Origin of the sequence: Fibrobacter sp. UWB2, from assembly GCF_002210425.1 — a bacterium.
Taxonomy (GTDB): domain Bacteria; phylum Fibrobacterota; class Fibrobacteria; order Fibrobacterales; family Fibrobacteraceae; genus Fibrobacter; species Fibrobacter elongatus.
This window is the reverse complement of record NZ_MWQK01000006.1, coordinates 1-230,686: the sequence shown is the minus strand read 5'-3', so window position 1 is coordinate 230,686 and position 230,686 is coordinate 1. Positions and strand designations below refer to the sequence as shown.

The following is a 230,686-nucleotide window of genomic DNA, read 5'->3' as shown; positions in this document are numbered from 1 at the left end:
TCCAAGCTGGGAGCTTTTTCAAAAGCGGACCGCCGCCCACAATTTTCAACTGGACTTCGGGATGCGACTTCGAAAAAATTTCAAACGCTTCAAGCGCCGTCCAAATTCCCTTATAACGATGCACGCGAGAAAGCCAGATGAAATACGGAGTCGCCGTATTCTCACAAGATTCCGCAATACCAGTCGCAAGGTCCGCGCTTCCCGGGAAATTCGGTTTTTCGGACCCATTATAAATCACGGAAATTCGACTTTCGTCCACGCCGATTTCGGCGAGTTCTTTCTTGGTGCTCGGGCTCACCACTACAAAATTCTGCGTGCGGTAAAAGAACGGAATAATCCGCTCAAAGAACCAGACCATAAACGCAATCGGGAAAATCGCTTCAGCAAAAATCGACTTCCGCCACAAGTGATGCATCTGCACCAGGAGCGGCTTGCGGACGAACCAGTGGGCAAAGACCGGTAACTTGTTCAAATCTTCAACAACAACATCAAAGTTGAATTCGCGGTCAAGCTTCTTCAGATTCAGCGCAACCGTGAGCTGGAACATCAAATCGCCACCCTTGCGGATGACCTGAATTCCATCGACAACTTCGCGTTCTTTGGCTCCCGGAAATGTCGTCGTAAACAGGACCACCGTGTGGCCCATTTCTACAATCTTTCCGAAAATGCGATGCAAATGCTTTTCGGCGCCGCCGGCAGCCGGATGCATGCGATCCCGGTAATTTACGACGAGAATTTTCAAGCAATCACCTAAGGCTTACGACCGATCACGCCAATGCAAAGCTGCGTGTAGTGCATTACCGGCACAGACTGGAGGCTATCCAAAATCTTGTCCTTAATCTTCTGGTAGGCCGTTCCGTCAAGCGGATACTTCGGGAGTTCAATACCGAACTTGAAGCAGAGCTCGCGCAGAATGCGGTAGAAAAGATTCGGGCGCATCCAGTCGCCATAGGCATAGACACATTCAAAACCAGCGTCACGCATAAGCTTCTTGAGCTGACCCATCGTGAACTGCTTTTCCCAACCGGCAAACCACTTGTCCATCGCAATCAAGATATGCTTGATAACCGTATATGGGTGGACGGTCTGCGGCACATCGCAAAGGCAGCAACCGCCGTGCTTGACGATGCGGAAGTTCTCTTGCAAGAGCGGGAGCGAATCCTTGAAATGTTCGGCCAAACCCTGATGAAACACCAAGTCAAAAGTGTTGTCCGGGAACGGGGACTTGAAAGCATCGCCACGAACTAAGTGCAAATTCTTGAGGCCTTCACTCTCGCGGAGCGAATTGACAATTTTCAAGCTATTTTCGGCATAATCGAGAACATACACATCGGCGCCCAAACGAGCGAGTTCGGCACTGTCGCGGCCGGTACCTGCACCGACCTCAAGCACCTTTAGGCCCTCGAGCTTAAAATTCTTCTTAATAGCTTCTATAATAGACGGCGAAGACGGATAGACTTTGTCCATGTCGTTCTTGCGCTGCCAAAAACGGTTCCATACGGATTGATCGGGCTCTTTTATTGACATAACGGGGATAATATATGAAAATTTGATTGTAGAGTTACCAGTTATTAGTTACTAGTTACTAGAAAACCACTCGTCATCCTCGAAGCGAAGCGTAGGGGATCCAGTAAAGTTTCAGATATGAGATATGCGGAAAGCGTATTCCAAAATGAAACACCGGGCTTTACATTTTTTGTTTGCCAAGAGGATGTCGTCACGTCCAACTTGTCACGTTTTGAAAAATTTGTTATATTTTTACGACAATTTTGTAAAATTACGACAAAAATAATGGACTTTTTTGGCTCCGAAAACCGCAAAACCGACATTTAAAGGACTTTTTGTAAAAAATTTGGAAAATTTTACACAATTGGCACGCAACTTGCTTTAAAAAAGCGATATTATAGGAGCAAGGTTTTTAAAATGCATATTGATTCTACCGATACCACTCTCAAAAGATACCTAGAAGATATTCGTCGCACTGCACCTCTCTCCCGCGAAGAAGAACAGATTCTATTCCAGAAAGCTAAAGAAGGCGACAAAATCGCCCGTAAAAAGCTGATTTCCGCAAACATGCGCTTTGTTTTGAAGGTCGCCATTCAGTACCGCGGCTGCCCGATTCCGCTTCCGGACTTGGTCAGCGAAGGCGCTATGGGCCTCGTACGCGCTATTGAATCGTTCGAACATACCCGTGGTCTTAAATTCATCAGTTACGGCGTTTGGTGGATCAAGGCATACATTACTCGCGCTATTAACGAACAGGGCAACCTTATCCGCTTGCCGGCAAACCAGCACCTCCGTGTGCGTAAGGCTTTGCACGAACAGTCCCGCGGTAAGGAAATCAACGAAGAAATCCGTGAATTGATCCAGATCGGTCAGCGCGGTGTTTCGTTTGACAGCCCGCTCAAGGCAGACTCCAAGGCTACTTACGCCGAAGTCCTCCCGGACAGCGGCGCATCGAACCCGGAAGCCGATTCCGAAATCCAGAGCGTCGAAGCTTTGGCCCGCGACCTCATGGAGCAGCTCCCGGAACGCGAAGCCCGAGTCATTACCGGCATTTTCGGCATCAACCAGGAAGCTCCGCAGACACTTCGAGAAGTGGGCGAATCCATGAACATCTCCCACGAACGTGTGCGTCAGTTGCGTGACCAGGCCCTCCGCCGCATCCGCAAGTACAACAGCAAGGACTTCTTGCAAGAAAAGAAGGACGCGTTCTTGGCTGCGATTAATAAGTAGTTAAAAGCCAAAATTAAACTTGTCATGCCCCGCTCCGACGGGGCATCTCCTTTTTATGAAGAAAGCGCTATCGGCAGGCGTTCAGCACGTCAGTCACAACGCTGTCCATGAAAATCCAGCCACGGCCGACAAGCTTCAGGATTCCGCCATCGAGCGTCGCAAAACCTTTCTTGACCCATTGCTCATAGCCTTCCGGCGAAACAGAAATTCCGTCAGCAGCAAGCGCATTCAGGTCGAGACCAGAGCGCTGGCGCAGCGAGAGCCATACGCGCTCCGTCAAGATGTCATCTTTATCAAGATCGTCGTAAGTCAGCGACGCATCAGAGCAACCTGCATTCACGTAATCGCGCCAACGCGGATACATTTCCGGAGCGCAGAAACGGCGACCGCCAAAATAGCTGTGCGCCCCCGGCCCGAAGCCAATGTACTCGCCGCGATTCCAGTAGTTCATGTTGTGCAAGCTTTCGTCGCCAGGCTTTGCGAAATTCGAGACTTCGTAACGTGCGAAGCCTTTTTTCTCAAGAATCTCGACACCTCCGAGATACATCGGTTCGTACAAACTCTCGTCAATTTTTTCTTCACCACGCGATACGCGACCGCCCAAAAGCGTCCTCTCGCCCACATTCAATCCGTAAAAGCTTAAGTGCCCCAGCGGAAAATCCGACAAGCGGTCCACATCGCTCAAGAAAGAATCTATCGATTGCCCAGGCAAATCAAACATCAAGTCTGCCGAGACTTTCGCCCGCGGAAGCGAGGTCAACAAGCGCAAAGCATCAAAGCCGCGTTCCACCGTGTGCATGCGGCCAATGCGGTCCAGCAACGACTGTGAAAACGTCTGGAGACCAAGACTAAAGCGCCGCACACCACACGAAAGCGCCGTCTGCACAGATTCTTCGGTACACGATTCCGGATTGAACTCCATCGAAACTTCGTCAAGCGAATCCACGCGAACGCCACAATCCTCAAGTACCGCGAAAATCCGCTCCAAGCACTTACCCGGCAAAATCGAAGGCGTCCCGCCACCGAGATAAAGCGTTCGCGCCTGCGAAAGAACATTTTGGGATGACGCTGAATGCGATACAGGATGCGCCGCCGCAAAAGCACGGATTTCACGTTCCAGCAAACCCGCATATTCTTCGAACAGGCGAGCATTCGCAGGCATCACGCGGAAGTCGCAGTAATCGCAAATCTTCGCGCAAAATGGAACGTGAATATAAATACCGAACATGAACAACCTTGTTAAACGCAAAAAATATAACTTTTTTCACCCTACCCCCTTTACAATTGGATTTTTTATTTCTATAATTGGGTCACCTCGCGGGAATAGCTCAGTTGGTAGAGCACGACCTTGCCAAGGTCGGGGTCGAGGGTCCGAGTCCCTTTTCCCGCTCTAAAACAAAAAGCCTAGCGTCAAGCTAGGCTCTTTTGTTTTATGTACTGAACTGGACGAGGCCCCGAGAAGAGGGGCCGACTAAACAACGAGATGCACGAAGTGCGTACGAGTTGTTTAGGAATTATCGCGTAGCGATAAGCCCGTAAGGGTGAGGAGTCAGCCCGTGCCTTAGCACGGGTGACTGACGACGAATCACAAAATTCGGCTCATGCACGAAGTGCGAAGAGACGAATTTTGCGCTTGACGCGAACGTAGTGAGCGCAAGCCCGAAGGGGCAAAGGCCAGCCGCGAAGCGGGGACTGGACTTTGACAATCCCTTTTCCCGCTCTAAAACAAAAAGCCTAGCGTCAAGCTAGGCTCTTTTGTTTTATGTACTGAACTGGACGAGGCCCCGAGAAGAGGGGCCGACTAAACAACGAGATGCACGAAGTGCGTACGAGTTGTTTAGGAATTATCGCGTAGCGATAAGCCCGTAAGGGTGAGGAGTCAGCCCGTGCCTTAGCACGGGTGACTGACGACGAATCACAAAATTCGGCTCATGCACGAAGTGCGAAGAGACGAATTTTGCGCTTGACGCGAACGTAGTGAGCGCAAGCCCGAAGGGGCAAAGGCCAGCCGCGAAGCGGGGACTGGACTTTGACAATCCCTTTTCCCCGCTCTACAAAAAAAATTCACTTTTTTCGCCCCATACCCCTTTATAACTACAAATTTTATTTCTATATATGGGTCACCCTCGCGGGAATAGCTCAGTTGGTAGAGCACGACCTTGCCAAGGTCGGGGTCGAGGGTCCGAGTCCCTTTTCCCGCTCTAAAATAAAAGAACCACTTTCAGAGTGGTTCTTTTATTTTTTATGTTGGTATGGGTCGGATTCTCGACCCCTTGGGGTCGAGGGTGCGACTAAATTCTTTCGTGGGCGTAGCCCGTGGAAAGAATTTAGGATTTATCGCACAGCGATAAACCCGTAGGGCGGCAAGCCATCCGCGTAGCGGAATATGGCGAAGCCGTCATTCCCGCCGCCCGCTCTAAAACAAAAAAAAGACGCTGTTAAGCGTCTTTTTTGTTTTGTTATCAGGAGCCAGGCGTTACGGGCTGGCCATCCCCATCCAATTTTACAGTTTCATATCGCTCAAGCGAGTGCTTTCCACGCGGTCAAATTCCAGCTGGATTTCGGCAGAGGGTTCCTTGGTCAAGAGGCTCACGACGACGATCGTCACGAAGGAGAGGATAAAGCCCGGCACGAGTTCGTAAATCTGGAAGATTTCGGCGGAGAAGCCGGAGAGGTAGAACTTCCAAATAAATGTCGTAAGGCCACCCACGAGCATACCCGCAACAGCAGCCGGGAGTGTCGTACGCTTCCAGAAGAGAGCAAGCAACATAATCGGGCCAAAGGTCGCGCCGAAGCCGCCCCAAGCAAAGCTCACAAGGCTCATCACCACGTCGAGGAAGCTCTTGCCGTGCTTCACGCCGTCGGCACTCGGAGCGCCCTGCATTGCGACAATCACAGCGATAAGCGTAATCACCACGACCACGCCACGGCTCACCCACATCACTTCCTTGTTGCTTGCGTTCTTGCGGAACAAGTGCTTGTAAAGGTCGTTACTGAAAGCGGAAGCAGAAACTAGAAGCTGGGAGTCAGCAGTACTCATAATCGCAGCGAGAATGGCGGCCATAAGGATGGCAGCAATCGCCGGATGGCAAAGTGCCTGGCAGAGAATCATGAAAATGCGTTCCGGGTCATCAACGGTGATGCCGTTAGCCGTCACGTAATAGCGGCCGAGGAGAGCAATCATCACGACAGCTGCAAGGCAGATAATCACCCAAGTCATAGCGATACGGCGAGAATCCTTGATTTCTTCGGCGTTCTTGATGGACATAAAGCGCACGAGGATGTGCGGCATACCAAAGTAGCCAAGGCCCCAAGAGAGGCTAGAAATCAGCGCGATAAGGCCAATGGACTTGCCCGTCGTTGCGTTCGTGAAAAGGCTCATCAAGTACGGGTTCTGGGCGTTCACCGCATCCATCGTCGAGGCAAAACCGCCCGAACCGCTCATGATCATCAGCGGAATCACGAGGACCGCGATAAGCATCATCGAAGCCTGGATAAAGTCAGTCCAGCAAACGGCAAAGAAGCCGCCCATGAACGTGTAGCTCACGACAACGATAGCACCGAGGACAAGGCCCGTGGTGTAATCCATACCGAAGATGGTGCCAAAGAGTTTTGCACTAGCAACAAAGCCAGAGACCGTGTAGAACAAGAAGAACGCGAGAATGAAAATCGAGGCAATCACGCGGATGATGCCCTTATTGTCGCGGAAACGGTTCGAGAAAAAGTCCGGGAGAGTAATCGAGTCGCCGCAGAAATGGCTGTACTTGCGGAGCCTGCGACCGACGATTTTCCAGTTGAAGTACGTACCGATTACAAGGCCGATACCGATCCAAGCTTCGGAAAAACCGCTCACGAACACGGCACCCGGAAGGCCCATCAGCATCCAGCCGCTCATGTCAGATGCCTGGGCGGACATGGCGACCACCCACTTGTTCATGCCGCGGTTACCGAGGTAATAGGCGTTCAGGCTGTTCGCCTTGCGAGAGAAATACGCTCCGATGCCAAGCATCATCAGCAAATAAAGGATAAAGACGACAATCGTCATAAGACCTCCGAAATGTTTTTACCAAATTTAAAAAATTGTCGGTTATAGATAATGCGCTTGCCTTTTACACCATCGGTTGCGCAAACGTGGTCCACGGGAGGCTTGAGCATGTTCGCCACGAGATGCGCGGCTACCGTCTCTGCAGGCACCGGACGGAAATGCGCCGGAATCCATTCCGGGTGCGACCCGAAAAGCTTTTGCATCAGCTCTTCGCCAAAGCGCTTGTCCTTGTGCTTCCCGAGGAGGAGCGACGGACGCACGAGCGTGAGCGATTCAAAACCCATCATCGTGAGGCCCTCTTCGAGTTGCCCCTTCAGGCGGTTATAGAAGAACGGCGAATGAGAATTTGCACCCATGGCACTCACGCACAGGAAATGCTTGACGCCCTGACGCTTCGCAAGGGCAGCAAGCGTGAGCGGCAAACGCAAATCGACCTTTTCTTGAGCAGCCTTACCCCCCGCCTGCTTGAGCGTCGTCCCAAGGCAGCAAATCACCGCATCGCAGCCGGTAAAGTTCTTGCAAACGCTAGATGCCCATTGCTCTTCGGGCCTTGCACTCAAAAGAGCGTCAAAATCCACCGCCTCAAAATTGAACTTCGATACGCCATTAAAAATGCCCAGCGCATTCAAGTCTGGGACCGAACGCACCGGGCAAAAAACAGATTCCACGTCATCTAAACGGGAAAGCAACTGAGCGACGCTCTTCCCGATAAGTCCTGTGGAACCAAGAAGAGCGACTTTCATTAGACACCTTCGTCGACTTCGTCTCTAGGAATCATCCAGCCGACTTCATCGCCACGAACCGGGAGGGCTGTTACGGCGCCGGTTTCGTCAACAATCACGGCAATACCCGAGAGGTAATTGACCCAGCGGAACGGAGATTCATAGACCTTCAAGTTGATCGTTCTGTTCGAGACAAAAGCAACAAGCGGTTCAACAAGCATGTCATGGCTCACAAGGATGCTCACGCGCTTCCAGCTCGGCATGTTTGCCACAATGACTTCGTTCACGAACTGGTTTCCACGTTCATACAAGTCATAGAAATAAGTCGAAATCACGACGCCAACGGTATTGGCATACGAATAAGGAGCGCCGTAGGAATATTGAGCGATGTACTTCGGGTTACCGCCCTTGTTCGAGACGAGAGCGTCCAAAGTGTCGCTCGGCACCGTCAAGAAGTAGCTGCCGTTAATATCATTCCACGTCACGACTTCAGCGGTTTCGCCACGGCCTGCGGCAATGTTTTCGCAAGTCGCCCTTGTGCGCAAAAAGTTTGTCGAAGCGTAGTAGAACGATTCATCGCTCACAAGCTTTGCACCGAGAGTCTGAGCCATCTGGACGCCAATCGGGGTCAGCGTCGATTCCGTCCCCAAATTATTCTTTTGGCGCTTGGAGTGGCGGATTACAAAAGCAATCTTGCTGGTCTTAGGCACTGCCTTATAGACATCGCCCATATCATAGAAGCCATCGGCATCCGGAGCCAAGGCTAGTGCACCCGGAGTCGTCGCAAAAGTAAACGGACCATTCACAAGGGCCGTACCTGCGCTGGAACTGGACAAACCGATTACGTCAGACGAACTTGCCGGAATGCCAGAATCAACAACCGAGGAACTCGAAGCCGGATTAGAAGCGACATTTTCGCTAGAAGAAGATTCAGCAGGCCCACTTTGCGGCTGAGCAGCACTAGACGAAGAGACTACGTTCGTCGGAGCCACCGGAAACACATTGGCAGCGTCCTCGCCACAACCGGCAAAAACACAAAGCCCAGCAAAAAGGGCACCTACAAGATACTTGGCGGAAAGATTTTTCATATTCCAAAATTCCTCATATACTAACACTGAAATTTAGATTTTTCCAAAAAATTTCCTCGTAAAAATTTCCTAAACACGGCAAAACTATGTATATTTAGGGCATCACTTTTATCAGAGGCTGGATGTTATCTAGTAAATATTGGTTCATTGTTTAGTGCCTTGGAAGACGAATGTTTTCAAGGCGGTCTTCCAAGGTGATTGTGCCTATTCACACAAAAATTTTGGAGATAAACAATGAAAAAATACAATATCCGCACGGAACAACCGCGCGACTTTAAAATCGTCGAAAATCTCACCCGAGAAGCATTCTGGAACGTTTACCGTCCCGGCTGCGTGGAGCATTTTGTCCTCCACCATTACAGGAACGACCCAAGCTTTATCCCGGAACTCTCGCTCGTCATGGAAGTTGACGGACAAATTATCGGACACGTAATGTACGCGTGGTCGAAAATCGATGATGACGACGGACGCAAAATCCGCATGATGACCTTCGGGCCCATCAGCATCCATCCGAACTACAAGCGACAGGGATACGGCAAGGCGCTCCTCGACTATTCCATGGAACTCGCCCGCAAAATGGGCGCAGGTTGCCTGCTCATCGTCGGAAACATCGGATTCTATGGCAAGAGCGGATTCGTCCCTGCTTACACCAAGGGCATCCGCTACGCCGACGACCCAAACAGCGACGCGCCATACTTCTTGTGCAAGGAACTCGACGAGGGATTCTTGAACGGAGTGATGGGCTCGTACAAAGACCCCGAGGGCTACTTCGTGACCGAGCGAATGCCCGAAGAATTCGAGAAGTACGAAGCCAACTTCCCGCCTAAGGAAAAGCTAGTACTCCCCGGACAATTGTAATCAAGAGTCGGCAAGTCATAATAAGACGCGCGACGACGCAATCGGAACGCGCGGAAAATAGCAACGGCAGCTCGCGCAAGATGCGGGCTGCACTTTTATTTAAAACTTACATATCCTGAAAAGGCTTACAACCTAGGTTTACAGAATTAACGTATTGCAAATCTCGTAAAAATTTCTAAACTTTTCCTTGGATTGAATAAACAATACCAGGCAGGTTAGATTTATGGCTAAAACTACCAAGAATGCAAGTGACATTACAGTGCTCGGTACCGATGCGGAAGCCTTCCGCAAGGCATTTACCGACCACATCCACCACACGCTCGCCCGCAGCAAATACACGGTGACGGACCACGAAAAGTTCCTCGCTGTGGCTTACGCCGTGCGTGACCGTCTTGTTGACCGTTGGATCAAGACGCAGAACACCTATTACGAAAAAGACGTCAAGCGCGTCTATTACCTCTCTCTCGAATTTTTGATTGGCCGTACGCTCGGCAACTCCGTGTTGAACCTCGACGTCGAAAGCGCCGTGACGGAAGCTCTTGACGAAATCGGCATGACGCTCGAAGAACTCCGCGAACAGGAAGTGGACGCAGGGCTTGGCAACGGCGGTCTCGGCCGCTTGGCAGCTTGCTTCCTCGACTCCATGGCAACGCTCGAGCTCCCGGCAACGGGTATGGGCATCCGTTACGAATACGGTATGTTCAGCCAGAAGATTGTGAACGGCGAACAGGAAGAACAGCCGGATAACTGGCTGCGCCTCCCGAACCCGTGGGAAATCGCCCGCCCGGCTAACGCTATCAAGGTGCCGTTCTACGGCTACGTGGTCAGCTGGATGGACGAAAACGGTCGCCTCCGCAACCGTTGGGAAACGAAGGACTACGTGATGGCCCTCCCGTACGATACGCCGATCCCGGGTTACAAGAACAACACGGTGAACAACCTCCGCCTCTGGAGCGCCAAGTCCGCTGACGACTTCGGTCTTAGCTACTTCAACAACGGTGACTACATCGCCGCCGTGCAGGACATGGAACTTTCCGAAACGATTTCCAAGGTCTTGTACCCGAACGACGCTTCCATGAACGGTAAGGAACTCCGCCTCAAGCAGCAGTACTTCCTCTGCTCTGCTTCTTTGCAGGACATCATCAAGCGCTTCAAGAAGCTCCACAACAACGACTGGAAGCTCTTCCCGGAAAAGGTCGCCATCCAGTTGAACGATACGCACCCGGCAATCTCTATCGCCGAAATGATGCGCATCCTCCTCGACATCGAAAACCTCGAATGGGACGAAGCTTGGGACATCGTGACGCACACGTTCGCTTATACGAACCACACGCTCATGCCGGAAGCTCTTGAAAAGTGGCCGGTCAGCTTGTTCGAAAAGCTCTTGCCGCGTCACCTCCAGATCATTTACGAAATCAACGCTCGTTTCCTCCGCATGGTCTCCATGAAGTGGCCTGGCGACAACAACCGTCTCGCCCGCATGAGCCTTATCGAAGAAGGCGGCTGCAAGATGGTCCGCATGGCATACCTCTCCATCGTGGGTTCGTTTGCTGTGAACGGCGTGGCAGCTCTCCACTCCGACCTCCTCAAGACCACGCTCTTCAAGGACTTCTACGAACTGTGGCCTGAAAAGTTCAACAACAAGACAAACGGCGTGACGCCGCGTCGCTGGGTCCGCAAGGCTAACCCGGCTATGTCCGAACTCATCACTTCTAAGATTGGCGAATCCTGGGTCAAGGATTTGGACGATTTGAAGAAGCTCGAAAAGTTCGCCAAGGACGCCGATTTCCAGAAGAAATTCATGGAAGTCAAGAAGCAGAACAAGGAACGCCTCGCCAAGTACCTCAAGGCAACGCAGAATGTCGACGTCGACACGAACACGTTCTTCGACGTGCAAGTCAAGCGTATTCACGAATACAAGCGCCAGCTCTTGAACATTCTCCATGCCATCCACCTTTACATCCAGGTGAAGGACGGCAAGGAAATTATGCCGCGCACCATCATGATCGGTGGTAAGTCCGCTCCGGGTTACTGGATGGCTAAGCAGATTATCCGTCTTGCTAACGCTGTGGCTTCTATCATCGACGCTGATCCGGATTGCAAGGGCAAGCTCAAGATGGTGTTCCTCGAGAACTACCGCGTGTCCTTCGCCGAAAAGATCATCCCGGCTGCAGACCTTTCCGAACAGATTTCTACCGCCGGTACCGAAGCTTCGGGTACGGGTAACATGAAGTTTGCTTTGAACGGCGCACTCACGATTGGTACGCTCGACGGCGCTAACGTGGAAATGAAGGAAGAAGTCGGTGACGACAACATCTTCATCTTCGGTCTCACCGTTGAAGAAGTGACGGACCTCCTCGCTAAGGGTTACCGTCCGCGCGACTTCTACGAAAAAGATGATGATCTCCGCCGCGTGATTGACCTCATCGCTTCTGGCTTCTTCAGCCCGGATCATCCGGAAACCTTCAAGCACATTGCAGAAAAGCTCTTGTCGCATGACCCGTACATGCTCTGCGCAGACTTCCGCAGCTATGTGGATATGCAGAAGAAGGTTGCCGATGCTTACCAGGACAAGAAGCACTGGGCAGAAATGGCAATCCTCAACGTCGCTCGCATGGGCAAGTTCAGCTCCGACCGTACCATCAAGCAGTACGCCGAAGAAATCTGGAACGCCAAGCCGTGCAGCATTAAGCTGTAATCTGGATCCAGTTAATGATATAAGGGAGTCCGCGATGAAAGTCGCGGACTTTTTTAGTGACGAATAATTGTTTCGTTTAGGATGACGCTGTAGAAATTGTCGCAAGCTTGACGGCGTTCGCGGCGCTTTGCGCGGCTCGCCTACCCCATTCAGAACAGGCTCCCGCCATTAGTTTCAAAAAGAACTTGTGTTCATTTTCGAGCGAATCCGAGACATGGATGACTTCGCCATTTTCGTCATGCGGTGCAAGGCTCACCGAGTAATCGCAAGCCGGGCCACCATCGCCCCCGAACTCCACAGAAATTGTCCGCACATCGATATCGCTATTGCGGTCTACAATAAAGTCAAGTTCAGCACCAGCATGAGAGCCCTTCGCAATGCTTATTTGCATTTGCGCACGGTCTTCATTTTTTGAAATCGTGAACTTTTCCACTTTCAAATTTTCATAGCGGAACATCGAAAGGCAAAGGCTCAAGTCATGCACCAACAAATCGAGTGCCACGTTCACATCGCGGCAACGCGCAGAATACTTGTGCTCGCGGCGGAATTCCAAACGGAACGACGAACCCGCGGCATTCCCGGCGGCACCGAGTTCAGCCATAAAATGTTTGCGGAAATTCAAGAACACCGAATTAAAACATTCCGACTGAGCCACAAATAAAATCACATTATTGCGGATAGCCAAATCCACCAATTCTTGCGCTTGCGCACCAAGCGTTGCAAGCGGTTTTTCTACAAATACGGAGATTCCACGTTCCAAACAAAGCTTTGCATACTCGTAATGCGTTGTCGCAGGAGATGCAATCACGGCAAAATCAACCTTATCTTTAGAAACAAATTCATCAACGAGCGAAGCGCGCACATTCCCTGCGCAATCTAAATCTTCTAAATCAAAAATTTTTAAAAACTGTACATCGGAATACTCAAAAAACTTGCGATGACGTTCGCCCATAGTGCCATTGCCAAACAGCACAGCCTTGTAATCTCTTCTCATGGAATTTCTACTCTTTCGGTTCAGAGTACTTTGTACTCTTTTCCATGTACATTCGCTTATCCGCAATTTCCATAGCCTGCATAAAGTTGAGCGATGGCGACGGAATTTCGCAAGAACCCAAAGAAACGCAAATCGGCTTGCCCTTCAAAAGCAACGCACGAGAAACTTCATTCATGTTATCGATATATTTTTTGCATTCATCTTGCGTCGTATTCGGGAGCACAAGGAAGAACTCGTCACCACCCACGCGAAACATCATTGTTTTTTCCGGGAGCACCACGCGGAACAGCGATGCCGTCAGGCGAATCAGTTCATCACCGATGGCATGTCCGTACGTATCGTTCGTTTTCTTTAAACCGTCGCAGTCCGCAGAAATCACGCACATCGGGCACATCTCTGGCTTTACAGGACTCGAAACCCACTCTTCGAAATAATTACGGTTGTACAAGCCCGTGAGCATGTCGGTGTGGGCATACTTTTCGAGTTTCTTTTCAAGCAAAATTTTTTCTGTAACGTTATTGATAAGCCCTACAATACCAATAATATTGCCATCATCGTCACGAACTGGATTTTTTATCAGTTCCAAGAACTCAGTCACGCCATCCTGATTGATTTCAATGACGTACTGCGTCCCCTTACCTGTACGGAGAATTTCGCGATCCTGTTCCATCGCGAGTTTCGCATTTTCCTTATCCTTGCGGATTTCCAGGTCGGTCTTGCCAGCAATATCCCACGAAGGATCCTCGGCACCTTGAAGGTGGCGCCAGTAATGCGTCGAAAAAACGTAGCGGCATTCGGTGTCCTTGAAGAAAATATTCGATGGAATCTCTTTCAAGATTTTCTTGAACAAGTCATAGTCAATCTTCATTACGTCCATAGAAAACTCCTTCTCCACCAAAACACCATACAACTACACTTTTTTAATTTAGCTTTCACTTACAACTATTGCAACCGGTACCCTCAAAGATTTATATTTGAAATTGGAATATTCAAGGGGTTTAAACCCGCTTTTGAGGAATTTATGGACATCAAAAAGACTAATGCCGCCCGCATTTTGGACAGGCAGAAGATTCAATACGAACTAATCCCATACAAGGTTGATGAAAACGACCTTGGCGCACAACACGTGGCCGACAGCCTGGGCGAAGATATCAACCAGGTTTTCAAGACGATTCTCGTGCATGGAGACAAGATTGGTTACCTTATTTGCGTTGTTCCAGGCAATCTCGAAGTGGACTTGAAGGGCGCCGCCAAAGTAAGTGGCAACAAGAAAATCGACACCGTCCCGCTCAAGGATTTGACTCCGCTGACGGGTTACATTCGTGGCGGTTGCAGCCCGCTCGGACTCAAAAAGAACTACCCCATTTTCATTCACGAGACAGCGATGCAGTTCCCGTACATTTACGTGAGCGCAGGCGAACGTGGTTTGCAGTTGAAAGTGGCGCCAGCGGACTTGGTTAAGGCAACGCGAGCCACAGTTGGCGTGATTGCACGTGTCCACCCGGAAGATCCAGACGCAAAGTAAAAAAGTAAGGGGTTGGTTTTATGGTATATAAGCTCATCGCCGCAGTGGGAATCGTCGCTTTGGCCGCTTGTTCCGATGATGCGTCACCCAGTTTCGCGGGACCCGCCGAATGTTCCGCGGATTCCTCCTCTTCTGTCATTCCCGCTGAAACGAGTTCGTCCTTTGTCATTCCCGCCTCGAGCGGGAATCTCCTTTCGAGCTCTAGCGAAAGCGTAATTGAAAGCTCCGCGGCATCCTCGAGCAGCATGACAATTGAATCTTCCAGCAGTGCCGAAACAGCATCTTCTAGCAGCGCCGAAACAACTTCTTCAAGCAGCGAAGAACCCGCCGCAGAATACTTCTGGAACGACGAATTCGACAGTGAATCCATAGACTTAAACAAATGGACTTTCGAAATCGGAACGGGCGCAGGCGGCTGGGGCAATAACGAATGGGAATACTACACAGACCGCAAGGAAAACGCCTACGTCAAGGACGGAGTCTTGCACATTCGTGCCCAGAAAGAAGACTACGAAGGTCAAAAGTACACCTCCGCCCGCATGCTCACCAAAGGCAAATTTTCGTTCAAGTACGGCACCGTAGAAGCGCGCATTGCACTCCCAACCGGCAAGGGAATCTGGCCTGCATTCTGGATGCTCGGCGAAAACTTCGACACAGTCGGATGGCCCGCCTGCGGCGAAATAGACATCATCGAAGCGGTCAATACAGAAAACAAAATCTACGGCACAAACCACTGGGCAAACGGCGCCAAATACGCGACCTATGGCAACAACACCGGCAATTACCGCAACCAGAAATTCGACCTCGACATCACGCAGTTCCACACGTACAAATTCACGTGGGACGAGAAATACATTCGCATGTTCGTCGATGACTTCATGTACCACGAAATTCTAATCGAAGGCAACGAAGGCGATACCGAGGAATTCCACAAGCCGTTTTTCTTCTTGCTGAATGTCGCCGTGGCAGGCAACTGGCCCGGCTTTGAAGTAGACGATTCACAGTTCCCGAACGAAATGCTCGTCGATTATATTAGAGTTATCAAGTAAACTGCACTTGCTTTATTTCGGACGGTGCAATAAAGCCGTCGTTTTTGATGCAATACGCATAGCGGTAGCCATCGTGCAAGTCGATTTCCCGGAATGAATATTCCGGGCGCTTGCCTTCGTGAAACAGAGTCACATTCTCGAGTTCGTCCATGTGTAGCGCAAACATATCCGGCATGAGCGAGAGGCCGCGCCCCGTCACTTTCATATAACATTCCTTGAGCGTCCACAATCTGTAAAATGCCTCGGACTGCGCTTCGAGCGTTTCGAAATGCTTGATCCATGCGGATTCCTCGGGCTTGAAAAAACGCTCAGCAAGCCTGCCGCGGTCGCCCTTGATAATTTCCACATCGCAGCCGACTTCAAATGGCGAAATCACGCACATCACGCGTTCGCCCGAATGTGACAAGTTAAAATGCACTTCCGGGAAATCCGCCAGATACGGCTTGCCATTTTCGCCATACGCAATATGATTGTCCGCGCCTTCAAACCCAGCATCGCGACATGCCATCTGGAGCAAAAGTCCAACGCCAAGCGATTGCATTTTCCCTTTAGGGAACTTAAACGACATTGCCTTTTTTTGGCGATATTCGGGAACCTGCCCCAAAAAACGCTCAAAAACAGGCGTTTCTTTCAACGCAGAAATATCGGCAATATATACTCGGGTCGTCACAAACACAAAAAAAATATAAAAATCTGACTTTCTACCATTTATTTATATAGTTTAAAAAGAGCACAATTAAGCAAGGAGAATTTTATGGCAAAATACAAGTGCGATGCATGCGGCTACATTTACGACCCCGCTGTAGGCGATCCGGATAACGGCATTGCGCCGGGCACAGCCTTTGAAGATTTACCGGACGATTGGACCTGCCCCATTTGCGGTGTCGGCAAGGACATGTTCGTCAAGGAAGAATAAAATCCGCTAAGTTTCTTTTTTACGCCGGGTACAAGCACTACCCGGCATTTTTTTTGGCTGACCAAATTTTATATTTTGTCCCATAGCCTTAAAAGGATTTTGATTGACTATGAAATGGCCAGCACTAATCGTTTGCGCAGGGGTTTTAATCGGTTGTTCCGACAGCGGAACATCGTCTGCCGAGTCTATACACATTTCCATTGAAAACGACAAAGAACACAATGGGATGATACTGATAAGCACCCAAAACTCAACGGTTAGATTAGGCGCAAAACTGAAGGCCAATTTCGCTTACGACTTTTCGATTGACAAGCACGAAGTCACATGCGGTGATTTTGCAAAGCTCGTCAAGAATCACAAATGCGAAAACGCAGAACTCCCTGTAACAAACATCACCTTTTTTGACGCCGTCCTTTTCGCCAACGCAAAAAGCAAAAGCGAAAAACTCGACACCGCTTACAGCTACACCTCGGCAACATTTGATTCCGACGGTCATTGCACAGAGCTCGCCGGTTACGAATTCCATGCCGACCGCGATGCTTACAGGATCCCCACCGAAGCAGAATGGACGCTAGTCGCTTCAAACAATTGGGAACCGCACAAAAGCTGGAACGCGGACAATTCCGACTACAAGTTGCACAAGCCCTGCACCGCCGATTCTACAGCCGACATTTGCGACCTTGCCGGAAACGCCATGGAATGGGTCAACGACTGGATGGGCGCATTTCGCGATACGACAATTACCAACTACGTGGGCGCTCCCGATGGAGGCAACATCGGTGAACGAGTCGTAAAGGGTGGCAGCTACCGCAACGAGCCCGCCGCCATGACGCTTGACAACCGCGGAGACGTTTATACCGTCACCTCATCGACCAAGGCAAACTACGTCGGATTCAGACTCGCCTTCGGCAAAATTCCAGATGCCGTATGGATGAACGCCAAGGGCATCGCCATTGCATCGCCAATCAATGTTCTTACGACATCGGCAGAATTAAGAAAATCGACAAAGACCTATCATAACAAACTCGTTTTCCGCAATGACGAAACCGGCAACATTGCAATAATCAACTTCACGAACGGCACGCCGACCGTCTCTGAAATCGTAGACACCATCGACTCTTACCACCCCACCCTTTCGCCTGATGGAAGATTTGTTGCATTTTCAACAAAGTACGAGGGCATTTCGGGAACATCCGAGCTTTACGTTCGTCGCCTTGATTCCACAGAACTCAAATACAAACTAGATGTTGAGAGTGCGGCAATCCCGCGCTGGCGTGTACACGAAGGCGACACCGAAATCGTTTACGTCACAAGCGCCGACAACAATTCCGACAAGGCAAAATGGGAAAACGCATCTACATGGAGCGTCAAATTTGCAGATGGTAAATTCGAAACGCCCAAGAAGCTCTTTGACGGAACATTCAACGGCGGCATCAGCGCGGATGGCAAGCTCGCCGTTTCGGGCGCAAGGCTCCTCCGCACAAACGTAAACGGCAAAAATCAAACGTGGTACAACGAAGAACAGGCCTGCAACGCATCACTTTCTGAATTGACAAAGCAGACACTATTCCTGGACTTTGGCGGAAAAACCGGAAAAGAATTTTCGGGCGCAAAATACAACACGCACGAACAAATGCTAATCGCCGACAGCACGGGCAAACTCGTCAAGATGATTCCGGCGCCCAAAGGCTACACGTTTGACCACACGGAATGGGTCCACAACAGCGAGAACCTCGCCGTAGCAACACTTACAGACATTGATGGCGCCCACCCCAAAATCGTCCTCGTCAATACAAACGATTCAAGCGTCACAGAAATCGCAAGCGGAGCGGAACTATGGCACCCCGATTTTTGGATTGGCAAGCTCCAGAATTTTGAAACAAAACTAAACGTCGATAGCGCCGGCATGTACGAGCTCAACTGCCCCTACACAGGCGACATGAGCACAACCATGAGCCGCTACGACATGGAATTACTTTACAAACACCGCGACTCTATCAACGTTCTCGTTTCGGGTTCTTCAAGACCCTGGGCCGGATTCAATCCCATCATTTTAAACAAGAACAAGGAGATATTCTCCATCAACATGTCTAACGCGGCCGTAGACTTGTCTGTCGCCAAGAAATTACTGTTCCAGTACGGAGTCAATCTCTTGCCAAAACTGAAAGTCGTTGCCGTTTCCATCGATATTGACATCCTGTTCTGGCGCCACTTCGAAATGCCAAGCTTCTGGAAATTGATTTTCGAACACTCCACGGGATTCATCTACGACGCCAATCACAATTTCTGGGCAGACGGCTATCCGGAAGGCTTGTACGAACTGACTCGTGATTCCTACGGCGAAAACAGCGATATCAGAGAAACGGAACAGACAATGCTTGGCCATGTCGAAGACTCTGGCGATGGTTGGCAAGGCAGCCCCATTTACGTTGACTCCACGTACATGGACGGAATCACCAAAGACCCCTCCGACATGCTCCTCGAAGAAGTCGAAGACTTTATCCAGGAAGCCGAAAGCAAGAATCTATACCTCATCGGCATCATCTTCCCGCAATCCCCCGATTATAGAAGTACAGGAGCATTCGGGCGCTATGGTCTCCGTCGCTCGATTGCCAAGAAGATGATTGAAAAAATCCAGAAGTTCCAGGATAAATACAAACACTTCATACTGATGGACGAGAACAAGATGGGCGACCACGACTACACAGACGAAATGGCATTGAACTGCGACCATCTTGCAGATAAAGGTGCAGAACAATTAACAAATCGTCTAGATTCGCTCATCAAGACTCTAAAAATTGACTGGAAATAAATTTAAAGCCGGCGCTAGAAATCCTAGAGCCGGCATTTTTTATCGACCGCGGCGGCGATCGTGATGCGTCAAGGCATAGTATGCGCGTTTATCGTCGTACATAAGCTTGTCTATTTTTTTCAATATTTTATCGACATTGCTCTTTTCTAAATCAAAGACCCCCACGCCAATCGAAGCGGATAGTTTGTACTTCTTTTTATGGGTTTCGTTGAATTCTTCCAGATTTTTCTTGATTTGCAACTTGCATTTTTCAGCAGCATCCTCGTCGCCGTTATTCAAGATTATCACAAATTCATCGCCCGCATAACGGACCACAGTTCCTTTAGCTCCAACCGTTTTTTCCAAGACTTCCGCCAGCGAAACCAATGCGTCATCGCCCTGCGAATGGCCAAAGTTATCGTTGATGCTCTTGAAATCATTCATGTCGAGCATCATCATCGTGATTTTCCTTTTGCGTTTCAGCTCTCCAGAAACTTTATCCAGGTAATAACGATTATAAAGCCCCGTCAGCTTATCAATAAAAATATTCTCGTTCTGCAAGGCAAGCATCAAACTCGTATAGCCGACGGCGATGCCCACCCAAATCGTAGAGATGCCGTAATAGAACATCTGCAAGCAGACGCAAATAAATATAGGACACACAAAATGTAAAACTGGGAAAAACTTGACACCACCGCTCTTGTAGCGGCTGATTAAATAAATGACAACGCCATCCGCCATAAGAATCACCTCTAACAGGTTCTTCAGCATGAACAGCGGACCGCGGGTATACACATTCCTTTCGTTGATGTCAAAGATAATCGGATTGAAAAAATTCACGACCATCAAAACTGTAATCGCACCGCAAACACACAGCATAAAAATTCGCTGGAATTTGGACACAGCTCCATTGATGTGCAAAGATATCAGCATCACCCAAAGGGGACCAATCGCCATGTTGGACAAAAAGAGGATATTGTTCGAAACATAAGCCAGCGCCTTCACGCCAGGCCCCGTAAGACCGTCAACGGAAAAAGTAATTGCATCGGCAATGCAAGCCGTAATCACAAGAATGATGATGCCGAGCAAAACCTTGTCTTCGTTATTCTTTTTTTGCAGCTTCCAAGCGCCACTGAAAATAGCACCGAGAATCAAGAAGATTCCCAGCATATCAGCGACATAAACTTCACGCAAATAGATTTCGTGCATAAGCTCCCCTAAAGGCTTGTGTTAGTAATTTACAATATTTTTCGAGAAAACGCAAAAAACGCAGGCTCACGAGGAACCTGCGCTTAAATATTTGCGAGAATCGCGCGATTAGCGGACGACCTTGCGGTCTTCTGCAGTCATATCGAGGAAGGCCTGGACAGTCATGCTGCCCTTGTCGCCGTCCTTACGCTTACGCACAGACACGACACCATCAGCAACTTCCTTCTCACCGACGATCAGGAGGTAAGGCACCTTCTGCAATTCGCACTGGCGGATCTTGTAGCCGAGCTTTTCGTTGGATTCGTCGACTTCCACGCGGACGCCGGCATTCACGAGTTCCTTCTCGACTTTCTTTGCGTAGTCAACGAACTTTTCAGAAATCGGGAGCACGCGGGCCTGAACCGGAGCGAGCCACAGCGGGAAATCGCCCATGAATTCTTCGATAAGAATACCGAGGAAGCGTTCGATGGAACCGACTGCTGCGCGGTGCAACATCACCGGAATGTGCTTCTGGTTGTCCTTACCGACATATTCAGCACCAAGGCGCTGCGGGAGGTTGAAGTCCACCTGGATGGTACCGCACTGCCAGTCACGTCCGAGGGAGTCCTTCAGCGTGAATTCGAGCTTCGGGCCGTAGAAGGCACCTTCACCCGGGTTCAAAATGTAGTCGAGGCCAGCGAGCTTCGTTGCTTCGGCGAGGGCGGCTTCAGCCTTGTCCCAAATTTCGTCGGAACCCACGCGCTTTTCCGGACGGGTGGAGAACTTCACGACGATTTCGTCGAATCCGAAGTCGTGGTAGATTTCCTTCACGAGGGCGCAGAAGTCGGCCACTTCGCTTGCAATCTGGTCTTCGGTACAGAAGATGTGGGCGTCGTCCTGCACAAAGCCGCGCACGCGCATCAGGCCGTGCATGGTACCGGCAGGTTCGTAACGGTGGCACTTACCGAATTCGGCAAGACGCATCGGAAGGTCACGCCAGCTGCGGAGACCCGTATTGAAAATCTGGATGTGGCAGGGGCAGTTCATCGGCTTCACGGCCATTTCCACGTCGCCAGCGAGCGTCTTGAACATGTTCTCGTTGTACTTGTCGGCGTGGCCGGACTTGATCCACAAAGTCTTGTTCACGATTTCCGGCGTGATCACTTCGAGGTAGCCACGACGGTCAATCTTACCACGGATGTAGTCCTTAAGGGCGTTCACCATCTTGGTGCCCTTCGGGTGCCAGAACACCATGCCCGGAGAATGGTCTTCAATGTGGTAGAGGTCCATTTCCTTACCAATCTTGCGGTGGTCGCGCTTTTCGGCTTCTTCGAGGAACTTCAAATAAGTTTCAAGACCATCCTTGTCAGCAAAGCAGGTACCGTACACACGGGTCAGCTGGTCGCTGTTCTGGTCGCCATGCCAGTATGCACCGGACATGGAAAGCACCTTGAAATTCTTGAGCTTGCCAGTAGAAGGCACATGAGGACCGGCACAGAGGTCTTCAAAGTTCTTGCCCGGTTCGCCAGTCACGTAGAAGCTGAGCGTGCCGTCGCTGCCTTCGCGGGCGAGTGCGCGCTGAGCGTTATCGGTCTTGTACTTGTCGCCTTCAGTGCGCTTCAGGCCATCTTCGGCGCTGACTTCGCAACGCACGAACGGACGGTCTTCCTTGATGATTTCCTTCATGCGCTTTTCGATGCGCTCGAAATCCGACTGCTGGATCGGGGTCGGTGTCATCAAATCGTAGTAGAAACCCTTGTCGATAGCCGGACCGTAAGCGAGCTTAGTGCCCGGGAACAAGTCGCAGATAGCTTCGGCGAGCACGTGGCTGCAGCTGTGGCGGAGGAGCATCAAAGCATCCGGATCGTCGTTGCTCGGGGTGATGATCTTGATCGCGCCGCTTTCTGTGAGCGGGCGCTTGAGGTCGAGGACCTTGTCACCGAGCTTAACGCCGAGAGCCTTGCGTGCGAGACCTTCAGAAATGCTCTTTGCGATTTCGAGGCCGGTTGTGCCCGATGCTACGGAACGTACGGAGCCATCGGGGAAAGTGAGTTCGATTTGAGACATAATAATTTCCTTTTTCATGGGCGGTTCTCGCCCGGTTCCCCAGAAATACGACATCTGGCGGTGCGCGGTAAGATAGAAAAAGACTATAAGTGTGGCTAGTGGTTGGTGATTAGTGGTTAGGAAATGTAATCGGAAATTGACCCGAAAAACGTCATTGCGAGGAATGAAATGACGAAGCAATCCATACAAAAAGGGTGGGGAAAGCCTTCCCCTCGCTCGCACTACGTTGCTCGCTACCCTTTCTAGCGGGGACACCCCGCAACGCCCGATTAAATCGCATAAATATCAATTTTCAATCAACTCAAAGGCAATGTCATTCATTCAGATTATATGATTGTCTAATTAAACTCACCACATATTCAATATCGGCGTCCGAATTTAGAGCGATTTCATAATCGCCATTTCCCCAATGTCCAATGTCAGCAACATTCCTAGCAATTTTTTTGCTGTCTTCTAATTTCCCTTTTTTCACATTCAACCAAATTTTTATTTGATTTTTTTGAATGTTTATGTCGCAAAAATTAGTTTTTCTGATAAATGCTATATAGAACTTTGTGGCTTTGATTGAAATGTCATCTCCAATATTTAAAATCATACGCTTAACTTTGTCGTATAGCTCCTGCATTTCCAAAGAACCGGCCTCTTTTCGATTGCTTTCTGTGTAAATTTTTATTTCTTTGTTAACAGCTTTAACTTTTTCATTTGTTTTTGAAATAGTCGTTATTGACTCTGAAGACTGTTTAGCAAGTATTTGCGTGAATGTAATCGTATTATTGGCGTATTTCTTTATTTCATACAACTCTATTGGAAGATCATTAAAACCAATAGCTTCTCGCTGATAAGAGGTAAAAGATGGTGCTACGAAAATAACCTTAGATTGAGACCAATCAACATCGTTTCTCTTTAAATTTTCACCAGTAGTTTCATTGTACTCTAATATAAGGTCAGATTTGTGGTTTAACATAACGGAAAGATACGCGTAACCCTGATCTATTACGCTAAAATTTTTATCGCGCTTGTATTCAACAATTACGAAGGACTGGTTGTTTTTGTCAAAACCTAGAGAATCAAATCTGAACTTTTCAATAGAAAATTCCGTTTTGATGAATTTACAACCTAATAATTCCTCCATGTTTTTTTCGCATAATGATTGAATGTCTTTTTCTAATCTAAAAGAGGATTCTTTGATACGCTTTAAGTTATTATTTTCAAGATGAAATAACGGCATACAGTACTCCTACAGTTTGCATAAATATACTTCTTTTTTATAGTCTAGCGAATGCAATATGCATAAATACCATTTTTTGACTCAATGTTTTATTATTTCGAATCAAAAGATGAATAAACGAATATATTAAAGGAAATGAGCTTTTATCTCCTTGACGCTGACAACCTATTTGTGTATATTGTAGCCGATATTCGATAATCCTCGTGACAGTCGACATAGACCTTCGGGTCCGTACGTGCATTCGCGGCGGGGCCCATCAACCTTCTTGATGGTTCTGTTGGATAGCTGGTAGGAACACGACCTACTCGAGTTCACTCGAAAGAGTGGCAAGTAACGCCGGGGAAAGCCCCCGCCAACAGGATTGCAAGATTATCCCATTCCGCGCAAGGCGTGGAAAATCTCAATACATAACAAATAAGCAAGGGCATGTTGTGCGCTGTTTTTTAGCATAATCGCAACGGCCTGTCAAAATGTCGCCCAATGGCGACGTTCAACTAAAATTTATAAGGAATAATCATGTTCGATGAAATTTTCGGAAAATTCAACGGAGGCCCGAATCGCGGTGCTAACAATGCAATCGGGGATTTTGCCAAGGTACTAGAAGAAAAAGATGCCGAAATCAAACGGCTTAAGGAACTGATTCTGCGTTGCCCTAAATGCGGCGCTAAACTACGCTATCCGAGAGGATGAAAGGGGGTGCCGATATGGATGAAAAAGAATTGAGAAAAATCATTCGTCAGGGCGAAAGCTTGACGGTCGAATTCAAGAGGGCAAAGACTGCATTGCCCGACAATCTTTTTGAATCTGTTGCGGCATTCTTAAACCGCAATGGGGGGCATATTGTCCTTGGTGTTACAGACGACAAAAAAATTGAGGGCGTTGCCCCCAATTGCGTCGAAAAACTTTGCAAGCAAATAGCGAATTTAAGCAACAATCCTGAAAAATTGGATCCTCAGAACTTGATAGACCCGCAAGTTGTTGATTACAAAGACAAAAAATTGATCTACTTCTTTGTTCCCGCCAGTTCGCAGGTCCACAAGACCGGCAAGAAGGTTTTTGACCGTAGCGTCGATGGCGATTTTGTGGTAAAGACGCAGAGCGCAATTAGTGCAATGTATTTGCGCAAAAGCAACAGCTATACGGAAAATACCGTTTATCCGGGGCTTCGCGAAATTGATATTAAACGCGGAATGCTTAAGAAGGCCAAGGATTTGATTCGTTCCATCAGGTCCAATCACCCGTGGCTCAAGTTGAACAAGGAAGATTTTTTCAAAGCGGCTGGTTTGATTCGCTATGATTCTACCATTGGAAAGTCGGGTTATACACTTGCTGCACTTATGCTGTTCGGCACGGACGAAGCGATTTCGAGTTATTTGCCATATTATAAAATTGAAGCAATAGTCCGCAAACAAGACCTGATGCGTTACGATGATCGCTTGACTGTTACATGCAACTTGATTGATGGTTACGAATTATTGAACGGGTTTATCGAAAAGCATCTCCCAGACAAATTCTATTTGGATGGGAAAACAAGACTCTCTTTGCGTGACAAGATTTTTAGAGAAGTGATTGCGAATATGCTGATTCATCGTGAATACATGAATCCGATTCCAACAACGCTCGTTATTTATAAAGATAAGCTTGTGACGAATAACGCGAATAAGCCCTTTGCGTACGAGAAAATAGCATCTCAACTTTGTTCTTATCCTAAGAATCCGCATATTGCCACAATGTTTGCACAGATGGGGTTTGCGGAATACCTTGGTACGGGTATCCGTAAAATTAGTGACTTGTGCGAAATTTATTCTGGGTTAAAACCCAAATTTGTGGATAATGATATTTTTATAGCGGAGATTCCGTTGACAGATCATGTGCCAGAAGGAGAAAAGAGTGGCGGATTAAATGTCCCTGTAAATGACACATTAAACGGCACATTAAACGGCACATTAAATGGCACATTAATCAAGAATATAAAAGAATCGCTTAACGCATCTCAATCAAAGGTCTTTGATTTTATTATGAGAAATCCTGGCTGTATGGGAAAGGAAATCACAGGAGCCCTTGACATGCCAAGAGATACCTTCAATAAAATCATTCGCTCTTTGTTTGAAAAGAAGATTATTGAACGTCGTGGTTCTAAAAAGACTGGCGGCTATTGGGTGAAAAAGACCCCTATGTCCACAAACTCGTAATAAACATTGCACTTGCATCATCCGCCTTCTTGAAACCGCAATGCTCATAGAAGGCGAGTTCTTCGTTGTAGGCGACCACGACTACGCGCAGGTAGTTCTTGTAGATTTCCTTGACACGTTCCACGAGTTCCTTGCCGATGCTTTGGCCCTGGTATTCGGGGCGCACGAGCAGGTAATGCACGTAGGCGTTCATGATGCCGTCGTCCATAGCGCAAATCATGCCGACGAGCGTTTCGCCATCCCAAGCCGAAATGACGGTCTTGAAATTCTTCATCGCGACCACGAGCTTATCGGGGAAATGTCCCGAGGACCATTCGACGGAGAGGAAAAGGTCTTTTAAGTCTTGTTCTGAGAAGTCGTGAGTGTTTTTATAAGTAATGCTCATATTTTTTCTCTTAATGATAATTCCACATACTAATTCCGCGCACGTTCAATTCAGAATCCAGCAGAACGTAGCCGTCTTTGTTATAACCTTGTGCAAACAAGACAAAAACGGAATCCGTCATATTCTTTGTTGAAATTTCATAACGATTGAACAAAGCTAACGACGAATGGCACATATAGCTTGGAATGTCGGCTTCTTCCGATAAATTTTTGACGAGCCCATTCTTTACAACAAACAATTCATTATACGTACTCGTCAGGTCGCAATATGCAGAATCAAAGAAAAGGGTGGTAGAAACTTCGCAAAATGTCACACCATCCTGAAAGCTATATACCGGTTTCACGACAACATCTTTAGGCGAGGCTGCTCTACGTACTCCATCTTCTGATGTATCCATCATTCTCGTTTTCTTAAGATACAGCTTTATAATCTTGTCCTTAATCTCTTTCGAGAGGGAATCCGTAGTTTTTTCCGGCGAAATTTTCTCGACACGCGTCCCTTTTGGAACAGCCAACAGCGGAGGGTAGGTAGTGCCGTCCCAAGTATATCGAGACTGACGCGTGGAATCAAATTTAAGTTTGTTTTTTAAGGGTTTTGCTATCGAAACAAAACCGACTTCGCCACCGTGTGTCGCTTTTGATGGTTTTAAAGTTCCTGCATTGATATAATTCCCATCGGCATCAATAATCTGCCACGAGCTTTTCATTATCTGGTGGGTGCAGGCGCTTGAAGCGGAAAGTACTTCGCTTGCACTGTGACCCTCAATTAATGAATGGAATTTTTCAAAGAAGCAAGAGCTTGTCCAACCAGAATCTGTCCGTACAAAAGTCAAGCGGACTTTATCTTTAACTAATTTTTGATAAGAATCTACTTCCACAAACCCAATTGCGGTAAGTTCTTTTGCAGCCGCATAGAACGGCAAAAGTAAAACGAATAGACAAATAAAAAACTTGAACTTCATATCGCACAACATACAAAAGTCAAACAGTACGCGCAAGAGACTTCGCAAATACGCTCGCCGTTTTACCCAAAATTTGCGGAACTTGTTTTTCTCAAATTTTAATTGTATATTACCTTTAGCACCAGAAAGGGTGATGTTATTAGATCGCAGTCCGCGCAAGCGGGGCGGTCTTTATTTTTTAAGGGAGCAAAAATATGAACAGAATCAAACTTATCGGCATCAACACAGCAGGGGCAAAACGCTTGTGGTATGGGCCTGAAACGAAAATCGGTGTTTTCGCATCGAGAGACTTTGACGCAGATGATTATCGACTGGAGCAATGGGCCGCAGAAGCAGGGCGGTTCCACCAGTGCCTTGTGGGCACGTTCCATTCGGATGCGGAACGTCGTATTTTAGACATTGCGCTTGCGAACGGTGCATTTGCAGTCTGGATTCGCGGTTGCAACCTCCCCCACATTTACCGTAGCGCTGTTGAAAAAGCTATGGAAAACGACCACTTGCTGATGCTTTCGTGCTTCCACAGAAAGCACCACACAGAAGCGACGGCACGTTATTGCGTGCAATTGGTGTCCATGTGCACGAAAAAGCACACGTTCTTTTTGAACGAAAACGATTCGCTGCTAGAGCCGATTTATCGCAAAGTGGCTTGGCACCGCAACACGCAACTTTTCTACGGAGACCGATAGTCAAGCGTTCCCAGCGGCAAAAAAATCCGCACGCGTTTTAAAAATATATCTTTAAAATATGATCACACTTTTCAAAAAATCCATTTTCGTTTTAGCCATTTGCGGAGCTACCCTTTGCAGTTTCGCAGCCGATGTCAAACCGTACGTCAATGCAGACGCGCTCCCGAACGCGCTCAACTTCTACCCTGCACCGCCCGAAACAACATCTGTGCAATTCATGTATGACATTTCGCAATATATGTGGGGTAAGTCCATGCGCGCAGACTCCGCACGCGCCGCGCTCGCTATTGCCCAATCGACGCACAATCTAGAAGATATGGTCAAGATGTTCAGCGAACCATTCGGCATGGAAGTTTCAGCAACGAAAACACCCGCCATCATGAACGCCATTGAACGCGGAATCGCAACACTGCGCCAGGTGGGCAGAGTTCCCAAAAAACATTACAAGAGGCGTCGTCCATTTGACCGTTTCAACGAACCAACGCTCGTCCCCAAAGACGAAGAGACTTTGAGAAAGAACGGCTCATATCCGTCAGGGCATACAATTCTTGCATGGTCCATGGCTATGATACTTGTGGAAATCAACCCGGCTGCGCAAGACGCCTTGCTGAAGTACGCCTACGAATGGGGGCAGAGCCGAGTCATCGCAGGGTTCCATTGGCAAAGCGATGTGGACGCTTCGAAGATTCTTGTGTCGGCCGCATTTGCGAGTCTGCACAATAACGAGGCATTCCTCGCCGACATGAAAAAGGCCCGCGCCGAATTCAAGAAGTTATCTGCAAAGAAGAAATAATTTTACTCTTCTTTTCTGAAAAATCAAGTATATTAATAATGTGAACAGCATACTCCAGACATTGTCAAAACACAGAAGTGCCATAATGGGCTTTGCCATATTGTGGATTATGCTGTTTCATTTACGCGTTCCAACAGATATCGACATCATAGATTTTTTCAGGTCCGTCGGTTATGGAGGCGTAGACATTTTCTTATTCTTGTCCGGTTTCGGACTTTACTATTCCCTTTCAAGAAAAAACTTCGATTTAAAGAAATATTATAAGAGCCGTTTTTTCCGTATTCTTCCAGAATTTTGGATTGTGATTGGCGTTGTCTTTTTGGCGCAAATGGATTTTAGCACTAGGGCCATTTACCAATTGATATGCAAGGCAACGACACTGGGCTATTGGATTGGGTATCGTGACGAATCGTGGTTTATTTCTTGCATAGTGTTCCTATACGCAATATTCCCTGTTTACTTCAAGCTATTCAAAAAATACGGGTATAAAGCATCGTTCTATTTTATCGGAGCGGGGCTTTCTTTAATGCTAATCTACGCATTAACTTGTATTCTTTGCTATAACAACAAGAACTACGGGGGATTCATTATATTGACTTATGCAAGGCTCCCGATATTTTTCATAGGCGCAATTTTTGGGCATTGGGCAAAAGACGGATGCAATATCAGACTCACCAAAAAGCTAAAAACAATTGGATTGACGGCCGCGTTTATCGCCACCATTATTTTATTTCTATTCCAGACCTATTTTTTCTACGCCTTGCAAACTTGTTCCCTCGCCTATCTCCCCTACATTATCATAACTCCTGTTCTGTGTTTACTTCTTGCAAAATTTTTTGACAAATATAAAACCATTGATAAGATTTTTACCATCTTCGGGCTCATGTCATTAGAATTGTATTTGTGCCACATATTTATATACAAATTATTCTTTGATTTCATAGACTTTCTTGATAAAGATTCTTCGAACATTTTGACCATGCTAATTTCATTTTTTGCGGCATACCTCTTGTACATCGTCAATAAAAAAGTCCTGTCAAGAAGAACAAACATTAGAATCAGGCCTTAACGCAAAATCGCTTTTATTACATTTTAAAATATGAAAACGATAAAAGCACTTTTTCTTGCAACTGCAGCCTGTTTTTTGGCAACCGCCTGCACTACGTCTGCACCTGCGGACGCAAACACAAGCAATCCTACTCCAGGAAAGAACAATTCTTCGAGCGCAGACATAAAGAGCATCTACGATGCTGTTGAAGAATCCGGCAAATACACCACTAAAGATTCCGTAGCCGCCTACTTGTGCAAGTTCGACAAGTTGCCCTCTAATTACGTCAGTAAAGCCGAAGGCCAAAAGCTTTACGAATCCAAGACCGGCAAGATCTTCGAAAAGTGGAATTTCAACCCGTGGACAACAATCGGTGTGATGATTGGTGGTGACAAATTCAACAATTACGCATCCAACGCAAGCAACTATCATGCAACATTGCCCGAAGGTGCATATCACGAAGCCGATGTTGAATATTCGGCGAAGAATCGCGGCACCAAACGTCTCGTCTATCAAAGCGATTGCGTTATTTACTACACCGCAGATCATTACGAAACCTTTAGCAAGCTAGAAATCCAATAAATTTTCACAGAGAACCCTACCCCATTTCTTGAGGAGGACAAATGAAATTCAAACAGCTTTTGTGCGGGACGGCATTCGCGATTTCTGCAACCTCCGCGCTTGCAGCACAGAACATCATCGAGATTGACGATGCGCATCCGGGCGTTGTCATCAACAAGCAAAACATGATGGGCGCGGATCTCGCCATCTGGAACCCGCCCACGCGTTATTACGACATGACACCCGCTCTCGTCGATGGCGGCTACACGATTTTCCGTTTCCCGAACGGGAGCTTGAGCAATGACTACCACTGGAACGGCGCCGGCAAATACGATAGCACCGGACTCTGGACGCCAAGCGACACAGACTGGGCTCCAGGATTCCTCGGAGAAACGATTTACCGTGGCACGACCAAAGACAACTACGGATTCATCCGTCGCAGCCACCTTGCCGATGGCGACAAGAGCACCATGTGGTGGGGCGAAATTCTCGATCCGAAAGACCCGCCCTGGATTGTCATTGAATTCCCTGAAAAGAAAGACCTCGATTCCATCATCGTCGAATGGGGTAATCTCCGTCCGAAGTCTTTTGAACTTTCGTACTGGACGGACGAATATGCCGAATACCCGGGCGTTCACCAGAATCTCGAAAACAAGTTAAAGAGATGGGGTACGGTCAAGGTCACTAGCGGCGAAACAAAATACAAGTTTCCGACAACGCGCGCACGCTATGTGGCACTCCGATTTAAGACGACCGACTTGCCGTCTAAAGGCGTGCAAATCCGAGAAATGAAGCTTTATAGCGGCTCTGACGATTTGCTCGCGGGGAACGATTACAAGTTCTTCGCGATGTCCACGCGCAACGGCGACAAGCCGCGCACCGACTGGACCAACATCAAATGGCATTTCGAAGAATTCATGACCTACATTAACAAGCTCCCAAAACTTGTCAATGGTCAAAAAGCTCAAGCCGTCATTTGCGTCAACGCAGGCACCGGAACATCTAAGGAAGCAGCCGCCTGGGTGCGCTACGCCAACAAAGTCAAAAAGTACAACATCAAGCAATGGCAAATCGGCAACGAACTTGATGGCGAATGGGAAGAATCCGGTCCACTTTCGGCAAGGCAATATGCCGCACGCTTTATCGAATACGCCCGCGCCATGAAAGCTGTTGACCCTAGCATCATCATGCACGGCCCACTTCTCAGCACGCACAAGATGCAGCAAAAAGGCGCAGGTCTCATGGATGGCAAATACTGGATGGCAGAATTTTTGCGCATCGTCGGTGAAGCCGAAAAGGCCGATGGCAAGCGCTATCTCGATGTTGTCGACTTGCACACTTATCCGTACTGGGCACCGAACAACTTGAATGCCGCAGACATGCTCAAGGCAAGCCTCGATGTCGCTCACAACGCCGACACGCTCAACGCCTGGATGAACAAGTATCTCGAAGGCAAGCGCCGCGTATTCCTCTCGGAATTCAGCACCTCCGTACAAGGCTCTCAAATCTGGATGGACTACCCGCAAGCCGCTGGTATGGCAAATATTTTCGCACAATACGCCGTCCGCTTCGGCGACCGTTTCCAAGCACTCCCGTGGGATGCATTCGGCAACGTGTTTGAAGGTCCAGACCACACTTGGGGTACTATCAGCATGACCGCGCTTTTGAAAGAAGGTTCCTGGAACCGTTGGGCAAGCCTTGAACCTACTGCAGAATACTTCGGCGTCTACATGGCATTCAAGCGATTCCTCGAAAGCGGTTACGCCGTCGTTCCCGTCAAGAGCACTACAGAATCAGTCGTGCCTTACGCTATTTGCAAAGGCAACAGCTGCAACGTACTTCTCGTGAACCTCACCGACACCAAGCAAATTGTGCAGGTTGACCGCAAGAGCGAAAAGAAAAAGCCGAACAACGCACGCGTAGAAGTTGACGTGTTTGGTGCAGAACAATTCAAGTGGATTGGCGACCAGCGCGACGCTTACCCGTACCCGAAAATGGGGCCGAGCGGCCGCCGCATCGAAGGCAAGAATCGCGATATCGAAGTGCCGCCGTTTGGAACTGTCGTTGTCCGCATGAACCCGGCTCAGCAAGCTAACGCTCCCGAAGTTCTCGCCGCAGCACTCGAAAAGAAAGTCCTTGTCGTAGGCGATACGCTTGATCTCTTTGTGACCGCCGTGCAAGAAGGCGGCGAACTCGCCGGTGCAGAAGTTCAAATTAAGAAATGGGACAAGAATGGTCCGCTCACAGTTCAGGCAAAACCGGATGACAGCAAATGGAATTCTTCTATCGAAAGTTTCCACTTGCAAATTCCGCTCACCGAAAAAGTCTCGATCGGTAATAAGGAAATTAAAGTCACCATCACAGGCAAGAACAAAAAGCAGGCGTCGTTCAACATTCCGTTCCGCGTCCGTGGCGCATACCGCACCACAAGCGTGATGCAGAACTTCGACAACGGTTTAGACAACGTATCGTGGTTCCCGGTCGTGAATGGCGACAACGCGACATCAATGGATGCCAAGGTCTTTAACGGCAACCCGCCTCTCGGTGGCTACATCCGCCACGACTTCATCGTCGAGCAACCGCCTAATCTCGGTTGGCCGAACTACTCCGGAGCCTACTACAACGTGCCGGAAGAAATCAAAAATTCCGTCGGTATCGTTTTCGATTACGCCACATCGCACAACAATCCGCAGGGCTACATCGAACTGCAAATCATGTCGAGCCAGGTCGAAGACTATGACGAATTCATGGTACGCCTCAAGAACACTCGCGGCAACTGGGTTCGCGACACGCTCATCTGGGAAAACATGAAGCAGGAAGGTTGGGGCAAGACGATTCCGCAGCTCGACCCGACCAAGATCAAGAACTTCGCATTCCGCGCTCGCTACAGCGGCAAGGGATTCATCAACCTCGACAACATCTACTTGCTTGGAGAAAACGGTAAGGAAGTCCCGATGCCAAGAGGCCTGCGCAGATTGCGATAAGAATCCGCAATTCGAGACGTGTATGGTGATGCCGGCACAAAGGCCGACATGACATGAAAAAAAGACGCCGTCCTTGCGAAAAGCAGGGGCGGCGATTTTCATATTATGGATCCTATCGCCTTCGGCTCCAGGAGGACTAATTACGCGAGTTCATTCACGTGCTGAAGCACGAGCTTTTGTGCCGTACCATTGTACAAGACAGCGTCATAGTTTTCGCCATTCTTGCCCACGCGCGTTTCCGTCACAATGCCGTTCTGAGCGCCCGCTTCTGTCGGTTCAAAGAAAATCTTGCCAAGCACAGTCTTCTTTTCTTCCAAATAATTCTGGGCAACAAACCAATCGCGAATCGTCTTGAAATAAATTTTTTCGACATTTGAATTCTGCGGGAGCAAATCATTCAAACGTCTTGCAATTTCGCTGACCGGCACCGGAGATTCATCAGTCGGATAATTCTTGAGTTGGTCTTCGGTCACATGGAACTTTTCTTTTCCGCTACGAACCGATTCACCGGATTCTGCATAAGCCTTACGCTTCGCCAAGCGTTCATTAGCCTGAGCAACACATTTATCAATATTTTCTAGAATAAACTTTTGTGCATCGGCATTGCACTTTGTATAAACCGAATGGTGTCCACGGATATCCGCTTCGACCTTTGCAAAGCCAAGTTCTTCGCCACGTGGCGTCGGCAAGTTCAGTTCTTTACCTTTATCCCCTTCTTGCTTTAAAAGAATTCCTTCTCTCGAAAGAACTTCAGCAACGTCAGCGTACACAAGCGGCATCATTCCGCTTTCACGGGGAATCAAAAAATTCAGACGGCGAACAACACCCGAAACAGAAACTGGTTCATCAGAAATTTCAAACTTGGACAGCATTTCAGGAGTAAGAACAAGTTCCTCGGTAGCCAGTTCGCGCACTTGGCGGGGTTTCAAGACTTTTTGGGGTTTGGGAGCCAAAACTGTTCTTTCACGGCGTTCCATTACCGGCATCACTTTTTGCTTTAAATAATCAGCCACATAGGTAAGGCATTTGCTAATACGTTCCTGCTTACAAACATCCGTTTCCGGCAAAGTTTCCTCTGTCAGAGGATTCACCCCACAAGAAAGCTTTCGGAGATACATTTCGGCACGTTCAAGAATCTTAATTTCAGCTGGCATTTTAAATAATCCCTCATGAATCTTTTCAGACATACCCCAATATACATTTTATACACAAAAAAAGCCGATGCAGCTATTAACCGCACCGGCTTTACGCCTATACACCAAGTTTTTGTTTAAAATTTAGCCGTAAACAAAGCCAAGAACAATAGCTATTAGCGAAAAGATTACGACCTGCCTTAAAACAACGATGTCTTCTTTCTGCATAGTAAGTATCCTTTTTTGTTTTTCTGACTCTAAAATAGATTCTTAATAGGGGTACCGGACAGATGTAAGAAAAACATCATTTTTATAGAATTACAACGTGACAATAATCATATTGTCAATTCGTCAATAAAACTTAAAAAAAGACTATCCTTGTTCTTTGTAAAAAATCTATTTCATAATAGAGGGTTCACCATGCTAAACATAGACGAAATTGGCGATTACAGAGATCTACTGAAAAATTTCTTCGTGCAGAAGAAATTGGAATTTCCGCTATTTTCTTACAAAATGATGGGGCAAAAGCTCGGGCTCGAAACAAGCCAGGTTTTCCGTGTATTGAATAAGGAATCCCACCTCCCCGCGCAGAGTATCCCGCTCTCCAAAAAATTGCTCGGGCTCAAAGGCCGCGATGGAGAACTTTTTGAGATTTTGGTAGCGGCATCGCGCACAAAATCCAAAGCAAAAAAAGATAAGCTTTACAAGATGGCACTCGCATTGCAAGACGTGAGCCTCCGCAAACTGAATTCCAACGAAATTTTATTCCTCAGCCGCTGGTGGATACCCGTTGTCCGTTCGATTATCGAAATCAATGGCGGCAAGGCCGATGTCCACACCTTGATTAAGCAAATTACGCCCGCCGTTTCCGAGGACCAGGTGAAAGAAGCCATCCGAGTCTTGAAAGAACTAAAGATGATTACGCCGCTCGCCTCCGAGCGTTACGCCGTTTCGACCGTCAATTTTACATCGGCAGGAGCAACCAAGGTCACCGCCATTCGCAGTTATCAAAATCAGCTGCTGACGCTTGCGCAAAATGCGCTCGTCAACATTCCGCCGAGCGAGCGCAACATTTCATCAGTTCTCGCCTGCGTTGATGATGAATGTCTTGAAGATCTCGTCGAGATGACTTGCGAATTTCGCAGACAAGTTCAAAAACGCGTTGCCGAAGTTGCAGAGCCAAAGAAGGTCATGCAGTTCATTTTCTCGCTGTACCCGGTTGCCGATATTTCGGACAAAGAAACAACAAAAGAAAAAGCGAGGATAGCATGAAAAGATTATTAGCATCTCTATCCTGTGTATTACTATTCGCCTGCTCCTCGGAAAAGAATCTCGCAGGCGCTAGCACCGTTGAAACCGAAAACGCTTGCATCATCAACGTTGTAAACATCGATTCTAAACCGGCTGCCAACGTCGTCGCAAGGATCCGTCCGCTTTGGTACGTGGAAGGAGTTTCATCGGATTCCGCCGTCACGCAAAATAATATACAAGACGCAACATTAGAAGTCGCCGCAGATTCACTCGGCAACATCGTCATGGATTCCATCAACTTCGATAAAGGCTACATCGAAATCATTGATGGCAATTCCGGCGTTTTCCAAGCTATTGCCTCTAGCGACTTAAAGAAGAATAAATTAACAACCATGCAAATGGAAGAACTCGGTTCCGTCACCGGCAAGGCAGAGCTCCCTGAAGGAACCGACTACGCCTGGGTCCAGATTTACGGCACCGATAAAATCGTAAAGACCAACAAAGACGGCGAATTCACACTCGATTCACTCCCGCCCGCAAGCTACCAGATTCGAGCCATTTTGCCTGACGAACAAGAAACCATCGGCGAAGCCTCCATTACAATTTCTGCTGGCGAAAAGAACGATGTCCAAACGCTTGCAAAACCGACTCTCGAAAACGAACAATTAGAGCAATGGGCGCATGTCCGCACCATTCCGCTTGATTCTACAATCTCGGATTGGATGAAACCCATCGCAGAAACTACCGTTGTCTTTGTGCGATTAAACGAAACGAACTTCGATTTTAGCGAAGCCATGGACAACGGAAACGACATCCGATTCACCGACCAAAGCGGGAACCGACTCGCATTCAAGCGTGCTTTCTGGAACAGCACCACTCCAGACACTCCGCAGTCTGCAGAATTCCAAATCCGCATCGATGGCTCATCAAGCGTTGAAAACCTCGAAATGTACTGGGGCAAGACCGCCGCACTCGACGCAAGCGCAAGCAACGATATCTGGGCAAGCCTCCCCGACTCGCTCGTAAAAGCCATCCATTCCATCACGCTGATTGACTTCGAAAATCAAAAACTCGAATCCGCATTTGACTACGGCGACGGTCCGCGCGAATGGTACTTCCATCCACAAGACACAAACGTCACGACAACGCCCTCAAGCGAAAACATCCAGGACGCCTTTGAATCCAGCAAGGAACGTGGCGGCTACGTTTTCCATTGGAAGAGTTCATCCAAATCGCGAGGCAAGTGGTCGATGATCGGCTCACGCGTAAGCCGCGTCCCGTCTAGCCTAGAAGGCATCGATTCCATCGCATTCTACGCCAAAGGCAAGGGCGAGCTCGGTTTTGCGGTAGAAGTTCTCAACGAGCCGACCGGAAAAACAAAGTATGTGGACTATCTCGATTCCACTTGGAAACGCTTCAGCTTTACACCAAGCGATTTTGTCGAAGGCGATGGCGAGTTCGGGAATATGGGATGGGATTTCGTCAAGCCGCGCGTCACGACATTCACCATCTGGATTGTCGATGAAAGCGAAATGTGGATTGACGATGTTATTTTATACGGAGTAAACCGCGACAATTTTAATTAAAAGTGATTAGTGGTTAGACATCAAATATCCTTACCACTTTTTGCAAGGAAGGCAAGCAAAATAAAACAGCCTGCGACCACCCCAATCAAAGTCAAGTCCGAAAGTTCGCGCAATACCATGCGCAAAAGGCGCACCATCTGCGAACTTGCAAACGCATACCCCACGCTGCACAGCACCACGAACAGCACAAAGCGCCCAATGAACGGGATGCTTTTCGTGATGCGCTTGAAATAGTTATTGATGCAGGCGCCATAGAGCATCAAAAGCGTTGCAATCAGCCCGACCGAAATTGAATTCAAATGGGCTCTCAAAAAATTCGCGAACTGGTGAATATAAGGTTGCATAATTCCAATAAATTAGTGTAAGTCTCTTAGCAGTTCATCAAGCTGCTGTTCCACGTGCAATTTATCGCCATCGTTCATAACCATGCGAATCCGCTTGCCCGGGAAAAGCTCCGGAGCACAGGCGCCACGCTGATTTTCAATACGGCGTTTAGCATCGCTTTCGCTGAGGCCACGCAGCACCAGGCGTTCCAAGCGAACGCATTCAGGCGCATCGACAATCCAGATTTCGTCAAGCATTTTCACGAGCTCTGGCGCACGCGAGAAAAGCGCAGCCTCCACGAACCGGCACTTGTCCGCGACTCTCGTCAACTGCGTGGCACTTTCTTTAGGACAGTCCGCATCATTTCCGTTTGAAGAGTCCGCGGCCTCCCCTGCAAAAAATTCCGCCACGGCACGGTTCAAGTACGGGTAAACAATCTGCTCCAACTTCACGCGTGCATTAGCATCCGCAAAAACGCGGTCCGCAATCAGCGCACTATTCACGCCATCCGGCGTCAAGCATTCTTCGCCAAAATACGCAGCCATTTCAGCACGCAGTCCCGCCGAATCGCGGTAAAGTTCATGCACTTTGCAATCGGCATCAAGCACCTGGAAATTACGTGCACGCAGCAAGGCCCCGACAAAGGACTTGCCCGCACCTATCGACCCCGTAATTCCAATCTTCAGCATAACGCCACTACTCCGCGACCATTAAAAATCAACGTCCGAGCGAAATCAGGCACAAGCCAATGACCACGCCCAACATCGCAAAAAACTTCGTCTTGCTCTTGCGTTCCTTGAATATAAGAATTCCCGCCAAGAAGCTGATGAACACACTCGAACGACGCAGCACCGTAATGATAGAAATCAACGCATCCGAATCGCTCACCGCCAAAAAATAGCAACGGTCTGCGATGAGCAAGAGCGCCGCCACCGCCAAGAACGACCAACGGAACTGAAACGGAGTCGTCTTTTTACGCGTCGGGTACCACGTGAACATAGTCGTCAAGAACTGCACCACGCACATGTAAATGCTAAACCAGACCTGCACTGTCAACGGTTCAAAATTCATGCGCTGCAAAATCAGCTTATCGTAAATGCCGCTGCAAGCCGCCAAAATCGTCCCGAGGAGCATCGCCACGACCCAGCCGTTGCTAAAGAAATGCCCCATTTCCTTGCGACCCGCAAGCGAGAGTCCGATGTAAGAACAAACGCAAACCGCAATACCGATCCACTGCATCACCTGCGGGCGCTCGCCCAGGAATCCGACTGCGATCATGATTGTAAACAAAGGCGCAAGCGCACGAATCGTCGTCGAAATGCTGAGCGGCATGTGCGCAATCGCGCTGTACGTGAAAAGCCAGCTTCCGCCGACAATCACCGACTTGACCATCAAAAACAGGTGGTCATGCAAAGTCAGCGGCTCGCAATGCCCGGTCAAAAGCACCGGCAACATCAAAAGCGCGTAAAAAACGCTGCAGAGCAAAAGTACCGGACGGACAGCGTTATCCTGAACCGATTTCTTCTTAGCCAAGTCGTAAAAGCCAAGAAAAACTGCCGAAGCAAAAGCCAATATTAACCATGACATAACGCGCCAAATTTAAAAAATACCGCCCAATCTTTAAAGACTTTGCTATTATTTAATAAGAAACCAATCATAAAGGGGACTCAAAAATGAGCATTAAAAATAAAGCAGCTTCACTCATTGAAGAATTCAAGGCATTTGCCTTCAAGGGTAACATCGTCGACATGGCCATCGGTATCATCATCGGTGCCGCCTTCGGTAAAATCGTCAACTCCTTCGTGAACGACATCGTCATGCCGCTCGTCACTGCAGTCATTGCCAAGTGCGGCGGCCAGAACGCAGGCGAAGGCATCAAGACGCTCGTCTACACGACCTCCGAAGGCATCGCCATTCCGTACGGCACGTTCATCGGTGAAGTCCTGAACTTCCTCATCGTCGCATTCGCCGTTTTCCTCATGATGAAGAAATTCCTCGGTTTCATGCAGAACATGCGCAAGAAGAAAGAAGCTGAAGCAGCCGCAGCTCCGGCAGCACCTCCGGCACCGAGCGCCGAAGAAAAGCTCCTCACCGAAATTCGCGACCTCTTGAAGAACAAATAATTAAAAAGGGGGAAGTCTCCCCCTACCTCGCACGACGTTGCTCGCTACCCCTTCTAGCGGGGGCACCCCGCAACGCCCCGGTGCAAAAAACGCGCAACCCTTGCGCGTTTTTTTGTATTGTCATGCCCGCCTCCGAGCGGGCATCACCTTCTTGAAAGGAAATTCCCGCTTTCGCGGGAATGACATAAAGATTTAAATTTTCAACTCAAACATTGCATCCGCTTTAAACGGCAAATCTTCCGCCTGCGGCGTAGCAATCACAACCTGGCACTGCTTTTCGCGAATGAGCGAAGCGACTGCATCACGGCGGTTCACATCGAGCTCGGCGAAAATATCGTCCAAAAGCAGAATCGGCTTTGTCAGGTAGCGAGACGCCACATCAACCGCCGCAAATCGCATCGCGACCGCCGCTGAGCGGCATTGCCCCTGCGACCCGACAGAACGCATCTCGTAACCAGACGCACACAGAGCCAAATCATCACGGTGCGGCCCCGCCATTGTCATTCCCTGCAAGCGTTCTACGAATTCCAAATCCGCTAGTTTTCGCGCAAACGCATTCCGCAGCATTTCCTCGCTTACCGCATCCAAGCCATCCGCCGCGCTCCCGGCGACATTCCCGGAACCGTCCGCAGAACATTCCGCGCACTCCCCGCGAGCAATTTCAACAACACCTTCAGCAGCACCCGTCGCGCCCGATGGAATTTCATCCATCATCTTATCCGACAGCGGGTCCGCCGCATCTAGCGCATCAAGCGATTTCAGAATCGAGCTCTTGTAAGCGCAAGTGATTTCATCCACCCCGCCCGAAAGCTTGCGATAGTACCGCGTGATAATTTCCGAGACTTCTTTCGAAAGTGCAATTCGCGCCGCCCAAAGCTTTGCGCCAAGTTCAATCAGCTGTTGCGTCAGCACACGGAACAAGTCTTCGCCGCCAACCGCAGCGCCGTTCTGTTTGAACTCCTTAAGCCACTTGTTGCGCTGTTGCAACACGCGCTTGTAGCGGCGCAGCACAGAAGCATTTGCCGACGAGCGGTAACAGAGAATTTCATCGAGCCAATGCCTGCGCACGTCCGGCCCGCCACGCAAAAGTTCAATGTCCGAAGGTTGCATAATCACCGCCGGACACGTCCCGAAAAATGCAGTCGGAGACTTTAGCGTTTCACCGTTTTCACGAACCTCGCTCCCGCGAGAAAACACGCGAAGCGCTCGCATCCGCTCGCGCCCTTCGTCTTCAAATTCTCCACGCAGAATCAGCTCGTTCTGCTTCCATGTAATCAGTTCGCGCAAGTCACGCGACCGAAACGAGAATCCCTGCGCAAGCAAGTGAATCGATTCCAGAATCGTCGTCTTGCCGCAGCCATTCGGCCCGCAAATCACATTGATGTGAGCATCGAAGTTGCAGTCCATCGATTCTAGACTGCGCACCTTCGAAATGAACACTTTGGAAATCAAGGAATGTATCCTCTAAGTCCGATGGTAAACGGCGTCCAGATGCCCGCACGCGATTCATAGAGGAATGCATAATCCACTTCAATCGGGAACTTCTTGCGGCCTACGCGAATTTCAAACTTGTAGCCCGCACCGAACATCCAGTCCAAATCGTCCATACCCACGCGGAGCGTGCCGTTCGGGATGACTTCGCATTCAAAGCCCACGCGGCCCGTCCAAACATGGAGTTGCGGGTCAAACGCTAAAAGCGTATCGGCCACCTGATAGTCAAGCGCTTCCATCCAGGCGTGCACCGTCTTTCCCATAATCTGCGAACGGTAGCCAAGCCCAATCTGCAAGACCTTCGGGCGTACGCCTTCAGTAGAGGTGAGCGCATTGTTCTTGCTCGGGTTCTTCGTCCATTTTGCAGACAAATTACGGCTAAAGCTCAAGTTGCGGATAACAACAGAAGAAGACCACTTGTCGTTCCACTGGCGGAACCAGCTCAAGTTAATCGTCACGGGGCTACGGAATGAATCTTCCATATCATAGCCTTCGAAATACTGAGACACGTCAAGATTGTCATAGCTCATCGAAAGCGAGAGACCAAAGGCATCCTGACGGGTAGCACGGAACGCAAAGCCCAGGTAAAACATCGAGAAGAACGGGGCCGCCGTACCAAGCGTTTCGTCATCATCGTCAATCACATCAAATTCCGTATCGCCACGGTAGAGCATCGCAAAGCCAACGCCCATGCGCTTACCGACCTTGCCTTCAACGCCTAAGGCGCCACCAATACGGTTCAGGTCGCGCTTTTCGAAGTTCATCGTGATTCCAATGTTTTCACGGAATCCAAGCAAAGCCGGATTCCAATAAGCGGCCGGCATCGAGGCCGTATCCGCAGAACCCGTATTACCACGACCAAGTTCACGGACACCCGCGCCCATACGTTCTACAAAGCCGTCAAAGCCTCCAAGCTCGGACTTCTTTGTAAATCCAAGGGCCAACGCAGACGAAGCCAAAGTTCCAACAGCCAAGGCCGTAACGAGAAGATTTTTAAACATAATCATCTGAAGCTACCTCCAAGCGTCATCGCCTTGCCCCAGCCAATATGACCGTGATTATCCTTTACCCTGATATAGTAGACACCCATCGTGCAATCCTTGCCATGGTCATCACGACCATCCCAGAAATCTTCTTTCGGATTCGAGCTACGTACGGCATCGGCATTACGTACAGCATCTTTCACAATCGTACGCACCTTGCGCATGTCATAGCTGAAGACTTCAATCGTCACCTTCGATTCCTTGCCAACTTTATACGAAACAAGCGATTCTTCGCCCGGCGCAAGGATCACCGAAGGCACCATGCGGATTGAACCCAGGTTATTGCTAAGCCTAGCACGGTTCAAAAAAACATTCCAAGTTGCACCGGAGTCCGCCGACACGGAGATGCCGTTTCCTTCCGTCGCAATGGCAAGGCCCATCCTATTTTTGGAGAGCGGGAAAGCACACATCGACGTGATAATCATCTTACGGTCGGTGGCTCCTGTTTCATAGCCATACAGCCAATGGTTCTTGCCGTCATCATCCTGTTCCCACGCATGGGCGCCAAGGGAATCCAGCTTAAGGTAACCACTGCTGTTTCGGCTACCCACGGCACGGACCAGAACATACGCAGTCTTACCGATAAAGGCGACATCGCCCACCGTGTAATCAGATTCGTCGTAAATGTCCTTCTTTTGCACCTTGCCTGCAGTGTCCAAAAAATCCACCTTGGCAAAATCGCTAGTCTTGTTGCCGTAAATGCGCCAAAGGGCGCCCACCACGTTGTCGTCCTTTTTATAGCCCGTTTCAGCGATAATCTGGAGCGGAGAGCCGCCCATCCAAAGTCCTGTCACGCGAGAATCCTTGAGATTCTTGGAGATGTTTTTAAGACCGCTCGAAGTATTCACCCAAATGCCCTTGGCCGTCGCGAGCCAAAGTTCGCCCGTTTCCGGATGCAGGCGGACATCGAAAACTTCAGGATTGTTTTCCAAATCCAGCTGAGCATTGTCCTTAAGCTTTTCTAGCTTGTTCGTCTTCGTATTCAGGACAAACGTTGTATCCGTATTCTTTTTTCCGGATATATCATGGACCATCACGCCCAAGGCACCGCGAGCAATCCACAGTCGCTTTGCGGTAGAGTCATAGGCAAAGCCAGTCATGGCGTACTGCATCGGCTTTTCCAAGTCATCAGCCGCAGCAGGGGCTTCCACCGGATTTTCAATAACGCTATTCAGGTCGCGGATATTAAAATACCCTGCAGGCTGCATAAAGCGGTCGTTATTGTCCATCGCATACATCGGAAGCACAAATCCAAGCTTCGAATCCGTATAAATTGCAGGGACACGTCTACGTTCCGCAAGGTCATCGTCAAATAGGCCCGTCTGAACCGCAGTGAGCGTATCCGAGACCTGAGCCTGCCCGGTCGATTCCACCGACACAAAGCCCTTATCCGAAACATTAAAGTTCAGGCGCGTCACGCCGCTATACGTATTGTCATGGGAAAACGCCCAAAGCGTTCCATTTGAACCGCCCGGGGCAATAGCATACACGCAGTTGCCGAACAGCGTTTCGCCTGCAAAAGCGGTTCCGCACAGAGCCATCCCCGCTATAATCTTTTTCATCGAGCCCAATTTCACAAGCTACCTCATATCGATTTCGTCAACACCCGCAACAGGCTTGTACTTGAAATCATCGTTAGAAACTTTCTTCACCACTTTCATATCGATAATGCCGTACCACGTCGCATTCCCCGCCGGATCTTCCGTAAAAAGGCGCACCGGGGAATAATCCTTCTTGGATAGCCATACTTCCATCTTGGTAAACTGGCCCGCATATTTCGACGGATCGAGTTTTAAGACCCAGAGCTTTTGCCCTGCAAACTCACCCTCGCCCATTTCGAGCACCTTGCAGTTCAGGTACTTAAACAAAAGTTCGGACGGATGAAGCGAACTTGACAAGTCCTCCACCGCCTTGATAAGCACCTGCTTCTGTTCCACATTCCATTGCCAAAGGCTCTCGCCATCGCTATAGAACTTGATTCCAAGCAGGTCCAGCTTGAACTTGTCCCCTTCGGCAACCACGAGGCTACCCGACTGCGTCTGGACATCCGGAGAATCCACCTGAAAAACCTGCGCCCTGAAATTAAGGCTCCACGCCTTGCCCGACTTGAACCAAGCCTTGGACTTGTCCAAAACCTGGTCCGCCGTCAACGCAAAAACACCCTGCACCAAGGCAAGCGATAAAAAAACAAAAAAACGGGGGGAAAATTTCATATCCACCTCTGTTAAAGACGTTATTAAATTTACAAAACTAGAGCCCGTAAAACTTTGCGTATCCGTATTTTTGGGGTTCATGTCACAAAACATTGGTCTTACAGCCGAGATATTTCTATCTTTTGCTCGTAAAATTCAAACAAATCTTTTTGGAAGGATTGTATGCGTAAACTCATTTTGCCGATCGCCCTTGCCGCAACCGGTTTTGCCATGGCCGCCGACGTCGAAATCCACGGAAACGTCGATTTTGACTTTGCCAGCTATTTCGACAAGGATTTTGACCCCACCAACGCCGCAAACCAGGACATCGACTTGTCTGTGACGGCAAATCTCGACGAAAATGTTTCTGTGACCGTTTTCACGAACACCAAGAGCAACATCACGAACTCCGACCAGGCTTCCGAAATCCGTCACGGCCTTCCGCGTTCAACAGCAATCACAAGCGATAAGGACCGCTACACCGCATTCAACTTTGACGGTGTCGAACTCCGCTGGAAGCCGTTCCAGGACGTAAGCTTCATCTTCGGTGACTTGACTTACAACGCAGGTACTTTCAACTATTACTTCTGGCGCGACCCGAGCCGTTATGCGGCAATTTCCCGCGACCAGAGCATCCGCGGTTTCGGTGTCGAAGTCGGCAACCAGAAGTTTGGCGATGGCAAGTTCTACATCGGCGCAACGGACGACAGCAAGGCATCCATCGCCGTATTCGGTACTTATGCCCTCAAGCTTTTGAACCGTCCGGACGAACACTTGACCATCACCCCGAGCGTAGACTGGGTTTTCGGTTCTGAAGTTGGCCGTGGTTACACCTACTTCTTCGGCACAGAACTTGACTACTCCAAGAGCCTCGACATCCTCAACTACAGCGTTTACGCCGTCTACGGTCTCCACCCGTACAAGGGCGACGCCGTCCACTCCTTCCTCGTGGAACCGAGCCTCAACTACGACATCTTCAACTTGGGCTTCAGCTACTACTACGCTATCGTGAACAAGGGCGAAGACTACAAGGCAGCAGACCAGATCTTCACGGATGACCAGATGCTCTTCGCTATCGAACCGAGCTTCAACATCACAAAGAAGTTCGCACTTGGCGTAAGCTTTGAATACCACGATCCGGATGCCGAAGTCAGCAAGGACGAATTCAAGTTCCTCGGCATGAACTTCTACCTCTACCCGACACTCAATACGAATGTGACGTTCTGGTTCGGCTACAACTTCAGCAAGGACAAGAACCCGGTCGTCGGCGAAGCTACCAAGTTCTCCCTTGGTATGAGCGCCCACGCAGATTTCTAGTATTTGTCATGCCCGCCTCCGAGCGGGCATCGCCCTCTTGAAAACGTTTTAGCTCCCCGGTAAACGCCGGGGATTTTTTTTGTATGGCGAGACTTTACTGGACCTTTCGCCCCTAACGGGTCTCAAGGTGACGGAGGCAGCGCAAACAATCTTACCGCACGCACAAAAAAAGACCCGCCGCGCATCCGCGCGGCGAGCCCTTAGCAATTCTTTAAATTCCGTTATGAATTAGTGACCGAGGTACTTTCTGCCTTCGCTATATTCATCCTTGTACTGGATGTAGTCCGGAACGAAGCCCTTCGGGTAAGAGAAGCTGACATTCACAGAGCACTGGAATTCGTTCATCAACTTGCCCTTGCCCTTGAACTTCTTCTGCTTCTTTTCAATCTTTTCGTCGCCCTTCTTGCCAACGAGAACTTCGGCTTCGCACCAACCCGTATTACCCTTGGCATAGACTTCCTTGCCATCGGTAGAGACGAGCTTGATCTTGGACGGATCGAGATCAGTGTTGTTACCCGTCGTTGCCCAGAACTGGAGTTCGCAAGAGAAACCATTCTTGGACGGCTTGATGCTCGGGAGAGCCATCACGTAGCCCCACTTGTCCACGAGATGCTTACCGCTCAAATCCGGAATGTTTTCACCGAAGATGAGGAAGTAGCCACGAGTAGTCTTACGGCTCTTGTTCAAGGCCGTCTGGACGTCCTGATTCGTCGGAGCCATAGCTTCCATGCGGAGGAGCATGTATTCCTTCACGACCGGATCGTCTTCGGAATTAGCTTCCGGAAGGTTACGAGCAACATAAAGCTTTTCGGTTTCTTCGCGGATGCTCTTGATGGCTGCTTCACCAACGTGGCGGGTCTTTGCAACCTTTTCAGCAGAGTCAATCTTTGCGAAAGCGTTGATAATCGTAGCGAAGTCAACACCTTCCTGTGCGGCCTGGCGCTTACCGATTTCGCCGAGCGTCTTCACGTATTCTTCAATAGTAGCGTCTTCCTTGACATTCGGGATATTGGTTGTAGCCTTGTCAAAGTAGTTGTTGATAAGGTCGCTGCTCAAGTCCTTCTTGGATTCCATATCACCCGCACGCACAAGAGCGAGGGTGAAGTTGTCAAAGAATTCATCGGACATCTTGCCCTTCTTCTTTGCTTCAATATAGGAGTTGATGGCATTGCGGAAACGGCCTTCCTTAAGGTGTTCGTCGCCGCGCTTTTCGTTCGTACCCTTACAGCCAGTCACCGTCAGGGCGACGGCAGTAGCCAAAGCAGCAATGAAAATCTTCTTCATTTTGTATCCTTCAGATGAAGTTATTTTAGAAAACGTTGAAAAGGACGCTTTATTACGAAAAAAAATAAGATACACCCTTTCGATTGAAATTTAAATAAATAAATTTATACATACCTATTTTTGTAGGTAAATTTTTATTTGGAGTGTATAAAAACCAATGAATATACTCGTCGTAACTCCAGAAGCGGGGAACTGGAAGGTACCGAGCCCCCTCGCAACCGCAGTCAACTGCATGACACAGGCATTCGCCAATGCCGGGTCCCAGGTTGTAACCTGCTCGCCATTCTATAAGGACCACATTATAGATTCCGACAAGTATCATTGTGTTTTCAAAGGCGTCGAAGCATTACAGAACAAGCCGTTCGAAGTCTGGCGTTCCGATGACGACCCGCTCCACACCTATATATATAACGAGGAATATTTCGGCAGGCCCTACGTTTACGGACCGCCGCACTCGCTCCCCTACAGTGACAACCACCTGAGATTCGCCATGTTCGCCTCGGCCGTGCTCACGTACTGCACCCAGAGCAACTTCGAGTTTCAAGCCATTCTCGGCCACGAATGGGGCGGCGCCCTCGTCGGAGCCCTCTGCCATACGGTCTACCAAGAGGCGTTCCACAATATTCCGTTCTTCTTCAACGTCCATAACATCACTTACGACTTCCATGTGCAGCCGAGCGAAATCGAAAAAATCGGCCTCCCGCGCAAGGACTTCAATATGGACGGCTACGAGTTCTGGGGCAAGGTCAGCCTCCTCAAGGCGGGCATTTTGTACGCCAACAAGGTGCTGTTCCCGTCGTCGGGCTACCGCGACGCCATGCTCAACACGAACCTCCCCGGTGGACTCAGCGGATTCTTGAACCGCAATAGCGAAAAGCTCCTCGGCATCCAGTTCGGCGTGAACTACAAGTTCTGGGACTTCAACGACGAAGCGAAGCGCCCCATCAAGGAAGCAAAGCGTAACGCGAAGGCGAGCCTCGGGCGCCAGTTCGGCATGGACCTTACGAACAAGCTGATTATCTACAGCCACATGGACATGGATTCGGGCAACGCTTCCGAAACGCTTGCGACAATCCTTTCGGACATCGCCAAGGAGAACGCCCTCATCATCGTGGGCATTCCGCCGGAGCACCCCGAATGGAATTACTACCAGGAAGTCGCTAACCAGTACGGCAACTTCATCCGCATCCTCCAGTTCGATTCCGAAGAAGCGAACAACAGAGAAAAATTGCGCGACACGCTCGCCGCATCGGACCTTCTGTTTGCAGCTAACCTGCAAGAGCCGTCCGCCTCGATCATCCTCAAGGCCATGGCCGCAGGCACGCTCCCGCTCACGGGCCGTAACGTCGGCATTGCAAGCATGCTCACCGACTACACGCTCGAAACCGCAGGCGAAGCAAACGCATTCCTCGTCGATGACGCGAACGCTCCGCACCAGATGTTGCGCCGCATCAAAGACGCCATCACTGTGTACAACACGGAAGTCGCCGATTGGGACAAATGCGTTGTAAATGCCTATAGCGGATTCCACTATGAGTGGGCAAAGACAATTTCAAAATATTTACTAATTTTGGGTGAGCTGGGGCTTTAGCTCAATCGGTTAGAGCAGCGGACTCATAACCCGTTGGTTCCCGGTTCAAGTCCGGGAGGCCCCACTAATAGCGCTATCTCACAAGATGGCGCTATTTTTTTATTCTGAAAAACACAGACAATTTTATTCGTTTCCTAAAGTACACAAGAATCTTTACTCTTTTTTCGCCCCATGGAAAATTTGAGTATAGTTTTATATTCAAGGGATGAATATGAAATTATCAGCTATTGGGTTTTTCGCAGTCGCATCTTTCGCGCTCACACACGCAGGAATCAAGGGGACCGTCATCGACGAATCTGGCGCACCGATCAAGGACGCCACCGTTACCGTTAGGGCTCTCCCGAACCTGCTATCAAGCGCGCGTACTCTCTCGGACGAAAAAGGCGCTTTCGACTTCGACAAAGCCAAGCTGAGCACCGCCGGCAAAAAAGCATTGAAAAAAAGAGGCCAAAGCCTCATCGTGCGCAAGACGGGATTCCTCCCCGAAACGCTCAGCGTCGTCCCCAACAAGAATTACGGCAACATCACCCTCAAGCGCGACCCGATTGAAAACCGCATCGATAGCATCATGGCTAAAATGACGCTCGACGACATGATTGCCCAAATGACACAAGCCAAAGCACCGGCCGTAAAATGCGGCAACAGCATCTGCGGTTCTGCTCTTGAAGGCGGCGGCGCTTACACGGCAGACTTTTACGCGAACGCCTGGAAACAAAAAATTCCGGTCACCTACGGCAAGGACAACGTCCACGGCGTCGCTGACGTGAATAACGCAACAATCTTCCCGCATAACATCGGGCTCGGCGCCACGCGAGATTCCGCACTCGTTCGTAAAATCGGACAGGCCGTCGCCGAAGAAATGTGGGCCGCGCACATCGACTTGAACTTCGCCCCCGCCATCACTGTTCCGCAAGACGAACGCTGGGGCCGCGTGTACGAAGGTTTTGGCGAAACTACAGAACTCGCCGTAGACCTCGGTGCGGCATTTGTACGAGGCCAGCAAGGCGACAACAATGATGCCGAATGGCGCGTCATCACCACGCTCAAGCACTTCATTGGCGACGGTGCCACAGATAACGGTTACGACCGCGGGAACGCCATCATGACAGACAAAATCCTTCGTCAAAAGTATTTACCGCCTTACGAAGCGGGCGTTGAACAAGGCGCACTCAGCGTCATGGCAAGTTTCAACCAGGTAAACGGCATCCACCAGCACGTAGACTCCGCAAAAATTACGGGCATTCTCAAAACCGAACTTGCATTTGACGGCTACGTCATCGCCGACTGGGAAGGCATCGAAAGCTCGACAACGCCAGGCGCCGCAGGCGACTACTCGCCCGGACTCGTCACCGGGATTTCTTCGAAGGACGCCATCAAGAACGCCATCAACGCAGGCCTCGACATGGCAATGGTTCCGCAATCAGCAGAAGCATTTGTCCGCAGCATGAAGGAGCTCGTTGCATCGGGTGCGATTAGCGAAGAACGCGTCAAGGACGCTTGCCGCAGAATCTTACGTGCAAAAATCCGCGCGGGCAGGATTGACAATCCAAGCGGCCCAGCCGCTTACGTTGGCGTCACAAAGAACATCGGCAGTACCGCTCACCGCCAACTCGCCCGCGAAGCCGTGCAGAAGAGTCTCGTCATTCTCAAGAATAAGAAGGTTCTCCCGCTCAAGACTACAGACAAGATTTTTGTGACCGGAACACATGCCAACAATTCCGGCTTACAGTGCGGAGCTTGGACACAAGGCTGGCAAGGCACCATGGAAAACGTCCCCGGCGCAACATCAATCCAAGCAGGCTTCGACGAAGTTGCCAATGGCGCACGCGTCGCCACCGCCGAAGAAGCAAAGACCATCATTTATGTTATCGGCGAAGTTCCGTACGCCGAGTGGTTCGGCGACTACCGCGGTGACGATTTCAACAACAAAATCATCACCAAGAAAGCCAGAACCGACATGTCGTTCAACAGCACCGACAGCGACATCGCACAAATTAAAGAATGGCAAAAAGCAGGCCACAAAGTCGCCGTCGTACTCATCACCGGTCGCCCGCTCCCCATCACCTCGCTCATCAACGCCGCCGACGCATTCGTCGTCGCATGGCTCCCCGGCAGCGAAGGCGCAGGTGTTGCAGACGTGCTCTTTGGCAAAGTCAAGCCCACGGGCAAACTCCCCCACACTTGGCCCAAAGACGCCAAGCAAATCCCGATCAACGTTGGCGATGGGAAAAAGGGACTCTACCCATACGGATTTGGGTTGAGGTACTAAAAAGAAAAAGAGAACTCCAATTGGGGTTCTCCTTTTTTTGAAAAAGAACAAAACCGCTAATTTCATCACTCAGCTCCATTCTCAAACAATTGCAATTTCAAGCCTAGCATTTTCAACACTTGAAGCGTTTTTCCCAAGTGTATGGACTCTTTGCCGTTTTCCAATTCAGAAAGAAAACGGACTCCGACCCCACAAAATGCAGCGCACTCAGCCTGAGTAAACCCAAGACTTTTCCGGCGAGCCCTAATCTGCGATGATATATCTTTGAGCGATTGAATTTCCATACTCTAAACATAATATTCCCGAACGGGAAAATCAACGTTCCACTATACAGAAATTTCTAAAATATTCCCGAACGGGAATATTCCCTTTGCGATAGAAAGCCTTTAATCAATGCACTATCTGGGTAAATGTCGGAGTTAGAACTTCACCATCCGTCGGAACTGTCGCCGTGTACCGGAACACGCCTGCGTTGTCAACCGCGATAGAAACCGTCCAGGATGAGTTCTTGGGAACATCGTTCAGTGCAACCCGGCTTGTCGCAACCCAGCCAACAGTAACGGAATTCGCCTCAATAGCGACAGAAGCGTCGGCACCATTCCCCCTTATATCACCACTTCCATAACAAAAGTTAGTGGTTACAGAGGAGTCCGCCGATACCCTTGTGCCAGGGCTGATGTACCCAATGACAGCCCAGGAGCCTAGCATATGCCTCTCGCCTATGTAGGAGTTTTGCAGTTTAATGTAGGTCTTGGCCGCAGGGCTAAGCTCGGAAGCCTTCGACTTGGCAATCATGCCGAACAGCTTTGGAACGGCAACAGTACTGAGGATGCTTATGATTACAATCACAACCATCAACTCGACAAGAGTGAATCCTTGCTTTTTCATCGCGCTCCCCAGCAACGATTTGCTATGCATAAAATGTCCTTGAAATCTGACTCAATAAAAATAATTAATTGACGGCAAAAAAGGGCGGACACAAAAACATTTTACCTAATAACGTGAGATGCCGCAACATTATTTTCGGACGGGATTGTTAAAAATCCATCTGAATTATTTTTCCGTTTTTTAACTCAGAATCTAACAAATCGTAATTGTAAGCAGAACTTTCCGTGCAAAGGCCTGTTGCTGGATTTTGCAATAGTTCAAAAGTTTTTGAATTGTAGATGAGACTTAGCGCAGCCTATAGCGATAGATTGCGATCTTCCATCAACCATTTGGCCATGTCGCTGACAATTCCCTCAACGAGAAATTCCTGTTGTGGGGTCATGCATGAAATCCGCGATCAAAAATCATTGAATGAGTCCACCGTTTCTTTGACAGATTGCGGTCAAATCATCAACGGTATCGTCAAAAGAGAGCAAATGTTCTGCCTCATAATGCTTTTCTAGAAAATCCATTCCTTTAAAAAGTCTCAGATAATTAAAAGCTTGTTTGGGTGAAAGCTCTTTCGCCTTAGCAAATTCACTAATAGCAGCGACCGTCCACGCTATTTGTTTTTCCATATTGAGAAATATATAAAATGGGAAAAAATGGTCAATAATAGCCGGAACCTACGTGAAGTTGGCGGATGCGTATGCTGCGGAAAAGGAAGAAATCGGCAACTTCGCCGCAATTGGTTATGTTCCTCCTGGAAAGAAGGGTGATGCCGGTTGGGTGACAAATACATTCACTTATACAGAAGTGCTCACAGCAAGTACTAGCGAAGTTTGGACTGCAACATCCAATGGTAAGATGAATGATTGCGCATCAGGTCAAAGCTGGACTGTCACAACCACTAAAACAGGTGCAGAAAACACAGCTACATCGGGAACCCTTACACATGTTGCAGCAACCCCTGACGGAGCTACTGGTGCTTGCGGCACTCTGACTCCTAGCTTTACTGCAATTGGCAATAATTCCGGCACGTAATTCCATAACGAACGAACTTAAAAAGAGAGCTCCAACCGGGGTTCTCTTTTTTTGTATAGTTAATCATTCATTAAGCTTCAGTCACTTCGTATTCTGGGTGCGCATCAAAAAATTGATTTACTGTAACGATTGGAATCTTCTTGAATTCCCTTAATACTAGTAAATCTGAATCACCACTTACCAAATAGTAAGCGCTTGCCGCAATAGCACATTCCAAAAACATATTGTCCTTGGGATCCCTGCATATGTCGACCGTTTCACTTTTTTCGATAATGGTCATCACCTTTGCAATTTGGCTTTTCCATTTTGCGGCGATGTCAGGGCGCTTTTTTGCAATTTTGTCTATGATACGGCAATATTCCGCCATCATGTCTATTGTTGCATACGGCTTTATATCCTGTCGAAAAACGAGCGATAAAAACTTTCGCGGTGATCCATTCCAAAAAATACCTGAAATGAGAACATTCGTGTCGATAACAACATTCATCGATTATCCTTGATGAATGTGCTCAACATTTCAGGCGTCGTTGCAAGATCCTTTGCTATTTTGTCAGTTTCTTCAATAAGAGACTTGAATTCGGACATACTAGGCTTGAGAACCGGCTTGAGCAAGATGTTCGAGCCATCGCAAACGACAATCAACTTATCCCCGATATCTAGATTCAATTGATTTCGAATGTTTCTAGGAATGACAACTTGTCCCTTTGTTGAGAGACTTGTGATTTCCAAGGTTTCCATAGAGCCTCCGTAAGACTTTCTTACTTTTAATATAAAAAAAAGATTCGTTTAAGTCAATAATCGTCTGTTAAAAAGGCCCTTTTTTCGCGAAAAAACAGGGAAAAATCATTAGATACTACGTGAAGTTGCAGGATGCATATGTGTCTGAAGCTAATAAGGTCGGTTCTTGGAAGCTTATCGGCTATGTTGCTCCGGGTTCCACGAGCGCATCTACAGCCGGTCAAACCACTAACTTTGACTATACCGCAGGTGAAACTTTGGCACTCACTGCAGCTGCAGTAGATATTGCCGAATTCAATGCGATTACATGGCAAGCTAAGAATAGAGTCGCTTTAAACGATTGCGCTGTCGCAAATGACAACGTGTGGACGGTTACAACCGCAGCAGCAACAAACGGCAATAGCGTGACTTATACCGCTGCAGTTGCTGCTAATTGTTCTCAACTTACCCCGTCTTTCGATAAGATCGGTAAGTAATTAGCAAACCGCTAAAAGCTTTTAGGCCTTCCCCCACGGGAAGGTCTTTTTTTTAGTCGCTTTATTCGACAGAACGCTCATTTTCCTAGTCGCTATCCCGACAAAATTCAATAAAAGGGCTCAAAATTGGACTGTTCCCCCCCCTCCTAGAAAATAATTTCAGAAATGCTACGTAAAAGAATAAAAACAACCTTGCAAAGTGGATTTGTTTTTGCTATTATTGCTAGTAAAGGTTGTTGAAACTATACTTTGCATTTTCTAATCGCTCCCTATTATTTGAGCAAAACTATGCAAGTAGACGTGCTTAATAGCCGACAATGAACAAAGCAATAGGAGGTTCTTATGTTTTATGGATTTGGCGCTTTTTATGATAATGGAACCGTAAACAACACGGAATCCTTTATTCATCAAGGGCTAGCTTATATTGGCTGGAATAAGCAGCAATCACCTAGTTATCATCAAATGCTATCGACAATTTCTGTTGGTAGTATAGTCTTTATCAAGAGCTTTTCTCCCAGAGCTGGTCTTTACATCAAGGCTATTGGCATTGTGAAATCTGATAAGCTTGTTGAAAACGATCTTGGTACAGCTCGCGAAGTAAAATGGCTTTTCGCCGCCAAAAATGCTTCAGAATGGTTGTGGTTCGGACGTTTAGATGATAAAATGGACTGCGTACGAGGATGCGCTCTTTACATAGAGTTCCATGAACAAGTTCAAAAAGCTATTTTGGATAAAATAGCGCGTTTCGACCGTAAATAACCCATCAGTACTTTCCCAAATGAGCAAGAGCCGATAATATAGCCATCGACTCTTGTTTAAAGCGTTCCGTTTCTAGTTTCCCCCCAATTTTTTTTTGGGGGGGGGGAGAACAATATGTTCAGGCGGAATTTTCTTCGCGCTCAATTGTTCAGAAAAAGAGCATTCAACTTAAAAAAAGAGGTTTTATGACACATTATTATGGTTATAGAATAAATACTTCACAAAGAGAATTCTTCAAAAAAGAATTGTTGGAACATAAACATCTTCGTCAAGGTTGGGGGTATGACCCAGGGCAAGATTTAAGAAATATGACTGTAAATGAAGGAGCATCTCGTAATAGGAGTATGTTTAAGGTTAAACAGGGGGACATTCTTCTTGTCCCCAGCCTTTGTTCTCCAGATACTGTTGCGGTTGTCCGTGCTACGCAAGATTTTGCAACTGGCTATCGGTTTGAAATAGATCCGACCTTGAAAGATTTTGGTCACATATTTCCTGCTGAATATGTTACGGAGTTTCGCCGCCACAATTCACTTGTCGGCAAGCTTAAGGCATCACTTCGTACACCCATGCGATTTTGGGGCCTTGATGATTTTGCGGAAATCATTGAACAGTTGATTGCTGCACCAAGGGCGTCCTTGCTAGAGGTCAAGGACTATATCAATCGGTATGAGGAAGTAGAAGAGTCTGTTTTTGACGCTTTTGCAGAGACTTTCAAAAGAATCCTTTATGATAAAATGTATTCTCAGTTTTCAGAATCGGAATGGGAATTTGTTTTAGTCCATGGCTTACGGAGATTGTACCCCCATTATAAGGTTGAACGAGTGGGAGGCAAAATAGAAAAGGAACATGGAGCGGACATCATTATTAAAATTCCGTCGCCGCTCACTTACGATGAATCCTATTATATCATAGCGATACAGGTTAAAGATTATAACAATGTTGTTGGTTATGGACCGATTGATCAGGTTTCAAAGGCTGATTCCTTTGATGAATGGAATAATGGTCAGAATATGTTGCTTGAAAAGTGGGTCGTTCTTACAGGCTGCAAAAAGCAGCTGAATTCCAACTTTGAGCGATATGCGGCAAGTAAAAATGTCAAAATAATTTGGGGTGATGATTTAAAGGAACTGCTTTATGTCATAGCCATGAAATCTACGGTTTGAGAGCATACTGCTTTAATCAGATGATTTACTTGTAAGGTTGATGTCTGAGTCTTTTTCATAAGAAAGTATGTCGTAACACTAATTCGACTAACGCCATTAAATATCTGAATTCAAGTTATTCTCTTCGTTGTCTACAAAAAAAGAGAACCCCGGTTGGAGTTCTCTTTTTAAGCTTTAATTGTAATGGAATTACGAATTAGCCATTGCCACCGGTTGTGGTGGAGGTAGAAGCCTTGGTACCGATGTTCTTGAAGTTCGGAGTCAAAGCTTCGCAGTTGGGCTGATCAGAATAAGTGTTTTCATAAGTCACGCCAGTTGTTGCACCGGTAACAGCAATTCTCCATTCCGAGTCTTTTTTACAATCGTTCAAGGCGACTTGAGCAACGGCTAACCATGCTTTTGCCTGTGCGGTTGCACCCGTTTCTTTAAGAGCGACTGCACCAGTCATTGCTCCAGAATACTTATACACGGTGGATTCGAATGTTCCATCCGAGTTCTTTGTACCCGGAGCTGTATAGCCGATAAGAGCCCATGTACCAAGCTGGTTGGATTCTGCGGCATAAGCATCCTGCAACTTCACGTAGGTTCCGGCTGCCGGACCGACTTCAGAGGCCTTGGACTTAGCAATCATACCGAACAGTTTCGGAACTGCGACGGCGGCGAGGATGCCCATGATAACGATCACGACCATCAATTCAATAAGGGTAAAACCTTGCTTCTTCATAGTGTATCTCCTTGTTTTTAGTTACACATTCTTTTTGAGCGTTATTGCTCGTTTACATTCAGTAATATATCCACTTTTTTTCCGAAAAGCAATACTTTTGTCAAACTTTTGTCACGTTTTTGTCATGGCTTAGTTTGTTTGATTCAAAAAGTGCCGTTTTTCGCAAAAATTCGCAAATATTAACCAAACTTTCCGATGAACTATATATAGATAATTTTTTACGAAAAAGAGATTTTCATCTGTTTTTTATATTCCAATTTGGAATATAAGTCCAAGAAATGTGATGGTTGTCACATGGTTTTTAGGCCCATTTGTTTAAGAATCTTTACTTTTAAAGACTTTTTCATGCAAAACAGGAAGTCCACTTCCATTTTAGCACGGCTATACATATAAAAAAGGCCTCCCGAAGGAGGCTTTCAAGACTTTACTAGATCCTTCGCTGCGCTCAGGATGACGTAATAGTCGGTGTCAGAATGACGATTACGCCATGAAGTAATAAACGTTATTACTTCACGATGGAGTTTGCGACGACGACGCGGTTGCCACCGGCCTGCATAGCCATCTGGAGGGAGGCTTCTGCGGTGTAGATGAGCGAACCGGCATCGTTTGCGTGGGTCGGCATCACGGCAACGCCCATGCTGAGCGTGGTTGCGAGGATTCCTTCGCCGTAGGCAATCTGGAGCTGCGAGATTTCGTTGCGGATGCGTTCGGCACGGTTCCTGGTAATCTGGAGGTCAGCGCCCGGCATAATCACGCAGAACACGTCATCGGAATAGCGGCACGGGATATCTTCGCCACGGATGTAGCTCGGCAAGCGCTGTCCAAGTTCCCAGAAGAGCTGTTCCACAGCGTGGCGGCCTTGAGCGTTCTGCACTGCAGGGATGGCGTCTGGGTAAAGCATCACGATGCCAATGGGCGACTTGTGGCGCACGGCAGCAGTGATTTCGCGGCTGAGCGATTCTTCCATATAACGTTTGTTAAAAAGACCGGTCAGCACGTCACGGATGCTGTGCTGTTCAAAGCGCATGCTGAGGTCCTGGTTCGCCACGTAAAGTCCAAACGCGGTAGCGACAATGCTCACCTTGGCCTGCCAGTATTCCTTGGTTTCGGTTTCCGGGAGCTTATCGACCTGGAGTGTCAGAATGCCGAAGTGTTCTTCGAGGCCTTCGATCGGGGCGCAAATGGCAATGCCCTTCGGGCGGTGGTGCAAGTGCGTACAACCGCTAGAGACTTCAGGAGAGCTATAGTCAGTCACGACGATGTCGCCGGTATTGAAGCTTGCGCATTCGGCTGGGAGCACGGTTTCGTCACTGATGACGTTCGGACCAAAGCGGAAAATCTGAGAGAGTTCGGTCTGCACGCCACCGTACATATAAAGTACGCCAGAAGCTTCGGGGAAAAGTTCCGGCAAGAGCTTTTGCATGGCGTCGATGACTTCGGTGAACGGACGGTTGCGCAGAATTCCGAGCTTAAAGCCGTTCCAGGCTTCGAGCGGGAACCCGACCTTGAGGGCGGCGGCATCGAGCTTCTTGATGGAGGCGGGCACGGGCTGCTGTTTGAGGGCTTCGGCGGCGGGGATTGCACCCGGCGGGAGCGGGTTCTTCTTTTCTTCTTGGAGGCGGACCGACACGAACTGTGTGTCCTTGGGCTGCGGCTTGTTCAGCACCTCGTTAAAATCGTTTTCGATGGCTTCAATCTGCCTGCTGCAGACGGTATAAAAAACGAAGCCGAGCACTGCGCCCCAAGCTCCGACAAATATGAACTTGGCCCCGACGGACATAGTCTCTTCGGGGACGACATATGCAGCAATAACGCCCATCAAAAAGGCGACCAACCAAAAGATATATTTAACGATATTCATACCATAAATAATATTAAAATATTACAGGGCATGGCTGTAAAGAATTTTTAAAACAGCCCCTTAAAAGCGAAGTTCCTCTACGATACTCATTGATACAAAAAGGATGGAACTATTAATGTGCGATATAAAACTTAGCCCTTTTGCAAAAACTCTTCGCGAACGAATTCATAGATGTAATCAGCACTTCGAGCCCGCAATCCCGTACTAGGATCATTTAAAGAATCAAAAATCTTTGACTTATAAACAAAATTGAAAGCAGTTTCCATATCCAAAGAAAACTCATTCATCAAAGATTGAACATTTTTTTCAACAATCCTCGAAACCAATGATTCGCTTTGAGCCGCAGTCATTACTTAACCCTCCGCAAAAGAGAAACAGCCTTTTCTGTTAAAAAGCAATATTGACTATTCAAGTCTTTATACTCAAGTTCCTTAGCCAACTCTTCTAACGTACGTAGGCCGTCTTCATACATATTCAGCAAATAAGCGACTCCATCATCAGCAATCGGACCTACAACAATATCATAGTTATGAGTAAACTTAGCAGAACTACTTCTATTTTTATAAATAAATTCAGCCCATTCAACACACACTTTTTCAAATCGTAATAATCTCAATTGATTTGATTGAAATCATCCAATTGTGCCCCCATTATTTTTGCAAACAACAACCAAGTCATTCAATGCATCTTCTACAGGAAGAAGGTGTTCCGAAGAATAGCATTCATCGAGAAAACGAACGCCTTTGAAATCACATAAATAACTTGCTGCAGTCTGAAGCGACAATCGAAAACGCTTCGCAAAAAGCCGGATGCACATATTCACATATGGGATTTTGTATTTGTCAGCCATATCCTGAATATAGATTATCACTCGTAAAAAGACAACCCTTCCCCATTCTATTCTATATTTACCAACATGACAATCCTTGAGAAAATCGCACTTGCACTCCCCGCAGTAGAATCCCCCGCTCGTTACATGGGCGGCGAAGCGAACAGCGTCATCAAAGACCACAGCAAAATGCTTGCACGCATGGCGTTTGTGTTCCCGGACACTTACGAAATCGGCATGAGCAACAACGGGCTCAGAATTTTGTACCATGTGCTGAACCGCGAACCGGATTTGCTTTGCGAAGTGGCTTTTGCGCCGTGGGACGACATGGCCGCCGAGATGAAGAAGTACGATATTCCGCTTTATACGCACGCAAGCTATACGGCGGTCAAGGATTACGAAGTCGTGGGGCTTACGCTCCAGACTGAACTCAACTTTACAAACGTGCCGTACGTGCTTGAACTTGCAGGGATTCCGGCATGGCAAAAAGACCGTGCCGAAAGCGACCCGATTGTCGTTTCGGGTGGACCCTCGATGGGGAACCCCGAGCCAGTCGCGGATTTCTTTGACGCGTTCATGATTGGCGATGGCGAAAAACTTGTTGTTGATTTTGTACGTTGTGTGGGAGAAGGCCGCAAGGCAGGTCTCAAGCGCGCCCAGATTCTAGAAAATTTGTCTAAACTCGATGGCGTTTACGTTCCGAGCTTGATGAAAGTTGTCAAGAACGAATACGGCGTGATTGTGCCAGCGGAACCTGCAAAAGGCTCTTACGAAAAGACAAACGGTGTACGCCGTCAGTTTATCCCAAAACTCGACCCGAAAGACTACCCCATCAAGAACTTGATTGCAAACATGCAACTTGTTCACAACCGCTTTAGCGTGGAAGTGATGCGTGGTTGCGCGCAGGGTTGTAGGTTCTGCCAGGCAGGCATTTGGTACAGACCGTGCCGCGAGCTCAATCCGGACGATGTTTTGGACATTGCAAAAGCGGGCATTCAAGCAACTGGCGAACGCGAACTTGGTCTTTTGTCGCTTTCTACCGCTGACTACAAACCGGTCGAAGCGCTCACGGACTCCATTATTGACGACCCGTTTTACGATAACGTAGACGTAAGCCTCCCGAGTATCCGCGTCAACAGTTTTGGACAAAGTCTCGCTGAAAAAGTAGCAGCGCTCAAAGGCGGTCGCAGTGCCACGTTCGCACCGGAAACAGGTTCCGAGCGCATCCGCAAGATGATCAACAAGACCATCAGCGACCAGGACATGTACGACGCCGCTGAACACGCATTTTCTAGCGGGTTCAACAAGATTAAGCTTTACACGATGATTGGCTTCCCGACCGAGAACCTCGATGACATGCAGGCGTTCTGCGAACTCATCTTCAATCTCGTGAAAATCGGACGCAAGTACAACCGCGGCATTCAAATTGCAGTGAGCATCGGCATTCTCATCCCGAAGTCGTTTACGGGCCTGCAATGGGCTCCGTTTATGGACAAAGAAACAGCTCTCGGACACATCCGCTACGTGCGCGAAAAATTTTTCAAGCACCCGAACGTGAAAATCAACTGGGCGGCCTGGGAAACAAGTTTCTTGGAAGCAGTCTACAGCCGTGGCGACCGCAGCCTCGGTCCAGTCATTTACGCCGCCTACAAGAAGGGCATTATCTTCGAAAGCGACAGCTACCGTTTTGACTTTGACAAGTGGCTCCAAGTTTGGGAAGAATGCGGCTACGACACAAACTGGGTCTACCGCGAACGCGATAAGGACGAAGTCTTCCCGTGGGACTTTATTCACGCGGGCACGACAAAGCAATACTTGCGCCGCGAATGGGAAAAGGCTTTCGATCCAAATTCCGCACCTGTGCCAAACTGCAAATGGGGTGATTGCCAAGCTTGCGGCATCCCGGGATTCGGCAAAGAAATTGTCCTCGCCGACGACCCTGTGCGCCACAAGGCGCCGAGCCGTACCCCTGAAGAAATCAAGAAGCTCGTGGCAGAACGCCGTCCGAGCCAGAAGGTGAGCTACAGCTACAAGATTACGTTCAAGAAGTCCGGCATCAGCCGATTCCTGCCGCACCACAACATGCTCAGTTTCTTCGAACGCACGTTCATTTGCGCAGGCATCCCGATCAAGTTCAGCGAGGGATTCAGCCCGAAGCCCCGCATTGTGAACATGGGGGCCTTGCCGCTTGGACTTGAAACTTACTGCGAAGTCATCAGCGTTGATTTATTGCAAAAGCTCGACCTCTCCGCCGAAGGCAAACCCGCCATTATCGCAAAGCTCAGCGCTCCGTTTCCGCGCGGTATGGAAATCGTGGACATCGAGCCTTTGAAGGAAAAGCTCTCGAAGCATTTCCCGAAAGCGATGGTCTACCGCCACACGCCCGAAAGCATCCCCGCCGACCTTATGCAAAAGTTCGAACAAAAGCAATTGCCTATTGTCACGAACCACCGCGGTCAGCAGATGGACTTGAACGAGCAGATTTTGGGTATTGATATTCAGAACGGCACGATGGTCGTGCGCGTCAAGTGCAACAACCAGGGGACAACCCCTAGTCCGTTTGTCATTTTTGCAGGGCTGCTTGGCATTGAGATTGACCCGGCCAAGCTCGATGAAGTCTCCCGCCGCTTCCTCGTCGCGAAGATTGCAATTGAGTGGTAATCAACACTGTCATTCCCGACTTGATCGGGAATCCCCCTCTTGTCTATGAAAAGGAGGTGCCCGCTCGGAGGCGGGCATGACAAGTCCTACTCAGCAGGCAGGATTATTTCAATGTGATTGGTACTGACGTTGAGGAAGTGCGTACGGAACAGGTCCTTCTCATTCCTGTCGCAAACGCGCACCTGCGTCACCGCAATAAAGTCCTTGTTTTCACGGATATAGTCCGTGAGGCGTTCGTCACGCAACGTGTCGATTTCGCCCGTAATGACAAAATTATCTGTCCACATTTTTACTAGCATACCACTAATATATAAATGTTAGTCCAAGTAAGAAGATAAAAACGTTATTTTTTCGCCCACAAAGCCTTTTTAACGTATATTATTCCATATATAACGAAAAAGAGGTTTATTATGGCACCGAAAAAAGTACGCACGATTCCAGGGCAGATGGCATACCACAACGCCGAATTCATGGAAAGCGATGCCGCACGCCCCATTCGATTCCTTTCTGAATTTTTCCAGCCTGCACAAGTTTTTGCACAAGAAGAGATCAAGAATTCTATCGTGTTCTTTGGTTCAGCACGTACACTCCCGCCCGACGAAATCAAAAAACGCCGCAAGGGATGCAAGGATAAAAAGGAACTAGCAAGGCTTGACCGACTCTCCAAAGTCGCTGATTCTTACAATGCCGCTCGTGAACTCGCTGCCAAGCTCGGCAAGTGGATCAACAAACGCCACCACGGCTACGCCATCATGACGGGCGGTGGTCCGGGCATTATGGAAGCCGGCAACCGCGGTGCATCTGACGTGGGTACGCCTTCTGTCGGCTTGAACATCAAGCTGCCTTTCGAACAACACTGCAACCCGTACATCGATGACGAACTGAACTTGCAGTTCCGTTATTTCTTTGTCCGTAAGTACTGGTTCTTGCGCATGGCTCGTGCGCTCGTGATTTTCCCAGGCGGATTCGGCACGCTCGACGAAGCCTTCGAAATGCTCACGCTTATCCAGACCGATAAGTACGCGCAGCAGATGCCGGTCGTGATTTTCGATTCGAACTTCTGGAAGAAGGCCCTGAACTGGGAATTCTTTGCCGAAACAGGTATGATCAACCCGGAAGACCTCAAGCTCTTCAAGTTCTGCGACACGGTCGACGAGGCTTACGACTTCATCACCTCCAGGCTCGAAGAACAGAGCGAAGAATCGGTCACGTTCGCACGATCCCACGCCGAAGACCAAGAGAAAAAGAAATAGAATACCAACCCCGATACAAAGGCCGGGGTGACATTGCGACACTGTCATGCCCGCCGCTGAGCGGGCATCTTTTTTGCACATTCCTTTGCATTTTGTTAAATTTTTGCCATGTTCTGGAACAATCTGGCAGAAATGATGGACAGGGTTGCGCGCAATTTGGCGCTCCGTCCGAACTACACCATGGAAGAATACCAGCGGTGGTTCGACCACAATCCTGACTTTAAGCACAACGGCAATGCAGAACGCATCGAGCTTATCGAGCCGCTTTCGCTCGTAGGCACAAACCAGCTATACCGCGCAAAGCTCTGGATTAAACACCCGCGCGACGAAAAGCACTACGACGAAAAAGAAATCGTCGTGAAGATATGCAAGTACTGGGCACCCCCAGGCAAGAACCGCCTGCACCGTTTGAACATGCTCCTGAGCGCATTCCAAGACGAAATCCGCATCAACAACCTCGTCCGTGCCACAAACATCGAAGGCGTGGTACAGTCTTTTGGCGGAGGCATCGCTGGCCGCCACCCCTACCTCAAGCTGGAGTTCATCAAGGGTTGTGCACTCGACAGAGTCATCAAGCCCAAGCTCACTGACGAAGAACTTTTGCAGCGCGTGGCACAAATAGCCTACCTTGCAAACACTATCAGCCAGCTCCATTACTACCAAATTGTGCATAAGGACATCAAGCCCAAGAACTTGCTCCTTTGCCAGAATCCGGCGCATAAGAACAACCACAAGATTTTGATTTGCGACTTTGGTTACGCACAGGCCAAGATGCGCGAATCCGTTACCGAAGGCGGCGGAGTCTTTTCGCCTAGCTACAGCGCACCGGAACTCGCCCAGTCTAGCGAAAACATCACATACGCAGTGGACTACTTTAGTTTCGGCGCCGTGATGCACGAATACCTGACCGGCGTAAAGCTCTACCCCAAGGCGAAGGAAATCTACACCGAAGAGGGTCGCCTGATTACCAAGCGTTACATGGAATACATCGAGAGCGGCCGCGAAAACGTGTTCAACGACGACCGGTTCCCGGAAATTCACGAATGGATTGACGCCCTCACCACATTCGATGTGAACGAGCGCATGCAAAAGAGCCCGAACCTTTTTGCCCTCGCCCACAAGCTCCGCGAAGAGGTAAACGCCCAGGGATTCCGGGACGTAAATACCGATTTTCTGTGGAACCAGCTGAACGAATACGGAAAGCGCTCCTTTTAGCACGTCTTTAGCCTACATTTAACCCCCTAGCCCAATTACATATTACTAATGATTTGTTTATATTCATTAGTATGAAGAAAATATTGAGCATAATTCTAAAACCGTTCCGGTTTTTCAAATTCCACCATTACGTGACGCTTTTAGCGCTTGCGCTCCTCGGGGTTTTCAACTTCCAGACGACCTTCAATCCGACGATACAAAAAATCCGTCAAGAGAAGGACATTCACGAATCCTTCGACAAGTGGTGGGAAGAGGAACGCGCCCAGGAATTCCGAAACGTGGGCCTCACGCCTAACGACACCATCAAAAAACAGGAATTCGAACTTTACAGGGAGCGCTACCAGGTCGAAAATCCGACACCAGTCATTGAAGACCGCATCGAGGAAATGAAGGGAGAATTCCTCGAATGGTGGGAAAACCAGGGCGGAAAGGAACAGTATGCCGCGGAGCACGGCAGCTACCCCACCGACAAGCAGTACGAGGCGGAGCTCAAAAAATGGATTTACAAATATACGGATAAGTTCATCCGTTACCGTTGGGCATACCAGCCCAGCCGTGGCAACACCGAGAGTTGGCTCACTTGCAGCCTGCTCTTGCCGAGCCTCTGGTCCTATATTTTCTTCGTTGTATTTTTCATGTTCGCACTTATGCAACTCGAAAAGCGCTGGCACGCATTCTTCGTTTATGTGTACGCCGTTGTCATTGCAATTATCAGCGGGTTCTTTGTGGACTTGCTCGTGGACACATCGTTCTTTTGGCAATTTGCGACGGAGCAGTACATGGGCGTAAGCCTGATGCTCTGCTTCTTGTTTGGTGCCAATACGTTTGACAAGGAGAAAGACGCCATCCCGTCTTACGTGAGCAAGATTTCGCAATTCGCGCTTGCCGGGAGCATGGCGATTGACTGGTTTTTGAATCCGGGAATTTTCAATGCGGTTGCGGTAGAATCGCCGATTTTCTTTGCTCTAGGCGGGCTCGCCGGTTATTACATGCCACACCGCGCCGATGGAAGCGCTAAGCAAAAGGTTGTTGTCGAACAAAGGTTCGAAGAAACAGTCACCCCTGGCGAACGCACTCGCAAAATGATTGAAGACGGGCTGCAGGCAGCAAAGAATGGAGAAAACGAGAACGCGGCTAGATTACTGCGTTACGGGCTGACATCGCTGTTGCAAGAAGAACCGGTCAAGTTCATGGAAGTCAAGGACACCGTGAACAAAGTCGTAACAAGCTATGTTGAAATTCCGAGCACGCAATGGATTGAATGGGGTGCAGCGGCAAAGCAAAAGAAAATTCCGGAAGCGGCAATTACGCTACTCGAAAAGGGTCTTGCCAAGGAAACCGATGCAACAATCATACGCCGTGCCCACTTTGACATTGGCGAGCTCCGCATCCAGACAAAGTCCGATGTGAATGCGGCTATGGAGCACTTGAGCAAGGTCATCAAGGAAAACGACAGCGATACGCTTGCCGAGCAAGCCAAAAAACTCATGGAAACCGGCAAGGACATTCTTGTGCAAATGGCTTACGCCGCACCGAAACAATTCAAGGTTTCTAATTAGGATATAAACGACAAAAGGCGGGCTAAAGCCCGCCTGTCTCATATTTAAGAACGCTTGTAGTCGTCCTGCACGCGGATGATGTCGTCTTCGCCGGTGTATTCGCCGACCTGGACCTCAACAATCACGAGCGGGAGCTTGCCTTCGTTCTGCAAGCGGTGAATCGTTCCGGACGGAATGTAGGTCGATTCATTCGGACGCACGTAGAACACCTTGTCGCCCACGGTCACCGTAGCAGTACCGCTTACAACGACCCAGTGTTCCGAACGGTGCAAATGCTTCTGCAATGAGAGGCGTTCGCCCGGGCGAACCACGATGCGCTTCATCTTGTAGCGGTCGCTAGATTCGAGCACGGAGTACGTCCCCCACGGGCGGTTGACCGTCTGCGGGACCTTCGGCAAATCGGAGCCACGAGCCTTGAGCTCGTCGACAACCTTCTTGACCTTCTGGCTGCTAGCAAGAGGAGCAACCAAGAGAGCATCCGGCGTATCGACAATGAGCATATTGTCCAAATCAATCGTGCAAATCTGGCGCTGGCCACCGAGCACGAGAGAGTTCTTGGAACCAATAGCCAAGTGCTTTGCGTTTATGTTATTGCCATTTTCGTCGTGGTCGAATTCACCATAGAGGGAATCGAAAGCACCGAGGTCAGACCAACCGATATCGCTCGGCACGACCTTTACCTTGGCAGACTTTTCCATCACGGCGTAGTCAATCGAATTCGAAGGAATGTTCATCATGTCTTCGTAATCGACACGGACGAGAGCATCCTTGTTTTCTTTCTTGGCGTTTGCAAAAGCAATCTTTGCGGCGTTCAAGATATCCGGAGAGTACGTCGAAAGTTCATCGAGGAACGTCGAAGCCTTGAAGCAGAAAATACCGCTGTTCCAGAAGAATCTTCCGGAAGCGACATACTTCTTGGCGGTTTCCAGGTCCGGCTTTTCGACAAAGCGCTTGACATCTTCGCCATTAGCTTCGATGTAACCGTAACCGGTTTCCGGACCGGTCGGCGTGATGCCGAACGTGACCATGAAACCTTTCTTTGCAAATTCTTCAGCCTTGCGCAAGCATTCTTCGTAAGCTTCAGCCTTACGGATCACGTGGTCCGACGGAGATACGAGAACGACATCTTCCGGATCAAGGCCAAGGCAAGCGAGAGCGATTGCCGGAGCCGTGTTGCGACCCACCGGTTCCAAAAGGAAGCGGACATCATTGGCGCCCACTTCTTCGAGCTGGTCCTTGGCCAAGAAGTACTGATCAGCATTGCTTACAATGTATTGGGCACTGCAAATGCGAGAATTTGTCTTTACCGTACGCTGGAACAGGGACGCACCGTCAAAAAGACGAGCGAACTGCTTCGGCATGAGAGAGCGGCTAATCGGCCAAAGGCGCGTTCCGCTACCACCGCACAAAATCAAGTTAATCATTAGTTACCCGTTGCATTTGTGGCGTTATTAGCAGCGCTGTTCGCCGTATTCGTAGAAGTTGAAGTGGTAGAAGATGTCGAAGAAGCACGCTTCTGGGACGGAGTCTTCCAACCCGTATTATTAATTTCCTGGACGTTCTGAACGATATTCGTACCAAGATAAATAGCGCTCATGGTCGGGGTAATCAAGCTAAGAAGGCGGTTCCACGTTGCAATGCCAGAAGCATCGACGTAGACGATATCGCGCGGATTCAGTTCAAAGCGGTCGGCCATTGCAAGCGCCATGGCGTTCTTGGCATCGAGCTGATAGATATCGATCTTTTCCTTAGACGTATTTCTAATAACATAGATGTCGCTCGGAGCAGCGTTCATAGCGTTGACGCCACCGGCTGCAGCGAGAGCTTCGGCCAAGGAGATGTAGTTATCCATACGGACAATGCCCGTTCTGTTCACTTCACCAAGGACGTAGACCTTTCTATCCCTTTCCATTTCTTCTTTCAGCGGGACAAAGAGCTGGTCTCCCGGCTTAACGAGGATGCGGTCTATAGGAATGTTTTCCTTGAACGCACGGACGTAATCAATGTTATAGACCTTATCGCCACGGCGGAGCTGGACGAAAGAAGGATCAGCCTTTTCATCGAAGCCACCCACGTAGGCAATCACGTCGGGGATGGTCATCGGGTTTTCATCAAAATGCACATAGCCCGGACGATTCACGGCACCCGAAACAAAAGCCTTACGGCTGTGGTAACCCGTCACACGGACATCCACCTGCGGGTCGTTAAGAATCTTGTCCGAAAGACGCTTGGTAATTTCTTTACGGAGTTCCTGGGCGGTAAGACCTGCAACCTGAAGTTCACCCGCATACGGGTAGAAAAGCTTGCCATCGGTCGTCACCTTCTGGCCTGCCGGCTGATACTGGCCCATCGGGGAAGTGAGTTCCGGGTGTTCCCAGACAACCACCTGCACCATATCCAGAGGTCCAATCCTGTATTCCAAGTCCGGAAGGGAATCGACCATCAAATCAGTCAGGTTGCCTTCGGACGGATTCGGAGCGACTTCCACAGGTTCACCCATGTCGCCCTTTTCAATGGAATGCAACTTGAAAGTAATTCCATTGTAGGTCGTGGAATCTGTGGGGATATCCATTCGCATCTGCGGAGCTGCAAAGCAACCGCTCAAGATAGCGCCGGCAACTCCACAAAGAGCAATACCAATTTTATTCATACGTTTCCTTTTTAGATTTATTTTGCGGCTTCACTTTGCCTAATCTTTTCTACCCAATACGGAGTCAGCTTGGAAATAAAATTCCAGGCCAACACATAAGCATTTTCGGGCCTCTTGTACGGGTCAGGGATATCGACCTGGTGGGATTCACCATAGCGGAACACCTTACCATCGAGCCACGGATACTTATGCAAAAGTTCCCTTTTATGGCCGTTTTCCATCACTAAAATCAAGTCAGCCCATTTAAGAATGTCCAAATTGATCTGGCGAGCCCTATGAGCACTCATGTCAATGTCATGTTGCAAGGCAATTTTCTGGGCAATTTTATCGGCAGGGTTATCCACCAATGCACCGAGACCGGCGCTCATCACATGGAAGTCCGGTCCGAGTTCCTTTTTCAAAAGATACTCCCCTGTAGGGCTACGGCAAATGTTCCCAGTACAAACGACAAGAATATTCTTCATGATATGTAAATAATAGAAAAATAAGTTTACATTCTAAAGGTCAAAAGCGAAACCAAGGTCCTTGAGGCACGGGTTCTTGGTATCCTTTTCGGAGAGGAGCGGTTCAAAACCGTCGCCCACCGGCCACTTGATGCCAATTTCCGGATCGTTCCACATGAGGCCACCTTCGTCGCCCGGTGCGTAGAAACGAGTGCACTTGTAAACAAAAGATGCCGTTTCAGAAAGGACCACGAAGCCGTGAGCAAAACCTTCGGGAATGTAGAACTGTTTCTTGTTTTCGGCGGAGAGCGTGACGCCCACCCACTTGCCAAAAGTCTTGCTGTTCTTGCGGAGGTCCACTGCCACGTCAAAAACTTCGCCTTCAATCACGCGGACGAGCTTGCCCTGCGGATTCTGCTTCTGGAAATGGAGACCGCGAAGAACGCCTTTTTTGCTGCGGGACTCGTTGTCTTGAACAAAGTCTACATCGATGCCGCCTTCGGCAAAGTCGCGACGGCTGTAGGTTTCCATAAAATAACCGCGGGCATCACCGAACACCGTCGGTTCAATAATCTTAACGCCTTCGATTTCTGTATCTATAAAGTTAAACTTTCCCATTATAAATCTCCTATAGATCCTTCGCTTCGCTCAGGATGACGTAGGCTATCTGTTTCCGTACATTTTTTCGTAATACTTTTCGTAGTCGCCGCTCGTGATATTGTCGAGCCATTCCTGGTTGTCCAAGTACCAGCGCACGGTCTTTTCAATGCCTTCTTCGAACTGCAACGACGGTTCCCAGCCGAGTTCCTTCTGGAGCTTGGTGGAGTCAATTGCGTAGCGAGCATCGTGACCGAGGCGGTCCGTCACATACGTGATGAGGTTCAGGTCTTCGCCTTCGGCGCGGCCGAGAAGCTTATCGACGGTCTTGATGACGACCTTGATGATGTCGATGTTCTTCCATTCGTTGAAGCCGCCGATATTGTAAGTTTCGGCAATCTTTCCGTTGTGGAAAATCACGTCAATCGCACGGGCGTGGTCTTCGACAAAGAGCCAGTCGCGGACGTTTTCACCCTTGCCATAAACCGGGAGCGGTTTCTTGTGGCGGATGTTGTTGATGAAAAGCGGGATAAGCTTTTCGGGGAACTGGTACGGGCCGTAGTTGTTGGAGCAGTTCGTGACAATCGTCGGCATGCCGTAGGTGTCGTGGAACGCACGCACAAAGTGGTCGGAGCCAGCCTTCGATGCGGAATACGGGCTGTGCGGAGTGTACTTCGTCGTTTCGTAAAAGAAGTCGTCACCGTAGGCCAAATGGTGTTCCGAACTGGACGCCGTAGTCGTGAACGGAGGCGTGATGCCTTCCGGGTGGTTCATCTTGAGGGCGCCGTAAACTTCGTCGGTCGAAATGTGGTAGAAACGCTTGCCTTCGTACTTTTCCGGGAGGCTTTCCCAATAGAGCTTTGCCGCCTGGAGGAGGCTCAAAGTACCCATGACGTTCGTGCGGGCGAATGTGAACGGGTCCTTGATGGAACGGTCCACATGGCTTTCCGCCGCGAGATGGATGATGCCGTCGACATGCTCATCTTGCATGAGCTTGTAGAAAGCATCAAAGTCGCAAATGTCCATCTTCACGAACTTGTAGTTCGGCTTACCCTCGACATCCTTCAAGTTTGCGAGGTTGCCCGCATACGTGAGCTTGTCGAGGTTGATGATATTGTATTCAGGATACTTGTTGACAAACAGGCGAACAACATGGCTACCAATAAAGCCAGCGCCGCCCGTGATTACGATTGTTCTTTTTGCGTTATTCATAATTTCTTTAGTAATGGATCTTGCCTTCGGCGACCTTCTTGAGGTGCTGGCCGTAAGGAGACTTGCCGTACTTGGCGGCAGATTCCAAGAGTTTTTCCTTGCTAATCCAGCCGTTCTTGTATGCAATTTCTTCGATGGCAGAAATCTGGATGCCCTGGCGGTTTTCGACCATTTTCACGAACTCACCGGCTTCGATAAGGCTATCCATCGTGCCGGTGTCGAGCCAAGCAAAACCGCGGCCGAGGAGTTTCACGTCAAGTTCGCCCTTGTCGAGGTACGTCTTGTTGAGGTCGGTAATTTCAAGTTCACCACGAGCGCTCGGCTTTTGCACCTTGGCAAATCCGGCCACGCGATTGTCATAGAAGTAAAGCCCCGTAATGGCGTAATTGCTCTTCGGTTCCTTCGGTTTTTCTTCAACAGAAATCACCTTGCCGTTATCGTCGAATTCCACAACGCCAAAACGTTCCGGGTCTTCGACGTAATAACCGAACACACTTGCACGGCCATTTTCTTCGGCGTTCTTGACAGCAGCCTTCAAAAGTTGACTGAAACCGTTTCCGTAGAAGATGTTATCGCCGAGAACCATCGCGCAGCAATCGTTACCGATAAATTCTTCGCCCAAAATGAAAGCCTGGGCAAGTCCATCCGGACTCGGCTGCACTTTGTAGCTCAAGTTGAGGCCCATGGCAGAGCCGTCACCGAGCAAGCGTTCAAAGTTCGGCAAATCCGTCGGCGTCGAGATGATGAGAATGTCACGAATGCCCGCCAACATCAAGGTCGAAAGCGGGTAATAAATCATGGGCTTGTCATAGACCGGCAAAAGTTGCTTCGATGTGACCATCGTGAGCGGATACAGACGAGTGCCGGAGCCTCCAGCAAGTACGATTCCTTTCATAACAAATCTCCTTACATTCGAAAATAGAAAACTTCTTACGATTAATATTATCTTTGAGCCATTATGGCAGAGCAAAACAAGCGGATTCTCAAAGATTTTTTGAACGAACTGGTCGAAAAGTTCAATGGACACCGTTCCGATATTTCGTCTGAAGACGTTTTGGAACAATTTATGGCATGGGCAGAAGCCCGTGGGACTACGTTGTACCCAGCGCAAGAAGAAGCTATTTTGGAACTTTTGGACGGCAAGAACGTCATTCTAAATACGCCCACCGGAAGCGGAAAGTCCATGGTCGCATTGGCGCTCCATTTTGATAGTCTTGTGCACAACCGCCGTAGCGTTTACACCTGCCCCATCAAGGCGCTCGTGAACGAGAAGTGGATGGCGCTCTGCAAGGAATTCGGCGCAGAAAACGTCGGGCTTTCGACCGGCGACGCCACCGTCAACCGCGACGCCCCCATTATCTGCTGCACAGCAGAAATTCTTTCGAACATGGCGCTCTGCGAAGGCGAAACACTCACCATTACAGACATCGTGATGGACGAGTTCCATTACTATAGCGACAAGGAACGCGGTGTCGCCTGGCAAGTTCCACTTTTGACGCTCCCGCAATCGAGATTCCTCTTGATGAGTGCCACCGTTGGCGCTACGGAATTTTTCGAACGCGACATGACTAAGCACACGGGCCGCGAGTCCGTAACCGTCCGCTCCACGCAACGCCCGGTACCGCTCGACTTTAGCTACAGCACCACCGAAATTTCGACCGAAGTGCAAAAGCTTGTGAACGAGGGCAAGGCTCCTGTTTACGTCGTCCATTTTACGCAAGCGGCTGCGGCAAGCAATGCGCAAAACTTTATGAGTCTTGACCTCTGCACCAAAGAAGAAAAAGTCAAGATCAACGAAGCGATTAAGGAAGTCCGTTTTGCAAGCCCGTATGGTCCGGATGTCAAGCGCTGGCTCAAGCAGGGCATCGGACTCCACCACGCGGGGCTTTTGCCGAAGTACCGCATTCTCTGCGAAAAGCTCGCCCAACAAGGTTTGCTCAAGGTCATTTGCGGAACAGACACGCTTGGCGTGGGCGTGAACGTTCCAATCCGCACAGTCCTTTTCACACAGCTCTGCAAGTACAGCGGCGACAAGACCGCCATTTTGACAGCACGAGATTTCCACCAGATTGCAGGTCGCGCAGGCCGTAAAGGTTTTGACAATGTCGGCTACGTTGTCGCACAAGCGCCAGAACATGTCATCGAAAATCTGAAACTCGAAGCGAAGTCGCGTACGACAGGAAAAAAATTCCAAAAGAGAAAGCCGCCTGAACACGGTTACATTCCGTTTGACGAGAACACGTTCAAGCGATTGATTGACGCATCTCCGGAACCGCTGACATCAAGCTTCCAGGTGAATCACGGGATGCTTTTGAACATCTTGAGCCGCCCGACGGACGGTTGTCGCGCCATGCGTGCGCTCCTCAAGGATTGCCACGAAAGTGCAGCGAGCAAGAAGCAGTTGCAGCACCGCGCCTTTTTGCTGTTCAGGAGTCTCGTCGAAAAAAAGATTATCGAGTTCGTGCCCGCTGTTGCCGAAGGCTACAGCCACTTGCGCGTGAACATGAACTTGCAAGACGACTTCTCGATGAACCAACCGCTTTCGCTTTACCTGCTCGACACGCTACCAAAGCTCGACAAAGATTCGCCGGAATACGCACTGGACGTGATTACCTTGTGCGAAAGTATTCTCGAGAATCCCGAAGCGATTTTGCGCATCCAGCAGAGCAAGGCTCGCGATGCCCGCATGAACGAGCTCAAGGCGCAAGGCATGGAATACAACCAGCGCCTCGAAGAACTTGAAAAAGTCGAATACCCGAAGCCGTTGCGAGACTTCATTTACGACACCTTCAACGCATTCGCCGATATCCACCCGTGGGTGGATGAAAACATTGAGCCCAAGTCCATTGTGCGCGAGATGTTCGAGAATTTCACGACGTTTAGCGGTTACGTGAAGCAGTACAACCTGCAGCGCATGGAAGCGATTTTGCTCCGCCACTTGAACGGAGTTTACAAAGTACTTTCGCAGACTGTGCCTGACGGCTACAAGAACGAAGAACTCCTGGAAATGCAGGACTACCTCGGCGAAATGATCCGTCGCGTGGACTCCAGTTTGCTCGAAGAATGGGAAAAGATGGCACACCCGGAAGATTACCAGAAACGCTTGGACGAAGGCGCTTCCGAAGACGAAGTCGAAAAGGCATTCGGTGCAGACAAGGCTGCCGCCGACATTACCTACGACAAGAAGCGATTCCTCAACATGGTACGCCAGCGCATTTTCCAGATTATGATGAGCTTGCAAAAGCAAGATTTCTCGGATGTACTGGACAGCCTCGCCGACGACCTTGCCGAAGGCGAACTTTTGGCGGATGATGAAGGAACCCCGTGGACAGAAAAACGGCTCATCGAAACGATGGCCGCCTACACTGCCGAGCATCACAAGTTCCGCATGGATGTGGAAGGACGCTCCCTCACCCATACCATCGTCACGTACGAAGGGAACATTATGCAGATACAGCAAATGCTCCAGGACGAAGAAGGATTCAACGACTGGAGCATTGATTTCACGGTCAATCTCGACGAAAGCCGAGAAGCCGGAATGCCATTGTTAAAGCTTGCAAGAATCGGCGAAGTTTAATACATTGTCATGCCCGCGAAAGCGGGCATCTCCGTTTTAAGCGAAGTTTAAATTTAAGCCTCGCCGACAAATTCAAAGCCAGCTTCTTCAACAGCAGTCTTTAAAGAGGCCATGTCGATATCATCATCGTCGTGCCATTCCACGTGCAACGACTTGCTAGCAACATCGGCTTCGGCAAATACGACTCCATCGAGCGGGCGAACCGCCTTTTCAACGCACGCCTTGCAGTGGCTGCAATTCATGCCGTTCACGCGATACGTTTTAGAGACAGGCTCGGAATGCGCCAAGGTCGCTGAGCCTGCCGAAGCGCCGTGATGATGGTCATGTTCGCCGTGTTCATGGCATTCACAAGATTCGCCGCATTCGCAGTGGTCATGATCGTGATCATCTTCGCAAGAGTCCGCGCACTTGCAAGAATCTCCGCAACCGCAGCCACAACCGCAATGACCGTCACACCCCTTGTGCGCAAACTTTGCATACAGCATAAATGCGGCCAAGAGTCCAGCGCAAACGTAATCGAACACGCCTAAAGCCCCGTGCCCATGGCAATCTGCAGCACCTTGCGGGAGCATCGCCGAGAGGAACGTATCCATAAAGAACGTATCGACGATAAAGCCAAAGAACATCGCGCCAAAAGCAATCGAGAACAAGTATGCCACGAGCGTACGCTTGCCAAAAGCCTTACCGACCACAAGCATCGAAGCGATACTCGTTGCAGGCCCAGCCATCAAAAGCACAAGAGCTGCACCCGGAGTAATCCCCTTCGCCACAAGCGCAAGTGCAAGCGGGATAGAACCCGTGGCGCACGTGTACATCGGCATTGCCAAAAGCAGCACGCAGACCATGCAGAGAATTGGGTATTCACGCAATGCAAGGAACAGTTCATTTGGGACAAAAGCAGAGATTAATGCACCAAGCACAAGACCAATCATGAGCCATTTGCTCACATCGCCCACCATATTCACAAGGCCATAGCGGAACGTCTCTTTAATCTTTCTCGAGAACGTTGTTGCAGGCGCGTCATAATCATCTTCACAGCAACAACCGCAATGTTCGTGTTCATGATGATGTTCGTGATCGTGATGATGTTCATGATGATGTTCGTGTTTTGCCGAATCGCCATGCGCACCCACAGCCGCATTCCCAGCAGATTCGTTACGATCCGTTTCTCCGCGAGTTGCAAAGTTCGTCAGCACACCGCCAAACAACGCCGTCACAAACGCAGCCACAGGGCGCAAAATAGCGAACGGGAGTCCCAACAGCGAATACGTTGCCAAGATGGAATCCACTCCCGTCGCAGGAGTCGAAATCAAGAAACTCACGCTAGCGCCCTTGCTAGCGCCTTCCTTGCGAATTGCAATCGAAGTCGGAATCACGCCGCAACTACAAATCGGGAGCGGGACGCCAAAGATTGCCGCCCAGAGCACCGACGCAAAATTTGACTTTGCAATTTTAGGCACGTACAAATGATTCGGCACCCAGACATGCAAAATTCCCGCAAGCAAAAAACCTAGCAGCAAAAACGGAGCCATCTCCGAAAAAAGTGTGATAAACTCCCAGACAAAATCAGTAACCAAGTTCATTTTTAGACCCTCTTCTTATGCAAAATGTGAGCAAGACCCGTATTGAAAATCTCACCAATGTGCTCATCATCTAGCGAGTAATAAATCTTGCGGCCGTCACGAGTCGGCTTCACAAGATTCGCCGTGCGCAAGATGCGCAGCTGGTGGCTCACCACGGACTGTTCAAGATTCAGCTTTTCGGCAATGGCACTTACAGACATCTCGCCCGAAAGCAGCAAATGAATCACGCGAATGCGCGTCGTATCGCCAAAGAACTTGAAAAATTCAGACAGTTCAAAAAGCGTATCGAGCGAAATATTTTGCGTATTCGGTTCTTTATGCATATTTATACCTGTTTTAATAGTTTAAATATATGAACAACAATTCATATATACATATTTTCATTCAATACGGCAAGGGATTATCCACTCCAAAATGGCGCAATAACGTCTATTACGACACAAACCAAAGTTTTTCTTTATTATATTTTCATTACAAGTTAGGGTCCACCACTAGGGACGCCATAAAAAGGAGTTTTTATGAAGAAATTCGCAGCAGGTATTTTGACCGCGCTTTGCGCAACGGCAATCGCAACGGCACAACCGATTGATCAGCCCACCGAGTACACACAGCAAGCCGCCCCGGCTCAAGTAACCAACCAGCAAGCAGTTGCTCCTGAAGCACAAAACAACGAAGCCATGCCCATCGACGATCAGCAAGCAACCGTCGCTCCGAAGAAAAAAACTATCGGTTTCGGTGCACGAGCCTCGTTCATCTACGGCAACTTCTGGGGATTCAAGAACCTCGACGACCTTGACGAGCCCACTGGTTTCGGCGGTGATTTCGGCGTTGCAGCCAAATTCCCCATCATTAGCGGACTCACATTCACTCCAGAAATCGCCTTCCGTCTTTTCTACCTCGATCACGGCGATGACGATTACACAAGAAACTTCGACATGACTTTCCTCGACTTCGCATTCTACGTGCGTGGCGAAATCACGAAAGCATTCTATCTTGAAGTCGGCCCGCAGATTTCCATCAACACTAGCGGAAACTACAAAATCGAAAACGAAAGTGGTGCTTACGACAATTTCGAAAACATCGAAGCATCTCCTGTTGAACTTGGTATCAACATCGGTGGCGGATACTACATCCTCGACAATTTAAGCGTCGGCTTCCGTTGGTACATGGGATTCAACGAAGTATTCCCCGATGTAAAATATTTTGACGAACTCAACGCAGATGATTTTGAAGGTTCTAAGCCCAAGCGTAGCGTCAAGTGTTCCTTCTCCAACTTGAAGGGCGCCCACACGATGATGTTCAAGCTTGGCATTACCTACTGGTTCATTTAAGCTAAAATAAAAATGCGTTCGCTCCTGTCTTTAAATTTGCAACCGATTCTTTCTACCGAAGGCATGCGCAAGCTCGATGCCGCATCAAAAGAATTTTTAGCAAAAGAGACCACGAGCGAACCTTCTGAAAAAGACGTCATCCAAAGCGGATACACGTTAATGCAAGAGGCCGGGCTTGCGCTATTTAAGTTCGTTCAAGCAAAAGCGCTCGCCCCCATCGCAATTTTTATTGGCGGTGGGAATAATGGCGGAGACGGACTTGTACTCGCGAAGCACCTTTTGCAGGCCGGTATTCAAAGCACCGTCTTTAGTCTTGCTCCAGAAAGCAAATTCAAGAACGAAGCCAAATTAGCTCTTGACGATTTTTCGCAAGCAGGTGGTTCTCTTTTTGATTTCAAGAAAATCACCGAAGAACCCAAGCAAGCCTCACTCCTTTTGCACGAAGGATTCAAGCTCATCGTCGATTGCATGCTCGGAAACGGAGCCAAAGGCGAGCTCCGCACGGAATTTGCAACTGCGGCACAAATCATCAATGAAAGCGGGCTACCCGTCATCGCCGCAGACGCCCCTACCGGTTACGATTCTGCAACGCATGTTCGAAACAACATTTGCATTCAAGCGAATGAAACAATGTTGTTCGGATTTCCGCGTTTGGACGCTTACACAAAAGAAGGCGGCCCTGCATTCGGGAAAGCTGTCGTCGCTCCACTGAACTACCCCGACGAAGTCATCAAGCAATTTGATGAAAAGAATTACCTCATCACAGAAAATTCTATTTCGCAACTTTTACCCCAACGTAACGAATGGGGAGACAAGCGAAATCAAGGAACGGCGTTTATCATCGCAGGCTCCAAGGACATGCCGGGCGCCGCAACGCTTTGCACTGAGGCAGCCCTCCGCAGTGGTGCAGGACTTGTGACGCTCGCAACGACCGAAGCTATTGCGCCGATTATCCAAGCAAAACTTTCTGAACCCGTTTTTTGCAGTCTAGACGATTTCGGCAAAGACTCAGTGCACCGCGGAACGCTACGGCACGAAAACATTACAACGTTATTGGATCGAGCAAAACACGCAAGCGCAATCGCCATTGGCCCAGGCCTTTCAACAAACTTCGGCACGGTTGAAGCAGTCCTCGCATTACTCCCGCAGTTCAAGGTTCCAACAGTCATTGACGCCGATGCTTTAAATGCAATCGCAATGTTAGACGACGCAGAACCCAGATGCGGCATGGTATTTCATGACGAGAAGTCAACAATTCAGGCAGTCAACGAATACCTGCGCAATTTACAGCAGCCCGCCATTCTGACGCCGCACGTGCGAGAATTCGCAAGACTCTTCGGAGAGCTTCCAAACAGCACCGCCATTCCGAACCGTTTAAGAGAAATCGCCACCAGCACAAACAAAGTCATTTTGCTAAAAGGCGCCCCAACGTATATCGCCTCCCCCGATGGCAACATTTATATCATTCCCGTTGCGAATTCCGGTATGGCAAAGGGCGGTAGTGGCGACGTTCTTTCCGGCATCATCGTAGCACTCCTTGCACAAGGCTTGGCAGCAACCGAAGCGGCCGTACTCGGCGCTCTTTTGCACCAGAAAGCAGGTCGCATCACGCGCGAAGAACTCGGCGCATTCAGCATGCTCCCGAGCGACATCATCAAGAATTTGCACAAAGCGTTTTAATTTCTTTTTCCTCGCCTCGGCTCTTTTTTGCAAATTGCTACATTCCCTAGCATGGCAGAAAAGACTTTACTACTTCTCGATTCTTTCGCACTTGCGTTCCGCATGTTCTACGCTTACAGCCAGAACCCGCTCGTCAACAGCAAGGGCGAAGACGTTTCCATGATGCACGGCTACTGGGGTGCAGTTCTCCGCATTTTAGCAAAGCACAAGCCCACGCATTTTGCGATTGCCCGCGATGTCGCGCACACAAAGACTTTCCGCCACGAACTTTACCCGGACTACAAGGCCAATCGCGGCCCCATGCCCGAAGAAATGGCGGCACAGATGCCGCTTCTCTGCGAATCGATGGAAGCCAGCGGCATCCCACTTTTGTCGGAACCCGGCTACGAAGCCGACGACGTGATGGCAAGTGCCGCCGAAGCCGCCGTCAACGCCGGTTTCGACCACGTTGTCATCATCAGCAAAGACAAGGACATGTCGCAAATCGTGACCGACAAGATCCACCTTTTCCATTTGGAAAAAGGCGCCGACGGCATCGATTTTGGACCGCAGCAAGTCCTCGAAAAATACGGCATTCCTCCTGAAAAAATCCGTGACTACCTCGCCCTCATGGGCGACTCGAGTGACAACGTCCCAGGCGTCCCGAAAGTCGGCCCAAAGACCGCCATCCAGCTGTTGACCGAATACGGCGATATGGACAACATTTATGCAAACCTCGACAACATCAAGAAGAAAGGTTTGCACGACAATCTCGCGAACAACAAAGAACAAGCGTTCCTCAGCCGCGAACTCGTGACGCTACAAACAAAGCGCGCCTACCACGGTAACCTCGACGCTCTCGAATTCTGCGGTATCCACAGCGATACTCTCGAGAACATTTTCAGGGAACACGAAATCAACAGCCTGATTCGCTTGCTCGAAAACGTTCCGAGCAAAACCGGTTTTGTGCGCAAAGACGATAGCGGCGAATCTAGCGACTCTTCCGACGACGCGGCCGGCGATTCTAGCGAATCCGGCAAAGTCGTAAAAGCAAGTTTCCCGGCCGACCTCCCGCCCACCTACATCTGCGTTGATAACGAAGAAACTTTCGAACAGATGAAAAAGGAATTCGACGAAGCGACCGAAATCGGCATTGACACCGAAACAGACGGACTCGACCCGATGCAATGCAACATTGTCGGGCTTTGCCTTGCGGCCGCCGCAAAAGACGGTAGCGTTCCCAAGGGCTACTACATTCCGCTCGGGCATACCGACGATATCGGATTCCCGTACCCCGCCGGCAAAGGTGGCAACTTCGACTTTAACGTAACAAAGAAGTGGTTCGTTGAATTCTGGAACGATTCTTGCGCACACTCCGACAAAAAATCGAAGCGTTCCCTTGTATTCCACAACGCCAAATTCGACTTACACGTTCTCGCCCGCACCTTTGGACTCACGCAAAAGCAAATCGATTCCGCCAACATCATCGATACGCTCATCGCCGCCTGGATGCTCTCGCCAGGCCAAACCGGGCTCGGTCTCGACAATCAGGTCATGCAGCTTTTGCAGCACGAGATGATCCCGATCGAGAATCTCATCGGACGCGGCAAGAACCAAATCACGTTCAACCGCACGCCCATCAAGGACGCGACCGAATACGGCGCCGAAGACGCCGTGTATACGCTCCGCCTCTGGGCACCGCTCCGCGCCAAGCTCCAGAAGTACGACTACGAAAAGTACTTCTTCAGCCAGGAAATGCCGCTCCTCAAGGTACTTTACCAGATGGAAGGCGTTGGCGCATTCGTCGACACGAAGATTCTCAAGAAATTGCAGACCGATTTGGAACACCGCATCGAAAAGCTCGAAAAAGAAATCTGCGACATGGCAGGCTGCGAATTTAACATCGGCTCTCCCAAGCAGCTCGGCGAAGTTCTCTTTGACACGCTCGGCCTCCCCGAAATCAAAAAGCGCAGCACCGATGCCGCCGTCCTCGAAGAACTCAGCTTCCGCAGCGCACACCCGATTGTTTTCGCCGTCATCGAGTACCGCGAACTCAAGAAGATGCAGAGCACCTACGTTTCCGTGCTCCCGACACTTGTGAATCCGGATACCAAGCGCATCCACACGAGCTTTATCCAGTGGGGTACAGCAACAGGCCGCCTCTCGAGCCGCGACCCGAACTTGCAAAACATCCCCGTCCGTAGCGACCTCGGCAAGCAAATCCGCGCCGCATTCGTTCCGCAGAATCCGAACAACGTGATTCTCGCGGTAGACTACTCGCAAATTGAACTCCGCATGCTTGCCCACCTGAGCGGAGATGAAGCGCTCATCGAAAGCTACAAGGAAGGCATCGACATCCACGCCCGCACGGCAGCAGCCATCAACCGCGTAAGCCTCGAAGACGTAACCGCCGATATGCGCCGCGACGCGAAGGTCGTGAACTTCGGCGTGCTCTACGGCATGACCGCCTTCCGTCTCTCCCGCGACCTGAAAATCCCGATGGCACAGGCCAAGAGCTTCATCGATGGCTACTTCGAAATGTACCAGGGCGTGCAAAAGTTCATCGACGACACCAAGGCCGCCGCCCACCGAAACGGCTATGTCGAAACGCTTTCCGGCCGCCGCCGCTACATTGCAGGCATCGACAGTTCCGACCGCATGGAATCGCAAATGGCCGAACGCATGGCCGTGAACACCCCCGTGCAAGGGAGCGCCGCCGACCTCATCAAGATTGCCATGATCCGTATCCAAAAGCGCATCAACGATGAGAACCTCCCGCTCCGCATGATGCTCCAGGTGCACGATGAACTCGTGTTCGAATGCCCGAAGGACCAGGTCGAAGAACTTTCTGCCATGGTCAAGTCCGAAATGGAAGGTGCAATGGAACTTAAAGTTCCACTCGTCGCTAGCGTCGGATTCGGCAAAAACTGGTTAGAGGCGCATTAAGGCGGCGAATCTCACCCGCGCTGCTCCAAATGTTCTCAAAAAAAGTTCTCAAACGAATGTGATTTTAACCACGTTTGTTCTTACAAACTTGTTATTTATTTCTATGTAAATAATTTTTCAGTTGCGTTTCAAGCCTTTTTCATATATATTACTAGGCGTACAACGGGTGTATTCTTGAGTGTATGAGAAAAGGGATGTTTGAAATTGGGCAAAAACGCTCGAAAATGTTCTCAAAAAATTTCTAAAATCACTTAAATTTCACAAAATAAGGCACCCAATCACAAGTCTCAACAAGGAGTCTTAGACATGAGATTGAATACCTTTGGCATCGCATGCAGCTCGCTTCTCATGGCAGCATCAGCATTCGCCGCCCTCCCCAAGGCAACCGCATTGGTCGAACCGATGGGCATGGGTTATAATATCGGCAACACCATGGAAGTGCCGGAAAATCCGACTGCATGGGGCAACCCGCTCCCGACCGCCGGCTACATCAAGGCCATCAAGGCAGCCGGTTTCAATACCGTGCGTATTCCTTGTGCCTGGTATTCTCATTCTGACGCTCTTACCAAAGACATCGCCGCAAACGGCGGTACCGCAGACAACGGCAGCTACACTCACGTAGGCAAGGCCGCCGACTTTACCACCCCGACCATTGACGCCGCATGGCTCAAGCAGGTGAAGGACGTGGTGGACATGGTCATCGCCGAAGGCATGTACGTCGTCTTGAACTCCCACTGGGACGAAGGCTGGCTCGAAGACCGCGTTTATGAAGGCACGGCCAATCCGCGTAGCGGTTCCGGCGACATCGCCAACTCTTCCGCAACGACCAAGGCTCGCCAAGCCGCTTTCTGGTCTCAGATTGCATCTTACTTCAAAGACTATGATGAACACCTCCTCTTCGCAGGCGCCAACGAACCGGGCGTGAACGACCCGTGGGGTTCCAGCGGCCAGTGGGCATTCGATAACTCCCGTATGCAGATTTTGAAGGGCTACTACGACGCATTCATCACTTCCGTGCGTAGCGCAGGTGGCAACAACGACACCCGTACCTTGATTGTGCAGGCTCCGCGTACCGAAATGGATAACGCTCCGATGCTCAGCACTAGCTGGCCGACCGACCCGGCTGGCGAAGGCTACATGATGGCCGAAGTCCACTACTATCCGTATCAGTACTCCCTCATGACCGCCGATGAAGATTGGGGCAAGCAGTATTATTACTACACCGGACTTTCCAGCACGAATGACAAGGAACACAACATGGGCTGGAACGTTTACAGCAAGAGCATCGACAACTCCGCTCTCGGCACCCCGAACCAGATTGCAAAGGCTTTCGGCGAACTCAAGACGATGTTCTGCGACAAGGGCATTCCTGTAATTATCGGTGAACTCGGCGCCATCAAGCGCACCGGTCAGATTACCGACGCCGCAAACCTCAAGCTCCATTTGCAGGGCCGCGCCCTCTTCTACGGTGAAGTCGCTAAGAACGCCAAGGCTAACGGCATCGTTCCTTACGTTTGGGACACCGGTGCTGAAGACGACGGCAACATGACCATCATCACCCGCCAGAAGGGCACCTATGAAATTCTCGACCCGGATGTCCTGAACGCTTTGCAGAAGGCATACGGCATGGAAGGCAACAACAAGAGCAACCTCGACAGCCTCGTCAAAGAAAACGAAGTTCCTGAAACCGCAGACGGCAAGGGCGTCCTCATCACCTACACGAGCAAGACCGCTGACTCTAGCGAAACCGGCACACTCCGCATCAACCTCTCCGGCACCGCTAAGGATCTTTCCAAGTACGTCGGCCTCGAAATCCGCATGAAGGGCGAAGTCGCTTCTGCAGGTCCTTGCACTGGCGCAAGCGACGGCTGCGGCGAATACGGCTGGACCTCCATGGACCTCTTCATGATGACTGGCAGCGCATGGGCATGGTTCGACGCTAGCGTTTTGGAACAGGCCGACCAGCAACTTGACGCCACCACGTTCCAGACATTCCAGATCAAGTGGACAGACTTCCGCACCGAACCCACAGGCCTCAACTCTGCTAACGCTATCGGCCTCAACCTTTACGGCACGCAGGTTTCCGGCACCATTACGATTGACTACATCAAGGGCATCAAGGCTGACGGCACGACCGAAATGATTGACGACTTTGACAAGAAGCCCTCTACTGAAGGTACCGCATCTGGCAAGATTGTCGCCGTCTCCGGTTCCGGCTCCTCCGCCATCAAGGCCGTCGCCGCCAAGGCAACGGGTCTCCGCCTGAACGTCGCTCAAGGCTCCGTCACGGCAATGTTCAATGCCAACAGAGCTACTCGCGGTACGGCTATGCTCATGAACTCCATGGGCCAGGTCATCGCTCAGAAGAACTTCAATGCCCACGTCGGTGCAAACGAAGTCCAGTTGAGCACAAGTGCACGCGGCGCTGCAGTCCTCATCGTCAAGATGGGCAGCCAGAAGAGCGTACAGCAAGTCCGCCTCCGCTAACTTAAAACCCCTTGCATGTTGGAGTGTTTACTGCAAGGGAATAACAGAGAGACAAATCTCCTGTTGTTTAGGGGAAAGGGCTCGGCAATCGCCGAGCCCTTTTTCTTTTCCTCCTAACAATTTTCCGCTTTCTATTTGCGATTCGTTCCAAGCGCTTTCAGGAAGAAGTTTCCTTTATCGCCCGCTTTACCCGTTATAATGAACCTTATGGTAACGACTCGCTTGAGCACATTTTCAACTGTTGTTTTATACTTTTCGCCATTCGGAACTTTGTCCAGGTAAGCTTGTTTAAAATCATCCCACGCATAGCACATGGTCGATTCTCCAGAAGTCACCGGTAACGTTACAGATGGCCACTTGTAAATTTCATAGTCATCTTCTTCAACTACAAATCCTGCCGATGCCGTATCGAAATCCACCTCCAGCGAAACAGGATCCAAATCGAGCACTATGGGAATATCCGTTTTATAAGTAACGCAGACGCCGTTCCAGTTTGTGATATCGACAGCCTTGACCACGCCCGATTCATTATTCACCAGTTGGAAACCGAAGAGCGCCACCGGATCCACCTCAGCCGTCCCAACAAGCTTGACGCTACTGCACAGGCCGCCACATTCATCAATCACCTGTTCAAAGTAAAAGCCGTTATGGTCATCATACGCCTTGTACTTCCACCAGCCAAAAGACGAATTTTGGTCCGTATAGTCATACCACTTGCCCTTTGCTAGAGATTTCCAGGAATCATCCGCATAGAGCCCCGTCTTGACAGTCTTATCACCCGCAGCTCCGTCCCACAGGTCCGCAGGATTTACCACAGCCGGTTCCGCACTTGACGAGCTTTCGCCTTGATTCGCCTGAAAATCCGCAAGCGTTCCCAAGCTCTTGATATTGAACTTGTACTCTCCAGGAGAGGCTGAGATCACGAATCTGAATGCGACCAGTTGCTTAGCGGCCTTTTCTCCAGAATTTTCAAGCCAGTATTCCGGGACACCCGCAACGGCGGCAATCCAAGCAGGATACTTAAAATCGCTCCACTTAAAGCACTTTGTCACAGGCCCCGTAGTTACCGTCTTGGACAAGGCAACCGCAGGCAACGCTTCTCCAAGCAACGCATTCACGGAATCGCCCAAATCCAATTCCAAAGCAGGTGCCGCCTCCGATTCGTACGTAATGCAAACGCCTTCCCAATCCGTAACATCGACAGGAACAGGCTTGCCATTGTCGTCCTTTGCAAGCGTAAAGCCAACACCCGCAAACGGATTATAAGTCAAGGAATGCTTCGCCAAGGATACCGTTCCGCAAATGCCATCGCACGATTCGACAACGGTCCGTTCATCCTGTACACCGACCAAATCAGTCGGCCAGACCACAGAAGACGTTCCGCCCTTTTCAGCATCCGATTCCAAAGTCCAATGGCCATCCGCTTTTGCATTCGCGGGAAGCTTTGCGGCGTAGCGAGCGACATTGAGCGAGAAGCCGCCTGCGCTCGGATTCCACAAGTCGCCTTCGCGAGCATCAAAAGAACTGGACGAAGGAGTATCCACCGAACTTGATGAAAGCTCCCCGATTGTATTCGGTTCGACCGAAGTTCCGACAAGGCGGCCGTTATCATCGGAACATGCCACAAGCGCAATTGCCGCCGCACCGCATGCCGTATAAAGTTTCTTATTCATATTCCCTCCCTATTTGCGATTCGTTCCAATCGACATAATATTGAACTCATACATCCCAGGTGCTGACTGCATCTTGAAATTCACCTTCGCCAAATGCTTGGACGCCAACACACCAGCGCTATCCAGCCATCCAGAAGTTTTTAGCCAATCCTGGTCTACATTAGGTGAAGATTTCGCCCACGAAGGCAATTTAAAATCACTCCATTCAAAGCATTTTTTGTTAAAGCTTGCAGACTTCGAAAGAGGCGCCGTCGGCAAAGCAAAGCCAAGCAAAAAGCTTAACGAATCACCCACATCCAGTTCAACATTAAGCGAAATAGTCGACGTATAGCTAACGCAAATTCCACCCCAATTCGAAACATCAATAGGGATAGATTTGCCCGCTCCATATTCATCAATCGCCAACGAAAATCCAATAACCACATACGGCTGGTAAGACAACGTTCCCTCATCCAAGACAGCCGTTCCGCAGACACCTCCGCAATGATCAATCAACGGTTCAATCGCACCTTCATTAAAGTCATCGCCAAAATTCACCGGCCAATACACATCGGACTTGCCCCCATCAATGGTATCAGTAGCCAAGAACCAGACCCCATATTTCACGTCATCCCTGCGCGATTCAACAAAGTTCCCGACATCAACATCTACAGTATACCCGTTCCACAAATCTCCATCGCCCGAAGGAAGCGTGCAACACGGGAAGAACGAAGAACTGCTCGAGTTGCTAACCGATGATGAGGACAAATTCATGCAGCTATCAACACGATCCAAAAGAACCTGCTTTCTGGCAAGTGCATTTTCTTCAACAATATCATCATATCGCGATTTCACAGACGCAAATTCTGGAGAATAACGGAACGAGCCGTCGGCGCATTGCATAATCTTGGGTTGCGCATTGTCGCAAGGCCGATTCTCCGTCGTGATGAGAGGCATTTCCAATGTAGAACGCATCCACATTGCATTGACGCATGTATTTTCTGCTAACAAGCTCTGCCCCCAAATTCCCCTAGCCTCATCAACCGCATTCAAATGCCCTAAACGGGTACCTTCATAGGCAGCATTGGAATCCGCATAATTGCACTCGCAGAAATGTTCAACAACAGTCGGAGTAAGGCAGGATTCATCAACTACCGGGAGGCTTTCACCATCCAGCGCTTTTCGACCATTCGCAGTAGCAAAGCGCCCGAATCGAACAATCTTAAAAGACAAAGTCGACTTATCGTAATAGCCGTTTATCTTAAAGTGGACTCCAACTAAATGCTTTACCGCATTTTCAACGCTAACGGCAGGCTCACCATCACGTACAACGTTTTTGGCATAATTCGCAAAATCGGCCCACGCAAAGCATTCTTCACGATAGTCCGAGTCGTTCAATTTTTCATTGACCGTAGTTCTATTCAGTATTACTCTATAAATTTCATCACCCAACAAAGCATCGACAGAATCGCTAAAATCAAGAGACATCGTGATTAAGCCGTTTGACGCATAGCCCACACAAAAACCGCCTAACCCACTAGCGTCAACTTGATCAAATCGCCCAGATGCGTTTTTACCTGCCATGCTAAAAGCGATATCAACGGACGCAGGCTTTTCCACACTCATAAATTCATAGTCAAAACCATTTACGCCATCAACCGCATTAAAACGCGCCTTGCCGCAAATAGAACCACCGCAAAGTTCAATCACATCGCTCATGGCCAAAGAATCGTAATCTTGTCGAGCAGTTCCCGTCCATAAAACACTTGGAATCAGAACTTCGTTTGTATCCAACGTCCAATACCAAATACCAGACGTATTCGTTCCGTTATCAAAACCAGTATGGACGCGGTTTCCAGATTCCGGATTCCACATTTCTGCAAACCAGTCGCAACCGGCAGGCGCATTTTCCATTTCAGACAAGCGACATAGTCTTGGTTGACCATCCCTTGGGAAAGTCCCGCTGCTCGACGAATAACTTGACGAGCTAAGCGCAATCGTATTCGGTTCCACCGATGTCCCAGAGACACTATCGTCCGAACAGGCTGCAGCCCACAACGCTAGCGCCACAGCACCGCACGCCGCATAAAGTTTATTCTCCATTTTACGCCTCCTCTTTTTTCACAATTTCCTTTGACAGCGGAAACAGCTGTAAATTCAATCTGTAAACTTGCGTGATATCGCTACACTCATTTGCAATTTCAGTAATCTTTTTGCGGCACTCGTCAAGCACTGCGACAATTTTTTCGTACGCCTCACGATTCACACCCATCGTAATTCCCGTAACGTTTCGCACGTCCGGCGTAAAGCGGTTCAGAGAATCTACCGCCAAATTTCCCATGGCACGATGCATGGAGCGGATGGCAAGCGGCAATCCTTCCTTGGAGCCTTCCACAGACTTTTCAGTTTGTTCGTAAACATTCTCGCGAACTTGTTTCAGGAATCCTGCACGTTCCAGGAAAGAGAGCGACTTGCGGACATCTAGCGCCGAAACATCTTGCGCACAGGCCTTTGCAATATCGCCCGGCATCGCTCCCGGCATCAAAGGCGCCAACTCTCGCACCACCGGATTTTTCCAGGTATCGTAATACTCAAACGCATCTTTATCTACAATGCGGACCTTATGGGCCAAAGATATCGAATGCATTTGTTCCAAGAACGTTTTCTTTTGTTCGTCATTCTTGGCATTACCAAACAGCACCATCGTTTCAAAATATTCGACCTCGTAACCCACAAGCCCAATTGCCTGGGCCACACGCCCCATGGTCACCTTGCTCAATTTCGTCCTGCCCTCGCAAACCATCTTGAGGTACGACGGCGAGACAAAACCCGCAATTTTGGCAAACTCGCGCCACGAGAACGCAGAAGTTCTCTTACGTTCTTCATAGTAGTCGCTCAAAAAAGCGTGGTAGTCCTGATATTCAACAATCGGCTTCATACTTATAAATATACCTTTCCGACTATTTCCACGTCAATATTTCATAGTACAATTTCTTTAAAATTCTTCAATTTTAAGCAATTTTATTTAATATAAAAACGCAATTTTATACCATATAGTACACACTGTACTGTATACAAAAATCGCCGCAGTTTTACCCGCGGCGACTTTTAAAAAGCGACTAGAATCGCGAGCGCGAAATGCGCCGATTACCAGATCTTGTCGAACTTCTTCTTGCTCTTTTCTTCGTCCTTCTTTTCCTGAACGATGGCGTCGATGACAGCGGCAACGGTCAAGTTGAAGATATCGTGGACAGAAGCGTCGGAGTCGGTGAAGTGAACCGGCTTGTTCAAGCCCATCTGCACAGGACCGATGGATTCGCCAACGCCCATTTCCAAGAGCATCTTGCAAGTGGTATTTGCAGAAGATAGGCACGGGAAGATAAGCGTGTTCACGGTCTGGCCCTTGATCTTGTTGAACGGATACTTCGTATCGCGAAGATCCTTGTCAAGAGCCACGTTCACCTGCATTTCGCCATCGAGAACGTAATCCGGATACTGTTCGTGAATCGTCTTCACGGCTTCGCGGACCTTGTTCACAGTGCCGCGAGCAGCTTCCTTGTCGCTACCGAAGTTTGCGTAGCTAAGCATTGCCATCACCGGTTCGTGAGCGAAGAAGCGGACAGCATCGTGCGTGAGTTTCACGATATCGACGAGCGTTTCGGCATCCGGATCGCGGTTCACGAGCGTATCGGCCAAGAAGAACGTACCCTTCTTAGTGCTGAGGATATGCATAGCGCCAAAGTGCTTGTATTCCGGACGAATACCGATAATTTCCTTAGCAAGTTCAATCGTTTCGGAATACTTGGAATAGCCACCGGAAATGAGCGCATCGGCATCGCCGACCTTCACCATCATCATACCGAAGTGGTTCGGTTCAAACATATCGTCACGAGCTTCTTCGAAGGTCACGCCATTGCGGCCGTTTTCTTCAGCGTAGATAGCGGCGTAGTTGCGGCGACGTTCGAATTCTTCCGGAGAACGCGGGTTCACAATCTTGATGCCCGTGAGGTCGAGCTGTTCGCGCTGGGCAATCATCTGGATGCGTTCCGGGTTGCCAAGCATAATCGGGTGTGCAATGCCTTCGGCCTGAGCCTGGACAGCAGCCTTGAGCATATTGAGGTTGCTTTCGGCAAACACGACGCGCTTCGGGTTGCTGCGAGCGGTATCGCTGAACTGACGGATGAGCTTGTTGTCATAACCCATCATGTCGCGGAGGCGATCGTAGTAAGCATCCCAATCGGTAATCGGCTTGCGAGCCACACCACTTTCGATAGCAGCCTTAGCCACAGCGATAGAAACTTCCGTGAGGAGGCGCGGGTCAAGCGGCTTCGGAATCAAGTATTCCTTACCGAACGTGAAGCGCTGTGCATTGTATGCAATGTTCACCACATCCGGAACCGGCTTGTGAGCGAGAGCGGCAATCGCGCGGACAGCGGCGTGCTTCATGTGTTCGTTAATCGTCGTTGCACGCACGTCGAGAGCGCCACGGAAAATGTACGGGAAACCGATAACGTTGTTCACCTGGTTCGGATAGTCGCTACGGCCCGTTGCAAAGATGAGGTCGCCACGGCTTGCCATAGCTTCTTCGTAGCTGATTTCCGGAGTCGGGTTTGCAAGAGCAAAGACAATCGGCTGGTCGGCCATGCTGCGGACCATTTCGCGAGTGAGGATGTTACCCTTGGAGAGGCCAACGAACACGTCTGCGCCCTTCATGGCATCTTCGAGAGTTTCGATGTCGGTGCGTTCCGTAGCAAAGAAAGCCTTTGCTTCGGTGAGGCCCTTGCGGTCCTTGCGGATAACGCCCTTGCTATCGCACATCACAAGATTTTCTTTCTTGAGACCGAGAGACAGATAAAGTCTCGTGCAAGCGCAAGCGGCAGCGCCTGCGCCGTTCACAACCATCTTTACGTTGCGAATGCTCTTGCCAGCAACTTCGATAGCGTTCAAGAGGCCTGCAGAAGAAATGATAGCCGTACCATGCTGGTCATCGTGCATCACCGGAATATCAAGCTCAGCCTTGAGCGTGTCTTCGATTTCAAAGCATTCCGGAGCCTTAATGTCTTCGAGGTTGATGCCACCAAACGTCGGGGCAATGCCCTTCACGATTTCGATAAACTTTTTCGGATCCTTTTCGTTGATTTCGATGTCGAACACGTCAATGCCCGCATAAATCTTGAAAAGCAAGGCCTTGCCTTCCATCACCGGCTTACCAGCGAGTGCGCCAATATCGCCGAGACCAAGCACAGCCGTACCGTTACTAATCACAGCGACGAGGTTGCCCTTGCCCGTGTATTCGTAAGCGAGGTTCTGGTCTTTTTCGATTTCAAGACACGGTGAAGCCACGCCCGGCGTGTATGCAAGGCCCAAGTCCGTCTGTGTGCTGTGCGGCTTGGTAGGCACGATTTCGATCTTGCCCGGCTTGCCCATGGAATGGTATTGGAGAGCCATTTCCTTTAAGTCTTTTCCCATTTCGTTCTCCTGTGAGTCATAACATTATTTTCGCGCAAAATTTAGAAAAATTTACACAACAATAAAAGGGTGCCAAAAATGTGTTTTTTGTTACATTTTTACCCAAAATTGCTATAGTTAAGCCGCAAATAATACTTTTAGCTCCCATACGACGCGCGTATTACAAAAAATGAAACAAAACATCAAACAGACAGTCCTCGAAAACGGAATTACCATCTTAACAGATTACATGCCGCACGCCTATTCGGCAGCCGTCGGTGTTTGGGTCCCGCGCGGGAGCCGTCACGAAGCAAGCGATGAATTCGGACTCAGCCATTTTTACGAGCACCTCGTTTTCAAGGGAACAGAGAACCGCACTGCGCTTGAAATTGCGCACGCCATCGAAGACCGCGGCGGGAATCTCGAAGCGTACACGACCCGCCAGGAGACAGGCTTTTATGCGCAAGTCGAAAGCAGCGACATGCCGCTTGCCATTGACGTGATTTCGGACATGCTCATGCACCCGCGCTTCGACAAGAAAGAAATGGAAAAGGAGCGCCACGTCATCATCGAGGAAGTCCACAGCTACGATGACATTCCCGAAGAACTCGTAGGTGACATCTTTAACGCCATTCATTTCAGGGGCTGCGGCATCGCGCATTCCATCACCGGGAACGTCAAGCAAGTCCAGTCCCTCACGCGCAAGCAAATGCTCAAGTACGGGCATCAAGTCACCGACGAAATTCCGCTCTACGTTTGCGCTTCGGGTAAAGTCAAGCACGAAGAACTCGTAGAACTTTGTGCTAAAAAATTTGAACAAAAAAAGATCAACGGAACAACCCCCGAAGATATCTATACGCCGAATCAAGGTATCAAGATTGTACAGAAAAGCGACATCACACAATCGAACCTTTTCTGGGGTTTGAGTTTCGACCGTTCGCTGATGAGCGACCGCGACCGTTGTGCATTCTCGCTTTTCAACGTTGCGATGGGTGCCGGCATGGCATCGCGCCTGTTCCAAAAAATTCGCGAAGACAAAGGCCTCGCCTACTCCGTGTATTCCACCGCAGACCTTTACAAGGACTGCGTGGACTGGGGCATTTCGCTTGCAACCGAGCCGCACCAGCTCAAGACCGCCCTTGCGCTTTCTATCGCCGAAGTCAAGAAGTTCCTGCGTCACGGGTTCATCAAGGATGAACTCGAACGCACCAAGACGAACATTCTCGGCGGGCTCCACCTCGGTGCAGACAGTCCCGAAAAGCGCGTAATCCGCATGGCGGAACAGACGCTCCACCTCGGCGAGTTCCACACCATGGAATACGCCGAAAAGCAAATACGTTCCATCACCGAAGACGAAGTCCTCGCAACCGTCAACCGCTTGCTCAGTACGGCAAAATATTCCATCGCTATAGTCGAACCCAAGAGCAAAAAGAAGACCGTCCTCGACATAGATTTGTTCTAGCACGTGTCACCCCGGACTCCGTTCCGGGGACGGTATTTTCAACGCAAATACAAAAAGTACCCCGCGTTTTCGCTAAGTCAGGACTTAAGCAGCCTTCACGATTTCGACGACCTTAGCAAATGCTGCCGGATCGGCGACGGCGGGACACGACCGCATGCTCATTGATCAAAAAACGAGACTCCGACCATTCGCATGCTCTCGCCTACATCGCCAGCTTACGCCTGGCGACTCCGGCTCACACTTGGCCATCGCCTTAAATGTAAAAAACGCCCCACTCGCAAGGAGCAGGGCGAATTTCTCGCGTTTTCGCTAAGTCAGAACTTAAGCAGCCTTCACGATTTCGACGACCTTAGCAAATGCTGCCGGATCGGCGACGGCCAAGTCAGCGAGAACCTTGCGGTTCATGTTGATGTTAGCCTTGGAAAGCTTGTAAATGAACTGGCTATAGCTGATGCCGAATTCACGAACAGCAGCGTTCAAGCGAGTGATCCACAGAGAGCGGAAATCACCCTTCTTGTCGCGGCGGTGTGCATAGGCATACTGACCAGCGTGGGCAACGGCGTCAATAGCAAGGCGAAGGTTCGACTTGCGGCGGCCATAGTAACCCTTGGCGGCCTTGAGGATTTTTTTGCGGCGTTCGCGGGAAGGAACTCTAGTTTTTGCGCGTGGCATTCTTACTCTCCTTATGCTACGACAAGCAGACGCTTGACATGATAGGTATCGACTTTCTTAACGAGAGCGCCCTTACGAAGGTTACGCTTACGCTTAGTGTTCATCTTAGCTTGAATGTGGCGCATACCAGCGCGCTTGAACTTGACATGGCCGGAACCAGTCACGCGGAAGCGCTTCTTAGCACCGCTGTGAGTTTTCATCTTAGGCATTTTTACCTCGTAGGTTAATAGTTAAGCCTCACCTGCTGCCTTTGGCTCGGTTACGGGCTTCGGTGCCTGGTCTTGTTTCTTACCGGCACCACGTTTTGGACCGTAGATAGAAAGCATTGTGTTGCCTTCCACCCGCGAATCCATTTCCAAATCGCCAAACGGGGCCAAGTCTTCCTTGGCGCGTTCCATAAGGCGCTTGCCGTAGTCCATGTGCGCCATTTCGCGTCCACGGAACTGCATGATAAGCTTCACCTTCATACCGTCCTGCAAGAACTCGCCAGCCTGCTTGATGCGGTACTGGTAGTCGTTCTCGGCAGTCTTCGGGTGCATCTTGATTTCCTTGAGCTTCACCACGTGCTGCTTGGCCTTTGCGGCCTTAGCCTTCTTCAGTTGTTCGAACTTGTACTTGCCGTAGTTGATGATGCGGCAGACAGGCGGCTTAGCATTCGGGGAGACTTCCACAAGGTCCAGTCCGGCGTCTTTCGCCATCTGCAATGCCTTGCTCGTCTCGATGATGATAGCTTCGCCATCTTCTTTCACGAGACGAATCGGAGAGATATGGATATCTTCGTTGATACGGGTCCCATCGCTGGGACGGTTGGGCATGCGACGATCGCGCGGATTAGGGAACAAGTATGCTACCTCTGATATGATTGTTTTGTTAATGCGAGCGTAAATTTAGAATTTTTTTCATATTTTTCCAACAACTTTTTTTAAGAACCCCTTTAAAAAGCGCAATATTTTTGTATAATTGTCCATGCTCGCGGCGGTAGCTCAATGGTAGAGCCTTAGCCTTCCAAGCTAATGGTTGCCGGTTCGATCCCGGTCCGCCGCTCTTAGACCTCCCTTTGGGAGGTCTTTTTTTTGCACCAACCTCTCTCACGAGAGGTCTTTTTTTTTGTTTTTCAACAGCATTTTTAGCAAGTCACTTGTTTTGAGGGTTTCCTACACCTTTCAAAATCTCAAGCACCCCTCTTGAATATGGTGTTGCAGGAACCGCCTCCAGTGCATCCCCTAGAGTGCAGGAACACCTCTTATGCTTTTTTAGTTCGTCTTGAGACGGCATTCTCACACCCACGGCATCGTACATATCCTTGGACAGAGTCGCCCAATCGCCATAGCTAGAATCAGTGTCATTCAACAATCCAAACGTCAAAAACGAGAATCCAATATTTTTAGCCGCTTGCACCAACGGCTTATAAGAACGAAGCCACTGGAGGAATTCTTCACGATTACCATTTGGTTCCAACACAAAAAGAATATCATTCGTATCAGGACGGTCTTCGGCGTTCTTGCGATATTCAACCAAATTCCAGGCAACTTCATCAAGAGCAGACAACGGAGCCACAACAACATTGTCGCTACGGAGTTTCAACTTTTTCTTCAATGGAGGCGGCATTATTCCACCTTCTCCAAGCCCAACAGCATTATACATCTTATGGTTCTTATCAACGATTACGCTATCAAGCACACCATTCTTTTCAGAGTACAACGCCCACATAATGCGTCCAGGATCATCAGCGCTTTCGCGATGGAGCGTCACATAGCGCTTTCCATATCGGTCAGACAATGTTGTATAAAAAATATTAGGCGAAAAACCGCCCTTAGCGCCAACGACCATAAAATCCTTTGCAATCATTACAGAAAGATCAAGGGTATGGCAGTCCGCCCAACAAAGTGTCGAACAAGCCATAACCAACGCCATTAGGACTTTTGAAATTTTTCGCAACACCATCAAGAGCACACTTTCGTCTTCCTGTCGTTGCCGCCACCGTCCCTGCAGGTGGCTTTCGCCGCACTATAAGCCATCTCCACTCCGACTTCAGATTCCATATTGTACATGGAATAAGTCTTGGTATCGGTTGAACCATGAGCGTCCTTGATGGTCACAATCAGGTCTCGGCCATCAGCCTTGTAGGTGTATTCGGCATCGTCACCGAACGCGTCCTTACGCACAAAGTGCCAAGTGTTCACGTCGGACTTGACCATAGCATCGCAAGCCGGCAGTTCAATGCAAGTTTTAGCAACACCCTCTGTTTCTAGCGACGGCGAAGGTTCATCTGCCTGAGTGGCAGAATTACCATCATCGCAAGCTACAAAGACCAACGCCAAAGAAACAACAGACAAACTAAAATAATTCATACTACTCCTTTTGATTAATACCAGCCCTGGCTAGCGCCATACCACGCATCTTCGGCCGGTCCCTGATTGACCGGGGCTTTTTTAGCAGGCTTACCATCATCGGCAAACGTAAACGGAATCGTAACGGTACAATTCTTATAATCCCCCGCATCAAATTTCCACTGCAAAATATCATTCAGCACGGCCTTTTCAAATTCAGGAAAATTCGTGGTTGCACTGACAATTTCTCCCGTTTCTATATTGCCATCCGGGAGTATTTTAAACTTCACCGTAATCTTGCCTTCAAAACCTGGATTTGTCCGCAAGAAATTATTGTACAAAGGTTTCAGACGATTCGGGGTATTAGCCCTGACAACCTCCATGATCTTTTCGGAGGAACGTCCTTGAGCACTCGATGTATCCTTTGGAGCTTCAGCCACCTTACTTTCAGAAGCAGACTCATCATGCGGCGTTGCAGTTGTTGGTACAGGTTCACTTACTGGTTGCTGCGAATTACCGGCACAAGCCGCAAGGATACCAGCGACAATAATTACGGCAAATTTCAAGAAAAAAGGCGTTTTCATAAGATTCTCCAACTCATTTTATGCCAAAATTTTTGGGCTACCAGTAGATAATATAAATATCCACTTTAAACTTTCCGGGAACTTTTTAAATTTGAGGTTAGAAAAAGAGGATTTCATGTTTTTTGAACAAGCAATAGCCCATAACCTCCCGAATTATACGAAGGAATCGGATTCCGCCTACGGCGAGACCCTCGCTCCGCTCGATTACAAGGACGAACTTAAGGTCAAGAACGAAGCCATCCGCGAATTTTGGGAAGTCAACCGCCTTGCACGCGGTCCGCAGCCGATTGTGGCTAGTCCCATGCCGCGCAATTATCGCACGACGTCCAAGCGCCAAGTTGAAATGAAGCCGGGCGACCTCCGCTTTAACGAATACGATAGCATCTTGGAGCCCGAAGAACACAACGCTATTTACCGTCTGCTGTTCGACAAGCTCATCACGCCGGCATACAAGCCGCTCGCTTACGCGCTCAACTGGCTCATCATCCGCGGCACGTACAAGTACCGCATCGTGATTTTCAACGTGAAAAAGCTGGACGCAAGCATCGTGCGCAAGCTCAAGCAGATTTCCGAAGTCTTGCAGCAGAGCCCGTACCACGTGACCGCAGCACATGCCTACGTGGACCCGACTGGTTCCAACTACTATCTCGAAGCAAAGCGCCCGACAGACACGCTCAACTTCAAGCAACTTTACGGCCCGCGCGAACTCTCGCTTGACCTCGGCCATTTCAGGCTCAAGTACCCGGTAACGGGATTCAGCCAGATCAATGAAAGCCAGATCCACAACCTCATCAAGTCCGCAAGCCGCTTGCTTGGTCTTGAAAAGGGCGACCATTTCTTAGATCTTTACTGCGGTTACGGTCTCTTCAGCTTTGCTCTCGGTGAAGCCGCCAAGTCCGTTCTCGGTGTGGAATGGGAAGGTCCGTCCATCGACTGTGCGAAGGCTTCTGCAAGATTCTTGAAGAAGAACTACAAGTTCATCGCCGGCAAGATTGACGAGACGTTTGTGCAAATGAGACTTCCGCGGCCGATCCCTGGCGAACCGGAACGCATTTTGTTGGACCCGCCGCGCAAGGGAACTGAACCGGGCGTCATCCGCGCTCTCGCGATGCGTAAGCCTGTGCGCGTGCTCCACATTTTCTGCGGCACCGACGAAATCCCAGCAGCTCTCGCCGAATGGGAACGTTACGGCTACCGCGTCAAGGAAGTGCTGCCGATGGACCTGTTCCCCGGCACGCCGCACCTCGAAACGCTCGTCGCACTTGAGAAAAAGTAATAGGTACCGCGTCCTATTTCAATTTCTTCAGGAAGGCATCAAGCCTTACACTGAACTGAGCCGCCCCTAGATAGCTCACATGATTCGGATTATTGGCCATCTCGTCTGAATAGTCGTGATGGCCATCTTTATATTCATCGAAAATCTCGATGCCCATATTTTTCACCGCATCAATAATCTTATGCGCATCATCCCAACTCGGGCCATACGGGTCGAACGCCTCTGTATCCTTGTAACCCGGGTTGCGTGGCGGAATCGCGGCAATCAGCTTGACGCCCTTCGAATCTGTAAACTTTTTCAGCGCCTTAATCTTTTCCAAGTTCTCTTGCAAGGACGGCGAATCGAACGGCAACAGAGAAAGATCCACATTCACAATCGGCACGCCCCACTCGCCCACCGGCAACAGGAATGTTCCTTCTAAATACTGCTGTCCAAGCAACACCTGCGGGAATTGCTGTTCCTGACTGAGCGCCGCAATTTCATTTTTCGTAGCGTTTGACAAGTGATTTTCGTCATAGCGGATGCCCGGAGAATTTTCAAGAACCGGCCCCGTCATTTCATTGTAGGTCCTGTAAAGGAATCCCGGCGAAAGTTCAATCACAACGTACTTGAGTTTCGGTGCATACGGGATTGCATAATTACGAATCAGGTAATCAAACAGGTGGATATCAGACAAAGTCACACCCATGTTAATCACCTTGTAAGATTTGATGGAATCTTCAATCACGGCGTTCAAAAGCATCGAGCTACCGAAAGTCGCAACTTCAATTTTGTCGCTCTGATTCCAGAACGATTGCAACCTCATGCCCAGCTCAACCACCGCAAACGGGTACGGGCTCGGTGCATTGTTGTCGTAATACGCACCGGCACTATCCACATCCACGGTCGGCTTCGGGTGGTCTTCACCATCTTGCCAAACCCACAAGCACGGGTGCCAAAGTTCCTCGCCTTCCACAAGCGGAGTCACGTCACCATTGTCCAAGTTCACAAGCGCCAGCTGGCGATGCGCCCCATTGTAATCCGTAAGGCTTGCGACAATCAAATTGCTCGGTTCACCGTTCAACATACCTACAGCCCATTCGGTATGGTCAAACGTGTATTTCGCAGGAGACGCCACCGTGCGCACCAAATGCCCCGTGCTATCCGCTACGAGAATTCGTTCGTGAACGCCATAATTCACGCCCACAAAATCGCGTCCACGCGTACCACCAAAATCAAGGAACAGCGTACGCTTCGTTCCGTCCTTCGTCAGAGACGCATTGCACGCCTGTTCGCCATTGTACCAAATCACATCTGTACCCGTAAGCACATCAGTCAAATGCGCACGCAACAACGTCGAAGAAGAAATTCCAAAGCTATTATCCTTTTCGACACCGCCATGGTAAGCGCCGTCAAAAAGCTTTTGCGGCGTTCCAAATTTGCCCTTCGAGAACTTGACTTGCCACGTGCTCTCCTTCATAAATTCTTCGCCTTTATTGTTCCTTGCCGAAGTCACGTACACAATCACGGTATCGCCATTCGGGTTCACACGCCAGCGCGGGACCGCCGCATTTTCCACCGGCAACTTCACTAGGTTGCTTCCCGATTCATTCAAGTCGCGGACATAGACTTCAGATTCCTTCAGCACGCCTTCCATCGACGTGCAGAAAGCCACATGCTTACCATCCGGAGAAATATCCGGGTGATAGACATCTATTTTATCTTCAATTTCAACAACCTTCGCCGTTTTAGCAAAGTCCACATAAGCCAAGTTCCCGCTGATGTCATTTCGGAACGCAAGCTTTACATTATAAGAACTTGTAAGCTGTCGCAGTTCAGACGGCTGGATTAGCGGCGTAATCGGAGCAGACACGGTGCTTCCGTTATCCGTAAACCACGTTGCATCCGGGATTTCACCACTCACCAAGCGGAACCCGATGTAATCACCCTTTGTCGAACTCAAGATAGGATAAGTATCTCCCCTGCTATACAAATACATCGCCGTCGGGGAGCTCAAGTAGCTACCGCCCTTCACCACGCAAGAACCAATGGCATCGCCATCAATCGAGCCCACAAAATTGGATACAGTCGTATCCCTAAAAGTGGCATAGCGGTCATTTACAAGTTCGAGCATGTTCCCCGCCATGTCGCAGATATTCCCTGCATTCTTGGAAGTACATACCTGATGCGCTGTCGAACCCGAGTTAGCCCCATTCCAGCTTTGTTCCGTTTTCCAGTTTTTCGACGCAACAAAAATCCATTCCGCTTCGGTCGGCAATCTAAAGCCTTTCTTCTGCGGATTGAACTTGTAACCTTTCATCTTGACACAATGCTTTTCGGAATCAAATTCGGCACTCGTATAATCATATGCCGTATCAAGCCCATGTTTTTTGCTCAAAGCATTTGCATACAAGACGGCATCGTAAAACGTCACGTTTGCAGCAGGCAAAGAATCCTGTTTGCAAGAGAGCTTCACACCCGTTTCTTTGCGCATCAAGTCATTGAAGTCTCTACAGATAACTTCGTGGCGACCGATATAAAAATCATAGGTAAACTCAGCAGTCATTTTCGGACGTTCCAACGTTTTGGCAGAAACGTCATCCGTCCCAAGCGTCGTCTTTTTGCCCTTAGCCTGCACATAGACAAAGCCGTCGACGTTCAGTTCGTCTTGCTCCGGCGCCACAGAATTATTGTCCCCTGAATGGCTATCGTCCGAACAGGATGTAGCAACCGCAATTGTCAAAAAAGACAACATTAAAATTCGAATAATTTTCTCCATACCCTCAATATACTATTTTTTGCTTACATGCTAACAAAATCCAACACGCCCGATAATACACTTTGGACCCGCACGTTCATTACAGTCGCTGCGGCGAACTTTTTGCTGTTCTTTAGCTTTTACCAGCTATTGCCGATTTTGCCGTTGTACATCATCGACAAGTTCCAGACAGACAACGCAACCGCAGGGTTCATCATTTCGCTCTACACGATTGGCGCGCTCGTCTGCAGGCCGTTTGCCGGATTTCTCGTCGATACGTTCAGCCGAAAGCCGCTATACTTTTGGACGTTTTTCGCATTTACGCTCTGCTTTTTAGGCTATAAGACGGTCGGACTATTGCCGATTCTAGCGGTCGTGCGTTTTGCACACGGGCTGTTCTTTGGCATTTCGAGTACCGCAAGTAATACGGTGGCTATTGATGCTCTGCCCGCAAGTCGCCGAGGCGAAGGCATCGGGTATTTCGGGATCAGCGTGAACTTGGCCTTCGCCACCGGTCCCATGACCGGAATGTTTCTTTACGAAGCATTCGGCGACGGGATCGTTTTTGCCATTTCTACAATCCTTTGCGTGATTGGACTTGTGCTTGTGCAGACGCTCAAGGTGAAGCCCCGTGAAAAGAAGGTCTGCGCCCCGCTTTCGCTCGACCGATTTTTCCTCACGCGCGCGGTTCCGCAATTTGCAAATTTCATCTTCGTCGGATTTGCGTACGGCCCGGTCACAAACTACATCGCCATTTACGCCAATGAACTTGGCATTGGCGGCACGGGCTGGTTCTACGCGCTCATCGCCACAGGCCTCATCTTGAACCGCATCATGACAGGCCGCTTGATTGACCGCGGTTATCTGATTCATCTTGTGGGTTCCGGAATGACGCTGATCGTCATCGCCTACTTTATCCTCGCCTTTAGCCACGGGCCCATTACGTTCTTCTTGTCTGCATTCCTTATCGGAACAAGCCTCGGACTTATCTTCCCCGGCTACCAGACTATGTGCGTGAACCTCGCCCGCCACGACCAGCGCGGCACGGCAAACAGCACCTACCTTTCGGGATGGGACATCGGCATTGGAACAGGAATTCTCGTAGGCGGCGCCATGGCGAACCACTTCGGGATGCACCAGCAAGTGTTCTTCGTCTGCGGCATCGCACTCGCTATCGCCGACGTCATGTTCCTCGCCTACACCTCAAGGCATTATTTGAAAAACAAGCTTGAGGGATAAGACTACGCCAAGCGCTTGTCTTCGTACATTCTCTTGTCGGCGTTGATCATGCTTTCCTTGAAGCTTTCAGGATTTCCATCCCAGCGGGCAAAGCCCATGCTCGCCTCAATCTTATAGGAGCGTGACACGCCCTGCTTTGCGACTTCTTCTTGCAAGCAACCGCGGACTTCCTTAACCACATCGTCCGGGACTTCCGTCTGCGCAATCATCAAGAACTCGTCGCCACCATAACGGCAGAGGAACATCGAAGATCCCAAGCGTTCACAAGCCTTCTTGAGCGCCTGCGAAACAATAATGAGCGCACGGTCTCCTTCGGCATGGCCGTAAGTATCGTTAATTTGCTTAAAGTGGTCCACGTCCACCATAATCACAAAAGAGTTCTTCTCTTCACGTGGCTGGTGCAAATAATCATGCAGACGATTGCGGTTATTGAGCATCGTCAATGAATCCGTCGAAATCAGCTGGTTTTGCATATGCAAATACGCAAACAAAATAATTGCGGTACACCAGAAGCAGAAAATCGGAGTCGTCAATGCAAAGAGAACCTGAGCACCGCCCGCCACCAACACACCCGGCGTATAACTCGCCACAATCAGATACGTTCCAAGATTAGCCCTGTTCAGCATAGTTCGCGTACGGAGCAATCCTCGAATAGTTCCCGCCATCCAATAAATTAACGGCAAGAATGCTAAGATGAAATAATAAAAGCCAATGGGTTCTAGCCGGTCATCAAGCCAAAAGTCGGGAGCAATCCAAAAAGAAATGAGCAACGCCACAAACTGCACGATAATCGGGATACGCAATTTGCACCGGAACCGTTCAATCTGCATGCGAGTCATTTCCGGGCGCGTGCTGATTTCAGCAAACATAAAACAGTTATACGCGACAACCGGCATAATAATGGCATTGAAATAATTCACCGCCAAGACAGTAAACGTATTTTTCGGGATAGTAGCATCGTTCACAAGCGCCCAAACAGAGTCACTTATGAAATAGACAATATGCCAAAGCACAAGCGTCTGGAAAAGTTCATACTTGACCTGCGGAGTCGGGAGTCTCTTGATACTGTACAAAAGCAGCAGCAGTATCACGACGCATCCCGCATTGACTTCGACATAAAATCCAAAAACGCTCATAGTTACAAAAATACTCTATTTCTATTACATTAGGACAAAAATCCCTGTTTATTCTCAAAAACATAATTTCCATCACAAAGCGAGTCCGAAAGCCGCAAACGTTGCATATACAACACAAGTACACAAATTTTTAATCAAAAACGCCATTTTAGCTCATTTTTGCAAATTTCCGTTTTATAAAAACATTGCTTTTCCGTAAAATTCAATTTATATTTAGGAGTGATGAAAGCAATTATCGAATACTCCGACTTCCGACAGTACATGCGCGACTTTTATGAAGAGCGCAAGCTCCGCCATGTTTTCTCGTGGCGTGAATTTTCCAAAGCCGCAGGCTTTACCTCATCTTCATACATGAAGGTCGTCTGCGACGGGAAAAGCAATTTAAGCCGTATCGGAGTCGAGCGCACCGGGCAAGCCATGGGGCTTGTCGGATTCGAGATGGACTACTTCAGGGCGATGGTGAACTTCGGCCAAGAAACGGACGAAGTGAAAAAGAAAGCCGCCTACGAAGAAATGCTCGAAATCGCAAGAGTCCACAAAGTCAGAGTCGTCGAAGGCGACCTGTTTGAATTTTACGAAAGCTGGCGAAACCCAGTCTTACGAGAACTCGCCCCGCTTATGCCAGGCGCCACTCCGGGTGAACTTGCCAAGATGTGCTACACGGACGTTTCCGCCGCAGACATCAAGCAGTCCCTTGATTTTTTGGTCAAGGCAGGGTTCCTCAAAAAAGAGGGAGAAAACACATACTCCCAGACAGAAACGTCCATCAAGGGTTCCCCCGAAGCAACTAAGCTTGCCATCCGCGATATGCACCGCGAAATGGCCAAAATCGCCGCCAATTCGCTCGACCTCGCCCGCACTGAGCGCAACTTCTCCGGTGTCACTATGGGCATATCCAAGGACTCTTACGAACAAATCGTCAAGGAGCTCGACGAATGCCGCCGCAAAATCGTGAGCATTGCCGCAGGCGACAAAAACATCGATCAAGTTTATAGACTAAATTTACAGTTATTCCCTCTCACAAGAAAGGCGAAGGAGAATGGCAATGACTAAGTTGTTCAATAAATTCTTGACTATATGCGTCGCGGCATTCTCCGCATTTAGCCTCTCGGCCTGTTCTGACAAAATAGCCGGAACTGCCGAAGAGCCAAACCAGTTCGCCTATGGGACGCAGTCAAGCAGTTCCACAGACCGCTCCATCGAATCGGATTCCGGCAAATCTCTAGAAACACCAAACGATTTTCCTATTATCACAAGTAGCGCCTCATCAGTCCCGTCACCAACCACAAATAATTCATCGTCGTCCCAATCGGAATACGACGGTTTTGTGCCAATCACGATAGACCCGACTCCCTCCTTATCCGATTCCGTTCCCGGAAATAGCGGAGCCGGCAGCAGTGGCGGCGCACCTAGTTTCGGCAACCCCGATTGTCATTGCCAAGGCGACGCAAAATGCTATTGCGGTTCAGACGGGGCGTCTGCATACACGCTTGACGACTATCTCAAAAATTACAATATCACCGATGTCTCTTACGACGACAACGTCCTCGGCTACAACGTGACTTTTAAAAGTTGCGACGCATCACAAGAAACATGTTTTGAAAGTCCAAGCATCGCAAAGCTGAGAGAACTCGGGCTGCACAAGCTTACCGCTGAAAACGCCAGTGGATTAGGCGTACTGTTTTTAAGAACAGCCATGAACATGGGCAACAAGCTCTATGAAAACAACGGAGCTGTTTCAAGAACTCAGGACGGGTGCCCGCTCTATGTACTAAACGTTATCGACACATCGCCCGCTGTACACGTGCTTACCAAGATTTCAAAGGACACCATCGCCATCACAGAAGTCCATGACAACTGTGCCTACGAAGCACGCCCGTTTGACATGCACGTCGGATTCCTGTTCGAATACTGCGGAGAGCTTTCAGAAAGTCCAAAAATCGACATAACATTCAAGCTCAACGAATCCATGAAGTGCGGTACAGTCGACTACGACGAGTACATCAGTAAAAAACTCAAATAGAAAAAAACATTTGTAGCGGTTTTGCGACCGTTTTTGCATAGCATTGGGATACGACGATATTTGTCGCATCCCAAATCTATATTGTAGCCATAAAAAATTACGGCAAAAAAAAAGCAACCGTTTCGTTTTACAGATTCGATAGGCAAAACGATATATAATTGCGGTTTTAGGTGTTTGCTATGAGAAAATTTGCCGTTTAAAGGAGGTTTTATGAGAGAAAATTACTTCGGTCGCGTTTTAAATTCCCTGAATACTGAGTGCACCCGCAAAAACTTTGAGCTCGATTTCGTAACGCTCAAGAGCTATGAATACTGGATTCGCATGATGCGGATTTGCAAGAGCTACCCCGATGCCGACGACTGCATCGCCATCATCTCCAAAGAACGTGCCTCCCGCGTGCTAAAAGACCTCTCTGAACATTTCGAAAAGCTCAACGCCGAAGAAGACAGCCTCCCGATTAACGCCAAGAAGCGCTTCATCAAGGAATCGAACGGCAATTATGCCGGCAAGAGACTCCGCTGCAACGAAGAGAGCGAAGAAATGAGCGTCGCCTACCAGCGCCGCCAAATGGCTGTCGTACGATTCAACGACGTCATTGACCGTTCCTGCTCCGTCCGCGAAATCACGGATTTCGTGCGCAATTACCTGTGCGGCGAAGGCATTTTTGACCAGCAATCGCAAAAGGTTTTCTACGATAGCATCGTCCGTGAACTGCTCGGCTTTCTGGAAGAGAACAAAGACGTGCACGACGCGTATTACAAGCGCCTTGAAATCGTGCAGAAGTCGTTCAACCTGACCGACGACGAAATGGAAATCATGATGTTCTCGTGGATTTTCTTCAACAAGGAACAATGCAGTTCGCTTTTGGAGATAATCGGTTCCCGCAGGTTCAGGGGAGCTGTGCTTCCGGACATTTTCCCTCAGCTTTATCCAGACGTTGATTTCGAAAACGCAGTCTCGAACAAGGGGACGCTCAAGCAGATGGGCATCCTTGACGAAGACCTCGACATTTCCAAGCGCATCGGCACGTTCCTCGATGGTCATTCCGGCAACGATCTGGACAGCCTCTATTTTAGAGTCTATGAAGGCGATTCCGTCCCGTTCAAGAAACTCTGCAACAATAACCCGAAAGTGGAATTGGCTTTCAACATGATCAAGCACGCCAAAGTCGGCGAAGGCTTGAACCTTTTCTTCTACGGTGTCGAAGGTACCGGCAAAACAGAACTCGCCAAAGCGATTGCAAAAAAGCTCAACCGCCCGCTCGTGCTCACAAACATCAGCATTGTCGGTGAACACCGCGAAAGCAAGGAAAACTCTGTCGTCCGCAGCCGCATGGGGAGCATCCTTTATGCAGCCACAAAATTCCAGAAAAAGAAGGCGATTCTCCTCGTGGATGAATCCGATGTCATTCTCAACTGTTGCGAAAAAGGCTCTCTGAATTTCTTCCTCGAACAGATCAAGGTTCCCGTCATCTGGATTTCGAATACCACGCGCTGGATTGAAAACAGCACGCTCCGCCGTTTCAATTACTCCATCCATTTCGACCGCCCCGATGCCGAAAAGCGTTTGCAAGTCTGGGAATCCGTTGTCAGCGAACACAGCGCATCATCCATTATCCCGCAAGAAGTCGTGAAGCGATTCTCCGAAGAATTGCAAATTACCGCAGGCGGCATCACGCAAGCTATCGTCGGCGCCAAAAAGCTCATGGAGTCCGGTTGCAAAATCGACCCCATCAAGGCCATCCGCACTATCGCCGAAGCGCAATCGGAACTTTTGGACTTGGACATGGTTTATGCCAACCGCGACAAGGAAAGCCGTTCGCCCACATACCTGCTCGACGCGTTGAACATCGATGTTGACATGAAAAACGTGCTAAAAGTCATGAGCGCGTTTGACGAAAAGTGGAAACAGATGCAAGACGGAGACCGCCCGGATAGCCTCAACATGCTCCTCTACGGCGCCCCCGGCACCGGCAAGACGGAATTCGCCAAGCACATCGCACGCACGCTCGGCCGCAAGCTCATCATCAAACGCACAAGCGACTTGCTGAACAGCTACGTCGGTGAAACAGAAAAGGCCATCCGCAAGATGTTCAAGGAAGCCGAAGAGTCTAAGGCCATTCTCTTCCTCGATGAAGCCGACAGTCTGATCCGTGACCGTAGCGGAGCATCGCACAACTGGGAAGTGACCCAGGTGAACGAAATGCTCACGCAGATGGAAAACTTCAAGGGCATCTTCATTGCAGCCACCAACTTCGAAGGCGAACTCGACACAGCATCGCGCAGACGCTTTGCGCTCAAAGTCAAATTCGGTTATCTCAAGTCCGAAGGCATCGAATCGCTGTGGCACGGATTCTTCCCGAACGTGCAAATGCCCGAAGCCGTGAAGAACCTCCGCATGCTCACCCCGGGCGACTTCAACGCTGTCTACAGCACGCTCCGATTCTACGACGCAAGCGAACTCACCGCCGACCGCATCATGAACGCACTCAAGTCCGAAATCGCCTACAAGGATAGCCGCGAAGGAAGAACGATGGGACTGTAGGGAGGGACTCATTTACGTCAATCGCTGTAATAACCGCGAAGGTCGTAAACCAAGTTGACCGAAACTCGGCCAGAATTCGAAAAAGACTTTCCCAAGGTCCAATCGTAGCGCAACATCAACGAAAGCCAATGAGACTTGGAACTAGACGCTAAAAGGTTATACCCGATATCGCCACCCAAGAACCAACCTTTATACGATCTATCATAAGCGCCTCCCCAAACGATATCGACAAAGAGCCCCTTACGCTGCGAGAATCTATGGACCGATTCAAACGCCCATCTAGATTGGGTCTGTCCCATAGTGCCCGCATAATCCAGTTCCCATAGCCAGGAATGATAATCCGAAAAACCCCACACCAAGGCAAAGCGCAAATTCGGATACCATTTACCATAAAGGTCCTTGCCGCCTGCACCCACTTCTATTCCACCATAATCAGAAAGATAGCACAACAGATCGAAAACAAGTCCTGCAACAACTTCTCCGACGGGAGCCCCTGATTCCGCCATAGATTGCGTGGCACGGCAGCTTGCCTCATGGGTATTGGAGTAATCCACCACTTCGGTATTGGGGCTATCGGGCTCCACATCCTGATTCATGACCAAACACGTCAACGAATAAACAACGGATTGCAGATTTTCGTCTTGCGAGAACTTTTTATGAACGCCCTTGACAACCTTGGAACCGTGCAAGCGCACCATCCCCGCCCAATAATAATCTTTCAATTTTATCAGAAATAGCTGGACATTGACCTTGTTGCTGTTTTCAGAAAGCTTATACCCAAGCACCCCAAGAGCCGATTCCGCCCTTTGAGTTGCAAGATTAGCCTTATTGTCTTCAACATCTACAAATACGGGATCCATAAAATATACTTCGTCCGGTTTTTCGCCTTTGTAAATCTTGGGAGCCTTTCCAAAAGACATCTTGAGCATGGTTTCCACGGCGTTGTCAACGTCATCCACTTCCGCGACCACAGAAGAATCCGTTTCGATTTGACCATCCGCCAAGAACTTTTTCATCCGTATAAGATGCATCATAGGATTCGATGACGAAAAAGAAACCCCAACCTTTTTAACATACGGGCTAGGAACATAGCCCAATTCCGCCAAATAGACCGTAGTCATAGCCTTTAGCTTTTTGGTCGAAAGGTCTCGAGGGCCATGTCTATCGCCTTCAATGACCTGCACTTCAACCGCTTCTGCAAATGCAGCCAGGAACACTAACAAAGAAAAAATACGAGAAAACAAGGACATTGGATAAATGTACAAAACACCACTCGTTAAACCACGCAAAATATAGATAAAAGAGATGGGGGGTAAATTAGCATGGATGATATGCAAAAAAGGACTGCATCGCTGCAGTCCTTTGAATGTTTTGGCCCCTATCGCTTCGCTCCAGGGTGACATTAGGCGTTACACCTCTTCGATGCTTGCGTGATATTCCTGAAGAGATTTAACAGCACCATGACCATTACGAGCTGCCGCAATGCCCTTCACGGTGTTGTAGGCACCGGCGAGCGTCGTGATGTACGGAACCTTGTACTTGATGGCGGCCTTGCGGATAGCGCTTTCGTCCTTGATGGCGTCGCGCTTTGCCCACGGCGTGTTGATGATGAGGTTCACCTGCTTGTTCAGGATGATATCGAGAACGTTCGGGCGGCCTTCAGCAATCTTGTTCACCACTTCGCACTTGACACCGGCGGCTTCGTAGAACTTAGCGGTACCTTCGGTAGCGTAAATCTTGAAGCCGAGCTTCTGGAATTCCTTACCGATTTCAATTGCCTGTTCGGAGAGGTTCACCTTGTCGGAGAGGCTAATCAGCACGGCACCTTCGTTCGGGAGGAAGGAACCTGCGGCTTCCTGGCTCTTGTAGTAAGCGAGGGAGTAGTCGTCGGAGAGGCCGAGGACTTCGCCGGTGGAGCGCATTTCGGGGCCGAGAACCGGGTCCACCTTCGGGAACTTATCGAAGGGGAACACAGCTTCCTTGGCGCCGTGGTGGTTGAACTTCTTGTCCTTGAGCTTCAGGTCTTCGAGCTTGGCACCAAGCATCAGGCGGGTTGCGAGGCGGGCCATCTGGGTGTTGCAAACCTTGGAGACCAGAGGCACCGTGCGGGAGGCACGCGGGTTCGCTTCGAGGACGAACACCTTGCCGTCTTCGATGGCGTACTGCATGTTCATGAGGCCGCAAACGTGGAGGGCTTCAGCAATCTTCCTGGTGTAATCCTTGATGGTTGCCAAGTTTTCCTTAGAGATGGTCACCGGCGGGATGATGCAGGCGGAGTCACCGGAGTGGACACCGGCAAGTTCCACGTGTTCCATCACGGACGGGATGTAAACGTGTTCGCCGTCAGAGAGGGCATCGGCTTCGCATTCGAGAGCGTTGTGGAGGAAGCGGTCGATGAGGAGCGGACGATCCGGAGTCACGCCCACGGCCTTCGCCACGTATTCGCGGAGCATGTTCTCGTCGTAGATGACTTCCATGCCGCGGCCGCCGAGCACGAAGCTCGGGCGGATCATCACCGGGTAGCCACCGATCTGCTTGACGCAGGCAAGGGCTTCGTCGATGTTCGTGGCCATGCCGCTTTCCGGCATCGGGATGCCGAGCTGATCCATCATCTTGCGGAACAGGTCGCGGTCTTCAGCGATGTCGATGGAGTCGATGCTCGTACCGAGAATCTTGACGCCTTCGTCGCTCAATGCGCGGGCGATGTTCAGCGGGGTCTGGCCACCGAACTGCACGATCACGCCAGCCGGCTTTTCCTTGTGGTAAATCTGGAGAACGTCTTCGAGGCTGACCGGTTCGAAATAGAGCTTGTCGGAAGTATCGTAGTCGGTAGAAACCGTTTCGGGGTTGCAGTTCACCATGATGGTTTCGTAACCCATCTCGCGAAGAGCCATTGCAGCGTGGCAGCAGCAGTAGTCGAATTCGATACCCTGGCCGATTCTGTTCGGGCCACCGCCGAGAATCATGATCTTCTTCGGGTTGTTGGAAGCGGTAGATTCGTCCTTGCAGTTGTAGGTGCTGTAGTAGTAGTACTGGTCCTTCACGCCGCTCACCGGCACGGCACACCAGCCTTCGACCACGCCGAGTTCCGTACGCTTCTTGCGCACGTCCTTTTCGCGGATGCCGAGGATCTTGGCGATATACTTATCGCTGAAGCCGTCCTTCTTGGCCTTGATGAGGAGTTCATCAGCCGGGAGGCGGCCCGGAGTCTTGAGCATTTCTTCTTCGAGTTCCACGAGTTCGCGCATCTGCTGCACGAAGTAAGCCTTTTCGTAAGTGGCGGCGAAGATTTCTTCGTCGGTAGCGCCCTTACGGATGGCTTCGTACATCTGGAAGTGGCGTTCGGAAGAAGCGGTCTTCATCATTTCAAGGAGTTCTTCCTTGCTCTTCTTGTTGAAGTCCTTCGCAAAGCCGAGGCCGGAACGACCGTTTTCGAGACCGCGGATAGCCTTCTGGAGGGTTTCCTTGTAGGTCTTGCCGATAGCCATGACTTCGCCCACGGCCTTCATCTGGGTGCCGAGGCAGTCATCGACGCCGCGGAACTTTTCGAATGCCCAGCGGGCGAACTTGAGCACAACGTAGTCACCGCTCGGGGTGTACTTTTCGAGGCTTCCGTCGCGCCAGTACGGAATCTGGTCGAGGGTGAGGCCTGCGGCGAGCTTTGCAGAAATGAGGGCAATCGGGAAGCCGGTAGCCTTGGAAGCAAGAGCGGAGGAGCGAGAGGTACGCGGGTTGATTTCGATAATCACCACGCGGCCCGTCTTCGGGTCGTGAGCGAACTGCACGTTGGTACCGCCAATCACGCCGATAGATTCCACAATCTTGAAGGCCTTTTCCTTCAGTTCTTCTTCGAGCTTCTTGTCGATGGTGAGGAACGGGGCTGCGCAGAAGGAGTCGCCGGTATGCACGCCCACCGGGTCGATGTTTTCGATGAAGCAGATGGCGATCATCTGGTTCTTGGAATCGCGGACCACTTCGACTTCCAATTCTTCCCAACCGAGGATGGATTCTTCGATAAGGCACTGGTGCGTCATCGAGAGTTCAAGACCGTTAGAGCAAATGGTGCGGAGTTCTTCCACGTTGTAGCAGAAACCGCCGCCTGCACCACCCATGGTGTATGCCGGGCGAACGACAACCGGGTAACCGATTTCGGACACGATCTTTTCGGCTTCTTCCACAGAGTGGCAAATGCCAGAGCGCGGAGTATCGATGCCGAGCTTCTGCATGGTTTCCTTGAAGATTTCACGGTCTTCGCCGCGTTCGATAGCGTCGAGGTTCACACCGATGACCTTCACGCCGTACTTGTCCAGCACGCCAGCCTTGCTCAAAGCAGAGGCAAGGTTCAAGCCGGTCTGACCGCCCAAGTTCGGGAGGAGAGCCTGCGGGCGTTCCTTTTCGATAATCTGGGTGAGGCGGGCGACGTTCAGCGGTTCGATGTAGGTGGCATCGGCCATGACCGGGTCGGTCATGATGGTAGCCGGGTTAGAGTTCACGAGCACAATCTTGTAACCCTGTTCGCGCAGGGCCTTGCAAGCCTGAGTGCCGGAATAGTCGAATTCGCAAGCCTGACCGATCACAATCGGGCCAGAACCGATGATAAGGACTTTGTCGATGCCTTCAATCTTCATTTTGTTTATCTCCGTTGACTAATTATTTATTAAAAACTTGGATTGCTTCGCTACGCTCGCAATGACGTAGGAATAAAAAAATTGCTGAACTAAAAAGTCCAGCAATAAAACTAAAAATGGAAATAGAAATAGTAGCGAACGGCGCGACATGCATAATGTCGCAATTGCGCTTAGCGTTTTTGAGCATTCCGTTCATCACTTTCCTATTTCACAAAGACTTAAACTTGCGCAAATATAGAATAAGTGATAGATCCTTTCAATAGCGGGTACTAAAAATCGTCGCCCGACGAAGAGCCATCATCACTTCCGCCCCAGTCATCTTCATCCTGGCATTCCGGAAGCGACGGATTGTTCTTGCATTTTTCACGAAGCGTTTCATAATCAGCATCATCCGGTGCTGCACAAGCAACAATTCCAAGGACCGATGTCACAATAAGCAAGCTCAACAATTTACGCATTGTACAAAACCTCTAAGTTATTATCTCTCAATATAATAAACTCTTCTCAATAAATTTTTCAGCAACAATTTTTCAGCAACAAAAAAGGGCCGCCCGAAAGCGACCCAACCTTTGCAAAAAGCAAATCTAGCTCAGAGAGATTACTTCTTAGCCGGCTTGTTCTTAGCAGCGGTTTCCTTGAGAGCTGCACCAGCCTTGAAGCCGACAGTCTTGGAAGCCTTGATCTTGATGGTAGCACCAGTCTGCGGGTTGCGGCCAGTACGTGCAGCACGGGACTTCACAGAGAAAGTACCGAAACCGATGAGCTGGACGTTGCCGTCCTTCTTGATGCCAGCAGCGATACCGTCGAGGACAGCGTCGATTGCGCGAGCAGCAGCAGCCTTGGATTCAATGCCAGCTTCCTTGTTAGCGAGCACGGCTTCAATGAGATCTTGTTTGTTCATTTTTTAACTCCTTGAGTCAGATTTGTGAATTGTTTGGTAATATTATACTTTTTTTTTCTTAGATAAGAATATTTTTATTTGAAAAAAGTTTTTAAAACCCCATAAAATCAAGCCTTGGGAGCCAGTCTGCCCACATCTTCCACGTATTGGTCGGCTTTAGTCCTTAATTTCTCTACATAGACAAGGCAAATGCATGTAAAGGGAATCGCCACCAATAGTCCCAAGAAGCCGAGCAACTTGCCCCAAATCGAGAGCGAGAGAAGGATCCCTACAGGCGGCAAATTCATGGACTTACCGACGATGTGCGGCACCAAGAAGAAGTCCTGGATAATCTGCACAACAAGGTAAATCGCAAGGATGATAACAGCCACTTCCCAGAACGGCATTCCCTTGTCTAGAGCGTAAACCACCGCTAGCAGTAGGGCCAACGGAATCGTCGTCAACTGCATATAGGGGATCATGTTCAAGGCGCCCGAAAACAGTCCAAACGCCATGCCCATCGGGAGTCCCATCACGCTAAAGCCGATTGCATACAAAACGCCAACCGTAAAGGCGACCATGGATTGAGCACGGAAGTACGTGCCCATAAATTTGTCCGTAGAACTAGCGAATTCACCCGCTTCGCGGCGGTAGCGTCTCGGGATTAAACGGCGGATGCCCTTTCTGATTTTATGCATGTCAAGCATAATGAAGACAAGGTACATGAATACAACAGCCGCACTGGACACGCCCATCAACACTGTCGACGTTTTCGAGAGAATGTCCCAAGCGCCAGGAAGAATGCGGTCCGAAACAGTCTGGACAACGCTCCACACATCAAGCGATTCCATCGCTTCTGCAATGCTGTTCCAAGAAATCATCGTCTTCACGGACGCCCACGTATCTGCAGGCAAGAACGTCATGATTCTATCACTCCAAGTCGAGTCCGTAAAGATTCGCGAAATAAGCGTTCCCAAGTACTGGACTTCGTGCACGACCTTTGGAATAAAGAAATACATACAACCGCCAATAATCACAGCGGCACCTAATAGCACGACCACAACCGCAATGACGCGGTAGCGGAATTTTATTTGCAATCTACAGACAAGCGGGTCCATAATATAGGCAATCAAGAACGCCGCAAAAAACGGGAACAAGACACCGCTCAAATAATTCAAAACTACAAGAGATACAGCAACTGCTACAGCAATCAGCACATAGCGCATTACCCTATCAAGCGTCCAATTTCTTTGCATTTTCCCTCCTGCATGACTTCGCAGAACACACTAAAAATAGCACAAGTGCAAAGAGAATGGCCCCGAGCACTATATGCATCGTTTTCTTTTGGTCTTCATTTGCACCCCAGAGGCGCACATAGCGGATTTCCATTTCATCCGGAATGCCGCGAAGCGTCGATCCGCCGCTCACAATTTCAAAAAACGAGCCGCGATTCAGATAGGTCTTGCCGTCATCTTCTTCAAGCCCCTGCTGCGAAAGCCACCATTCCGGCACTCGAAATTCGCTCAGCGAGAACTTGCTCACCGCAAAGCGTTCCTTCGAGCCGCCCATCAGCAAGTAAGGCGCCGACGGGATTTCCTTTTCCAAGACGCGAAGCGTTGCATAATCGCCATTACGCGTATAGACAGGGTCATCCGTCAAAATGCGAAGTTTCATAGAATTCATGCGCTTCGATGCGACATGGATTTCCAAGGAATCAAACTTCGTCAGGTCAAAAACGCTACCGGGGCGTTTATCCTTAGACTTTAGGTTAAAGCCAACACCCGCATAAGTAAAAGCCTTCCCCGAATGAATCACGACCGATGAAATCAGGAGCGTATCCGTCAGCTGGACTTCACTTGTCGAAAATCCACCGACAGCGCTATCGTTTAGCGGGAAAACATCGAACGTCCGCTCAGGGAAAAACTCCACCGTCACTCCCCCACAGCGTGAATAGAAAAAGCCCCAAGCAATAAGCAGGACTAGGAAAATCGAGATTCCAATCCACCTACTTTTTTTCATCGTACTCCTTCACTGGGTGGCTGCGTCCAATCGCCACGATCATAAGTCCAAGAATAATAAACAGGAATATACCATAAGCCCTGTTGCTCGTCCCGCTCACCGTAATTTCACGGACATTGACAACAAAATTCTTCCCGCGCGGTTGGTTCCAGCCGGCCGAGATTTCTACGCGTGCAACACTTTCGTGATGCGGACGGTTACGGGAACGCTTCACGCCCAAATTGTCGTACCAGAAATCAGGAATGTAAAGTTGTTCGAACGGGATGGCAATCTGGTTGCGTCCCGATTTAACAGGGACTTCCTTCAAGAGCATTCTGAACGAACTCGGATTCGACAAATCAGTCACATCCGGGTCATAAGTCCACGTCTTTACGTTGACTTCACTCGTCCCCGCAATATCGATATCCAGATAAAGCGTATCGACATTTTTCCAGTTGTGGTACTTCTTTTCGCCATTCGGGTCAAAGTCAAAAACAAGCCCGCACCAGGCCGATTTCTTTTCGTCCATGCCCAACGCGCACTGGAACGACGCTAGAGAATCCGAAGATTTAAACTGGACCACAGACGTACCCCCGTCTGCATTATCGTCGTAAGCAGATACTTTTGCACCATCCCCTAGTGGAAACACAGTTTCAGCAAATCGCTCTTTCGGAAGCATTACATAGATGGCAACAACAATAATCGCAATGATTGCTAAAATCGTATATGATTTTTTCATTTACTCAAAAAATTTCCTTAAAGTTCTATTGTACTGAATGTAATCCAGCGGATCTTCTTCCACAGGCTTTTCTCCAAAAAGCTTGTTCACAAGCGAATCAATCCAATGGATAAAGAAAAAGTGGTGTTTGCCTTCTTTTGCCTGCGGAGCCGCCTTGATATCCAGGGACCACTGCAAAAGCTGTTTCACCGTCGAAGGAGGCATATGGAACGTTTCGCAGCAAGTCGTCACGTAGCCATCGAAACCGTAATGCGGAAGTTTGCCTTTCACAAGCGGTTTACCGTGATCGATGCACACCGGATTTTCGCAGGGCGGGTCCTGCACGTTTTTCTTGTTCAAGTCATTGAGCCACAATTCACGCGTCTTGTCCGAGAGTCCTCCGTAAAAGGCGAACGTCTGGTTGCACGGGAAATAAATGGAATAACACTTCGGGCAAATCCTCAGATCAAGATTGACAATTCTGAGGGACTCGACTTCTGAACCGCAAAAAGAACATTTACACATACTTTGAATATAGTTAATTCTATATTTAAACGCATGGCTAAAGTAGTTCAAATTACAGCAGAAAATTTTGAAGAAGAGGTCATCAAGGCCTCCGAAACGCGCGCTGTCGCGATTCTTTTCTCTTCCGCAGAATATCCGGATTGCGCTCCGTACTCCCAGTTGGCAGGCCAGCTTTCCACAAGCATGGACTTTACGCTCGGCGTCGTGAGCTGCGATGACCGCGAAAACATGCGCCTCATCCAGATGTTCCGCGTACAATCTGTCCCCGAGATTCACGTGGTCGATAAAGGCCAGATTGCAGACGTCATCCAGGGCGTGCTCCCCGAAGCAGAACTCAAAAAGCGTCTCGAAAAGTTCTACGTCTCCGAAGAAGCCCGTTTCCAGACCGCTCTCGAAGACGCCATCGCACAAAAGAACTTCGACCAGGCGCTCCCGATGCTCGACGAAGCTCTCGCCAAGAACCCAAACGACAAGAAGCTCCAGCTCCTGTGGGCAAAGGCTAATCTCGGTCTCGGCGATACCGCAAAGGCAAAAGATATCCTCTCCAAGTTTGTCGAAAGCGACGACCAGTACCGCGAAGCCAAATCGCTTTTGGAACTTCTCGACTTCCATGCCGAAGTCGCCAAAAAGGACGTTCAAGGCAAAGAGGCCATCGTTTATCACGAAGCTTGCAAGCTCGCCTGCGAAGAAGATTTCGAAAGCGCACTCCAGGCATTCCTGAACTTGTATGTCGAAGCTCCGGAATGGAACAACGGCGCTGCCAAGAAGGCAATGCTCACGCTCTTCGGCGTTCTCGGCCCCAAGCACGAGCTCACCTGGAAGTACCGAGCAAAGCTCAACACGATGATGTTCATCTAAAGATAGACGAAAGAACGCTCACGTCGCTCGCTACAGACGAACGACGAGAGACAAGAAGCGCAGCTCAGTGAGCTGCGCTTCTTGCATAAACCATATATTACCGCCAGCAGGCGGACATCAATACTTTATTTGCACTTAGAATTGGCGAGGTTCAGCAGGTTCTTGTACGCTGCCATGCACCTTCTGTGATCCTTCGTGCCTTCCGTGTAGGAGTAGCATTCGCCAAGTTTGTTATTAGCCATGTCGCGTTCCTTGCACGGCTTTTTCGCAGCCGGTTCGGCAGCCTGGGCATTGTTCTGCTGAGGCTTAGCGGCCTGGGCCGGAGCGTCATAGGAATACACAAACACTTCGATGCGGTTGTTCTTCATGCGGTTATCCGGAGTCGTGTTCGGGACGAGAGGTTCGTCACCGCCCTTACCCGTTGCAATGATATCCTGACCAGAAAGGCCCGCCATCACCAAGTAGCTCTTCACTTCTTCAGCACGCTTCAAGGCAAGCACACGGCTTCTTTCCGGACGGTCGAGGTTATCCGTATGGGAGACAATTTCAATCGTCTTACCGTTATAGTTTCTCAAATGGCTTGCAAGTCTGTTCAAGCCGTCAGAAGATTCACGCGTAAACTTGGACTGACCCACGCCAAATGTCACACCCTGCAAAATGAACTTTTCGAGGATGGTCTTGTTTGCGGCAGACTTCGTCTGAGTTGCAGGCTTTGCAGTTGTAGCCTGGGAAGTCGTAACCGTCGGCTTCGGCGAACCATAATAAGAGGACGAATTTTTCACGCAGCGGAGCTTGTTCGTATAAGCGTCACCATGCTTGAAATACGGCGTACCCTTTTCGCGGATGGCATTGTACTTCCAGTCCACATAAGTCATTTCGTTGCCGTTCTTCGAAGAAGTCCAGTAGCCGCGCTTGAAGTCGAAATTCAAGCTGCACGGATTTTCCTTCGTATCGCGACCGCTTCTCTTGCGCTTGTCATTGGCATGGATTTCAAATTCAGAAGCCTTCGAGAAAAGCTGTTCATATTCAGCCTGTTCCGGCACATGCCAACCACGCGGGCAAGCACGTCCAAGGTTTCGAGCTTCCATTTCGTCTAGGCGGTCGAGAATCACATCTTCAGCCATCCAATTCTGGTCGCCCACCTTGAGCGTTCTGTAAGTCCTACCGGCATCGTCCATCACGCCACCAAGACGTTCCTTACAAGCAGCTTCCCAATCCTGGATGCAGCGCACAGAGTAACCATTTGCCTTGCGACCCTGAAACGCAAACGTTTCGAGGTTCTGGCCTCTAAAGCTCATAGCGTCGGCTCGGTCACCGCCCTTATCATCACCAAGCCAGAAGAATGCACGGTTGCCGAGGTCGATATAGCGTTCACCATCGACATAGTAACCGCCGTCAAGCACTCTAAAGCTGTTCAGGTTAAAGTCCTGGTAGTTGAGATCATCGCCCATCGGCAGGCTCCAGCCATCCGGGCAAGCCTTCTTGGCGGCATTCCATGTATAAAGTCTACCGTAGCTTTCGCAGTTCTGGGTATTGTTCTCGTAGCAGTAGCTTTCCGGCAAACGGAACTTCAGGTTTTCTGCCATCCATACGCGGCCACCGATCTTCACCGTCGTATAGCGTTCGCCATCGCGGTTATCGATCAAAAGGTTCTTCGATTCATCGTAAGTCGAAGTGTTCTGGTACTTGTTTGCGGCATACGGATTCGGCGGAGGCGGCTGTGTCGGGCGAGAAGCCTGGGCCACGCGTTCTTCTTCAGAAATACTGCAGTCATATTCCTGCGGAAGCTTGCCAAAATAGTAGTTGTACTTGTCCGGTGTAACCCAAATTTCGCTGCTACCTACAGACGAACGCATAAAAGAACGCGGATAATTGGCGCACCTGAAAAGCACATTGGCGCAACGATCGTCCTTCTTTTCCGTTCTAAACGTATCTTCCATATCCGGGCAGCGCCAGTAGCAAGAATTGCCGAACATGTCGTCAAAGCTACACGCGACCACAGTTTTGTCACCAGACGGAGCGGCAAAAACCGATTCCGCAGCCAAAAGAGAAGTCGCCATAGCAAGAGCGTACTTTTTATTCATAAAGACTCCGTATTCCAACACAAATAAGCGTGTTTGTATTATAATGATTAGACCAAAAATACATTTTTCGCAGTACGTATTTTTAGATGATACAATTAGTTTCGATAGTTTCGCTTTCGAACGAAAACTTTTGTTTACATGCAAGTTGTCGTTTCCAAGCTCCAAGTCCTGAATTTTCGAACATTTCTGAGTTTTAAGTTTTAAGTTCTTTTTGCTAATTGCTAAATTTTCGCCCGTATTTTATTGTACAGTAAAACACAGGGATTCTATCCCACAGGAAAACATTATGAAAAAGATTCTGTTCCAAGACACCTCGTTCCGTGATGGCTTCCAGTCCATCTTCGGCGCACGCGTGTTCATGAAAGACTTCATGCCTGCAGTTGAAGCAGCCGTCAAGGCTGGCATCACCCACTTCGAAGCAGGTGGCGGCGCCCGTTTCCAGGCTCTCTATCAGAACTGCGGTGAAGACGCATTCGACATGATGGATGAATTCCGTCGCGTTGTCGGTCCGAAGATCCGCCTCCAGACTCTCGCTCGTGGTATCAACGTGGTTGCCCTCGCTCCGCAGCCGCGCGATATGATCAAGCTCCATGCCGACATGTTCAAGAAGCACGGCATGACCCGCATCCGTAACTTCGATGCTTTGAACGACGTCAACAACCTCATCTACTCCGGTAAGTGCATCACGGACGCCGGTCTCGAACACGAAGTCGTCGTTACCATGATGGAACTTCCTCCGGGATGCGACCTCAACGCCGCACACAATCCGGAATTCTACGAACGCATCCTCCGCAACATCTTGGACGCCGGTGTTCCGTTCGCTTCCGTCTGCTTCAAGGACGCTTCCGGTACGACGAACCCGACCAAGGTCTACGAAACGTTCAAGCGCGCTCGTAAGCTCCTCGGTGACAAGGTCGAACTCCGCATCCACAGCCATGACACCTGCGGTACCGGTGTGGCCCAGTACAAGGCTGCTATCGAAGGTGGCGCTGATGGCGTCGACCTCGGCCGCAAGCCGCTTTCTGGCGGTACGGCTCAGCCGGACCTCTTCTCCATGTTCCATGCCCTCAAGGGTACGGAATACAAGCTCGCCCTCGGTGAAGACAGCATCGTCGACGATCACATTCCGGAACTCATGGAAGCAAACAACGTCGCTGTTGAATGCCTCAAGGACTACAACTTCCCGCCTGAAGCACGTCAGATCACGACCGACGTTATCTTCAGCCCGATGCCGGGTGGCGCTCTCACGGCTAACACGCTCATGATGCGCGAAACCAAGACCTTCCACCTCTTCCCGAAGGTTATCGAAAACATGAGTGAATGCGTACGCCGCGGTGGCTTCGCTTCCTCTGTGACGCCGGTTTCTCAGTTCTACTTCCAGCAGGCTTACATGAACACCTTGAACCAGGCTGCAGGCCGCGGCACGTGGTTCAAGATGACCGAAGGCTACGGCAAGATGCTCCTCGGTTACCAGGGTAAGACTCCGTGCGAACCGGATCCGGAACTCGTGAAGATTGCTGCCGACCAGTTCGGCATGAAGCCGTTCAAGGAAGCCTATCCGGGCATCCAGTGCGCAGAAGAAATTCTCGAACCGGGTATTCCGAAGGCAAAGAAGCTCCTCGAAGAAAATGGTCTCCCGGTCAACGACGAAACCATCTTCATCACGGGCTGCCTCCAGACGAAGGCTGGCAACAAGGGTATCGAATTCCTCAAGGGCAACCGCCACATTGGCGTGCCGAAGAAGGACCCGAATGCCGCTCCTGCTGTCGACACCAAGAACATGAAGGCTGGCGCTGCAAGCACCTACCGTATCGCCCTCGGCAACCAGAGCTGGGACGTTCAGGTTCAGACCCTCAGCAAGTAAGAGGCTTTCGCGAAAGTCTAAAGACTTCGCCTCAAGCATTGAAAAGGACTTCGAGCTTTGCTCGAAGTCCTTTGTTTTATAAGGACAGCAAAATAAACTTACACTTGCTACATCTAGAAGCTAAACGTCTTGCCGAAATTCACGCCGTAGCCAACCTTCTGGGCCGCAAAGAGACCGCCGTGAAATCCAGACGGATGATAATAATTCAGCATAAAGCCTACATTTAACGTCTTGAGCCACATGAAGTCGGCATCGAACGCCACAACGCCATACGATCCAAGACGCGCACCAACACGAGCCGACGAATAAAGCTTTATGCCATATCCTTCGTCGTCATTGTCAGCAAGGCTCTTTCCGAGATAGTCGCGAATGTCATCAAAATCGCCACCACCTTCAAAAAGCTGAATGCCAGCGCCAAGCCCCAAAATCACAGGACCAACATCAAAGTCCGCACCGAGAGCAATGCGCTCCTGCAAGTTCCAGAACGAATACTTTTTCTTCCCTTCTTTAGTCTCAAGCCAAGCATTGTAGCCGTCATTGCACTTGCCGCCTTCCGTACAATCAAGCGAGGCTTGCCCGCCCTTGCCACCAAAAGCAGCTTCTACATACAACGGAGACGAGAAGCCAAACGGCCTGTAACCCAACGCCGCCGTGGCACCACCAGTAAAACCGTCCTTGATGCTACGGCCCTGCATTTTCGCACCGCCATAAGCATCAACAGACAAGGTCATCGAAGATGTGTCTCCATTAACAGCAAGTCGCGGCTGGTGAGCAACAATCATCTGGGATGCGCCCATCGAACTGATATGCGGATTCAAGCAACCGCACAGGGACAACGACACCGCAGACAAGAAACAGAAAAGAACTGACGCTTTCATTTTATCTCCTACTTATTTTTGCGTAGCTAATATATTTTAATTCATCAAAAACAACAAGGTGTCGCTATTTCAGCATAATCGACTTTATGACACAACGTTCATTAGCATATACAGACTGCAAATTCAGGCGATGAGCGGACTTTGAGCCATTGGGGGTAACATCCGTATCGATAATTTCGCTCAATGGTAAAATTTTCCGTACAAATCCATTTTGCAAACTACCGTTATCAAGGTTCGCTTCCGTCAGCTTTTTCGAGTCAAAATATGCAATCGTATTTTGGCATGTTCCTGGCCAGTAATCTACGACAAGATTGCTATAGTCATCCATTGAAACCATTTTGCCAAATTCAAAATGCATACCACTACGAGCCTTACCATAACTAATTTCAAGGCCAGAACCAAGCACATCCACAAAAGATTGTACATGGACATCATCAGTCCACGGGAAATATTCATAGTTGTTCGGATAAACAACCGCAGAACCGATCTTGGAAGGAACAGCCTGTTCGCTACGAGTATCAAGCAACAAAGAGGCATCCGATATGGTTACATCGCCGCCATCGGAATTGAGCACAAGACGGAACCATCGCATGCCATCGAGCGCACCGTCATTTGCAGGCAACTGCCAGCGCAACGTATGCGATTTACCATCGACAGGAACATCAAATTCGTTCAACTGCAAATGTCCCGAACAGAACTTCGTACGGCACACAAGGAGTTCCGCCTTCATCCAGTTACCCTTTGGATTTTCCACCTTCACATTGACTTCAAAAGATGTATTTGCCTGGACATTTTCACCGTAGTTCCATGAACCCACCTTTTTCCAGCCCGCCGGCAAATTGAACTTCACCGAGGAATTAGCCTCTGTCGCATCCTTATTGTAATCATAGCGGGCATACGCAAACGAAACCTTCTTGGACAATCCCATATGACCGAGAACATCAGGCATCTTACTTGCATCCATGCACTTCGTATCCGGCGAGAAATACCCAATCAACTTCGGATTTCTGAATTGTCCTACACTAGCGTCATAATCGTACTTAGCTACTTCGCACAAAATACGCCACATATCCACCCGCATACCATATATAACAGGCATAAGGTTTAATGTTTCAAAAGGTAATTCAATGTGACGCCCACTAAAAGCTTCGCTATAACGCGGATGAGTCGGGTCCACAGCAAAAGTTGCCGTAGCCGTACTTCTCGCGCCCGGATTTTCAAACGGGAATCCCGCAGAGGACTGAGTAAAACCGCAATCCGAACGGATTGCCAATTCCCCATTACACTTCATATCCATGGCACTAACAGTCGGAATAAACGTACTCCAGCCTTGAGTCAACACATCAACATCCCAAGACGTATTCATGTCAAGATCAAAAAGGAGAAAATCTTCTTCCATTTTGTCCGGCATTGCATCCAAGAATCCACCACGGAGCGATTTATAGATAGTCTCTGCAAACGGATACGTAGAACCTTGAATAAAGTCGTATTTAGAAAACCCCTTGTAATCTTCCAAAACGGCATCGTCCGTTGTCTCCTTTTTGCGGTTACGGGCAAGCGTCCCATTATTTTCTGAATAATGCATACGGCTTACCGCCGAACCTAAAACCATCGAAAACTTTTCAACATGGCGACTCAAATGATAGTAGTCATTACTATGAGCTGGGCTTACGCCCTTCAACTGTCCCTGAGAAACAAGTACCGTCGGGAAGCCCTTATATTCTGCAGCCTTGCGGTAATCTTCAAAGAGAAACCTCCCCTTCGTATTCACTTCTGAGCTACACGAATTTCCATCGCACTTGTTTTCATAAACCAGGAGGTCAGCCGCGCCCTTCGAAAGCAGAATATCCTTGAACATCGAAGCCGATGCAGAACCGCCCTTATCACCCCAGAAGGCAACCGTATTGAAAAGACCCATAGGCATGACAGCTCCCTGGTGCGGAGAATCTAGCGAAGAGAAAATCCGAATCGGAGCATCAGACGGACTACGATGCGTATCATACAGGTAAGACCCATAGCGTCCAATGACGCCACCCTGACTTATCCCCATGATGACAAAGCCATCTTCCTTCGCTCCAGGAAAGGGAATGTACTTGTTGTTATTCAAGAATGCAAACAACTGGCTCAACACCTTTGAGTTTTCTTGCAATGACGTTCGAACTGTTTCCGTAAACTGCACAAGAACAGGTGTATATCCCAAAGTTTTCAACAAATTTGGTAACCAGACCTGATTAATTTGGTCTTCCAAATCTGTCAAGGTTTTCTTTTCTTCTGGATCTAAATTGATACCGTCGACAATTATGAACGGACGTTCCAAATAGATATCAGTCGGTGTATGTTTATCTTCAGGAGCGTCGATAACTCGGATTCGCACAGATTGCGTTTTCCCGCTACAAAGTTTTCCTTCATTATCATAACCTCTCAGATTAACAAGGAACTTACCCTTTTGTATGCAAAGACGATCATTTTCATCGACAAAGAACGAGAAATCCTTATGCGCCGCCATAGCGTTAGACGCAAAGAACATCATAAGAAAAAGCCATAAATAGCGCATCATTACTTCACCTCCACAAAGAGCTTCTGTTCAACATTTTGGTCCCCGCTTTTCAATTTGACAACAATCGTCTGTAAGCCTGACGACGGAAATTCCAGTTCTAGCTGATTTCCAGGAGAAACCGACTTGCACGAGCCTGCAACGCAAACAGAAACAGAAGGCAACTCACGTTGTTTTGTCACGATAAAGTACGGGTCCAACACGAGGCTTACTTTAGATCCGCGAACAAATGATGTCGGAAGCCCCGCCGTAAGCAAATGAGCATTCACATTACGCGTCGATGCACACGTTGCATCCGAACACGCGCTATACACGTAATCCAAATCCGCCACAAGCAGGGGAATCACCGTATAGTCCGAATTGGCAGCAATCGCCTCGGCTTCGAAATAAAGCTGTTTCGGATTTGCCACCACATTTTCGCGAAGTCTATTGCGGACAACCGTATACAAATTATCGTACCATGACAATCGCGACTTCTGGGCAGTCATTTCCTTAGCACGTATGCTATTCACGATTTTCAGATGGTCTAGCATACTCACGACAAAATCAGCATCTGTCGTCGAGAGAAGCGCATTTCGCTCTTGCGGGGAATACGCAGCGCCAAATTCCGATTCCACAGCAGGCAACAGACGCGCTTCACGATTCACCGACCATGATTCGACATTGGAAAATTCATATTCCCAACGTTCATCATTGGCAAATGCAACCGAAGATGAAGACGATACTACACTCGAACCGCTTTTCGTACAGCTGAGTTCGACTTCGTCAATGAAGAGTGTCGTGTACTGGTATTGCGGAACACCAAATAGCCCAACGCCCACATTTGCAACATCCATCGAACCTGTCACGCCAAGACTTTCAAGCGGTATTTCGAGAGACTGCGTCTTATCCGCCGTCAAGTTCACGTAGTAGACGCGACTCTCCGATGAAGTCCCCTTCAACCAAACGCCGAACTTTGCATTTTGCGTAGCACGCACCTTCAAACGGAGCATACCGCCATCAACATGCAGTGGTAGCGACGGGAACGAGAGCAATCCTTTCCAGTCGCCTTGCACATTTTTCATGCCAGACAACCGGATATACGGAGCATTCATTCCATCGAAGTTTCCCCAGTTCGCCTTCCATTCCGGCGACTCCGGGAAAGTTCTCCCCGTTTCAATCATTTGACCATTGTCGCTACCGTCAGAATACAGCGCGACGCCCTTACATTCCTCGGCAAAGCCATCAAGAGCCAACAAGGCTCCCGCTAAGGCAACGCCCTTAAACATCCTACGCATCATAGGATTTTTCCTTCTTTTATTGAATTTGAGAATAAACAGGCTTATTCAGCCGTAAAGGATCTATTAAATGATGTAAGGAAGAATATAAACAAGGATATAACAAACCGCCTCGACAGAATCGAAGCGGTCATTAAACTACAATAATTTTTTAATTGTGTAAAGGGGTTAATAAAAAATTTTATGATTTTTATTTTTTCAAATGAATAATCAAGTCACTGATATAGACATCATCGACAATATTCACAGAATACTCATAAGCTCCCATATAAATTAAATCTAGACGTTTTTCGAAAGTCGAAAGTCCAAGTCCGCTACTCTTGCGAGTCGACTTTCTCGGGAAATTGGAATTTTCCGAATGGAAGTGGAATGTCTCACCCGTCTGCGTAATCGTGATATGCGCAAAACTCTTGCCGTTCGGATTCACACAATGTTTCATCGCGTTTTCCATCAGCGGCATCACCAGCAAAGGTTCAATCATCAAATTCGGATTTTCAAGATTCACATTAAAGACAAAGTCAAAACTTTCATCAAGGCGAAGTTTTTCCAAGTCTGCATACTTTTGCAAAATATCCACATCCTCTTTCAGAGTGATATACTTGTCCTTGACCTGGTAAAGCATCATCCTCAAAAGTTGCGAAAGTTTGTTCATCGAACTTTCAGCCCGCTTCGGATCAATCTGGATTAAAGCAGAAATGTTATTCAAAGTATTAAAGAGAAAATGCGGGCTTAACTGATTTTTTAAAAAATCCAGCTCGTACTGCAATTCCGAGCGTTTCTGTTCGCGCAAAATAAACGCACGCACAATCTGTCGGAACATCACGTGGTACAGCACGCAAAGAATGCAAACAAACACAACAAGGATAGTAAACGATATAACGGGCCAAACGCCAAAGTGTCCTTTAACAAACGAGAAACAATAGGAACTAAAGAAGTCACCAACCCCTTCGTTCGGAGAACGTTCCATCACAAAGAACGCCACTTCTCTAAAGAACAACGTTGCCACCACTAAAACGGAATTACAGACAAAATACGTCGCATAGCGTTTTTTAAACACAAGCTGCGGCACCATAAACTTTTGGTTCAAGATAAAAACGAAAACCGTACTCAGCATGGGCAAATAAAAGCCCACAAGCCCATTAATGTTTACGCTCATATTCAACGCATTTGTCGGGTCTAGAATAAGCACCAGCGGGAACAAAAGCATGAACAGCCAAACTAAAAATGCAGGCAAAAAAAGCGGAATAGGGAACTGAACCAAGTCGCGTTCGTCTTTCAAGAGCTCACGAAGCCTGTTTTCATTGCGTTCAAAGCCGATTTCTTGCAAAACGGCGAATTTGTTACGAGTTCTTTGGAAAAGACCTTCACACTTTTCAGTGTTATTTGTAGAAACATTGTCATTCATACTAAAAAATTTAGTCAAAAACCAACCTATTTGGCGCTTTATGACAATTTCGTGACAAAAATCACGAACTTTTTTAACAAAAACTCAATTTAACTTTTGCACGCACCATTCTAAGTAATGACACAAGGAACTCAAACTGGAGGTAAATTTGATAATGTAAAAATGAGGAGGTCACCATGAAAACCCTTAACAATCACGATCAAAAAGACATTTACATGCAATATCTGAACGACATTTCCCGTTACCCGTTACTCACAAGAGAACAGGAAACGATATTGCTCAAGAAGTCCGCCGAAGGCAACAAGGCTGCCTTGGATATGTTGGTCAACGCCAACCTCCGCTTTGTCGTGAACATTGCCAATCTCTACAAGGGCCGTGGCCTCGATATCATGGAACTCATTAACGAAGGGAACATGGGACTCATTGAAGCCGCCCGCCGTTTTGACCGCTCCCAGAATATCAAGTTTATCAGCTATGCCGTGTGGTGGATCCGTCAGAACATCACCCGCGCCATTTCCGAAAAAGGTCGCATGATCCGCATTAGCGCCGAAAAGGAATTGATGCTTCGCCGCTTCAACCGTCACGCTAAGGATGTTCAGCAGGTCATTGGCGGAACATACACCGTCAACGCCCAGTCGCTCGAAGGCCTTTCCAAGTACAAGGCTAACGAAATCGAAAAGATTCTCATGATGGGTAGCAGCGCAGCATCGCTTGACACCCCGGTCAACGAAGATGGCGACGCAACGCTTGGCGATACCATTTCCGATTCCCAGAGCCGCACCGACGAACTTGCCGATAACAACAACCGTGCAGAAGTGTTCGACAAGGTGATGGACAAGAACCTTTCGAGCCAGGAAAAGGAAATCCTCAAGCTCTATTACGGTTTCAAGATGGATTCCGACCTGAACCTCAAGGAAATCGCTCCGATGGTGGGTCTCTCCAAGGAACGCGTCCGCCAGCTCAAGGAAAACGCCTTGAACAAGCTCCGCGATGCCGACGTCGAACGCCTCCTCTGCGAAGCCGCATAACACTCTTATTGCTCCTAACAAGTTTCATACTCTCTCCTTTCATAAAAAAACCGGCTATTCATAGCCGGTTTTTCCTTATAAGGTGGTGATTTTTTATAGGAAATTGTATCTTTAAAGCATGATGTTTAAATCTTTTTGTTTCCGCTCTGTATTCATGGCAACGCTGTCCGCGCTTTGCATCGCGAACGCCGCTACCGATAAGAAAACTCCTCCTGGAGATTTTTACGACGAAGTTTCGCGTTTGAACAAGGTCCTTTCCGAAGTCAACCGCAAGTACGTTGAAAACGTCAATCCGACCGAACTCACGGACGCCGCCATCAATGGCATCAGAAACATTCTGGACCCGCACACGACCGTTTTCGCCCCCAAGGACTACGAAAGCCTTCGCGTTTCGATGGAAGGCAAGTTCGGTGGCGTGGGTATTACCATCAGTCTCCGCGACAACATCCTCACCGTCATTTCGCCGCTCTCCGGCACGCCAGCATTCAAGCTCGGCATCCGCGCAGGTGACCGCATCCGCAAAATCGACGGCAAAGAAACAAAAGGTATGTCGCTTGACGACGCCGTCAACAAGCTCCGTGGTAAAATTGGAACAGACGTGACCGTCGCGATTGAACGCGAAGGCGTTCCCGACCTCATGGACTACACCATCACCAGAGCAGAAATCATCGTGCACGCCGTTCCGTATTACGGCATGGTCACTCCGGAAATTGGCTACATCAAGCTCGCCACCTTTAGCGACAAGACCACAAGCGATGTCGAAAACGCCATCCGTGGCCTCCAGAAGCAGGGCATGAAGAAGCTCATCCTCGACATGCGCTACAATCCGGGCGGACTTTTGAACCAGGCTATCGAAATCAGCGAACTCTTCCTCAAGCCGGGTAACGTGATTGTCAGCACCCGTGGCCGCACCCAGAAGACCGAAAGCGCCTCGCGCAGAAATCCGATGCTCAAGTCCGATGTTCCGATGGTCGTCCTCGTGAACCAGGGTTCCGCTAGTGCCGCCGAAATTGTCTCGGGCGCATTGCAGGACTGGGACCGCGCCTTGATCGTCGGTAAGACCTCGTTCGGCAAGGGTTCCGTGCAGACCATCTTCCCGCTCGACAATGCCGGTAACGCTCTCAAGCTCACGACAGCATTCTACTACCTCCCCTTCGGTCGTTGCATCAACAAGCCGGAAAACGGCATCAAGGGTCTCACCCTGCAAGATGATGAATATGACGACGAAAAGGAAGCCGCAAAGACCGATTCTGTAAAGGCCGATACCGCTAAGCGCGACACGTTCTACACGAACAACGGCCGCATGATGTTTGGCGGCGGCGGCATTACGCCGGACGTCGATGTGGAACTCGATCCGATGCCGTGGGTTGTCCAGGTGCAGGAACGCATGGCCATGTACTTCAAGTTTGCCGTCAAGATTCGCCCGAGCCTCGAAAAGGCAGGCGTCAAGGTGAACTCCGAATGGACCGTGCCGGATTCCCTCTTCACGCAGTTCAAGGCGTTCTGCAAAAAGGACACGAATTTCATGAAGGTCAAGAGCAACGCCCTCGTCGGCGTAGACCAGCTTGAAAAGAGCATCATCCGCGAACAGAACTACATGGGCGACAGCGCAAAGACCATTTCGGATTCTACGCTCGTGAAGCGCATCACCGAAATGCGCAAGGCTCTTGAAGATAACCGCGATGCCCAGTTCGAAGCCAACAAGGACTACATCAAGGACGGCATCAAGCGCGAACTCCTCACGGCATTTGTGAATGACTCCGTCAGCACGGCATTCTCGCTCAAGCGCGACAAGCAGCTGAACGAAGCCATCAAGTACCTGAGCGACATGAATCTTTTCAAGAAGTCCATCAGCGCACCTGCTAAAAAGAAAGGCGCTGCAAAGCCTAAGAAGTAACGGTCCAATTTGATTTTCATAATGAACAAAATGGCCGAAGGCCTCGGACAAGCCGTAAGACGCTTCCTGAACAAGGTCGTGGGTTACGTGCTGTTTATCTGGGAACTGTTCAAGAACATTCCCGGGGCCTTCACCAATCTTCACACGACTGTTGAACAGATGCACCACGTGGGTATCACGAGTATTCCCGTGGTGTTTGCCGCATCGCTTGCTACAGGCGCCATCATGTCATGGCAGCTCGCCTACCAGTTTGGCGACATGATTCCCATGATGTTTGTCGGCATGGCCGTTGGCAAGTCCGTGATGGTGGAACTTTGCCCAATTCTTACGGCGATGGTGCTTGCAGGCCGTATCGGCGCTTCGATGTGTTCGGAGCTTGGCACTATGGCGGTCACGGAGCAGCTTGATGCATACAAAGTATTAGGACTTAATCCCTATAAGTACTTGCTTGCGCCAAGACTCATTGCAACCGTCATCATGCTTCCGGTTTTGACAATTTTGAGCATTTTCATCGGCATTGTCGGCGGTTACGAAGTGGCGCACCTCTACAAGGAAGTCTCGTGGTCGGTGTTCTTTTACGGAGTGCGCATGTTCTACCAGAACTGGGACTTGGTCGTGGGCCTTATCAAGGCAACACTTTACGGATTCTTCATTTCGAGTTACGCTTGCTTCTTCGGCTTCTTTACCCACAGCGGTGCAGAAGGCGTGGGCAAGAGCACCAAGGCGACCGTGGTTGCCGGCATGACAAGCATCCTGATTGGCGGTTTTACGCTTTCCAAATTGCTGCTTGTTTAACGCGATAAATTTGTACAAATGTTCGAAACAAAACGCACGAGCAACAAGAGCTACACGGGGAACAAAGTTCAGGACATCCAAGTCCTCCTAGAACGCGTTCTCCAGAAGAACCATATCACTGAAGATATCAACTTTAAGACCATTTCGGAGCGGTTTTCGGAGGTGGTTGGCCCCCTCCTGGTAAGCCATGTAAAACCTGAAAAAATCGACAAAAAAATATTGGTGCTTAAGGTCGCTAATTCGGCGTTAAAGTTCGAAATGAACCTCCAAAAAAAAGCTATTATTGAGAAGTGTAATACCCTTTTAGGGAAGCCTTTTATTCAAGGAATACGATTCATCTAAGAGGGGCTTAATAGAGGAATTATGGCAGAAGAAACAGAAGAAGTAAAGAAGGCGGAAGCAGATTATAGCGGTTCAAGCATTACCGTTCTCGAAGGTCTAGAAGCAGTTCGTGTCCGCCCTGCAATGTACATTGGTTCCACCGACATCCGCGGGCTACACCACCTCGTTTGGGAAGTGGTCGACAACTCCGTGGACGAAGCCCTCGCTGGTTTCTGCAACCATATCGAAATTTCCATTTTGCCGGGTAACGGCATCCGCGTCACCGACAACGGCCGTGGCATTCCGACCGACATCCACCCGAAAGAAAAGGTGGGCACCATCCAGGTCGTGATGACCAAGCTCCACGCCGGTGGTAAGTTCAACAACAGCTCTTATAAAGTCTCGGCCGGTTTGCATGGCGTGGGCGTGAGCTGCGTGAATGCACTTTCTAACAAGCTTATCGTGACCGTGCGCCGCAATGGCCGTGTTGTCCGTCAGGAATTTGCACGCGGTGTTCCGTGCGGCCCGCAGGTCGACATCGGAGAATCCGACGGAACGACCGGTACGTCCGTTGAATTCTATCCGGATGATACCATTTTCTCCGAAACCGTTTACGTGTACGACACGCTCGCCACGCGTTTCCGCGAACTTGCATTCCTCATGAGCGGCCTTCGCTTGACGCTTACGGACGAACGCGATCCGGAACACAAGCAGACCGACACGTTCTGCTTCCCCGGTGGTGTTTCTGAATTTGTACGCTATGTGGACGAACACCGCACACCGCTTTTTGCAGAACCCATCCACTTGGTTCTCCCCGACGGCCAGTACCCCTTGGAAGTTGCCATGTGGTACAACGATGGATATCAGGAAAACTTCTTCAGCTTCGTCAACAACGTAAATACTTACGATGGCGGTACGCACGTGACGGGTTTCAAGACAGCCCTCACCCGCGTTATCAGCAAGTTTGCTCAAGACATGCCGAAGGGCAAAAAAGAAGCGCAGATTACCTCGGACGATATTCGTGAAGGTCTTACCGCAGTCATCGCTATTAAAGTATCACAACCGCAATTTGAAGGCCAGACCAAGCGCAAGCTCGGCAACTCCGAAATTGCAGGCTATGTCGCTTCTGCATTCGGCGCCAAGCTCGAAGAATACTTCCAGGAAAATCCGGCAGCCGTCAAGATTATCTTGGACAAAGTTTACAACGCCGCTGTGGCTCGTGAAGCGGCCCACCGCGCACGAACACTCGCCCGCCGCAAGAACGTTCTCGAAAGCGGCGGCCTTCCGGGCAAGCTCGCCGACTGCTCCAGCCGCGACCCGAAGGAATGCGAAATGTTCATCGTGGAAGGGGACTCTGCAGGTGGTTCCGCAAAGATGGGCCGTAGCCGTGAATTCCAGGCAATCCTCCCGATCCGCGGTAAGATTTTGAACGTCGAAAAGGCAAGCCTCCATCGCGTGCTCGACACCGAAGAAATCCAGAACCTGGTGAACGCAATCGGTACTGGCATCGGCACGGAATTCAAGATAGAAAAACTCCGCTACGACAAAATCATCATCATGACCGATGCTGATGTGGACGGCTCTCACATCCAGACACTTCTCTTGACGTTCTTCTTCCGCTACATGCGTCCGTTGATAGATGCAGGACATATCTTCCTCGCTATGCCTCCTCTGTACAAACTCAAGATTGGGCAGAAGGAACGCTACTTGTTCGACGAAAACGAAAAAGACAAGGTCATGGCCGAAATCGAAGACAAGAAGAATGTCGCGATTACCCGATTCAAAGGTTTGGGCGAAATGTCGCCGGAACAGCTGAACGACACGACCATGAACCCGAAGACTCGTTTCCTCAAGCAGTGCCATGTGGAAGACAGTGTGCTTGCCGACCAGATTTTCAGCATGCTCATGGGCGAAGACGTGGAACCGCGCCGCAAGTTCATCGAAACGAATGCATATAAAGTCTTGAACGATTTGGATATTTAAATGAGTCCGACGAAAGCCGACTTCAAAGCCGTTTTATCTCAAGCACGAGACTTGGTAAAACAAGAACTAGACCTGACGGAACAAGTCATTATGCAGGTGGCAAAGAATGCCCCCGCTGGGATTAGCGACCGCCTTGTAACGCTATTCAGCCGTAAAGGCAAGCGCATCCGTTCGACGCTCCTTTGCCTGCTCGCAAACTGCGGAACGCAAAAACCGGATATTGACCGCGTTGCACACGCCTGTGCGGCCGTAGAACTTTTGCACCTCGCTAGCCTCGTCCACGATGACATCATTGATGGTACGGACGTCCGCCGTGGTCAAAAGACAGCCCACCGCGAATGGGGCACACAAGTAGCCGTTTTGATTGGCGACTATGTGCTTTCGCAGTCCATGCGCTGTGTCATCAACGAAGAAGCCCGTAACGTTCCTCTGATCATTTCTGATGCGGCAGACAAGCTCATCATCGGAGAAATCCTGGAGCTCGACCATTGCGGTGACATGGGACTTTCTCGCAAGGCCTACAACGAAATCATCGACGGAAAGACCGCCGCTCTCATTGACGCAGCCGCTCGCCTCGGTGGTATCATGGCTGGCTTTGACCAGCCTATGGTTGACGAATGCGCCAAGATGGGAACGCACTTTGGCATCGCTTTCCAGATTATCGACGACCTGCTGGACTATGGCTACGGTTCTGTGAATATGGACAAGGCGAAGTTCACAGACCTTTCGAACGGACTTATCACGTTGCCGCTCCTCTATTACTTCGAGGACTGCACCGCCGAAGAACGTCGCGAAATGGAAGGCTTTATCGCTAAGGCTTCTGAAGAAGGCATCCCAGAAAAGATTCAGGACCGACTGATGGCAAGGAAGAGCTTTGCAAAGGCGAAAGCCGAAGCCCAGGAACACTTGGAACAAGCGCTTGCCATTGCCGACAAGTTCCCGAAGAGCAACTTCACCGAAGAAATCACCGCTATGTTCGCAAGCATGAGCGATCGCGGAAACTAAAACGGCGATACATTCTTAGAATAAGTTTATAATTAGTCAAGCCTGCGAGATAATCGCAGGCTTTTTCTTTTTTTATTTTATGCTATATTTTGAGCACAAATAAATCCAAAAAGGAGAAAATGGAATGAAACTCAAACTGATTTTACTCGCCGCAATTGCATTGATTTTTGCAGGTTGCGCCAAGAAAGCCCCAACCTTCTCTGTTGCACAGACATGGACCGAGAAGCCTTCCAAGCTGACAATCGTGTTCACGGAACCTCTCGTTGAAAACGAAGACGACCTCAAGGACGACATCGAAGAATACGCAAACAACTTTGGTGAATGGTTCAAGCTCGAACTCAAGAAGGACTACGAGACCTACATCAAGGGAGCTATCGCATTGGACTATAAAAAGGTCGATGCCGAAGGCATGATTATCGAAACGGATCACGTTGACTCCACAGAATTCAAGACCCCGAAGCCCACATCCATGGAACAGGGCAACGGGTACTACTTGGCAATCTCTAATGTTATCTTTAGCCGCAGAGAAGATGCTCACGCCAATCAAGCCTATTATTCTTCAGGTGCTGCATTTGGCGCAAACGTAAATCCGGGACAAAACAGCATGGCATTCGCAGGCGAAACGATTGTTGAAAAAGGTCTCTGGATTTATGCAGACTACGCCATCTACAATCAGTCCGGCGAACGCGTCGCCTTCGGTCACGAAGAAATCCGCAGCAAATTCGCATACGCCATGACACGCTCCGACTGGGAAAAGTGCGTCTTGGCATTCGTCAAGAGAAGCATCGCCAGAACGCCGATTTTGAAGTAAGCGTCAAACATCCCGTTTAAACGAAAAGCGCGGCCACAACGGTCGCGTTTTCTTGTAACTAGTAATTCGAGTGACTTGCGTAAAGCGCAAAACTACTTCTTGCGCATCCAGACGGCCAAGAAGACAAACACGGAGAGGAAGCAAATGGCGATGATAATCCAGAACGCCACCGGGGATCCGACAGTCGCATCGCCGTTCATGCCAAACGGGAGTTTCACGTTCATGCCAAACAAGCTTGCGAAGAACGTCGGGAGCGAGATAGAAATCGTCACGATAGTGAGGTTCTTCATCAACTGGTTCACGTTGTTGTTGATCACGCTTGCGCGCGCATCCATCATGGACGTCAAAATGTTCGCGTAGATGTTTGCCTGTTGCAAGCTCTGCCCGTTTTCAATCTGGATATCTTCCAAGAGTTCGCGTTCGGCTTCGGTCCAGTTGAGGCTGCGGCCAAGCTGGAGCTTGCGGAGCAGCGTATCGTTACTGTTCAAGGCGCTCACGTAGTAAATCAAGCCCTTGTTCAAGCTGAACATCGAGAGCAAATACTTGTTTTCCATCGAAGTATTGAGACGAAGTTCCAAGTCGTCATTGATGCGGTTGATGATCTTCAAGTGTTCATTGAAGTGTGCAATAGCAAAGCTCAGCACGCGGAGCACAAACGTATTCAGGCTATCGATTTTCGAGAACTTGCGTTCATCCATCACCGGGATGTCGCTGTCCGTAAGGAGCAAGACCCAGTCCTTGAAAATGAAGATGCCAAAAGATTCCACGCGGAACTGGAAATTATCCTCGGCAGAATAATTCTTGGGCTTTTTGAACACGATGGTCGTAAAATCATCGTCGTATTCGATACGGGAAAGTTCGTCCGAGTCAAATGCGGAGGCAATCGTATGTTCCGTTATCTCATATTCCTTAACAAGGATGCTGCGCTGTTCCTGGCTTAAAGAACCCATCATAACGATGTCAGCAGCTTCTTCGTTCGGAGCTACTGAGAGACGACCGGATTCGATTTTGTAATACTTGAGCATACCGCCCCCTTTATCGAACATGGGCAATATAGAAAATTAGACGAAAGTCGAAAGACCAAGGATGAAAAAATTCCATTAAAAACAGCAGATAATAGCAACAGAAAAGCCCCGGCGCTAAGCCGGGGCAAATCTCTAGTCTTTCGTCTGTAGCCGCGTGGTTCGGCAGGCTCACCAACCTAAGCGGCATACTCTCGTCTAATTACACACCCTTCTTGAACTTCTTGCTCCACCAGAGAACGATCGGAGAGCAGACGCACACAGAAGAGTAAGTACCGATGAGGATACCGAAGCACTGGACAAGACCGAAGTCGCGGATGGAAGAACCACCCATAACAGCGAGAACCACGCAAACGAAGAGAGTCGTGAGAGAGGTAATCACCGTACGGCTGAAGCACTGGTTCAAAGAGCTATTGATTGTCTGTTCGTACTTTGCAGCACCGAAGAGAGCGGTATTTTCACGGATACGGTCGAAGTTCACGATGGTATCGTTGACGGAGTAACCAATCATCGTGAGGAGCGAAGCGATCAAGGCGCCATCGAAAGAAAGACCGAAGGCAGAGATGAAGCCGAGCGTGATGATGGTATCGTGAATAAGGCCAAGCACAGCAGCAACGCCGAAGCCAAGGCCAAGCTTACCGAATCGGAACCAAACGTAGAGGGCAATGCAGAGCCATGCGATAATCACAGACAAAATAGCATTGAAGCGGAGTTCCTTACCGATGGTCGGACCCACAGAGTCCTTAGCCACAATTTCGCACTTCTGGTTGGCGGCTTCGAAAGCCTTGGTCATAGCGAGTTCGAAGCTCGTGTCATCGCCGCGAACGCTGACCTGGTAAGAGTTAGCAGACGTACCGCCGAGAGAGCGGACGCGAGCACCTTCAATGCCAGCCTTGCTCAAAGCCTTGTTCAAGTCGGTTTCGTGCTTTTCAGTATCCTGATACTGGATCGTGTAGACCTGGCCACCCGTGAAGTCGATGCTGAAGTCAAAGCCCTTCACTGCAATGCAAGCGACACTTGCAATAATGAGAATCCAGGAGAGAACCTTGAACTTGCCACGGTTCTTCATAATCTGGAGGTTAGCATTGTTCAAAGTCTTGAAGCCAGAACCGATAGAGAGCGTCGTTCTATCGCGCTTTGCAAGTCTCCAATCCAAGACGGCACGAGAAACCGTAATAGCGCAGAAGAGAGAAGTGAGGATACCGATCATAAGCGTAAGACCGAAACCCTTGACAGAACCCGTACCAATCTTGTACAAAATAAGACCCGTCAAGACCGTCGTCAAGTTGGAGTCCAAGATGGCGCTGAATGCACGTTCATAACCCTTGGCGACAGCGGCGCGAGCCGTAAGGCCGTTCTTGAGTTCTTCACGAATACGTTCGAAAATAATCACGTTCGCGTCGAGAGACATACCGACGACGAGGATGAAGCCGGCAATACCCGGGAGAGTAAGCGTGGCGTTAAACACAGACATCACAGCGGCAGTCACAGCGGCGTTGATCATCACACCGATACTTGCGATAAAGCCACCAAGACGGTAGTAAGCAACCATGAACACCAAGCAGAGCAAGAGGCCGATTGCACCGGAACCAAAGCCCTGAGCAATGTTTTCTTCACCGAGGGTTGCACCAACGCTACGGCTTTCGATGATCTGCATCGGAGCCTTGAGGGCGCCAGCCTTCAAAACGACAGCGAGGCGGTTAGCTTCGGCAATGTCGTCGAGACCCGTGATCTGAGCTTCGCCGTTCGGGATACGGTCACGGATGACCGGAGCGCTAATGACCTGGTTATCAAGAACGATGGCCATCTGCTTGCCGACGTTAGCAGCAGTAACAGCAGAGAACTTCTTAGGACCGATGCCGCCGAACTTGAGGTTCACGGCAACTTCACCGGCGCTCATACCATCGCTGACGCGGTACGGACGAGCATCCGTGATATCGTCACCGCCCATTTCTGCGCGGCGCTTGAGGAGGTAAAGACGCTTGGCCTTGATGTTGGCATCGCGGCGGAGCTTTTCGAGACCGCTACCGAAAGCGAAAGCGACATCGCGCGGGATGAGCTTCTGAACACCTTCTGTAGCGAGGAGCTTCTTCACCTTTTCGACGCTTTCTTCAGCAATGAAACCGCCATTGCCGTAAGAGATGAAGAAGGAGGAAAGGGACTGTCCGACCACGTCTGCCGGAGCGGCTTCAGCAACAGCGGAATCCTTCTTTTCAGCGGTTTCTGCCTTTGCAACGCCACCAGCAAGAAGTTCTTCATCAGACAAAGCCTGATCCTTAGCTTCCGGAGCCTTCTTGGCAGAATCAACCTTAGCAGAATCGCTCACCGTGGAATCAGCAATGATATCCGTCGTCTGACGGGTCAAGTACTGGTCGATGAGGCCAACAACCTGCGTAAACTTTTCAGATTCAGCGAGAATCTTGAATTCGAGCTTTGCCGTGGAACCCACGAGAGCCTTAGCCGTGGAATCATCCACACCAGCCAGTTCAACGACAATGCGGTCATCGCCAGCCAGAGAAATCTGCGGTTCAGAAAGACCGTACTGGTCAACACGGTTACGAATGATTTCGAGGGACTGGGCCTGGATATCCTTGATATCTTCACCTTCCTTGAGGCCAGACTGATCAATCTGGAGCGTGATGCTAGTACCACCAGCAAGATCCAAACCGAAGTTAACAGAACGAGAGCTCAGTTTCGGATTTTCCTTAAGGAAAGCCTGCTTGGCTTCACCCTTCTTGGAGTGAACCTGGATAGACGGCCATACAGAGATGGCTGAAAGAATGATGACTAGGAGAATGATAATTTCTCGGAAGCCGAATTTATGTTTATTCATTTGTAATCCCTTAAAAGGCATTAAACATACTAGTTGCGGGACAAAGATAGCAATTTAGTCATTTATTTCAAACGCAGGATCCGGCTTTGCAGCCGAAATCGCAAGCGTCATCTTCTTCTTGCCGAGGGTACGGACAATTTCTAGGCGGCCCGCACTATAAGCAATCTCAAGCGAGCCATCGCGCAGCACGCGTTCCTTATTGCGGAGCGCAATCAAGCTTTTTATATAGTCATAGATAGGCGCCTTCTGCATTTCCGGGAATTTATCCCACGGGAACGCCCTGCGGTTATCGGGGTCCTTGCCACCCAACATGCCGATTTCTTCGCCATAATATATACAGGGAGCGCCCGGCAAAAAGAACAACAGCGCAAGCGCAAGCTTCACTCGCTGCAAATTTGAGCATGGAAGTGACGCCAAGCGAATCGTATCATGGCTCCCGAGCAAGTTCATCGGCACACCAAAACGACCTTCTGGGAACGCGCCCTGCAAGCGCTTCGCAAATTCAGCCACGTCTATCGGCTTCTCGTCAAAGAGGTACGCAAGCACAGCCTTACGGAACTGGTAATTCATCACGCCATCAAACTGGTCGCCTTGCAGCCAGCGCGAAGGCTCGTCCCAAATTTCACCGACAATATAGGCGTCCGGGTTAATCGCCTTGATGCGGCGACGGAATTCCTGCCAGAAGCTATCGTCGTCAATCTCGTTCGGAACATCGAGGCGCCAGCCATCAATGCCACGCTTCATCCAGTACTCACCCACCGAGAAAAGGTAATCGCGAACGTCGGGATTATCGGTATTGAACTTCGGAAGTGCAGGATACCCCCACCAGCAATCGTAATTGGGCTTACCCGAATACGCATGGAGCGGCCAGCCGTGCACATGGAACCAGTCCACGTACGGGGAATTCTTGCCGAGCTCCATCAAGCTGTTGAACTGGAAAAAACCGCGCGAGCAGTGGTTGAACACGCCATCCAGAATCACACGAAGCCCAAGCTTGTGCGCCTTCTTGACAAGCGTGTCAAAATCCTTGAGAGTCCCCAAAACAGGGTCAATTTCAAAATAATCAACCGTATGGTAACGGTGATTCGAATTGCTCTTGAAAATCGGGCAAAGGTAAATCGCATTCACGCCAAGCGACGCAATGTATTCCAGTTTTTCGCAAATGCCCGCGAGGTTTCCGCCGAACATGTTTTCACGGGTCGGGAGCGTATCCCAATCCACAAACTTTCCGACCGCCTTGTACTTTGCACTACGGCAAAAGCGGTCCGGAAAAATCTGATAGAAAACAGCGTCCTTGACCCAAGCGGGAGCGCTAAATCTTCCAGAGGGCACGGGACTTACGTTCTTCGACAAGTTTGCTAATCTCCGAAATCAAGCCCGCATTGGCAAGCAAGTCCTCGACACTGCACGGCGTGCGATAAGTCCAGTTCTTGCCACCGACCGTTCCCGGAATGTTGACGCGCTCTTCCTTCGGGTCGCACTCAGAAAGCGAAGCCGAAAGCGCAAAGTAGTCCTGGATCGGCGGAATGCAGAACAAACTATTTGCAGTAAACACATGCGACAAGATGTCGTGCACCACAGGCGGCGTAAGCTTTTCGGGAGCAACGCCCGGCAGGCCCGCATGAGACCAGTAGAAGCCCTTGTCAAAATCAGGTTCTTCCCACAAGCCGCGGAGCGTCGAAGTATCATGGCAACTCGTTGTGCAAACGGAGAGGCGCGGATAATCTTCCATGCTGTAATACGGAGAATACGGAACGTTCCAGTTGCGGGCCCAGCGTTCAATGCGTAGCGACATGATGTCGAGCTTTTTGAGCACAGTCGGCACGCACGGCGGCACTGCACCAAGGTCTTCGGCGCAAACGAGCATATCCGTTTCGTTGGCGAGTACAGACAAAAGCTTCATGGCATTCTGTTCCCAGAGTGCGTTCTGAGCCTGTTCATTCTGGCCAATCAAATCGTGCAATTTATCTTGTTCGTTCTGCGGGAGTGTAAAGAGCACCGGCTGGTTGTACCAGTACCAGTACGGGTAGAACGTATTTTCGTCACCCGTCGGGATAAACACGCGGTTCCAGTAAACGCGGAGCATGGAATCCTTGACTTCTTGCGGTTCGTCAAGAGCAAGGATGGCGCGTTCGGACAAAAGTTCCGGCTTGATGATAAAGCGGTCGAACGTTCCCGGCAAGTTCGTGAAGCACTTCGGCACGAGCCTTTCCGTTTCGGCACCGAGGAATTCACGCAGCTGGTCTATAGAGAAGTTTGGACGGCGCAGGTATTCCAGCGATTCGCGGCAGAAGCCCGCATTGCGGAGTACGTCCCAAGTGAGCGGGATGGACGGTTGGAAGCGTCCCAAGATACCTGTCGATTCAGATTCAGGAATCGCCCAGATGCGGAAGAATCCAAGCACGTGGTCAATGCGGTAAGCATGATAGAACTTGCTGGCCTGAGCCAAACGGCGACGCCACCAGCCAAAGTCATCGGCTTCAAGCACATCCCAGCGGTAAGTCGGGAAGCCCCAGTTCTGGCCACCGTAGCTGAACATGTCAGGAGGTGCACCCGCGCGGTCTGCAAGCGAGAAGTACTTGCGGTCAAACCAGACGTCGGCACTGTCTTCGTTGATGAGGATAGGCACGTCGCCCTTCAGGCGGAGCCCGAGTTTGGAGACTTCGTTCACAGCGGCGGTAAACTGACCTTCGGCAGTGTACTGCATCCAAGCCTGGAACAGCACGTCCCTGTAGTTCTTCATCCAAAGCTTGTCGACATCGGCAGCAGAGGGGTTCTGGAACTTTTTCCAGTCCTTCCAGCTAGCTTCGTTGTTCTGGGCCTTGAGCGTGCAATAGACGCAATAGGACTTGACCCAGGAATTCTTGTCAATCCAGGCAAGGAGCTTCTTCGAAGCTTTCAGGACATCGTACTGATTATCAAAAATCTTGCGGAGGATGGCGCGCTTCCATGTGGTAATGTGGTAGTAGTCCACACGTTCAAGTTCAGCAAACTGTTCACGGGCCTTTTCGATTTCATGTTCGAGGACAGAGGCTCCTTCAACAGACTGCACATTAATGAACACCGGGTTCAAGGCAAAAGCGCTGCGGGCACTGTAAGGACTCGGCTCGGAGCCGGTATCGTTTACAGGCAAAAGCTGAATGATATTGAATCCGCAGAACTTGGCCCACTGGGCGAACGGAATCAAGTCCAGGAATTCGCCAATGCCAATGCTGTGCTTGCTGTGAAGACTGAAAAGGGGAACGGCTACGCCGGTTTGAAAGGAAGTTAAATCACCATATCGCATGCTTCAAATATAACTCTAATTTTGTAAAAGAAACTTTTAAATTGCTAGCAAATAAAAAAAGGCTCGGAAACCCGAGACCAATTCTTATTCTTAATCGTTCTTTATAGAATTAGGCACGCTTTGCGTACTTCTTAAAGCTCTTGATCAAGAGGGCGGCGAGAATGCAGTACATTGTTTTTGACTCCTTGTTTTGACGGCGCCAATATTAACAAAGTTTTACTAACACGTCAAGGTATTTTAGTATATATTTCGGCAACTTTTTTGGACATTTCGTCCATAGCAAAATGCGGCGCCGACCTTGAACGATTTTGCCCCTAAAAAAGCAAAGCCACGGAAAAACCGTGGCATCGCGTTCGTTAGTTGGAGAGAGAAAAATCTTTTTGGATTAAGCGCGCTTTGCGTATTTCTTAAAGCTCTTAATCAAGAGGGCGGCGAGAATGCAGTACATTGTTTTTGACTCCTTGTTTTGACGGCGCCAATGATAACATTTTTTTACTAACGTTTCAAGGGGGAAAAGTATATATTTCGCGAAAATTTTTCGAAACCGTTTTTAGGACTGTTACGCCCGCGGAAGTGGGACAAGTCAACCAATAGTCATTTTTCACCGACAAAAATAAAATATCTTGACATCATCTAGACATTATCATATATTAAGGATATGAACATAAGAATAAGCGACCACGCAAAACAGCACATGGCTTCTTGCTCGATAACGGAACAGGAAGTAAGAGACCTGTTTGACGAGAAAATCCCGGTAGTGAAGGCCTACCAGTCAAAAGAATATGAAGACTGCATCGAAATACTGGCTGAAATTTCCGGGAAATATTGTAAGATCGTTTACTCTTACATAACAAACACAGTAACAACCGCTTTCAAGCTGAGGAAAAACCAATGGCTAAAATTGACAAAATAGAACGGGATGCAATAAAAAAGGCGGCTTACTTCGAAAACCGCACAGAAGCGCAAGAACTTGAAGACCACAAGTGGGCCGTAAAGAACGGGCTATCTTTCAGTGGCCCGGGTGCACTATCTAAGGCCATTGCGGCATCCAAAGAAAGGACTGCAGCAAAGTCCAGGAAGTCAAAAGTCGGAACCAGCTTTGACCCCGGCGTTCTCGAAGCGTTCAAGGCAAAAGCTGAACGAGTGGGGATTCCCTACCAGACGCTTTTGAACTCGATCGTGAAACGCTACACAGAAGGTAAGCTAGACATAGAACCGGCTTAATTTTTACTTGCCCCTGCATTTTTGCGGGGGCTTTTTCACCAATTTGATTTGTCTATATGTTCCAAAATTGGTAAATTATGGGCTATGAAACGATTTTTGCTTTTATGTCTCGGTTTAACAGCATTTGTAAACGCAAAGCCATCTCTTCAAGTCGATAGCGACCGCATCGAAGCGGGTCAGACATTCAATTTGCAGTTCATCGTTCCGATTCAGGAACTGCCGCAGAACAGAGGCGCGCTCCGCCTCGAAACACGCAATAACTTTAAGCTCCTCGGGCTCGACAGTGCCGATCAGGTGATGCGCCCGGACATGGACGATATTTTCAACTCGTTTTTCGGTGGGGGCGGAAGAGCCTACAAGGCTCGCGTCTATTCCTTCAAGATTAAAGCCCCAAAAAAGACGGGTACACAAGACCTCGGAACGCTCACATGGATGATTAACGGCGAAGCCAACACCATCAGCAGCAAAATCCCGGTCAGCGTGCAGCGTTCCTATAACGACGACGCTCTCGCCGTAAGCCTTACCCCGAGCAAAAAATCCATTTACGAAGGTGAACAGTTCAGCGTCACCCTCAGCCTCCACACTTTTGAGCACTTCCAGGGCGGCCTCCAGGCTACCGACATGAGCACCGGCAACGATTTCATCGTCCACCGCAACGACCTCTCGAATCTGGATTTCAAGCCGGTCGAAGGCGCCCGTCGCGAAATGAAGGCATCCGCCAAATACGCATGGCTCAGCCCGACCAAGAGCGGAACACTCCAAATTCCGTCTTTCAAGTTCAAGTACACCAAGCTCGGTGAACCCAAAATCGTCGAAGAAAAGAAGCAAATGGGCGGCATGTCATTCTCCAGCCGTAGCGTAAAGCAGGAATCCATCGAAACGGAAACCTCCACCGCTCCGCTTTCCATTACCGTTCTCCCGCTCCCGACCGAAGGCAAGCCTGCCGATTTCTCGGGAATGGTCGGTAACTACAGCTTTAGCGCCAACTTCGACCGCACAAACCTCAAGGTCGGCGAAGCGTTGACACTCGCCATCAGCATCAAGGGCGACGGCACTCCGGGAACCATCACGGACCCGAAACTCCCCGACTTTAGCGAATTCCGCTCCGTCCCGCCCGAAAACAGCATCAACAAGAAGGTCAAGGGCAACAAGGTCATTACCTCAAAGGATATCAAGGTTTTCCTCTACCCGAAGAAAAAGGGGACTTTCGAAATCCCCGCCATTACATATTCCTGGTTCAACCCGGCTAAAAAGAAGTACGAAGCAGCTTCGGCAGGCCCGTGGACTATCGAAGTTGAAAAGAGCGATGCCCCCGCAGAACCCGTTTACCAAGCTCCGATTTCCGCAGGCACAGGCACCTCGGCTCCTGTCGTTCAAAAGCAGGAAATTGAATTCCTCGGCAGCGACATCCGCTTTATCCACCCGATTACAGACAAGTCCGAATCTAGCGCCCCGCACAGGAGCGTGCTCTTCTGGGTTCTGTTTGCAGCAGCGATTCCGTTCTACCTGATTGCAAACTTTGCCATCACGAGAAACCGCAAACGCAACAGCAACACGGCACTCGTCCGCAAGGGCAAGGCCAACAAGCTTCTCAAGGAAAAGTTCGCGAACGCCCGCACCGCCCTCAAGAACGGCGACGGCAAGGCATTCTTCGCAGCACTTGAAAACGGCCTCATCGATTACCTCAGCAATTTGACGAACGTCGAATTCAAGGGCATGACCCGCCCGCAAATGAAGCAAGAACTTTCAAAGCGCGGCGTCAAGGAAGAAACGATTGAAGCCATCAACAGCTGGCTTGAAAAATGCTCGTTTGTGCGTTTTGCTCCGGTCACTGCATCGACCGAAGAACAGTCCCAAATGCTCGCAGATGTCGAAAAGCTCTGCGAAAGCCTCGAAAAACTCAAGTAGCGTCGGTAAAAACATGAAGAACTTTAAGCAGATTATTTTGACGATCGCCGCAGCGCTTCTCCTCACCTCCGCAGCAAGCGCCGCCGACAAATGCAACGGCCTCGAAGCCGGAACCAAGGCATATAACGAAAACGATTTTGAGCGCGCGATTGACGAATGGCGCACCTGCGTTGACGAAGGCATCGTCAATGCGGACCTCTATTACAATCTGGGCAACGCCTACTACCGCAGCGGGAAACTCGGCTTTGCGATTTTCTACTACAAGTCAGCACTCCGTTTGCACCCAAGCGATGACGACATCCAGCACAACCTGAATTTCGCACAGACAAAAACTCGCGACAAGGAAGGCGACGAAGAAGAGAACCCGATTCTCGAAGGACTCATGGATTTGCACCACGCGCTTTCGCTCAAGAGCCAGATGAACATTTCGCTCGTTCTCTTTTGGGCAATCGCACTCGTGATTCTCGCCCGCCGTTTCGTGAACGGCAGCCGCGGCAAGAACATCTGCACAGGCGTTGTATTCGGTATGAGTGTTATTCTCTGCACGATTGGCGCAAGCGCTCTCTACAAGATGTACACGCTCGAAACAGACATCACGGGCGTCGTGACCGCCTCAAGCGCCGACGTGACAAGCGCCCCAAGCGACAAGTCACAAACACTTAACACGCTCTCCGAAGGCACAAGCTTCGAAGTCATCGGCGAACAAGGCAACTTTGCAGAAATCCGCCTCGGCGAAAAAATCCGCGGATTCGTAAAGCTCAGCGAAGTCGGGATTGTGAAGTAATTACTTGAAGGGTTTGTCCCAGGGGCTAACCCATGCAGAATCCACTCGCGTAATAGGAATGGTGACTTCTGTAGGGAATTTTCCAGATTCCCTCGTTGGAACAACAGCTGTAACGACAGCTACAGGAAGCGCAATCATATCCAAAAACAACATAGTCACTGCAACGCTACCGTGACCTCTACCATCTGAAAAGAACGGCCAATAGCGCAACAAGCCTGCGCTAAAATGATACGAGGATTCGCCGCGATTTACCCACAAGTTGCCGTAAACAATTTCATCTTTGCGGGCTTCCAGATAAATCGCATCTTCACTTGTTGAAGATTTAAATCGGCAATAATCGCTTGTCGGACAAACCTGTTTTCCATCGCAATAAATGGAATAATCTCCTTTGCCATCGGATACGGAGACCCACATTTCGTAACTGGATGCACACCCGACAAAAAGTAAAGCCGTTGCCAATATTAAAATAACATATCGAAACATATCGCGTCTAAAAAAGATTAAACAATTTGGCCGCCGCCGAGAACCATATCGCCATCATAAAAGACGGCACATTGCCCCGGAGTCACGGCAAAGAGCGGTTCGTCAAAAACGGCGACCGCCTTGTTCGTATCGACGATGGTAATTTCGCAGCCCACCGCCCGCTGGCGGTAACGCACCATGCCTTCGGCGCGGAACGTCGTCCCGACCTCCCGCGCACCGCCGTGCCATTCGCAGTTCACCATTTCCACGCGATCAAAGCAGACCGATGACTTGTCGCCCGTCACCAAGATATCGCCCGTTTCCGGGTCCACATGCTTCACGAACGCAGGCACGCCAATGGCCACGCCCAGGCCTTTGCGCTGACCGACCGTGTACTTATGAAACCCATCGTGCGTATTCCAAACCTTGCCCTTCTCATCCACGAAGCGGCCCGGGCGCGTCATCTCGCCAAAGCGTTCCTTCAAAAACTCCGTGTATTGCGAACCGTAAATGTCAAAGCAAATGTCCTGGCTGTCTCCCGTCTTGGCGTTCACAAAGCCGTTCTGCTCGGCGATTTCGCGCACTTCACTTTTCACGTACGTTCCAAGCGGCGTGAGCACATGATTGCGGCGTTCATCGGGAACCCAGAACAAAAAGTAACTCTGGTCCTTGCCGGGGTCTCGCCCACGCAAAAGCCTACGCACGCCATTCACTTCTTCGATGCGCACGTAATGTCCTGTCGCCAAAAATTCGGCGCCGAGCGATTTGGCATAATCCATCATCCAGCCGAACTTGATAAAGCGATTGCAGTAGCAGCAAGGATTCGGCGTACGAGCATGCGAAAAGTCCGCATGGCAGCGCTTTAAAACTTCACCTGTAAAAGCGTCGGAGCAATTCGCCACATGATGTTCGATGCCTAGCTTTTCGGCAATCATTTTCGCACGGACTACGCTCGGGTCGTTTTCAGCATCAAAGGCGCTATCGACATCAGGCAAAACGCGGAGCGTCACGCCCACGACTTCGTAACCCTGCTGTTGCAAAAGAAGAGCGGCCACGGACGAATCCACGCCACCGCTCATGCCGACTGCGACTCTAGTTTTAGACATGCCGCAAGCGCTCCTAGTCAAAACGCAACATCAAAGCAAGTTCGAACTGGAGAATCTGGCGCATGTGAGCCGTTTCGTCATCCAGCTTTTCGTAGATCTGCCTGTATTCGATGTACGAACTCAGAGAGGCCATCTTGTTGAACGTGTAAGATGCACTCGGGCGGATGAACCATTCATGCGTTCTCGACGGAACCGTGCGGTAGTTCAGTTCGAGCTTCGGCTTGTAAGCCACAAAAGGCTTCACACCGGAATCGTACTCATACCTCACAAAAACGCCATCCGTACCGGAGTCCTCATTCATCATGTCATAGCCTTCCACCGGCTTATATTCCTTACGGATTGTCTTCCTGTAATCGTAACCGGCAGTAAGCTTCAAGTCAATATTGTTTTTGAGCTTAAAGAACCACTTCCAAAGCTGGAATCCCTTGTCGAGCTTGAGCGGGTACGAAATCGAGAAGTCATCGCCAACATTAATGGCAAAGTCATTATAAAGCCAAGTCGGGATCCACGGTGTTTCAAGGAAGTAACTTGTGGTATCCGTACAAATTTCTTCGGTCTCGTCCGGCCAGCAGGGATTCGAAATTACTTCTTCCTTCGGGCGGCGGTTCGTCGATTCAATCTTCATACGCACGCTATTTTCGATGCGCATGTTGTTCTGCAAGAGGAACGTCACACGAATGAGCGGATTAAAGTTCCAGACTCGAGCCCAGGAATCTTCGGCACTCTGGAACGGACGGCTCGTCATTGTGCGGTTATAGTCAAAGCGGCTGTTCAAGCTTACACTGCGGAAGCTGTTCAGGAACGAAACCTTCTGCGCGATATTCGGGATAGCAATGCCAATGCCAAACTTCGGGAATGTCGTAGTCGTATCAATGAACAGCGGGTACTCACGAGACTGCGAGAAATCTTCCTTCCACTGGAAATCCGTCGACAAGGAAATATCCCAGAACGGCAAGGTAAATCCTGTAGAAATCTGCAACGAACGGGAAACGGAGTTGCGGAAGCTGCCCTGATAGACAAGCGTATCCACATTCTTGTTCCTGTACTGGGCAAATCCCGTAAAGTCGTCGCGGCTAGTCATGCCCATGTTACCCGTCATGATATTCCAGAGGCCACGGCCGCCATGGCCATCGCCAAGACCTAGGCCATAGAGGTAATACTGGAACGGTGTCACACCCTGTTCTTCGTACAGCTGGGCAAGCGTAAAGTTTTCACCAATGGTGTTCGTACTTGCATTCCAGTTGAACTTGACTTCACGCCACTTGATCTTGTTAAAGAATCCAGACACGGCGTTGTCCTTCCCGAACAAGTTCGCCAATTCAATAACCTTGAGGGTCGGAGTAAATTCAAAACGGTTCGTCTGCGAAATCGTCCAGTAGTTCTTTTCGACACTAGACGGATCATCGAAACTGAAATCATCCGGAATGCTCTTCTGCTGATTAAAGTCAGAGGAGAACTGCATATTGAACGGGATGAACGGAATCAGCTTGGGATTGAAGTTTATCCTGAACTGCTGGTTTCTGGAACGTTCGTTACGGAGAATACCATAGGCACGGCCATACTGGCGATGTCCAACGCTATCGACCTTGTAGAACGCCGTCGTATCGTAGCGGATTTCGTAGGAATCCGGATTTTGCATGTCAATCGGCAACTGCTTGCCGCTCGCATCCGTCTTTGCAATCGTATCCACCGGGATAATCACAAGACTGTCGCGAGACACATAAATCTTTCTGTCGGAATGGTCATGGTCAAAGATATAGCCACTAGCAAAGAGGCCACCTTCATCAAAGCTAAAGAAGTTTTCCTTCGTAAATGCTTCACGGTCGCCACCACCAAACATATCACGTCTGATGTTGATGGAGTAGTTCGTCGAAAGGAACGAGAAGATGTTCCAGCGCATATTCAACTTATGGTTGAGTTCTGCGGTATAGGTCACGACCTTATCGACTTGCGGTTCCACAAAGTCCGGATCGCGAGTCTGGTTCACATAGCGCACGTAGCTAAAGTCAAACAAAGTCAAGTCAAATGTCTGCGGCCAAGGTTCAAATTCCGTCTTCGAAAGTTCCTTGAGCCAAGAATACTTGGCAAGGCCTTCGAACGGCTTAAACTTGAACATGCTAAACGTACCCAACTTGTATTCAAACAAGGTGTGGTAAGAATATGTAGAGTCTGCCGATGTCGTTGCACGGCCTTCGGACTGGTGGTAAGAATAGCTGAGTGCCGGACGTTCGAGGAATGTCTGCGACAGGAATTCACCGAGCTTGGTTTCGCTAGCCTTGTAGTCCTTGTGGTAGCTGACGCTGAAGCCCAAGTCCTGCACGTAGGATTCATAGCCCTTAGATTCGGCATTGTCCCTCAAGCGGTTTTCTTCGTCATCCGATTCAACGGCAAGGTCGCCCTGGAACATATCGCCCGTCAAATCCACAAAGCTACTCTTCTTAAGCCTCATGTCATCCGTCGGCTTCATGTACGGGCGCTTTGTCGTGCTGTGATAGCTAAACGCCATCGGAATGTGGTATCCAAGCGAATCGTTCAAGAACTTGTTGAGCGCCACAGAAATGTCCGCCGACACATCGAGCTGGGAGGCTGCCGTTGCAAGGTCCGGTTTCGGAGAGCGGCCCGAATTGGAGAGCGTTGCAAAATCGCCGTCCTGGTAACGCACGGCACCAGAAAGCGAGATGAAGTCTGCGAAGTTTACCTGGCCATTCACACGTGCCGCATAGCCCCATTCCGTTTCCATGTCAGAAAGGCGAAGGTCGTTTACCCAGAATGTACCCTTGAGGTCATTACGCGAAGCCGAGGAATCTGCAATAATCACAAAGCGGATCCAGTCCACCTTCGTAATCGAAGGATTACCGACCAAGCGAATCCTTTCTTCACGTTCACCACCAAGGTTCTTTACGACAGGTTCCAAATACGGCGGATGGCGACCGCGCTTGAGGTCCGAGAAATCAGAGAGGTCCATCGCGAAGGCGTTGTCAATCCAGTTCTGTTCATGGCAATCCTGCACGCGGTCAGGAGTGCAGACCGACATGTCCAAGTCCTTCGGGCGGAAGCTCCATTCGTAATAATCGCGGGAACCGTCAATAGAACCTTCACCGAACTGCAAGGCAAAACGGACAGGCGGCTTATCGGTCTTCGATTCTCCACCATTTTCGTAATGAATTTCCATCTTCAGCGACTTGTACGCCGAGAAGTTCTTGGTATCCGTTTCAAACAGTCGAGTCACGCCCACTTCCTGCCCTGGGCTCATGTCATGGTATTCCAAAACGAGGGCCGTTTCCTTGAGCGGAGCATTCGAATCGGCATCGCGTTCCGTGACCGTATTGGGCGACTTGTAATACTGTTTTGCATTTTCGCGGTTATTGATGGTAGAGACCTTGATGTAGGTCGTATCCATCATCGAGACCGATTCCGTGACGCGGCTTTCAACACCGTTCACTTCGACAATCTGCGAATTTTCATTAGTCGATGTGCGATAAAGGCTTGCAACCGTCGTTTCTTCCCAGGCATTTCCCAAAACGCCAAGACTTACCACTTGGACCTTCGCTTCGGAAACACCCGGACCAAGGCGGCCAAGCCACATACGGGTATATTGGGATTCCGCAAGGATTTCCTTATAGCTGCTACCCGTCGAAGAAACAATCGTATCGTACTGGTTCAGCGGGATTCGCCATCTGCGCCAGCCATTCTTCAATTCTTCAAATTCTGCCTTATCCGTGCTCGAAAGGTCGATGCGGTAACGGACAAAGCTGATATCCGTATCAAAGGCGCCGTTCTTATTGATATCTTCGGTATCGTAGGCACGTTCACCCAAGTTGTTTTCAGTACCGTTGATGGCCCTGGGCGGGTCGCTTTCTTCATCGAGATCCTTGAAGTCATCGCCTGCAATATCCCTAGTCGACGGATCCACCGTTCCAAATCTCAACGTATCTGCCCTGCACTCCGCATAACGGCAGTTCCACACCACACGGGTTTCTTCTGTGCCGGTCACTTCGTCAAGGCCGCGGTCATGCCGAGCCGTCGTCATGCCAAGTTGGTTTTCACCATTGTATATACCATTCGGCTTATGGCCATTAATCGAAATATCTTCACTGACAAGACCCAAGTCGATAAAGATTGAACCAGAATTACCGCGAGCGACAATCTCAAGGTACTTCATTTCGCTCAAGTCCTGATAGTAGGAGCTGTTCGCACGCATGATACCACCCCAAGAATTACCGGAGAGGTTATCGTTCGGACGGAGCGTCATCTTGAGCACAGTCAAGTGCTGGTTATCGACATCGGAATTGCCTACGTTATCGTAAATGTACTTGTAGAGTTCCGTGTTGTTGCTATGCCAAATAAATTCACCCTGATGGCGATAGTCCAAATTCTCATTATAGGTCGATCTGAACGGGAGCGAATCGATACCGCCCGGAGGAGAAGCCTGATACCAAGAAAGCCTGGACAGCGGATAGACAAGGCCTGTCGAGGTCGATTCAAAGTCTTCGACAAGAGCGGTCTGAGTGCTGCTCGTGTTGGCGTTATGACGGCTACCGGCAAATTCAGCTTCGACTCGCCAATTCGAGGATGCCGTAGTCTGGATACCCGGGATGGCATTCACCAAGTCCGTGAGGGCCTGTACAGAATCCTGCAAGCGGAGGTTAAAGCCCCACAGGAAGCTAGAATACGGTTCGTTTCCAAGAGTCGGGACTTCGGCCGTCGTGCTCTGGCTCTTGTAAAGGGCGGTCACACCGAAGACAGAACCTGCACCAAAGCCGTACAAGTCAAGAGGCAGTTCAGCGCGAGCGCCCAAAAGCAATTTGTTATCAATTTCGAACATGGGTTCGCATTCAAACTTGACCTTGATTTCCTTGTTCGGGTCAAGAGCGCGTTCACTCAAAAGTTCGATCTGTCCAAGTTCATAGTTGACTTCGTAGTCCGTACCACGGATAAGCGTTGTAGAACCGGCAGTCACCTTTTCGGACCCCGGAGAAATATCCATACAGCTACCGCTATTGACGGAGTAGCTCGAATTCGGGTCACGCACGCTAATCATGGAATTACGGCGCTTACCGACAGATTCAAAATAGAACTGGCTTGTGTAACGGCTCAGGTTGTAAACCGGCAAGTTATAGAGCTGTTGCATCGTGGCGCTAGAATCCAAGTTGCGCAACGGTTCCAAGCAGTTCTGCTTCGCCAATTCCAGTGCGTTTGAACGCCCGCTATAAATAGAATCGGTAAACGGCTTACAGGGCAACCACATTTCGCCCGTGTAGCTACCCAAGGAATCCTTCTTGAATATCGTAGCGTCATTGACCAGCGGAGTTCCGTTCGATTCATCCGCAAGGCCAAGCATTTTCAGATAATTCCCGGCAACACCGGCCTTGTTTTTCATGCGAAGCACAAAGTTGTTCGCACTCGCATCCGAAATACCGATAGAATAGACATTACGCAACATCAACTTGTCGATGTCGGTAAGTTCACTCAATGTAGCGTCCCACTGGATAAGGACGGCTTCGCCACCATTGCGCAAGTCCGTCCCTTTTCGCTTGTCATTACTGTAGTTTGCCGCAATAAGCGTATTACGGTTGACGCCATTAATCTTTAAGATACCCGTCTTGGAATCATACTTATAATCGGAACGCGGGATTTCCACCATGCGGTTCACGACCTTCCTGATTTCCTTTCCCTGCTGAGTCGTATAGACTACAGTGACATCCTTGATAACGTCATCAGACGTATTCAAGGCGCTGCGCTTATAGAGCTTAAGATCAGCAACCTTGTAGTTCGAAGTCGAACGGCCCTTGATAGCCTCTTCGACATAAGCGTTCCTAGCATCGTGGTTCAAGAAGTAATAGCGGTAAGCAACAAACTGCTTGTCTGTCACCTGGAATTCCGTTGTCGATTCGCTTGCCTTAAGGGAATATTCCTCTTGCTGGCCGCCATCCTGAGAGGCAATCGTCGTAAGTCTCCAGTCGCCAAGCTTCCATTCCGCCTTGATACCGAAAAGTCCCTGGTGATTTTCTGAATAACCCGTAAATTCAGTACCGGCCAAAGACAAATTTGTCGTACCTGCTTCGACGCGTTGCAAGATGTAGTCTTCGAATTCGCCCTTGAACGATTCCTCGTAAACGACGCGAACTTCGTTCTGCGAACCGAGACCTTCATCCACATTCTTAATTTCGACAGTAATGTACGGACCAATCTTACCTTCGACCATGAAGCTCGGGTTGTAGTCCAAGGACGGAGACGGCCAGAGGCTCGTCTTGGTGCTACCCTCGGCATCGTCCTTTTCGCCATAGCCCTTGAAGCGCACGTCCATCGAACCTTTGAGCATGAGCTTCGGCTTGTTGAAACCAAAGTCCTTCATCCACGCAGGCATGTTCACCGGAATCGTAATATCGAATACGGAGCCGGTCTCAGGCGCTTCGTAACCACCATCGCTCTGGCCCACAAGCCCGTTAAGCCACAAGCGCTTACGGCCCACATCGTACATGTCCGAAACGTAATCTGCCAGTTCAGGATAATGCGATGTCCAAAGTACCGTTGTATCCGTGCGGGAAACAGAGTTCACACGCTTCTCGGTCACGTCAATTTCACGGGTCGCAACATCGATATCATGTGAAAAAATCTGGCCCTTCGAAGTATTCATGAGTCCCGGGCGAGCCCCCACACCACCAAACGGCAGCAAGCCGTCGAGCGGAGATGTCGACTTAGGTACCGGGATATACTTGATTGCCGGGTTCCATTCGTCCGAAACGTTTTCCGCTGTAGGTTCAGCAGCGGCAACAACGCGCGATGACGAAGAACGAGCAGAGCTCGACGACGAGATTACTGCACTCGATGCAGGCCTTACGGCAGACGAAGCCGGGGCCGTAGCGCTAGAAACAGCACTCGAAGCGGTTGCAGAAGAAACCGGGACAGCAGAGGAGGATGCCGGAGCAACCGCACTCGACGCAGGCTTTGATGCACTTGAGGCAACGGCCGACGATTTCGGCGCCATAGCGCTAGATGATGGGACCGCAGCAGACGAAACCGCCACAGACGGTTGAGACTCCTGCTTGGACGGCGCGGCACTTGAAGCTGGTGTTGCACTCGAAGACGACGCTACAGAGGCAGTCGACTTTGGAGCGGGCACATCCTGGAAAAGTTCATCGTCAAAAAGAGATTCATACGAGCTAAGCGTTCCATCTTGAGACCAGACGGAACCCACAGCCACAATGCTGCTTGCAGCAAAACCCCAGAGGGCAGATTTTAAAAACTTTCTAAAACGCAACGGTGTACAAAATACAAAAACGGGACGTTCAAAATTACCACCGATAACATAGAAAAAAAGAAACGTCCCCATTTTATGAGGACGCTTCAAAATCGGATTCTAGGCCCTAATTAAAGGATAAACTAGAGGAATACTTCAATGCCACCGCGGCACTTTTCCCAAGCCGGATTCTTCTTGCACAAGAGTTCAATCATCTTGTCGTAAGTAGCCGTGTTGGAGAAGCCCTTCCACAAGCGACGTTCCACAGATTCACCAGAATCCTTGTCGATCGTCGTGATGGTATCGTAGTAGTTCGTGTTGTCCTTGAATTCAGAAATCAAGATGTTCTTCAAGTCATCCGTGTAGATGCGGGAGGCGTACTTGAGGATGGAATCATTGAAATTGAGTTCGTTTTCGACGAGCCATTCGAAGTCCTGGATCGGATTGCCGTAGATGAGCCAGTGACGGAGAGCGAGAGCGACCACGAGGTCCTTCACGGCACTGCGGAAGATGAACTTATCTTCGAGGCGGCCATTCCACGTGATGCGGGTCAGCGGGTTATCGTCGTTAGCTTCGATAGACACGCCCTTACCCGGAGTAACCTTGCGGATCTTGATCGGGAGACGGCTAAGGAGCTGCCATGCCTTCGTGAAGGCGATGGTTTTACGGACAAAATCCTTTTCCTTTTCAGGGGCAACGCGCACAAACGCACCGAAGCAGCGCTGGTAGAGCGTTTCCTTATCGAAAATGCAGTCGCTGGAGCGGCATTCGCTGAGCTTGCCATCCATCATGAAGAGGGTCTTTGCAAGTTCCGGGCGCATGCGGACTTCGAGCTTACGGGTACGGGCCTTGAGGCGGACACCGTCCTTATAGACGTAGGTAAAGCCTTCTTCCTGGTAACGCTGCCAAATGAAGAACTGCAAGTCGTCAGCGGCACGCAGATGGTAGCTGAACACCGGGTTCTGGCGGTTGTTAGCCATGGTCACCTGGTTCAAGAAGTTGTCGGCGCCCTGGTACGGCACAACGACCTTCACGAGCACCTGCGGGTTCACCGGGTGCTTGCTCTTCTTGGCATACTGTTCGTACGTGAAAAGGGACTGAGCACCGTTGATGATCTTCGGGCGTTCAATGAAGAGGACCTTCTTGCCATCGCGTTCCTTGAGGCGCAGGTCATCACCCGTGAGGGTCATACCGTTGTGGAGGAACGGGAAGTCATCGACGTTCACGTTCTTGTCGTCATTCCTTTCCATGGTCTGGAAGGCATCGATAAGAGCGGCGTTCGTATGAGTGAGGTTACCGAGGTAAGTACGAATGTTGGAACTGACGATAGCCATGTTGTGCTTGGTCTTGAGGCGCTTACCAAGGGCAACGTGGTAGTCAAAAATCGTGCGGATCGGGCAGAAGCCGAGGAAGAGCTCGCCGTGATCAGATGTGAGGTGGAGCGGTTCGGAGTCCATCTCGATTTCAAGCTTGTCGTCTGCGCTGCGGAAGTCGCGGGTGAGGTCGTCATGTTCGGCAATGATTTCGAGCTTTGCCTTGACGTCAGCCTTCCAGAGCGTGAGCTTTCTGCGCATGTCCTTGAGGGTACGTTCGAGTTCGGAGTCCGTGATGTCGCGGCTTGCGCGAGTGCGGAGCACGGTGATTTCGAGCGTTTCCATGTACGGACGGCTTGCCGGGGCATCGACATCTTCTTCGGTTTCATCGTCAGAAATCTTGTTGACTGCCCACGGGTCAGCTTCTTCGCGAAGCGAGAGGAAGAACGGATTTGTCGGATCGCTAGTACGGAACACGGCAATCTGGAGTTGCTTCAGATCGGCGTTCAGGTGAGCCACGACCTTTTCAAGCGGAGTATCTTCGTCCAGGAAGATGAAGAATTCCATAAAGCCCTGTGAATACTGGAAGCCGTGGAAGCATCCATTTTCATCTAGGTTCAGATGCCGGAGTGCCTTAATTCTATCGTTCGGGTCGTTAGGGTTCAAGCTCAAGAGGCTAGCGACAAATGCTAAGCGGCGTTCCTGCGATTTTGTTAGTTCCATTTTTTCCTCAATAATTACACAGAAAACCAATATACAATATTATTATATATTGGAATATTCGTAATTTGCACCATAAAAATAGTTTCAAATCATAATATTTGCGTGCAAAAAAGATAAAACATTTAATTTTTTTTAATAATCTAGTAAAAATTCGGTGCACAAATGTGTAAAAATCTCATTTTTTACATTTTTTTTTATCGACTTTACGTTTTTTCGGACAAAAAAGCTATGATTTAAACATTAGGAGCTTTATATGAATTTACTAGACGTTATCGCCAAAGCAAAACAGGAAAAAGCAAAGACTCTCGACCTTTCCCAGAAAGGCCTGCGTCTTCTGCCCCCGGAACTTTTTGAAATTGAATCCCTTGAGGAACTCAACCTCGACCGCAACCTGCTCGTCGAAATTCCTGACGACATCGGCCTTTTGAAGAACCTGAAGAGCCTCTCCGTGAGCGAAAACGACCTCATGGAACTGCCGGAATCCATCGGCGAACTCACCAAGCTCGAAAACCTTTACCTCGGTTATAACAGCCTTTCGGACCTTCCGGAATCCGTGGGCAAGCTCGTGAACCTCCAGACGGTGAACATCGCGAAAAACCAGCTTCTGGACCTGCCGCTCGAAGTCGGCAACTGGCAGAAGGTGGTCAAGCTCTCGCTCCACGACAACATGCTCTCCGAAATTCCGCCGACCATCGGCAAGATGAAGAGCCTCGTGAAGCTCTACCTCGACAACAACGAACTTACGACCATCCCGGCAACGCTCTCGCACCTCGAGAACCTCGAAATCCTCATGATTTCCGGTAACCGCCTGGGCGCCATCCCGTCGGAATTCAGCAACCTGAAGAGCCTCCGCGAACTCGTGCTTGACGCAAACCAGCTTGCGACCCTCCCAGAAAGCCTTGCCGAATGCGAAAGCCTCCAGACCATCTCCGTTATCGAAAACCCGCTCGAAGGTGGAATCCCGCGCGTGCTCCTCGACAAGAAGGGACTGAGCATCGACCAGTAGCAGCTACGCTGCAGTTACTAGTCACTAGTCCTTAGTTACTAGAAGATTGTCATTCCCGGCATAGACCGGGAATCTCCTTTTTAGGAGCTATCACAATTCCAACATTCAAAGGATAAAGTCATGTCTCTCCGAATAATTCTAGCTGCGACGCTTTTGTGCCTGCTCGGATGCTCAGACTTTATCCATCCGGTCAAGAGTACACCTGAACCGGAATCTGAGTACGCATTCAACTACTGGCTCCTGCAGAAAGTATTCTTGTACGAAGAGAGACTCTCCGACTTGCCCAAAGACGGAGATTCCGATTCCATACAACAACAGCTTTATTCCTTCCTCAAGGACCCCTACACTTCATATACACCTCCCGCCAAGAGCGAAGAGCGATCGACGATCATCAATACAAGCAAAATCATCGGTGGCGACGTCGGAATGCGCTACACCGTCGATCTTACTCTTGAGCACCCCATCAAGATTGCCCGAGTTTACCCCATCAGCCCCGCAGGGCAAGCAGGAGTTCCAAGAGACGGAAACATCCTCAAGGTAAACGACATTGACCTCACGGGCGAAAAAGCCAAAGCCACCTACGATTCCGTCTTAAGTTACACCAAGAACATAGACCTAGTCGTCGCCTACAAGGGCGATACGACCCTGTTCAAGCTCGAAAAGGAAACCGTCTACGCACCGACCGTCTTTGTCGATACGCTATATGAAGATTCAGCAAAAGGCTACCCGGGCATCATATTTGTCTCTATCGAGGGTTTTAAAGACTCTACCGCCAACAGAAAGCTCGGGACATTCGGTGAACTTAAAAGCTACCTCGATTCAACAACCTCAGACAAGCGTGTACGCGTTCTCGACCTGAGAAACAATCCCGGCGGGCTCGTGATGCAAAGCCTCAAGATGGCCGATTTGTTTGTAAGCAAGGGAACAATGTCCACCATGCGCCAACGCGCCATAAACGACAACGGAGAATCAATCTACGTACAATCGCATACCGATGCAAAAGCGGGCGATATCGGGGAATCGGGCAAATTTATCATCCTGACAAACGGAGGCACCGCAAGCGCCGCCGAAATCTTTACCGCAGCGGTCACAGAGACAACCGATATTCCGCATGCAGGCGTCAAGACATACGGCAAAGGCGTTGGGCAGACAACCTATTTTACCTACGCCGGCGGGATGGCCACCATCACCAATTTCGAATTTTTGACACCCAAGGGCAACTCATACCACAAGAAAGGCATCCAGCCTAAGTTCGACTGTTCTGGAACCATTACCGAAAACTGCGTTGCCCAAGTGGCATACGAGCTCTATGGCGTCAAGAGTCCTGCGCAGGACGCATCTCTAGCCAAACGCGCACTAGGGGTTAAAGAGTATTCGGGTTCAAAATCTGAAGAAGGAGCTGTCATATGGGCCGATGCAGACTTTTATCTAAAGGCTTTCGAAAAGTCTATTCATTAATTTACACCATCTCGGCTTTTTCACTTGCATGTTTTGCCATGGGTGCGACCGCCTGTTCTTCGGACAGCGGGACTTCAGCCAATGAACTGAAAGCGTCTAGCTATACCAAGGAATTTTTATACAACTACTCACAGTTGTATTATCTCTACATCAATAAAGACCTGTACCTAGGCAAGCCCGAGGACTACATAGACAAATTAGATAAAGAGCAAGTCAAGTTACTGGTTCAAAGCGGGTACCCCTGGGATTATCACGACATCTACTATATGTACGCCATGATGAATGACGCATTTACATATTACATAGATCCGGCACGTTCTGTAGGCCTGATGAGCACATGGAGTACATCTGACCCCAAAACCGATGCTGGATTCACGCTGGATTCTACGGTCATTAAACAAAAGTACGTCATCAAGCAAGTCATAAAGAAATCCCCTGCAGACAAAGCAGGGCTTAAGGCGGGCGACGAAATTACGGAAATCGAGGGAACTCCGATAACAAATGACATCGTTTTCCAAAGGCTCTCTATCGCAAGCGAAGGCGACACCATCACCTTCACAATCAAACGAGACTCCACCACCCAAACCATTCCAGTCGAAATCGAATCCTACCTCACGCCAACAGTAGAAACGACCTTCGAGGATTCCATCCCCATCATTAAAATAAAGGAATTTACGGCGTATACATCCAACGACTCCGGCACATACGCGGAATTTGTCGAAGCCCTCCATGAAACCGAAAAATACAGAACTACCATTATTGACTTGCGCAATAATGGCGGCGGAGACATGGACCATTGCATCCCCATGGCGCAAGAGTTTCTTTCTAAGAACGACACAGCGATAGGAGTCATTAGGGCGCTCCCCGATACAATCCATAAAAAACAGGTTATCGATACATTATATTTCTTCAACAAGACCGACGGAATCGCAAAGGACCGTTATTTTGTATTCCTCGCAAACGAAAAGACCGCAAGTTGCTCAGAACTGATGCTTGCAAGCGTCACGACAAACAAGAAATATCCGGTCATCGGGACAACCACTTACGGAAAAGGAATTGGACAATCACGATTCTTCACCCCGTCAATGTCGTTGGTCTCAATCACATCCATGAAAATTATAGACAAACAAAAAACAACTTATCACAAATACGGCATTGCACCTGATTTTGCGATAAGCGATAACGACCTGGCACTCGAAAAAGCGCTTGCACTCGCCAAAGATCAAAATTACATTCGAGTCGCCGGCTACGGAACCGTAAACACCGGACATTTTGCCAAAGCAGCTGTAGAACCCGACACCATGCCAGGATTCTACCTTTTACCTGAAGAGTATAGAAGATTTATTTGGTAAGCAACTGCGGCTAAACCGCGCTTACTTCAGCACGCGCATACGGACCATGACGTCCGTATCGTTGACCTTGACGGCCGGCGATGCAAGCGTAAGTTCAATTTCCTTGCGGATATCGGCCACTTGCTTTTTGAGGCGGGCCATACGATTGCCTTCGAGCTTCGGCGTAGCAATCATAGTCTTCTTGGCCGGGTTCATCCAGTTGCCACGATTATCCTTGAAGCCTAAATGCAAATGCGGGCCCGTGCTGCGGCCAGTAGAACCCACCTTACCGATAACTTGACGCGGAGCAACCTTCGCACCGACGTTCACGCCACGCACGGAGAGGTGCATGTACCAGCTTTCGGTATTGTCCCTGTGGCGAATCGCAATCTTGTTACCGCTCAAGTCATCGTAACCCGAAACCGTCACGACACCAGCAGCAACCGCATAGACCGGAGAACCCTTGGGGCTACCGTAGTCGATACCGTGATGCACCGTGCGACGGCCCGTAATCGGGTGGATGCGCGCACCATAGGGGCTTGTGATATGCAAACGGTCGAGCGGGTAGCGGAGACCTTCGAAAATGAGAGCCTCGCCCTTTTCAGTGTAGTGGGCATTAAACGTACTCTTCGGATCCGGGTCTTCGTAGCGGAAAGCTTCATGATGACCAACCGTGTAACCGTTAAATTCAGCGTAAAGCACCTTGCCGCTAATCCAGATGGAATCCTGATAGAACTTTTCTTCGAGCAAAATGCGGAACTTGTCACCCGGGCGTGCAAGCTGGAAAGAGACCTTGCACTGCAAAACGGCGCTCACGACTCCCACCATGCGGCCAGGAATGCCGACCTTGTGCAAGATGCCGCTCAGCGTGCTCCCGTTTTCCAGGGCGCCTTCGAAAACGGACTGACGGATCGTTACAGGTTTGTCGATACGGCTATAGGCAAAACCGGAATCGACCTTGCTCAACATGTGGACCGTTGCCGGGTTCGGCGCAAAGCGGAAACGCTGGACTTCGCCTGCGGTATCGAGAGCGGCATAGAACACTTGCCCCACGCGAAGCGCTGCAAGTTCAACGGAGTCCTGCAAGGCAAGCACAATCTTGCCGCGTTCCTTTTCGTTGATGTTCATGCGGTAAAGCACCTGGAAAAGGCCGTCTCCCGCACGAACGGTATCGTTTTTCACGAGCCACTTCGAGGTTTCGCCCTGAGCTTTTGCTATGAGAATCTTCAAGGAATCGGCCGCAGCGACAAGCCTTGCATTTTCTTGCGTCAGCGCATCGATTTTTTTCTGTTCGTTACATCCGGTAAGTGCAATAGCAATAACGCACAACAAAAAGAAGATTCTAGACATAAGCACCCGCTCTTAAAATTTCAAAAGCAAAGATAAAAAATACCCCGCGCGGGTGGGCGCGAGGTATCTAAAATTAAGCGGATTGCTTAAGATTACTGCTGAGCAGCAGCCTTCTTGGCAGCCTTAGCAGGCTTGGCCGGCTTTGCAGCAGGCTTCTGTTCTTCGACCGGCTTTGCAGGCGGAATCACTTCCAAAAGTTCCATTTCGAACTTGAGGACAGAGTTGCCCGGGATAGCACGGTTGCCACGCGGACCGTAAGCGAGGTCGCTCGGGATCCATGCGGTGACCTTTTCGCCAACCTTCATGAGCTTGAGCATTTCAGTCCAACCTGCGATAACGGCAGTGACCGGGAATTCGAGCGGCTGGCCACGATCGACAGAGCTATCGAACTTGGTGCCATCGAGGAGCGTACCGGTGTAGTGGACCTTGACCTTGTCTTCGTCCGTCGGGGTTGCCCCCTGACCTTCGGTAATAATCTTGTACTGGAGACCGCTCTGCGTAGTCACGACGCCTTCAGCAGTCTTGTTCTGAGCGAGGAATGCTTCGCCTTCGGCCTTGTTCTTTTCGGCAGCGAGGCTGTCCTTTTTCATCTTTTCGGCCTGGCGGTCAGCAGAAAGCTTGTTGAGCGTTTCCATGATGACAGAGTCGTTCATCAAGTACTTTGCAGAATCGCTATTGTAGCGTTCCTTGAAAGCCTGGATGAAGAGGTCGAGGTCGAGATCGATGGAGTCGCGAGTCACGAGCTGGAAGCGTGCCTGGTTACCGAAATGAGCACCGAGAGCGTAGCTGTACTTGTCCTTTTCGGTCACAAGCGAAGTCTTTTCGGCAGATGCGGTTTTGCACGGTTCACAACCGGTCATAAGCATGGCAAGAGCGCCAGCTGCAATAAGCATTTTAGTCTTCATGTTTATCCTCTATGAAAAAATAGACGTTCTTAAAATAGTAAAACAATCCCCATAAAGCTTACAATAATTTTCTTTTTACCATTACATTTAGTATATTTTCCGCAAGAAATATATAATATCAGGATTACTATGTGCGGAATTATTGGATATAACGGCAAAGGTGAAGCATTACCCGTCCTCGTCGAAGGTCTCAAGAAAATGGAATACCGTGGCTACGATAGCTCAGGTGTAGCCGTTATCGACAATAACCAGATAAAAGTCGTCCGTGCCTCCGGTAAAATCAAGGCTCTCGAAGACAAACTCAAGAATACTCCGCTCAAGGGTTCTGTCGGTATCGCCCACACGCGTTGGGCCACCCATGGTGCCCCCACCGAAACAAACGCACACCCGCACACAAGCTATGATGGAAAGATTTCGATAGTCCACAACGGCATCATCGAAAACTATGCAAGCCTCAAGGCTAAGCTCATCTCTGAAGGCATCGAATTCAAGTCTGAAACCGATACTGAAGTCGTAGCCCACCTGATTGCCCGCTATTACAATGGCGACCTCAAGTCCGCCGTACTCAAGGCTCTCAAGCAGATTGAAGGTACTTTTGGCCTTGGCGTTGTCTGCAGTGACGAACCGAACGTCTTGATTGGCGCCCGCCGCGGAAGTCCGCTCATTTTGGGTATCGGAAACGATGGCGATTTCTACCTCGCGAGTGACGTTTCCGCCATCATCAACCACACGCAAAAAGTTGTTTACCTCGATGACAATGACGTTGTCCAAATCAAGGACGGCGGCTATTCCATCGTGAACATGAGCAGCCACGAAGTGCAGCGCGAAGTCCAGGACGTGGAATTTGACGCCGACGCAGTCGCCAAGGGCGGATTCCCGCACTTCATGCTCAAGGAAATTTTCGAACAGCCCGAAGTGCTCCGCAATACTATGCGCGGCCGTTTGCTCACCGCCGAAGGTAACGCCAAGCTCGCCGGCCTCGACACGAACATCAAGGAACTCCGTAACATCAACCGCATCATCATCACCGCCTGCGGCACGAGCTACTATGCAGGCATGGTCGGTGAATACATGATCGAAGACTTGGCTGGCGTTCCGGTCGAAGTCGAATACGCTTCGGAATTCCGCTACAGAAACCCGATTATCAAGCCGGGCACTCTCGTGATTGCCATCAGCCAGTCTGGTGAAACGGCAGATACGCTCGCCGCTCTCCGCGAAGCCCAGCAGAAAGGCGCGACCGCACTCGCCATCTGTAACGGTGTCGGCTCTACAATTGCACGTACAAGCGATGGCGGCGTCTACTTGCACGCCGGTCCGGAAATCGGCGTGGCCAGCACCAAGGCATTCACAAGCCAGGTGACCGTGCTCGCCATGATCGCCCTCTTGCTCGGCCGCCAGCGCAGACTCAGCTTTGAAACTGGCGCCGACATCGTGAAGGACCTCTTGGAACTTCCGGACCTCGTGACGGAAACGCTCAAGCTCTCCGACAGCATCGCCGAAATTGCCAAGACGCTCTGCAAGGCAAACAACTTCTTGTACCTCGGTCGCCACTTCTGCTACCCGGTCGCCATGGAAGGTGCTTTGAAGCTCAAGGAAATCAGCTACATCCACGCTGAAGGCTACCCCGCTGCAGAAATGAAGCACGGTCCGATTGCCCTCATCGACGAAAACATGCCGGTCGTGGTCATTGCCCCGAAGGATTCGCTCTTCGACAAGATCATCAGCAACATCCGCGAAATCAAGGCTCGCGGCGGCAAGGTCATCGCCGTCACGACGGAAGACTGCCACCCGCTCGACGAAATCGCCGACCATATCATCACGGTCCCGAAGACTCGCCCGATGCTCATGCCGATTCTCACCTGCATCCCGCTCCAGTTGCTCGCCTACCACATCGCCGTGTTGCGCGGAAACGACGTGGACCAGCCAAGAAACCTCGCCAAGAGCGTGACGGTGGAATAGTGCGGCGAAGCCGCAGTTACTAGATACTAGTTATTAGTTACTAGAGAATAAATGTCTAGCAACTCCAAACTTGAAATTGTTGCAAAGCAATCTCAGTAACTGATAACTTTGAACTGTTAACTGCGACGCAGTCGCCCTAGTAACTAGGAACTTAGAACTAGTAACTCGCGTTCAATTACTACATTTACCACACAATGGTTGATTCCGAAGTTCTTGAGCAAGAAGACTACGAAGTAAAAATCGGTTCGTTTAACGGGCCGATGGATTTGCTTGTCTATCTCGTTCAGAAAAAGGAAATGACGCTGGACCAGATCCCCATTGCAGAAATCGCAGACGACTTTCTCAAGTGGGTGAACGAATATTCCGAAACAGACCTTTCCAAGGCAGGCGACTTCTTGTTTATGGCAAGCCGCTTGATGGCGCTCAAGGTGCAGGAGTTGCTCCCGGCCGAAGAACGCGATCCGGAGATGGAAGAGGAATACAACGAAGACCGCGAAAAGCTCATGAAGGAAATGTTGGAATACCAGCGTTTCAAGCAGGTCGCCAGTGGCCTCCAGGAAATGGAAGCGAAGAACTTCGGAACGTACTCCCGTGGACGCCTCGAAAAGACGCAGAGCGACGACGACACGCTCGCCGATGCAAACATCTGGCAGCTTTTCCGCGCTTACCAAAAGAGCTTAAAGACAAAGATTTCCGAGACGATCCACCATATTGAATTGGACTACGTGACCATTCAGGACCGTCAGCAGGCCATCAACAACTTCTTGAATGTGCATGGACGTGCGCTTTTTGAAGACTTGCTCGATAACGATTCACACCCGATTGTCGCGGCGGTGACGTTCATGGCTATGCTCGAAATGATCAAGACGGACGATATCGTTTTCCGTCAGAGTGAGCTTTTCGGACCGATTTGGATTTACCGCAAGAAGAACAATCCCGAGTACGCCGACGAAATGGCGCACGAGACCGTGTTCTTCAGCAAGGATCCCGAAGTCAAGGCAGGGCTTGTGGAAACAATCCGCAGCCAGGCAATCGCGCGTTCCAAGGAAAAGAGCGTGGGCGACCTTGCCGCTACGATGCGCGAAGCCGTCCTTTGGACGGAGCGTGGCAGGAACGTTACGGACGAAGACCTCAATGCCATGCTCGAAGGTCGCGAAGATATTTCCGAAGTGCAGGACAATCCGTTTGCCGATATGATTGCGGAAGCGGACGCCGCCGAAGGTGCACAGCAGGCAGCAAGCGCACCCGCTGGAGACACCGCCCAACAGCCCACAACTCCAGAAAACGCAGAAACCGCACCGAGCCAAAATGCCGCTACTGCAAATGACAACGCTGCGGCCCCGGTCGAAAATACGGAAGCAGTTTCGGCTCAAGAAGCCGCGCAGTCCGCAACTTTGGAAAGTGCAGAAATGTCCGCTAGCGAGGACGAAGCTCCAGTACTTAGCAAGAGTTCAATTCCTGAATTCGGCGCTAACGACGATGACGATTCCGAAGAACGCGCCCACACATTCGAACCGGTAGATGAACTCGTCGAAGAACTTGAAGAAGAAAATCTTGATGAAGATGAAATTGAATCCGGTGAAGCAGAATCCGTAACGGAAGAGACCACCGAAAGTTCGGACGATTCCAGTGCAGAAAGTTCATTCCAAGGTTTGAACGAGCAGTCTGTCCAGCAGATGAGCGATGAAGAGTTTGCCGCCTTTATGCAAAAGGCCCAAGCATTCTACAACAACGCAAGTTCCGCGCAGTCTAACAACGCACAATCCGCTGCAACATCCGCGCAATCAACTACAAGCTCAACGCAGGCACAAACAAGCGCCACGCAGCCGATCTCCGCGGATTCGCGCAGCACGTCCTCTTACGGTTCGGCCGAACCAGAAGAAGACCGTTATTCCTCTTACAGTTTCGGCAACGAAATGACAGACGAGGAATACATCGCCTACTTGAACCGCAGCGCTCGCGCAAGCCGCAAAGAAGAATCAAAGTCCACGGCATCTCCGACGAATCTGGAAAAGCAAACAGAAAACAAGCCTGCGAAAAAGTCCGAGCGCAAATCCTTCATGCCCGAAGATGAAGAAGGCGGAATGACAGACGAAGAATACCAGGCTTACCTCGCCGAGCATGGCGACGATGATGATGACGAAGAAGGCCCCGTAGTCTACGGAGCTGGCAAAGATTAATTTTTCATGATAGCGCTAAAGCGATTTTTTAACGCTCCAGCTTCTCATTTTCAAGCCATCTCGGACAGCAATATCGCGTTCATCAAAAACCTCAAAATTATTCTTCTTATAGAACGCAAGATTTTTCTCTGAGTTTGTGAACAAAGTCAGTTGCTTACCTCCATGTTCACGAATGTATTCTTCCATAAACGCAACAAGCTGTGTACCAACACCCTTTCCTTGATATGGCGGGTCCACTGTCAACGAACTGCAATACCAAATATTTTCGCCATTGTGCTGGTAATCATGACATGGAGTCCCTGCTGTTTCATCCATATTAACCCAAGCATTCACACGTTTTATGCCTGCGCTAAAATAGACATTCCACCAGCCATGAAGTAGGAACTGTAAATCCGACGGTTTCTTGTAATGCGGATCTTCGAGCACTGCCAAGCCTACAATTTTCCCGTCAATTTTTACCGTCAAGAAATGGGACTTTTGCATAACCGCACGCCACGTTCCGTACAAAACGGACCGTATCACCTTATGCCTCAAGCCCAAATCCGGGAAAAAATTAAAAAAATACTCATAGTATTCATAGGCCCGAAACGAAAGTTCCACAGCATCGCTTAGCTCTTCACGTTTCAACACTCCAAATTCGATTCCCATTACAAAACTCCGTTCTATTTATATAAAATAGAAACAATTATTAAAGTTGTGTATTTCAAAACAAATTACGTGCAAAAATATTGAATAAACTTTATCCAAACAGTTTGGCGATATACGGGTAGGCTTCATCCGGCAAAGTGAAATGCTTTGCGATATAGAACATATAAGGAATCTTGACTGCTGCAAACGGCAAAATCCGTTTCGTGGCTTCCGCGATTTTCTGCGGGTCTGTCGTTCCCAAATAAGCAGGGAAGAAAATGTTCCAATGAGCCAAAAGCGCTTCTTTATTCATGTGGAAAACAAGATCCGCCTTTTGCTCATCCATTCTGTGCGTCATGCTCCACAACATACCCAAATCCCAACCAGGGTCACCGTAGCCGAAATCACCCATATCAATCCAGAGCGTTCGCGCTCCATCGGTAATGACATTGCTGATTTGCAAATCGCCATGAAGACAATACGGAGTATCGGGAACCGTATCGATAAAAGCCAAGGCCTTTTGCTTGTAAAAGTCAGGAACTACAGCCTTTTCAAGGTAAAAGCGACGGAATTTTTCCTTTGTAGACACAAGCTTCGTCGTATCCGCTTTCGTCGAATGGAGTTTCTTAGCCATTTCTGCAAATATCAAAGAAAGCTCTTGCAAACGACCCGGCTCTTCTGAAATAATTCTCGAAAAAGAGCGTTTGTTCCGGATAAGTTCATATTCAGCACCAAAGCGTTCGCCATCCGTTATCAAGCGAATTGGTTTTGGAGTCGGAACCCCCAAAGCAAAAGCAGTGCAAGATGTCAAAAAATCTTTTTTAGCACAGTCCGCTTCGAATCCGGGGTGATAAAGTTTCGCAATCGTATCGCGAGTCTTGTGCGTGTACGAGACTGCTGTTGCGCCTTCTCCCGTCGCTACATAATCATCTAAATTGATTTTTTCAACTTCTTCAGACATAACAACCTCTCTTAATAAAACTTTTCGACTAGGGAATGAACCAATCCTGCAAACAACTTCTTATAAGCTTCAGGAGTCGGCATCAAGATTGAACGGATACAAGCATCCAAAGGTGCAAACTTGCCAGCAAGAGCAGTGAAGGCGGAAATGTCCTTATTCCCCGTGTAGGCCTCAGCAAACGCATTCCAGAAGTTTTTCAACTGTTCCTGCGACATGTGGAAAATATCCTGCGCTGCCGGGAACTGAGAATAAACTTGGCAAGTCATGAAAAAATGCCCTATATCGAACATTGGCGAACCGTGACTAAACCAGCCAAGATCAATCCAATAAGGTTTACCATCGGCAGAAATAATCAGGTTGCCCATCTGGAAATCACCATGCAAGCAGGTTTTCTCGTCTTCTATACTCTGAACAAACGCCCGCATTTTTTCTCTATCATCATCTGCAACAAAATCAGACGCATCGATACCCTTCAGGGCAAGATCCTTGCGACTTGGGAAAAACTCCGTATCGCAAGGCAAGGCGTGCAGTTGCAGGCCCAATGAAGCAAGCAACTTAGCCATTTCACTGATGCGTGACGGATCATCGGAGCAAATACGCGAAAGAGACTTTTTTCCCTTAATGATTTCTACGAGCTGACCGTAACCATCCCCCACACGCACCATATCGAACATACGAGGAGTCGGGATTCCCAAATCAAAGACATGCTGGGCTGCGTCACGTTCTTGCTTTACGGTTGCCTCATCACAACGAGGCGGGTTATTCACTTTCAAGAGGAAATCAGGATGACCGGGATGCACATAAGTTTTCCCGTTACCGCCCTCACCTACCTGCGTCCAGGTACTAATATCAATATTCTGGTATTCCATTTTTGCTCCCTAGAAAATGTTTCTCCTTATAAAGATATCGCTTTTTCTTTAGAAAAGGACAAAAAGAATTTAGCAGATACTCCAAATTATTCAATATTGGCGAATTTTGCCGCAAAATCAACAAAAAAAGCCCCGCCGAAGCGAGGCTTAAGATTGATCGTTAATCGTCGTTGCGACCGCCGAGGAGCCCCGCGCGGTATGCCCAGTAGAGCAACTGCAAGATAGACGAGATTGCAGCGGCAACATACGTGAGGCCTGCGGCAAAGAGCACGCCAGAGACGGTATTGTATTCGCGACCTGCGGCAACGACTTCCATGCGGGCAAGAGCCTTCTTGGCACGTGCAGAAGCGTCAAATTCCACAGGCACGGTCACGAGCGTAAAGAGAGTTGCAAGCGCAAAGAGCACCACACCGACAACCGCGAGAGACTGGCCAAGAGCCTTGCCCATGCCCATAAGCATAATGCCGATAATCACGAGCCACGGTCCAAGATTAGAACCGATGTTGGCGGCAGGCACAATGGCAGAACGGAGCCACAGCGGGAAGTAGCCTTCAGCATGCTGGATAGCGTGACCGACTTCGTGAGCGGCAACGCCTGCGGCACTTGCATTGCGGCCGGAATAGACTTCGGGCGACAGGTTGAGCGTCTTGTTCAGCGGATTGTAATGGTCCGAAAGGAAGCCCTGGTGCTTGAGGATTTTCACATCGGTAATGCCCGCTTCCATAAGGATAGCCTTGGCGACATCGGCACCGGTGAGGCCGCTAGAAATTGTGACTTTTTGGCCAGCGGCAAAGCGCTTCTTGACCAACAGGGAAACGGCGCCCGAAAGCACGAGCGTCACCACGAGAATCATCATGTATAAAGGGTCGAACATCATAATTTTAGTTCCTTAATTTCACTATCCAATTTACAAAAAGAATGGCGAAAGCGACTGTGATTTCGTCACTCTTTTTTGCTTATTATCGGCGGTTTTTACATATCGCCAGTGGTGAACTTGCTCTTGTCGCGCAAATGCGTGAGGAACATGCCCAGCACGAAGTAGATGACCGCCTGTATCGCTAGCAGATAAAGCTTAGGCGCCACATCGTAAATGTCACCGCCCATCTGTTCAATCGAGAGCCATGCGGGTACGGCAAATGTACTCGGCAGAATGTACGAAAGCCCCACCATCCAGCTCGGCATCAAATAGCTCGGCCAACTAAAGCTCGCAAGGAACAAGATTGGGATGGAGAGGTTCAGGAACAGCTGCATGCTCGATTCGCGGCGCAAGAAAACTTGCGAGAGGCACATGCCAAAATTGATGACCGACGCCAGGAACACAACCGCAAAAATCGTCATCGGCAAGAGTTCGCCACGACGCGGAAAATCAAAAATATTGTAAATCACGCAGTGGTAGAACAGGATAAAGCAGCAGTAGTGCATAAAATACGCCAGCGAACGGCCCAAATAGCGGTACGGCATGCTCTCGTTTTCGACTTCGGAATAGCGCTGGTTGCGGCGGAAACGGCGATGCCCGCGAGCGCCACCAAGCACGCAAATTCCAATCACAAGGGACTGTTGCAAAATCAGCACAAGCACACTAGGAACAACATAATTAGAATAGCTTCCCGTATTGTTGAACATGGTCTGGATGGATAGCGGCATCGGGTCTCGCATCGCCATCGCTTTTGCAGAAGGCACCTTTTTGCCAAGCGCAATCGCCTTCACCTTACTCACCGCACCGACCGTCAGCGCACATGTCGAGAATGCCGTTCCAATCGTACCGTGGAGCATCACGTAGGCGCCATGCGTAAAGATATCAATCTTGGTCGTTTTCTTGTCGATCAAGTCCTTTTCCATGTTCTCCGGAATAACCATGAAGCCATAAATTTCTTCACTCGCCATCGCCGTCTCAGCTTCAAGCAAGTCATTATAGACAGCTTTGACTTCGACCTGTTGCGTCGCAGACGCCATTCGTGTAAGTTCACGGGACTTTGCCGTATGGTCCAAATCCACAACAGCCACAGGAACGCGAGAAACGGTCTGGTTCATGTATGCAGTCGGATAGTAGAACGCATAAAGAATTCCCGCCACGACAAGCAAAAGCACAGCCGCAGGGTCCGTAACAAACAATTTCCATTCCGTCAAAGTCACTTTCAAAAGACGACTAATCATTTTCGCCTCCTGATTTTTTCGAACAAGCTCTTAAGCAACGAATCAACGGTCACCACGTTTTCGTCTTCGATAGCGACCGGCAACTGCGAATCATGTTTTAGACGGTACTTCCAGCGAAGCACAATCGTAAAGCACCCGAGCAGCACCCAGAACAACGCCATGCCGCCCATGAGCTTGATGACTTCCCAGGATTCAGCCATGCCGACATCGCCGAGGAGCATCATGGACTGCACGCGGAGCACATGCGTAAGCGGGAGCAGGAATGCAAAGCAACGCACGGCAAACGGCATTGCCATCACAGGGAACGTCTGACCGGCAAACGCAAATGCAGGGCCGCCAATCACGCCCGAGACACCTGTCGCAATACGCATCACGCCAGTCACGCCCACAAAAGTAATGCCCGCACCGAAGCAACAAATCACCATCAAAAGTTGCGCTACGGAGACCATCACAAATTCTTCAAAGCTCATCGGCATAAGCATGCGATGCGTGTATGCATAACAGCCCATGTATTCAAGCCAGAGGATAATCACAGCCGGGACAAAAGCGGCCACGCCAAGCGTTACCCAGGAACGCTCCGCAGAACTATAAAATTCACGAACGCGCTTGTCACGCAACGGGAACGAAGCGATATATACCGCCACAAGCATCGCCGCCAAGTGGAACATTGCCGATACAAGTCCAAGAGCCAGGAACCCCTGGTAATTGCCCTCGATGTTCCCCACCGAATGAATTTCCGTCTTGACCGGGTCATCATACGAAGCGGTGAAAAGATCCGAACCGATACTTGTGATGACCGCACGGATTTCCTTTGTTGCAAACATGTTCGTGAGGTAATTCTGGCCGCTCGAATAAACAGGAATCACAGGCGCTTCAAGGCGCAAGGCACGGCGTTCCAAATCCGTCGGGAGCACGATAAACGTCTGCAAGTCTCCGCGAATCACCGCATGTTCACATTCGCTCATGTCGTGACAATTCACTTTAACATCGAGCACGGGGCTCGATTGGATTGCACGTTCCAAGCGGTCCGCAAGTTGGCTATGGTCCTGCTTGAGAATGCCCACCGGGATGTGCTGCACGATTTCGCTCGAGAACATTTCCAGCATGAACACGGAAACGCCTACGGGGAGCACCGTAAGAATCATCCACAAAACAATCTTGTGGCCAAAGTAAATTTTCCCGATTGTCTTTAAAAGACCTTTCAGCACAATAACCTTCTATTCCAGCTTACTGAATATCGTCAACAGGGAACAGAACACTCATGCCCGGGCGAAGGTTTTCGACCTTGTGGGTCGGGCGCATACGGACTTCGAACGTCTTGAGGTCAAAGCCAGAGCTTTCCTTGGAGCTGCGCCATGTGGCATAGTCACCAACAGAAGCGATGTAGCTTACGGTCATTTCAATCGTCTTGTCGAGAGCCGGAACCTGGAGATAGAACTTTTTGCCCTTGGAGACGTTCTTGAGGTAATCTTCACGGAGGTGGAACACCGCCCAGGAATCGTTCAAGTCCGTCACAGCGATAATCGGCATACCAGAACCAACTACTTCACCTTCTTCGGCGAGCTTGAGAGAAACTTCACCGGTAATCGGCGTGCGGATTTTGGTTTCTTCGAGGTAGGCATCGACTTCGGCGTTCGCGCCCTTGGCCTGCATCACGAGAGCGTTTGCGGCGGCCTTGTCTTCGCTACGGGCACCGGCAACAGCCTGATTGTACTGAGCGCGGGCGGCATCAGCAGCGGACTGGGTCGCCTTCATCTGCGTTTCAGCTTCATCGCGCTTCTGGAGCGGAAGCACGCCTTCGTTGTAGAGTTTCTGCACGCGGTTGTAAGTATTCTTGGCAAGCGTTGCGGCTTCTTGAGCGCGATCAGCCATTGCCTTGAGCGCCGTGATGTCTTCGCTGCGGGCACCATTGCGGGCCTTGCTGGCCTGAGCCTTGGCAGCACCGAGTGCACCCTGAGCCTGCATCTTTTTGGCTTCGATTTCCGGGCTGCTGATAACAGCAACGAGAGAATCCTTGTAGACCACGTCGCCTTCGTGAACGAGCAAACGTTCGATACGGCCCGGGACCTTCCCTGCCACGAGCACGCGGCGGGCTTCCATCTGGCCTTGCAAGAACTGTTCACGCGGTTGCGTTGCGAACTGTTGGAGCTGGGAGATGCCCATAATGACGAGCACTATCAAGGCAAGTACGACAACAACTTTTCCAATCATCTTTAATGCGTTCATTATTTATTCTCCGTTTCTAAATTCTGTTCAACAGGCTGTGCAGATTCAGTTGCAACAGGCTTTTCAACCACAAGCTGCTTGGACACAAGGACTGTACCTGCGGTAGAGACTTCACCGGCGGCTTCAAGGAGTCCAAGCCAAGCAATCACAGCATCGTAATGAGCCTTGATGTCAGCGACCTGCAAGCGGGAAAGCGCAAGTTCGGCATCCACCACCTCAAGGCCTGTAGCAAGACCTGCTTCGTAAGCCTTATTCTGGCTACGCAATGCTTCAACCGCAAGCTCACGCGTCTTGACAAGGCTTGCGAGCCTCCCCTTTGCATGTTCCAGTTCACGCCAGCGCTTTTCGACCAAGAGCTTTAAATTATCAATCGTCTCTTCTTCGAGGCTACCCAAAGAGCGGTCCATCGCCTTTGCGGAGCTCACCTTGGCACGGGTGTCACCACCCTTGAAGATATCCCACTGCAACTTGGCGCCAATCGCCCATTCCGGTTCTAGAATCGTCAAGTCCCTGGTATAAAGTTCCTTGTAGCCAAACAATGCAATTGTCGGGAAGTAATCAGCGCGGGCGGCGCTAATCGCATTCTGATTGCGCTTGCGTTCAATGCGGAGCTGACGGAGGCCCGGATGCTTTTCGACCGCAAGCGCCTTGAATTCATCCATCGAGCGGATGCCTTCGGGAGATTCCACCGGCGTTGTTGCGGTAAGGCTTGTATCCGTATGCAAGAGGCTTGCAAGAGCCATACGGGCGAGCGACTGGTCGCGGAGGGCATCTTCATAAGCGTTTTCGGCTTCGGCTAACGCCACTTCGGCACGGAGACGTTCCGTCTTGCTAATTTGGCCGCCCTCTTCGAGCTTCTTGGAACGGTTCAGATGTTCTTCGAGGTCCTTCTTGGTGGACTCACGCATGCCGACAAGCTCTTCGCACAAGCGGAGCGTAAAGTACTTGGTCGCCACATCCATGAGCACGGTGTTCTGCGCCATTTCAAATTCTGCCTTACGGGCGTTCACATTCTCCTTGGCGGCGTCATAAGCAGAATAAATCTTGAGACCGGTAAAGATCGGCCACACAACGGTCAAGCGTGCGTTAAAGAACCAGTCGTCTTGCACCTTCATGTTGAAATCGGCATTCTCTGCGGCCGAACCATACTTTTCCGCAGTCTGCTGGGCAAACGTTTCCGGAGAACCCGTGCCAAGCTTTTCCTTGAGGGCGTTTTCGGCATAAGCCTTTGCCTGGGCTTCGTTCCCCGTCTTGGCATAGGCGCCTTCGTAAGCCTGCTTATAGCCAGCGGAAGCCTTGTTGTAGGCATCGATATAAGCCTTGGAATAAGCGGCCGCACCAGCGACATCGCTCAAACGCCCGAGGTCAATATTGATGGGGTCATTGATTTTGGTAATGCCAGCCGACAGACTTACCGTCGGGAGGAAACGGGCAAAAGCTTCATCTTCGCCACTTTGGGCAATATCCACTTTCGCCTTTTCAGCCTTGATTTTGGAATTGTTCGCCATGGCCATATCCAGCGCATCTTGCAAAGAAAGCGCTGTCGCATTAGCAGCCACGCAACCACTGAGAATAAAAGCAAAGTACCGTTTCATAGCTACAATAATAATACAAAAAGATGACAACAGCTGCAATTCCAAAACGACGCAAACCCTACAAGTAATAAAAAAAGTTCCGACAAAATGTCGGAACTTTTGGCGAAAAACTCAAAAGAGCGATTTTACTTGCCCGGAGTCGGAGCGAGAGCGCTCCAAACGGCTGAGCCGTAACCTGTCGTAGTAAAGTCCTTGCGGTTGAGACTCTTGCCCTTGCCATCCGCTTCGGTCATTCCCGGCCAGCGGTCGCTATAAAGCGTAGCGTCAGAAATCTCATAATACCACTGCTTTGTGTTATCGGCCTTGGTCACGTAAGAATACGGCTTCTTGACGGCTACAGTTTCACCGCGGTTCGAGAGTTTGCCCGCATAGAAACGTATAGGAACACTTTCGTCAATCGAATAGCGTACACGGAGCAAAGATTCCTTTGCCTTGAGGGAATCGCTAAACAGGACCATCTTGCCACCAGCGGCAATAACGTCTGTTGCGGCAAACTCCATATTGACGCCTTCAATCTTCCAGCCCTGCGGTACGTTATTGACATTTTCAACAAGCGTTACCGGAGCATCCCCCTTGTTCACCAGTTCAAGGAATTCCAAGTCATTCAAATCATTTTCATTTTCATGATAATGGATTTCGCTAATGAAAATCGGGCCGGCCTTAAGCGCAGAGTTTGCTGCACCCGGAGTTTCCGTAGCCATAGCACCCTGAGCCACCGTACCGCCAGCCACTTCGACAATGCCACTGGACTGCTTACCGGCAGAAATAAGCAAGCTCGTTTCCTTACCGGTGCGGGTCCCTGCAACAGCTTCGAACAAGTAAATTTCATCGCCATTGTCGCTTAAGAAAAGACCTTCGCCAAACACGTCGGCAGTCGCTTCAAGGAGCAAATATCCATTGGCCGGGACAACAGTGTTAGCACCACCGACTGTCCACTTTTTGCCCTTCAACTTGGATTCAAGTTCCCAGCCCTTGACATCGACCGGAGCAGAACCAGAGTTGTAAAGCTCAACCCAACCATCAGACACACCAAGGGCATACGGCTTGATTTCGTTCAGGCGAACCGTCGAAGCATCGAGGACCTTGTCGCCACCAGCACATGGGCTGCCGTTTTCGACAGCGCTTGCGCCCCAAGAGTTCGGGTCGGCTTCGTTGCCGGAACCTCTATACACGAGTGTTCGGCCCTTGCCATCGGCAAGGCTTGGCCAAGGCGGCTGGCTACTGAATGCGGCGCTCACGTCACCTTCGCCCTTGAGCTTGACTTCGACAACATCGCCTTCGTTTACGAGCTTTGCAACAGCCCCAGTCTTGGGGTCCTTATCCCACGGGCCATAAACCTTGCAACCGGCCGGAAGTTTACCAGCATAAGTCTGGTTGAACAAATTGACATCATTTGTAACAATGACATACTCGCCATATTTCAAGGAACCCGTCGGGAAGTTAAACGAAACCGCCCCATCCAAGCGAAGGTTGCTGAGCTGCATGTCCGTAATATCCGGGCCCTTCTTGATATAGACTTCGACCCATTCCAGAGCGGAACCACCCGGAGCATTGTACATGATTTCGGAAACGCCCATGTTGGTGAATGAGGAATCGACAACACCTTCAGCATCCGAACTCGAAGTCGGCACAGGAGCCGTAGCGGAAGACGAAGATCCTCCAACATCTGCAGAGGAGTTCGGGTTGGCATTGCTACTTTCCGGAGCAATAGCAGAAGAACTGTCCGGTGTTACAGGAACTACGGGACTAGATTCATCATCGGAGCAGGCTGAGAACAGACCTAGAGCAGTGACGCAAGTGCCTACTGCAAGCCATTTTTTTGTATTCATAAGCGCCTTCCTTGTTTTATAGTTTAAATCCATTTTAGAAATTTCCCGCAAGTCGAGTCCAGTACGGGCTCTTGAAACGACGCGGATTTTCGTAAACTCTTTTCCATTCTGCAGCGGCGTTCCCGAACTTGGAGAATGCACCGTGCTTTAAATTCAATGCCCGAATCAAGTCGAACATCCAGTACGGCATCTGGGCCGCCGGGCACTTGAGTTCAAGAACGGCATCGGCACCCGGCTGGAAGAATCGCGGGAGCCCCGTGGAGTGCATGTAGTGCGGGTCCACAGTGTAGTCAAAGCCGTTTTCTTCGCGGAAGCGCATGCCCGTGTCAATCGTCACGCGGGAGTATTCTTCGCGAAGACCAAACCATGCACGACGCTTGTACTGCGTAAGGAGTCGCGGGTGTGCACCATGGAGTTCCGTCTTGTACAAGAAATCCTTGAGGTACATGCGGTCTTTATCGCTCTTGCACGGCCATTCCTCGGGCTTCATATTCCAGACTTCACCGGGGTTGATACCCTTGATTGTTGCACGGCTCTTGTAGCAGATGTTACGAATCTTGCGTTTGACTTCGAAATGGAACGTACCATCCTGAGCGGGGTGTTCACCGTATGTGCGGATACGCATGTTGAAACGGTCCAGGAGCTGTTTCTTTTTCCAGCCGAGGAACGTCCACGTCGGTGTGTCCAGGTAGAGGTTCGTAATCCAGTAGAATCCACCCGGAGTAATCTTGGAATAGTAGTCTTCTTCGCAATACGGCGCCAAGAACGCACCAATCCGGTCCGCCCATTCGACGGGGATATGGTACTTCAGTTCGAAGCGTTCAAGAAGACTAAATCCGCGGGCTTCAGCCATAAATTACCTGATTCCTTCACGAAGATGGTTCACGACATCCTCACGAGCAAGAGCGCCGGAGTAATCCAGCAAAGCCAAATAGCGGGCAAAGATGTCATATTCAAGTTTTGCAGCCTTCAAGTCACTTTCGAGAGCGCTTTCACGGGCGCGGAGAAGAAGGAGCGGGTCGGAACCGGCCTTGTGTGCAAACTGTTCCATAAAGCCGCTAGCGTTCACCTGTTCGGCATAGTCCTTCAAGACCTTCCACTGGTCGATAAGCGTAAGGACTTCTTCGGTGAGGCGGGCGACCTTCTGGTTCACTTCGCGGACTTCGTCCAAGTACTTGCTTTCGGCATCGAGCTTTTCGACCTGTTCGCGGAGGGAGGCGTCCTTGTTGCTATCGAAGAACGGCAGGCGGAAAGCGAGGTTTACAAAGAACTTGTCCGCAGTCTTGCGGTTGTCCGTTTCGGGAACAAGTTTTCTAATTGTATGAGTGTTATCCCAAATAGCGCAATCACCATCAGAGGTAAGGCCTGTCGGGCAGGCTCCCCTTTTCCATTCGCCTTCATACTTTTTATACTCCGGCTTGATAATATCACTGCCATCCAAATCCTTGTACTTTTCCATCAAGGATTCTACCTGGAGCGAGTAACCAACACCGACATGAGAAATGTAGTTGCGGTCCTTGCTTGCATCCTGTTGTGCCTTGGAAATATCGGAATCGCGCTTGCCCTTGGCAAGAGCCACAAGCGGGAAGCTTTCGTCAACAGTCACGCCATTCTTCAAGAATTCGGCAAGTTCTTCCATCGTCGGGAGGAACGAGGAATCCAAATTGACATTGTCATAATCCGGAGCCCAGCTCAACATCTTGAGTTCGGCATCGCGGAGCGCCGTGCTATCCGAAAGCAGGTTAGCCTTAAGCGAGGCACTCTTTTCGAGTGAAGTCATCAAGTCTTCGGCATTGAACGAAGCAGAACCGGACTTGAGGTGGAGCACCTCGATACGGTCCTGAATAACCTGCAAAAGTTGCTTGTTGATTTCGTTAATCTTCTGGCGAAGCACATAGCGCACGCCGCGTTCGTAACGGTCGTAAAGGAGGATCGAACGTTCAACGGCAAAAGTAGCCTGCTGGTAATTCTTAACGGCCTCATAGTGAGCCTTGTCGGCAGCGCGTTCGCCAAAAGCTTGCGGAGTCACGCGAAGTTCAAAGTCGTGCTTGGCAAAGCTAAAGCCGTCCAACTGGTAACGGAGCTCAATCTTGTCCCAAAGCTTGAGGTTGCGTTCTTTCGATGTCGCCTCGGCACGCTTTGCAGCAGCCTCGTACCTCGGATCTGCCTTAGCGGATTCGATCAGGCGTTCCCATGTGAGAGGGCTTGCGATTGCCGCCGCAGTCAGTGCGAGCGTTAAAAAGGATACAGTCTTCATTACTTCTTAGCCTTCTGTTGCTGCTTTTCCAAGTTGCGCTTGCTCGTTTCGGTGATGGTCACCATTTCGCCAAGCAAGAACTTATTTTCTTCAGGGATCTTGATGGTCACTTCGCGGCCATAAACCGGGATTTCCGGCATCTTCCACATGCGGGTCGGGAACGGCACGATGCGGCTCGAAAGGCCAACCACTTCGCCAATCACGGCCTTGCCCTTACCAGTAAGGGAAGTCACCTTCACGGCTTCGCCGAGGTTCGTGTTTTCGTAAATCTGTTCGTTGATGTAGCCACGGATAAGCGTCGGGGACTTGTGGGCAAGCGTCACAATCGGGGCAAAGCTAGAGACCTTTTCGCCATCGCGCACGTTCACATCACCGACAACCCAGTTTTCCTTGGCAATCTGAGTGAGTTCCTTCTGCTGTTTGCGAAGTTCGGCGAGTTCCTTGCGGATGTTTGCAGCTTCGGTCTTGCCGCTAGACTTCTGGAGTTTGTTGCTACCGCGGAGGAGGGCAATCTGTTCGTTGGCGCTCCTGGTTGCAACTGCAAGTTCGTTCTTGAGGCTCTTGATGCGCATAGCCATAGCATCGTTGCCATCGGCCTTGGACTTGGAGTTCGAGAGGCTCTTGAGCTTGGCAGAAATAGCCTTGTTGCTTTCATATTCCGCTTCAAGGTTGCGAATTTCAGCCAAAAGTGTGAGGCGACGAGATTCAAGGTTCGCCTTGACTTCGGCCACCTTCTGGTCGATTTCGGCAGAGCTCAAGTTGCTGCGGCCTTCGAGAGCGTCGAGTTCACGGGTGAGTTCGGCAACGCGGAGCGTGAGGTCCGGACGGTTGATAACCACGATTGTGTCGCCCGGCTTGACTTCCTGGCCCGGAACCACGTAAATCTTGACGATTTCGGTCGGAGACGGGAGGCTGATAATCGTTTCGCTGGATTCGGCAATGCCACGGAACATGGCCGCCTTGCCCTGGTAAATGAAGCCGAGCATCACGGCAAACACGACGCATGCCACCCAGGCAATAGAAAGCTTGTGGGTATAGACGTAAGCGACACCCGCATTGTTCTTGTGGGTATTCCAGAAATTGTCGAGAAGATCTTCGAGCTTATTCATTTTTCAAACCTCCTTACATTTCCGTCGTAGCGTCTTGCATCATGAACTGGACATCCGAAATGCCTTCAACCTTCGAGAGAAGCGTGAGAATTTCGGCAGCGGGTTTTGTTGCGCGAAGGCGAATCTGGTAAGCGACGTCCAAGCGGGCACCGCCATCGACTTCACGCATCGTAATCAAAATAAACGTCTTCAAGTTGCCCTTCATGATATCTTCGACCTGGCCACGAACCTTGGGTTCGTTCGGGAGAGCAAAGCGGAGCATGCCGTCAAAGAAGTGCTTGGTACCAAGACCCGTGCGGGAAAGCAGGAATGCGACACAGCTGAAAGCGATTGTACCGCCGACTGCGGCACCCCAAGCGTAAACACCGCAACCGATACCGGCGCCGAGAGCGGCGAAGATGAACATGATATCGCGCGGGTCCTTAAAGCTCGTACGGAAGCGGACCACCGAGAGAGCACCCATCATGCCAAGACCACGACCAACGTTATCACCGATAGCCTGCATCACCATGGCAGCGACCACTGCACTGAGCACGATGCCCTGCACAAAGTTTCGCGAGTACGAAAGTCCGAGGAACGTCTTTTCGTAAGTCCATGCAATCGTCGAAGACAGGACGAACGCGAGAATCAAGGTGTATGCAAGCGTAATAATCGTTGCGTTTGTTGAGCTGGACTGGACAGCAAGAAGGTCAAGCATAATAACTCCGTTAATTAATTCTTTTTTTAGCCCGTTTTCCCAAAATCTACTTAAAAACAAGGCTTTCACACTCGCAATTTTGTAAATAATGGACTAACAAAAAAATTACAATCCGCTTTTTAATTACGGATTTGGGCGAATTTCACCCAATTTTTTTATTCCAGGCTGTAGAACCCACGCTAAAAATAATAAAACTAGTTTTTTCGTTCTTGAAAAAAATAATTACATGTTGGTTACCACAACAACGCATTGAGGAAACCGCAACGTATGTTTATTTTCGGTAACAGAAACGCGGTTTGTAGGCGGCAAATATCAGCTGTTCACGCCGTTTAGTTAATAGAAAGTTACAAAAGGAGTCTCCGTGGAGCAATGGCGAACAGAATGGAGTGATTGAAGTATTTTGGAAGAAAAAATCATATATTTTTTGTAAGAGTTGGAGACGTTATGCGCAATGTATTCTTTTGTCTACTTATTGGGATTTTATTTTGGGGTTGTAGTGACGAGAATCCCTCTAGTTCTTTTGCAGAAAATTCATCATGTTCCGCTATTGAAGCTTTTTCTTCATCGATTGAAGACGTAGAATCATCGTCAGATATTGCCAAATCGTCATCGTCAAACGAAGTATCCACCAGCAGTTCTGAAATCAGTTCTTCAAGTTTAGAACAATCCTCATCTTCGATATATGTTTCACATGGAGTAATGACCGACAAACGTGATGGACAAATTTATAAGACTGTAACAATCGGTAATCAAACGTGGATGGCTGAAAATTTAAACTACGCATACCCTTTATCACTTAAAGGATTAGACTCAGCAAGCTATTGTTATAATAACGATCCTGAAAATTGCATAAAATACGGAAGACTTTATACATGGGCGGCAGCTATGGACAGCATAGCCTATTTTAAAGAAGAAAATGACAATTGCTTAAAGTCTTGTACTCACGATTGTGAAAAATGTGGTTTCGGTGTCAATTGGCAAATTGGAACAAATTTTGAAAAATACAAAGGTTTTAATATTTTAGGAGTTTGTCCTGAAAATTGGCATATTCCATCAGTAAATGAATGGTTTATTTTGTTAGACTTGGTAAATACAATTGATTTAAAAAGTACTAGCGAATGGATTGACGATGGTAATGGAACAGATATTTTTGATTTTGGATTACTTCCTGCAGGAACAAAAAAGAACCAAGACAAAAACAACAATATCGGAGAAATCACATGTTTTTGGACCCCTTTACAAGGGACAAATGTATTAGATGAAACAGGAACCAATAATTATTACGAAATTGCAGGAGTTTTCTGTTTTTCTAGTAAAAGCGGAAATGCCGCTTACAAAGGTGAAGATAAAACATCTGCTTTATCCGTTCGTTGCGTGAAGGATTCCACAGAAGCGGAATGATAAAAGTCCTCGCGGAGCGAGGACTTCTTGGTATTAGGAGTGTAATATCTAAAGGCCGTTTTTATTGAATAGCGTGTAGCCGCGAACGAGGCCATCTTGGAAAAGGCGAACAATGTAATTGCCGTTTTTGAGGCCTGCAATATCGACGTTAAACTCGCTTGCGCCTGCGGGGAGCATTTGCGTGAGTTTCAGGCGCCCGTCCATTGAATAAATTTTTACGTTCATCGTGCGGGAAAGAGCGCTCGGAGATGCGATTTGGAGCGTTTGTCGGTCAGCACGCACGCGAAGGCCTTGTTTTGCGGCAGCGACCGACTTGATGCTTATCGGCGGATCTTCTACGACGGGCTTTGGCTTGTTGCGGAGAAGGCGCACGCTATAGATGCCGCCCACCATTCCAGAGCTTGCCGAGAAGGAGATACGCACAATCTTTTTGCCCTTCACCATTTTGTCCGGAATCGGGTAAGTCACGTTCACGAATTCATCTTTTTTCCAGCGGTTCGAAATCGTTTCGGTCGTTAGCTTTTCATCGTCAATCGTGATGTCGAATGTACGCGTGCAGCCTTCGTTACCCCAGTAACGCACCATAAGACTCAAGGAATCTTCGCTATTCGTCTCGAATTCGTAGCTGATGAGGCCGCCATCGCCGCCGGAGCACTTACCAGCATCGCGGTAGAATTCACCTTGGTGCGTGCCGGAAGTGGAATTTTCGATTTTCATCTTGTGGTCTACTTCCGGCTGCTGCTCGCCCGGAGCGACCTTATCGACAGTCTTTTCGTCAAGCGCCAAGGCTTCTTTTTGCTCTTTTTCAAGGCGGTCGAGAATGCTCGGGTCCGTAAGCACCATCCAGTACATCATGTAACGGGCGTCATGCACTTCGTAGAAGGGCTGCAAAAGCAGGTTTGCGTCTTTTTGCTTTGCGAAGAGGTAAGGCGCCTTGAAGTGCAGCGGTTCGCCCTTCACGGGTTCCACTTTCGAGGGGATATCTTCTTTTTTGCTTGCAAGCATCGGCGCCTGGTCCAGCGATTCCAGCGCACCGGAGGCAATGTGGCTCCAGCGACCATCATCGGCGACAAGGCCGTTCAGGTTAGCCGTACCCGTCTTTGCCGAAAGTACTATCGGGCCATGCAAAAGCGCCACGTAATCCGTCACGCCCGGCAAATCCTCGACGTGCGTGTACATCGGGTAAAGCACTTCAACGACATCGCCCGACTTCCAGGACTTCCCTGCCGAAACGTAGCTCGACGGCGTCGATTTTTTCACGACGGTATCGCCATTGACGATGACCTTGAATTCACCTTCCTTGACCCAGTACGGGTGGCGGATCTGCATGTCAAATTCACCGCTACCGGTAATCGTAAACTTGGAACTTTCGCCCTTCGGGAAGGCGGTCTCCTGCTTGATTTTGACGCTCTTGTCTTTCCAATTCAAGACGGAAGCCGCAAAGAGGTTCACATAGAGAGCGTCCTTGTCTTTCGTATAAATAAACTGGTTGTACTTTGCCGGGTTTTCCATGCCCGAACCCACGCAGCACCACATGCCCGCATTGACCTTGGAATACACGCGGTAATGGCGCGGACGAGCCGGCGTAAAGTACACGTAGCCGCCATGTGTCGGGTGGATTGTCGAAAGGATGTGATTGAAGAGGGCGCGTTCGTAGAAGTCGGTGTAATGCGCATCGTGCTTGATGTTGAACAGACGTTCCGTCAACTTGAGCATGTTGTACGTATTACAGGATTCTGGTCCTTCACGTTCTTCGATGAATTTTTTGTGATTGTTGAGCGCCGGGAAATGTTCCGAAATGCTGTTGCCGCCAATGGCGATACTGCGTTTGTTCACGACCGTCTGCCAGAAGAAATCGGAGCCTTTCTTATACTTTTCATCGCCGGAAAGTTCAGCAATGCGGGCAAAACCCACAACCTTCGGCACCTGCGTATTCGCGTGGACATTCGTCAAGTTGTCATTGCCCTGCGACATCGGATTCAAAAGCCACTGGTGCGACCACTTCTTGGCCGCATTCAGGTACTTTTCGTCTTTCGTGAGCTTGTAGGCATCGGCGTAAACTTCGGGCATGCCGCCGTGTTCCGTGCCGAGCATCTGTTGCATCTTGGAATCGTTCAGGCCGTTCGTAATCGAAATGCCCCAGTCGCAAAGCGCGAGGAACATCGTCTTTGCCTGTTCATAGCCCGCATAAACATAAGCGTCGCGCAAACCCGCATAAAGCTTGTGGATATTGTACCACGGCACCCAATAGCCGTTTTGTGCGCCAGCATCGCCATTCTTCATCTTGAGCCACATTTGCTTGCCGTTCGGCACGCCGCTAATGTAACCCTTGAAGTTATTGTCCTTGGAATTTTGGTCCTGAATCGTCTTGAGTTCTTTCAAGATGTATTCGAGGCGTTCCTTGACTTGGACGTCATCGTTATCGGCATAATGCATGGCCAAGGCACTCAGATAATGCCCAAGCACGTGGCCATCAAGACCCGCCCAGTTCGGGAACTTAGAAGCCTTGGGCCTCATTCCCGCTTCTTCGTAGAACGGAGCAAGCAAACGATCGACATCGTAGCTGAGAAGCGTTTCGACGTTCAAGTCCTGGCGTTCCTTCAAAACGCCGTCCAAAAGCTGCACATCCGACAACGCGAACATGTCGGGGTAAAGCACATCCTGTGAAAATCCGAGACCGCACGCAAGCCCCGTCAAAGCGAGCGCCGTGCGAAAATGTTTACCAAACCATCCTAACTTCATAAGAGCCACCTTTTTTGTATCGGCTTCATCTTTTTGTCATAAAGGAGATGCCCGCTCGGTGGCGGGCATGACAAGCTCAAAGAAAAAGCACCGTCCTTACTTAGAAAATAGATTGGCGCGCGGGCGTTAAGAATGGGGTTTAATCAATTAGTTTTGCTGATTTGACAAAGGGCTAAATTCCAAAAGAATCGATTTGAACGCTATTGTCACCGCAATTCGTTTTGGATTCCATGGTAAATTCGTCCAAGAGGGTGTCAAATACGGCTGTTTCGTCGACATAGGCACAATAGGCTTCGAGAGTTCCATTGTCGTCGCAGGCGCCACTGAGTTCATCATTTACACTTTGGAGCAAGCAAAGCTTTTTGAACTGTTCAAAAAGTTCATCGCAACCGCTGCCAAATTTATCCAGCTTTATACTTCTTTCCACACGATTATTTTGCCCAATCTTAAACTGGGAAGAATAATTTTTCTCGTCAATTTCACAAGATGCCGAGGCGCCCTTTTCTTCGGAGTACACCGCAATCGTGCCTTCGCTTTGTCTATCAACTCCAACAGTCACTTCAACAATCGTATACTTGGTCGTTGCTTCTTTTTCAAACGTGACCGTGTAAAGTTTTTCTTTTTCTAAGACCTGAACGCCCTGCTTAACGACAAAGACTCCATCATTAGCGGGATTGTTGATATAGATATTATCATCCGAACGGGAATAACCGCTAGATGAAATTGAAGAGCTGCTTTCGTCGGTATACGCAAAAGGATTCGCATTCGGATCAACCGTCCCACTAGAACATGCGACTACAGCAAACGGCAAAAGAATTCCAACCAAGTAAATAAATTCATTTAGCATATTTCTTCCCCGTTATTTTATCCGTGAGTGGAAAAAATTGAAAGTTGATACGGCAAACCTGGTCAAAGGTACTATTTTCGTTGGCGATAGCGACAACCTTCTTGCAACAAGCCTTGATTTCTTCGACAATTCTGTTGTACGCATCCTGATTCACGCTAAGCGTAACACCATTAAAGAATCGTTCATTTGCAGAATAGCGGTCCACAGCGCGGGCAGCCATAATGGCCATTTCCTTGTGCATAGCGCGAATGGCGATAGGGAGCGCCTCCTTGGACCCAATAATAGTTTGGGCTGTCTGAGTATAAGCTCCATTATCCTCTTTTTTCAAAAATCCGGCCTTGACGAGGAAATCCAAGACGTCGCTAATCTCTTCGGCAGATACGTATTCCTTGCATTCTTCGGCAAGGTCACGAGGCGTTGCCCCAGGCATCAACGGAGCGAGTTCGCGAATAACCGGATACTTCCAGGATTCATAATATTGAAGCGCCTCTTTGTCGACAACACGGACCTGGTGTTCCAAGGCAATACGCTCCATTTCGAGGAACGCGGCTCTTTGAGTTTCGTTGTTATCCGCATTACCATAGGCTACAAGCTGGTAAAAATACTGTTCTTCGTAATCGACGAGTCCCATCGATTTCGCCACCTGGCAAGCCTTAATCTTACTGAGCTTGCTCTGCCCCATGCTAACAAGCTTTAAAAAATTCGGCGAAGAAAACCCTGCATTCCGGCAAAATTCACGCCACGAGAACGCTCCGAGACGTTTGCGTTCGTCGTAATAATCCTGCAAATAGAGATGGTAATCGCGGTACTCGAAAATAGACTTCATGGGTTTTAAAATAAATTTTTACAATACAGAAGTCAATATTTGTATTATACGGGAAATTTTATTTTGCTGACGAGAAAGCAATATTTTCGATTTTTTAGGAGACGTAAAGTCTATATTATACAGTTTGTATAATAGCGGGAAATAAAGGACTTATGGCTACGAGAAAGCCCCGGCATGGGGGCCGGGGCATGTTCAATAAAAACGCGCAAGTATAGCAATTTAGCGAATCTTGACTTGCAAAACACTATTTTTGCACTTGGCGATGTAATTGCCTTGGCGGAGACCATGCAGCTGCATTTGGGCCTGCCCGGCGGACACGTTATTCGTGGAGCGGACGAGGTTTCCGTTCATGTCGAAGAGCATAATATCGCCGGATGCATAAAGCGTATTGCCGGCACGATGGAGATTCACCTGAGCGCCCGCGAGAACGGTCGGCAAAGCAATTGTAGCCGAGCTGCTAGACTGCGTAATTTCGCTGGAGCTAGAAACTGCGACGCTAGAACTAGAGGCGGGCGCGCTCGAGCTAGACGGCGTTTCCGTGCCGCCCGTGATAAAATTTTCAACGTGCGTGACACCATTGTTCACGTAATTGCCGAGACCATACACACCGCGCATAGCGTTGATAACGTCTGTTTCGAGAACCTTACCCACCGGTGATGATTGACGGCGAATGTAGGCCATGTTGTCATAGCCGGAATTGCTTTCGTTGCCCATATCCCAGAGAATCGGGGTGAGGCCATACTGCTTGGCGGCAGAAACAACATCCTTGTGCCATTGCACGCGGCCCTGCTTGTGGAGATTCAGGTCGGAACCGCTCAATTCCGGAGAGCGGACATTTGCACCAAATTCACCGACAATGACCGGGTAGCCCTTATCCACGTAATTCGTCTTCATCTTGGCAAACTGTTCCTGCGGATGCACGATGCTCCCGAGCTTGGAATCAACAGAGCCCGCCCAGGCATTGTAACCCGCGTTGCGTTTGGGTTCGCTAGCCTTGGTGTAATCGCCATAATAGTACTGCGGCTGAATCATTTCACCACCTGGAGCACCCCAGTCCTGCGGGCTCGTCATGAGCGTGTACTGGTACGGGTCGTAGTAATGCACTTCGAACATCAAGCGGCCTTCGACCTTGTCCTTCGGGAAGGTGCTTACCGGAGCACTTTTGACCGACTTGTCGATGTCGGTATTGAGGCCCTGGATAATCAAGGTTCGGGTTTCGTTGTTGCCACCCGTAGCACGTACTGCATCAATGAACGTCTGGTAATAGTGCATAAGCGTAGACACATGCTGCGATGTCCACGTGTTCACATTCGGGCCGGGTTCGTTTGCGCCCGCAAAGAGCAAGCGTTCGTTGTAGTTCTTAAACTTGTTCGCAATCTGCGTCCAGTAAGTTTTCATCTTGTTGTCGATGTTGCTATTGACGTTCGTGCCGATGTTGCTCTGGAACCAGCCACCCTCACCTTCGTGGTGGATGTTCAAAATCGTGTAGAGGCCCGCGCGCATCGCGTAATCAACAACCGTCTTCACGGAATCGAGCCAAGTTTCAGTGACCTTGCCACCACTCGTGTGGCTATCCCAAGCGCAAGGGATACGCACCGTGTTGAAGCCTGCCGCCTTCACGGAATCGAGCAACGCCTGCGTTGGGAACGGATTGCCCCATAAAGTCGGGCTATTCGGCACTTCCATCGAGTTACCGATGTTGAAGCCCATGCCCATCTTGGCCTGAACATCCTTTGCGGTCGGAAGAGTCGCTGCAGAAACGGCGCCTGCAAGCATCGCTACGCCACAGGCAATTCCCAAAAATTTTGATTGAACCATAACATCTCCTTAAATACCCCCACTATGAATATAATCAAAAGATTCGCAAAAAGGCGATGTCACAAAAAAGGAAGAATTGACAAAAAGGAACGAAAGCAAAAAAGGATGGCCGAAGCCATCCTCTTTTAAAATGCGTAAGGCGATTCCGGCACGGAGGCCGGAATGACAGTCCAAGCAAGAATTACTTCTTCAAGAACTCATTGATGCCTGCAGCAGCACGACGACCTTCGCCCATGGCGAGGATCACGGTTGCTGCGCCGAGCACGATGTCACCACCGGCGTAGACCTTTTCCATAAAGGTCTTGTTGGCGGTTGCATCTTCGAGAAGGATGTGACCCTTCTTGTCGACGGAGAGTTCCGGCGTGGTGTTGCTGATGAGCGGGTTGGAACCGTTACCGATAGCAACGAGCACGGTGTCGCATTCAATTTCGAAGCTTGCGCCTTCGACCTTGACCGGACGCGGACGGCCCTTTTCGTCGGGTTCGCCGAGTTCGTACTTGTCGACGAGCATGCCACGGACGTGACCGGCTTCGTCGCCAAGAATCTTGGCCGGGTTCTGCAAGACGCAGAATTCGACACCTTCTTCCTGAGCGTGGAGAACTTCTTCCTTACGGGCCGGAAGTTCGTTCATGCTACGACGGTAAATGATGCGGACCTTTTCTGCACCGAGGCGGAGAGCCATACGGGCAGCGTCCATAGCGACGTTACCACCACCGAGGACGACAACGTTCTTGCCCGGCCACATCGGCGTATCGGCATTTTCCTTGTCGTAGGCGCGCATGAGGTTTGCGCGGGTGAGGTATTCGTTAGCAGCGAACACACCGACGAGGTTTTCACCTTCGATGTTCATGAACAACGGAAGACCGGCACCGGTACCGACGAACACAGCGTCAAAGCCATCCTTTTCGATGAGGTCCTTGAGCTTGCGGGTACGGCCAATCACAAAGTTCGTTTCGAACTTCACGCCCATAGCGGCGAGAGATTCAATTTCCTTGTCCACAATCTTCTTCGGAAGACGGAATTCAGGAATACCATAGCGGACCACGCCACCGAGCTTGTGGAAAGCTTCGAAGATGGTCACGTCGTGGCCTTCGCGGCGGACGTCAGCAGCGACGACCAAGCCGGCAGGACCGGAACCGATCACAGCCACCTTCTTGCCCGTTGCAGGCTTAACAGCCGGAACCGTAGCACCACCGTTGTTGCGTTCATAGTCAGCAGCAAAGCGTTCCAAGCGACCGATTGCGACAGCCTGGTTCACGTCCTTGTGCATCTTGCCCATGGTGCAGTTCATCTGGCACTGACGTTCCTGCGGGCAAACACGACCGCAGATAGCCGGGAGCAAGCTCGTTTCCTTAATCTTTGCAATAGCAGCCTTGAAGTCGCCTTCGGCAATCTTTGCGATGAAGGCCGGAATGTCGATGTGCACCGGGCAGCTTTCGACACAGAACGGCTTCTTACAGGCGAGGCAGCGGTTAGCTTCGACGATAGCCTGAGCTTCGGTATAACCCTGAGCCACTTCTTCCATCACGCGTGCGCGATAGGACGGTTCGAGCTGCGGCATCGGCTGAGCCGGGATAGCAGTCTTGTCCTTCGGCTTGAGCGGCTGCGGAAGAGCCTTAATCTTTTCAAGTTCCACCTTGGCGGCGGCGTCCAACTGTTCGCGAGTCATATGTTCAGACATTATTTGCTCTCCTTAGCCTTGGCATCAGCCATCTTGTCGATGTTGCACTTGTGACCGTCATTGGCACCGAAGCGGTGCAATGCTTCCTGTTCCTGGGGCTTGAAAGCGCCCATACGCTGGAGCATGTTGTTCCAGTCGACTTCGTGGCCGTCGAATTCCGGACCATCGACGCAGACGAACTTCGTCTTGCCACCGATAGTGACGCGGCAACCACCGCACATGCCAGTACCATCGACCATGATGCTGTTGAGGCTAACGACAGTCTTCACACCATACGGCTTGGTGGTGAGAGCGCAGAACTTCATCATGATCGGAGGACCGATAGCGATGACCATGTCCGGCTTGCCCTTGGTGTCTTCGCAAAGTTCCTTAAGCGGTTCGGTCACGAGACCCTTGCGGCCATAAGAACCGTCGTCGGTCATGAAAATGATGTTGTCAGCGAGAGCGGTCATTTCTTCCTTCATGAGGAAGAGGCTTTCGTTACGGGCACCCATGATGATGGTGACCTTGTTACCTGCAGCCTTGAGAGCCTGGACAATCGGGTGCATCGGGGCAATACCGACACCACCGCAAACGCAGACCACGTGACCAAAGTTGTCGATATGGGTCGGAGAACCGAGCGGGCCAACCAAGACCGGGATATCGTCACCGACTTCGAACTTGGAGAGTTCAGTCGTCGTCTTGCCAACCGTCTGGAAAATGAGGGTGATAGAACCTTCTTCAGTATCGGCATCGGCGATGGTGAGCGGAACGCGTTCACCATTGTCCTTGTTCGTCTGGAGGATGATAAATTGTCCTGCCTTACGTTCTTGCGCGATCAGCGGGGCGTGGACGCGGAATTGGAATACCGCGGGAGATAACTGCTTTTTAAAGAGAATTTTTGCCATAATGCGAGGCAATATAGAAATTTTTTTTGACCACTGATAGTAAAAAAATATGTAAAGGGAGGCTGTAGAGCTGAAAAAAGCCAACTAAAGTTGTAGGAAAAAATTTACAATAATTGTAATTATATGTATATTATGGTTCAAAGGAGTCAAAGAATCATGAGAGTATCTACGAAAGGTCGATACGCCATTCGCGTTATTATTGATATGGCAGAAAACGGCGAAGCCGAATTCCACCCACTGCACAACCTGGCAGAACGTCAGGGACTTTCCGAAAAATATCTCGAAGCGATTCTTGGAGTCCTCGTAAAGAACAACGTGCTCGAAGGCGCACGCGGCAAAGGCGGCGGCTACAAGCTTGCAAAGCCAGCGGCTGAACTCACGGTCTGGGAAATCCTGAGTGTCATTGAGACTTCCATTAGCCCGGTGGAATGCGTTGCTGACGGGAAAAACGGTTGCGACCGTGCAGACGTCTGCCCGACACTCCCAATGTGGAAGGACTTGGCCAAAATCATCAAGGACTACTTCACGGGCATTACGATCGAGCAATTGGCCCGCAAAGCCCCCAAAATTGCGCGCCCGCTCTGCAATGAAAAATAAAAAAGTGAAATCTAGTCACTTTCCGGACTGAACATCAGCGCTGCGCTCTGCGCTTTTTAATTTCGTCCAGAGAAATACCGGAAATAATAGCGATTTTTTCAATAGGAATATCATTAGCAAGCATCGCATCGACCATTTCAAATCGAGTCTCAATCTTGGCACCAGCCAAACGACATTCTATTTCTTCTTTTGCAATCATTTCTCGCTCCAGTTCGTTCAGAGTGGTTTTGTCCAAGTTTTCAATTTTGATGCGGTTCAAGGCGTCGTTGACGATTCCATTCCCAAAGTCAGGAAGCGGTTCGCCCTCATGCGCGTGTTTGAGCACATAGAGCCAAGCGTCAACAGGATCTTTTACCTCGTCTGCGGTTTTATTAAACTTCGGCAGACTTACAATAATATACTTATTTTTGGGGAATAACGTCTCGACGACTCCTCCATTCAACACTTCCTTGCTATAAATAGCCCATTCATCAATGTATTTTTCCATGCAGTACGGCAATTCAAAATCACAAATCCAAATGGATATTGTTTCGGGAATTTCATAACGCCGGTATTCCTTTTCTTCTTTTGTGAGCGTTTTAAATTCTTCTGATTTATCCATTTCATGCTTGCCTTTTATAATCAAGAACGCTTTGTACAATATGGTTCGGTCGATAAAGAAACTGTGGTCTGCCTTCTGCATTTCAATATTAAGGAAACGCTTAGAACCCGTAGTCGCGAAAGCATCCAAAATGACTTTCCGCTCTTCGGGAATCATAAATCTTAACGTATGTTCAAACGAGTAATTCAGATTCTTGATTTGGTCGTCGCCTTTCAGGTGCAAGATTCCATCAACGAAGTCCTTGATGGCATCCTTGCTAGCGAACAGGCTCTTGAATCCGGTATCGGTTCTCGGGTCGATGTAGGTTTTGCCTTTTAGCTTTTCAGGAATAGATTGATTCATAATTACACCTCCATTAAGTTTGGAGGTTCTAATCTACAATAGAGAATTTTCAAAAAGCGAAACTTTGCAAATTTTGCAAACAACCGTTAGCAAAATCGTTTATTTTGTCAACTATGGATTTCAACACTTCACTAGCAAAAAAGTACAAAGCCTCCCCAAAATTGGCCCAAAATACAAGAATCTATTCAATTTTTCTGATTTTTCCAAAGCAAAATCGTTTGCGAAGCCGCATAAAATAAGGTATATTCAGAAGCAGGTCTTATAGGGGCTCTTTTTGAGCGGAGTTAAAACCTATCTTTGCGCTCGGAGCCTTAGCTCAATCGGTTAGAGCGTCGGACTCATAAAAATTGTGGCACCAGCTTGAAAGAGCTGGATGCGAATGGGAAGAAATCGGTGAAACCTAACCAGCGGAAACGCTGCACGGCAACGCCGAGCCGAGCCAGGGGTACACTCCTGGAAGGTGTAGAGACTAGCGGAGCAGTAGAGCCTGCTTAATGACCGCACAAGCCTCCCACGTCTAAACCCGCAAGGGCATGGCGAAGACATAGTCCACGGAGGTGCGAAAGCATCACAAACGTAAACCCGTTGGTTCCCGGTTCAAGTCCGGGAGGCTCCACGAAAGAGGATGAGTTGGAAAACTCACCCTCTTTTTGTTTATCTTTAGGGTTGACCGAATCGGTTATTGGTGTTATATTATAAATAACCGATTCGGTTATTTCGTTGAAAGGCAGGGATCAAAGTGGAAAAATTTTTGGCGCTGACGGAAGAAAAGAAAATGACGATCCTGAACGCAGCACTTCAGTGCTTCGGAAAATTTGGTTATGAAAAAGCATCCGTCAATGATATTGCAGTGGCTGCTCATATCTCCAAGGCATCCATGTTTCAGTATTTCGGAAGCAAAAAACAGCTCTATATTTATCTGCTGGAATACTGTAAAAAGGTCATTGAAGAAATATTTGAAAAAGCACATCTGGATTCCAAAACGGATTTGTTCGACAGGATCCTGGCATCCAGCCGCATGGAAATGGAGAGCTTCCAAAATCAGCCCTTCACCCTGCAGTTTATTACCAGCGTCTGGGAAGAAACTTCTCCCGAAGTAGCCGATGCGCTGGTGATTCTGACAGAGGAAGCCTGCAGCTTCAGAAACGATATGGTTCTTCGGGAGGAGGACGCTTTGAAATTCAAAAACCCGGAGGATGCCCGGCCGGTATTTCAGATGCTGCTTCTGATGGGCGAGGGATATGCGGCCCGGTACCGTGGGGCAAATGCTTTTGACTTTGAGACCGTCATGGATGATTTTGAGAAGAACATCGCAATTCTGCGGAAAAATTTTTATAAGGAGGAGTATCTGAAATGAGCGAGCCAATCATTGTTTTGGAAAAGCTGACCAAGCACTATGGGAAACATCGGGGAATTGACGGACTTAGCTTCTCTGTTGACCAGGGCGAGTTTTTCGGCTTCATTGGCCCAAACGGTGCGGGAAAATCCACCACCATCCGCACCCTGATGGGCCTGATCCATCCCAGCGGCGGCAGCGCATCTATTTTCGGCCTGGACTGCCAGACCAAGGCCAGTGTCATTGCCAGAGATGTGGGCTATCTTCCCAGCGAAAACAGCTATTATGAAAACATGAAGGTGCGGGAACTGCTGCAATACAGCGCAGACCTGTACGGCATGAATTGCGAAACGAAAATGTATGAGCTCTCCGAGCGCCTCAATCTGGATCTGACCCGGAAAATCGCAGACCTGTCTCTGGGCAACAAGAAGAAGGTGGGGATCGTGTCTGCCGTCATGACCTCGCCCAAGCTGCTGATCATGGACGAACCCACCAGCGGCTTAGACCCGTTGATCCAGCAGGCTTTCTACGATATTCTGAAGGAGGAGAACAGCCGGGGAACCACCATTTTCTTCTCCTCCCATGTCCTCAGTGAGGTGCAGAAGCTGTGTGACCGGGTGGCGATCTTAAAAGAGGGCAAGCTCGTGGGCATTCAGTCCATCCGAGAGCTGCGGGAAAGCGGCTATAAAAAGGTCAGCCTTACCGCTGAAACGGCCATCCCCCGTGAGTTCTGGGGCCTGCCCGGCATTGCCAACTACACCGAGAGTCCTGACAAGACCTCTGTTTCCTTTGTGTATAACGGCAATATCACGGCGATCATTGACAAGCTTCACCTGCTGCATTTGGACGATGTGCTTTTGGAAGAACCCTCTTTGGAGGAGATCTTCCTGCACTACTATGCGTAAGGAGGTGTCAGGCATGGTCATTTTGAAATATGAACTGAGAAGGCATCGAACCTATATCCTGGGCTGGGCCATCGCCTTGGCTGCGTGCATCTTTTTCATGACACCGACTTATTACAGCTTTCTGGATGCGGCCTCCGTGGAACTCTTTGAAACCATGGGCACCACGGACTTTTACAGGAGCGTCGGCGTATCGATGGAATACCTGACCTCTCCGCTGGGTATTTACGGGTTCCTGACCAGCTTTTTCATGATTGCCTCCGGCGTTTTCGGGATGCACTTCGGCATTTCCATTCACACCAGAGAATGTACGGAAGGAACCTCGGAATACCTGTTTACAAAGCCCTTTCCCCGGAAAGCAATTTATTGGGCAAAGGCATGGACGGTGTTTGTCGGCGTGGCGATCGTGGGTGCGGCGTATCTGCTGGCTTCCCTTTTCGCCATGGCAACATTCCGTTCCGGAACTCCTTGGGGAGAGTTTTTCCTGATTGCCCTGTCCCTGACCCTTGTGACGCTGTTCTTCGCTGCAATGGGGCTGATGGTGGGAGTTTTGTTTTCCCGCAACCGCAGTCCGCTGCTGACTGCCGGTTTGGTTGTGTTCGTTGAGTATTGCATTACCAGCTTCTCCAACATCGTCAGTAACCGGGCTATCAGTTTTCTGTCTCCCTACTCGTTCTTCGGAGCCGCCGAGATCTCCAAAGCCGGCTTCTATGACCTCCGGTATCTTGGGTGGTGCGTGCTGCTGTTTGCCTTGTTTTTGGTGCTTTCTTACGGTGTCTTTCTGAAAAAAGACATTCAGTTCCGCAGCTAAGGAGGTGTGAACATGAAAACATTGATTAAAAATGAATTCCGCCAAACCAGAAGACTTTTGCTGATCTGGCTGGGAATCATGCTGCTTCTGTGCGGTTTCTGCTATTTTGAGCTTCTGTCCCTACGGGACAGTCTGGATGAAATGGCAGCGATGGTCAGCCAATTTCCGAGACTGATCATGATCATGTTCGGAGTCAAAGGCGACTTGACGACATCCACCGGCTGGTATGTGTGCATCTATTTCTGGGAGGGACTGCTGGCGTTTCCTTATGCCATGTCTTTGGGACTGTCCTGTGTGGCAAGGGAAAAGAAATTCGGAACATCGGAATACCTGTTCACAAAGCCTGTGAAGCGGAAAACCATTGTTCTGGCGAAGGTGATCGTTTCGGCAGTGAACCTGCTGGTGTTCGCCCTGTTCAGCGGCGTGTGTAATTATTTCACGATCGTTCTTCCTTTGGGCGGTCTGGATCAGCCGGGAGCGGTGCTTTCCACAACGATGGGAATGTTCTTTACCCAGACTCTCTTTTTTGCCCTGGGTCTGCTGTTTTCCAGTGTGCTTCGATCCTATAAGGCTGCGGTGCGGACAGGAACAATTTCCATGCTGGCTGCCTATGGGTTGGCCTTTACTGCCGAGTACACAGGAAATCATTTCCTGGACTACCTGACCCCATTGCGTTATTTTGATGTGTACGAGGTAGCACTGCACGGTTTCCACCTTCCCTATCTCGTCTTAACGATCGTTGTGGCAGGTATTTGTGTCGCAGCTGCCCTGGATCAGTGGAAACGGCGGGAATTGTGATGTTACATGAATCGTGTATCTTGAAAACAGCAGCTAACGATATATGGAGGAAATATTTATGTTACGGCCAAAAGAAATAGTATGTAAATGGGTAGATGCCTTTAACAACCATGATGTAGAGGCAATTATGAGCTTGTACCATGATAACGCAACCAATCATCAGGTGACCAATGATCCCGTGATTGGGATAGATGCAATCCGTGAAATGTTTACAGCAGAATTTGCCACTGCCGATATGACTGCCATTGTAGAGAATATCTTTGAAGATGGACAGTGGGCGATTTTAGAATGGAAGGACCCTCTGGGACTGCGGGGATGCGGCTTCTTCCATGTTGTGAATGGTAAAATTCTGTTTCAGAGAGGATATTGGGATAAGCTGTCTTTTCTGAAGCAGCATAATTTGCCTATTGAATCGTTGTGAAAAGGTGAACAGAGCACGAAGTTGAAGGAAGGGCGAAAATGGAGCGAGGAAGAATTATTGTAATTACAGGCCCTCCGGGAACTGGAAAATCGACAGTATGGATGCCATGGAAGGAATATTCTTCTTCGTCGATGCGGGCGGCTTCCTGAAGCCAAACATACAGGTCGTTGCTCTCTGGGTTACAAGGAAGCTCTGAACCACGCCTCTGACGATACAATGCGTACAAGAGAAAAGAGGGAAAGACCGCTGACAGCATTAAAAAAGATGCAATTTTTTCACAGCATACTTTCCGAACCATGTGTGGTGTATGGCACCGCATTTCTCAGCAACACAATATACCAAGTTCGAGGCGGAGAGTCTATTGAAATAAAAAAATCCGAGGAAGAGAATATCTCTCTGCCTCGGATTTTTCGTTTCATCCCTCAATCGGCTGGTGTAGTACCTTCAATTTCAAGATGTCCCTGTGCGGACACGCCCTTCGGTTGTCGCTTTTGATTACAGCAAAAAAATGATAGAATTGGCTAAAAGACGGCAATCACAATATGCAAAACAAATTGAATTTTGTGTGGCGGATGCGACCGATAGAAAAAGTATATTAGAATTAAAAAGAAATCGAGCCTTTACGAAAGCAGTTTCTAATATGGCAATTATGGATATTACGGATATTGAACCACTTCTTATGGCTGTTTATGAACTGTTGCAGGAAAGCGGAATTTTTGTCTTTGCAACGCAACACCCTTGTTTTGTCACGTTGACTGAAAAATATATGACACCGCACAGTTACTATGATATAGCGATTGAAGGGCAACCGAAAGAGCAGATTTATTATCATCGTTCCATACAAGGTATATATGGATAAAGACTTGGAAAAGCTCATGGAAAAATATAACGTTCCATGCAAAGTCAAGAAAGTCAAAAAGCAAACTTTAGACTTGAATCCTCAAGATAAAGTCATTGACTGCGATTATGTTGACCCGGCTGGTTTTCCCCATTGGGACAAAGATTAAATCTTGAATGTCATAAAGGCCCTTTATGCTAAAGAAATTTCTTTCAGTGTATCTCCTTTTATCTGCTTGTCTTTATGCAACGGATTATGAGTGCATAGAGCTTTATGGAGATTATAGAGTTGTAATTGAAGGGACTAAAAATACAGCGAATCAAGTCAGTACAAAACGTTATTCAAGCTATAAATCCTGCAATCGTGATTTGGAAAATTACCTAAATGGTAAAAAGACTCCTATCGCATACGAGTGCATAGAACTTTATGGGGATTACAGAGTCGTGCTCGAAGGAACTAAAAATCCAGCAAATCAAGTTAGCTCAAAACGCTACTCAAGCTATAAATCCTGCAATCGCGATTTGGATAATTACCTAAATGGTAAAAAGACTCCCGTTGAATATGAGTGCATAGAACTTTACGGGGATTTTAGAGTTGTGCTTGCGGGAACTAAAAATCCGGCAAATCAAGTTAGTTCAAAACGTTATTCAAACTATAAATCCTGCAATCGCGATTTGGATAATTACTTAAATGGCAAAAAGACTCCCGTTGAATACGAGTGCATAGAACTTTATGGAGATTTTAGAGTCGTGCTTGCGGGAACTAAAAATCCGGCAAATCAAGTTAGCTCGAAACGCTACTCAAACTATAAATCCTGCAATCGCGATTTGGATAATTACTTAAATGGCAAAAAGACTCCCGTTGAATACGAGTGCATAGAACTTTATGGAGATTTTAGAGTCGTGCTTGCGGGAACTAAAAATCCGGCAAATCAAGTTAGCTCGAAACGCTACTCAAACTATAAATCCTGCAATCGCGATTTGGATAATTACTTAAATGGCAAAAAGACTCCTGTTGCATACGAGTGCATAGAACTTTATGGGGATTACAGAGTCGTGCTCGAAGGAACTAAAAATCCAGCAAATCAAGTTAGCTCATTGCGTTATACCAGCTATGGGTCTTGCAATAAAGCCTTGAATGAATACTTGTCTAAGCAAAGACAATAATCTGCAACTAGAGCTTCTCCAGCTTGCCGTTTTTTATGTAAAAAACCTCTGTTCCGATGGATTTCCACTTTTGGGCGAAGCCTAGATACTTGGACTTCGCCTTTTCTGTTAGGTCGTAAGGGAACGTCAGCGACTCCACGCAATCGACCGTCACATCGCCGTGAAATTGCAGTTCAAGATAGCTGCTGATGTTGTCGCTGCGGAATTTCGTCATGTCGTTCGTCTGCGTTCCCTTCACTGGCAGCTTGCTTTCATACATGTCGTCGTAGGAAACCGCTTTCGGGTCGGTGACGAGACTGGGCTGGTATCTTTCGCTTAGGCTGTCGCCAGCCGTCCATGTGCAGGTCACTTTGTCCTTCTTGAAACGTACCGCGACATTTCCGTATTGGGTGGCGCGGTTGTGCGTCGTCGCCTCACGTAGCTTGTCATGGTCGAGAAGGTTGCCGTACTTTTCGTACTGCGAGATATTGAGCTGGTTCGCCTTTTCCGTTGAACCCAGGTCAAAGAGCTTGTGTGCTGCGGATAGTCTCAAATGGCTCTGCTTGATTGAACCGTCCGCGTTTAGCGACGGGCCGCTATACCCGCCGGAGCTTCCTGTCTCGAAGGTGTTTTTGAAATGGCTGTTGAAAACCTTTTCAAGCAGGTCGTCTTCTATGTGCATCCCCAAGTCGTGCTTCTGGAACAGCTCGCGCATCGTCGCCTCGATTTCTGCGGCGTGTTTCTTTGTCGCCGAGCCGTAGTAATGTCCCTTCTTATATTTCTCGATGGCTGTATCAAGGTGTCCGAGCGTGGGAGGCAACTTGTCGCCCTTGAGGGCGCGAAGGTCGTCGATGCTGATGTTTGTCGAGAACGGGACGCTTGAGCCGGACTTGATGCCAGCCTTGATTTTCTTGAGGCGTTCGAGTCCTTCCTTGTATTCGATTTCCTTCCTTCTCGTTTCCGCTTTCTTGAGCAGTTCCTTGATTTCCGTTTTCGCGGCGTTGTCGCCCTTGGCGATAAGCGCGTCCATTTCGGTCGTGAGCTTCTTGAGGACTGCGGACTTGGGGTGGTTCTTGAGGAATATCTTGATGGAGTCCACGCGGCCAAGTTCCGTTTCCCAGTCGATGAGGCGTTCCACTTCGGCGAGAGCTTTCTGTCTTATAGTGGCTCTTTTTGAGCGAAGTTAAAACTTTAGTAATTCCTATGGCTTTGGGAAAAGCTGTATAATCCCAATTTTAAACCACTCGAATCCGAGTGGTTTAGAAAGGAAGACGGACTCTACGCCTTTACTTTGTCGCCACCCAAAAAAACTCGCCCGTTCTGCAAAGAGAACATAAAAGAGTAGAGTTAAAAATTTCGAACATTCACGGCGGCAAAACCGCCGTTTTTTTTTGCGAACATTTTCAGAAAAATCTTGACAACAATCTCTAAAAGGATTACATTCATTAGTGAACAAATGTTCTAGTGCTCAAATTTTTCAAACACTGTGGTTTTTATGTTTGTCCGCAGGGAGGCGACGATGAAAATAAAGGTTATGGATGCAGAAATTTCCGTACAGAGAATCGGCAATGACGACTACATTTCGTTGACCGACATGGCCCATAGTCAAATGCAAGAACACATCATATTCAAATGGCTGAGCAATAAAAACACCATTGAATATCTAGGAGAATGGGAGTCTTTGTACAACCCGAATTTTAATTATACCGAATTCGGTACAATTAAAAATGCTGCAGGAAGCAACAATTTTGTTCTTTCGGCTAAGCAATGGATACTCTCAACAAATGCTCAAGGAATTGTAGCCAAAACAGGACGATATGGCGGAACTTTTGCACATAGAGATATAGCGTATCATTTCGGAATGTGGATTAGCCCCAGATTTCAACTATTATTGGTTCGCGAATACCAACGCCTCAAAGAAGCTGAACAAGCCAAGTTCGGCTGGTCTGTACGCCGTGAGCTCTCTAAAATCAACTACCACATTCATACGGACACCATCAAACAGAATTTGATCCCGGCAACACTCACAAAACAGCAAGTGAATATGGTTTACGCTAATGAAGCAGATGTTTTAAATGTTGCTTTATTTGGATTTACTGCTAAAGAATGGCGCAATGCGCATGACGATTTGCAAGGCAACGTCCGCGATTATGCAACAGTAAACCAGCTAATTTGCCTTTCGAACATGGAGTCGTTAAATTCAGTTCTGATCAAGGAAGGCTTGCCACAACCAGAGCGGTTGCAAAAACTGAATCAGATTGCGATTTCGCAGATGACCGTGCTAGAATCTATCGGAGAAAATAAACTGCTAAAATAATCCACTGCGGCCATTCACTTTCCGGACTGAATTTCGAGCAAGTCCGCCGTGAGAGTGGCGTCGTCAGGGAAATATTTTAAAGCGACATTCAAGAGGCGCACGGATTCTTCTGTGCGTTTTTGCGCGTGGACATCGTAGGCCATATTCTTGAAACCAAAGACGGCTTCGGCATTCCCGTTTTTAGCAGCAAGCTCGTAGGCATATTCGGCGCGATCATAGAACTTGGCATCGTATGCGAGGTTTCCCATGAAGATGGCGGCATCGGAAAAAACGGGCTTGATTTGCAAAATGTTATTTAAGATTTCCATGGCGATGTAGGGCTTTTTGTCTTCGGCAAGGACATCGGCAAGCTTGTACATAATTTGCGTGTCGTCAATTTTCACGCTGAGGGCTTCGCGGTAGGCGTTGGCGCTTTCTTCAAAATTCTTGTTCAGGCGGTAAACATCACCAAGATAAACTAAGAAATCGGATTCTTCGGGATGGAGCGTGTAGCCTTCGCGAATTACGGCAACGGCTCGGTCAAAGTCATTCAGAGCAATGTTCGCTTCGGAGAGCTGGTAAACGATGCTGATGTCATTTTTGTCGAGGCGGTAAGCATTTTCGATGGCGCGGAGGGCTCCGACTTTGTCGCCGGTTTTGGAGTAAGCCTCACCGAGGTAAAGCCAGCCGGAAATGTTATCGGGGTCGAGTTTGAGCGCACGGTGGTAAACGGCAATGCATTCCGGGAATTGTTTTAAGCGGAAGTAGACGCTAGCCATATTGAAAAGTGCGGGTGCAAAATTGCCTTCGGAATAGTCCACAGCCTTGCGGTAGGCGGCGGCCGCCTCGGGATATTTGTCCATCTGGTAATAGCTATTGGCGATGTTGAAACTCACGGCAACGGGATCGGCGCCGCGGGCTTCGGCCTTGCGGTACAAGAGGATAGCTTGCTTGAATTTTCCACTGCGATAAAGGGCGTTCGCGCGATCCATCAAGTCAAAGGAAGATTGCGCTGCAAACGACGAAATTACAAAAAGCAAAACAAGAATAAACACTTTCATACTAGTCTCTAAACTTCACTTCGAAGGGTTGTTCCATGCCGCAGAAAGCAACGGCTTTGCCGTCCTTTTCGGCGGGAGCAAAAGTCATACGAGCAATAGCATCCTTCCCCGCTTGCGCAAGCCCTGAACCTGCGGGAGATTCTTCGATGACTTTGATATCATACGCGCGTCCGCCAACATCCACACAGAAACTGAGACGAAGCATGGCATCTATTTCGCGGTCTCGGATTTGCGGCGGCACCTGAAAGTTTGCGACAGAGCGGCTTTCGGGCTTTTTATCGACATCGCCTTTTTCAGTGGACAGAGCACCACCTCGAAAATCGGCAACGAGCTCGCTATTGATGGCAGCACCCGCAGTTCCTGAAACGGCGCCAAGAGCCATGGCAAAACGCGGTCCCGCTTTGGGCGAGCGCGAATTCGACTTTTGGCGGTTTGGCTTGCGTGCCGTGTGTTTTTTCTCAATCTTCTTTTCGACTTCTTCAACTTTTTTCACGGAGACTTCGGTCTTGACGAATTTCTTTTCGTGGAAGATTTTACCCGTCAAGAACAAGTTCGCCATCGTCACGGAGAATACGAGAACCATGCTCGCAAGAATCGCCGCGAGAAGGATTGTAAAACGCTTTAAAAACTTTTTTACAAACTTTCGCATTATTCACTCAGTTACTCTGCTTGGGCGGCGATGGAGACTTTTTTGACGCCGGCCAAATTGCACATATCGATGACCTGAACGAGCACGCCGGTTTCGGATTCCTTGTCCGCAATCACGACGGCTTCGCGGTCGGGCGCTTTCGCAAGAGACTGTTTCAAGATGTCTTGCAGGCTCGCCAAATCCACCTGGCGTTCATTCATGTGAATCGTCCCTTCGCGCGTGATGGCTATGAGCAAGTTTTCTTTTTCAAGTTGGCTCGCCGATTGCGCCTGCGGTTTCGTCACATCCACACCCGTTTCGCGAGTGAACGACGACGTCACCACAAAAAAGATGAGCAAGATGAACACGATATCCATCAGCGGACCCATTTCAATGCCCACGTCTTTCTGTTTTCTTCTCGGTAAATTAAATTCCATAACAAATCCTTTAGATTGCTTCGCCTACGGCTCGCAATGACGTTGTCCAGCTCGGGTTGCAAAATAGTTGTCGATTACCGTTGCGCCAAGTTCCATTTCCTGCTTCAAGATTTCAATGCGTTCGTCCAAACGCTGTTTCATAAGAGTCAGCGGGAACGCAATCAAGAGCCCGCTCTGCGTCGAAATCAAGGCTTCTGAAATTCCATCCGCCATCAGCACCGGGTTCTGGTTTCCATACAACGTGATCACCTCAAAAGTCGAGACCATTCCCGTGACCGTTCCAAGCAGGCCCAAGAGCGGAGCGGCTGCAGCCATCACAGAAACAATGTGGTTCCCTTGTTCCATGTAGCGCACACTTTTCATCATGCGTACTTGCATGTAATCGCGAAATTCGTCATAATTTTTTTGCGCAATTTCAATCGCGTAAGAAAGTTCTCTTGAAAGGAATCCACCGCGTTTGCGAAGGTTTGTCAAAGTCATCTGCACACGTTGTTCATCAGAGTAAGATTCGGCTCCAGCAACAGCTCTTTCACCGGTCAAGCCGCGCTGCATGCGCCTCACAACTTTAGTGATATCCTTCCTGAAAAAATCGCTACCGATGCGAAACCAGCTCGAGAAAAGGAAATAGAATCCAACAACGCCCGACAAGAGGATGGGTAGCATTACTACGCCACCCGCCTCATACGTATTCCGCAGAGATTCTATGAATATGTAATGAAAATCAGTCATAATTCATTCAGATGAGATTGCCGCGTTTTCAACTCGCAATGACGTATTTTACTTACTTTCCTTTCCAAAGACTTTATTCATAAGCGAAGTACTTTGCACGTAGAGTTCGCTGGTGATTTTTTCAATCTTTTCGCTCAGGAGCCCATGCAAAATCATCACAGGGATTGCAATGACAAGGCCCATTTCCGTCGTGACAAGAGCTTCGGAAATACCGCCCGCAAGCACGCGAGCGTCATTCGTCCCAACTTCGGTAATCACAGTAAAGAGCGTGATAATACCCGTCACCGTACCGAGCAAGCCCAAGAGCGGAGCGATCGTTCCCATCGCAGCCAGAAGGCCCATGCGGCGTTCCAATTTCGGCTGTTCACGGAGCAAAGCCTCTTGCAGGGAGCGTTCCGCATTTTCACGCGTATCGTTCACCTTGTTCAGCACCGCAAAAAGCACCATTGCAAGACTCGTCTCTTTCTTAAGGCAGAGATTAGCAGCTTCTTCGTACTTTTTCTCGGCAATAAGCGCATCCATCTTCTTGGTGAAGCGACGGCCGAGATGACCACGGTAAGAAAGCATCACGAAACGTTCAAGGAACAGGAGGAGTGCAATAATCGCCACGAGCATCAACGGATACATCACGATACCGCCCTTCTTGAAGAAAGCCTTGAATTCTTCAGTCCAAGTGAGTTCCTTCGTATCGGTGATAGAATTCTTGATGGCCTTGTTCTGCAGCACATCCAACGGAATCGCGATAGTAGCCTGCGCGTCCGTTGCAGCACTTGCCACCGAGCCCGCCTGGTTCACGGCAGACTTGATATTTGCCGCCATTTCCGTGGGCAAATTTGCATTCCATTCAAAGACCTTGCCCTGCAAAGCACCAGAGCGCAACAACGCCTGCACATCGCCATTGTCGTTCGCCACTTCGCCGAGGAACACCGTTCCTAGGCGCAAACGATTCACGCTCACATCCGGGCGCGTACCGACCTGCGAAAGTTCAGCACCGTAAGACTGCGTGTAAGTGACTTCGTGACGGGCAAGCAAATCTGCCATATAGCCCTGCACCGCAGCAATTGTATTCGGCACATTCTTTTCGGCTTCGGCACTGGCGCGTTTCAAGTTCAAAAGGCGCTTGTTCATCCCGACCGGATAATCGCCCGCCACATCGCCAAGCGTCTTTTCAATCGAAAGCTTCACTTGCGTGTTGAGCGCGTCGAATGCAATTTCTTCGCTCTTGGACTTTTCTTCCGCTTCTTCGGTGACATTTTTGTTTGCCATCACTTCTTCGGTGACGCGGCCAAGATCTGTCGAGAGTTTGGAATAGCGACCGTCCAGTTCACGCGTTTTATTCTGGTGTTCTTCGGTCAACTGCGATTCGGCATAACGATTGCTCCAATGCTTGGCATCGAGCTTTTCAAGAGAATCGGCTTTTTGCATGCGGATGCGGGTAAGCGTTTCGACTTCGCGTTGCAAATTGCGCACTTCGATTTGCAACAAGGAATCCTTGATACGGGCTTCGTCTTCGGCGCTTTTCTTGTCGCTGGACCATGGCCAAGCAAAAGCAGAAGAGGCGAGCATCATGACAATTGCAAAAAACTTCACTAGATCCTTCGACTTCACTACGTTTCGCTCAGGATGACAATTCATAATACTCTCGTCTTTCGTCTGTAGGGCTACGCCCGTTCTTTCGTCTAAAATCATCTCACGCCTCCCACAACAGAAAGGCTTACAGGCAATTTTACAATCTGAGGTGGCTTTTTAGCCTGCTTCACATCGATGGCAAGTTTCACAGCGGCGCGTTCCTCAAGATTCAATTCTTCGTTCCATTCATAAACAATCTTATCGTTTTCCAGCTTACGTTCCAGGCGACCGTAAGAGGCTCCGTTTTCATCGACATAGACCATCCACTGGTTCCCTACGCGGAGAATCGTTGCGTTTACAATTTCGCCATTTTTGCGAGTGAGCGGGTTGTTGACCACAGAAACTTCATCGCCAAACTTGATTTCTTCATTCACGAGCGACTTCATGCGAGAAAATGCTTCTTCTTCGGTCACGTTTCCGCTTTCGATTTCACGCGTCAAAGATTTTGCACGATCAAGGCGCTTGTCGCGTTCCCACGGGAGCGTCTGCGCAATTTGGACTTCGAGCTGTTTACAGATTTTGGCAAGTTCACCGCGCAATGCACGGCGTTTTGCGGCCACGTTATCGCTCTTGTTCTTCGCGCGAGCCTGCTTGTTGCGCTCCTGCTGGAGGCTAGCGGCCACCTTGCGAATTTTGGCATTCAGGCTATCAATTTCCAGATTGCGGCGTTCCACATCCGCCTTGTAGCGCTGTTCAAGCAACTGGCGATGTGATGCATCTGCACGCAGCATCGAATCCGTTGATGCGATTCGTGTGTTCAAATTTTGAATTTCAGAATTCAGCTTTTCCTTTTGCAGTTTCAAGTCTCGAATTTCGGACTCGTAGTCTGCAAAGGCATTCACCGCCAAAAAGGCTGACATCACAAAAATAACAAGTTTCTTTTTCATATTCACCTATGTAACACCTAAGCTATTAAAATCTGTCACCAGAAAAAACAAAAATTTAACTTTCTTTCGAACAAACACCTTTAACGCATAACACTAACTAAATCATTCGACATATAACTATCGACCACTCCTGTCGTATAACTCTCTACCCTTATAGACCTAAGACATTCTTTACGATTTTCTTGTTCGTAGCCCAATTCTTCGCAAAGAGAGTATTTTTCACTACAGGGACTTTCACACCAGTTTTTCACTTCCTTTTCCCAAACAGACGATTTCAGACTATCCACAACAAAGCGGTTCACCAAGGCTGGTCCACATTGCGGGAATGTTTCATAATCCCAATTGCGATCGGAACACCATTGCCACATATAGGTATTACATTCATTTTTTTCCTTACTTTCGAGGCACCTTGTTTTAAGCGCTCCACAACTTGCAATTTTATTGTCTTCAAAACCGCTTGTAACGCAGTAGCGCTTAAGGCCATCTGCATAAGCTTTCGATTTATCTTCGGGCTTAATGGTATCCGGTAAAAACTCAGACCACGTTGATGAACCCAGCAACATTGCCGCTTTCACGTTAGACGCATAACAATCTTTACTCACTTCGTAATCGTCACCCCATAAATAATACTTATACGATTCTTTATTCGCATCAATCAAATCTAAGTGTGCCATATTCCGATTTGAAAGCATTCCCGAACACATCACATCGACAAAAAGACGACATCCCCTTGTTGTTTCATTAACATCTTCATTATAGCAATGCCTATCAGCCATGTGGAACATACTAATATATTCGCCTTCATCAAAGCCCATATCTATTTTAAACGAAGTCTTGGCAGCGCCAAAAAAGACACCCATACCGTTTTCAATATTGGATTCCGGTTCAACACGTGAATCCGAGGCAGACTGTTTAACTTTGTCCACATAGTCAATATATGAACCGTCCGTCGTATAAATATCAATCGAAGAACTCCCTAAAGGAATAACCATATTCGTCAGGTACAGCGTATCGAGCATTTTATTTCCAGCAACAACGCGGTTTGACGTAAAGCCAAGATTCTGTTGCGTTTCCAACGGATCGTGAATTGAAACGCCTCTATAGCCATGGGAATCCTCTTTAGAAAGCCCTTCCATCAAATGATTAATCGTCGTATTCGGAGATTCTCCATTGTCCATACCATAATTTAGAATCATAAGGACGCCCCGAGCAGAATTATCATAATCTAGAGCAACGCGGATAAATTCCATATCCATCGGATATTCCAAAAAATCAATTGCAAATATTTTACCGACTTTGTAAGTTTCCCACTTATAGCTACCATCCTGTAGCGGGATATTCAGTCCCTCAACCTTGACAGAATTCGGGATTGTCGCTGTAGCCTTGTACGTAGAAGTCACCATTTGACCGGCGCTATCCCACTTAAAGGAGGCGTTCAATTTATAGGTTTCACCAGCTATACCCTTGTATGCAAAGTCGTAATATGAAGACCTAGCGCCATAGTAAGAAAAGCATCCATTTCCAACAGAGTGAAGTGTTACCTCGCTTATTTCGCCATTGCCTTTACTGCCAGCAAAGCGACCTTCGACAGTCACATTGGCGGATTCATAAAAATCAAAATTTTCCGTAGAAACTTCATCGAGCTGATACACTTTCGAGAAGCAGATATACGGAGATGCATTTTCAAGAACGTACCCGTACGTATAAATTCCCACGTAGGTTTCACGTTCTTCTGGATAGTATTCCCACGGGCCGTGAAAATCGCAAGCCGCTAAAAGAATTGCCGTCAATATAAGGATTTGTCTAGAAATAGTATTCATAATTCAGCATAATCGGTAAAAAGGGGAACTGAGAAATTGAGGTTTTCTTCGGAGGCGTTTTACGCGTATCGTAGAAGGTAAAGAACATATTATCGTGATCGGTCAAGTTGATAATCGTCCAGCTAAAATTCCACTTGCCTTCGCGACCAATATCAATTGCCTTCAGGTCAATTCTAAAGTAGTCCGTCTGGCGCCCCGCATTGCGACTTCCTGGCACCACGACTATATTATCCGAATATTTCTGGGAACCAATTTCCTTGGCCATGTAGTATCCCTTATATTCGCTAATCGGCATACCCGATGAATATTTAAGCGCTAGTGACGAACGGAAATAACGACCCTTTTTCTTGTGTTGCCACAAGGCATCTTCACCACCTTTCCAGTTAATGCCAAGATCCAGCTTCAAAGCATAGGGCTGATGCCAGCTCGGGAAATACGGTTTAGAACCATCGTTGACTCTTGCCACGCTGATACTCTGGCTCCAGTTGATTCCGCCAAACCACCAACCTTTATCTTTACGGAGAGAAAGTTCGTAGCCCATGGAATAACCGTCTGCCGTACCAAAGTTATCGGCCAACACCATATTCTTTGAGTTCGAATCATCACTACTATCCGATTCCACAGCAAACGTATTCAAGTTGCTTTGCGTTTTGTAATAAACCCCTGCGGTAAAGTCATAGCCTTCGAAAAGATCTCGTTGACTGTATTCCGCCGCAAAGAGCCACGATGATGCCGGTTTAATATGGCGGCCATCCGTTGTCGTTGTCACCGGATAATAAAACTCGTTTAAGGTTTCCTGATCCGTATAGACAATTGAATTCATGTACTGCAAGTAGTAGCCACCATAAAGTTCCAACGACTTGGTATCATCCAAATTAACATTCAGCGAGAGGCGTGGTTCTACACCAAAATGTTGCGCCGCAGACTGATAATTCAAACGCAAGCCATATTGCAATAAGTAATCCGGAGAAATCTTCCAAGCGTCCTGCGCATAAGCGACATGGTGGAACGGTTTTTCAACATCTGCCACGCTGATTGTCGCCATCTGTTCCTGATAACGTTCCCTTGTATATTCCAGTTCATATCCAAAGGTAAACGTATGATTATCTATACCACGGTAATTCAGCCATTGCTTACCCGCAAAAGAATAAAGTTCCATCTTAATCGACATGAAGTCGCCAATTTTCATCGTCTGGTAAAATTCACTAAAAGCAAGCGTTGCATTGTAATCCCATTTATCATTGATGCGATGGTATATTCCCAGCGGGATTGCCGTGTTACCCCAGTCCATGTAAAGCGGGTCATATTCCAAGCGGTCCTTTCCGATATAGAAACTTAACTTGAGGCGCGTATCTTTAGAGAAATCGTACATAAACGTTCCCTGCAAGTCCGTGAACTCATAATCCAGATCCAAATCCAAGAGGCCAATGGCATTGCACAAATCGAGAATGTAGCCGATGTAAGTCGTACGACCCGCAAACACCCAGCGGGCAGGCCCCTTATGACCTTCGGTATGGAGTTGAGCCGCAAACGTACTGATTTTGATGCTCGACTTGCTAAACCATTCTTCGACAGAATCCTGACCGCCCGCACGACCTTCCATTTTGAGCACAGAACTTAAACGGTTGCCGTACTGCGCCGGGAATCCGCTCTTATAGAACTGCACATCGTCAATACCTTCGACGAGGAACGTGCTAAAAAGCCCAAAGAAATGCACCGGAGAATAGACGACCGCATTATCAAACAAGAAGAGATTCTGGTCGGCAGCGCCACCGCGCACGTAAATCTTGGAACTGAAATCGGAACTGGCGACAACGCCCGGGAGCGCCTGGATGCTCTTGATGACATCGGCTTCGGCAAGGCCCGGCATGCGCTTGATGGACTTTGCGGAAACAACAGATTCACCCGGCTTGCGTTTGGGGCGGCGGCGCAACTGCACCACGACTTTTTTGAGTTCGGTCACCTTGGAATTTGCGCCGCCCGAAGCGAGAAGTTTTTCCACATCGACATCAGATGTGCTATCGGAGTTTGCAGTCGGAACCTTCGGCTCCGCTTGCGCTTCAGCACGACCGTTCAAAATTGTATCTTCAACCGTGACTTCGTTGGGACCAAGCGTTTTGCTGAACGTGCTATCATTACCAAAATACAGGAGTTCATAGCATTTTTCTTTTTCGGCACCAGAAGTATCGGAGTTCGTCACACAAATGTTCCAAAGCGTATCGGCAGGGAGGACAACGCTAAAGGGCGCCCCCACGGTCGTCTGCAAAGACTCGCCCGTTTCGAGAATTTCGACATTTAGCTTTTCGTGAGCTTCAAACGAGTCATCCTGAACAATTCCATTGAAGATAATACGTTCGTGGGCTGCGGCAAACGCAACCATCATCGACACAAAAACAACAATTTTCAACATAAAACTCATTACAGTTCCTAAACCTTTCCCCAATGGAACACCTCAAGGTACAAAAAGTGTTACCACATAATTCAAAAAATTTAAAAATTTATAGTAAACTCAAAATTTTTCATACAAAAGGAGATCCCCGAACAAGTCGGGGATGACAAGAGCATACAGGAGATGCCCACTTACTTCGACTGCGCTCAGCACAAGCTCCGGCGGGCATGACAGCAGATAACAAGAGATCCCCGATTAAATCGGGGATGACAAAGTAACTAGAATCGTCCGATGGTAAGGCCTGCGTAGAATCCCGGCCACCAGCGACCTTTATGGCTATTGCAGCTTACGTCATCGTGGTAATCGCCAAGCGGCTTGAGCAACAGCTTATTCAAATAGCCTTCACTCGTCAAGTTCAGCGTACCGCCCACTGAGAGGCCAAAACCCGGGAACACCTGGTACACATAACCAACGCGACCGCGATGGTGGTATCCAGACTTCCAATCATCTTCGTCCACTCCAAATTTATCGTAGACGTTGAAGAACGTGTATTCCAGTTCCCAATGGCTTCCGTATTTTCCGAACTGGGTACCGATACCAACACCGTGTTCATAGAACTTTTCGAATTCCTTAAAGATATGCCCTTTCTTGAAGAATGCGGCCCATTCAATATTCGTATAGAAATAAGCCGTACCCAAATGAACTGATCCACCAAGCGCACCCATTTCGTTGATGTAAGGCGTCACGCTCCACACGCCGTTTCCGACAACGTTGATGATGCCAACCGGAGACTTTTCGCAATGAGCGCAGATATTGACAATACCCCACTGGCGACCCTTTTCCTTAGTCGCGTAGTTGACAACGCCGACCTGAAGATGTTCGTTAACATGGGTTGCGTTCACACCAGCCGCAATCTGGAGCTTAGAATTCGTGGCATAGTTGACACCTGCAACAACTTGCATCTTTGCCGCCTGAGCCACGTTCAAGCCAGCCGTCACCTGCAAATCCGTAGCACGAGCGTAGTTCACACCAGCAGAGACCTGCAAACCATTCAGCGAATCAACGGCCACGTTCACGACACCAATCTGCGCACCCGAGGACTTGTCCTTCGCAATGTTCACAACCGAGCTCACCTGCGCACCATCAAAAGACCCTGCATAGTTAGCCACAGACGAAAGCTGAGCGCCTTCAAAGTGGTCTTTTGCCACGTTCACAATCGTTGTCGCCTGCAAGCCGTGCATTTCCTTTTGAGCAATATTTGCAAACAAGCTCACCTGCGTACCCAACATGTAATCCTTCGTACGCGTAACGAACAAGCCCAACTGCAAGCCCTTACGCGGATCGCTATCCGTATTCACGAAGTTAAACGTCGTACGGAACTTACCGTTATGATCCAGGGAATCAAGCGAGCAAGCAATCGTATCGCCGCCTGGACAACTTCTATTGCCGCCAATTTCGCCACGGAACACCGTCTGTTCAGCCACAACACTCGTGAAATTGCCCATCGAAATCTTTTCGCGCTTGCCGTTCACAAGAGCAACAGTTGCACCCATGTAATCGGTCTTCTGCTGGAGATTCACCGTGTAATTTCCTGCCGGGAGGCCAAGGCTCATCGCATGACCTTGCTTTTTATTGAGTTCTGCAACGAGTTCGCCATCGGCATCGCGAATGTAAAGTCGACCGCCAACGCTTTCGTCCAAATCGAGACCTGCGCTTGTCGCACGCAAATCGGTCATCACCACGTCACCCGTACCCGCAAGGTTCATATCACGGCTCGGATGCTGTGCGCCACCCAGCGTCGTTTCCGTCTTTTGCAATGTTTCATTGAACGCGAACTGGTACGCTTCCGAGAGCGTCACGCGGCCATCGCTACTCAAGTCGCCTGCGCCACGGAGACCGCTCACAAGCGAGTGCGTAAAGAACGAACCCTTGAGCTTATCGCTTTCCTGGCTAGATTCATCTTGCGTACTGCTCGTGATAAACGCATAGCCCTTCATGTCGCTGCTCTGGTCAACCATAAAAGCAGGCACCGCCTTACCGCCCTTCACACGGGTAATTGCACCAGAACCGCAAGCATCAATCACTGCAATCTTTACATCGGCACTGAGGGCGTCAATGCGATTGCGCAAGTCTTTCCAGGCATACGTTTCTTCGCCCAAGCGAAGGCCCTTTTCATCAGCATGACCACTGTAATAGACGAGCACTTCGTCGCGGCCGTTAGACGCCTTGTCCTGCAAAATTTTTGCATCGAGATTCGCAAATTCCTTTTGCAAAGCAACAACAGACGGTTCCTTCACAAGAATCACGTTCTGCGGGAGCACACCTCCCATTTCCTTGAGCACCTTGGCAAACGAACGGGCATCACTTTCCGCATAGCGAAGCATCGGACGGCCTGCACCACCGTTATTGGCACTCACGGCAACAACATAGCGATTGATACGGCCCTCTGTCGTCGCATTTGCGGCATTCGCATTAGATGCAAAAACCAACAAAATGAGCATAAATGCAAAAGACAAACCAGACAACACCCCAAAAGCCTTATTCGACATCATAAACATTATTTACCCACCTTCTTGAGAGTAAAACCAATCACCTTCACGTCGCTTCTCTTAAGCAACTTATCAACATCATTTTCTTCAACCGCAAACTCCTTGGGAGAAGTCACGAAGAAGAACTTTTCAAAGTACGGAGCATCATCAAGCTTGTACGCAAACGGGAGAGAATTCATCTTGCCCGGAGCAAGTTCAATCGCCTTCACGCCATCGCCCATGTGGAGAGTCAGAGCGCCATTGCCGTCCATGCTAAAAAGGAGTCCAAAGCATTTTTCAGGAACGGCATAGCGCAACTGGATTTCATCGCCTTCGCCGACAGAATCAAGATCGTTCAGCTGGACAATCCCGGCAGGAGTCTTTTTCCATACTTCCATGCGGGCGTCAAGTCCCTTGATTCGCGTGTCGGATTCATTTTCGGCAAGAGCAACCTGCGTGTTTTGCGAACCATTGACAGCGGCGACATCGCCACCCACGCGTTCGTTCATCACGGAAGTTTCGCGCTGGGCAAAGAACGCGACCAAGGCAATCGCAAAAACGAACATCGCCGCAGCCGCAAATTTCACGAGCGTGAAGCGCACCGCATTTTTCGCAGCATTTTTCGCGGCAATCCCGGCAGCACCCGTTCCAAGATTCGCGCGACCTTCCTCAGCAGCATCCGTTCCAAGATTCGCGGCAAGCGTTTCAAACGGCAACTTGCTCAAAATTGCCTTGTTGTCTTCGCGGAGCATTTTTACGCGATTTGCAAATACCGCATCATCCGCTTCAAGCTCGCGAAGCTTATTCATTTCTTCTTCCGGCAAATCGCCAGTCAGGAATCGTTCTAATTTCCAATCGGGAATCATCACTGAACCTCCAGAGTTTTAACTTTGGCCTGTAACCCGCGCAAACGCTTGCGCACACCGCTTACCGAGAGCCCCACTTCACGGGCAGTCTCTTCGAGCGTCATTCCATCGACAAAATGGAGGACTGCCATTGTGCGGCTAGATTCGGGTTCCTTCGAAAAGAGCTTTGCCAGCACATTTTTCGTTTCGTAATCGTCATGCTCGTCTTCGGCACAGGCGATGCTCAAAAGCAGGCTAGAAGAATCTACGTCAAGTCCACGACGGCGCTTGTCACGAATGCGGTTGAGGCAAAGTCTCGTTGCCGTATTCCACAAAAGGCTGCTCGGCGATTCCATATCCAGGCGTTCCGATGCAGAGTAAATCCGCAAAAAAACGTCTTGCATGAGGTCGCTAGCTTCAGCGTCATCGCGAAGGAGTTGCAAGCAGCGCCTATAGACCATAGGCGCGTACTTCTCGTAAATCTTTGCAAATCCTGCTTTTTTTAAGGTTTCTAGGCTTTTCACGTTTATGTAACACCGGAGGTATTCAAAAGTGTTACCATAAAATTTAAAAAAAAATTTAAACCTAATCTGTCATTCCCGCCTCCGAGCGGGAATCTCCTTTTTTTCAAGCTCAAGAAGGCGATGCCCTCCCCATACGCGGATCATGCTCACATAAGTGCTAGTTGCATTCAAGGCGAGTGTCGCGACAGGCTGCTTGCAGACTGTCATGATTGAGCCGAAGATGCTGACGCAAAGCGTCAAAGCACTAAGTGATCAAAGAGATTAAATCGGGCATGACAAAATAACGCTAAATCGTGTCTGAACTGCGCAAAGTTTGCATGGAACGGCGGAAAATTTCCTTGCCAGAGCCAATTTCAAAGAAATACTTGAAAATTCCAAGATCGACCTTGCTAAAAAAGCCCAAACGCTTCTCCGCAAAAACGCGGCCACTCTCGTCAACGCTAAATTTAGCCTTGAACTGGTTCAAAGCCGACGGCGCAAGCATCACGCAGTCAATTCCCTTCTTGAACCAATCCGGAGATTGATCGTAATCCGGCGCAATTCGCGTCACAGGCTTCATCGGGTGCTGCACGCCCTGCGTCTCCCCATTGCCAATCGCAATCACAAGCTCCAGCTTTTCGCCATCGTCAATTTCAATCGTCGGAGTCTTCTTGAACGTAAGCCCGACCACGCAAGTATTGAGCCCAATCATCTGCGCCAAAAGCACGATATCCGCCGTCGCATACCCCACGCGTTCATCGAGCGAAGCTTCGCACCCTGCCACAGACTTTTGACCCGCAATCGCAATGTAATTTGTCACATTCCGAAACGATCCGTAATGCGCCAAACGCCCACTAAATGCCACATTGTCATTTAAAACAAGCTGCATGTGGAGTGCAAAATTTTCATTCAACCGACGAATCCGCGACTGCAATTCCTCAACCTGTTCCTTGGTCAAAGGCGTCGAAGCATACCTACGCACAGAATGTCGTGCTAAAACAGCCTCTTCAATAGTCATAAATTCTCCTTCTCAAAAGCTCCCAAGAATTACTATTCTAAACTACAATTTTACAGCTCAATTGTCTCGTCATCACTCTTGATAAAATCAATTAAGCGCTCCAACGTGAGGGCAGCCCCCATATTCCCCGCATCGGCAACACCTTCCGCCCGCAAGGAGCACTCCCAGACAATCGCCACGCGATACCCCAAGAGTGAAAGTTCGTGTTGCGTTTTAATATCGCGCACAATGTTGCGGTCAAACTTGTCGTTCCAAAATGCAGAATTCGACTTCGGGCGACTCGTGAGCTTGCAACCGTGCTGGTGCCAAAAACACCCGTTCACAAAAATCGCGACCCCATACTTTTGTACGAAAATATCCGGCGTCCCCGGCAAATCCCGACGGTGAAGCCGATAGCGGAATCCTGCCTCAAAAAGCGCTTTGCGCACAATCATCTCGGGCTTTGTATCCTCCGAATGGACCGCCTGCATCATCTGCGAGCGGGTCATCGGCTTGCGAGACCTGCGCCTTTTTGCCGCCTTTTTCTTGGCACTCGATTTTCTTGAAACTTTATCCACTATCGTGTTCCCAATTACGTTAAAAAAGATAAATTTAATTGCGTAACAACAGTGTAATTTATTTTGATTTCTTTTAATAGCAGGCACAAAATGAAAGTTCAAGACCGCTTTTTAAAATACGTGAGCTTCACCACCACCTCCGACGAGAATAGCGAAAGTTGCCCGAGTACCAAGCAGCAACTTGAACTCTCCAAGTTCTTGACCGAGGAGCTCGAACAGATTGGACTTTCACAAGTGAAGATGGATGAGAACGGCTACGTCTACGGACTTCTGCCCGCCACCGAAGGCCGCGAAAGCGACACGCCTATTGGATTCATCAGTCACATGGACACGTCACCGGACTTCTCGGGCGTGAACCCGAAACCGCAAATCATCGAAGATTACGACGGCGAAGATGTTCCGCTCAAAGGCTCGGGTGCCATGCTCAAGGTCGAGGACTTCCCCACGCTCAAATGGCTCAAGGGCCGCACACTCATCACGACTGACGGCACAACGCTCCTCGGCGCCGACGACAAGGCAGGCATTGCCGAAATCGTGACCGCCATGGAAGAGCTCATCGAAATCGACCGCCACGCCGAAAGCCGCGGCTACGAGAACCTCTCAGGCCACGGAGACATCTGGGTCTGCTTCACTCCAGACGAAGAAATCGGACGCGGCGCCGACCGTCTGGACTTGAGCTATTTCACGGCTAAATACGCCTACACCGTCGACGGCGGATACGAAGGCGACATCGCTTACGAAAACTTCAACGCCGCAAGTGCCACCTTCAAGATTCACGGCAAAGGCGTGCATCCCGGCGAAGCCAAGGGCATCATGAAAAACGCAAGCCTCATGGCCGCCGAAATTGCGATGGCGCTCCCCGAAAACGAAACACCCGCCACCACCGAAGGCCGCGAAGGATTCTACCACCTGACCGACATGCAAGGCGACGTGACCGAAGCGACACTCAGCTACATCGTCCGCGACCACGACCAGACGCGATTTGAAGAACGCCAGGAATTCCTACGCGAAATCGCCAAAAAGTTTAACGAAAAATTCGGCGAAGGCTCTATCGAGCTCGAGCTCAAGCATTCCTACAGCAACATGCTGCAGATCATCGAAAAAACGCCCGAAGTCCTTGAACGCGCCCGCACAGCCATCGCCGCCGAAAACATCACGCCGGTAAGCGACCCTGTGCGCGGCGGCACCGACGGCGCCAAACTCAGCTTTATGGGACTCCCCTGCCCAAATCTCGGCACGGGCGGCTACGGCTACCACGGTCCCTTCGAACACGTGACCGTCGAAGGCATGGAAACAGTCGTCCGCATCATCAAGAGAATCGCCACCAGCAGGGGTTAAAAGCCCCGAAATCATTCCAATTTGAAATAATTAGCCGTTTGAAATCCTTGTAATATTATTATAAATTTCCCCAATGGAGGGAAGAATGTTACAAGGTTTACTTTCTTTTGAACTATTGGGACTCTCGGGGAATGCGTGGTTTACAATAGCTGTAATCCTCGCGCTTTTTGCGTCCATGATGTTTTCAAAATTGCGCACCGACCTCATCTTTGTCGCCGCCATGTCCGCTTTATTCATAAGCGGAGTCCTTGATGTCAAGGGTGCATTTGGCGGTTTCTGCGCACCGTCCGTCCTCGTTATCGGCGTCCTTTTCGCAGTCATTGCAGGCCTCAACCAGACTGGCGTTTTAAATTGGATTGTCAAGCACCTGATGGGCACCCCAAAAACTCTCACGGGAGCCATCACGCGCCTCATGCTCCCCGTTGCCCTTTTAAGTTCTCTCCTCACCAACACGACCATCGTTGCCTTGTTCATCAACATCGTGAAGATTTGGTCCAAAAAGCTCGGCATTTCGCCGTCCAAGCTATTGATTCCGCTCAGTTACGCATCTGGAATGGGCGGCATCTGCACCTTGATCGGAACTCCGCCAAACCTCATTATTTCAGGGCTCTACACCGATGCGACCGGCATCCATCTCGGGATTTTCACGACAACGATTTGCGGGCTATTCTGCCTTGCTGTTGGCATTTTGTCTGTCATCGCACTGCAGAAGCTCCTCCCCGAACGCAAGTCCCCGTTAAGCGGGCTCAGCGATGACGAAATGACACTCGAACTCTGCGTGCCCTCAAAACATAACTTTATCGGCATGACCTTGCGAGAAATCTACGACAGCAATCCGCTCGGTTTCGAGAAAGACAAGAACGGCATTCTCGCCATCCGCCGTTTCGATAACGAAGTCGAAGTTGCTACCCCCGATTCCATCATCATGGGCGCAGACCACATCATCGTATCGGGCAAGGCGGAGCAACTCCAGTGGATTTGCAACAACCTCAACTTGAAAAACGAGCATCTGGAAGGCGTCATTGAAAACGCAGCCGTCGGAAAAAAATTTGGAAAGAAAACCGTTATTTCCGCAGCAATCATGATTGCCATGGTGCTCCTTTCGGCATTTAACATAATGCCATTACTTTCGTCTTGCATACTCGCTGCCGCAGCCATGATCCTTTTCCGTTGCTGTTCAAGCACGCAAGCAATGAACGCCATCAACTGGGAAATCATCATCGTTTTTGCAGGAAGCATTTGCCTTGGCAAAGCGCTTGAAATCACCGGTGTCGCCTCAAAAATTGCAAACAGCATTTTGAGCGTGAGCGGGAGTAACCCCTACATTACACTTGCCATCATGTGCGTTGTCGCAACCTTCATCACCGAATTTATCAGCAACACGGCAGCCGCAGCATTGTTCTGCCCCATTGCATTGAGCGCCGCGAGCGCCCTTGGCGTGAACCAGCTCACATTCTGTATCGCACTCATGATTGCCGCAAGCAGTAGCTTTGCTACCCCGATTGGCTCCCCCACCCACATGCTCGTTTACGGCCCGGGCGGTTACCATTTTACAGATTTTGTTAAAATCGGCCTTCCGATGAATTTTATCATCCTAGCCGCAAATATATTTATAACAACTTTGATTTTTCCCTTTTAATAATATAAGTTAAAGTTATCAGTTTCATCAAAAAAGATTATACATTAAACATACGGAGGTTCATATGCATATTTCATTCATCATATTCAATATCTTTGTTCTCATTGTCATCGTCGTCGCTGCATACGCACTAGGGCGTAGAATCAGCAAAGAAACCAAGCAGAATGCGCCCGAAGCTTTGAACAACACGCCTTACGACGACTGCATCAAGGAAAACGAAGCCAAGTTCAAATACGGGACTTTCACGGACGCCCGCGATGGAGAAACGTACCGCACCATTCAAATCGGAAACCAGGTCTGGATGGCAGAAAACCTGCGTTTCAAGACCGAAGGTAGCTACGCTCCGAACAACGATGAATCGAACGTTGCAAAGTTCGGTCGTTTGTACACATGGACAAAGGCTTTGGACATTCCTGATGAATACGCTGAACAGTCTACGGCAAAAGATATCGAGATGTACAACAAAATCAAGGACAAGAACTACAAGGGCATTGCCCCAGAAGGTTGGCATATTCCGAGCAACAAGGAATGGGAACAGCTCCTCAGCAATCTTGACGCCAAGTCCGATGGTGGCGAGCTGCGTGCCAAATTCATGTGGAAGAACAAGGGCAAGGATACGTTTGGATTCTTCGCGCTCCCAGCCGGTTACCGCTTTGACAACGGCAACTTCTGCCATTTCAGCAGACGCGCCCGTTTCTGGAGCAAGGATGAATACGGCAAGGCTAATGCATTCCGCCTGAGCATTACCAACAATTCCGTTGATATCGAAGGCGTGTACAGATCCGACGCTCTCTCGATCCGCTGCGTGAAGAACGTGTAATAGTCGCGTTATCTCGTCATCCTGAGCGTAGCGAAGGATCCAGTCAAGTTTCGATAAAACAATTCTTTTAACGTAAAAGTCCCTCGCGAGTATTCGCGAGGGCTTTTTGTGTTTTTGTAAGTGCGTTTCCGTTCCGAGGAGGGGTGTTAGTTGGATGAATCGTTGCCGTGAACGTAACTTACAAAAGCAAAGCGTCTGCTGTCGGGAGCCCAGGAATTGACATTGATAGTTCCTTGACCGCCGAAGAGTTTAAGAATCGTTTGCGGTGCAGACCAAGAATCTGCAGGGAGTGAGCAATTCGATTCTACGGGGAGTGCGCGGCGCATCAAGCGGAGTTCCACATTCTTGTTAGGCACATGTTCGCCCGGGCGCACATCCGTTTCTGTGTACGCCACCATCACGACCTTTTGACTGTCCGGCGAAATATGCGGGAACCAAGTATTCCAATGCAAGTCATGCGTCATCTGCGTTTGTTCGGAGCCATCCGCCTTCATGCAGAAAGCTTGCATACGCCCAGAGCGCTCTGAATTAAACCAAATATATTCGCCATTGCAATCATATTCAGGACCGTCATTCAGTCCAAATGCAGTCGTGAGGCGAGTTTCGTTACCGCCCGCCGCCAGAATTGTGTAAATGTCATACGAGCCGTTGCGTTCGGCACAGTACGCAAGCGTTTTTCCGTCAGGCGTGATTCCATGCAAATAGCTTGGCGCAAGGGGCGTCACCAATCGCGGTTCGCGGCCATCAAAATAAATCTTGTAAATGCGGGAAAGGCCGTCTTCTTTGGTGTGGTGGCTCACGTAAACGCCGCTGCCATCTGGGTCAAGAACGTGGTCGTTATTGCAGTTGTCCACATAATGACTTTCGATTTTTGTCACCTCGCCTGTTGCAAGCGTGTACTTGAAAATGCGACCATTGCTATTGTACGTGAGGAACGTTCCGTCTGCACTCCAGTTCGGCGCTTCAATCACGCAGTCGAATTCCTTGAGAACTTTTGCTTCGCCCGTTTCGATATCGAACACTTGCAAAATAGACTTGTCGCCGTTACGATTCCACGTTTCACCTGGAGAAATTTCAAACGTGTAGCTCACGCCAAACAGCTCGCGAATTTTGTCCATGAGCGTCATGAATTCCATCGTTTTGGCATGAGTCATTTCCGGGCGCTCCCAAACGACGGAGTACGCCGGGCCGTCGCAAATTTCGTGCCGGAACTGTGCGGGATTTTCAATCGCTTCCTTGCAAGCGAGAACTTCGTATTCGTAGCAATTGCAGAGGCGCGGAGGTTCAACAGTTTCAACGACATTTCCGGCATCATCAAGCAATTCCAGTTTCACCATATCATTCAAGTTCTGCACGCGGATTTGCCCAGCCGTTCCGTAAATCACGCCCTCGTTATGCGTCGGCGAGACCATTGATGTCTTAAGATATGCTTTTTGGCCGTTTTCATACGTGAGATTTATCCAGTCGCTCGCATCCACGCCCGTCTTGAACTTGACGCATTTGCAATCCATCGATGTAATTTCGTTGCGAACAACTTTTCCATCAGCATCAATACGCTCACCGAGGAACAAGTCCGCAAACGTAAGGCTGTAAATACCGATATCCAAAAGCGCACCGCCCGCAAGCGCAGGGTCATGCATACGGTCCCTATCGCTAAGTTTCATCGAGAAATCAGCTTCGAGCGTTTCAACATTTCCAATGCGACCGTCGCGAATCCAGCCACGAATCGTCTCTAGCGCAGGCAAGAATCGCGTCCACATCGCTTCGCACAAAAAGACGCCCTTATCATGCGCCAAAGAAATCACTTCTGCCGCAAGTTTTGCATTCGCCGTAAAAGCCTTTTCGACAAGAATATTTCGGCCATGTTCAATACAAAGTTTTGCAAATACATGATGATGCGAATGCGGCGTCGCAATATAAATCAAATCGATTGCAGAATCCGCAACAAGTTCCTCGTAACTGCCATACGCTTTTTCAAAGCCATATTCCTTGGCAAAAGCAGTCGCCTTTTCCAAATTGCGGGATGCCACGGCGTAGCATTCCACGCCCATTCCCTGATTTTCCAAAGTCTTAACAGCGGCAGCCATCTTTGTCGCAATATGACCACACCCAAGAATCGCAAATTTTAAATTTTTCATATCATAAATATAAATCGCTCGCGCCCAAAACCGCCAAAAAATTTTGCACCCCCTGTTTACCGCTGTAGCCGAATAAAATCAAACCCGTTTTTCAGTTGCCGTCCACATTCAAGTCTGTCATGCCCGCCACCGCGCGGGCATCGCCCTCACCGTCAAACGCTCTAGAATTTGATATATTTCTCACCATGAAGCAGATCAAAACAGTTGCAGTTGTGGGTCTCGGGGCTGTCGGCGCCGTTGTGGCAGAACAGCTCTTGAGCGTTCTCGGGAACAAGCTTTATTGCGTGATGGACGCCGAACGCAAGGCGCGATACCAAGCAAGCGGAATCGTCATCAACGGGAAAAAGGCGGACTTCAACTTTGTCACGCCGGACGAAGTCCCGGTCGTTGACCTTGTGATTTTTGCGACCAAGAATTTGCAATTCAACGAAGCGCTAGCAGAAGCGAAAAATGCAGTCGGACCGAACACAGCGTTACTTTCGCTTTTGAACGGAGTGCATTCCGAAACAGAAATCGAGCGCGTTTACGGTACTGAAAAGACGTTGTACGGATTCATCGTCAATTTGCAGTCCATCAACAAGCACGGGAACATTGACTGCGCTGGCCGAGGCATCATCCTCTTTGGCGAAAAAGACAACCACCGTTCCGAACGTATCGAAGCCATCCACCAGCTTTTTGAAACAGCGCACATCGTCCACAAGATCCCAGAAAACATCCGCTTGGAAATGTGGAAAAAACTCTTGATGAACACGGTGTTCAACTCGATCGGAGCCATTTGCCGTTCGACATTTGCGGGTTTCAATTTCCCGGTGATGCAATCGCTTGTGCGTAAAATCGGGAACGAAGTCATTCAAGTGGCGAACGCCGAAGGCTTTGCGCTTACAAACGACGACCTAGAAGAAAACTTGCGCCTCACATGCAACTACACACCGCTCGGCAAGTGTTCCATGCTGCAGGATATCGAGGCCGGACGCAAAACGGAGAACGCGTATTTCTGCGGAACCATCAGCAAGCTCGGGAAGGTACACGGGATTCCGACGCCCTACTGCGAATTCTTAGGCGAACTCCTCGAAGGGACCGAGCTCGCGCGAGAATTGCTAAACAAGAAATAATGGATCCCCTCCCAATTGTAGACTCAAGAAATTATGGATCCCATCGCTACGCTCCAGGATGACAAGGTCGAGGATGACGGAGAAGCAGGATTGCGTCACTCGCAAATGACAGTGATGCTATAGATGTTTCACAACTTCGATGTCAGCGGGGAGCCAGCTGACAGTGTTTAAGTTTGTGCGGTCAAGCCATTTGGCGTCTTCATGTTCCAGGAGTTTCGGCTTGCAGCCTGCAGCGAGCGAGCAATAAAAGCAATGCATCGTCAGGTGAAATTTCGGGTAATCGTATTCCACCGTGCAAATTTTTTCGCCAACATTTACCTTAACAGCAAGCTCTTCCTGGAGCTCACGAATAAGCGCCTGCTCCGGAGTTTCACCAGGTTCCATCTTGCCGCCCGGAAATTCCCAGCCATCTTTTTGGTCGCCATACCCACGCTGCGTGGCAAAAATGCGCCCGCCATCCGTGATAACACCCGCGACAACTTCTATCGACTTCATGGTGTAAAATGTAGAAATAACAAGATTTAGCGTCAAAAATTGCCTAAAATCACAATAATTCTGCTTATAAGAATTTTTTATAGCAAAAACTATTGACTTTTCAAATTAAATTTTATAAAATTTAATTGTACAAAACAAAACAGTGTATATGGAGAAAAAAATGACAATCTACGACTTCACACTTACCGACGGTAAAGGCAACGAAGTTCCGCTCTCAAAATTCAAGGGCGAAGTCATGCTCATCGTGAACACGGCAACCGGTTGCGGATTCACCCCGCACTACAAGCCGATCGAACAGATGTACACGGACTTCCACGACAAGGGCTTCGAAGTCATCGACATTCCATGCAACCAGTTCATGGGCCAGACCCCTGGCACAGACGACGAAATTCATGAATTCTGCACGCTCAAGTACGGCACCACGTTCCCGCAGATGAAAAAATCCGACGTGAACGGCCCGAACGAACTCCCGCTCTACACCTACCTGAAATCCCAAATGGGTTTTCAAGGTTTCGGGTTAGGAATCAAGGCCGCCGCAATGGCCATGCTTCTGAAGAAGATAGACAAGGATTACAAGAACAATCCTGATATCAAGTGGAACTTCACAAAGTTCGTCATCGACCGCGCAGGCAACGTTGTCGCCCGTTTTGAACCCACTGCCAAAATGGAGGACGTACGTTCTTGCGTTGAAAAGCTACTTTAGGAGGTGCAATGATTTGTCCTCAACTAAAACTTGAAAATCAACTATGCTTTCCGTTGTATGCAGTATCCAAGGAAATCACGCGTCGCTATACGCCTTTCTTGGAACCGCTCGGCCTCACCTACACGCAGTACATCGTGATGCTCGTGTTGTGGGAAGAGAAAAAGTGCAACGTCACCGAGCTCGGCCAAAAGCTCTACCTCGATTCGGGAACGCTCACCCCGCTCCTGAAAAAGCTCGAGAGCAAAGGCTACATCACGCGCACCCGCGAAGCAAGCGACGAGCGTTGCCTTTCGGTAAGCCTGACCGATGAAGGTGAAAAGTTGCAGCACAAAGCAGCGAGCGTTCCTAAGTCCATGGCAAGTTGTGTAAATTTGTCAGAAGACGAAGCAAAGTCGCTTTACTGCACGCTTTACAAAATCTTGGAAAGCCTTAGGAAAGACGCATGATAAAAATCTTGTTCGTATGTCACGGAAACATCTGCAGAAGCCCGATGGCAGAATTTGTAATGAAAAAGTTGGTACGCGACATTAGTTCGTCCGCAAAACAAGTCACGACGAACACAGCGTTAACCGCCGCCGACTTCGAGATAGCATCTGCAGCGACAAGCACCGAAGAAATCGGAAATCCGGTGTACCCGCCCGCAAGACGTATGCTCTCCAGTCATGGCATCGACTGCAGCGGGAAAACGGCACGCCAGATGACCGTCGCCGACTACAACCATTACGATTACATCGTGCTCATGGATCAAAATAACCTGCGGAATCTCCGCTGGATTTTACCCCGTGACATTTACGAACGAGAACTCGCACAGTATCAAGAAGCCCGAGAACCTGCACAGAAACAAGATGCGCGCGATTCACGAGCTCACAAAGTTTCACTCCTTATGGATTGGGCGGGCAAAAACCGAGATGTCGCTGATCCCTGGTACACAGGCGATTTCAACGCCACCTGGCAAGACGTCAACGAAGGCTGTACCGCCTTGCTACAGCACATTTTGAAAAATTCATAGACTCCTCATAGACTCCTACAAAGAAGCCGGCTCCATAAGGAACCGGCTTTTTGGCGCAAGTTTTAAACAAACTTTAGCGAATAAAATTTTTAACCTATTTCACCGAAATTCGCAACATTTTTCCGCCCGTTTGAGGCTTTGCAATGTAGGTTCCAGGGCGCTTCACCGTAGCTGAAATTTTTGAGCGCAAACTTTCGGAGCCGAACGCCTTCAATTTTGCAACAAGGCGACCTTGCATATCGAACACATCATAACTAGCCTCATGCGGAACAGCGTGCAGCGTAGGCTTTCCAATCGCAATCGTCTTTTCGCTTTCAAAGTTCAGCCAGTCGATATTGACGTAGTTTCCGACAATTTCAAGCTTGAGTACATGCTCGCCCGCAGAAAGACTCATCTTCCCGGCATCGACCGTCGAATAAGTTTCCCAGTCCGCGCCTTGCGGGAACGCGACATTGTCCAAGGCGACCTTGCCATCGACATACAGCTTCATGCCCGTATTTTCCGAAGAAGTCGCATAGCGGACTGAAACCGCGTAATCTTCTTTTTCAGCAACCTTCACAGTGTACTCAAGCCATTCGCCCTCTTGCGTGTAACCAACGGCATAGCCATCGCCGGCCTTCACAATATCAACAGCGTCTTCGCGATATTCACCACCCTTGTTGTCATCATCCAAATCAAGATAAGCCTTGCCCGAACCGCCTACATCGTAATTTTCGACTTCGACTTTACCAGGAATCTCCATAGCCGTATCCTTGTAAGGGGCTTGCGGAATAATCGGCGTGATATACACACGATAGCCATACTTTGTATTCGTGATATTTACAGGCACCGTAATCTTTCCGCCACTGACATCGTAATCCTTATTTGATACAGTCGTGGTCGAAGGCACTGCCTTGTCCTTATTTTCCCATACAACATATTCTACAGAGACATTTACCTGACTGCCAAATTCTGCAGGGATGCCCGAAATATTCACATTCACATCGCCCTTGGTGTTGCCGCCAAGCACGATACTTGCAAAGCCCTTCTTCTTGTCGAGAGCGGCAAAACCGTCCACGCCATCGCTCTTGTCGTTCGGCGGGGTCACTTTAGCCATGTAACCACTCATGTCGCCATACCACTTATAAAGCCACCAGCCGCCACCACGTTCATTGTCCTTGGTGAGAAGGCTCCCCAAACGACCTGGAAGCGGTACAAACCACCAGGAAATCATTGCGCTTTCGACGCCGTGACGTTCAAACTTTGCAATAAACGGCACCGACAAGCCCGGGCAACCTTCTTCGGAATGCTCCGTCGAAGAATATTCGTTGATGCTCAGCGGACGCGGAGTCACGTTATACTTTTTTTCAAGCGCGCGGTAGGTTTCGACAGCTCCAACAAAGCCACCACTCCCCCACTGGTGCCAGCTCACGACATCGGGCAAGCAGTTATTCTGTGCACAATACTTGATAAACGCTTCCATTTGCGAAGCGTGGTAGAATGAGTACGAAGGGCCGATAATCTTTGCACCAGGGTCCATCTGCCGAATCAAATCGTAAGTCTGTTTCCAGAGACCGGAATTAAAGTCGATATTCGATTTCCAAGTGTCATTCGGCTCGTTCCAGATTTCGTAACCGTCAAAATTCTTGTTGTTTGATTTAAGCTTGTCGTTGATGACCGATTTTACTTCATTTTTCCAGTGGTCCATATTCTGGAACTTGTACGGCCATCCCGGCAAAACGTCAGCAAGGCGAATCTGAATTTTCGCACCGATGCTTTCGACACGGGGTGCCACAAGGAAAGCCCCTCCAATCGGCTGTTGGCGACCGTTACCGCTGCGCGCCGGAGAAAGGAACACGTTCGGCTTGAGCGGGGCGACATCACGCTCGATATTGCTCGGAAGACTCTCAGTAAGGCCATAAAGCGAGCCCGTCGCCACATGCGTCACCGGCTTGATGCTATCGCCAAGACTTACACCCAGATTCACCGCGGCCTGAGAAGCAGAAACCGCCAAAAATAAAAAGAGAAATTTGTTTTTCATACCACATCCTTTTTACCACAATAAAAAATACCCCCATAAAGGGGGTATTTCACAGCAATTTGAGCGTTTTTTATTGTCGGATTGACAAAACTACTTGCAAGTAAAACCTAGCAATTCAAGCCCGGCCCGCATCTCGCCGTAAGTCGAAGTGCGCTTCATGTCCATCGCCTTCATAAACCGGCAATCGTTGTCTATATGCATCTGGAAACCCGTCATCGTCGGGGCCACCTCGCCCTTGCCACTTGCACGGATATGTTCCATCATCTGGTCGCGCCTGTCGAACTGCTCCGGCGGCACAAACACATCCGTCACGATATCAACATTCTCAATTTCTGAATCGCTGAACACAAACGAAATCGTCACAAGATTCTTGAGTCCATTGAACTGGCCATCTACCTTGCAGACAAGATTCTTGTGCGCATTCTTCTTTTTCGGTTTGCTCTTCGCCTTTTGCGCAGCACTTGGCTTCGGCGTGTAATCCAACGCGCTCAGAAGCTCCGGTTCCTTGACGACGCCCACACGCTGGTTTATAATGCGACCGTCCTTGATGAAAAAGAACGTCGGAAACGCCCGAATTGGGAGCGTATTCTTGATTTTCTCGATATTAGGCTCGTCAATCCCGATAGATGCAATCTTGATATCGCTGTAATTTTTCGCAATACCGATAAGCGTCGGAATCATGACAAGGCACGGCGGGCAGCTCGTTGACGAGACTTCCAAAATCACAGGCTTCTTGGAATGCAGAATTTCCTTTTCGAAATTGTCATCGTTGATTTTAACGATTTTAATATCTTCGGATGCCCCTGCCGCGAGAACCGCAGACACAACAAAGATAGCGACCTTCATCGCCAAATTTTTTCTAAAACCGATCATTTTCGTTTCCTTATTTTTTTATCGACAAGATACAAAAAAGCCGACCCTGCGGCCGACTTTTCCATCCATTCCAAGGATTTAGATTACTTTGCGCAACCCGTGCCGAGAGTCCCCATCATCACACTCACACACTGGGCTTCTATCGCAGCCGCTTCTGCACTGCCTGCCGGATATTCAAGGCATTCGCCAAAGACACCCGGGACATCGCAAGAAACCATCGCGCCTGTTGCCGGAGTATCAGTAGTGGGCGTGCCTGTAGCAGGCGTATCAGTTGCAGGAGGATTCGTGGCCGGAGCTGCATTTTCACAACCCGCCACAGGATTGCCTAAAGTCTGCATATCCCACTGAGCGCCATTGCATTGAGCCAATTCAGAATAACCCGTGACAGCGACAGTTGCGCACTTGTTCACAGTCTGGGAACAAGTGTAGTTGTTATCCAGATCAAAGAACTTATCAACACTCGCCGGGAGCGTATCCTGTTTCGGACCTGCAGCCGGAGCGTTTGGCGAACTATCGTCACTACAGGCAACAAACGAAGCCATAGCAAAGGCAGCAATAGGAAGAATCAGTTTTCTCATAATGTGTACTCCTTAAAATAATTGGTAGGGATAAACTACAAAAAATACGAACAAAAAACAACAGATAAAGTGTTGAAATTCTATCACTTTTCTTTCATACGCTCTAGTTCCTTCCGTTTTTCTTCCGACTTCTTTATCACCTCCTCCAGCGTATAATCTTCCTTACTAAAAAAGAACGTATTCGCGCCCAAGTCTTTCAGCGAAGCTCCGAAATGATACGCAGTATCATCGATAAATAGAAAACGGTCATGCATTCCATAACTCGGCAGAATCTTAAGCGGATAGTCTGCATACTGCGCATTATACGTTGCCAAATCCACTTCAAAAACCTTGCTTTTATCGTAGGTGTAGATGGTCGCCGACACATCCTTGCCGCGTTTAAGCATCATCGCGAGAACCTTCTCATCCACGTAACGGTCAACAAGGACAATCCGCTTTTTCGCCTGACGAATCAGCCCACACACAAATACGTAAGCATCAAACATTTGGTTATTGTAATACAGCCCCTTCGACTGCAGCTCTCCGCGATCCATTGCTTCGAAAACAGCATCAAATTTATGGTCGTGGTCCAGCAAACGCGCGTCCTGCTCAAGCATTTTGGACTCCACATTGGACAGGCGGTTGACCAAGCCGCCATTTCTGAGCAGAACATGCCGCATTTCAACGAAAGCCCGCATAATAGCAACATTAATCTTGGTTGCAGCTTTACTTTTTAGTGCAGAAGCCAACATTGCTACACCCTGCTCGGTAAAAGCGTATGGGAGGTATTTGGAGTGTTGCCCACGGCCATTCTTTAAGGTGCCATTTGGGGATGCGGACGAATAGTTGGACACAACTAGAGGACGCATCATGCATTTTACCG

Annotated in this window: 191 protein-coding genes, 4 tRNA genes and 2 pseudogenes (1 of these 197 cut by a window edge); 79 read left to right on the top strand and 118 right to left on the bottom strand. The window is 49.3% G+C overall.

What is annotated here, in order from left to right; all coding sequences use genetic code 11:
• Window positions 1-709, bottom strand: the 5' portion of a protein-coding gene (locus B7982_RS13115; RefSeq protein WP_233138556.1) for a glycosyltransferase family 4 protein. 404 nt of this gene lie to the left of the window's left edge; the window shows 709 of its 1,113 coding nt (coding positions 1-709); it begins with the start codon at window positions 707-709; its stop codon lies beyond the left edge, outside the window.
• A 41-nt stretch (window positions 710-750) separates the two neighbouring features.
• On the bottom strand, window positions 751-1,527 hold the full coding sequence (locus tag B7982_RS13110) for a class I SAM-dependent methyltransferase (RefSeq protein ID WP_088661135.1): 777 nt from the start codon (window positions 1,525-1,527) through the stop codon (window positions 751-753).
• A 396-nt stretch (window positions 1,528-1,923) separates the two neighbouring features.
• Between B7982_RS13110 and B7982_RS13105 the strand changes: the two genes are divergently transcribed.
• Window positions 1,924-2,736: an RNA polymerase sigma factor RpoD/SigA gene (locus B7982_RS13105; RefSeq protein ID WP_014545470.1), complete on the top strand. Its 813-nt coding sequence runs from the start codon at window positions 1,924-1,926 to the stop codon at window positions 2,734-2,736.
• 67 nt (window positions 2,737-2,803) lie between these two features.
• On the opposite strand, the gene hemW is transcribed toward B7982_RS13105, so the two are convergent.
• Window positions 2,804-3,964, bottom strand: coding sequence for a radical SAM family heme chaperone HemW (gene hemW, locus B7982_RS13100; protein ID WP_088661134.1), 1,161 nt, complete (start codon window positions 3,962-3,964; stop codon window positions 2,804-2,806).
• Between the two features lie 89 nt (window positions 3,965-4,053).
• Between hemW and B7982_RS13095 the strand changes: the two genes are divergently transcribed.
• Both B7982_RS13095 and B7982_RS13090 read left to right on the top strand, forming a co-directional pair.
• Window positions 4,054-4,126 (top strand) — tRNA-Gly (locus B7982_RS13095).
• Window positions 4,127-4,864: 738 nt separating this feature from the next.
• A tRNA-Gly gene (locus B7982_RS13090) sits at window positions 4,865-4,937 on the top strand.
• A gap of 302 nt (window positions 4,938-5,239) precedes the next feature.
• On the opposite strand, the gene putP is transcribed toward B7982_RS13090, so the two are convergent.
• From putP to B7982_RS13075, 3 genes are read right to left on the bottom strand one after another with little or no spacing between them, the layout of a single operon-like run.
• On the bottom strand, window positions 5,240-6,781 hold the full coding sequence (gene putP / locus B7982_RS13085; protein WP_088661133.1) for a sodium/proline symporter PutP: 1,542 nt from the start codon (window positions 6,779-6,781) through the stop codon (window positions 5,240-5,242).
• Window positions 6,778-7,524, bottom strand: a complete 747-nt coding sequence (locus tag B7982_RS13080; RefSeq protein WP_088661132.1) for an NAD(P)H-binding protein — start codon at window positions 7,522-7,524, stop codon at window positions 6,778-6,780. Before B7982_RS13080 ends, putP begins: the two co-directional genes overlap by 4 nt.
• Entirely contained in the window at window positions 7,524-8,591 is a 1,068-nt protein-coding gene (locus B7982_RS13075) for a histidine phosphatase family protein (RefSeq protein WP_088661131.1), read from the bottom strand. Before B7982_RS13075 ends, B7982_RS13080 begins: the two co-directional genes overlap by 1 nt.
• 234 nt (window positions 8,592-8,825) lie before the next feature.
• Here B7982_RS13075 and B7982_RS13070 point away from each other — a divergent pair, with 234 nt between their 5' ends.
• Together B7982_RS13070 and B7982_RS13065 are read left to right on the top strand one after the other, a co-directional pair.
• Window positions 8,826-9,449, top strand: a complete 624-nt coding sequence (locus B7982_RS13070) for a GNAT family N-acetyltransferase (protein ID WP_088661130.1) — start codon at window positions 8,826-8,828, stop codon at window positions 9,447-9,449.
• Between the two features lie 223 nt (window positions 9,450-9,672).
• Window positions 9,673-12,147 (top strand): glycogen/starch/alpha-glucan phosphorylase, encoded by a 2,475-nt coding sequence (locus tag B7982_RS13065; protein ID WP_088661129.1) that lies wholly within the window; start codon window positions 9,673-9,675, stop codon window positions 12,145-12,147.
• A 76-nt stretch (window positions 12,148-12,223) separates the two neighbouring features.
• Here the strand turns inward: B7982_RS13065 and B7982_RS13060 are convergent, their stop codons facing one another.
• Together B7982_RS13060 and B7982_RS13055 are read right to left on the bottom strand one after the other, a co-directional pair.
• On the bottom strand, window positions 12,224-13,141 hold the full coding sequence (locus B7982_RS13060) for a Gfo/Idh/MocA family protein (RefSeq protein ID WP_088661128.1): 918 nt from the start codon (window positions 13,139-13,141) through the stop codon (window positions 12,224-12,226).
• Window positions 13,142-13,148: 7 nt separating this feature from the next.
• The gene (locus tag B7982_RS13055; protein ID WP_088661127.1) at window positions 13,149-14,018 is read right to left on the bottom strand and encodes a sensor domain-containing diguanylate cyclase; all 870 of its coding nucleotides are present in this window, start codon (window positions 14,016-14,018) and stop codon (window positions 13,149-13,151) included.
• A gap of 144 nt (window positions 14,019-14,162) precedes the next feature.
• Here B7982_RS13055 and ybaK point away from each other — a divergent pair, with 144 nt between their 5' ends.
• Window positions 14,163-14,666 carry a Cys-tRNA(Pro) deacylase gene (gene ybaK / locus B7982_RS13050; protein ID WP_014546744.1) on the top strand — a complete coding sequence of 168 codons (504 nt, stop codon included), beginning with the start codon at window positions 14,163-14,165 and terminating at the stop codon, window positions 14,664-14,666.
• A 20-nt stretch (window positions 14,667-14,686) separates the two neighbouring features.
• Window positions 14,687-15,715, top strand: a complete 1,029-nt coding sequence (locus tag B7982_RS13045; protein ID WP_233138555.1) for a glycoside hydrolase family 16 protein — start codon at window positions 14,687-14,689, stop codon at window positions 15,713-15,715.
• Here the strand turns inward: B7982_RS13045 and B7982_RS13040 are convergent.
• Window positions 15,708-16,385, bottom strand: coding sequence for a 4'-phosphopantetheinyl transferase superfamily protein (locus B7982_RS13040; protein ID WP_233138554.1), 678 nt, complete (start codon window positions 16,383-16,385; stop codon window positions 15,708-15,710). The two genes, B7982_RS13045 and B7982_RS13040, sit on opposite strands and share 8 nt — an antisense overlap.
• A gap of 84 nt (window positions 16,386-16,469) precedes the next feature.
• Between B7982_RS13040 and rd the strand changes: the two genes are divergently transcribed.
• Together rd and B7982_RS13030 are read left to right on the top strand one after the other, a co-directional pair.
• Window positions 16,470-16,631: a rubredoxin gene (gene rd / locus B7982_RS13035; protein WP_014546741.1), complete on the top strand. Its 162-nt coding sequence runs from the start codon at window positions 16,470-16,472 to the stop codon at window positions 16,629-16,631.
• A gap of 109 nt (window positions 16,632-16,740) precedes the next feature.
• Entirely contained in the window at window positions 16,741-19,443 is a 2,703-nt protein-coding gene (locus B7982_RS13030) for a TIGR02171 family protein (protein ID WP_088661126.1), read from the top strand.
• A 39-nt stretch (window positions 19,444-19,482) separates the two neighbouring features.
• Here B7982_RS13030 and B7982_RS13025 read toward each other — a convergent pair whose 3' ends face one another.
• The 3 genes from B7982_RS13025 to B7982_RS13015 form a co-directional block, all read right to left on the bottom strand.
• On the bottom strand, window positions 19,483-20,631 hold the full coding sequence (locus B7982_RS13025; RefSeq protein ID WP_088661125.1) for a GGDEF domain-containing protein: 1,149 nt from the start codon (window positions 20,629-20,631) through the stop codon (window positions 19,483-19,485).
• Between the two features lie 108 nt (window positions 20,632-20,739).
• Window positions 20,740-22,677, bottom strand: a complete 1,938-nt coding sequence (gene thrS / locus B7982_RS13020; RefSeq protein ID WP_088661175.1) for a threonine--tRNA ligase — start codon at window positions 22,675-22,677, stop codon at window positions 20,740-20,742.
• A gap of 313 nt (window positions 22,678-22,990) precedes the next feature.
• Window positions 22,991-23,905 carry a DUF5655 domain-containing protein gene (locus B7982_RS13015; RefSeq protein WP_088661124.1) on the bottom strand — a complete coding sequence of 305 codons (915 nt, stop codon included), beginning with the start codon at window positions 23,903-23,905 and terminating at the stop codon, window positions 22,991-22,993.
• A 516-nt stretch (window positions 23,906-24,421) separates the two neighbouring features.
• Here B7982_RS13015 and B7982_RS14950 point away from each other — a divergent pair.
• Entirely contained in the window at window positions 24,422-24,595 is a 174-nt protein-coding gene (locus tag B7982_RS14950; protein ID WP_158213015.1) for a hypothetical protein, read from the top strand.
• A gap of 14 nt (window positions 24,596-24,609) precedes the next feature.
• Entirely contained in the window at window positions 24,610-26,097 is a 1,488-nt protein-coding gene (locus B7982_RS13010) for an RNA-binding domain-containing protein (RefSeq protein ID WP_158213014.1), read from the top strand.
• Here B7982_RS13010 and B7982_RS13005 read toward each other — a convergent pair.
• On the bottom strand, window positions 26,078-26,482 hold the full coding sequence (locus tag B7982_RS13005) for a GNAT family N-acetyltransferase (protein ID WP_088661122.1): 405 nt from the start codon (window positions 26,480-26,482) through the stop codon (window positions 26,078-26,080). The genes B7982_RS13010 and B7982_RS13005 overlap by 20 nt on opposite strands.
• A 10-nt stretch (window positions 26,483-26,492) precedes the next feature.
• Window positions 26,493-27,443, bottom strand: coding sequence for a hypothetical protein (locus B7982_RS13000; RefSeq protein WP_144065970.1), 951 nt, complete (start codon window positions 27,441-27,443; stop codon window positions 26,493-26,495).
• A gap of 194 nt (window positions 27,444-27,637) precedes the next feature.
• Here B7982_RS13000 and B7982_RS12995 point away from each other — a divergent pair, with 194 nt between their 5' ends.
• From B7982_RS12995 to B7982_RS12975, 5 genes are all read left to right on the top strand, one after another.
• Window positions 27,638-28,129, top strand: coding sequence for a hypothetical protein (locus B7982_RS12995; RefSeq protein ID WP_088661120.1), 492 nt, complete (start codon window positions 27,638-27,640; stop codon window positions 28,127-28,129).
• Between the two features lie 58 nt (window positions 28,130-28,187).
• Window positions 28,188-28,922 carry a phosphatase PAP2 family protein gene (locus tag B7982_RS12990; protein ID WP_088661119.1) on the top strand — a complete coding sequence of 245 codons (735 nt, stop codon included), beginning with the start codon at window positions 28,188-28,190 and terminating at the stop codon, window positions 28,920-28,922.
• Window positions 28,923-29,007: 85 nt separating this feature from the next.
• Complete coding sequence (locus B7982_RS12985) at window positions 29,008-29,991, top strand: acyltransferase (protein WP_088661118.1); 984 nt, start codon at window positions 29,008-29,010, stop codon at window positions 29,989-29,991.
• Between the two features lie 30 nt (window positions 29,992-30,021).
• Window positions 30,022-30,552, top strand: a complete 531-nt coding sequence (locus B7982_RS12980) for a ribonuclease domain-containing protein (protein WP_088661117.1) — start codon at window positions 30,022-30,024, stop codon at window positions 30,550-30,552.
• A 41-nt stretch (window positions 30,553-30,593) separates the two neighbouring features.
• A complete protein-coding gene (locus B7982_RS12975) occupies window positions 30,594-33,515 on the top strand; it encodes a glycoside hydrolase family 44 protein (protein ID WP_088661116.1) in 2,922 nt (973 codons plus the stop codon).
• Between the two features lie 140 nt (window positions 33,516-33,655).
• Here B7982_RS12975 and B7982_RS12970 read toward each other — a convergent pair whose 3' ends face one another.
• On the bottom strand, window positions 33,656-34,669 hold the full coding sequence (locus B7982_RS12970) for a hypothetical protein (RefSeq protein ID WP_233138553.1): 1,014 nt from the start codon (window positions 34,667-34,669) through the stop codon (window positions 33,656-33,658).
• Window positions 34,670-35,068: 399 nt separating this feature from the next.
• Here B7982_RS12970 and B7982_RS12965 point away from each other — a divergent pair, with 399 nt between their 5' ends.
• Together B7982_RS12965 and B7982_RS12960 are read left to right on the top strand one after the other, a co-directional pair.
• Window positions 35,069-35,920 (top strand): DUF4423 domain-containing protein, encoded by an 852-nt coding sequence (locus B7982_RS12965; RefSeq protein ID WP_088661114.1) that lies wholly within the window; start codon window positions 35,069-35,071, stop codon window positions 35,918-35,920.
• Window positions 35,917-37,485, top strand: coding sequence for a carboxypeptidase-like regulatory domain-containing protein (locus B7982_RS12960; protein WP_088661113.1), 1,569 nt, complete (start codon window positions 35,917-35,919; stop codon window positions 37,483-37,485). The genes B7982_RS12965 and B7982_RS12960 overlap by 4 nt, the downstream gene beginning before the upstream one ends.
• Before the next feature lie 20 nt (window positions 37,486-37,505).
• Here B7982_RS12960 and B7982_RS12955 read toward each other — a convergent pair whose 3' ends face one another.
• From B7982_RS12955 to B7982_RS12945, 3 genes are read right to left on the bottom strand one after another with little or no spacing between them, the layout of a single operon-like run.
• Window positions 37,506-37,829: a DUF3392 family protein gene (locus B7982_RS12955; RefSeq protein ID WP_088661112.1), complete on the bottom strand. Its 324-nt coding sequence runs from the start codon at window positions 37,827-37,829 to the stop codon at window positions 37,506-37,508.
• 12 nt (window positions 37,830-37,841) lie between these two features.
• Complete coding sequence (locus B7982_RS12950; protein ID WP_088661111.1) at window positions 37,842-38,498, bottom strand: dephospho-CoA kinase; 657 nt, start codon at window positions 38,496-38,498, stop codon at window positions 37,842-37,844.
• 28 nt (window positions 38,499-38,526) lie between these two features.
• Window positions 38,527-39,396 carry a DMT family transporter gene (locus B7982_RS12945; RefSeq protein ID WP_088661110.1) on the bottom strand — a complete coding sequence of 290 codons (870 nt, stop codon included), beginning with the start codon at window positions 39,394-39,396 and terminating at the stop codon, window positions 38,527-38,529.
• 86 nt (window positions 39,397-39,482) lie between these two features.
• Between B7982_RS12945 and mscL the strand changes: the two genes are divergently transcribed.
• Window positions 39,483-39,932 (top strand): large-conductance mechanosensitive channel protein MscL, encoded by a 450-nt coding sequence (gene mscL / locus B7982_RS12940; RefSeq protein ID WP_014546726.1) that lies wholly within the window; start codon window positions 39,483-39,485, stop codon window positions 39,930-39,932.
• 192 nt (window positions 39,933-40,124) lie between these two features.
• Here mscL and B7982_RS12935 read toward each other — a convergent pair whose 3' ends face one another.
• From B7982_RS12935 to B7982_RS12920, 4 genes are read right to left on the bottom strand one after another with little or no spacing between them, the layout of a single operon-like run.
• Window positions 40,125-41,372, bottom strand: a complete 1,248-nt coding sequence (locus B7982_RS12935) for a DNA replication/repair protein RecF (protein ID WP_233138552.1) — start codon at window positions 41,370-41,372, stop codon at window positions 40,125-40,127.
• Window positions 41,373-41,380: 8 nt separating this feature from the next.
• Window positions 41,381-42,430, bottom strand: a complete 1,050-nt coding sequence (locus tag B7982_RS12930; RefSeq protein ID WP_088661108.1) for a hypothetical protein — start codon at window positions 42,428-42,430, stop codon at window positions 41,381-41,383.
• Window positions 42,427-44,028: a hypothetical protein gene (locus tag B7982_RS12925; protein ID WP_233138551.1), complete on the bottom strand. Its 1,602-nt coding sequence runs from the start codon at window positions 44,026-44,028 to the stop codon at window positions 42,427-42,429. The genes B7982_RS12930 and B7982_RS12925 overlap by 4 nt, the downstream gene beginning before the upstream one ends.
• Window positions 44,029-44,046: 18 nt before the next feature.
• A complete protein-coding gene (locus B7982_RS12920; protein WP_088661106.1) occupies window positions 44,047-44,679 on the bottom strand; it encodes an outer membrane lipoprotein carrier protein LolA in 633 nt (210 codons plus the stop codon).
• 162 nt (window positions 44,680-44,841) lie between these two features.
• Between B7982_RS12920 and B7982_RS12915 the strand changes: the two genes are divergently transcribed.
• Complete coding sequence (locus B7982_RS12915; RefSeq protein WP_088661105.1) at window positions 44,842-45,975, top strand: hypothetical protein; 1,134 nt, start codon at window positions 44,842-44,844, stop codon at window positions 45,973-45,975.
• Between the two features lie 228 nt (window positions 45,976-46,203).
• Here B7982_RS12915 and B7982_RS12910 read toward each other — a convergent pair whose 3' ends face one another.
• A complete protein-coding gene (locus B7982_RS12910) occupies window positions 46,204-47,259 on the bottom strand; it encodes a hypothetical protein (protein ID WP_088661104.1) in 1,056 nt (351 codons plus the stop codon).
• 157 nt (window positions 47,260-47,416) lie between these two features.
• Here B7982_RS12910 and B7982_RS12905 point away from each other — a divergent pair, with 157 nt between their 5' ends.
• The 3 genes from B7982_RS12905 to B7982_RS12895 all read left to right on the top strand — a co-directional run bounded on the left by B7982_RS12905 (window position 47,417) and on the right by B7982_RS12895 (window position 51,119).
• Complete coding sequence (locus tag B7982_RS12905) at window positions 47,417-48,850, top strand: glycogen synthase (RefSeq protein ID WP_088661103.1); 1,434 nt, start codon at window positions 47,417-47,419, stop codon at window positions 48,848-48,850.
• Window positions 48,841-48,914: transfer RNA gene (locus B7982_RS12900), tRNA-Ile, on the top strand. The genes B7982_RS12905 and B7982_RS12900 overlap by 10 nt, the downstream gene beginning before the upstream one ends.
• 147 nt (window positions 48,915-49,061) lie before the next feature.
• Window positions 49,062-51,119, top strand: coding sequence for a glycoside hydrolase family 3 N-terminal domain-containing protein (locus B7982_RS12895; protein WP_088661102.1), 2,058 nt, complete (start codon window positions 49,062-49,064; stop codon window positions 51,117-51,119).
• A gap of 65 nt (window positions 51,120-51,184) precedes the next feature.
• Here B7982_RS12895 and B7982_RS15250 read toward each other — a convergent pair whose 3' ends face one another.
• The 3 genes from B7982_RS15250 to B7982_RS12875 form a co-directional block, all read right to left on the bottom strand.
• Window positions 51,185-51,403, bottom strand: a complete 219-nt coding sequence (locus B7982_RS15250) for a helix-turn-helix transcriptional regulator (protein WP_088661101.1) — start codon at window positions 51,401-51,403, stop codon at window positions 51,185-51,187.
• A 106-nt stretch (window positions 51,404-51,509) separates the two neighbouring features.
• Window positions 51,510-51,827 carry a hypothetical protein gene (locus B7982_RS15095; RefSeq protein ID WP_233138562.1) on the bottom strand — a complete coding sequence of 106 codons (318 nt, stop codon included), beginning with the start codon at window positions 51,825-51,827 and terminating at the stop codon, window positions 51,510-51,512.
• A 584-nt stretch (window positions 51,828-52,411) separates the two neighbouring features.
• The gene (locus B7982_RS12875) at window positions 52,412-52,624 is read right to left on the bottom strand and encodes a DUF3791 domain-containing protein (RefSeq protein ID WP_088661099.1); all 213 of its coding nucleotides are present in this window, start codon (window positions 52,622-52,624) and stop codon (window positions 52,412-52,414) included.
• A 52-nt stretch (window positions 52,625-52,676) separates the two neighbouring features.
• On the opposite strand from B7982_RS12875, the gene B7982_RS12870 reads away from it, so the two are divergent.
• The gene (locus B7982_RS12870) at window positions 52,677-53,030 is read left to right on the top strand and encodes a hypothetical protein (RefSeq protein WP_088661098.1); all 354 of its coding nucleotides are present in this window, start codon (window positions 52,677-52,679) and stop codon (window positions 53,028-53,030) included.
• 70 nt (window positions 53,031-53,100) lie between these two features.
• On the opposite strand, the gene B7982_RS12865 is transcribed toward B7982_RS12870, so the two are convergent.
• Together B7982_RS12865 and B7982_RS12860 are read right to left on the bottom strand one after the other, a co-directional pair.
• The gene (locus B7982_RS12865) at window positions 53,101-53,517 is read right to left on the bottom strand and encodes a putative toxin-antitoxin system toxin component, PIN family (protein WP_088661097.1); all 417 of its coding nucleotides are present in this window, start codon (window positions 53,515-53,517) and stop codon (window positions 53,101-53,103) included.
• On the bottom strand, window positions 53,514-53,768 hold the full coding sequence (locus B7982_RS12860) for an AbrB/MazE/SpoVT family DNA-binding domain-containing protein (RefSeq protein ID WP_088661096.1): 255 nt from the start codon (window positions 53,766-53,768) through the stop codon (window positions 53,514-53,516). The genes B7982_RS12865 and B7982_RS12860 overlap by 4 nt, the downstream gene beginning before the upstream one ends.
• Window positions 53,769-53,908: 140 nt before the next feature.
• On the opposite strand from B7982_RS12860, the gene B7982_RS12855 reads away from it, so the two are divergent.
• The 3 genes from B7982_RS12855 to B7982_RS12845 all read left to right on the top strand — a co-directional run bounded on the left by B7982_RS12855 (window position 53,909) and on the right by B7982_RS12845 (window position 56,166).
• Window positions 53,909-54,244 (top strand): hypothetical protein, encoded by a 336-nt coding sequence (locus B7982_RS12855; protein ID WP_144065969.1) that lies wholly within the window; start codon window positions 53,909-53,911, stop codon window positions 54,242-54,244.
• 342 nt (window positions 54,245-54,586) lie between these two features.
• On the top strand, window positions 54,587-55,003 hold the full coding sequence (locus B7982_RS12850; protein ID WP_088661094.1) for a hypothetical protein: 417 nt from the start codon (window positions 54,587-54,589) through the stop codon (window positions 55,001-55,003).
• Window positions 55,004-55,188: 185 nt separating this feature from the next.
• Window positions 55,189-56,166 carry a hypothetical protein gene (locus B7982_RS12845; protein ID WP_088661093.1) on the top strand — a complete coding sequence of 326 codons (978 nt, stop codon included), beginning with the start codon at window positions 55,189-55,191 and terminating at the stop codon, window positions 56,164-56,166.
• 196 nt (window positions 56,167-56,362) lie between these two features.
• Here B7982_RS12845 and B7982_RS12840 read toward each other — a convergent pair whose 3' ends face one another.
• From B7982_RS12840 to B7982_RS15245, 5 genes are all read right to left on the bottom strand, one after another.
• Window positions 56,363-56,890, bottom strand: coding sequence for a type IV pilin protein (locus tag B7982_RS12840; RefSeq protein WP_088661092.1), 528 nt, complete (start codon window positions 56,888-56,890; stop codon window positions 56,363-56,365).
• Between the two features lie 505 nt (window positions 56,891-57,395).
• Window positions 57,396-58,751: a GGDEF domain-containing protein gene (locus tag B7982_RS12835; RefSeq protein WP_088661091.1), complete on the bottom strand. Its 1,356-nt coding sequence runs from the start codon at window positions 58,749-58,751 to the stop codon at window positions 57,396-57,398.
• A gap of 131 nt (window positions 58,752-58,882) precedes the next feature.
• The gene (locus B7982_RS12830) at window positions 58,883-59,101 is read right to left on the bottom strand and encodes a hypothetical protein (protein WP_085491073.1); all 219 of its coding nucleotides are present in this window, start codon (window positions 59,099-59,101) and stop codon (window positions 58,883-58,885) included.
• Complete coding sequence (locus B7982_RS12825; RefSeq protein WP_088661090.1) at window positions 59,101-59,367, bottom strand: DUF3990 domain-containing protein; 267 nt, start codon at window positions 59,365-59,367, stop codon at window positions 59,101-59,103. The genes B7982_RS12830 and B7982_RS12825 overlap by 1 nt, the downstream gene beginning before the upstream one ends.
• Before the next feature lie 15 nt (window positions 59,368-59,382).
• The gene (locus B7982_RS15245; protein WP_369833103.1) at window positions 59,383-59,568 is read right to left on the bottom strand and encodes a DUF3791 domain-containing protein; all 186 of its coding nucleotides are present in this window, start codon (window positions 59,566-59,568) and stop codon (window positions 59,383-59,385) included.
• A gap of 99 nt (window positions 59,569-59,667) precedes the next feature.
• Between B7982_RS15245 and B7982_RS12815 the strand changes: the two genes are divergently transcribed.
• Complete coding sequence (locus B7982_RS12815; protein WP_088661088.1) at window positions 59,668-62,241, top strand: TIGR03960 family B12-binding radical SAM protein; 2,574 nt, start codon at window positions 59,668-59,670, stop codon at window positions 62,239-62,241.
• An 86-nt stretch (window positions 62,242-62,327) separates the two neighbouring features.
• Here B7982_RS12815 and B7982_RS12810 read toward each other — a convergent pair whose 3' ends face one another.
• Window positions 62,328-62,540: a hypothetical protein gene (locus tag B7982_RS12810; RefSeq protein ID WP_139255944.1), complete on the bottom strand. Its 213-nt coding sequence runs from the start codon at window positions 62,538-62,540 to the stop codon at window positions 62,328-62,330.
• A 111-nt stretch (window positions 62,541-62,651) separates the two neighbouring features.
• On the opposite strand from B7982_RS12810, the gene B7982_RS12805 reads away from it, so the two are divergent.
• The 3 genes from B7982_RS12805 to B7982_RS12795 all read left to right on the top strand — a co-directional run bounded on the left by B7982_RS12805 (window position 62,652) and on the right by B7982_RS12795 (window position 66,268).
• Window positions 62,652-63,494 (top strand): TIGR00730 family Rossman fold protein, encoded by an 843-nt coding sequence (locus tag B7982_RS12805; RefSeq protein ID WP_088661087.1) that lies wholly within the window; start codon window positions 62,652-62,654, stop codon window positions 63,492-63,494.
• A gap of 108 nt (window positions 63,495-63,602) precedes the next feature.
• Window positions 63,603-64,709: a protein kinase gene (locus B7982_RS12800; protein ID WP_088661086.1), complete on the top strand. Its 1,107-nt coding sequence runs from the start codon at window positions 63,603-63,605 to the stop codon at window positions 64,707-64,709.
• A gap of 71 nt (window positions 64,710-64,780) precedes the next feature.
• Window positions 64,781-66,268: a hypothetical protein gene (locus B7982_RS12795; protein WP_088661085.1), complete on the top strand. Its 1,488-nt coding sequence runs from the start codon at window positions 64,781-64,783 to the stop codon at window positions 66,266-66,268.
• Between the two features lie 44 nt (window positions 66,269-66,312).
• Here the strand turns inward: B7982_RS12795 and B7982_RS12790 are convergent, their stop codons facing one another.
• From B7982_RS12790 to rfbA, 6 genes are read right to left on the bottom strand one after another with little or no spacing between them, the layout of a single operon-like run.
• Window positions 66,313-67,692 carry a mannose-1-phosphate guanylyltransferase/mannose-6-phosphate isomerase gene (locus B7982_RS12790; RefSeq protein ID WP_088661084.1) on the bottom strand — a complete coding sequence of 460 codons (1,380 nt, stop codon included), beginning with the start codon at window positions 67,690-67,692 and terminating at the stop codon, window positions 66,313-66,315.
• Window positions 67,692-68,918: a polysaccharide biosynthesis/export family protein gene (locus tag B7982_RS12785; RefSeq protein ID WP_088661083.1), complete on the bottom strand. Its 1,227-nt coding sequence runs from the start codon at window positions 68,916-68,918 to the stop codon at window positions 67,692-67,694. Before B7982_RS12785 ends, B7982_RS12790 begins: the two co-directional genes overlap by 1 nt.
• Window positions 68,919-68,935: 17 nt before the next feature.
• Window positions 68,936-69,382, bottom strand: a complete 447-nt coding sequence (locus B7982_RS12780) for a low molecular weight protein-tyrosine-phosphatase (protein WP_088661082.1) — start codon at window positions 69,380-69,382, stop codon at window positions 68,936-68,938.
• A 33-nt stretch (window positions 69,383-69,415) separates the two neighbouring features.
• Entirely contained in the window at window positions 69,416-69,979 is a 564-nt protein-coding gene (gene rfbC / locus B7982_RS12775; RefSeq protein ID WP_088661081.1) for a dTDP-4-dehydrorhamnose 3,5-epimerase, read from the bottom strand.
• A gap of 45 nt (window positions 69,980-70,024) precedes the next feature.
• Window positions 70,025-71,170 carry a dTDP-glucose 4,6-dehydratase gene (locus B7982_RS12770; protein ID WP_088661080.1) on the bottom strand — a complete coding sequence of 382 codons (1,146 nt, stop codon included), beginning with the start codon at window positions 71,168-71,170 and terminating at the stop codon, window positions 70,025-70,027.
• A 7-nt stretch (window positions 71,171-71,177) separates the two neighbouring features.
• Window positions 71,178-72,065, bottom strand: a complete 888-nt coding sequence (gene rfbA / locus B7982_RS12765) for a glucose-1-phosphate thymidylyltransferase RfbA (protein ID WP_014545539.1) — start codon at window positions 72,063-72,065, stop codon at window positions 71,178-71,180.
• 63 nt (window positions 72,066-72,128) lie between these two features.
• On the opposite strand from rfbA, the gene B7982_RS12760 reads away from it, so the two are divergent.
• Complete coding sequence (locus tag B7982_RS12760; RefSeq protein ID WP_088661079.1) at window positions 72,129-74,747, top strand: RNA helicase; 2,619 nt, start codon at window positions 72,129-72,131, stop codon at window positions 74,745-74,747.
• Between the two features lie 53 nt (window positions 74,748-74,800).
• On the opposite strand, the gene B7982_RS12755 is transcribed toward B7982_RS12760, so the two are convergent.
• Together B7982_RS12755 and B7982_RS12750 are read right to left on the bottom strand one after the other, a co-directional pair.
• The gene (locus B7982_RS12755; protein WP_088661078.1) at window positions 74,801-76,330 is read right to left on the bottom strand and encodes an SO_0444 family Cu/Zn efflux transporter; all 1,530 of its coding nucleotides are present in this window, start codon (window positions 76,328-76,330) and stop codon (window positions 74,801-74,803) included.
• 2 nt (window positions 76,331-76,332) lie between these two features.
• The gene (locus B7982_RS12750; RefSeq protein WP_088661077.1) at window positions 76,333-76,653 is read right to left on the bottom strand and encodes a helix-turn-helix transcriptional regulator; all 321 of its coding nucleotides are present in this window, start codon (window positions 76,651-76,653) and stop codon (window positions 76,333-76,335) included.
• Window positions 76,654-76,848: 195 nt separating this feature from the next.
• Between B7982_RS12750 and B7982_RS12745 the strand changes: the two genes are divergently transcribed.
• The 4 genes from B7982_RS12745 to B7982_RS12730 all read left to right on the top strand — a co-directional run bounded on the left by B7982_RS12745 (window position 76,849) and on the right by B7982_RS12730 (window position 84,753).
• Complete coding sequence (locus B7982_RS12745) at window positions 76,849-77,661, top strand: porin family protein (RefSeq protein WP_088661076.1); 813 nt, start codon at window positions 76,849-76,851, stop codon at window positions 77,659-77,661.
• A gap of 12 nt (window positions 77,662-77,673) precedes the next feature.
• Window positions 77,674-79,341: an NAD(P)H-hydrate dehydratase gene (locus B7982_RS12740; protein WP_088661075.1), complete on the top strand. Its 1,668-nt coding sequence runs from the start codon at window positions 77,674-77,676 to the stop codon at window positions 79,339-79,341.
• Window positions 79,342-79,392: 51 nt separating this feature from the next.
• Window positions 79,393-82,266, top strand: coding sequence for a DNA polymerase I (gene polA / locus B7982_RS12735; RefSeq protein WP_088661074.1), 2,874 nt, complete (start codon window positions 79,393-79,395; stop codon window positions 82,264-82,266).
• Between the two features lie 306 nt (window positions 82,267-82,572).
• The gene (locus B7982_RS12730; RefSeq protein ID WP_088661073.1) at window positions 82,573-84,753 is read left to right on the top strand and encodes a glycoside hydrolase family 5 protein; all 2,181 of its coding nucleotides are present in this window, start codon (window positions 82,573-82,575) and stop codon (window positions 84,751-84,753) included.
• A gap of 131 nt (window positions 84,754-84,884) precedes the next feature.
• On the opposite strand, the gene B7982_RS12725 is transcribed toward B7982_RS12730, so the two are convergent.
• The 4 genes from B7982_RS12725 to B7982_RS12710 all read right to left on the bottom strand — a co-directional run bounded on the left by B7982_RS12725 (window position 84,885) and on the right by B7982_RS12710 (window position 91,874).
• Window positions 84,885-86,426, bottom strand: coding sequence for a hypothetical protein (locus B7982_RS12725; RefSeq protein ID WP_088661072.1), 1,542 nt, complete (start codon window positions 86,424-86,426; stop codon window positions 84,885-84,887).
• A gap of 9 nt (window positions 86,427-86,435) precedes the next feature.
• Window positions 86,436-88,508 (bottom strand): hypothetical protein, encoded by a 2,073-nt coding sequence (locus B7982_RS12720; RefSeq protein ID WP_088661071.1) that lies wholly within the window; start codon window positions 88,506-88,508, stop codon window positions 86,436-86,438.
• A gap of 1 nt (window position 88,509) precedes the next feature.
• Entirely contained in the window at window positions 88,510-89,343 is an 834-nt protein-coding gene (locus tag B7982_RS12715) for a TIGR02147 family protein (RefSeq protein WP_088661070.1), read from the bottom strand.
• Between the two features lie 209 nt (window positions 89,344-89,552).
• Complete coding sequence (locus B7982_RS12710) at window positions 89,553-91,874, bottom strand: NADP-dependent malic enzyme (protein WP_088661069.1); 2,322 nt, start codon at window positions 91,872-91,874, stop codon at window positions 89,553-89,555.
• Window positions 91,875-92,043: 169 nt separating this feature from the next.
• On the opposite strand from B7982_RS12710, the gene B7982_RS12705 reads away from it, so the two are divergent.
• Complete coding sequence (locus tag B7982_RS12705; RefSeq protein WP_088661068.1) at window positions 92,044-93,315, top strand: pitrilysin family protein; 1,272 nt, start codon at window positions 92,044-92,046, stop codon at window positions 93,313-93,315.
• Window positions 93,316-93,636: 321 nt separating this feature from the next.
• Here the strand turns inward: B7982_RS12705 and rplT are convergent, their stop codons facing one another.
• From rplT to infC, 3 genes are read right to left on the bottom strand one after another with little or no spacing between them, the layout of a single operon-like run.
• The gene (gene rplT, locus B7982_RS12700) at window positions 93,637-93,987 is read right to left on the bottom strand and encodes a 50S ribosomal protein L20 (protein WP_014545552.1); all 351 of its coding nucleotides are present in this window, start codon (window positions 93,985-93,987) and stop codon (window positions 93,637-93,639) included.
• 11 nt (window positions 93,988-93,998) lie between these two features.
• Window positions 93,999-94,196, bottom strand: a complete 198-nt coding sequence (gene rpmI, locus B7982_RS12695) for a 50S ribosomal protein L35 (RefSeq protein WP_014545553.1) — start codon at window positions 94,194-94,196, stop codon at window positions 93,999-94,001.
• A 21-nt stretch (window positions 94,197-94,217) separates the two neighbouring features.
• Window positions 94,218-94,802, bottom strand: a complete 585-nt coding sequence (gene infC, locus B7982_RS12690) for a translation initiation factor IF-3 (protein ID WP_014545554.1) — start codon at window positions 94,800-94,802, stop codon at window positions 94,218-94,220.
• 157 nt (window positions 94,803-94,959) lie between these two features.
• Here infC and B7982_RS12685 point away from each other — a divergent pair.
• Window positions 94,960-95,031 (top strand) — tRNA-Gly (locus B7982_RS12685).
• 90 nt (window positions 95,032-95,121) lie between these two features.
• Here B7982_RS12685 and B7982_RS12680 read toward each other — a convergent pair.
• The 3 genes from B7982_RS12680 to B7982_RS12670 are packed head-to-tail and all read right to left on the bottom strand — an operon-like array spanning window position 95,122 to window position 96,901.
• The gene (locus B7982_RS12680; RefSeq protein ID WP_233138550.1) at window positions 95,122-95,889 is read right to left on the bottom strand and encodes a hypothetical protein; all 768 of its coding nucleotides are present in this window, start codon (window positions 95,887-95,889) and stop codon (window positions 95,122-95,124) included.
• Window positions 95,890-95,930: 41 nt separating this feature from the next.
• Window positions 95,931-96,338 (bottom strand): hypothetical protein, encoded by a 408-nt coding sequence (locus B7982_RS12675; protein WP_088661066.1) that lies wholly within the window; start codon window positions 96,336-96,338, stop codon window positions 95,931-95,933.
• Between the two features lie 14 nt (window positions 96,339-96,352).
• A complete protein-coding gene (locus B7982_RS12670; protein ID WP_088661065.1) occupies window positions 96,353-96,901 on the bottom strand; it encodes a TonB family protein in 549 nt (182 codons plus the stop codon).
• A gap of 115 nt (window positions 96,902-97,016) precedes the next feature.
• Here B7982_RS12670 and B7982_RS12665 point away from each other — a divergent pair, with 115 nt between their 5' ends.
• Complete coding sequence (locus tag B7982_RS12665) at window positions 97,017-98,177, top strand: class I SAM-dependent RNA methyltransferase (protein WP_014545559.1); 1,161 nt, start codon at window positions 97,017-97,019, stop codon at window positions 98,175-98,177.
• Window positions 98,178-98,190: 13 nt separating this feature from the next.
• On the opposite strand, the gene B7982_RS12660 is transcribed toward B7982_RS12665, so the two are convergent.
• Window positions 98,191-100,911: a TIGR02171 family protein gene (locus tag B7982_RS12660; RefSeq protein ID WP_233138549.1), complete on the bottom strand. Its 2,721-nt coding sequence runs from the start codon at window positions 100,909-100,911 to the stop codon at window positions 98,191-98,193.
• A 51-nt stretch (window positions 100,912-100,962) separates the two neighbouring features.
• Between B7982_RS12660 and B7982_RS12655 the strand changes: the two genes are divergently transcribed.
• Window positions 100,963-102,153, top strand: a complete 1,191-nt coding sequence (locus B7982_RS12655; protein ID WP_088661063.1) for an MFS transporter — start codon at window positions 100,963-100,965, stop codon at window positions 102,151-102,153.
• 2 nt (window positions 102,154-102,155) lie between these two features.
• Here B7982_RS12655 and B7982_RS15085 read toward each other — a convergent pair whose 3' ends face one another.
• The gene (locus tag B7982_RS15085) at window positions 102,156-103,289 is read right to left on the bottom strand and encodes a GGDEF domain-containing protein (protein ID WP_233138548.1); all 1,134 of its coding nucleotides are present in this window, start codon (window positions 103,287-103,289) and stop codon (window positions 102,156-102,158) included.
• 222 nt (window positions 103,290-103,511) lie between these two features.
• Between B7982_RS15085 and B7982_RS12640 the strand changes: the two genes are divergently transcribed.
• The 3 genes from B7982_RS12640 (at window position 103,512) to B7982_RS12630 (ending at window position 107,856) form a co-directional block, all read left to right on the top strand.
• A complete protein-coding gene (locus tag B7982_RS12640) occupies window positions 103,512-104,342 on the top strand; it encodes a TIGR02147 family protein (RefSeq protein ID WP_088661062.1) in 831 nt (276 codons plus the stop codon).
• Complete coding sequence (locus tag B7982_RS12635; RefSeq protein ID WP_233138547.1) at window positions 104,335-105,312, top strand: hypothetical protein; 978 nt, start codon at window positions 104,335-104,337, stop codon at window positions 105,310-105,312. Before B7982_RS12640 ends, B7982_RS12635 begins: the two co-directional genes overlap by 8 nt.
• A gap of 210 nt (window positions 105,313-105,522) precedes the next feature.
• Complete coding sequence (locus tag B7982_RS12630) at window positions 105,523-107,856, top strand: AAA family ATPase (RefSeq protein ID WP_088661060.1); 2,334 nt, start codon at window positions 105,523-105,525, stop codon at window positions 107,854-107,856.
• Between the two features lie 17 nt (window positions 107,857-107,873).
• On the opposite strand, the gene B7982_RS12625 is transcribed toward B7982_RS12630, so the two are convergent.
• The 8 genes from B7982_RS12625 to B7982_RS12590 all read right to left on the bottom strand — a co-directional run bounded on the left by B7982_RS12625 (window position 107,874) and on the right by B7982_RS12590 (window position 116,605).
• Window positions 107,874-109,073 (bottom strand): hypothetical protein, encoded by a 1,200-nt coding sequence (locus B7982_RS12625; RefSeq protein ID WP_158213011.1) that lies wholly within the window; start codon window positions 109,071-109,073, stop codon window positions 107,874-107,876.
• Between the two features lie 192 nt (window positions 109,074-109,265).
• Complete coding sequence (gene carB / locus B7982_RS12620; protein WP_088661058.1) at window positions 109,266-112,484, bottom strand: carbamoyl-phosphate synthase large subunit; 3,219 nt, start codon at window positions 112,482-112,484, stop codon at window positions 109,266-109,268.
• A 269-nt stretch (window positions 112,485-112,753) separates the two neighbouring features.
• Entirely contained in the window at window positions 112,754-112,942 is a 189-nt protein-coding gene (locus B7982_RS12615; protein ID WP_088661057.1) for a hypothetical protein, read from the bottom strand.
• A 140-nt stretch (window positions 112,943-113,082) separates the two neighbouring features.
• Window positions 113,083-113,385 carry an HU family DNA-binding protein gene (locus B7982_RS12610; protein ID WP_072827891.1) on the bottom strand — a complete coding sequence of 101 codons (303 nt, stop codon included), beginning with the start codon at window positions 113,383-113,385 and terminating at the stop codon, window positions 113,083-113,085.
• 107 nt (window positions 113,386-113,492) lie between these two features.
• Window positions 113,493-114,620: an AI-2E family transporter gene (locus tag B7982_RS12605; RefSeq protein ID WP_088661056.1), complete on the bottom strand. Its 1,128-nt coding sequence runs from the start codon at window positions 114,618-114,620 to the stop codon at window positions 113,493-113,495.
• Complete coding sequence (locus B7982_RS12600; RefSeq protein WP_088661055.1) at window positions 114,598-115,383, bottom strand: hypothetical protein; 786 nt, start codon at window positions 115,381-115,383, stop codon at window positions 114,598-114,600. Before B7982_RS12600 ends, B7982_RS12605 begins: the two co-directional genes overlap by 23 nt.
• Entirely contained in the window at window positions 115,370-116,101 is a 732-nt protein-coding gene (locus B7982_RS12595) for a CIA30 family protein (protein ID WP_088661054.1), read from the bottom strand. Before B7982_RS12595 ends, B7982_RS12600 begins: the two co-directional genes overlap by 14 nt.
• On the bottom strand, window positions 116,102-116,605 hold the full coding sequence (locus B7982_RS12590) for a hypothetical protein (RefSeq protein ID WP_088661053.1): 504 nt from the start codon (window positions 116,603-116,605) through the stop codon (window positions 116,102-116,104).
• A gap of 33 nt (window positions 116,606-116,638) precedes the next feature.
• Between B7982_RS12590 and B7982_RS12585 the strand changes: the two genes are divergently transcribed.
• A complete protein-coding gene (locus B7982_RS12585) occupies window positions 116,639-117,463 on the top strand; it encodes a tetratricopeptide repeat protein (RefSeq protein WP_088661052.1) in 825 nt (274 codons plus the stop codon).
• Window positions 117,464-117,588: 125 nt separating this feature from the next.
• Here the strand turns inward: B7982_RS12585 and B7982_RS12580 are convergent, their stop codons facing one another.
• Window positions 117,589-119,547, bottom strand: coding sequence for an FISUMP domain-containing protein (locus tag B7982_RS12580; protein ID WP_088661051.1), 1,959 nt, complete (start codon window positions 119,545-119,547; stop codon window positions 117,589-117,591).
• 286 nt (window positions 119,548-119,833) lie between these two features.
• On the opposite strand from B7982_RS12580, the gene B7982_RS12575 reads away from it, so the two are divergent.
• Complete coding sequence (locus B7982_RS12575) at window positions 119,834-121,411, top strand: biotin attachment protein (RefSeq protein WP_088661050.1); 1,578 nt, start codon at window positions 119,834-119,836, stop codon at window positions 121,409-121,411.
• A gap of 113 nt (window positions 121,412-121,524) precedes the next feature.
• On the opposite strand, the gene B7982_RS12570 is transcribed toward B7982_RS12575, so the two are convergent.
• From B7982_RS12570 to B7982_RS12555, 4 genes are all read right to left on the bottom strand, one after another.
• Window positions 121,525-122,289 carry a hypothetical protein gene (locus B7982_RS12570; protein ID WP_088661049.1) on the bottom strand — a complete coding sequence of 255 codons (765 nt, stop codon included), beginning with the start codon at window positions 122,287-122,289 and terminating at the stop codon, window positions 121,525-121,527.
• A 64-nt stretch (window positions 122,290-122,353) separates the two neighbouring features.
• Entirely contained in the window at window positions 122,354-124,846 is a 2,493-nt protein-coding gene (locus tag B7982_RS12565) for a hypothetical protein (protein ID WP_088661048.1), read from the bottom strand.
• Window positions 124,846-126,123: a hypothetical protein gene (locus B7982_RS12560; protein WP_144065967.1), complete on the bottom strand. Its 1,278-nt coding sequence runs from the start codon at window positions 126,121-126,123 to the stop codon at window positions 124,846-124,848. The genes B7982_RS12565 and B7982_RS12560 overlap by 1 nt, the downstream gene beginning before the upstream one ends.
• A 187-nt stretch (window positions 126,124-126,310) precedes the next feature.
• Window positions 126,311-127,525, bottom strand: a complete 1,215-nt coding sequence (locus B7982_RS12555) for a sensor histidine kinase (RefSeq protein ID WP_233138546.1) — start codon at window positions 127,523-127,525, stop codon at window positions 126,311-126,313.
• A 176-nt stretch (window positions 127,526-127,701) separates the two neighbouring features.
• Here B7982_RS12555 and B7982_RS12550 point away from each other — a divergent pair, with 176 nt between their 5' ends.
• From B7982_RS12550 to B7982_RS12520, 7 genes are all read left to right on the top strand, one after another.
• Window positions 127,702-128,553, top strand: a complete 852-nt coding sequence (locus B7982_RS12550) for an RNA polymerase sigma factor RpoD/SigA (RefSeq protein ID WP_088661045.1) — start codon at window positions 127,702-127,704, stop codon at window positions 128,551-128,553.
• 154 nt (window positions 128,554-128,707) lie between these two features.
• Window positions 128,708-130,450: a S41 family peptidase gene (locus tag B7982_RS12545; protein ID WP_233138545.1), complete on the top strand. Its 1,743-nt coding sequence runs from the start codon at window positions 128,708-128,710 to the stop codon at window positions 130,448-130,450.
• A 21-nt stretch (window positions 130,451-130,471) separates the two neighbouring features.
• The gene (locus tag B7982_RS12540) at window positions 130,472-131,245 is read left to right on the top strand and encodes an ABC transporter permease (RefSeq protein ID WP_233138544.1); all 774 of its coding nucleotides are present in this window, start codon (window positions 130,472-130,474) and stop codon (window positions 131,243-131,245) included.
• A gap of 18 nt (window positions 131,246-131,263) precedes the next feature.
• On the top strand, window positions 131,264-131,587 hold the full coding sequence (locus B7982_RS12535) for a DUF721 domain-containing protein (protein ID WP_088661042.1): 324 nt from the start codon (window positions 131,264-131,266) through the stop codon (window positions 131,585-131,587).
• A gap of 21 nt (window positions 131,588-131,608) precedes the next feature.
• Complete coding sequence (gyrB, locus tag B7982_RS12530) at window positions 131,609-133,549, top strand: DNA topoisomerase (ATP-hydrolyzing) subunit B (RefSeq protein WP_015731844.1); 1,941 nt, start codon at window positions 131,609-131,611, stop codon at window positions 133,547-133,549.
• Window positions 133,550-134,554, top strand: coding sequence for a polyprenyl synthetase family protein (locus tag B7982_RS12525; RefSeq protein WP_088661041.1), 1,005 nt, complete (start codon window positions 133,550-133,552; stop codon window positions 134,552-134,554). It abuts the gene before it with no gap.
• Window positions 134,555-134,678: 124 nt separating this feature from the next.
• A complete protein-coding gene (locus B7982_RS12520; RefSeq protein WP_088661040.1) occupies window positions 134,679-135,365 on the top strand; it encodes a hypothetical protein in 687 nt (228 codons plus the stop codon).
• A gap of 92 nt (window positions 135,366-135,457) precedes the next feature.
• On the opposite strand, the gene B7982_RS12515 is transcribed toward B7982_RS12520, so the two are convergent.
• The 4 genes from B7982_RS12515 to B7982_RS12500 form a co-directional block, all read right to left on the bottom strand.
• On the bottom strand, window positions 135,458-136,411 hold the full coding sequence (locus B7982_RS12515; protein WP_233138543.1) for a magnesium transporter CorA family protein: 954 nt from the start codon (window positions 136,409-136,411) through the stop codon (window positions 135,458-135,460).
• Between the two features lie 178 nt (window positions 136,412-136,589).
• A complete protein-coding gene (gene secD / locus B7982_RS12510) occupies window positions 136,590-139,220 on the bottom strand; it encodes a protein translocase subunit SecD (RefSeq protein WP_088661039.1) in 2,631 nt (876 codons plus the stop codon).
• A 54-nt stretch (window positions 139,221-139,274) separates the two neighbouring features.
• Window positions 139,275-140,573, bottom strand: coding sequence for a glycoside hydrolase family 13 protein (locus B7982_RS12505; protein ID WP_233138542.1), 1,299 nt, complete (start codon window positions 140,571-140,573; stop codon window positions 139,275-139,277).
• Entirely contained in the window at window positions 140,533-142,506 is a 1,974-nt protein-coding gene (locus B7982_RS12500) for a 4-alpha-glucanotransferase (protein WP_088661037.1), read from the bottom strand. Before B7982_RS12500 ends, B7982_RS12505 begins: the two co-directional genes overlap by 41 nt.
• A gap of 658 nt (window positions 142,507-143,164) precedes the next feature.
• On the opposite strand from B7982_RS12500, the gene B7982_RS14945 reads away from it, so the two are divergent.
• From B7982_RS14945 to B7982_RS12480, 4 genes are all read left to right on the top strand, one after another.
• Entirely contained in the window at window positions 143,165-143,419 is a 255-nt protein-coding gene (locus tag B7982_RS14945; protein ID WP_088661036.1) for a hypothetical protein, read from the top strand.
• A complete protein-coding gene (locus B7982_RS12490; protein WP_088661035.1) occupies window positions 143,398-143,730 on the top strand; it encodes a BrnA antitoxin family protein in 333 nt (110 codons plus the stop codon). Before B7982_RS14945 ends, B7982_RS12490 begins: the two co-directional genes overlap by 22 nt.
• An 84-nt stretch (window positions 143,731-143,814) precedes the next feature.
• A complete protein-coding gene (locus tag B7982_RS12485) occupies window positions 143,815-145,638 on the top strand; it encodes a BatD family protein (RefSeq protein ID WP_088661034.1) in 1,824 nt (607 codons plus the stop codon).
• A gap of 13 nt (window positions 145,639-145,651) precedes the next feature.
• Window positions 145,652-146,422, top strand: coding sequence for a tetratricopeptide repeat protein (locus B7982_RS12480; protein WP_088661033.1), 771 nt, complete (start codon window positions 145,652-145,654; stop codon window positions 146,420-146,422).
• Here B7982_RS12480 and B7982_RS12475 read toward each other — a convergent pair whose 3' ends face one another.
• The 4 genes from B7982_RS12475 to B7982_RS12460 all read right to left on the bottom strand — a co-directional run bounded on the left by B7982_RS12475 (window position 146,423) and on the right by B7982_RS12460 (window position 157,266).
• Window positions 146,423-146,881, bottom strand: a complete 459-nt coding sequence (locus B7982_RS12475; protein ID WP_233138541.1) for a hypothetical protein — start codon at window positions 146,879-146,881, stop codon at window positions 146,423-146,425.
• Between the two features lie 41 nt (window positions 146,882-146,922).
• Window positions 146,923-147,990 (bottom strand): tRNA 2-thiouridine(34) synthase MnmA, encoded by a 1,068-nt coding sequence (mnmA, locus tag B7982_RS12470; protein WP_088661031.1) that lies wholly within the window; start codon window positions 147,988-147,990, stop codon window positions 146,923-146,925.
• Window positions 147,991-148,003: 13 nt separating this feature from the next.
• Window positions 148,004-155,251 carry a cell surface protein SprA gene (gene sprA, locus B7982_RS12465; RefSeq protein WP_088661173.1) on the bottom strand — a complete coding sequence of 2,416 codons (7,248 nt, stop codon included), beginning with the start codon at window positions 155,249-155,251 and terminating at the stop codon, window positions 148,004-148,006.
• A 122-nt stretch (window positions 155,252-155,373) separates the two neighbouring features.
• Entirely contained in the window at window positions 155,374-157,266 is a 1,893-nt protein-coding gene (locus tag B7982_RS12460) for an AIPR family protein (protein WP_088661030.1), read from the bottom strand.
• A gap of 253 nt (window positions 157,267-157,519) precedes the next feature.
• Here B7982_RS12460 and B7982_RS12455 point away from each other — a divergent pair, with 253 nt between their 5' ends.
• From B7982_RS12455 to B7982_RS12445, 3 genes are all read left to right on the top strand, one after another.
• Window positions 157,520-158,272 (top strand): leucine-rich repeat domain-containing protein, encoded by a 753-nt coding sequence (locus tag B7982_RS12455; protein ID WP_088661029.1) that lies wholly within the window; start codon window positions 157,520-157,522, stop codon window positions 158,270-158,272.
• Between the two features lie 120 nt (window positions 158,273-158,392).
• The gene (locus tag B7982_RS12450; protein ID WP_088661028.1) at window positions 158,393-159,730 is read left to right on the top strand and encodes a S41 family peptidase; all 1,338 of its coding nucleotides are present in this window, start codon (window positions 158,393-158,395) and stop codon (window positions 159,728-159,730) included.
• Complete coding sequence (locus B7982_RS12445; protein WP_088661027.1) at window positions 159,679-161,082, top strand: S41 family peptidase; 1,404 nt, start codon at window positions 159,679-159,681, stop codon at window positions 161,080-161,082. Before B7982_RS12450 ends, B7982_RS12445 begins: the two co-directional genes overlap by 52 nt.
• A gap of 21 nt (window positions 161,083-161,103) precedes the next feature.
• On the opposite strand, the gene B7982_RS12440 is transcribed toward B7982_RS12445, so the two are convergent.
• On the bottom strand, window positions 161,104-162,411 hold the full coding sequence (locus tag B7982_RS12440; protein ID WP_088661026.1) for a M23 family metallopeptidase: 1,308 nt from the start codon (window positions 162,409-162,411) through the stop codon (window positions 161,104-161,106).
• A gap of 92 nt (window positions 162,412-162,503) precedes the next feature.
• A complete protein-coding gene (locus B7982_RS12435; protein ID WP_088661025.1) occupies window positions 162,504-163,316 on the bottom strand; it encodes an FKBP-type peptidyl-prolyl cis-trans isomerase in 813 nt (270 codons plus the stop codon).
• 129 nt (window positions 163,317-163,445) lie between these two features.
• Here B7982_RS12435 and glmS point away from each other — a divergent pair, with 129 nt between their 5' ends.
• Both glmS and B7982_RS12425 read left to right on the top strand, forming a co-directional pair.
• Complete coding sequence (gene glmS, locus B7982_RS12430; RefSeq protein ID WP_088661024.1) at window positions 163,446-165,275, top strand: glutamine--fructose-6-phosphate transaminase (isomerizing); 1,830 nt, start codon at window positions 163,446-163,448, stop codon at window positions 165,273-165,275.
• 194 nt (window positions 165,276-165,469) lie between these two features.
• Window positions 165,470-167,455 carry a ScpA family protein gene (locus tag B7982_RS12425; RefSeq protein WP_088661023.1) on the top strand — a complete coding sequence of 662 codons (1,986 nt, stop codon included), beginning with the start codon at window positions 165,470-165,472 and terminating at the stop codon, window positions 167,453-167,455.
• A 15-nt stretch (window positions 167,456-167,470) separates the two neighbouring features.
• Here B7982_RS12425 and B7982_RS12420 read toward each other — a convergent pair whose 3' ends face one another.
• The 13 genes from B7982_RS12420 to B7982_RS12360 all read right to left on the bottom strand — a co-directional run bounded on the left by B7982_RS12420 (window position 167,471) and on the right by B7982_RS12360 (window position 181,779).
• Window positions 167,471-168,103, bottom strand: a complete 633-nt coding sequence (locus tag B7982_RS12420; RefSeq protein ID WP_088661022.1) for an N-acetyltransferase — start codon at window positions 168,101-168,103, stop codon at window positions 167,471-167,473.
• Window positions 168,104-168,194: 91 nt separating this feature from the next.
• Window positions 168,195-169,043 (bottom strand): TIGR02172 family protein, encoded by an 849-nt coding sequence (locus tag B7982_RS12415; protein ID WP_088661021.1) that lies wholly within the window; start codon window positions 169,041-169,043, stop codon window positions 168,195-168,197.
• Between the two features lie 11 nt (window positions 169,044-169,054).
• Entirely contained in the window at window positions 169,055-169,912 is an 858-nt protein-coding gene (locus B7982_RS12410) for a TIGR02172 family protein (RefSeq protein ID WP_088661020.1), read from the bottom strand.
• A gap of 160 nt (window positions 169,913-170,072) precedes the next feature.
• Window positions 170,073-170,789 carry a zinc metallopeptidase gene (locus tag B7982_RS12405; RefSeq protein WP_073423601.1) on the bottom strand — a complete coding sequence of 239 codons (717 nt, stop codon included), beginning with the start codon at window positions 170,787-170,789 and terminating at the stop codon, window positions 170,073-170,075.
• Between the two features lie 95 nt (window positions 170,790-170,884).
• A complete protein-coding gene (locus tag B7982_RS12400; protein ID WP_088661019.1) occupies window positions 170,885-172,066 on the bottom strand; it encodes an ABC transporter permease in 1,182 nt (393 codons plus the stop codon).
• On the bottom strand, window positions 172,063-173,274 hold the full coding sequence (locus B7982_RS12395; protein ID WP_088661018.1) for an ABC transporter permease: 1,212 nt from the start codon (window positions 173,272-173,274) through the stop codon (window positions 172,063-172,065). The genes B7982_RS12400 and B7982_RS12395 overlap by 4 nt, the downstream gene beginning before the upstream one ends.
• 19 nt (window positions 173,275-173,293) lie before the next feature.
• A complete protein-coding gene (locus B7982_RS12390) occupies window positions 173,294-174,292 on the bottom strand; it encodes an HlyD family secretion protein (RefSeq protein WP_088661017.1) in 999 nt (332 codons plus the stop codon).
• On the bottom strand, window positions 174,292-175,887 hold the full coding sequence (locus tag B7982_RS12385; RefSeq protein ID WP_088661016.1) for a TolC family protein: 1,596 nt from the start codon (window positions 175,885-175,887) through the stop codon (window positions 174,292-174,294). The genes B7982_RS12390 and B7982_RS12385 overlap by 1 nt, the downstream gene beginning before the upstream one ends.
• 125 nt (window positions 175,888-176,012) lie before the next feature.
• Window positions 176,013-177,716 (bottom strand): lamin tail domain-containing protein, encoded by a 1,704-nt coding sequence (locus B7982_RS12380; RefSeq protein WP_088661172.1) that lies wholly within the window; start codon window positions 177,714-177,716, stop codon window positions 176,013-176,015.
• 34 nt (window positions 177,717-177,750) lie between these two features.
• Window positions 177,751-178,569, bottom strand: a complete 819-nt coding sequence (locus tag B7982_RS12375; RefSeq protein WP_088661015.1) for a polyphosphate polymerase domain-containing protein — start codon at window positions 178,567-178,569, stop codon at window positions 177,751-177,753.
• A gap of 3 nt (window positions 178,570-178,572) precedes the next feature.
• Complete coding sequence (locus B7982_RS12370; protein WP_088661014.1) at window positions 178,573-179,973, bottom strand: TolC family protein; 1,401 nt, start codon at window positions 179,971-179,973, stop codon at window positions 178,573-178,575.
• Window positions 179,973-181,082, bottom strand: a complete 1,110-nt coding sequence (locus B7982_RS12365; protein WP_073423609.1) for an HlyD family secretion protein — start codon at window positions 181,080-181,082, stop codon at window positions 179,973-179,975. Before B7982_RS12365 ends, B7982_RS12370 begins: the two co-directional genes overlap by 1 nt.
• Before the next feature lie 13 nt (window positions 181,083-181,095).
• Window positions 181,096-181,779, bottom strand: a complete 684-nt coding sequence (locus B7982_RS12360; protein ID WP_014545640.1) for a DUF4956 domain-containing protein — start codon at window positions 181,777-181,779, stop codon at window positions 181,096-181,098.
• Window positions 181,780-182,223: 444 nt separating this feature from the next.
• Here B7982_RS12360 and B7982_RS12355 point away from each other — a divergent pair, with 444 nt between their 5' ends.
• Entirely contained in the window at window positions 182,224-183,180 is a 957-nt protein-coding gene (locus tag B7982_RS12355) for a fibrobacter succinogenes major paralogous domain-containing protein (RefSeq protein ID WP_088661013.1), read from the top strand.
• 48 nt (window positions 183,181-183,228) lie between these two features.
• On the opposite strand, the gene B7982_RS12350 is transcribed toward B7982_RS12355, so the two are convergent.
• The 6 genes from B7982_RS12350 to B7982_RS12325 all read right to left on the bottom strand — a co-directional run bounded on the left by B7982_RS12350 (window position 183,229) and on the right by B7982_RS12325 (window position 191,981).
• Window positions 183,229-185,922, bottom strand: coding sequence for a beta-L-arabinofuranosidase domain-containing protein (locus B7982_RS12350; RefSeq protein ID WP_088661012.1), 2,694 nt, complete (start codon window positions 185,920-185,922; stop codon window positions 183,229-183,231).
• Window positions 185,923-186,094: 172 nt separating this feature from the next.
• The gene (locus B7982_RS12345) at window positions 186,095-186,769 is read right to left on the bottom strand and encodes a hypothetical protein (RefSeq protein WP_088661011.1); all 675 of its coding nucleotides are present in this window, start codon (window positions 186,767-186,769) and stop codon (window positions 186,095-186,097) included.
• Window positions 186,759-187,595: a TIGR02147 family protein gene (locus tag B7982_RS12340; protein ID WP_088661010.1), complete on the bottom strand. Its 837-nt coding sequence runs from the start codon at window positions 187,593-187,595 to the stop codon at window positions 186,759-186,761. The genes B7982_RS12345 and B7982_RS12340 overlap by 11 nt, the downstream gene beginning before the upstream one ends.
• A gap of 219 nt (window positions 187,596-187,814) precedes the next feature.
• Window positions 187,815-189,413, bottom strand: coding sequence for a glycoside hydrolase family 5 protein (locus B7982_RS12335; protein ID WP_088661009.1), 1,599 nt, complete (start codon window positions 189,411-189,413; stop codon window positions 187,815-187,817).
• Between the two features lie 181 nt (window positions 189,414-189,594).
• Window positions 189,595-191,094, bottom strand: a complete 1,500-nt coding sequence (gltA, locus tag B7982_RS12330) for an NADPH-dependent glutamate synthase (protein ID WP_085491167.1) — start codon at window positions 191,092-191,094, stop codon at window positions 189,595-189,597.
• Window positions 191,094-191,981 carry a sulfide/dihydroorotate dehydrogenase-like FAD/NAD-binding protein gene (locus tag B7982_RS12325; protein ID WP_085491168.1) on the bottom strand — a complete coding sequence of 296 codons (888 nt, stop codon included), beginning with the start codon at window positions 191,979-191,981 and terminating at the stop codon, window positions 191,094-191,096. The genes gltA and B7982_RS12325 overlap by 1 nt, the downstream gene beginning before the upstream one ends.
• Before the next feature lie 156 nt (window positions 191,982-192,137).
• On the opposite strand from B7982_RS12325, the gene B7982_RS12320 reads away from it, so the two are divergent.
• Complete coding sequence (locus B7982_RS12320) at window positions 192,138-192,578, top strand: Rrf2 family transcriptional regulator (RefSeq protein ID WP_085491169.1); 441 nt, start codon at window positions 192,138-192,140, stop codon at window positions 192,576-192,578.
• 34 nt (window positions 192,579-192,612) lie between these two features.
• On the opposite strand, the gene B7982_RS12315 is transcribed toward B7982_RS12320, so the two are convergent.
• Window positions 192,613-193,521, bottom strand: coding sequence for a PD-(D/E)XK nuclease family transposase (locus B7982_RS12315; RefSeq protein ID WP_085491170.1), 909 nt, complete (start codon window positions 193,519-193,521; stop codon window positions 192,613-192,615).
• 739 nt (window positions 193,522-194,260) lie between these two features.
• Between B7982_RS12315 and B7982_RS12305 the strand changes: the two genes are divergently transcribed.
• The 8 genes and pseudogenes from B7982_RS12305 (at window position 194,261) to B7982_RS12275 (ending at window position 199,793) form a co-directional block, all read left to right on the top strand.
• Entirely contained in the window at window positions 194,261-194,878 is a 618-nt protein-coding gene (locus B7982_RS12305) for a TetR/AcrR family transcriptional regulator (RefSeq protein ID WP_073053488.1), read from the top strand.
• On the top strand, window positions 194,875-195,762 hold the full coding sequence (locus B7982_RS12300) for an ABC transporter ATP-binding protein (RefSeq protein ID WP_073053486.1): 888 nt from the start codon (window positions 194,875-194,877) through the stop codon (window positions 195,760-195,762). Before B7982_RS12305 ends, B7982_RS12300 begins: the two co-directional genes overlap by 4 nt.
• A gap of 13 nt (window positions 195,763-195,775) precedes the next feature.
• Window positions 195,776-196,570, top strand: a complete 795-nt coding sequence (locus B7982_RS12295) for an ABC transporter permease subunit (protein ID WP_035769273.1) — start codon at window positions 195,776-195,778, stop codon at window positions 196,568-196,570.
• A gap of 12 nt (window positions 196,571-196,582) precedes the next feature.
• Entirely contained in the window at window positions 196,583-197,368 is a 786-nt protein-coding gene (locus tag B7982_RS12290) for an ABC transporter permease subunit (RefSeq protein ID WP_026667057.1), read from the top strand.
• Window positions 197,369-197,426: 58 nt separating this feature from the next.
• A complete protein-coding gene (locus tag B7982_RS12285) occupies window positions 197,427-197,789 on the top strand; it encodes a nuclear transport factor 2 family protein (protein ID WP_072831146.1) in 363 nt (120 codons plus the stop codon).
• 478 nt (window positions 197,790-198,267) lie between these two features.
• Window positions 198,268-198,642 (top strand): annotated as a pseudogene (locus B7982_RS12280) (class I SAM-dependent methyltransferase); the annotation flags it as partial.
• Complete coding sequence (locus B7982_RS15030; RefSeq protein WP_170861496.1) at window positions 198,641-198,796, top strand: hypothetical protein; 156 nt, start codon at window positions 198,641-198,643, stop codon at window positions 198,794-198,796. The pseudogene B7982_RS12280 and the gene B7982_RS15030, both read left to right, overlap by 2 nt.
• A 25-nt stretch (window positions 198,797-198,821) precedes the next feature.
• On the top strand, window positions 198,822-199,793 hold the full coding sequence (locus tag B7982_RS12275; protein ID WP_088661007.1) for a hypothetical protein: 972 nt from the start codon (window positions 198,822-198,824) through the stop codon (window positions 199,791-199,793).
• A gap of 7 nt (window positions 199,794-199,800) precedes the next feature.
• Here the strand turns inward: B7982_RS12275 and B7982_RS12270 are convergent, their stop codons facing one another.
• A complete protein-coding gene (locus B7982_RS12270; RefSeq protein ID WP_073423623.1) occupies window positions 199,801-200,910 on the bottom strand; it encodes a hypothetical protein in 1,110 nt (369 codons plus the stop codon).
• Between the two features lie 381 nt (window positions 200,911-201,291).
• Here B7982_RS12270 and B7982_RS12260 point away from each other — a divergent pair, with 381 nt between their 5' ends.
• Window positions 201,292-202,089 carry a KilA-N domain-containing protein gene (locus B7982_RS12260; protein ID WP_073423624.1) on the top strand — a complete coding sequence of 266 codons (798 nt, stop codon included), beginning with the start codon at window positions 201,292-201,294 and terminating at the stop codon, window positions 202,087-202,089.
• 14 nt (window positions 202,090-202,103) lie between these two features.
• Here the strand turns inward: B7982_RS12260 and B7982_RS12255 are convergent, their stop codons facing one another.
• The 13 genes from B7982_RS12255 to B7982_RS12195 form a co-directional block, all read right to left on the bottom strand.
• A complete protein-coding gene (locus B7982_RS12255) occupies window positions 202,104-203,129 on the bottom strand; it encodes a tetratricopeptide repeat protein (protein WP_088661006.1) in 1,026 nt (341 codons plus the stop codon).
• A 1-nt stretch (window position 203,130) separates the two neighbouring features.
• Window positions 203,131-203,778 (bottom strand): energy transducer TonB, encoded by a 648-nt coding sequence (locus tag B7982_RS12250; protein WP_088661005.1) that lies wholly within the window; start codon window positions 203,776-203,778, stop codon window positions 203,131-203,133.
• Between the two features lie 11 nt (window positions 203,779-203,789).
• The gene (locus B7982_RS12245) at window positions 203,790-204,194 is read right to left on the bottom strand and encodes a biopolymer transporter ExbD (protein ID WP_014545652.1); all 405 of its coding nucleotides are present in this window, start codon (window positions 204,192-204,194) and stop codon (window positions 203,790-203,792) included.
• Window positions 204,195-204,218: 24 nt separating this feature from the next.
• On the bottom strand, window positions 204,219-204,923 hold the full coding sequence (locus B7982_RS12240; RefSeq protein WP_088661004.1) for a MotA/TolQ/ExbB proton channel family protein: 705 nt from the start codon (window positions 204,921-204,923) through the stop codon (window positions 204,219-204,221).
• A gap of 48 nt (window positions 204,924-204,971) precedes the next feature.
• The gene (locus B7982_RS12235; RefSeq protein ID WP_233138540.1) at window positions 204,972-206,513 is read right to left on the bottom strand and encodes a MotA/TolQ/ExbB proton channel family protein; all 1,542 of its coding nucleotides are present in this window, start codon (window positions 206,511-206,513) and stop codon (window positions 204,972-204,974) included.
• 95 nt (window positions 206,514-206,608) lie between these two features.
• Window positions 206,609-207,439 (bottom strand): DUF3450 family protein, encoded by an 831-nt coding sequence (locus tag B7982_RS12230; RefSeq protein WP_088661002.1) that lies wholly within the window; start codon window positions 207,437-207,439, stop codon window positions 206,609-206,611.
• Window positions 207,440-207,519: 80 nt separating this feature from the next.
• Window positions 207,520-209,259 (bottom strand): hypothetical protein, encoded by a 1,740-nt coding sequence (locus B7982_RS12225; protein ID WP_088661001.1) that lies wholly within the window; start codon window positions 209,257-209,259, stop codon window positions 207,520-207,522.
• Window positions 209,243-211,678, bottom strand: coding sequence for a TonB-dependent siderophore receptor (locus tag B7982_RS12220; RefSeq protein ID WP_088661000.1), 2,436 nt, complete (start codon window positions 211,676-211,678; stop codon window positions 209,243-209,245). Before B7982_RS12220 ends, B7982_RS12225 begins: the two co-directional genes overlap by 17 nt.
• Window positions 211,679-211,926: 248 nt before the next feature.
• The gene (locus B7982_RS12215; protein WP_158213010.1) at window positions 211,927-214,149 is read right to left on the bottom strand and encodes a caspase family protein; all 2,223 of its coding nucleotides are present in this window, start codon (window positions 214,147-214,149) and stop codon (window positions 211,927-211,929) included.
• Window positions 214,150-214,205: 56 nt separating this feature from the next.
• A complete protein-coding gene (locus B7982_RS12210; RefSeq protein ID WP_144065966.1) occupies window positions 214,206-215,045 on the bottom strand; it encodes a hypothetical protein in 840 nt (279 codons plus the stop codon).
• Complete coding sequence (locus tag B7982_RS12205) at window positions 215,042-215,545, bottom strand: RNA polymerase sigma factor (RefSeq protein ID WP_088631061.1); 504 nt, start codon at window positions 215,543-215,545, stop codon at window positions 215,042-215,044. Before B7982_RS12205 ends, B7982_RS12210 begins: the two co-directional genes overlap by 4 nt.
• A gap of 286 nt (window positions 215,546-215,831) precedes the next feature.
• On the bottom strand, window positions 215,832-216,542 hold the full coding sequence (locus B7982_RS12200; RefSeq protein ID WP_088660997.1) for a nitroreductase family protein: 711 nt from the start codon (window positions 216,540-216,542) through the stop codon (window positions 215,832-215,834).
• A gap of 50 nt (window positions 216,543-216,592) precedes the next feature.
• Complete coding sequence (locus tag B7982_RS12195; RefSeq protein ID WP_088661171.1) at window positions 216,593-217,099, bottom strand: very short patch repair endonuclease; 507 nt, start codon at window positions 217,097-217,099, stop codon at window positions 216,593-216,595.
• A gap of 90 nt (window positions 217,100-217,189) precedes the next feature.
• Between B7982_RS12195 and pepT the strand changes: the two genes are divergently transcribed.
• The 3 genes from pepT to B7982_RS12180 all read left to right on the top strand — a co-directional run bounded on the left by pepT (window position 217,190) and on the right by B7982_RS12180 (window position 220,896).
• Window positions 217,190-218,437 (top strand): peptidase T, encoded by a 1,248-nt coding sequence (pepT, locus tag B7982_RS12190; RefSeq protein ID WP_088660996.1) that lies wholly within the window; start codon window positions 217,190-217,192, stop codon window positions 218,435-218,437.
• 175 nt (window positions 218,438-218,612) lie between these two features.
• Window positions 218,613-220,076, top strand: coding sequence for an SLC13 family permease (locus B7982_RS12185; protein ID WP_233138539.1), 1,464 nt, complete (start codon window positions 218,613-218,615; stop codon window positions 220,074-220,076).
• Window positions 220,077-220,140: 64 nt separating this feature from the next.
• Complete coding sequence (locus B7982_RS12180) at window positions 220,141-220,896, top strand: fibrobacter succinogenes major paralogous domain-containing protein (RefSeq protein WP_088660994.1); 756 nt, start codon at window positions 220,141-220,143, stop codon at window positions 220,894-220,896.
• 146 nt (window positions 220,897-221,042) lie between these two features.
• On the opposite strand, the gene B7982_RS15240 is transcribed toward B7982_RS12180, so the two are convergent.
• Together B7982_RS15240 and B7982_RS15235 are read right to left on the bottom strand one after the other, a co-directional pair.
• Window positions 221,043-221,987 carry a transporter gene (locus B7982_RS15240; protein WP_369833102.1) on the bottom strand — a complete coding sequence of 315 codons (945 nt, stop codon included), beginning with the start codon at window positions 221,985-221,987 and terminating at the stop codon, window positions 221,043-221,045.
• A 690-nt stretch (window positions 221,988-222,677) separates the two neighbouring features.
• A pseudogene (locus B7982_RS15235) lies at window positions 222,678-223,034 on the bottom strand (Gfo/Idh/MocA family protein); the annotation flags it as partial.
• A 185-nt stretch (window positions 223,035-223,219) separates the two neighbouring features.
• Between B7982_RS15235 and B7982_RS12170 the strand changes: the two are divergent.
• Window positions 223,220-224,146, top strand: a complete 927-nt coding sequence (locus B7982_RS12170) for a ketopantoate reductase family protein (RefSeq protein ID WP_088660992.1) — start codon at window positions 223,220-223,222, stop codon at window positions 224,144-224,146.
• Between the two features lie 117 nt (window positions 224,147-224,263).
• Here the strand turns inward: B7982_RS12170 and B7982_RS12165 are convergent, their stop codons facing one another.
• On the bottom strand, window positions 224,264-224,641 hold the full coding sequence (locus tag B7982_RS12165; RefSeq protein WP_088660991.1) for a (deoxy)nucleoside triphosphate pyrophosphohydrolase: 378 nt from the start codon (window positions 224,639-224,641) through the stop codon (window positions 224,264-224,266).
• A 160-nt stretch (window positions 224,642-224,801) separates the two neighbouring features.
• On the opposite strand from B7982_RS12165, the gene B7982_RS12160 reads away from it, so the two are divergent.
• From B7982_RS12160 to B7982_RS12150, 3 genes are read left to right on the top strand one after another with little or no spacing between them, the layout of a single operon-like run.
• Complete coding sequence (locus tag B7982_RS12160; RefSeq protein ID WP_072827801.1) at window positions 224,802-225,344, top strand: glutathione peroxidase; 543 nt, start codon at window positions 224,802-224,804, stop codon at window positions 225,342-225,344.
• Between the two features lie 8 nt (window positions 225,345-225,352).
• On the top strand, window positions 225,353-225,790 hold the full coding sequence (locus tag B7982_RS12155; RefSeq protein WP_088660990.1) for a MarR family winged helix-turn-helix transcriptional regulator: 438 nt from the start codon (window positions 225,353-225,355) through the stop codon (window positions 225,788-225,790).
• On the top strand, window positions 225,787-226,353 hold the full coding sequence (locus tag B7982_RS12150; protein WP_088660989.1) for a low molecular weight protein-tyrosine-phosphatase: 567 nt from the start codon (window positions 225,787-225,789) through the stop codon (window positions 226,351-226,353). Before B7982_RS12155 ends, B7982_RS12150 begins: the two co-directional genes overlap by 4 nt.
• 94 nt (window positions 226,354-226,447) lie before the next feature.
• On the opposite strand, the gene B7982_RS12145 is transcribed toward B7982_RS12150, so the two are convergent.
• From B7982_RS12145 to B7982_RS12130, 4 genes are all read right to left on the bottom strand, one after another.
• On the bottom strand, window positions 226,448-228,373 hold the full coding sequence (locus B7982_RS12145; RefSeq protein WP_088660988.1) for a carbohydrate-binding protein: 1,926 nt from the start codon (window positions 228,371-228,373) through the stop codon (window positions 226,448-226,450).
• A 90-nt stretch (window positions 228,374-228,463) separates the two neighbouring features.
• A complete protein-coding gene (locus tag B7982_RS12140; RefSeq protein WP_088660987.1) occupies window positions 228,464-229,246 on the bottom strand; it encodes a co-chaperone YbbN in 783 nt (260 codons plus the stop codon).
• A gap of 83 nt (window positions 229,247-229,329) precedes the next feature.
• Window positions 229,330-229,824 carry a hypothetical protein gene (locus tag B7982_RS12135; protein ID WP_088660986.1) on the bottom strand — a complete coding sequence of 165 codons (495 nt, stop codon included), beginning with the start codon at window positions 229,822-229,824 and terminating at the stop codon, window positions 229,330-229,332.
• 83 nt (window positions 229,825-229,907) lie between these two features.
• Window positions 229,908-230,686, bottom strand: a 779-nt coding sequence (locus B7982_RS12130) for an ORF6N domain-containing protein (protein ID WP_233138538.1), incomplete at its 5' end; no start/stop codon positions are given.

Excerpts from the sequence above, each read along its gene's own strand:
- B7982_RS12930 (WP_088661108.1), bottom strand. The coding sequence starts at position 42,430 with ATGATTATGTTTAAAAATCTTCTCGTTACGGCCTTGGCTGTTGGAACT.
- B7982_RS12680 (WP_233138550.1), bottom strand. The coding sequence starts at position 95,889 with ATGGCTTGTTCGACACTTTGTTGGGCGGACTGCCATACCCTTGATCTT.
- B7982_RS12800 (WP_088661086.1), top strand. The coding sequence starts at position 63,603 with ATGTTCTGGAACAATCTGGCAGAAATGATGGACAGGGTTGCGCGCAAT.
- B7982_RS12950 (WP_088661111.1), bottom strand. The coding sequence starts at position 38,498 with ATGCTGAAGATTGGAATTACGGGGTCGATAGGTGCGGGCAAGTCCTTT.
- B7982_RS12155 (WP_088660990.1), top strand. The coding sequence starts at position 225,353 with ATGATTTGTCCTCAACTAAAACTTGAAAATCAACTATGCTTTCCGTTG.
- B7982_RS12200 (WP_088660997.1), bottom strand. The coding sequence starts at position 216,542 with ATGACTATTGAAGAGGCTGTTTTAGCACGACATTCTGTGCGTAGGTAT.
- B7982_RS12840 (WP_088661092.1), bottom strand. The coding sequence starts at position 56,890 with ATGAAGAAGCAAGGTTTTACCCTTATTGAATTGATGGTCGTGATCGTT.
- B7982_RS13045 (WP_233138555.1), top strand. The coding sequence starts at position 14,687 with ATGGTATATAAGCTCATCGCCGCAGTGGGAATCGTCGCTTTGGCCGCT.
- glmS (WP_088661024.1), top strand. The coding sequence starts at position 163,446 with ATGTGCGGAATTATTGGATATAACGGCAAAGGTGAAGCATTACCCGTC.
- B7982_RS12985 (WP_088661118.1), top strand. The coding sequence starts at position 29,008 with ATGGGCTTTGCCATATTGTGGATTATGCTGTTTCATTTACGCGTTCCA.
- B7982_RS12630 (WP_088661060.1), top strand. The coding sequence starts at position 105,523 with ATGAGAGAAAATTACTTCGGTCGCGTTTTAAATTCCCTGAATACTGAG.
- B7982_RS13110 (WP_088661135.1), bottom strand. The coding sequence starts at position 1,527 with ATGTCAATAAAAGAGCCCGATCAATCCGTATGGAACCGTTTTTGGCAG.
- B7982_RS12915 (WP_088661105.1), top strand. The coding sequence starts at position 44,842 with ATGCGTAAACTCATTTTGCCGATCGCCCTTGCCGCAACCGGTTTTGCC.
- B7982_RS12220 (WP_088661000.1), bottom strand. The coding sequence starts at position 211,678 with ATGAGTTTTATGTTGAAAATTGTTGTTTTTGTGTCGATGATGGTTGCG.
- B7982_RS12615 (WP_088661057.1), bottom strand. The coding sequence starts at position 112,942 with ATGCGTAAATTGTTGAGCTTGCTTATTGTGACATCGGTCCTTGGAATT.
- B7982_RS12400 (WP_088661019.1), bottom strand. The coding sequence starts at position 172,066 with ATGATTAGTCGTCTTTTGAAAGTGACTTTGACGGAATGGAAATTGTTT.
- B7982_RS12860 (WP_088661096.1), bottom strand. The coding sequence starts at position 53,768 with ATGGAAACCTTGGAAATCACAAGTCTCTCAACAAAGGGACAAGTTGTC.
- B7982_RS13000 (WP_144065970.1), bottom strand. The coding sequence starts at position 27,443 with ATGAAGTTCAAGTTTTTTATTTGTCTATTCGTTTTACTTTTGCCGTTC.
- B7982_RS12435 (WP_088661025.1), bottom strand. The coding sequence starts at position 163,316 with ATGAAGACTAAAATGCTTATTGCAGCTGGCGCTCTTGCCATGCTTATG.
- B7982_RS13105 (WP_014545470.1), top strand. The coding sequence starts at position 1,924 with ATGCATATTGATTCTACCGATACCACTCTCAAAAGATACCTAGAAGAT.
- B7982_RS12665 (WP_014545559.1), top strand. The coding sequence starts at position 97,017 with ATGTTTTTTGAACAAGCAATAGCCCATAACCTCCCGAATTATACGAAG.
- B7982_RS12655 (WP_088661063.1), top strand. The coding sequence starts at position 100,963 with ATGCTAACAAAATCCAACACGCCCGATAATACACTTTGGACCCGCACG.
- B7982_RS12325 (WP_085491168.1), bottom strand. The coding sequence starts at position 191,981 with ATGGCAAAAATTCTCTTTAAAAAGCAGTTATCTCCCGCGGTATTCCAA.
- B7982_RS15085 (WP_233138548.1), bottom strand. The coding sequence starts at position 103,289 with ATGAGCGTTTTTGGATTTTATGTCGAAGTCAATGCGGGATGCGTCGTG.
- B7982_RS12570 (WP_088661049.1), bottom strand. The coding sequence starts at position 122,289 with ATGAAAGCGTCAGTTCTTTTCTGTTTCTTGTCTGCGGTGTCGTTGTCC.
- B7982_RS12600 (WP_088661055.1), bottom strand. The coding sequence starts at position 115,383 with ATGAAAAAAAGTAGGTGGATTGGAATCTCGATTTTCCTAGTCCTGCTT.
- B7982_RS12760 (WP_088661079.1), top strand. The coding sequence starts at position 72,129 with ATGGCAGAGCAAAACAAGCGGATTCTCAAAGATTTTTTGAACGAACTG.
- B7982_RS12375 (WP_088661015.1), bottom strand. The coding sequence starts at position 178,569 with ATGGCTGAAGCCCGCGGATTTAGTCTTCTTGAACGCTTCGAACTGAAG.
- B7982_RS12670 (WP_088661065.1), bottom strand. The coding sequence starts at position 96,901 with ATGAAAACGCCTTTTTTCTTGAAATTTGCCGTAATTATTGTCGCTGGT.
- B7982_RS12770 (WP_088661080.1), bottom strand. The coding sequence starts at position 71,170 with ATGAATAACGCAAAAAGAACAATCGTAATCACGGGCGGCGCTGGCTTT.
- B7982_RS12990 (WP_088661119.1), top strand. The coding sequence starts at position 28,188 with ATGATCACACTTTTCAAAAAATCCATTTTCGTTTTAGCCATTTGCGGA.
- B7982_RS12285 (WP_072831146.1), top strand. The coding sequence starts at position 197,427 with ATGTTACGGCCAAAAGAAATAGTATGTAAATGGGTAGATGCCTTTAAC.
- polA (WP_088661074.1), top strand. The coding sequence starts at position 79,393 with ATGGCAGAAAAGACTTTACTACTTCTCGATTCTTTCGCACTTGCGTTC.
- B7982_RS12150 (WP_088660989.1), top strand. The coding sequence starts at position 225,787 with ATGATAAAAATCTTGTTCGTATGTCACGGAAACATCTGCAGAAGCCCG.
- B7982_RS12215 (WP_158213010.1), bottom strand. The coding sequence starts at position 214,149 with ATGCTCATTTTGTTGGTTTTTGCATCTAATGCGAATGCCGCAAATGCG.
- B7982_RS12780 (WP_088661082.1), bottom strand. The coding sequence starts at position 69,382 with ATGAAGAATATTCTTGTCGTTTGTACTGGGAACATTTGCCGTAGCCCT.
- hemW (WP_088661134.1), bottom strand. The coding sequence starts at position 3,964 with ATGTTCGGTATTTATATTCACGTTCCATTTTGCGCGAAGATTTGCGAT.
- B7982_RS12555 (WP_233138546.1), bottom strand. The coding sequence starts at position 127,525 with ATGAATGACAATGTTTCTACAAATAACACTGAAAAGTGTGAAGGTCTT.
- B7982_RS12230 (WP_088661002.1), bottom strand. The coding sequence starts at position 207,439 with ATGAAAAAGAAACTTGTTATTTTTGTGATGTCAGCCTTTTTGGCGGTG.
- B7982_RS12965 (WP_088661114.1), top strand. The coding sequence starts at position 35,069 with ATGCTAAACATAGACGAAATTGGCGATTACAGAGATCTACTGAAAAAT.
- B7982_RS12750 (WP_088661077.1), bottom strand. The coding sequence starts at position 76,653 with ATGCATAAAGAACCGAATACGCAAAATATTTCGCTCGATACGCTTTTT.
- B7982_RS12460 (WP_088661030.1), bottom strand. The coding sequence starts at position 157,266 with ATGGAACTAACAAAATCGCAGGAACGCCGCTTAGCATTTGTCGCTAGC.
- B7982_RS12360 (WP_014545640.1), bottom strand. The coding sequence starts at position 181,779 with ATGCTTGACCTTCTTGCTGTCCAGTCCAGCTCAACAAACGCAACGATT.
- B7982_RS12905 (WP_088661103.1), top strand. The coding sequence starts at position 47,417 with ATGAATATACTCGTCGTAACTCCAGAAGCGGGGAACTGGAAGGTACCG.
- B7982_RS12745 (WP_088661076.1), top strand. The coding sequence starts at position 76,849 with ATGAAGAAATTCGCAGCAGGTATTTTGACCGCGCTTTGCGCAACGGCA.
- rfbC (WP_088661081.1), bottom strand. The coding sequence starts at position 69,979 with ATGGGAAAGTTTAACTTTATAGATACAGAAATCGAAGGCGTTAAGATT.
- B7982_RS13060 (WP_088661128.1), bottom strand. The coding sequence starts at position 13,141 with ATGAGAAGAGATTACAAGGCTGTGCTGTTTGGCAATGGCACTATGGGC.
- B7982_RS12865 (WP_088661097.1), bottom strand. The coding sequence starts at position 53,517 with ATGAATGTTGTTATCGACACGAATGTTCTCATTTCAGGTATTTTTTGG.
- B7982_RS12995 (WP_088661120.1), top strand. The coding sequence starts at position 27,638 with ATGAACAGAATCAAACTTATCGGCATCAACACAGCAGGGGCAAAACGC.
- B7982_RS12455 (WP_088661029.1), top strand. The coding sequence starts at position 157,520 with ATGAATTTACTAGACGTTATCGCCAAAGCAAAACAGGAAAAAGCAAAG.
- B7982_RS12410 (WP_088661020.1), bottom strand. The coding sequence starts at position 169,912 with ATGGAATACCAGAATATTGATATTAGTACCTGGACGCAGGTAGGTGAG.
- B7982_RS12975 (WP_088661116.1), top strand. The coding sequence starts at position 30,594 with ATGAAATTCAAACAGCTTTTGTGCGGGACGGCATTCGCGATTTCTGCA.
- infC (WP_014545554.1), bottom strand. The coding sequence starts at position 94,802 with ATGCCCAACCGTCCCAGCGATGGGACCCGTATCAACGAAGATATCCAT.
- B7982_RS12225 (WP_088661001.1), bottom strand. The coding sequence starts at position 209,259 with ATGAATACTATTTCTAGACAAATCCTTATATTGACGGCAATTCTTTTA.
- B7982_RS12490 (WP_088661035.1), top strand. The coding sequence starts at position 143,398 with ATGGCTAAAATTGACAAAATAGAACGGGATGCAATAAAAAAGGCGGCT.
- B7982_RS12450 (WP_088661028.1), top strand. The coding sequence starts at position 158,393 with ATGTCTCTCCGAATAATTCTAGCTGCGACGCTTTTGTGCCTGCTCGGA.
- B7982_RS12425 (WP_088661023.1), top strand. The coding sequence starts at position 165,470 with ATGGTTGATTCCGAAGTTCTTGAGCAAGAAGACTACGAAGTAAAAATC.
- B7982_RS12180 (WP_088660994.1), top strand. The coding sequence starts at position 220,141 with ATGCATATTTCATTCATCATATTCAATATCTTTGTTCTCATTGTCATC.
- B7982_RS15245 (WP_369833103.1), bottom strand. The coding sequence starts at position 59,568 with ATGTGCATCCGGCTTTTTGCGAAGCGTTTTCGATTGTCGCTTCAGACT.
- thrS (WP_088661175.1), bottom strand. The coding sequence starts at position 22,677 with ATGTCTCAAATCGAACTCACTTTCCCCGATGGCTCCGTACGTTCCGTA.
- B7982_RS12945 (WP_088661110.1), bottom strand. The coding sequence starts at position 39,396 with ATGTCATGGTTAATATTGGCTTTTGCTTCGGCAGTTTTTCTTGGCTTT.
- B7982_RS12480 (WP_088661033.1), top strand. The coding sequence starts at position 145,652 with ATGAAGAACTTTAAGCAGATTATTTTGACGATCGCCGCAGCGCTTCTC.
- carB (WP_088661058.1), bottom strand. The coding sequence starts at position 112,484 with ATGAAGATTGAAGGCATCGACAAAGTCCTTATCATCGGTTCTGGCCCG.
- B7982_RS12585 (WP_088661052.1), top strand. The coding sequence starts at position 116,639 with ATGGCTAAAGTAGTTCAAATTACAGCAGAAAATTTTGAAGAAGAGGTC.
- B7982_RS12970 (WP_233138553.1), bottom strand. The coding sequence starts at position 34,669 with ATGCCAGCTGAAATTAAGATTCTTGAACGTGCCGAAATGTATCTCCGA.
- gltA (WP_085491167.1), bottom strand. The coding sequence starts at position 191,094 with ATGTCTGAACATATGACTCGCGAACAGTTGGACGCCGCCGCCAAGGTG.
- B7982_RS14945 (WP_088661036.1), top strand. The coding sequence starts at position 143,165 with ATGAACATAAGAATAAGCGACCACGCAAAACAGCACATGGCTTCTTGC.
- B7982_RS12845 (WP_088661093.1), top strand. The coding sequence starts at position 55,189 with ATGACACATTATTATGGTTATAGAATAAATACTTCACAAAGAGAATTC.
- B7982_RS12730 (WP_088661073.1), top strand. The coding sequence starts at position 82,573 with ATGAGATTGAATACCTTTGGCATCGCATGCAGCTCGCTTCTCATGGCA.
- B7982_RS12340 (WP_088661010.1), bottom strand. The coding sequence starts at position 187,595 with ATGAAGTCTATTTTCGAGTACCGCGATTACCATCTCTATTTGCAGGAT.
- B7982_RS13010 (WP_158213014.1), top strand. The coding sequence starts at position 24,610 with ATGGATGAAAAAGAATTGAGAAAAATCATTCGTCAGGGCGAAAGCTTG.
- B7982_RS12835 (WP_088661091.1), bottom strand. The coding sequence starts at position 58,751 with ATGAATATCGTTAAATATATCTTTTGGTTGGTCGCCTTTTTGATGGGC.
- B7982_RS12920 (WP_088661106.1), bottom strand. The coding sequence starts at position 44,679 with ATGAAATTTTCCCCCCGTTTTTTTGTTTTTTTATCGCTTGCCTTGGTG.
- B7982_RS12810 (WP_139255944.1), bottom strand. The coding sequence starts at position 62,540 with ATGCTAGTAAAAATGTGGACAGATAATTTTGTCATTACGGGCGAAATC.
- B7982_RS12385 (WP_088661016.1), bottom strand. The coding sequence starts at position 175,887 with ATGAAACGGTACTTTGCTTTTATTCTCAGTGGTTGCGTGGCTGCTAAT.
- B7982_RS12320 (WP_085491169.1), top strand. The coding sequence starts at position 192,138 with ATGAGAGTATCTACGAAAGGTCGATACGCCATTCGCGTTATTATTGAT.
- B7982_RS12925 (WP_233138551.1), bottom strand. The coding sequence starts at position 44,028 with ATGAAAAAGATTATAGCGGGGATGGCTCTGTGCGGAACCGCTTTTGCA.
- B7982_RS12240 (WP_088661004.1), bottom strand. The coding sequence starts at position 204,923 with ATGACTGATTTTCATTACATATTCATAGAATCTCTGCGGAATACGTAT.
- B7982_RS12135 (WP_088660986.1), bottom strand. The coding sequence starts at position 229,824 with ATGAGAAAACTGATTCTTCCTATTGCTGCCTTTGCTATGGCTTCGTTT.
- B7982_RS12290 (WP_026667057.1), top strand. The coding sequence starts at position 196,583 with ATGAAAACATTGATTAAAAATGAATTCCGCCAAACCAGAAGACTTTTG.
- B7982_RS12185 (WP_233138539.1), top strand. The coding sequence starts at position 218,613 with ATGATGTTTTCAAAATTGCGCACCGACCTCATCTTTGTCGCCGCCATG.
- B7982_RS12960 (WP_088661113.1), top strand. The coding sequence starts at position 35,917 with ATGAAAAGATTATTAGCATCTCTATCCTGTGTATTACTATTCGCCTGC.
- B7982_RS12275 (WP_088661007.1), top strand. The coding sequence starts at position 198,822 with ATGCTAAAGAAATTTCTTTCAGTGTATCTCCTTTTATCTGCTTGTCTT.
- B7982_RS15250 (WP_088661101.1), bottom strand. The coding sequence starts at position 51,403 with ATGGAAATTCAATCGCTCAAAGATATATCATCGCAGATTAGGGCTCGC.
- B7982_RS12795 (WP_088661085.1), top strand. The coding sequence starts at position 64,781 with ATGAAGAAAATATTGAGCATAATTCTAAAACCGTTCCGGTTTTTCAAA.
- B7982_RS12440 (WP_088661026.1), bottom strand. The coding sequence starts at position 162,411 with ATGTCTAGAATCTTCTTTTTGTTGTGCGTTATTGCTATTGCACTTACC.
- B7982_RS12575 (WP_088661050.1), top strand. The coding sequence starts at position 119,834 with ATGAAAAAGATTCTGTTCCAAGACACCTCGTTCCGTGATGGCTTCCAG.
- B7982_RS13025 (WP_088661125.1), bottom strand. The coding sequence starts at position 20,631 with ATGCACGAAATCTATTTGCGTGAAGTTTATGTCGCTGATATGCTGGGA.
- B7982_RS12705 (WP_088661068.1), top strand. The coding sequence starts at position 92,044 with ATGAAACAAAACATCAAACAGACAGTCCTCGAAAACGGAATTACCATC.
- B7982_RS12165 (WP_088660991.1), bottom strand. The coding sequence starts at position 224,641 with ATGAAGTCGATAGAAGTTGTCGCGGGTGTTATCACGGATGGCGGGCGC.
- B7982_RS12790 (WP_088661084.1), bottom strand. The coding sequence starts at position 67,692 with ATGATTAACTTGATTTTGTGCGGTGGTAGCGGAACGCGCCTTTGGCCG.
- B7982_RS12550 (WP_088661045.1), top strand. The coding sequence starts at position 127,702 with ATGAAAACCCTTAACAATCACGATCAAAAAGACATTTACATGCAATAT.
- B7982_RS12445 (WP_088661027.1), top strand. The coding sequence starts at position 159,679 with ATGGGCCGATGCAGACTTTTATCTAAAGGCTTTCGAAAAGTCTATTCA.
- B7982_RS12260 (WP_073423624.1), top strand. The coding sequence starts at position 201,292 with ATGAAAATAAAGGTTATGGATGCAGAAATTTCCGTACAGAGAATCGGC.
- B7982_RS12540 (WP_233138544.1), top strand. The coding sequence starts at position 130,472 with ATGAACAAAATGGCCGAAGGCCTCGGACAAGCCGTAAGACGCTTCCTG.
- B7982_RS12955 (WP_088661112.1), bottom strand. The coding sequence starts at position 37,829 with ATGCAACCTTATATTCACCAGTTCGCGAATTTTTTGAGAGCCCATTTG.
- pepT (WP_088660996.1), top strand. The coding sequence starts at position 217,190 with ATGAAAGTTCAAGACCGCTTTTTAAAATACGTGAGCTTCACCACCACC.
- B7982_RS12675 (WP_088661066.1), bottom strand. The coding sequence starts at position 96,338 with ATGAATTATTTTAGTTTGTCTGTTGTTTCTTTGGCGTTGGTCTTTGTA.
- B7982_RS12850 (WP_088661094.1), top strand. The coding sequence starts at position 54,587 with ATGTTTTATGGATTTGGCGCTTTTTATGATAATGGAACCGTAAACAAC.
- B7982_RS13070 (WP_088661130.1), top strand. The coding sequence starts at position 8,826 with ATGAAAAAATACAATATCCGCACGGAACAACCGCGCGACTTTAAAATC.
- B7982_RS12580 (WP_088661051.1), bottom strand. The coding sequence starts at position 119,547 with ATGAATAAAAAGTACGCTCTTGCTATGGCGACTTCTCTTTTGGCTGCG.
- B7982_RS12545 (WP_233138545.1), top strand. The coding sequence starts at position 128,708 with ATGGCAACGCTGTCCGCGCTTTGCATCGCGAACGCCGCTACCGATAAG.
- B7982_RS12595 (WP_088661054.1), bottom strand. The coding sequence starts at position 116,101 with ATGAAAAAATCATATACGATTTTAGCAATCATTGCGATTATTGTTGTT.
- B7982_RS12500 (WP_088661037.1), bottom strand. The coding sequence starts at position 142,506 with ATGCGATATGGTGATTTAACTTCCTTTCAAACCGGCGTAGCCGTTCCC.
- B7982_RS12565 (WP_088661048.1), bottom strand. The coding sequence starts at position 124,846 with ATGATGCGCTATTTATGGCTTTTTCTTATGATGTTCTTTGCGTCTAAC.
- B7982_RS12525 (WP_088661041.1), top strand. The coding sequence starts at position 133,550 with ATGAGTCCGACGAAAGCCGACTTCAAAGCCGTTTTATCTCAAGCACGA.
- B7982_RS12335 (WP_088661009.1), bottom strand. The coding sequence starts at position 189,413 with ATGGTTCAATCAAAATTTTTGGGAATTGCCTGTGGCGTAGCGATGCTT.
- B7982_RS12390 (WP_088661017.1), bottom strand. The coding sequence starts at position 174,292 with ATGAACGCATTAAAGATGATTGGAAAAGTTGTTGTCGTACTTGCCTTG.
- B7982_RS12720 (WP_088661071.1), bottom strand. The coding sequence starts at position 88,508 with ATGGAGAATAAACTTTATGCGGCGTGCGGTGCTGTGGCGCTAGCGTTG.
- rplT (WP_014545552.1), bottom strand. The coding sequence starts at position 93,987 with ATGCCACGCGCAAAAACTAGAGTTCCTTCCCGCGAACGCCGCAAAAAA.
- putP (WP_088661133.1), bottom strand. The coding sequence starts at position 6,781 with ATGACGATTGTCGTCTTTATCCTTTATTTGCTGATGATGCTTGGCATC.
- mnmA (WP_088661031.1), bottom strand. The coding sequence starts at position 147,990 with ATGTCTAAAACTAGAGTCGCAGTCGGCATGAGCGGTGGCGTGGATTCG.
- B7982_RS12170 (WP_088660992.1), top strand. The coding sequence starts at position 223,220 with ATGAAGCAGATCAAAACAGTTGCAGTTGTGGGTCTCGGGGCTGTCGGC.
- B7982_RS12295 (WP_035769273.1), top strand. The coding sequence starts at position 195,776 with ATGGTCATTTTGAAATATGAACTGAGAAGGCATCGAACCTATATCCTG.
- B7982_RS15030 (WP_170861496.1), top strand. The coding sequence starts at position 198,641 with ATGGATAAAGACTTGGAAAAGCTCATGGAAAAATATAACGTTCCATGC.
- secD (WP_088661039.1), bottom strand. The coding sequence starts at position 139,220 with ATGAATAAACATAAATTCGGCTTCCGAGAAATTATCATTCTCCTAGTC.
- B7982_RS12895 (WP_088661102.1), top strand. The coding sequence starts at position 49,062 with ATGAAATTATCAGCTATTGGGTTTTTCGCAGTCGCATCTTTCGCGCTC.
- B7982_RS12365 (WP_073423609.1), bottom strand. The coding sequence starts at position 181,082 with ATGAATAAGCTCGAAGATCTTCTCGACAATTTCTGGAATACCCACAAG.
- B7982_RS12515 (WP_233138543.1), bottom strand. The coding sequence starts at position 136,411 with ATGTTCGATAAAGGGGGCGGTATGCTCAAGTATTACAAAATCGAATCC.
- rd (WP_014546741.1), top strand. The coding sequence starts at position 16,470 with ATGGCAAAATACAAGTGCGATGCATGCGGCTACATTTACGACCCCGCT.
- B7982_RS12610 (WP_072827891.1), bottom strand. The coding sequence starts at position 113,385 with ATGAACAAACAAGATCTCATTGAAGCCGTGCTCGCTAACAAGGAAGCT.
- B7982_RS12980 (WP_088661117.1), top strand. The coding sequence starts at position 30,022 with ATGAAAACGATAAAAGCACTTTTTCTTGCAACTGCAGCCTGTTTTTTG.
- B7982_RS12660 (WP_233138549.1), bottom strand. The coding sequence starts at position 100,911 with ATGTTGTCTTTTTTGACAATTGCGGTTGCTACATCCTGTTCGGACGAT.
- B7982_RS12350 (WP_088661012.1), bottom strand. The coding sequence starts at position 185,922 with ATGAAGTTAGGATGGTTTGGTAAACATTTTCGCACGGCGCTCGCTTTG.
- B7982_RS12415 (WP_088661021.1), bottom strand. The coding sequence starts at position 169,043 with ATGTCTGAAGAAGTTGAAAAAATCAATTTAGATGATTATGTAGCGACG.
- B7982_RS12245 (WP_014545652.1), bottom strand. The coding sequence starts at position 204,194 with ATGGAATTTAATTTACCGAGAAGAAAACAGAAAGACGTGGGCATTGAA.
- B7982_RS12145 (WP_088660988.1), bottom strand. The coding sequence starts at position 228,373 with ATGAAAAACAAATTTCTCTTTTTATTTTTGGCGGTTTCTGCTTCTCAG.
- B7982_RS13015 (WP_088661124.1), bottom strand. The coding sequence starts at position 23,905 with ATGCCGTTATTTCATCTTGAAAATAATAACTTAAAGCGTATCAAAGAA.
- B7982_RS13055 (WP_088661127.1), bottom strand. The coding sequence starts at position 14,018 with ATGGACGTAATGAAGATTGACTATGACTTGTTCAAGAAAATCTTGAAA.
- B7982_RS13005 (WP_088661122.1), bottom strand. The coding sequence starts at position 26,482 with ATGAGCATTACTTATAAAAACACTCACGACTTCTCAGAACAAGACTTA.
- B7982_RS12635 (WP_233138547.1), top strand. The coding sequence starts at position 104,335 with ATGACTAAGTTGTTCAATAAATTCTTGACTATATGCGTCGCGGCATTC.
- B7982_RS12785 (WP_088661083.1), bottom strand. The coding sequence starts at position 68,918 with ATGAATAAAATTGGTATTGCTCTTTGTGGAGTTGCCGGCGCTATCTTG.
- B7982_RS14950 (WP_158213015.1), top strand. The coding sequence starts at position 24,422 with ATGTTCGATGAAATTTTCGGAAAATTCAACGGAGGCCCGAATCGCGGT.
- B7982_RS12405 (WP_073423601.1), bottom strand. The coding sequence starts at position 170,789 with ATGATGTTCGACCCTTTATACATGATGATTCTCGTGGTGACGCTCGTG.
- gyrB (WP_015731844.1), top strand. The coding sequence starts at position 131,609 with ATGGCAGAAGAAACAGAAGAAGTAAAGAAGGCGGAAGCAGATTATAGC.
- rfbA (WP_014545539.1), bottom strand. The coding sequence starts at position 72,065 with ATGAAAGGAATCGTACTTGCTGGAGGCTCCGGCACTCGTCTGTATCCG.
- B7982_RS12830 (WP_085491073.1), bottom strand. The coding sequence starts at position 59,101 with ATGACTGCGGCTCAAAGCGAATCATTGGTTTCGAGGATTGTTGAAAAA.
- B7982_RS12140 (WP_088660987.1), bottom strand. The coding sequence starts at position 229,246 with ATGATCGGTTTTAGAAAAAATTTGGCGATGAAGGTCGCTATCTTTGTT.
- B7982_RS13080 (WP_088661132.1), bottom strand. The coding sequence starts at position 7,524 with ATGAAAGTCGCTCTTCTTGGTTCCACAGGACTTATCGGGAAGAGCGTC.
- B7982_RS12315 (WP_085491170.1), bottom strand. The coding sequence starts at position 193,521 with ATGAATCAATCTATTCCTGAAAAGCTAAAAGGCAAAACCTACATCGAC.
- ybaK (WP_014546744.1), top strand. The coding sequence starts at position 14,163 with ATGGACATCAAAAAGACTAATGCCGCCCGCATTTTGGACAGGCAGAAG.
- B7982_RS12355 (WP_088661013.1), top strand. The coding sequence starts at position 182,224 with ATGCGCAATGTATTCTTTTGTCTACTTATTGGGATTTTATTTTGGGGT.
- B7982_RS12520 (WP_088661040.1), top strand. The coding sequence starts at position 134,679 with ATGAAACTCAAACTGATTTTACTCGCCGCAATTGCATTGATTTTTGCA.
- B7982_RS12815 (WP_088661088.1), top strand. The coding sequence starts at position 59,668 with ATGACAATCCTTGAGAAAATCGCACTTGCACTCCCCGCAGTAGAATCC.
- B7982_RS13065 (WP_088661129.1), top strand. The coding sequence starts at position 9,673 with ATGGCTAAAACTACCAAGAATGCAAGTGACATTACAGTGCTCGGTACC.
- B7982_RS12300 (WP_073053486.1), top strand. The coding sequence starts at position 194,875 with ATGAGCGAGCCAATCATTGTTTTGGAAAAGCTGACCAAGCACTATGGG.
- B7982_RS12420 (WP_088661022.1), bottom strand. The coding sequence starts at position 168,103 with ATGGGAATCGAATTTGGAGTGTTGAAACGTGAAGAGCTAAGCGATGCT.
- mscL (WP_014546726.1), top strand. The coding sequence starts at position 39,483 with ATGAGCATTAAAAATAAAGCAGCTTCACTCATTGAAGAATTCAAGGCA.
- B7982_RS12640 (WP_088661062.1), top strand. The coding sequence starts at position 103,512 with ATGAAAGCAATTATCGAATACTCCGACTTCCGACAGTACATGCGCGAC.
- B7982_RS12605 (WP_088661056.1), bottom strand. The coding sequence starts at position 114,620 with ATGCAAAGAAATTGGACGCTTGATAGGGTAATGCGCTATGTGCTGATT.
- B7982_RS12715 (WP_088661070.1), bottom strand. The coding sequence starts at position 89,343 with ATGAAGCCGATTGTTGAATATCAGGACTACCACGCTTTTTTGAGCGAC.
- B7982_RS12255 (WP_088661006.1), bottom strand. The coding sequence starts at position 203,129 with ATGAAAGTGTTTATTCTTGTTTTGCTTTTTGTAATTTCGTCGTTTGCA.
- B7982_RS12755 (WP_088661078.1), bottom strand. The coding sequence starts at position 76,330 with ATGAACTTGGTTACTGATTTTGTCTGGGAGTTTATCACACTTTTTTCG.
- B7982_RS12590 (WP_088661053.1), bottom strand. The coding sequence starts at position 116,605 with ATGTGTAAATGTTCTTTTTGCGGTTCAGAAGTCGAGTCCCTCAGAATT.
- B7982_RS13030 (WP_088661126.1), top strand. The coding sequence starts at position 16,741 with ATGAAATGGCCAGCACTAATCGTTTGCGCAGGGGTTTTAATCGGTTGT.
- B7982_RS12710 (WP_088661069.1), bottom strand. The coding sequence starts at position 91,874 with ATGGGAAAAGACTTAAAGGAAATGGCTCTCCAATACCATTCCATGGGC.
- B7982_RS12250 (WP_088661005.1), bottom strand. The coding sequence starts at position 203,778 with ATGCGAAAGTTTGTAAAAAAGTTTTTAAAGCGTTTTACAATCCTTCTC.
- B7982_RS12370 (WP_088661014.1), bottom strand. The coding sequence starts at position 179,973 with ATGAAGACTGTATCCTTTTTAACGCTCGCACTGACTGCGGCGGCAATC.
- B7982_RS12485 (WP_088661034.1), top strand. The coding sequence starts at position 143,815 with ATGAAACGATTTTTGCTTTTATGTCTCGGTTTAACAGCATTTGTAAAC.
- B7982_RS12910 (WP_088661104.1), bottom strand. The coding sequence starts at position 47,259 with ATGAAGAAGATTTTCATTGCTGCTTTGGCTACTGCCGTCGCCCTGACG.
- B7982_RS12160 (WP_072827801.1), top strand. The coding sequence starts at position 224,802 with ATGACAATCTACGACTTCACACTTACCGACGGTAAAGGCAACGAAGTT.
- B7982_RS12560 (WP_144065967.1), bottom strand. The coding sequence starts at position 126,123 with ATGATGCGTAGGATGTTTAAGGGCGTTGCCTTAGCGGGAGCCTTGTTG.
- B7982_RS12345 (WP_088661011.1), bottom strand. The coding sequence starts at position 186,769 with ATGCTAAATGAATTTATTTACTTGGTTGGAATTCTTTTGCCGTTTGCT.
- B7982_RS12875 (WP_088661099.1), bottom strand. The coding sequence starts at position 52,624 with ATGGAAAAACAAATAGCGTGGACGGTCGCTGCTATTAGTGAATTTGCT.
- B7982_RS12535 (WP_088661042.1), top strand. The coding sequence starts at position 131,264 with ATGTTCGAAACAAAACGCACGAGCAACAAGAGCTACACGGGGAACAAA.
- B7982_RS15095 (WP_233138562.1), bottom strand. The coding sequence starts at position 51,827 with ATGCTAGGCTCCTGGGCTGTCATTGGGTACATCAGCCCTGGCACAAGG.
- B7982_RS12380 (WP_088661172.1), bottom strand. The coding sequence starts at position 177,716 with ATGAATACAAAAAAATGGCTTGCAGTAGGCACTTGCGTCACTGCTCTA.
- B7982_RS13075 (WP_088661131.1), bottom strand. The coding sequence starts at position 8,591 with ATGAAAAATCTTTCCGCCAAGTATCTTGTAGGTGCCCTTTTTGCTGGG.
- rpmI (WP_014545553.1), bottom strand. The coding sequence starts at position 94,196 with ATGCCTAAGATGAAAACTCACAGCGGTGCTAAGAAGCGCTTCCGCGTG.
- B7982_RS12725 (WP_088661072.1), bottom strand. The coding sequence starts at position 86,426 with ATGAATAAGAAACTTTATACGGCATGCGGTGCGGCGGCAATTGCGCTT.
- B7982_RS12805 (WP_088661087.1), top strand. The coding sequence starts at position 62,652 with ATGGCACCGAAAAAAGTACGCACGATTCCAGGGCAGATGGCATACCAC.
- B7982_RS12740 (WP_088661075.1), top strand. The coding sequence starts at position 77,674 with ATGCGTTCGCTCCTGTCTTTAAATTTGCAACCGATTCTTTCTACCGAA.